The sequence below is a fragment of the Leifsonia sp. Y862 genome (genome assembly GCF_057669585.1).
The window spans coordinates 1,143,289-1,373,974 of sequence record NZ_JBYHFR010000001.1 but is presented as its reverse complement, the minus strand read 5'-3'; the positions used below and the strand labels follow the sequence as shown (position 1 = coordinate 1,373,974).

The following is a 230,686-nucleotide window of genomic DNA, read 5'->3' as shown; positions in this document are numbered from 1 at the left end:
CGGCGAAATCACCCACCAGGTCACGGTCTACTAGGAGCTCACCATGGATCTCAATATTCTCTGGTTCTGGATCATCGGCGCGCTCTTCATCGGGTATTTCGTGCTCGATGGGTTCGACTTCGGTGTCGGCATGTCCCTTCCTTTCCTCGGGAAGGACGACGTTGATCGCCGCGTGCTGATCAACACCATCGGCCCGGTGTGGGACCTCAATGAAACCTGGGTCATCGTGGCAGGCGCGGCTCTCTTCGCCGCGTTCCCCGAGTGGTACGCCACCATGTTCAGCGGGTTCTACCTGGCGCTCCTTGTCATCCTGCTCGCACTGATCGTTCGTGGTGTCTCGTTCGAGTACCGCCACCAGCGGCCAGAGTCGCAGTGGAAGACCTGGTTCGACTGGATGATCATCGTCGGCTCAGCGCTGCCAGCACTGTTGTGGGGCGTCGCTTTCGCAAACGTTGTGCGTGGCGTTCCGCTGGATGCCGGCTTCAACTACACCGGTACGTTCTTCGACCTGCTGAATCCGTACGCCCTGCTCGGTGGCGTGACCACCCTGCTGCTGTTCTTCACGCACGGCGTTGTCTTTGTCGCGCTGAAGACGGATGGCGACATTCGACACAGGGCACGTGCCCTGGCCACGAAGTCTGGGATCATCACGATCGTCGTGGCCGCCGTGTTCCTCGTCTGGACGACATTCGCGTACGGCACAGTGGCATCTGCGATCTTCTCGGCCGTTGCAGCCGTGGTGCTCATCAGTGCCGTGGTCGCCAACGTGCGGAGGGCCGAGGGCTGGGCCTTCATCTTCATGGCGCTGACCATCGCCTTCGCCGTGCTGTCGCTGTTCGCCTCGCTGTTCCCCGACGTCATGCCGGCGAGCAACAACCCGGCGAACAGCCTGACGATCGAGAACGCATCGTCGACGCCGTACACCCTGCAGGTGATGAGCTGGACGGCCTTGATCGGTATGCCGGTCATCCTGCTCTACCAGGGATGGACATACTGGATATTCCGCAAGCGCGTCTCGCGGGCATCCATCGAAGTCGCAGTTCACTAGGACGGTATGAAACCCCTCGATCCACGTCTTCTCCGCTACGCCAGGGCCTCCCGATCATTCCTCCTCCTCGGAGGAATGATCGGGCTCGCCCAGACCGTCGTCATCGTGTTGTTCGCCTGGCTGCTCAGCCAGGCGATCGCACGGGCGATCGACGGGGCGCCGTTCGAGGAGGTTGCGCCGCTCATCGGTCTGCTGGCCGGCGTGATCGTGGCGAGGGCTGTCCTGGTCTGGCTGCAGGAACTGGTGGCGACTCGGGGCGCAGCCCAGGTGAAGAGCCAGCTGCGCCGCAGCGTCATGACGGCCATTGCCAAGCGCGGTCCTGACTGGTTGGCAGGCGGCCAAGCGGCAAGAATCACCACCGTCACGACCACCGGCCTCGATGCGCTCGACAACTATTTCGCCCGGTACATCCCGCAGCTGATCCTCACGGCGATCGCGACCCCCATCCTTGTGCTGACGGTGTTGCTGTCCGACGTATTCAGCGGTGTCGCGATGATCATCGTGCTGCCACTGATCCCTGTCTTCATGGTCCTGATCGGCTGGGCGACGCGCTCGGTTCAGCAACAGCAGTGGGAGACGATGCAGCGGCTCAGCTCTGGGTTCCTCGATCTGCTCGGAGGCCTCGGCACACTGAAGATCTATCGGCGGGAGAAGCGCCAGTTCGGGCGGCTGCGCTCCATCACCGACGACTACCGCGTGCACACCATGAAGGTACTGCGCGTGACATTCCTCAGTGGCTTCGTGCTTGAGCTGGCCGCGAGCCTGTCGGTGGCGATCGTTGCCGTGTCGATCGGGCTCCGGTTGCTTGACGGCGGCATGCTGCTGGCGACAGGGCTGTTCGTGCTGCTGCTGGCCCCAGAGGTCTTCCTGCCGGTTCGAAACGTCGGCGCCCAGTTCCACGCGGCTGCCGATGGTATCGCTGCAGCCGACGATGTCTTCGCCATCCTCGACGAGGAGGCCACGGCGGCCACATCGAACACGGTGGCAACCGCAGCCGTCGGCACGACAGCTGCAGTGCGGGCCGGTGATCTGCGGCTCCGCGGAGTCAGCCTCACCCGTGGTGATTCTGTCATCGTCCACGATCTCGATGCCGATTTCCGCCAGGGGCAGGTGAGTGTGATCGCCGGCCAGAGCGGTGTGGGTAAGTCAACGCTGGTTGCGGCGCTGCTCGGCTTCATTCCGTTCGCGGGAACGATCACTGTTGGCTCGGCATCCGTCACCGCCGCCTCGCCGCGCGACTGGCTGGCTTGGTCCGGCCAGCGGCCAGGACTTCTTGCCGGCACCATCGCCGACAATGTCTGCCTGGGCACCGTCGGCCACAGCATCGTCGGTCACAGCACTGTCGAAGCGGATGCCGCGCTCGTGCGCGAGTCGCTGCGGCTAGCCGGCGCGGGCGACCTGAATCCGGACACGCTGCTGGGCGTCAATGGCGCCGGCCTCTCCGGTGGTCAGGCGCAGCGCGTCGCCGTTGCCAGGGCGATCTATCGGACGATCGCCCTCGACTGCAGCGTGCTGGTGTGCGACGAGCCGAGTTCTGCCCTTGACACAGACGCAGAGGCCGCGCTCATCAACGGATTCCGCCAGCTTGCGGCGCAGGGAAGGATCGTTATTGTGGTGAGCCATCGCCCAGCCGTTCTGGATGCAGCCGATCAGGTGTTGCAGATGGGGGAGAGCGTTCATGTCGGCTCCTGACGTCACGTCGATTCTGCGACTGGCCCAGCCAACGGCGCGTCGTTTCGTGCCGGGCCTGGCTGCCGGTGTGCTGAGTGCAGCATCCGCCGTTGCGCTGTTGGCTGCGTCAGCCTGGTTGATCACCCGGGCTGCTGAACAACCTCCACTTCTCTACCTGTCGTTGGCTGTCGTCGGAGTGCGGGCGTTCGCGCTCGGCCGCGCCGCGTTCCGGTATCTGGAGCGTGTGCTCAGCCACGATGCCGCGTTCCGCCAGTTGGCCGAGCTGCGCCTCGGGATCTTCGGTCGCCTGTTGCCGCTGGCACCGGCTGGCCTGTCTGCCACGAAACGCGGCGACCTCATGAGTCGCCTTGTCGCGGACGTCGACGACCTGCAGGATCTGCCGCTTCGCGTGGTGCAGCCGCTGGCCACCGCCGGAATCATCGCGGTGCTGAGTGTCGTTGGCGTGTGGCTTGTGCTGCCCGCTGCGGGAATCACGCTGCTCATCTGCCTGGTGCTTGCCGCCGTCGTTGGCACGGTGAGCGCCGGCGTCCTGGCGGCCAGGGCTGAACGCAGCATTGCGCCACTTCGCGGCTCGCTGGCCAATGAGGTGCTCGAAGTCGTGGAGAACCTCGATGTTCTCACCGCGTTTGGTGCGCTCGACCAGCGCCTGCGCGTGCTGGAGAGCGTTGATGATGCGCTGCGGCGTGCGAGCCTCAGGCGATCCGTCGGTGTCGGCGTGCAAGCCGCGGTGGTGTCGCTGCTGGCCGGAGCCGCAAGCATTGCTGCTCTGGCAGCCGGCGTGCCACTGCTCGGAGCCGACGGCGGGGTGAACGGGCCAGCCCTGGTTGTTATCGTGCTGGTGCCCATGGCGGTATTTGAGGTCTTCGCCGTGGTGCCGGTTGCCGTCAGCGCCTGGCGCACTGTGCGCTCGAGTGCGCGGCGAGTGGCGACAGCTGTTCCCGCAACAGTGCCAGCTGAGATTCCTGTAGAAGGCGACGCTGATGATGCCATCGCCGCCCGCCACCTGTCCAGCGACGGCGTGGTGCTCGAACTGACCAACGTCGGTGCGAGCTGGCCTGGGGCATCCCATCCCGCATTGGCGGGCGCAACGCTGCGGCTTGAACCGGGCGACCGAGTGCATCTCTCCGGCGAGAGCGGTGCGGGAAAGACGACGCTCGCGCACGTGCTGGTGCGATTCCTTAAGTACACCGGCTCGTACACGCTGAACGGCACTGAGGCGCGCACGCTCCCGCAGGATGAGGTGCGCAGCGTCGTCGGACTCTGTGAACAGCGTCCGTGGCTCTTTGACGACACGATCAGGCAGAACCTGCTCTTCGCACGCGAGGATGCAACGGATGCCGACCTGCGTGACGTTCTTGACCGTGTCGGCCTCGCATCCTGGGTGGCGGCGCGCGGCGGACTCGACGCTCGCGTCGGGGAACGCGGCGCGCTGGTATCCGGCGGCCAGGCACAGCGCATCGCGCTTGCCCGTGCGCTGCTCGCAGAATTCCCGATCCTCGTCGTCGATGAGCCGACGGCCAACGTCGACACCGGCCAGGGCGATGCCCTGGTTCGCGACATCCTCACGGCTGCTGCATCCGCTGGGCGCGCAGTACTGCTGATCTCGCACACGCCGGTTCCAACTGAGCTGCTGACGTCGACGCTGGTGCTTGCGGCGCCGCTGCACGGCAGCGAGGCGCGCGTCTGACGCTCGGGTCTGGATTCGGGGCTGAGTTCGGGCCTGGGTTCTGGTCTGGGCCCGTCTGAGATGGCCTGCGGGGGATTACCCCCGCAGCATTCGGGTTGCGCACCCGATATCGTGGGCACCGTGATCCCGCGAAGCTGGGTAGAGGCCACAATTGCGGGAGGACCCCCATGACCACATCACAGAGCGCATCGCCGATGAACACACCAACGAGCGCCACGACAACGCTGCAGACCCCCACGTCGGCGCCAGGGCCCACGGCGGCCAGACGCACCGGTTACGGAGCGCTCTGGCGCATGCTGCCTCGTGAGCTCGGATTCCTGCTGTTCACGTTGCCTGTGGTGGTGGTTGGCTTCACCGTGCTCGTCACCCTGTTCAGCACTGGCGTCGGCCTCATCCCGGTGTTCGTCGGCCTGTTCCTCATGGTGGGCACGCTGTACGTGGCCAGGGGGTTCGGCGCTTTCGAACTGTTGAGATTGCGCTGGGCAGGCCAGGCGCCCATCGAAGCGCCATATTGGAACCCGCGCGGCGAACCCACCACCGCGATGCGCGCGATCCTCGGGCCGCTCGTCAACGGCCACTATTGGCTGTACCTCCTGCACGGCATGGTGGTGAACTTCGTGGTCGGACTCGTGAGCTGGACCATCACCATCGTCTGGGTGGCAGGCGGACTCGGGGGAGTCACCTTCTGGTTCTGGGCTCGGTTCTCCGACAGGTCCGATCAGACGGAGCTCCACCGACTCATTCTTGACTGGCTGGCTCCAGGCACAACGTTCGCCATGGATTCGCTCCTCGTTGAAAGCCTCTTCCAGTTGGGGCTCGGCATTCTCTTCCTGCTCACGCTTCCGCTGGTCTCCCGCCTGCTGGTCGTCGTGCACCAGCTCATCGCACGGGGAATGCTCAGTGCATGGCCATCCGAAGCGCTGCAGCGTGAGGTTGCCGACCTCTCCGCATCGAGAGGGGCGGCCGTTGCCGCCGAGAACCAGTCGCTCCGCCGGTTGGAACGTGACATTCACGACGGCCCCCAGCAGCGACTCGTGCGGCTCCAAATGGATCTGGCCAGCGCCGAACGCAAGCTGGCCACCGACCCAGCGGCGGCCATGGTCTTGATCGACGAGGCCCGCACGCAGGCCAGCGAAACCCTGGAAGAGCTTCGTGCCCTCTCGCGGGGCCTTGTGCCTCCCATCCTGCAGGATCGCGGTCTCATCGCCGGCCTTGAATCCCTCGCGGCCCGCAGCACCATCCCCGTGCAGCTTGAGCTGCACCTGGATCCGAACCTCGACCTTCCGTCCGAAATTGAACGCAGCGCCTACTTCATCACCTCCGAATTCCTCACCAACGCAGCCAAGCACTCGCAGGCGACCCTGGTGCGCCTGCACGCCGCGATTCGCCGTGCACCAGAGGGAACGGCCTGGCTCGACATCTGGGTGATCGACAACGGTGCAGGCGGTGTCTCAGTGACGCCTGAACACGGGTTGGCCGGCCTCGACGAACGCCTGCACGGGTTGCGCGGCATTCTCAGCATCGACAGCACCCCGGCAGGAACAACGATGGGAGCCCACATCCCGCTGCCCGAAACGACGATCCCTGCAGCCGCGCCTGTCGAGAGTGCCAGCCCCGTATCCTGAGGGGATGACTGACGCCTCACCTGCCGCCCTACCCCTGCGACTCGTGCTCGCCGAAGACTCCGTCTTGCTCCGCGAAGGACTGATTCGGCTCTTCGACGAAGCGGGGTTCATCACGGTGGCCGCGTATGGCGATGCGGACTCGCTGCTGGCAGAGGTCGAAACGCTGAGGCCGGATCTCGCGGTTCTCGACGTACGGATGCCGCCAACGTTCAGGGATGAAGGCATCCGTGCTGCCCTTGAATTGCGGAAGCGCCTTCCGAGGATCGGCGTCCTGCTGCTCAGCCAGTACGTCGAGGGTACCTACGCTCACGAGCTGCTGTCGGCGGGGGAGGGTGGCCTCGGTTACCTGCTGAAGGATCGGGTGGCGTCCCTCGAGGAACTGAAGGATGCCGTTTCTCGCGTGAGCGCAGGAGGCACGGTTCTCGACCCCCAGGTGGTGAAGGAACTGCTCGCGAGGCGCACCGATCCGCTGCAGGCGTTGACTCCCCGCGAGCGGGATGTGCTCGGCCTGATGGCGGAGGGGCGCACCAATGCGGGGATCTCAGAGGCACTCGTGATTGGTGTTGGAGCCGTCGAGAAGAACGTGACGTCAATTTTCCAGAAGCTTGCCCTCGAAGACTCGGGTACAGATCACCGGCGGGTGCTCGCCGTGCTGGCGTTCCTGCAGCGCTAGCGTTTCTGCAGCGCTAGGCAGCGCTGCTGGGGAACTGGGGCGTGTATGTCTTCCAGAACCTGAAGTACGTACTCGTTGCGTGCCAGAGCGACAGGGCGAAGAACACGAGCCCGGCAGCGAGCCCGACAACTGCGGCCACGAGCTGGCTCGCGGTCCAGAGCGAGAGCAAGACTGCAGCCAGCAGGCCGAACAGCGTTGAATTCACGGCGATGATGAAGACGAGACTGCTCCCCAGCACCTGGCTGGCGCCGCGCTTGGTGAGCGAGTAGTAGGTCTGGCGGGAGCCGGCGAAGTCGTCGAAGCGCGACGTCATGAAAAAGCGTTCGATACCCGGATCAAGTTCTTCGTACGCTGCTCGCAGGCGATTCATGGCCAGCACGTATTGCAGGTCTTCCATGTTCACGTTCTTCACCCGCAGCTGGGTCAGGATGCCAACAACCAGCACGATCGCAAGCACCGCGATCGCAAAGCCAGGGAAAACGCCACTGAACTTCGTCGCCTGTCCCATCAACGCGAGGCTGACCAATCCAGCGGATGTCAGGGTCAGGAAAATACTGATTCTGGTGAGTACTTCGCTCTGAGTGGTGCTGCGCGAGGCCAGCAGGCTCCAGTGCTCTGTCGCAAGCAGCTGCGCGCGGAGCGCCGGGGATCTCTCTGGGTCGGGAGTTCCCAGCGAATTCTCAGGTGAAATTTCGGGATCACTCGCCATGACTGCAGTGTGCTCCGTCGTCGCCGTGGAGGGGCAGGACGGGGAAACAAAGACGGGAAACAAAAAAGACCGGCCAGATGGCCGGTCTTTATTTCCTGAGGGGCTGACGAGAATCGAACTCGCATCATCTGTTTGGAAGACAGAGGCTTTACCACTAAGCTACAGCCCCGAATACGGCGGTTTTACGCCGAAATTCAATATTTAGTTGTTGACCGATCCCTTAAAGCGTAGGGGATCGTGAAGACCTCGCCACCACTTTGGCCGGTTGAGGATCTACCATTGAGCTACATCCCCGAGCACCCGTTTGCTGGGCACTCGAATATCGTAGTACACGTTTGACAGGTTGCTGTGCCACCTGAGGGTGGACATATGTGGTCCGATCCTGTGCAGTAGACTGACCGAGGTCATTCCGTGAGTCAGGTGAAAACTTGGCCGCAGCGGAAAGGTCAACCGGGTTGAATTAATGCCCGGGGCGTAGCTCAGCTTGGTAGAGCGCTCGGTTTGGGACCGAGAGGTCGCAGGTTCGAATCCTGTCGCCCCGACCATATATTCCAGAACATCGTTCAACAACAGGAGATCCCTACGTGAAGTCCACGATCGAAAAGCTGAGCCCGACACGCGCCAAGCTCACCATCACGGTGACGGCCGATGAACTCAAGCCGAGCATCACCCACGCTTACGGCCACATCGCCGAGCAGATGAACATCCCTGGTTTCCGCAAGGGCAAGGTTCCGCCGGCACTCGTCGACCAGCGCGTTGGCAAGATGGCTGTTCTCGAGCACGCTGTCAACGAGGGCCTCGACGGTTTCTACCGCGCAGCCGTCGAAGAGAACAAGCTTCGCCCCCTGGGCCGCCCAGCCGCAGACATCGTCGAATGGCCGAGCGACAAGGACTTCTCCGGAGAACTGTTGCTCTCCATCGAGGTTGACGTTCGTCCAGAGATCGAGCTCCCCACCTACGACGGCCTGAAGCTGACCGTCGACGCCGTTGAGGTTTCTGACGAAGAGATCGCTGAAGAGCTCGACAAGCTCCGCAGCCGCTTCGGCACCCTCGTCACGGTCGACCGCCCCGCAACCACGGGTGACTTCGTTCAGATCGATCTCGTTGCCGCCATCAAGGGCGTCGAGGTCGACACCGCCAGCGGCATCTCGTACGAGGTTGGCTCCGGCGACCTCATCGCAGGCATCGACGAGGCACTCGAGTCGCTCACCGCTGGTGAGACCACCACCTTCAACTCCGACCTGCTCGGTGGAGACCACGAGGGTGAGACCGCTGAGATCACCGTCACCGTCACCGCTGTCAAGGAGCGCGAGCTTCCTGCCCTCGACGACGACTTCGCACAGATCGCCAGCGAATTCGACACCGTCGACGAACTGAAGGCCAGCCTCAAGACCCAGGTCGAGCGCTCCAAGGTCTTCGGCCAGGGCAGCCAGGCCCGCGAACTGCTCCTCGAGCAGCTTCTCGAAGCCGTTGAGGTTCCGATCCCCGCTGCAATCATCGAAGACGAAGTTCACCGTCACCTCGAGGGCGAGAACCGCCTCGAAGACGCTGAGCACCGCGCAGAGGTGACTGAGGCCAGCGAGAAGACCTTCCGTCAGCAGATTCTGCTCGACACCATTGCTGAGGCAGAGAAGGTCCAGGTCAGCCAGGACGAGCTCACCCAGTACCTGATCCAGGGCGCAAGCCAGTACGGCATGGAGCCGAGCGAATTCGTTCAGGCTCTCTCCGCCAACGGCCAGATTCCGTCGATGGTTGCCGAAGTTGCTCGCAACAAGGCACTCGCGATTGCCCTCGGCAAGGCTGAGGTCGTTGACAGCAACGGCGACAAGGTTGACCTCGCTGAGTTCACCGCCGTCGTTCCCAACAACGACGCTGCTGACGTTGACGTAGAAGCTGACGCTGACGTAGAAGCCGACGCTGAGGTTGACGCCGAAGCAGAAGCCAAGCCGAAGAAGAAGGCTGCTGCCAAGAAGTAGTTTTACCGTGTAAACCAAAGGGCCGGATGTCGCTGACATCCGGCCCTTTTGTCGTGTTTGCACGCCCCGCAATCTGCCGAGGGCGAACACGCCCGTTCTGGCGCGTTACCTCCGATAGATTCAAAACCAAGCGATAACTGAAACGGAGCACGACATGGCCGACCAGACACCTACACCCGGTGTTTTTGACCGACTGCTGAAGGACCGCATCATCTGGCTCGGCTCAGAGGTCCGTGACGACAACGCCAACGAGATCTGTGCCAAGATCCTGCTGCTTGCCGCAGAGGATTCTGAGCGGGATATCTTCCTGTACGTCAACTCACCAGGTGGCTCGATCACAGCAGGCATGGCAATTTACGACACGATGAAGTTCGTGCCGAACGACATCGTCACCGTGGGCATTGGCCTCGCGGCATCGATGGGCCAGTTCCTGCTGTCCTCTGGCACGAAGGGCAAGCGGTACATCACGCCGAACGCCCGCGTGCTGCTTCACCAGCCGTCAGGCGGATTTGGTGGCACGGCAGCAGACATCCAGACTCAGGCCAAGGTCATCCTTGACATGAAGAAGCGGATGGCTGAGCTCACGGCAGAACAGACCGGCAAGTCGGTCGAGCAGATCCTCATCGACAACGACCGCGACAACTGGTTCACTGCCCAGGAGGCACTCGAATACGGTTTCGTTGACCACCTGCGCGAATTCGCGTCGGAAGTGGTTGGCGGCGGCGGCACCGACGACTCAGTGAACAAGAAGTAGAACGGGCAGTACACAGACATGGAATTCACGAATTTTGGTCACCAGGCCGGGGGACGAGCTCCGCAGGCGCAGGAGGCTCGCTACATCCTCCCCACGTTCGAAGAGCGCACGGCATATGGCTACAAGCGCCAGGACCCGTACGCCAAGCTGTTCGAGGACCGCATCATCTTCCTCGGCGTGCAGATCGATGACGCATCCGCTGACGACGTCATGGCTCAGCTTCTCGTGCTCGAGAGCCAGGACCCCGACCGCGACATCGTGATGTACATCAACTCACCCGGTGGCTCGTTCACCGCGATGACAGCGATCTACGACACGATGCAGTACATCCGCCCGCACATCCAGACGGTGTGCCTCGGCCAGGCGGCATCCGCTGCTGCCGTGATCCTTGCCGGTGGAACGCCTGGGAAGCGTCTCGCACTGCCGAACGCCCGCATCCTCATCCACCAGCCGTCGGCTGGCGGCCAGGGTGGCGGACAGGCGTCTGACATCGAGATCCAGGCTGCTGAAATCCAGCGGATGCGCACGTGGCTGGAAGAGACAATTTCCTTCCACTCCAACCGCACTGCTGAGCAGGTTCACAAGGACATCGACCGCGACAAGATCCTCGGTGCTACAGAGGCTCTCGAGTACGGCCTGATCGACCAGATCCTGACGTCTCGCAAGGGCGTTCCGACGCTGGTCAAGTAAGTACGCACGTCTCGTGAGCGCGGCGGATGAATGGCTGACTGACAGCCGTTTCATCCGCCGCGTTTCTGTGTCTGCGAGTACCGCGATTGATCACGATGTGTGGCCGGCGACGATACCTGCGGTAGCCAGCCTCATCGCTGACGGTTTCGAACTGGGCCCAGGCGTCACATTCCTGGTTGGTGAGAACGGCAGCGGCAAGTCAACGATCGTCGAAGCCATCGCAACGACCAGCGGGCTCCCTGCAGAGGGCGGCTCCGTGAATGGAGGCACGTCGAGCAGGCCGAGCGAATCGCCGCTGGCCGACTGGCTCGATGTGGAACGCGGCCCGCAACGTGGTTCGGGCTGGGGCTTCTTCCTGCGTGCGGAGACAATGCACGGCTATTTCAGCTATCTGGAATCGCTGGGCGGCGACGTCGACCTGCACGAGTTCAGCCACGGAGAGTCATTCCTCGAACTGCTGGATCGCAAGGCGACGAAGCGGGGCTTCTATGTGCTCGATGAGCCGGAGGCCGCACTGTCGTTCACGTCAACGCTCAGCTGTCTCCGCACACTGTCGACTCTCGCTGACGACGGCTCACAAATCCTCTGCGCGACGCACTCACCCGTGCTCGCATCGCTGCCTGGCGCCCGCATCCTGGAGCTCGGCGATTGGGGAATTCGGGAGTCGGCGTGGGAAGATCTCCAGATCGTGGGGGAGTGGCGCGCGTTTCTTGATGCGCCAGAACGATACCTGAGACACCTCCTCGATTGAGGTTCGCCTGTCGTGCGCGATGTTGTCCGTCGCACCGGCTAGGCTCAAATACAGCGACACCGATGGAGGAGGCTGACAGATGGCCCGAATAGGCGAAAGTGCCGACCTGTTGAAGTGCTCCTTCTGCGGGAAGAGCCAAAAGCAGGTACAGCAGCTCATTGCGGGTCCTGGCGTGTACATTTGCGACGAATGCGTCGAGTTGTGCAACGAGATCATTGAGGAGCGGCTGGCAGAAGCCGGCGACGAAGAGGGCTCGAGCGAGTTTGACTTGCCCAAGCCCAAAGAGATCTTCGGCTTCCTTGAGGAATACGTTATTGGCCAGGAGGCCGCCAAGCGCGCCCTCGCCGTCGCTGTCTACAACCACTACAAGCGAGTCCGTGCGCGCACCACACTGACCGCTGCAGAAGCGATGCACGACGACGTCGAAATCGCCAAGTCCAACATCCTGCTCATCGGCCCGACCGGCTGTGGCAAGACCTATCTCGCGCAGACCCTGGCCAAACGCCTCAACGTGCCATTCGCAGTGGCGGATGCCACCGCCCTCACAGAGGCCGGCTACGTCGGTGAAGACGTCGAGAACATTCTCCTCAAGCTCATCCAGGCCGCAGACTACGACGTCAAGCGCGCTGAGACCGGCATCATCTACATCGACGAGATCGACAAGATCGCTCGTAAAGCCGAGAACCCGTCGATCACCCGCGATGTATCCGGTGAAGGTGTGCAGCAGGCACTGTTGAAGATCCTGGAGGGGACCGTCGCTTCTGTCCCGCCGCAGGGCGGACGCAAGCACCCGCACCAGGAATTCATCCAGATCGACACGACGAACGTGCTCTTCATCGTTGCCGGTGCATTCGCTGGGCTCGAAGAAATCATTTCGTCTCGCGCAGGCAAGAAGGGCATCGGCTTCGGCGCCCCCCTGCACAGCAAGGGCGACGACGTGAACCTCTTCAGCGAGGTTTTGCCGGAAGACCTCCACAAGTTCGGCTTGATCCCAGAGTTCATCGGTCGGCTCCCGATCGTGACCACCGTGACCCAGCTCGACCAGGTTGCACTCATGCAGATTCTGACGGTGCCGAAGAACGCGCTCGTTCGCCAGTACCAGCGGATGTTCGAGCTCGACGGTGTAGCGCTCGACTTCGAGCAGCCAGCGCTGGAAGCCATCGCAGACCTCGCCGTGCTTCGGAAGACCGGGGCACGAGGACTTCGCGCCATCATGGAAGAAGTGCTCGGTCCGATCATGTTCGAGGTGCCATCCAGCAGTGAGGTCGCCAGGGTCGTCGTGACACGGGAAGCCGTGCTCGACAACGCAGCACCGACGATCGTGCTGCACGATCGTCGCGAAGAGAAGTCCGCATAACCCATCATTCAACCCATCTCTGCGGGGATCGTTGCCGCACTCACCGGGTTCGCCAGTTCATTCGTGCTGGTCATTGCCGGCCTTCACGCTGTGGGGGCCAGTGACGCGCAAGCGGCATCCGGTCTGCTGACGCTCTGCGTGCTCGTCGGGATCGTGTGTATCGCACTTCCGCTGGCGTTTCGGATGCCCCTCTCGTTTGCCTGGTCGACGCCGGGAGCCGCCCTTCTCGTCGCAGCGAGCGGCAGCACCGACAATTTCGGGGCGGCCGTCGGCGCATTCATGGTCTGCGGGGTGCTCATTGTGCTGAGCGGGCTGTGGCCGGCGCTCGGTCGTGCCATCACGAGCATTCCCAAGCCGATTGCCAGCGCGATGCTGGCCGGCATCCTGTTTCCCATCTGCCTGGCGCCTGTCACGGCAGCCGTTGAACAGCCGCTGCTGGCCATCCCAGTCATCGTCGTCTGGCTGGCGCTGTTCCGGCTTGCGCCACGCTGGGCTGTCCCTGCGGCGATGCTGGTGGCCTTCATCGGCATCGGGCTGACCGCCGGAACCGAATGGCTGGGCGCGAGCACGGTGCAGCCAGCGTTCGTCTTCACCCCGCCCGTGTTCGACCCGCTGGTGATCGTCAGCCTCGGGCTGCCGCTGTTCATCGTGACGATGGCCGGCCAAAACGTTCCGGGATTCGTGGTGATGTCGACCTTCGGCTACGAGGCTCCGCCGCGCGCCGTGCTGGTGAGCTCTGGCCTCGCGACGGCAGCCGGCTCGGTCTTCGGCGCCCACAGCATCAACCTGGCTGCCATCACGGCAGCGTTGATGGCGAGCCCCGAGGCGCACCCGGAGAAGGACAAGCGCTGGATCGCCACTGTCTCGTCTGGTGCCGTCTACCTGGTGCTTGGTCTGGGAGCCGGCTTTGCCGCAGCGCTGGTCGCAGCCTCGCCGCCCATCCTCATCACCGCCGTTGCCGGTCTTGCCCTGCTTGGCGCACTCGTCACCAGCGTCACGGGCGCCCTTGACGACCCGAAGCACCGCATCAGCGCCATCGCCACGTTCCTGGTGACCGCATCAGGGGTGTCTGTCGTCGGTATCGGTTCGGCATTCTGGGGTCTTGTCGTCGGCGGAGTGGTCATGCTCTGGCTCGGCTGGACGCGGCGTGATCGCACAGGGGCATTGACCGCCGAATAGGGTAAGGCATATATTCACCCCTATGGGTGAATATCAGCGTGATGCAGGCGGTCGTGACGCAGGCCGCCTCGACACCGTACTGGGTGCCGTGGCCGATCCGACCAGGCGGGCGATCCTTGACCGCCTCCTCGTCTCCGATGCGCGGGTCACAGACCTCGCGAGTGCGTTTCCCATCTCGCTGAACTCCACGAGCAAGCACATCAAAGTGCTCGAGCGGGCCGGGCTGCTGGAGCGGCACGTGCGCGGGCGTGACCACGTGCTCTCGCTGCGCGCGGAGGCACTGGGTGAGGCCGCATTGTGGATGCAGCATTACCGTGACTTCTGGGAGCAACGGCTGGCAGCCCTCGAGGCCTTTGTGCTCGACGACACCACCGAACACGCGAAACAACTGTTGACGGGCGGCGAGGAACGATGAGGGCCGTCGTCACGGTGAGTCGGCGGATCCCGGCATCCGCTGAACGCCTGTTTGACGCCTGGCTCGATCCAGCAAGCCTGGCGCTCTGGATGCGTCGTGACGGCAGCGAACCATCGGGTGCTGTCGCAGACCCACGGGTTGGCGGGTCGTTCGCGATCACGATGAACGACCCAGGCGGCTCGTTCGTGCACACCGGCAGGTATATCGTGATCGATCGACCGCGCGAGCTCACGTTCTCCTGGCGATCGATTGCAACGCACCACGAGGACTCGCTGGTGCGCGTCAGCTTTCTGCCAGACGGCGATGCCACCGTGGTTGAGGTGCGGCATGAGAAGTTGCCGGACGCAGAGGCCGTTGGCAAGCACACCGAAGGATGGACAGAGATCCTCAATAGATTCACACGAATGTTCAACGAGAGTGGAGTTGCATGATGTTGCTCGAAGACAAGGTCGCCGTCATCTACGGCGGCGGGGGATCCATCGGGAGCGCAGCTGCCCGGGTGTTCGCCCGCGAAGGCGCCAGGTTGTTTCTCGCCGGCCGCAGCCTGCCGCGGCTCGAGGCAGCGGCATCCGGTGCCCGCGCTGCGGGGGCCCAGGTTTCGATCGCCGTCGTCGATGCGATGGACCAGGAGTCCGTCGACCGGCATATCGACGAGGTGACGGATGCCGCTGGGCGCGTCGATGTCGCCCTGAACGCTGTCGGGTTCGACCACGTTCAGGGCCTCTCCATTGCTGACACGTCGCTTGACGACTTCCTTCATCCCGTCGTCGGCTACCTGCAGACCAACTTCGTCACCGCGAAAGCCGTCTCGCGGCCGATGACCCTGCAATCCAGTGGCGTGATCCTCACGATTTCAACGCCGGGCGCGAGACTCACGGGGCGTGGGCTCATCGGCAATGCCGCGCAGAGCGCAGGCCTTGAGGGATTCTCGCGAGCGTTGGCTGGTGAACTGGGTCCGTCTGGCGTACGTGTGGTGTGCGTGCGGCCGCACGCCATGGCCGACGCGTACGACACCTCATACACGGGGAAGATGTTCGGCCGCATCGCCGCGGGCAGCGGTATCGGGATGGATGAGTGGCTCGACGGGCTGGCGGGCACGACGCTGCTCGGTAAGTTGCCGTCGCTCGCTGATGTCGCCGAGTACCTCGCATTCGCAGCGTCCGATCGTGCGGGGTCGATGACCGGTGTGATCTCCAACCTGACAGCAGGGGCGCTCGTCGACTGAGTGTGGTCACCGGCAGCCCTGCTGGAGCCCGCAGCTAGTTGAGCCCGCAGCTAGTTGATCCTGCAGCAAGTTGAGCCCGTAGCTAGTTGAGCCCGCGGCGGTCAAGCAACGGCTGGATGTCCGCATCGCGCCCGGCAAAGTTGCGGTAGGCCTCAAGCGGGTCAGCGCTGCCGCCAACGCCGAGCAGCAGCTGCCGGAACCGGTCGCCGTTCTCGCGGGTGAGGCCACCGTTCTCCCTGAACCACTCAACGGTGTCTGCGTCGAGCACCTCGCTCCAGATGTAGGAGTAGTAGCCGGCGTCATAGCCGCCAGCGAAGGTGTGCGCGAAGAACGTGCTGGAGTATCGCGGCGGGACGACGGGATTGTCGAGGCCGGCTTCGGCCAAGGCCGCGGCCTCGAACGCAGCGACATCCGCTATGGCAGTGTCTGCGTCGATGAGGTGCCACGACTGGTCGAGCATGGCAGAGGCCAGGTACTCGCTCGTGGAGAATCCTTCGTTGAAAGCGGATGACGCCGCGATGCGCTCCACGACGTCGGTCGGCAGCGGCTCACCTGTCTCGTGGTGCCTCGCATAGTTGCTCAGCACCTCCGGCCACAGCATCCACATTTCATTGACCTGGCTGGGGAACTCCACGAAATCACGGAAGACGTTCGTGCCGGAGAACTTGGGGTAGGTGACCTGTGCGAACAGGCCGTGGAGCGCGTGCCCGAATTCGTGGAACAGCGTGTTCACCTCGTCGAAGCTGAGCAGCGTTGGTTCACCGGCGCCGGGCTGTGAGATGTTCATGTTGTTGCACACGATGGTGGGGGTGCCGAGCAGCTCTGACTGCGAGACGAGGGAATTCATCCAGGCGCCGCCACGCTTGGAGTCGCGGGTGTAGAAATCAGCGATGTAGAGGCCGACGGGGGAGCCATCGTCGTTCGTCACCTCGAATACCCGCGCGTCTGCATTCCAGGCGACCAGGTCGTGACGCTCGGTGAAAGTGACCCCGTAGAGCTGCGTGGCGGCGTAGAAGACACCGTCGTGCAGCACCCGCTCGAGTTCGAAGTACGGGCGGAGCGCCGCAGAATCAACGTCATACTCGGCCTGCCTCACCTTTTCGGTATAGAACGCCCAGTCCCACGCCTCAAGCTGTGTGGCGGCCTGGTCTTGCAATGCGGCTTGCTCTGTCCGCGCATTGCGGGCTGCGGCCGGTGCGAGCCGTGCGAGCATGTCGTGGATGGCATCCGGTGTCTTGGCCGTCTGGTCTGCTGCCACGTAGGCAGCGTGGTTGTCGAAGCCGAGCAGACGAGCACGCCTGGCCCGCAGCGCGGAGATCTCGAGCACGAGGGCACGGGTGTCGAATTCACCTCCGCGGATGCCGCGCGAGCGTGACGCCTGAAGCACGCGTTCGCGCACGCTGCGATTGGTCAGCTCGGCGAGCACCGGCTGCGATGCCGGCAGCACGAGTGTGAGCACGAATTTGCCCTCAAGGCCACGGTCCTTCGCCGCTTCCGCGGCGGCAGAGATGGCCCCAGGCTGCAGTCCGTCGAGTTCATCGACTGAATCGACGATGACGGCCAGCGCGTTTGTGTCGGCGAGGAGATTCTTCTCAAACCGGGTGGTGAGGGTCGAGAGCTCGGCATTCAGCTCACGCAGCTGCGCCTTGTCGTCGTCGGAGAGAGCCGCTCCCGCGTGGGTGAACTCGGTGTGGTACCGCTCGACGAGATAGAGCGACTCTGCGTCGAGGTCGAGGGAATGCCGCTGGGCATGCAGCGCGGCGATTCGGGCGAAGAGCGTTGGGTCGAGAGTGATGGCATCCTGGTGCGCAGCAAGGAGTGGGGCGAGCTCTTCCTGGAGCGCGGCCGTGAAGTCGGACGCGTCTGACGAGCACACGCTGAAGAAGACCTCCGCGACACGATTCAGGAGCACGCCGCTTCGCTCCAGAGCGACGAGCGTGTTCTCGAAGGTGGGCGCATCGGTCGAGGCCGTGATCACGTCGATCTCTGCCCGCTGCTCCGCGAGTCCCTGCTCAAATGCCGGCCGGTAGTGTTCATCTTTGATTGTGGCAAACGGGGGAAGCTGGAACGGAAGCGTGCTCTGGCTGAGGAAGGGATTTGCGGAGTCGACCATCCACCTACTCTAGATTGGCCGGATGCCGCCGGGTTTCAGTCGTAGGCTCGTGTCATGACTGACTCGCCTGAACCCGTTGACGTACCAGTACGGGACGAATACATGCATGGCCACCACGAGAGCGTGCTGAGGTCTCACGCCTGGCGCACGGTGGAGAATTCCGCCGCGTATCTCATCCCAGAGCTTGCGGCCGGTCTCACCGTGCTCGACGTGGGCAGCGGACCAGGCACGATCACAGTTGACCTCGCTCGGCGGGTGGCCCCTGGCTTTGTGCGCGGTGTTGACCAATCGGCTGAGATCGTCGCGCAGGCGAACGCCCTGGCCACCGACGAGGGTGTGCACAACGTGAGCTTTCACGTCGGCGACGTGTACTCCCTCGAGTTCGACGACAACTCCTTCGACATCGTGCATGCCCACCAGGTATTGCAGCACCTGGCCAACCCTGTCGCGGCCCTCAAGGAGATGAAGCGGGTGCTGAAGCCGGGCGGTCTCCTTGCGGTGCGTGACGTCGACTACGGTGGCACGGCCTGGTACCCCGAACTGCCAGGGCTTGCCCTCTGGATGACGGCGTACCGCGACGTGGCGTTCTGGAACGGCGGAACACCGGATGCCGGCCGCGCACTCAAAGCCTGGGCGCACCTGGCGGGCTTCAGTGACGTGCAGGCGAACGCGTCGATCTGGTGCTTCAGCTCCAACGCCGAACGCGAGTGGTGGGGCGAAATGTGGGCAGCCCGCGCAACGGAATCGAACTTTGCGGCACACGCCATCGAGTCGGGAGCCGCAACCCTGGCTGACCTGCGAGAGATGTCGGCTGCGTGGCTGGCGTGGGCGGCGAACCGCGACGGATGGATCGGCTTGCCACACGGGGAGATCCTCGCGCGCAGAGCGCTGTGACGACACGGCGGATGCGAGTATCTCGGTTTCGTTGATTGAGGAGGCCGCCCGCGGCCGTCTCGAAATCCAGCGACCCAATCTGTGGACGCGTTGCGTCTGAAAGCCTCTCTGCACCTTCTCGAGCCCTGTGGCAGGTCTCGAGAATACAAATGTTCGAACCTTTGTGAGAATCCCTCGCTTAATTACTCGAACTGCAGTACTATTGAATCATGCTCAACATCGAGGATGCCCGCACAGCTCTAGACATGCTGCAGGCATTCACCGAAGAGTATTCCGAGATGCGCCCGTGTGCCGCTGTCCCCGGGTTGAGTGAAGACGACGTTGTGGCACTAGCGGTTGTGGCGGAGCGTGCTGGCCGGTGCGCGGACGCTCTCCGCATTGCGGTGTCCACTGATATTGATGAGCGGTCCCGACCGACGCTGGAGGTGTCGGAGCGGCTCTCGTCCAAGCGTGGTTGCCGCAACTCCACGGAGTTGTTGGAGCGGTTGACGTTGGTGTCGCCGAAGACGATCGCGAAGCGGATCCGGTTGGGCAGGCAGGTGCGCACGCAGTACGGGTTGGATGGCATGGCGTTCCCGCCGAAGTTCCCCGCGGTCGCTGCCGGGCTGGCCGCAGGCCAGCTCGGCCTGGACAGCGCCGAGGTGATCGTGGGCACGTTGGCTCCGTTGCTTGGCCGGATCGAGGTTTCTGCGGTGCAGGAGGCTGAGGCGGCGTTGGTGGCCGCGGCGACCGGGGTCCCGATCGAGCCGGGCGCCGAACCGACGGTCCCGGAGTCCGCGGGTCTGATCGAGGTGCACGCGCTGGTGTGGAAGTCGTTCATCGACCCCGACGGGGTGGAACCCGACGAGAAACAGGCCATGCACAACCGGGGGTTTCGGTTGGGTGGGGTCCGCGACGGGTTGGTAACGGTGTCTGGCGGGTTGATGCCCGAGGTCGCCGCGAAGATCCAGCGGCTGATGGACGCATACATGTCGCCGCGGTCCGCGCAGGTGAAGATGCTCACCGCGGAAGAACGCGACCTCGAACTCGAGCAGCAGTCGTTGGAGCACGACGACCGCACCAGGGACCAGCTCGGCCACGACTTGCTGGCGATGATGGCTGACAATGCGGCGCGAAGCGCCGAAGCGCCCACGATTGGCGGGGCAGCGCCGACGGTGCTGGTCAGCGTCAGGCAGGAAGACCTCGAGTCCGGTACCGGTGCCGGTCACATTGACGGGCAGGTCGCGCCGATCTCAATCGTCACGACGGAGCAGATGATCTGCACCGGCGGTGTTCAACCGGTCACGATCAGCAAGAAGGGCAAGATCATCGAGCTCGGCGTTCCCGACCGGTGCTTCACCGGGCAGCAACGCCGGGCAATCACCCTCCGGGATGGCGGCTGCATCATCCCTGGCTGCCAAAGCCCCGCAGCGTGGGCGGAGATCCACCACGTGATCCCCGCCGCGCTCGGCGGTCCGACCGATGTCAGCAACGGGGTGACCCTGTGCTGGTTCCACCACCGCACCATTCACCGGTCGGACTGGCAGATCCGGATGGTCGACGGAGTCCCAGAGGTTATGGCCCCGGTCTGGCTCGACAACCGCCGGCGATGGCATGTCGCGACGAAGTCCCCGACCCGGTTGGCAGATCAGCTAGCTGATCAGCGCCAACACCGCCGAACGGACTGAACCCCCACTGAGCTGGCGCCTTTTAGGCTGGCAGCAGGCAAGCTGCGCACACGTGCAAGGAGTTGAGTCCAATTTCGCACAAGCGTAGCCGAGCTCCTCCTGAAGAGAGCGCGACGCTATCTGCATTCGCCGAGCCCTAGGAAGCTCCGGCCCCTAGGATGATCGCGATGGGAAACATTGAAGACCTGGTGCCTGGCGCGGTTGAACACACGACTGTGCCGCCACTCGGCGGCAGAGCACCCAAGATGGTGTTCACCGTGATCATGGTCGTCGCTGTATGCGTGATGTTGACGGTCACCGGCTGGTTCGCCATGAAGACTTTCATTTGGCCTACGCAAGATACATCCACGGGAACATGTGCTGTTTACGACCCGGAGAGCTGCGTCGATCTGAAGCTGTCTTTTCTCGAGGATGTCGGGCGACTCGACCTTCCTGACAACAGCGAAGTCTTGGATTCTGGAACGGGTAAGTTTCTTTTCGCCGGCTCAGAGTGGGGACTCGTACGGTTGCCTGAGGCTGTCGAACCGCCCGGGCTTCCCCCTGTGCCTGACGGAGAATTCAACACCAACCGAATGGAACAATTCGAGGAGCTCGGTTTCGTCTCCGTCACAGGCGTGAAGTCCATCTCCAGCGGTCGATATTTCACCGAAGTGATCACAGGGACCGACAGCTCAGGGCGGACCCTGGTTCTTATAGATCGGAGCTGGAATGGGTAGCGATGTGACACCCGAGTGCCAAGTCTCAGCGCCCGAGTTGGTGTTCCGCACAGGTAGATCCCGCGACACGGCGGACTGTGTTCGGCTGTGGGTCGAGGCGTGCGCCTCACGAGATGGTGTAGCGGTCGGCGGTGTTGCCGAGCGGGCGCTACCAAAGTTCGACCACGCCGAGTGCTGGATTGTTGTCGAAGACCCGACCTCTGGACTGCTCGGTTTCGTGCTTGCCACCACGCCAGGCAGCGGACTGCCGGGCGATCCGCTGGACGCGCCAGTGATTGGTTTGCTCGCGGTCGCACCCGGCGCCCAGGGGCGCGGGCTTGGCAGTGAGTTGATGGACGCCGTCGCTGCAGATCTCGCGCGACTGGGCCATAAGCGCTCCGTGCTCCACGCCCTGCTTGACAATCGCTCGGCCGTTCGCCTGTATGCCAGCAAAGGATGGCAGCCGTTCGGAGAGGTATCCCAACACACGCTACTGAAGCGTCCGATGCAAGCCTTCGTGCTCAACGTGGATTCGGGCCACGCTCATCGGCCTTAAACGACAAACGGGCCGACCCAATGTTTGGGGCGGCCCGTTGCTACGTTCAGATGCTAGATCCAGTCATCCTCGTCATCGTCGCTCTCGACAACCGGCTGGGTGATCGTGGCGCTGTCATCTTTTTTGATGTAGCGGATGACGGTGCCATCATCGAGTTCGATAACGGGACTGCCCTCCAACCAGGTCAGCGTCCAGCGCCAGTCCGACGTGTCAGCGTCACCGGCCGCGAGGTCACCCTCGACGGCCTGAAGCGCGATCTCGACAACTTCGGGCAGGCCGGTCGGCGCAGTGCCTCCGAGCGGCCAACGGCTACCAAGCTGCATAGCCTTAGACTTCCTGCTCGTAGGTGACCCACGAGGTGCGGGTACCGATGTCGTCATAGAGACGCTGGGCATCCTCGTTGTCTGCTGCCGTGATCCACTGCACCTGGTGCAGGTTGTGCGCGCGAGCGTAGTCCTGCACGTAGCTCATGAGCTGGCGACCGATCCCGGCGCTCCGGGAGCTCGGCACCACGAACAGGTCGTCAAGGAACAATGCCATGTCGGCGCTCAGCGTGCGCGGGAACTGACGGAAGTGCACGAATCCGACGAGCTCACCGTTCTCATCAACCGCGACAGCACCGTCGAGGTCGTGATTCTTGTCAATGATCCAGCTCCAGACCTGCAGAGCCTTCTCGTCCGTGAGTTCACTTTCGTAGAACTCGCTGTAGCCCTCGAAGAGTCCCAGCCAGGGGAAGAAGTCTTTGTCCCCGAGTGGCCGCACGTGTACTGACATTCAGTTCTCCTCACTCGTTGGCACCGTTTCAAGAACGATGTCAGTGACAGCTAATTCATTTCCCTCAACGAACGTCAATTCGCTGATTCGACCGACTGCTTTGAGATCTGCGGCGGACTGTGCGAGCAAGCTCACCTCGTCCTGTGTACCGCTAATTACAGCAGAAACGACGGCAGACTTCTGAGAAGCTTTCGCATCCGTCTTCGCGCGTCGGATGCCGGTGAGTGCACGACTGGCCAAACCGAGCAGTGCGATGTTGCCGGTTGCCCCTGCTTCGAGGTCAGCGGCTACGGGCCACGGCGCGACGTGCACCGAGCCGTCGTTCGACCATGACCAGGCCTCTTCGGTCGCAAACGGCACGAACGGAGCGAACAAGCGCAGCAGTGTTGACAGCGCAATGCGAAGGGCTGCGACAGCAGAAGCCTGTGCGGCATCCGTGTCTCCGTACGCGCGTTCCTTGACTAGTTCGAGGTAGTCGTCGCAGAACGTCCAGAAGAAGCTCTCCGTGAGCTCAAGGGCCCGTGCGTGGTCGTAGTTCTCGAACGAGGTGGTGGCCTGCGCGACAACCTCACGCAGGTTGGCGAGCATGCTTGCGTCGACAGCCTCGGTGACCTGGGCGCTGGCGTCACCCTCGAACGTCAGGATGAACTTCGATGCGTTCAGGATCTTGATCGCCAGGCGGCGACCGATCTTGATCTGCGTCGGGTTCTGTGGATCGAAGGCCGCGTCAGTGCCGAGGCGTGACGATGCTGCCCAGTAGCGCACAGCATCTGAACCGTGCTGCTCGAGCATCCCGGCCGGAGTGACGACGTTGCCCTTGGACTTCGACATCTTCTTGCGGTCGGGGTCGACGATGAAGCCGGAGAGTGCCGCGTGCTTCCACGGTGCAACACCGTGCTGCAGCTCGGCACGCAGCATGGTCGAGAACAACCAGGTGCGAATGATGTCCTGGCCCTGTGGGCGCAGCGAGTACGGGAACACGAGGTCGAACAGCTCAGGATCGCGCTCCCAGCCACCGGCAAGCTGCGGGGTGAGGGAGGAGGTCGCCCAGGTGTCCATCACGTCAACTTCGCCGATAAAGCCGTTGGGCTGGTCGCGCAACGCCTCATCGAAGCCGGGAGCCGGCTCGCTTGACGGGTCAACGGGCAGCATCTCGCGGGTGGCGAGGATCGGCTCATCGAACAGCGGATTTCCATCGGCGTCGAGCGGGTACCAGACGGGCAGTGGAACGCCGAAGAAGCGCTGGCGGGAGACCAACCAGTCGCCGGTGAGGCCGCCCACCCAGTTGTCGTAGCGAACCTTCATGAACTCGGGGTGCCACGACAGCTCTGAGCCGTGCTCAAGCAGGCGTGAGCGCAGTGCTTCGTCCCTGGCGCCATTCCGGATGTACCACTGACGGGTCGAGACGATCTCCAGGGGCTTGTCGCCCTTTTCGAAGAACTTCACCGGGTGCACGATCGGCTTCGGCTCCCCGATCATGTCGCCGCTGGCACGGAGGAGGTCGACCATGGTCTGCTTTGCAGAGAAGACCGTCTTACCGGCCAGCTGCTCAAATGCGGCAATACCGGCTTCTGAGACGATGACGTCGGGCTTGTCGGCGATGATGCGGCCGTCGAAGCCGATGATCGCGCGGTTCGGCAGGTCGAGTTCACGCCACCAGACAACGTCGGTCACGTCACCGAAGGTGCAGATCATTGCGATTCCGCTGCCCTTGTCCTTCTGGGCGAGGTGGTGAGCGAGGATCGGAACCTCGACGTCGAACAACGGAGTCCGCACGGTGGTGCCGAACAGCGGCTTGAAGCGCTCGTCATCGGGGTGTGCAACGAGGGCGACGCAGGCGGCGAGAAGCTCAGGCCGGGTGGTCTCGATCTCGATGGTCGATCCGTCAGGCTTGTGGAACGACACGCGGTGGTATGCGGCTGGCTGGTCTTTGTCTTCCAGCTCTGCCTGGGCGACAGCGGTGCGGAACGTGACGTCCCACAGCGTCGGGGCCATGGCCTGGTACGCCTCGCCGCGTTCAACGTTCCCGAGGAACGCGAGCTGGGAGGTAAAGAGGGCTTCGTGGCCGATGGTGCGGTAGGTCTGGGTCCAGTCGACGCTCAGACCGAGTGAACGCCACAGGGCCTCGAACTGCTTCTCGTCCTCAGCGGTGAGGCGCTCGCACAGTTCGATGAAGTTGCGGCGGCTGATCGGCTTCTGGTCAGCGGCCTTGATGCTCTTGCCTTCGCCACCCTCGAACGGCGGAACGAATTCGGCGTCGTACGGCAGCTTCGGGTCGCAGCGCACACCGTAGTAGTTCTGCACGCGACGCTCAGTTGGCAGGCCGTTGTCGTCCCAGCCCATCGGGTAGAAGACGCTCTTGCCCTTCATGCGCTGGAAGCGCGCGACGACATCCGTGTGCGTGTACGAGAACACGTGTCCGATGTGCAGCGACCCTGATGCGGTCGGCGGGGGCGTGTCGATCGAGTAGATCGACTCACGGGTGGCAGAGTCCCGGTCGAATCGGTACGTGCCCTGCTCTTCCCAGGCGGTTTCCCATTTGGCTTCCAGTCCTTCGAGGGCTGGTTTTTCTGGGACGCGGTCAGCGGCGCTCATGATTCTCCGGTTCGTGATATACGGCACCGTGTCAGGGGTGAGGTGCCTCTAGTTTCTTGAGTCAAACCTACCGGTAGCGCGCTGGCTCGCGAAGTTGAGGGCCGTCGAGTGCCGCTGGGCGCTAGCGGCGTCGCCCAGAATCACGCGGCGAAATCGGGGCTGTGCCGCGCAGATCGGGGTGCTCTGCCGGCAGTGCTGAGCGAACACCTGCCGCTACAAGGCGGCGCTGCTTTGACTCCCACGTCTCCAGCAACTGGCGCACGGATTCAAGCGCTGCCCACTCGACGCACTCCGTGACGGGGGTGCCGCAACTGCAGCGCAGCGGCTGGTTCGGCCGGGGAGGGGTGGCATCGAGCTGGTGCTCCTGGCTAATGCGCCAGAGCGCAGCCATTGCCCTGTCGTAGCGCAGCAGTGCGGCATCCGTTTTGCGTTCGGCGTTCTTCACCAGGTCGGTCTCGAGCATGGCCCGAACCTCGCTGGACTGCGCCTGGTCGAAGTCACGGGAGACCACTGCACTCAGCTGCTCGATCTTCGTCGTGGCATCCGCCAGCTCAGCGGCGAGCGCCAGGTTTGCCTCTTCTGCAGCGGTCTGGGCCGCTGCGTGCTCTGCGATGGTTGCCGCGTACAGGTCGCTCCAGAGCTGCACATGGTCGGTGTCGCGTCGCTCAGCATGTGAGCTGCCGGTGTGCGCTGTGCAGTGTGCGCAGACAACCTGGTCGCTCGGCGAACTGAACGTGAACTCCTGTGGGCTTCGGCAACACCAGCACTGCACGGTGATCGTCTGGTGAAGCGGATGCTGGTGGGCCAAGTGTGCTCCTGAGTGAGGCGGACATATGCTGAGGCCGATCGTAGCGGAGGGACCCTGTAGATTTCACGGCGCCTCAGCAGGTGCCTCAGCACGGCGCCGTCTCACTGCGGGCTCCAGCCCAGGGGAGTCAGGACAGTCGAGGCACGGCGGCCAGCAGCTCCCTGGTGTACGGATGCGTTGGGTGGGCAAACACCGTGACTGCATCACCCTGCTCAACGATGCGACCTGCGCGCATGACGGCGATCGTGTCGCTCACGTGCTGGATCACGCCGAGGTCATGCGAGATGAACAGCATGCTGAGCGACAACTCGCGCTGCAGGTCGGTGAGGAGATCGAGCACCTGGGCCTGGATCGTCACGTCAAGCGCCGAGACCGGTTCGTCGCAGACCAGGATGTCTGGACCGGATGCCAGTGCCCTGGCAATGCTCACACGCTGGCGTTGTCCACCAGAGAGCTCTGCCGGCCGTCGCCCGAGCACTGTGCTGGTCAGTCCAACGCTGTCGAGCAGGCGAAGCACGTCCGGCAGCGTGTGAGAGCGGCGGCGAAGGGGCGTGTGCCGTTCGCCACGCCGTGCGTTACCCCGTTCTCCACCCCGGCTGTTGCCGCGCACGGCGTCGTGCAGGATGTCGCCGACCGCAAGGCGCGGATCGAACGATGACTGGGGGTCCTGGTACACCACGCCAACGCGTGCCCGCAACGCACGCCTGTCTTTCTCGGTCGCAGCGCTGAACGGCTGGCCGAACAGGCGCACCTCGCCGGCATCCGCTGCAGTGAGGGCCAGTGCCAGCCGCGCTGTCGTGGTCTTGCCTGAGCCCGACTCGCCGACAATGCCGAGCGTGGTGCCGCGCTGCAGGGTGAACGAGATGTCATCGACGGCCGTATGGCGGGTACCACCGCGCACGGCGAACGTCTTGGTCAAGCCGATGGCTTCAAGGGCCGGCGAGTGCTCAACGCCAGGGGGCGGCGACATTCGCTTCGCAGTGCGGTCAGTAGCAGTGCGGTCAGTCACGGGATGCGCTCTCACGCTCAGCCGGGTGCCGCGCGGCTTGTCGACCGGAATGGCCGCGATCATGGCCTGGGTCACCGGATGGACAGGGGCGGTGAGCACCTGAGCGGTCTGGCCGATCTCCACGATGCGTCCCTCGCTCATCACGGCAACCCGGTCGGCTATGCGGCCGACGACGGCCAGGTCATGACTGATGAGCAGGAGGGCAGTGCCGCGCTGCTTCAGGGATTCGAGCAACTCAAGTATGTGCGCCTGTACCGTCACGTCGAGCGCCGTTGTCGGCTCATCGGCGATGAGGAGCGGCGGGTCAAGTGCGATGGCGGATGCGATCAGGGCGCGCTGGCGCTGTCCGCCGGAGAGCTCCCCAGAGCGGGCCGAGAGGAGGGAACGGGTATCCTCCAGTCCGACACTGGCTGCGAGCTCCGCTACACGATGGCTGATGCCGGCACGGTCCAGCGACGTGTGGAGGCGCAGAGAGTCGGCGATCTCCCTGTCGATTGGGCGTAACGGGTCAAGGGAGCCGAGGGCGTCCTGCAGCACGAGCCCGACATCCGTTCCCCGCTTGGCACGCCAGTCGCGCTCCGACAGTCCGAGCACGGACGCCCCGCCAATGTGCAGCTCATCCGCCCGCACCCAGGAGCCGGCACCGGTCAGGCCGAGGAGGCTGCGAGCGGTAACACTCTTGCCAGAGCCCGATTCGCCGACAATCGCCAGGCACTCTCCGGGGGCGACGCTGAACGACACGGAGTCGACGACGGGAGGGTGCGCGGCGAACCCCACGCTCAGGTTGCGGACAGAGACCACGGCGCTCGCCGCATCCTGGCTCGGTGTGGTGGCTGTGGGCAGGGGGACAGTACGGCTCATGCGTGACGCATCCGTTTCTCGATGGCCCGGCCGAGCATCGTGGCCGAGACGGCGGTGAGCACGATGAACAGGCCGGGGAAGAAGCTCATCCACCAGCCCGTCGTGATGTAGGTGCGCCCTGCGGAGAGCATGGCACCCCACTCAGCGGCGGGCGGCTGGGCGCCGAGGCCGAGGAACGACAGTGCTGCGGCCCACACGATGGCCTGGCCGATGCCCAGGGTGCCGAGTACGAAGAGCGGTGCAAGGGTGTTGGGCAGGATATGACGGCGGAGAACCTGGCCCCTGGTGCGGCCGAGGGCTGTTGCTGCCTCGACGAAGCCAGACGAGCGCACTGAGATGAGCTGCGAGCGGATGATCCGCGCGTACCCTGGCGCCGTGGACAGGCCAACGGCGATGGTCGCAGTGCCGGGGCCAGGTCCGAGGATCAGGATGAAGAGCAGGGCAAGCAGGAGACCTGGGAAGGCGAACATCACCTCAAGGAGGCGATTCACTCCGAAGTCGACGGCTTTCCCGAGGGTGCCGGCAATCGTGCCGAGCACACTGCCAAGGCCCAACCCGATGACCGTGGCGACGACGCCGATCAGCAGTGAACTGCCGGTGCCGTGGATCACCCGCGTGTAGATGTCGCGACCAGACTCGTCTGTGCCGAACCAGTGGGCGGCAGACGGTGAGCGGAACGCATCGAGCGGATGGATGGCAAGCGGGTCACCGGGGGCGAGGACTGTCGGCCACAGGGCCGCGATGACCAGGAACAGCGCCACCAGTGCTGCGGCCAGCTCGGCGATCCCGATACGTCGGCCAGCGGGCAACGGCGATGCACTGGACCCGCTCCCGGCCTGGCCCCTCGATCGGCCAAACCCGGCCTGGATGTCGAGTTCACTCATGCTGTTCGCACTCTCGGGTCGACGATGCGGCTGAGCGCATCGGTGAGGATGGTCATGAGCATGTACGCAATGGCGACCACGAGCACAACGCCAATGACGATGGGCACGTCACGCACCGTGACGGCGTTCAGCAGGGTGCGGCCAAGGCCTGGCCTGGCGAAGATGGTCTCCACCACTACGGCGCCACTGATGAGAGAGCCGAACGCCCACCCAGACAGGCTGATGGCCGGCAGGGCGGCGTGACGCAACACATGGCGCACACGGATGCCGATCTCGCCTTCTCCCCGTGCCCTCGCCGATACGACGAATGGCGCATCAAGCGCTGCGCTCATGGGCTCCCGCATCACCTGGCCCAGGAATCCGGCCAGCGGTATGGCCAGGGCGAGCACAGGCAGGATCAGGCCAACAGGCCCTGGGGTGCTGATCGGGGGGAGCCAGCCCAACCAGGAGCTGAAGAGCACAATGAGTGCCGTCGCCAGCCAGAAGCCTGGCAGGGCAGCGGCCACGATCTCGAGTCCTGAGCCGATCATCCAGGCGACACGGCCACCGCGGGTTGACCAGAGCGCGAGCAGGATGGCGAATACCCACGCCACCAGCAGTGCGCAGCCGGCGAGGAGCAGCGTGCCCCAGAGCTGCGAGACGATCAGGGGCGCAACGTCGACCTTGAGTGCATACGAGCGGCCAAGGTCACCTGTCGCCAGTCGACCCAGTTGCGCCAGGTACTGCACGAGCAGGGGTTGGTCGAGACCGTACTGGGCACGTACCGCCGCCAGCGCCTCCGGTGATGTCTGTGAGCCAGGACCGCCGAGTATCGCCTCTGCCGGGTCGCCGGGAATCAAGCGAACGGCGAAGAACGTCAGGGTGGCGACCGCCCACAGCACGAACACGGCGCCACCGAGACGGATGAGGAGCCAGCGAGCCAGTGACCGACGCCGCAGTGTCCGACGCCGCACCGAGTCCCGCGTCAGCGTGCTCAGGAGTTCAGCCACGCATCGTAGAAGGTGAGAGTCGACACCGTTGGCAGTGGCCGCGCGCCCTCGACATCGGCGCCGAGCAGGTAATGATTCTGCTGGTCATACAGCGGCAGGATGTAGTAGCCCTCGAGGAGCAGGTTCTGGGCATCCGTGTAGAGCGAGGCACGCTCATCCGCTTCAGAGGTCTGGCTGGCAGCGGAGAGGTACTCGTCGAGCTGCGGGTCATTGACCTGGGCATGGTTGGCAAAGTACCCGCTCGGCGCTGGGGTGATGCCGTCAGAGTGGTACAGGAAGCGCAACACGTCAGGGCCGACCTTGGTGTACGGAGCACTGACGGCGTCGTACTCGTTGGAGCCAAGGGCCGTGTACCAGCTGGAGAGGTCCATGGGGGAGAGCGTGACGAAGAAGCCCGTCTCCTTCGCGGTGGCCTGGATCTGTTCGAACACCGACTGTTCGGCCGGAATCGACTGGTTCGTGCTCACGGGGAACTCGACGCTCAGGCGCTCGCCGCCCTTGACCCGGTAGCCATCGGCGTCCCGGGTGCCCCAGCCAGCGGCGTCGAGCAGGTCATTCGCAGCGTCTGGGTCGTAGCCGAACAGGTCGGGGCGAGACACACTGAGCGGTTCCATGCTGGAGAGCGCTGAGGCAGAGCGAGTTGCCGTGCCGAAGAACAGGCTGGCTACGGCATCGTCGACGTTGGCGCTCTTGATGAACGCTTCTCGTACCGCCTGGTCATTGAACGGCGCCTTCCCGGCGTTCAGCTCAATGCGGTTCGCTGCCCCCGGCCGGGGAGCGTCGACATGCTGGATGTTCCCGCTCTGCTCCGCCTGCACGATGGTGTCCGGCTGCGCGTTGTCGATCACGTCGACCTCGCCGGCCTGGAGGGCGGCGTACCGTGTGGCGGAGTCAGGGATGAACTTCCACGTGATCTGGTCGAGGTATGCGGCGCCCGTGTGGCCGGCGTCAGCTGGGGGGCTGGTGTAGTCATCGTTGCGGGTGAGCGTGATGGAGTCCTGCTTCACCCAGTTCGACACCACGAAGGGGCCCGTCCCGACGGGGGAGAGGCAGTTCTCGTCGAGGGTACGTGCCAGCGCGGTTGGAGACTCGATCGCAACCCAGGGCTGGGACAGCGACTCGAGCAGGGCACTGTCCGGCTCGCTCAGGTTGATGCGCACCACCAGGGGAGAGACGATCTCGGTGCCTGCGATCTTCTGCAGGCCAAGGTAGCCGGTCGATGACCCGGTCTCCGGATTCTGTACGTGGGCGATGTTCGCTGCCACCGCGGACGCGTCGAACGCCGTGCCGTCGGTGAAGGTGACGCCGTCGCGCAGGGTGAACTCCCACGACAGGGCATCGTCACTCACCTGCCACGAGTCTGCGAGCCACGGGATGATCTCACCACTGGAGTCGCGAGAGACCAGTGACTCCAGGTACTGGGTGGAGACCAGGGCCTGGGGGTAGTTGCCACCGACGTGGGGATCCAGGCACGTCGGCTCCGCGTCGCCAGAGGCGTAGGTGAGCGTCCCTCCTGTGGAGGGAGACGCGTCAGAACCCTGCGACGACGTGTCAGCGGTACAGCCCGTGAGGGTCAGGGCGGCAAGAGCGAGCGTCGCGGCCAGCGACAAGCGGAGGGGCGGCAGGTGCGAGTGCGTCATGCGACGTCTTTCTCATCGGTTGCAACTAGTATTATTGGACTGAGTACATTAAGTGTGCTCAGTTTCTATCCTAGGGTCTGGAGCATCGTGTGACGGAACGTGTAGGGCGCCCCCGTGGTTCATCGCGCGACATTCTGCAGGAAGCGGCAGCAGAGCTCTTCCTCGAGCAGACGTACGCACGCACCAGCATCGACCAGATAGCTCGCCGCGCGGGGGTGAGCCGCAACACCTTCTTCAACTACTTCAGCGCGAAGAGTGATCTGCTCTGGGTCGAGGTTGACGAGAGCCTGGCCGAGCTTCCAGCGGCGCTCGCCGCAATCGACACCGCCGTGCCGGTAACGGATGCCGTCAAGCGCGCACTCCTCGACGTCGCGGCAAGCTTCGGCCCGTCCAGAGTGCCGTGGGCGCTCACCCAGTCCGAGCTGATGGGCACAACGGTCGACCTGGAGGCATCCGCTCTGTCGCGCCTCGCGGTGCACGCCAGGCGTGCGGCAGACATCGTCGCGGTGCGAACCGGCAGGGAGGTGGGCGATCTCGTCTGCATGAGTTTTGCGATGGCACTCTTCGCGGCCCTCGGAGCTGCAGCAGCCTCCTGGGCGGCTGCCGGGGTCTCCAGGGGAAATCTGGCGCCGTACGTCGACACCGCACTCTCGCCTGTCTGTGCGGGTTTCCGCTCCGAGTTGGCGTTCGATGACGGGCGTTCGGATAGAATTGATCGCGAATGACTGTGATCCGGCTATCACCGGTGAGTCTTCGGAAGAACGAGCCGGGCCCCTGGGTCCGGTTTTAGTAGAACCGAACGGGTAAGGCCCGTCACAGCCTTTGAATAAGCGGTCGTCTCACGGCTTCCTGGTGCGAATCTCTGCACACAGGGAAACGGGATGCGGCAAGCGAGGTGGTACCGCGGCGAATCCGAGAGGATCGTTCGTCCTCGTGGAACAGGCCAGCATTTCCGTTATACGCCCGTCCAGGAGAAACATGACGTACCCCAAGGGTTCAACGCCCACACCCGCGAACAGCAGCCCTGCGGACTCCGATTCGTCGGTCGATGCCACCGTGCCATCAGCCACCGTGCCATCAGTCCCTGTGCAGGGCGTGGTTCCGTCGCCGAACTTCCCCGCCATCGAGACAGAGGTGCTGCAGTTCTGGAAGGACGATGAGACGTTCCAGGCGTCCATCGACACGCGTGAGGGTGCTCCTGAGTGGGTCTTCTACGACGGCCCTCCCTTCGCCAACGGCCTGCCGCACTACGGCCACCTGCTCACCGGGTACGCCAAGGACGTGTTCCCGCGCTTCCAGACCATGCGCGGCAAGCAGGTGCACCGCCGCTTCGGCTGGGACACCCACGGACTGCCGGCCGAGCTCGAAGCAGAGCGCCAGCTCGGCATCACCGACAAAAGCGAGATCGAGAAGATGGGCCTCGCGGCCTTCAACCAGGTTGCTCGCGACGCCGTGTTGAAGTACACCCACGAGTGGCAGGAATACGTCACCCGCCAGGCACGCTGGGTTGACTTCGACAAGGGCTACAAGACCCTCGACATCACCTACATGGAATCGGTGATCTGGGCGTTCAAACAGCTGCACACCAAGGGCCTCGCCTACGAGGGCTACCGGGTACTGCCGTATTGCTGGCGTGACCAGACCCCGTTGTCCAACCACGAGCTGCGTATGGACGACGACGTCTACAAGATGCGCCAGGACCAGACGGTCACCGTCACCTTCCCGCTCGTCGGCACCAAAGCAGAGGCCCTCGGCCTCACCGCCGTACGCGCGCTCGCCTGGACGACGACCCCATGGACCCTGCCGACGAACCTGGCGCTGGCTGTCGGCCCAGACATCACGTACGCCGTGGTGCCAGCGGGCCCGGGCGGAACACCGGATGCCACGGTGCTGCGTGAAGACAGCTCGACTGTCCACCCCGGCGGAGCGACCGAAGTTCTGGGCGCCGAGTACCTGCTGGCCATCGACCTGGTGGGCAACTACGCCAAGGACCTCGGCTATGAGAGCGCAGAGGATGCCCTCGCTGCCGTTTCTCGCACCGTCGTCGGCCGCGATCTCGATGGCGTCGAATACGATCGCCTGTTCGACCACTATGCAGACACCGAGACGTGGGGCACCCAGAACGCGTGGCGCATCCTCGTCGCCGACTACGTCACGACAGCGGACGGTACCGGCATCGTGCACCAGGCTCCGGCATACGGTGAGGAAGACCAGAAGATCTGCGAGGCCGCCGGCATCCCGGTTATCATCTCGCTCGACGATGGTGGCAAGTTCCTGTCTGACGTGCCTGAGGTGGCCGGCCTGCTGTGGTCAGACGCCAACAAGCCGCTCACTCAGCTGCTGAAGGCCGAAGGTCGTCTCATCCGCCAGGCCAGCTACGAGCACTCGTACCCGCACTGCTGGCGCTGCCGCAACCCCCTCATCTACAAGGCCGTGTCGAGCTGGTTCGTGCGTGTCACCGACATCCGTGACCGCATGGTCGACCTCAACCAGGAGATCAACTGGGTTCCTGACAACGTCAAGGACGGCCAGTTCGGCAAGTGGGTCGCCAATGCGCGCGACTGGTCGATCAGCCGCAACCGCTACTGGGGCTCACCAATCCCGGTCTGGAAGAGCGACAACCCCGAGTACCCGCGCATCGACGTGTACGGGTCGCTCGACGAGCTCGAAGCCGACTTCGGGGTCCGCCCGACGGATCTGCACCGCCCGTACATTGACGAGCTGACGCGCCCGAACCCTGACGACCCGACCGGCCAGTCCACCATGCGTCGCATCACCGACGTGCTCGACGTCTGGTTCGATTCAGGGTCAATGCCGTTCGCGCAGGCGCACTACCCGTTCGAGAACCGTGAATGGTTCGACTCGCACAACCCCGCAGACTTCATCGTCGAGTACATCGGGCAGACCCGCGGCTGGTTCTACGTGCTGCACGTGCTCTCCACTGCGTTGTTCGATCGCCCGGCGTACAAGAACGTCGTCAGCCACGGCATCGTGCTTGGGAGCGACGGACAGAAGATGTCGAAGTCGCTCCGCAACTATCCAGACGTCAACGAGGTCTTCGACCGCGACGGTTCAGACGCCATGCGCTGGTTCCTGATGAGCTCGCCTGTACTGCGTGGCGGCAACCTGGTCGTCACTGAAGAGGGCATCCGCGAGGGTGTGCGCCAGGTCATGCTGCCGCTCTGGAGCACCTGGTACTTCTTCTCCCTCTACGCAAACGCGTCAGGCGAGAACGGGTACGACGCCACCTGGCGCACGGACTCGACAGATGTGCTCGACCGCTACCTGCTGGCCAAGACCCGCGACCTCGTGGAAGACATCACCGCCGACCTGGAGGAGCTCGACAGCACGCTGGCCGCCGGCAAGCTCCGCGACTTCGCTGACGTCCTGACCAACTGGTACGTCCGTCGTTCTCGCGACAGGTTCTGGGCCGGAGTCACCGCAGACGGCACAGGCAGGGACGCATTCGACACGCTGTACACGGTTCTGGAAACTGTGACCCGTGTCGCCGCACCGCTGTTGCCTCTCGTCTCTGAGCGCATCTGGCAGGGCCTGACCGGCGGACGCAGCGTGCACCTCACTGACTGGCCTGACGCTTCGGCGTTCCCGGCCGACGAGGGCCTCGTCACCGCAATGGACCAGATCCGCGTGATCAGCTCCACCGTGCTCTCGCTGCGGAAGCAGGCTGGCCTCCGCGTTCGCCTGCCGTTGGCGAAGCTCACCGTCGTGGCCTCTGGCGTCGACGCGCTTGCCGCGTTCGATGGCATCCTGCGCGACGAGCTCAACGTGAAGAACGTCGAGTTCGCCCAGCTCGCCGACGACAGCGCAGCGTCATACGGCATCACGTCGAAGCTCACCGTCAACGCCCGCGCAGCTGGACCGCGCCTCGGCAAGCAGGTGCAGCAGGTCATCGCTGCGGCGCGCGGCGGCGACTGGTCTGAAACCGACGGCGTCGTCACAGCAGGCGGCATCGAACTGGCTGCCGGCGAGTACGAGCTTCTGCTCGCCGTCGACAACAGCTCAGATGAGCACGGCGTCGCGCTGGCGCTCCTGCCCGGCGGCGGATTCGTACTGCTTGACACGGAGACCACGCCGGAACTGGAGTCAGAGGGCTTCGCCCGCGACATCATCCGCGCCGTGCAGGACACCCGCAAGTCGGCAGGCTTCGATGTGAGCGACCGCATCCACCTGCACCTGGTCTTCGAGGATGCGGCAGATATTGCCTCGTTCACGCAGGCCATCGGTGCTTCAGGTTCCGCAGGCGCAGCCGTTGACGTCGCTGCAGAAACCCTCGCGACCGGTCTGGATGTGCACGAGCACGACCTGGCTGGCCTGCCGTCTGAATGGCTCCCCGCCGTCGCAGGCGAAGCCGTCGAACACTATGTGCCGTACAAGGCCGGACAGTACGCAAACCGCGGCGGATTCCTCGTCGCAGTATCCAGAGAGAGCCCGCTGATCAATGTCTGATTCACAAGACCTTCCCGCTGACGCCTTCCGAGAAGAGGGCGACGCCGTCTACCGTGCGCTGCTGGCCAGGGTGGGCGAGGGTTCGCCCCAGCCCCGCCTGCAGGCAACCAGGCGCACCCTCGAACTGCTCGGGGACCCGCAAACCACGTACCCGATCATCCACATCACCGGCACGAACGGCAAAACGAGCACGAGTCGCATCGCTGACAGCATCCTGCGGGCTTACGGCCTGCGTACCGGTGTGCTCACCAGCCCGCACCTGGTTCGCCTCAACGAGCGCATCATGATTGATGGCGAACCCATCAGCGATGAAGCGCTGGCCGCGAACTGGGCAGACATCTCGCCGTACCTCGAGATGGTCGATGCAGAGCTGACGGCGGCCGGTGACGAAGCCCTCACGTTCTTCGAAGCCCTCACCGTGCTGGCATACGCCAGTTTTGCGGATGCCCCCGTCGACGTTGCCGTGATCGAGGTCGGAATGGGCGGCGAGTGGGATTCCACAAACGTCGCCGATGGCCAGGTGGCCGTCTTCACCCCGATCGCCCTGGATCACGTGTCGCGTCTCGGAAAGACGGTCGCTGAGATCGCCAGGACCAAGTCGGGAATCATCAAGCCGGCTGCCGCGGTGGTCACTGCTGCCCAGCGCCCTGAGGCGCTGGCCGAGCTGGAACGCGCAGCAGAGCTCACAGAGTCGACCATCGCCGCAGAGGGCACCGGCTTCGAACTGCTGTCAAGCCAGGTTGCCGTCGGCGGGCAGATGATCTCAGTGCGGGGCCTCGCCGCCACGTATTCTGACGTCTTCCTGCCGCTCTACGGCACCCACCAGGCACAGAACGCCGCCGTGGCCATCGCGGCCGTTGAGTCGTTCCTGGGTGGCGGAACCCAGCCCCTGTCAGAAGAACTGCTGGTCGAGGGCCTTGGCGGCGCGACGTCGCCCGGTCGCCTGCAGCTGGTCGGTATCGACCCAAGTGTGTTCGTGGATGCGGCTCACAACCCGCACGGTGCCGCTGCACTCGCTGCTGCCCTCACCGCCTACTTCGACTTCGACGAGATCGCCTTCGTGGTCGGCATCCTCGCCGACAAGGACGCGCAGGGCATCATCAGCGCCCTGGCGCCGATCCCCGGCCCGTTCTTCGTGACCCAGTCACAGTCCGACCGTGCGATCGCCGTTGACGAGCTGGCCGACGTGGTCGCAGCTCAGGTCGGCGACGACCGCGTCTTCCGTTTCGATGATCTGGTTGCCGCGACAGAGGCCGCCCGTGTCTGGGCCGATGAAGCGCCGAAGCGCGCGATTGTCGTGACCGGATCGATCACCCTCGTCGGTGAAGTCATCGCGCTGGCCGAGGCGGGGGAGTGGATGACGCCATGAGCGACGAACTGAACGAATCTGGCACGCCCTCCACACCTGCCACGCCCGGCAAGCCGGGTCGCCAGCCTGCCCCTCGATCGATCAAGCGTTCGCTCGCGTCGATCGTGCTCGGCTTCGAACTCATCGTGGTCTTCCTCGCCGCGCTGGTGTTGTTCGGACTCCAGTCATTGCCGGCCATCGTCGCCCTCGGCGGCGGCGGCCTACTCTGCCTGATCATGATTGCGACCATCGGGCTGCTTCGGCACCCGTGGGCGTATGGCGTCGGCTGGGGAATCCAGGCCGTCGTCATCCTGTGCGGATTCTTCAATCCCGCGTTGTTTATTGTTGGTGCATTATTCGCCGCCATGTGGACCTACTGCATGATCAGCGGCGACAGAATTGATCGTCAAAAGGAGATCGCATGAGTACATTTGTTGAAGAGACACTGGTTCTGGTCAAGCCGGACGGCGTTGCCCGCAACCTGACCGGTGAAATCCTGCGCCGCATTGAGGCCAAGGGATTCTCCCTGGTCGACATCCGTTTCGTGCAGGCCGACCGCGCGCTGCTGGCCGCGCACTATGCAGAGCACGAGGGCAAGCCGTTCTACGAGCCCCTCGTCGAATTCATGGAGAGCGGCCCCATCGTCGCGATCCGTGTTGCAGGCAACCGCGTCATCGAAGGCTTCCGCTCACTCGCCGGAACGACTGATCCCACCACCGCTGCTCCCGGAACGATCCGTGGCGACCTCGGCCGCGACTGGGGCCTGAAGGTTCAGCAGAACCTGGTGCACGGCTCCGATTCGCCTGAGTCTGCAGCGCGCGAGCTGTCGCTCTGGTTCAAGTAGGACCTGCTCTTCACGCACAGGAACGCACGTCGCCTGGCCCTGTGGCCACGCGGCGTGCGTTCTTTGCTTTTCCCCGTTGATTGAGGAGCGAGCGCCTCGGTTGATTCAGGAGCGAGCGTCTCGAAGTCGGCGAGCCGCGCTCTCGCTTACAGGCGGTGCAGCACGTCCATCTGCAGCTGCGCGAGCACCGCGACAACGATGTAGCACGCAACCGTGATCAGGACGATCCAGGACGACCAGGCGGATGCCCGTCGCCTGACAGCTTCGGTTGCCGGAATGTTTCCCGTTTTCAGGTTGTACAGAGTGACGGCGAAGAACAGCGGAATGGTCACAGACCAGGTGACCATGCACCACGGGCACAGGATGTCGAGAACGTAGATGCTCTGCGAAATCAGCCAGATGACGAAGGCCATGGCGCCAACGACGCCCACGTTCAGGCCGAGCCAGAACCAGCGCTTGAAGTGCGCGCCGGCCAGGATGGCCATTCCGATCGTGATGACGACACTCCAGGCCGCGATGCCGATCAGCGGGTTCGGGAAGCCAAACACCGATCCCTGCCAGGAATTCAGGTTCGTCCCACACCCGATCAGTACACTGAAGTTGCAGGACAGCTGTGCGTCCGCATCCTGGAGAAGATGAATCTTGTCAAGGGTGAGCGCGAACGCAGCACCAAAGCCGATTACACCGGCAACAATGAGGAAAATTGCCAGCCCGCGAGGAGCTGTGCGTTGTTCTGTATCAGGCACCATCGGATTATGACACGCGCCTGCACCCCGATCCTGCGGAATGCATGCGATAATTTATAAAGTCATCTGAGCCGCGCTCAGAAAGACGCCACAGAAGGCTTAATGGGCGGTAAACGCCCAGATTCATTGGTCCCACGACCAAAGGTATTAGCAACCAGAGCCAAGAGCCGGTTGCATCATTGAAGGATTCGTGAAGGAACGCCCCGGCGCAACTTCACACGAGAGAGTAACCGGATGGGCGGCGCGGCCCCCACACCGGTCAAGGAGTGCACCAGAGATGGTGGAAGACAACGACAACAAGAAGCGCAAGGGCCTTTTCGGCACTCGCAAAAGTTCACGCAAAGCAGTAGTCACGCCCCCTCCGGCCCCGGTGCCGGTCGAGGTCGAGCCTGAAGCCGCAGTGCCGGTGTCAGATGCTCCCGCGACCGCTGCCCCCGTAGAGGCGGCTCCAGTGCAGAAGCCAGCCACAGGCGACCAGACCAGCGACCCTGTCGCAGAAGAAGAGACGGCTGCCCCTGTTGCGCCGGTGGCGGAGACGCAGCCGGCTCGTCGACAGACGACGACGTCCCTGATCTTCCAGGCACCTGACATCCTGCCGCTTCCGCCGCGCGAGGACACCCAGCGCGACGATGATGACGAGGAGCCGTCGACGATCCGTCGCCGCGCCCGCCGTCGGAGCGGCGAAGAGAACCGTTCAGGTTCCGACGACCCCGCCAACACCGTGGTCAAGGTTCGCGCTCCTCGTGAGCCAGAGCTCATCACAGAGCCACAGCGCATCAAGGGCTCGACCAGGCTGGAAGCGAAGAAGCAGCGTCGTCGCGATGGTCGCGACGCCGGACGTCGCCGTCCGGTCATCACGGAAGCCGAGTTCCTCGCGCGCCGTGAATCGGTCGACCGCGTCATGGTCGTTCGGGCCAAGCACAACAAGATCCAGATCGGTGTCCTCGAAGACGGCGTGCTCGTTGAGCACTACGTCGCGAAGAACCAGGACGCGTCCCTGATCGGGAACGTGTACCTCGGCAAGGTCCAGAACGTGCTCCCCAGCATGGAGGCGGCCTTCGTCGACATCGGACGCGGCCGTAACGCCGTGCTGTACTCCGGTGAGGTCGATTGGGACGCCGCTGCAGAGAACTCAGGCAACAGCAGCCAGGCCAGGCGCATCGAGCTCGCGCTCAAGCCGGGCGACAAGGTGCTGGTTCAGGTCACCAAGGACCCCATCGGCCACAAGGGCGCCAGGCTCACCAGCCAGATCTCTCTGCCAGGCCGTTACCTCGTGTACGTGCCGAACGGCTCGATGAACGGCATCAGCCGCAAGCTGCCAGACACCGAGCGCGCCCGCTTGAAGAAGATCCTCAAGGAAGTTCTTCCTGAGAACGTCGGCGTCATCGTGCGCACGGCAGCAGAGGGCGCAACCGATGAGCAGTTGACGCTCGACGTCAACCGCCTCACGGCGCAGTGGGCTGACATCAGCAAGCAGGTTGAGACAGTTCTCGCACCTGCCCTGCTGCACAGCGAACCAGACCTGCTCATCAAGATTGTCCGGGATGTCTTCAACGAGGACTTCCAGAAGATGGTCGTCTCAGGCGACGAGGCTCGCACGACGATCGAGAACTACCTCCGCCAGGTCGCCCCAGACCTGGTCGAGCGCGTAGAGCGCTACGAGGGTGATGGTGACGCATTCGATGACTTCCGTATCTCGGAGCAGATCGAGAAGGCACTCGACCGCAAGGTGTGGCTGCCCTCCGGTGGATCACTCGTCATTGACCGCACAGAGGCCATGACGGTTGTCGACGTCAACACGGGCAAGTTCGTCGGTTCAGGCGGAAACCTCGAAGAGACAGTCACGAAGAACAACCTCGAAGCTGCCGAAGAGATCGTTCGTCAGCTGCGCCTCCGCGACATCGGTGGAATCATCGTCGTCGACTTCATCGACATGGTGCTCGAATCGAACCGCGATCTCGTGTCGCGCCGCCTGATCGAGTGCCTGAGCCGCGACCGCACGAAGCACCAGGTCGCTGAGGTCACCTCGCTCGGCCTCGTCCAGATGACGCGCAAGAAGCTCGGCCTCGGGCTCCTGGAGTCATTCAGTGAGAACTGTGAAGCCTGTGCAGGTCGCGGAATCATCGTGCACCACGATCCCGTCGTGAAGCACCGCCAGACCGCGCAGCCGCCGCAGGAGCGTCGCCCCCGCAACAAGTCGGGCAACAACTCCGGTGGAAATAGCCAGAACAGCCAGAACGGCAACGGCGGCAACGGCAGCAACGGCAACGGCAGTAACGGTAACGGGGGCAACCACAGCAATGGCAGCAATGCCAGCCAGCAGTCGGCAGCCGCGCAGCAGTCTGAAGCGGCTAAGGCTGCGGCGGGCACGCACGGAATCACCGAGGACGCCAAGCACGCCCTCGCGCTGATCGCGGCAAGCACCATTCCGCACACCGGCGCAATCGCACTGCCGACAGCGGATGCCGTTCACGCAGACGCCGCCCAGAAGGATTCAGCGCAGAAGGATTCTGCGCAGAAGGAATCCACGCAGAACGGTTCGTCACGCAACTCACGCAACGGCTCCGGTCGGTCACGCAACGGTGGCGGACGCTCGGCTGCAGCTGACAAGTCGGCTGTCGCCCAGGCGCCGGCCAACACTGAGGCACCGGCCGCCGCTGACAGCGCTGCCGGAACGCCGACCGCGACGGCTGACGGTGCCACACTGCCAACGCAGGGCGCAGAGATGCCCTCGCGTCGACAGGAGCGCAGTCGCCCGGTTCGTGAGTCAGGACGTGCCCAGCGGTCACAGGCTGCACCGGAGAAGGCCGCAGCTGAGACAGCTGCAGTCGACGGCGGAGCAACCGTGGCTGCGCAGGCTGAGCCGGAATCCGTGGAAATCCTCGACATTCCCGTCACCAAGTCGCCGCGCAACAAGCGCACCGTGAGCAAGCAGGTCACCGACCAGCTTCTCGACTCTGTACTTGAAGCGCTGCCGGAACCCAAGCAGCCTGGTCAGGGCCGCTCGCGAAGCCGCCGCGTCTCGACAACGGGATTGTCAACGGCAGGGTCAGACCCGATCGTCACGACACCCGACTCGCAGGGCTGATCCAGAACACCCTGGTGTCGTATCGACCGCTTTCGCCTCAGGGCGGGGGCGGTCGGTTCGTTAACGGGATGTTGTCAGGAATGCAGCTGTCTGCTCCTGATCCACGCCGTGGGGTTGTCGTGAACGGCCAAGTGACGGCCAGGTAACGGCTCGGGGGAGCGAGAGGGTCAGTGCGTTCTGCCGGCTCGCTCGGCGCGCTCCCTGGCCGTCACACGCAGCCCGCTGGCCTGCAGGCGCCGCACCAGGTCGCGATATGAGACCGGTGTGGCTCCTGCGGCCACCAGCGCCTCATGGCGCTCAGCAGGCACGTCGTAGTGGTCCAGATCGAAGCTGCGGGTGGGTAGTTTGTTCGCTGAAGCGAAGGCATGAAGCTCACTGAGAGACGCGTCGCTCACTAAATGTGACCACAATGTGCCGTGAGCGGGCCAGTCTGCACTGTCAATGAGCACTGTCATGGCATCATTGTATGAAAGGCGATCGTGCGCAGGTATGAATCGCCGTCAGTTTGACCGGGACCCCCGGATCAGATAAAGTTGACCGTTGGTGTGCGCTGGGTGTCATCTCGCGCGTTTGCCATGGTTTCCTGATTGCATTGAACTGATTTGGTTCATGCAACCCAGTAACTTTCCATAATAGGAATCGGAGCCCCAGGGGCTCCCCAGAGATAGGTACGTAAAGTGGTTTACGCAGTTGTGCGCGCCGGTGGCCGGCAGGAGAAGGTAGAGGTCGGCACCATCGTAACGATGGACCGAATCAAGGCTGACAAGGACGGCAACGTCGAGCTGGCCGCTGTGCTTCTCGTCGACGGCGACTCCATCACGTCTGACTCGACGTCGCTGGCTAAGGTCAAGGTCACCGCCGAGGTTCTTAACGACCTCCGTGGCCCGAAGATCGTTATCCAGAAGTTCAAGAACAAGACTGGTTACAAGAAGCGTCAGGGGCACCGTCAGGAGCTCACGCGCGTCAAGGTAACTGGCATCGCCTAAGGCCTGAGGAGAAGAACAGATGGCACACAAAAAAGGTGCGAGTTCCACTCGCAACGGTCGTGACTCAAACGCACAGCGCCTCGGCGTGAAGCGCTTTGGTGGTCAGGTTGTCAGTGCGGGCGAGATCATCGTTCGCCAGCGCGGCACTCACTTCCACCCCGGCGTCAACGTCGGCCGTGGCGGCGACGACACACTGTTCGCTCTCGAGGCTGGCTCAGTCCAGTTCGGCGCGAAGGGTGGCCGCAAGGTCATCAACATCGTGGTGGCTGCCGAATAGGCATCCACAGCTTTTCGTAGGTGAGGGCGGGCTTCGGCTCGCCCTTACTTATTTTCGCCACCTGAAAGGGGCAATTCATGGCCACATTTGTTGACCAGGTCACGCTGCACTTGCGAGCGGGCAACGGAGGCAACGGCTGTGTCTCGGTAAAACGCGAGAAGTTCAAACCACTCGCCGGCCCCGATGGCGGTAACGGCGGCAGTGGTGGAGACATCACGCTGATCGCAGATCCAAACGTCACAACCCTCCTCGGTTTCCACCGTGCACCGCACCGTGTCTCCGGGAACGGTGGCCCAGGAATGGGCGACCATCGCAACGGCGCCAACGGCGACCCCATTGAACTTTCCGTTCCCCTCGGCACCGTCGTCAAAGACGCAGAGGGCAACGAACTCAGCGACATGACAGAGCCCGGTTTCCGGCTCGTTATCGCACCAGCCGGCCAGGGCGGCCTGGGTAACGCCGCACTCGCGACGTCCAAGCGCAAGGCTCCCGGCTTCGCACTCCTCGGCACATTGGGCTGGGAAGGCGACATCAAGCTTGAGCTGAAGACCGTTGCCGATGTCGCGCTCGTCGGCTACCCGTCAGCCGGCAAGTCCAGCCTCGTTGCTTCGATGTCCGCGGCTCGGCCCAAGATCGCCGACTACCCGTTCACGACACTTCAGCCGAACCTCGGCGTAGTCGAGTCCGGCGAGGCTCGCTACACCATGGCAGACGTACCAGGTCTTATCGAAGGCGCCAGCGAGGGCAAGGGTCTCGGACTCGAGTTCCTCCGCCACGTCGAGCGTTGCACCGCGCTTCTGCACGTCCTTGACTGCGCCACGCTTGAGCCTGGCCGCGACCCCCTGAGTGACCTCGAGGTCATCAAGAAGGAACTGGCTGCATATCCGGTCCCCGAAGGGCAGAAGCCGCTGCTCGAGCGCGCGCAGATCATTGCCTTGAACAAGATCGACGTGCCAGAGGCTCGCGAACTTGCCGAGTTCGTTCGGGGCGAGCTTGAAGACATGGGCTACCGCGTCTTCGCAATCTCCACCGCGACGCACGAGGGGCTCAAGCAGCTCAACTACGCACTCGCGGAGACTGTTGACACCGGCCGTCGCGAAGCCGCTGCCGTTGCAGCAGCCAAGCCGCGCATCGTGCTGCGTCCGAAGCCCGTCGATGACGGTGGCTTCGTGGTCAAGGTCGAGGGCGGATCCTTCGGAAACACGTACCGCATCCTCGGAGTGAAGCCGGAACGCTGGATCCAGCAGACCGACTTCAAGAACGACGAGGCAATCGGATTCCTCGCTGACCGTCTTGCAAAGCTTGGCGTCGAGAACGAACTGTTCAAGGCCGGAGCCGTCGCAGGCTCCACCGTCATCATCGGCCCAGGCAACGGTGTCGTCTTTGACTGGGAGCCGACGCTCACCTCGACCGCGGAGCTCATCACTGCTCCTCGTGGAACGGATGCCCGCCTCGAAGAGCCGCGCCGCCGTACCAGCAACGAGCGACGTGAGACCTACTTCGGCCGGATGGATGCCAAGGCAGCGGCACGTGCAGAACTCATCCGCGAGCGTGAAGCCGGTCTCTGGCACAGTGACGGCGACGAGTTCAGCGGCGCGCTGTACATTGCTGACCAGGCCGGCGAATCCGAGGTTGACGGCGACGAGATCGACGCTGACTCCGAGGAGGCAATCGTGAACGACGCAGCTGCCGCCCCGGCCGATGCGAACGACGTTGAAGAGTCGGCAGAGGCCGAGTCCGACGACATCGCTCACGCCGCTTCGTCGGCAGAGCGCACGGAGGACGACGCGGAGTGAGCGTTCTCGAGCGGGATCAGATCGGGACGGCAGCACGAATCGTCGTCAAGGTTGGGTCATCTTCGATCAGCGGCGACAACGCCGGCCAGATTGCTCCGCTCGTAGATGCGCTTGCCGCAGCCCACGCCAGGGGAGCCCAGATTGTTCTGGTCTCCTCTGGCGCCATCGCCATCGGAATGCCGTTCCTTCACCTCGATGGGCGGCCGACCGACCTCGCCACCCAGCAGGCCGCGGCATCCGTCGGGCAGAACATCCTGATCTATCGCTACCAGGACAGTCTCGACCGCTTCGACATCGTTGCCGGACAGGTCTTGCTCACCGCTGGCGACCTGGAGAATCCTTCGCACCGCAGCAACGCGCAGCGAGCCATGGAACGGTTGCTCGACCTGCGTATTCTCCCCATCGTCAACGAGAACGACACTGTTGCCACTCATGAGATTCGTTTCGGCGACAACGATCGCCTGGCTGCATTGGTGGCAACGCTCATCAACGCCGATCTGCTCGTGTTGCTCAGCGACGTTGATGCTCTCTACACCCGGCCGCCGCACCTGCCAGGCGCAGAACGCATTGTCTCTGTGTTGCCTGGTGACCCGCTGCCCGGCGTCGAGTTCGGCGCGACCAGCGCCGATGGCGTCGGTACAGGGGGCGCAGCCACCAAAGTGTCTGCCGCTCGTATCGCAGCTGAGGCCGGAACAGCGGTGCTCGTTACCGCGACAACGCTTGTCTCCGACGCACTTACCGGCGCCCCCGTCGGCACCTGGTTCCACCCAGCTGCCCGCCCGTAGAACCCAGCCGCCCGCCCGCCGAACGCGGGTGGCACACGCAGGCCCCGTGCGGTGCTGTGCTCCCGTAAACTGACGGCATGTCGCAGACCACGTCGCCCGGAACCGTGCTCACCCCCATTCTTGATGCTGCCAGAACCGCGTCTCTGTCGCTGGCAACCGCAACCACGTTGCAGAAGAACCGGGCGCTGCTGGCGATCGCTGCCCAGTTGCGCGGCAACATGGCGTACATCATTGATGCGAACGCCCTCGACCTCGCAAACGGCCAGGCCAATGGGCTCGGGGCTGGCCTGGTCGACCGCCTCACACTCGACGCCGCTCGCATCGAGTCGTTGGCCGTTGCCGTGACGGCGATTTCAGCCCTCGGCGACCCCGTCGGTGAAGTGGTGCGCGGCAGCAGCCTGCCGAACGGTGTGAAGATCAGCCAGGTACGGGTTCCCTTCGGCGTCATCGGTGCCATCTACGAAGCTCGACCGAACGTGACGGTTGACATCGCCGCCCTCGCCTTGAAGAGCGGGAATGCCGTGGTATTGCGGGGTGGCTCTGCCGCTGAGAACAGCAATCGCGTTCTCGTCGGCCTGATCCAGGATGCGCTGGGATCCGTTGGCCTGCCCATGGAGAGCGTGCAGACTATCGACCCGTTCGGCCGCCAGGGCGCAACACTGCTCATGCAGGCACGAGGCTCTGTCGATGTGCTGATTCCACGGGGGAGCGCCAACCTCATCAACACGGTCGTTGCTGAGTCGAAGGTGCCCGTCATCGAGACCGGCGCCGGCATCGTGCACATCTTCCTCGACGAGTCGGCCACCACGCAGTGGGCCGTCGATATCGTGCACAACTCCAAGGTGCAGCGCCCGAGTGTCTGCAACGCGCTCGAAACCCTTCTCGTGCATGAAGCCGCAGCGGCACGACTGCTGCCGGCAGTACTCGCTGCACTGGCGGCATCCGGTGTCACCATTCACGCCGACGAACGTGCCCGTGCTCTTTTCCCGGATGCCGTTGCTGCGACCGATGAGGACTGGGCGACCGAATACATGTCGCTCGACCTCGCTGTACGGGTTGTCGACTCGCTCGACGAGGCGATTGCGCATATCCGCACGTACTCGACCAAGCACACGGAGTCGATCATCACCAATGACCTGGTGAACGCCGAACGGTTCCTGAACGAGGTGGATTCGGCTGCCGTCATGGTGAACGCCTCCACCCGGTTCACAGACGGTGGCGAATTCGGATTCGGCGCAGAGGTGGGAATCTCCACCCAGAAGCTGCACGCGCGGGGCCCGATGGGCGTGGCTGAACTGACAAGCACCAAGTGGATTGTGCGTGGCACTGGGCAGGTGCGCGCCTGAGGCAACACTAGAATGGTGTGGTGGCGTAAGCCTCAACCGTGTGTGTGAATGGAGATCCCCATGTCATTCGTGACTACCCTGCTGCTGGCCGAGGCTGAGCACGTTTCGATGCCGATGCCGCCGATCCTGTATGGCCTGATTGCCCTCGTGGTTTTCCTTGCACTCGGTGTCACCCTGTTCACGTACCGTGACGTGTCGAACCGTCACAGCGAAAAGGCCAAGGCCTACGCTGCTGCTCACGGCAACACGTCCGGGCATGGCACCCACTAAGCGATAGGCATCAGGTGACTGAAGCGGGTCGCCGCCCTCGCATTGGCGTGATGGGCGGAACGTTCGATCCGATCCACCATGGGCACCTCGTTGCTGCGAGTGAAGTTGCGCAGAGTTTCGATCTCGACGAGGTCGTGTTCGTGCCAACAGGGCAACCCTGGCAGAAGTACGACGTAACCCGGGCGGAACACCGCTATCTCATGACGGTGATTGCAACGGCGTCGAACCCGCGCTTCACCGTCAGCCGGGTGGATATCGATCGACATGGTCCGACCTACACCATCGACACGCTCCGGGATATTCACCTGGAGCGACCGGATGCTGAGTTGTTCTTCATCACGGGAGCTGACGCTATCGCGCAGATCCTGGGCTGGAAAGACGTACAGGAGCTGTGGGACCTGGCCCATTTCGTGGCTGTGAGTCGCCCGGGACATGAGCTGACCGTTTCGGGATTACCGAACCAAGACGTAAGCTTGCTTGAGGTACCGGCTTTGGCGATCTCTTCGACAGACTGCCGGGCACGGGTGAATCGGGGTTTCCCGGTCTGGTATCTGGTCCCTGATGGGGTCGTCCAGTACATCTCAAAGCATCATCTGTATCGGAGTGTGGCATGACGTTGGGTAATGACCCGCAGCCACTCACGCGGCGGCAAGCACGTGAATTGGCTCGCGGGCAGGAGCCTGCGCAGGCGCAGGGCGACGCCCCATCGACTCCGGATGCTGTAACTCCGGATGCTGTAACTCCTGATGCGGTTTCTCCCGATTCCGTGTCTCCGGATGCCGTGACTTCGGATGTCGCGACTCCTGAAGCCGCGACTCCTGATGTCGTAACTCCCGACGCTGTCACGCCCGACTCTCTTGCCGACGACGATGCTGTTGTCGAGGAGCGCACGCTCAGCCGGCGCGAATTGCGCGCCATGCTCGCCGCGCAGTCCGGTATCGCTCCCGAAGACGACGGTGTCGACGATCCCGTAGCACCCACAGCGTCTACGGGAGCAGTGCCAGACGCATCCGCTGGAACGCTTAACCCGTCGGTTGGGCACTGGTCTGTTGAACATGAAGACGACGACCACGTCCAATTCGTTGACCAGTCGCAGGCTTTCGGCCAGATCATTTCGCGCGGCGTTGGCTCCGGCGGTATCCCAACGACGACCAATGCTCTTATTCTCCCGGCGATCCCGCAGCAGGGAACTGTGTCAGGGCCGCTCACCAGCACCGGTGAGATCCTGATCACGGGGTCGATCGACTTGCCACGAAGCCTCGGCGCGACCGGTCAGCACCCTGACCACTTCGACTCAGCCGAGATGGATCACATGCTTGACCAGCTCGATGAGGGCGTTCCGACCAGCTCTGTTGCTCCGGTGAGTGCCAGCAAGGCCGTGAGCACCCACACGTCGACGCGTGGCGTCATGACGCCGCCCAAGAAGGGCAACGCGTCCGTACCGATGATCCTTGCTGTAACCGCCGCGGTACTTGCCGTTGGCGTGATCGCGCTCGTCGCGGCCGGCTATCTCTTCAGAATTTTCTAATGCACCACCCTTCACCCCGCACGCTCCAGTCGTGCTCTATGACACCGAGGTTTACCCGATGACTGCAACCGCTCACGCTCTCGAGCTTCTCAAGGTGGCCGCTGCCGCCGCTGACTCGAAAGCGGGGGAGGACATTGTCGCGATTGACGTCTCTGAGCCTCTGCCGCTCACCGACGTCTTCATGATTGTGACCGGCCGCTCCGAGCGCAACGTCGTTGCGATCGCCGGTGAGATCGAAGACAAGCTCATTGAAGCCGGCACCAAGCCGCTGCGTCGCGAAGGCCGCGCTGAGGGTCGTTGGATCCTCCTCGACTTCGGAGACCTGGTCGTTCACGTCTTCCACGAGGAAGAGCGCCTGTACTACGGCCTGGAGCGCCTGTGGAAGGACTGCCCTGTCGTTCCGACCGAGCTGCCGGCCCGCGAAACCCTGAGCTAGTCTCGATTTCGTTTTAGCTGGGATCGTGTAGTAATCTAAACAAGTTGTTTCGGAGGAATTCGAAACAATATGGGTCCATGGCGCAGCCCGGTAGCGCACCTGCATGGCATGCAGGGGGTCAGGGGTTCGAATCCCCTTGGATCCACCAATGCAAAAGAGCTCGGCACGAAGTGTCGGGCTCTTTTGCATTTAAGAATCGCAGTGATTCGAGGAGGAGTGAGGGCGAAGCCCGAACGACGGGGTCCCCTTGGATCCACCAATGAAGAAAAGCTCGACACGATGTGGCGGGCTTTTCTTCATTTAAGAATCGAGCGATTCGAGGAGAGTCGCGGCGGAGCCCAATCTTTTTTCCGATTTTTTTCGGCGACTTTTTTGGCGGAGATCCGGACACGCCCCCGTCCACCGGCCTGGGCGCTGCCGCTACGACGCCAGCTCGGACAGAACCGGATGAAGGTGGCGGCTCGAGAGCGCAATCGTCGCCTGTTTCGCCGCAGCAGTCAGGCTCTGCGCGATGTCTCCGCCCAGCAGGTATGCGTGCAGGAAGCCCGCCATGAATGCGTCGCCGGCACCGTTCGTGTCGACAACGTCGACGGGCTCTGCGGCAACCCGATACTGCGTGCCAGCCTTGTCGAGCGCAATCGCGCCGGTTGCGCCCAGCGTGCACACCGCGATTCGGGCACCGCGAGCGATGCAGCGGCCGAGCAGCCGCCACGGATCATCCGTTTTGTCCGCATTCATGAACGCGACATCTGCCGCGTCCACAAAAGGCTGATGAAACTCGCTCGTCCCGTCGTAGTCATGCAGATCAACCCAGATGGGGATGTCAAGCGCCACGGCATCCGGAATGAGACCCCGTGACTGCGCGCAGAGGTCGAGAACAATCACATCGGCCGTGCGGCACGAATCGATAGTCGCGGCAGCGATGGCTGGATCGGTCGGTGCGTCGGGCGTCGACAGGTAGAGCGAGACGCGGTCGCCAGGGACGGTCATCAGATTCAGGTGGCGTTCAGTAGCGCTGCCGACGTGCGCGCTCAGCTCGATACCGTCGACAGCATTGATCGTCGCTCTGAGATGGTCGCCGGCCGCATCCGCTCCCAGGATGGTCGCAAGGCTCACGACATGACCGATCGAGGCCAGGTGGAGCGCCTTTCCCGCAGAAGTGCCCCCGACGGTCTCATACGATTCCTGCGCAAACTGCATATGGGGGACTGGCGCCGGCAATTCGTCGAGATAGACGATCTGATTCCACGAGACGGGCCCAACGATCATGATGCGGGTTGGTGCGAGCGCGTGAACTGTCATGGTCACATTTAATCGCATCCGATTCTGCGCACAACGTAAAGGGCGCGACACAAATGCTGATTGTTTTCCGACAATCAACTGGGCACCAGCCTGAGTGGTCTGAGAGGAACTTCAGAGTCAATAAAATTGAAGTCCATCTAGACCGGAGAGAGTTTTCTTGTATAGCGTGCCGCCAGAACGACAGTACCGCCCGCAATCCGCTTGGCTGAAAAGCGTCGGATACCTCATTTTCTTCAGCCGCTGGCTGCAAGCACCCCTGTACGTCGGACTGATCATCGCCCAGCTGATCTACGTCATCGTCTTCATGAACGAGCTCTGGCACCTGGCCACAGAAGTCATGGCAGATTGGTCGCACATCGACGAGTCGATCATCATGCTGGGTGTCCTCGGCCTGATTGACGTCGTGATGATCGCTAACCTGCTGATCATGGTGATTATCGGCGGCTATGAGACGTTCGTGTCGCGGATTGACATCGCCGGCCACCCAGACCAGCCTGAATGGCTGTCGCACGTCAACGCCAACGTGCTCAAGGTCAAGCTGGCCATGGCCATCATCGGTATCTCCTCTATCCACCTGCTGAAGACTTTCATCGGCGTCAATGACCTCGGTGCAGACAAGGCCGGGATGGCGCTCGATGAGACGACGAACACGATGTATACCGCCGAAGGCGTCTTCTGGCAGGTCGTGATCCACATGGTGTTCATTCTGTCCGCGCTGGCCCTGGCCTGGATCGACGACCGTTCCCAGCGCATGGAGCACTTGCACGCCGCCAATGAGATCGAGCGCAGCGCCCTTGCGGCCAGCATTCATCCGGCGGTCGCCCTCGCGGCTCCGGCGTCTACGCACGCCCCTGCACCCTCACAAGCCTCTGCGCCCTCACAAGCCCCAGCGCCCTCACAAGCCCCAGCGCCCTCACAAGCCTCTGCGCCCTCACAAGTCCCAGCGCCGGCGCAGGCTCCCGCAGCGACGGTGGAGCACGCCTGCTCATGCGGTCACGACCATGGCCCCGTAGAGGCGCCCCGCACGGCCGTTGACGCTGGGCAGCTTGCGTCCAGTCTCCGTTCAGAACACCAGCTCTAGACGCATGTCAGCGAACGGAGCGGATGAACTGGATCCAGCCATCCGCTGCCCGTGCCTGAGCGGCGAAGTCTATGGCGCATGCTGCCGGCCGTTTCACGACGGTACGGCGGCAGCTCCGACGGCAGAACGTTTGATGCGCTCCCGCTACACGGCTTTTGTCTGTCACGACCGTGACTATCTGCTGCGAACGTGGGCGACCGGCACCCGGCCGCCCACGCTCGACTTCGACGACGATGTTCGGTGGCTTCGACTCGATATCGAGCGAACCGAACGCGGTGGAATGTTCGACACACAGGGCGTCGTCGAGTTCAGGGCCTTCTATCGCAGTGCCGGAGAGCGCGGAGAACAGCACGAAACCAGCGCATTCATTCGGGAAGACGGCCGCTGGGTGTACGAGGGCCCGATCTAGCACGTCGCTGATTCACCCCGGATGCTGGTCACACAGCAGGCTCTCCCCGATGCTGGTCACGGCAGGCTCTCCGATAGGCCTGCACGGGAATAGGCTGCCAGCCTGAGAGGTTTCGCCTGTATGCGTTCGCATAGAGGCGGGCGTGGCATCGGTATGAACGTGATGTGCAGACGTGGGCATGACAGCCTGGGTGCACGACGAAGGAGCATGTAATGGCGCAGGAAATCGAGTTGGGTCTCGACACATTTGGCGATGTGACGATCGACCAGAATGGCGAGCTGCTCTCGCAGGCGCAGGTGCTCAGGAACCTGGTTGAACAGGCGGTGCTTGCAGACGGCGTCGGCATTGATTTCATCGGGGTCGGTGAGCATCACCGAGACGATTTCGCGGTGTCAGCGCCTGAAGTCGTTCTCGGCGCGATTGCCGGACAGACGAACCGCATCAAGCTCGGAACGGCCGTGACCGTGCTCAGCTCCGACGACCCGGTGCGCGTCTTCCAGCGGTTTGCCACCCTGGATGCCGTGTCGAACGGTCGCGCAGAAGTGATTCTCGGCCGGGGGTCATTCACCGAGTCATTCCCGCTCTTCGGACTTGACCTTGGCCAGTACGAGACCCTGTTCGAAGAGAAGCTCGAGTTGTTCGCCGAGTTGCTCAAGGAGGAGCCGGTGACCTGGTCAGGCACCACGCGCGCGGCTCTCAGCAACCAGCGCGTCTACCCGACGACGGATTCCGGCAGCATCAGAACCTGGGTCGGTGTCGGCGGCAGCCCGCAGTCCGTGATTCGTGCCGCGCACTATGGCCTGCCACTCATGCTTGCGATCATCGGTGGATCCCCCCTCGCATTCGCGCCATTCACCGAGCTCTATCACAAGGCTCTCGCCCAGTTCGGGAAGCTGCCGCAGCCGATCGGGGTCCACTCGCCCGGGTACATCGCAGCAACCGACGAGCAGGCAAAGGAAGAAGCCTGGCCGCACATGTCTGCCATGCAGAATCGGATCGGACGAGAGCGTGGCTGGAGCCCGATGACGCGGGCAGACTTCGATCAGGCCACTGGCCCTGACGGCGCTTCCTACGTCGGGTCACCCGAAACCGTTGCCCGCAAGATTGCGAAGGTGGCAACGGCGCTTGGCCTCTCCCGCTTCGACCTCAAGTACAGCAATGGCACGCTTCCGCACGACAAGCTCATGACCAGCATCGAGCTGTATGGCACAGAGGTGGCTCCACGTGTGCGGGAGCTGATGGCTGAGGCATCCGCGTGAGCTGACACCGCGACAGGCCGGGGAGCCTGGACGACTTGACCCCCAGTCTGGGGGGCCGCACAATGGGGCATCAGTGCATGAAGCGATCAGTGCATAAGTGATGGAGTGAAGATGACCGACCTGTACCCAAACTCAGAGACTCGCGTGTTGCCGACAACACCCATGGTCGACGCAGACAATCGCGTCTTGGCGCCGGACGAGGCTGAGAGTGAGTCTTCATCGGTATCGGGGGGCTACGTATCAGGAGGCGCCGCCGACAACAAGCGTCGCCCGCTGTTCGCCGCGCGGGAGTGGACCCCGCCCAAGGGCACCCTCGTTGTGGTGGTCGGCATGATCGCGATTGCCGTCGCGTTCATCATCATGCTGTTCGTGGGCGTGACTCCGGCCGGCATCAACGCCCTCGCCGTCGTTGCAACCCCGATCGCCATCTTGGTGGCCGCCTACTATGGCCTCACGCTCAGCATCCAGCAGGTGCGGAGTGAGCGAGTCGAGAAAGAGAAGGCTATTGCGCGGGCTGAGGCAGCGGATGCCGCGAGCCGCGAAAGCGAGGTCTGGGCCGCGCAGCTCGAGGCCGGATTGCGGGTCGCGATGGTCAAGCTGACCGCTGCGGGCATCAGCACGAACGAGGTCAGTAAGGCTGCAGGAACGCCGGACGACTTCTTCTAGACCGCCACTGGCTTTCTGATCTGTGCCCGCAATGCCCGCAGATAGTGATTCTTCGGCCAGTGCCTGAGCGCGCGGGGGAGCGCGGGGTAGATGTGCCTGGTCACGGTCATGAGGCGATCGAAGCGCCGCTGCCGGCGGGAGGACCATGGCAGGTTGAACGGCTCCCTGAGTTCGGCGGGCAGGAGGCCTGTGGTGACGAGTCGCCCCATCGGCATCATGATCCGAAGCCACAGCGGACCCGTCGTCGGGTACAACAGGGCATGGGCGACGGATACCGCTGCCGGTGTTGGCGAGAGGGTGCTGAGCCTGGACTCCCAATACCTCGCGAATTCGCGGCGATCGCGTGGCCAGTGTCCGTCTGCGATCTGGAGTGACGTGCCGAGCTTCTCGTATCCGGCGTAGAGCTCATCGGCGACGTGGGGAGGAAGTTCGCCGTATACGCGCTCATACATTGATGAGGCCGATTCGTACAGGGTCGCAGCGACCCACAGCTGGAGCTCAGGCGTGAACGCGTTGTACTCCGGGGTGTCAGTGCCATCGGGTCCTGCCGAGCCGTGCACAGGCCCGTGGGCGCGGTTCACGCGCCTGACCACCTCCGCGAGTTCGTCTGGCGTGCCGAACGCAACGGTGTACACATAGGTGAGGGTGGCGTGGAGGCGGTCGAGGGGGCGGGCAGCGAAGTCACTGTGTTCGGCCACACCGCGGCCAACGGCTGGGTGGGCAAGCTGCATCAGGATGGCGCGGCCACCCGCTGCGATGAGCACAGACTCGCCGGCAAGTTCAAGCATCGTGCGCTGCTCCCTTCGTCTTGGTTGGTGGAGAGCCTAGCTTCCGTGCCTGCATGACGAGTCGTGACCGGGTGAGCTGTACTCGCTGAACTCTCGGGAGCGGACAGGGCTGGAGCGAAGCGGAAAGAATTTTTGGAAGCGCGGAATATCCCACAGCTCCATGCGCTTGCATAGATCTATGGGCAGTGAACACTGCCAGACGACTTTCCAGTCACGTATCCATAAGGAGCACTCATGAGCGACACCGCTACCACCTCGATCCCCGGCTACAAGGCTGGCACCTGGACCATCGACCCCACGCACAGCGAGGTCGGCTTCAGCATCCGCCACATCATGATCAGCAAGGTCAAGGGCACGTTCGAGAAGTTCACCGCGACCTTCGTCACGGCTGAGAACCCCCTCGACTCCAGCGTGACCGCTTCCGCAGAGGTCGCCTCGATCAACACCAACGAGCCGAACCGCGACGGGCACCTCCGTACCGGCGACTTCTTCGACGCCGAGACCTACCCGACGATCGACTTCGTGTCGACCGGTGTGCGTGAGGTCAAGGGCGAGTTCTACGTCGACGGCAACCTGACGATCAAGGGCATCACCAAGCCCGCCACGTTCGACTTCGACTTCGGTGGCTTTGGCCAGGACCCGTACGGCAACTACAAGGCCGGCGCAACCGCCAAGGCTGAGATCAACCGCGAAGAGTTCGGCCTGACCTACAACGCCGCACTCGAGACCGGTGGTTTCCTGCTGGGCGAAAAGGTGACCATCACCATCGAGCTGCAGGCCGTTCTGAACCAGGAGTAACGAACTCCACTCTGTGCCAGAAGGGGCCCCACGCGCGCGTGGGGCCCCTTCTGCGTGCCCAGCACTATCTGTGAGGCAACTCAGCGGTCTACGAGCTTAAACCGCTTGAGCGCTCGATTGACCAACGGTCCGAACGCGAAAAGCAGGAACGCGTACGACCCGACGACGCTGGAGAGTGCCACGACCGCGATGCTGGTGATGAGGGCGACGACGCCGCCAACCCGGTTGTTGTGCACGAATGTGGGATCGACATCCGCTTGGAGCAGATGCCGTGATGGGGAGGTGGCGTAGAACCATTGCCACGTGCCCATGGCAATCACCAAGAGAAACGTCACGGGAAGAACCATTTGGCCAATCAGATAGTCGCTGTAGTCAGAGTTCAGGCTCGTGGCGAACGGCACGAAGACCACACCGAGCAGACGAACGATGTTCAGCCACAACATGGCGCTGTCGACGGACCTGATGAACTCGAACTGGCGCACATGTATGGTCCAGAGCAGTCCAAGCAGCAGGAAGCTGATCACAAAGCTCAGGACGGAGGGCCACAGCCGTTCAAGGCCGCGCCAGAGTTCATCGTTGGAGGAGACGGGGCCGATGGCGCTGGTGCTGAGGTTCAGGACAAGCAGGGTCGCGGCGATCGCGAACACACCGTCGGTGAAGGCCTCGAGGCGCCGGGTAGACAGCGACGGGTGAGCAGATGTCGCCGTACCCGCGGGAGTTGTCATGCCGGGAGCCTACTCGCCGACGATTTCCTCGCGTACCCTCCGAAGATCTTCCATGAGTGAGCCGATGAGAATCCAGTGCTGCGGATGCGGCGTCTGGATCCGCAGCGGGGCTGTCAGTGCTGGCTCGTTCGCCTGCGGCAGGGGAGTGTTCTCCGGATCCTCGGCATTCCGCCCGAGTAGACGCAGATCATGGGCCGCGCGTTCAAGCTCAAGGGACAGCGCACGCACCGTCGGCTCGAGATGAAGCGAATCGTCGTAGTGGTCCCTGACGGCGCGCGTCATGCCGATCGCACGCGTGACCAGGGTCGACAGCTTGGCGTTCAAATCGACTTCGGCCTGCAGGTCGGCCCTGAGCTTGCCCTGTCTGGGATTCAGGGTGAGGCTTTCGTCGGCCTGGGCTATGGCCTTGTCCGTTGCCGACTGCATCGGGCGAAGCAGCCTCGCCTTGATCATCATCTCCTGCAACTCTGCGGGCTTCTGCGGCATGACCAGGGCGGCAGCGACGCCATCGAGGGTGTTCGCCACCTCGCTGACCAGGCGCGCCACCGCTTCCTTGGCCGGGCCGAGCGCCACCGGCGGCACGATGATCACATTGACGATCAGCGCGATTCCCGCGCCGATGATCGTCTCGATAATCCGTTCAAGAGCGTAGTTCGGTGTTGAAGCGCCGATCGACAGCACGAGCATCGCGCTGATCGGGATTTGGTTCGATGAGCCAGGAGACAGCCGGAACAGCCACGAGAGCATCACGCAGAGCACGATGGCAACCAGCACGATCCAGCTTGACTTGCCGAACAGGAGGGTAACGCCAAAGGCGATCAGCACGCCAAGGATGACACCGATACTGCGTTCGATGGCTTTGCTCAGCGACTGGTTGATGCTGGGCTGCACGACGAGCAGCGCGGCGATCGCTGCGAAGACCGGCAACTCATTCGGCAATATCAGCTGCGCGACGAACCAGGCCAGGATCATCGCGACGGACGTCTTGACGGCTTGCAAGAGGGGTAGCCGGTCGGGCGTCCGGAGGCTTGCAGTCACGTTCACTACTTCAGGCTAGCGCGACCTGTTCCGGGTTCTGCGAAGGCGGAGCCACGGTGACGCTCACATCGAAGAAGCGCCCGTATTCCCTCACGCTGCGCAGGAAGCCGGCAGACGCGGTCTCACTGAGTGCGGTGAATGGGTGTGCCTGCACGGCGACGGATGTTCGCACCCCTTCCCTCCGCCATGTCCCGACAATGCGTCCACTCGACAGGATGAGCGGCAGGAACATCCCGTTCTTGCCGGGAACGACCTTCACCAGTAGGTCAGGGTCGATGATGAGGCTGCGGTCCTGGTATCCGAGGAGGTACTCGTCGAATGCCGGCAGGGCGAGAATGGGCAGCCGTTGGCGCAGTGGCGGACGGCTGTGTGTGTCCGTGTCTGCTGTGATGAAGTAGGTCTGCCCGTCGACAATGAGTTCGCTCAGCTGCTCGGCCGCGACAGCGCGCCCCCGCTTGGCATCGGCGACGGTGAGCTTGGACCACCAGGCGAAATCCATGAGGGTTGCCGGCCCGTGGCCGCGGATGTAGCGCAGGAGGAACTCGCCGAGGGCCTCGTCGCGCTCAAGAACGCGGGGTGTGGGCACCCAGTCCTCCAGGAGCACCAGCATTTGCGCACCGTTGACCTGCGGCCCCCAGCACAGGGTGCCGGTCTGGGCTAGATGCCAAATCAGGTGATAGCCGCGTTGTCCGCCCGTTGCGATGCCTGCCGATTCGAGCGCTGCCATGAATTCGGCCCTGCTGAGCATGCCGCCTTCGTCGAGTGCCTCCCGTGCGACGGCCCGGGCACGGTCGATCGTGGCTTCGTCGAGTTCCAACTGGCGACGGCGCGTTGTCGTCCCGGTGATGAGACGCGCTGTTGTGAGCTCCAGCATCCAGTTGAGTTCTCTGGCTGGTACAAGGTGCAGGGTTCCGCGCATCGGCCAGGAGCGAACGATGAGACCGGCATTCAGCGCCGCGATGACATCGGACTCTGCGCTCCCCGGTGCACGCACTCCCAGCGCCCATTTCCCGGCAATGTAGTCCTGCGCCTGGACGGCGAGCAAGCGTTCGGCCACGGCCACCACGCCGGCATGGATAGGGGTGGCGGTGTCAGCTGGGTCGCGGGGAGACGTGGCTAGCAGCTGCGCAGACAGTCGCAGCCTCACGAGGTCTCGTCGTGAGGCTGCGATTACCATCCGCTTCGTGTTCGGGCGGCGCGGTGTTTAGGCGAGGTCGTCGTCGGTGCGGGCGCCGAACACGATCTCATCCCAGCTGGGCATCGATGCCCTGCCGCGCTTGGGCGGCGTGGCGGTGGAGCGTGCTTGCGCCTTGGCAGCCTGGTTCGCCCAGATGTTCGGCGTTGCGGCCTGGGCGGGCGGATTGGCCGCTGGCTGTGCAGCAGGTGCAGCCGTCGAACCAGCGTCAGCCGGCTTTTCAGCGCTCTGCTTGTCGGCAGCGTGCTTGTCTGCTGCCTGCTTCTCATCGGCGGCGTCGAAGCGCACCAGCGCCTCGAAGGCAGAGGTCGGAGTCTCGACGAGTCGGATTCCGTTGGGAGATCCGGCAGGGGCTGGCGTCGCTGAGGTATCGGGTCCTTCGTCGCCGTATGACGCGGCTTCACGTTCTCCGCGGCGACGACGCAGTGCCTCGAGCAGGTCGGCCGTCTCGCTGAGCGACTGGGTCGGCTCGTCTGCGCGCTTGATGGCTGCTCGTGTGACGGCATCCGCTGTTGCAAGCGGGCGACCGTACGGAAGGGGCTCAAGCAATGGCGCAGTGTCATTCAGGATCTCGTCTGGGAGTGATTCCTTGAACGTGAACGCCCCGCTGTCGAAGCGGGAGATGTCGGCGGCGCTGGTTTCAGCTCCGACCGCACGCAGGCGGGGGATGAGCGCGCCCTTCAACTCGCCCTGCTGCGACAGGGCAATTGCCTCGCTACCGATCGGGGTGAGGGAATTCTTCTTGGGCTCAAATCCCCAGCGCGCATCGTGATCGATGTCGTCAGCGGTGAACGACAGTTTGACGATCCACCCGCCGGCGGGCTCTTTCCAACTCGCCCAGCGTTCGTTCGTCGCGCCGAGTGCTGCGAGGCGTTCGCGAATGACGCTGCCGAAATTGGTGTCGTCATCCAGGGGGTCTGGGTCGATGGCTGTGTGTACCGGCACGCTGAGGGCCGATGTGACGACGTATTCGCGTTCGGCCACGACGGGGCCCTCGAACCGTCGAACGTAGTCGAGCGAGGCTCCTGTGACCGCTGCGACATCCTCGGCAGACATTCCTGAACGGATGTGTGCCTGGATTTCACGCGGCGACAGCTTTGGTCCCGACGTCGATTCCGTCTGGGTTTGGCGAAGCCGGGACTGGAGAACCTCGTCAATGGCGATCCGGAAACGATCGCCATCTTCCGACGCTGCGAGCAGCGCCCCGTTCTCGACTCCGATAACTTTCAATTCCTGCATGGCGAAAGCCCTTTCGCGATCCCTGTTGGCCTAAAGACTGCCACGTATTGTCAGGTTTCTGCGGGAATACCGTGGGCGTGCCGCAAGTTGACAAAGATGCTGGCCACACAGGGCCAGACAGTGGTTTGCTATTCGTCTCGGATTGATGCAAACTATGGCCGCCGATTTCGTTTGATCGGCGTTACTGAAATGGATGGGCATGGCTACCGATTACGACGCACCGCGGAAGACCGAAGACGACTCTGAGTCGATTGAGGCTCTCAAAGAGCGTGTGCCTGACAAGATGTCCGGAGTCGTGGATGTCGATGATGCTGACAACCCAGGTGGTTTCGACCTTCCTGGTGCAGATCTGTCAGATCTCGACCTCGATGTCGTCGTCCTGCCCCCGCAGGCCGACGAGTTTACCTGCGTACAGTGCTTCCTCGTGAAGCACCGCTCGCAGATGTCACACGAGACCAAACTCGGCCCGGTATGTCTGGAGTGCGACGCCTAAGCGTCCACGCTCCTACACTGTTGGCCGTCGCGATCCATTGATCGCGGCGGCCAATTTTTTTGGCTGCCGTGTCGAGATCAGCCAGTACGGCGCAGGGTCATTCGCATCGAGGATGGGAATTCGCAGCACGGGCGTGACCCACCCGCGAATGAGCAGCCAGGCCCGCGCATCAAGTCGCGTACCGCGCTCTGCCGTTGCTTCAGCACCATCGAAAGCCTCTGGTTCCCCGAGCATCGACACCTGGATGCGAGCTCTTCCTGCCGTGAGAACCCCGTCGGAGACCGTGATGACGGGCGATGCCAGCGCGAGCACGACGATGCATCCGGCGTAGAGAACCGCTGCGGTGAGAACCCCGGCGAGCATCGAAATCGGCGCGAAGACGAGGATGCTGGCGGGGATGACGAGCGCGGTGAAGATGAATACCCAGATGGTGGGCCAGAGTTTTTCGCGATATTCAGGCATGGGTCTATTCGATCAGACTTCTGCACTACCCTCGACACGTGGCAGAAAGCGTCGAAGTACTTATTACCGCGTCCGTCGTTCCGAGTTACGCCCACCCGGGCGATGCAGGAGCGGACCTTCACTCAACCGAAGCCCTGGTTCTCGCCCCCGGCGAGCGGGCACTGGTTGGCACCGGAGTGTCGATAGCGCTGCCCGATGGGTGCGCTGCTTTCGTCGTGCCCCGCAGTGGGTTGGCCGCCAAGCACGGAATCACCATCGTGAATTCGCCTGGCACCGTTGACGCGGGCTACCGGGGAGAGATCAAGGTCACGTTGCTCAACACTGACCAGATCACCCCGTACGAGATTTCGATCGGCGATCGCATCGCCCAGCTCATCATCATGCCCGTCATCCGCGCCAACTTCGTTCCCGTCGACAAGCTGCCAGGCAGCCAGCGCGGCGAAGGTGGATTCGGTTCGACAGGCTTTTCCGAACAGAAAGCTGCCGCTCCGGCTCGTGAGACGGATGCCGTGGCTACAGATACAACAGGAGGATCCCTGTGAGCGACCCCCAGACCCCCGGCGAGTTCCCTGAACCACTGGAGAAGTCAGCACCTGAGGACCGCGCGGCCGAAGGCCCGCTCGACGAGTCGGAGGCGAACCCTGTTCGCCCGTACGTCGACCTCGGTGGAATCAAGATCCTCCCCAGGGAGGGCCTGCACCTTCGGCTCGAGATCGAAGAGGGCAGCAAGCGCGTCGTAGCGATCGGCCTCGACTATGCAGGCTCGACCCTGCAGGTCCAGCCGTTCGCGGCTCCCCGGTCCAGCGGCCTGTGGCACGAGATCCGCGATCAGATCGCAGACCAGATCGCCAAGCAGGGTGGAACGACCACAGAGCGCGAGGGCACCTTCGGCCCTGAACTCGTTGCTGAGATCCCCGTTGCGGCAGGACAGGGCGCCGGCGGCACAACACGCCTGGCCCGTTTCATCGGTGTTGACGGACCGCGCTGGTTCCTCCGTGGCGTCATCGCAGGCGAGGGCGCCGTGAACGCGGAAGCCGCAGAGCAGATTGAAGACCTCTTCAAGAGCATCGTTGTGGTGCGCGGCAACGCTCCCATGCCGCCGCGCGACCTGATCCCGCTGCGGATGCCTGCCACGCCGAACGCCGAACCAGACGCGTAACGAGCCAGGCCCCTAACGAGCTGACCCCCAAACGAGCCGGGCGCCTGGCACGCAAGCCAGGCGCCAGATCCCTCCTGACAGACTTCACCGATGACGGATGCCATGACCAACGCCAATTCGCCCCGTGACGACGAGCACCGTGATGACGAGCACCGTGACGGTGGTCCCCGCGACGATAGGCACGGTGACGACGTGACTGACGCCAGGGAAGACCAGGTGCCAGACGACGAGCAGTCCGTGCAGAGCGCGCTCGGCCAGGGCCTTGCGGCCGCGGCCAAGCGCAGCGGACTTGGGCAGGTAGCCGAGGGGGCGGCGCCGACAGGTACGGCCCTGCTGGCGGCAATGGGCGGCATCCGCGGACTCGCTGAGACGATCCTGCCCGGCCTTGTCTTCCTGCTGATCTACACCTTCACGTTCAATGTGCCACTGTCGCTCGGCGCGTCTGTCGCGGTTGCCGTGGTCTTCACGATCGTTCGCATCGTGGGGCGCACGCCCGTCACGCAGGCCCTCGCCGGGTTGATCGGCGTAGCCGCATCCGCCGCACTGGCCTTGATCAGCGGCAAGGGCAGCGACAATTTCGTACTCGGCCTGCTGACGAACGCCGGCTATGCGCTCGCGCTCCTGATCTCACTGCTGGTGCGCTGGCCGATCATCGGGCTGGCCGTCGGCTACCTCATGGGCGACGGGCTCGCCTGGCGCCAGGACAAGGGCAAGTTCAGGGCCATGCAACTGCTGACACTGTGCTGGCTCGGTATGTTCGTTGCACGGCTCGTTGTGCAGCTGCCGCTGTACCTGGCCGACAACGTCTCAGGCCTCGCACTGACCAAGCTGCTCATGGGCATCCCGCTGTATGCGCCGCTGCTGCTGCTGTCGTGGCTGGTTGTGCGGGCGACGTACCGCACGAGTCCTTCAGCGAACTGACTCGTTCCCATCGACCACTGCTAGAGTTATCTCGACGTCGAGATAGTTTGGCGCATGGAACTGGCTCACCGTCTGGGTTCTGGGTAAGGCTTGCCTTGCTAGCCACCCCGGGCTGTGGCCACAAAGATTGAAAACGGCCTGCGGCTTTCCGTCGGCTTCCACGAAGGAGAGGGCATCGTGTCTGCGGTAAATAGCTTTGGAGCAAAGGACACCCTCCGGGTCGGCCAGACGGACTATGAAGTCTTTCGCCTCGACGCGGTTGCTGGTTATGAAAAGTTGCCATTCAGCCTGAAGGTTCTGCTCGAGAACCTTCTCCGCACCGAAGACGGCGCGAACATCACGGATGCTCACATTCGTGCACTCGGCCAGTGGGTTCCCACCGCTGAGCCAGACACAGAGATCCAGTTCACGCCAGCACGCGTGATCATGCAGGACTTCACCGGCGTCCCCTGCATCGTCGACCTCGCCACCATGCGCGAGGCCGTTGAAGCACTGGGTGGAGACCCGAAGAAGATCAACCCGCTCGCACCGGCAGAGATGGTCATCGACCACTCCGTCATCGCCGACCTCTTCGGCACAGAGAACGCATTCGAACGCAACGTCGAGATCGAATACGAGCGCAACGGTGAGCGCTACCAGTTCCTTCGCTGGGGCCAGACCGCTTTCGACGACTTCAAGGTCGTCCCGCCGGGAACCGGCATCGTGCACCAGGTCAACATTGAGCACCTGGCTCGCGTCACCATGACCCGCACGGTCAACGGCGCGCTGCAGGCATACCCTGACACCTGCGTCGGCACCGACTCGCACACCACCATGGTCAACGGCCTCGGTGTACTTGGGTGGGGCGTCGGCGGAATCGAGGCAGAGGCAGCCATGCTCGGCCAGCCCGTCTCCATGCTCATCCCGAAGGTCGTCGGCTTCAAGCTGAACGGCACTATCCCGACCGGCGTCACTGCAACGGATGTCGTCCTCACGATCACCCAGATGCTGCGTCGCCACGGCGTCGTTGGCAAGTTCGTCGAATTCTACGGAGCAGGCGTCGCCGCCGTACCGCTGGCCAACCGCGCCACCATCGGAAACATGAGCCCCGAGTTCGGCTCGACGGCTGCCATGTTCCCCATCGATGACGTCACCCTCGACTACCTGCGCCTCACCGGCCGGAGCGACGAGCAGGTCGCCCTTGTTGAGGCGTACTCGAAGCTGCAGGGTCTCTGGCACGACGCATCCGCTGAGCCCGTCTTCAGCGAGTACCTCGAGCTCGACCTCGGCACCGTTGTACCGTCGATCGCCGGCCCGAAGCGCCCGCAGGACCGCATCGAGCTGTCGAAGGCCAAGAGCCAGTTCGAAATCGACCTCGACAACTACGCGTCAGTGCCGATCTCCAAGGTCGACGCTGCAGTGGAAGGCACCTTCCCGGCCTCAGACCCCCTCGGGTTCACGGCAGAGGACGAGGACAGCGCGCACACGATCTCACACGTATCGACCGAATCGCGTCACCACAGCCACAGCCCTGCGAAGCACACGCAGCCCACAGAGGTGACCCTGGCCGACGGCCGCGAGTTCACGCTCGACAACGGTGCAGTTGCCATCGCCGCCATCACCTCGTGCACCAACACGTCAAACCCGTCTGTGATGCTCGCTGCAGGCCTCCTGGCCCGCAACGCATCCCTGAAGGGCCTGAAGTCCAAGCCGTGGGTCAAGACCACGCTGGCACCCGGCTCGAAGGTTGTCACGGACTACTACGCGAAGGCCGGCCTGAACGGCTACCTCGAAGACCTCGGCTTCTACCTCGTCGGCTACGGCTGCACCACGTGCATCGGTAACTCCGGCCCGCTCGAAGACGAGATCTCCGCTGCGATCAACAAGAACGACCTGGCCGTCACGGCAGTTCTCTCCGGTAACCGCAACTTCGAGGGTCGCATCAACCCAGACGTGAAGATGAACTACCTCGCCAGCCCGCCGCTGGTCATCGCGTACGCGCTGGCCGGGTCGATGAACTTCGACTTCGAGACGGATGCCCTCGGCACGGACCACGACGGCAACGACGTGTTCCTCAAGGACATCTGGCCGGACGCCGCTGAGGTGCAGAAGACCATCGACGAGTCCATCGACTCCGGCATGTTCGAGACCCAGTACGCCGGTGTCTTCGAGGGTGACGAGCGTTGGAAGTCGCTTGAGACGCCGACCGGCGCCACCTTCGAGTGGAACCCTGAGTCGACCTACGTGCGTCGCCCCCCGTACTTCGAGGGCATGACCATGGAGACCACCCCGGTGTCCGACATCTCCGGCGCACGCGTGCTCGCCAAGCTCGGTGACTCTGTCACGACCGACCACATCAGCCCTGCTGGGTCGATCAAGGCAGACAGCCCCGCCGGCAAGTACCTCGACGAGCACGGCGTTGGTCGCGCTGACTACAACTCGTACGGCTCACGTCGTGGAAACCACGAGATCATGATCCGTGGCACGTTCGCCAACATTCGCCTGCGCAACCTGCTGCTGGATGGCGTCGAGGGTGGCTACACCCGCGACTTCACCCAGGTGGACGGCCCGCAGTCGTTCATCTACGACGCGTCGCAGAACTACCAGGCAGCCGGCACCCCGCTGGTGATCTTCGGTGGCAAGGAATACGGCTCAGGCTCGTCGCGTGACTGGGCGGCCAAGGGCACGAGCCTCCTCGGTGTCAAGGCCGTCATCACCGAGAGCTTCGAGCGTATTCACCGCTCGAACCTGATCGGCATGGGCGTTGTCCCGCTGCAGTTCCCGGCCGGAGAGAGCTGGGCGTCGCTCGGCCTCGACGGCACAGAGGTCGTCTCGATCTCTGGTCTCGAAGAGCTGAACAACGGCACAACCCCGAAGACGGTTCGCGTCACGGCCGTGCCGAGTGAGAACTCGCCGGCCGGCAAGGCCACCATCGAGTTCGACGCTGTGGTTCGCATCGACACTCCCGGTGAGGCTGACTACTACCGCAACGGCGGCATCCTGCAGTACGTACTGCGCTCGCTCGTCGCGTAGTCATAACGCGTAGCAGCGCTACGCCGTTCTCAGAGGGGTCGGATGCGAGAGCATCCGGCCCCTCTGTCGTGCGTGGTGCGCTGCCGTGCGTGGTGCGCTGCCGTGCGTGGTGCGGCATCCGCGTGTCTTCGGGAAGCATGTCCTAGTCTCGAAGCATGGGGGAGCGGAAGAGAAGTCGGCTGGGGCGGTTCGCGTTGGTGGCCGTGCTGGTGGCCGCCATATTCGCCTTTTCACCGATGATCGGGCCATGGCTCTCGGCGGCGCCTGGCGCAGTCAGGCAGCTGCTGGCCTCAGCAGCGGATGCCGGGACGACCGAGGAAGCCGATCGTGACGGTGTCAGCGCCACGGCAGAGGCCGTCGCAGGCGCCGACCAGGGCGTCCCAGCCACTCCTGGCGATGCAGCCCGGATGGTTGTCGACTATGTGCACGATGGCGACACGCTTTTTCTGCTGCCAACCGATGCCGCAGGCAGCCCGACAGGCGTAGAGCGACTCAAGGTGCGTCTGATCGGGCTGGACACGCCAGAGATCAGCGACGGTGGAGAGTGTTTTGGCCCGGAAGCGACCGAACAACTGCGCGCCCTTGCGCCGGAGGGGAGCGCGGTGTGGGTTACTGCCGACCGCGAACCGACGGATCAGTACGGTCGTAGCCTGTTCTACCTCTGGAGCGAGGATGGCAGGTTCGTCAATTACGAACTCGTCGCCGGCGGGGCGGCAGAATCGCTGACGATCCGGCCGAACGATGCCCATGCCGACCTCTTGCTTTCGGCAGAGAACACGGCCAGATCATCGGGCGCCGGCCAGTGGGGCGCGTGCTAGCTCCGTTGGCACAGCGTGTTCGGTCAGCCGGGCAGCGTAGAATCGTGGAACAGTTTGCCCGGCGCGTCCGGTTCATGAAAGGTAGTGCATGACCCTCCTTGAGTCGATCCACGGTCCTCGCGATCTCGACGCCCTCTCCAAGGATCAGCTCGTGCAGCTCTCCGCAGAGATTCGCGATTTCCTCGTGCAGGAGATCGCGAAGACGGGTGGGCACCTGGGGCCGAACCTCGGCGTGGTGGAAACGACGATCGCCATCCACCGGGTCTTTGACTCCCCAAAGGACGCCATTGTCTTCGATACAGGGCACCAGTCATATGTGCACAAGCTGCTGACTGGCCGCCAGGACTTCAGCCACCTGCGCCAGGCCGGTGGCCTCGCAGGATACCCGCAACGCAGTGAGTCTGTGCACGACATCGTCGAGAGCTCGCACGCCTCCAGCTCATTGTCGTGGGCAGACGGAATCTCCCGCGCCTTCACCATGACCGGACAGACTGATCGTCACGTGATCGCCGTCGTCGGCGATGGTGCCCTCACTGGAGGCATGACGTGGGAAGCGCTGAACAACATCAGTGACGACAACGATCGTCGCCTGATCATCGTCGTCAACGACAACGGTCGCTCATACGCGCCGACAATCGGTGGAATGGCCAGGTTCCTGAACACCGTGCGCACACGGCGCAGCTACCGCGACCTCTATCTCTCCAGCAGGGACGTCTTCGATCACCTTGGTGCCCCTGGGCGTGCGGTGTATCGCGGCGTCCGCGGTGGGTTGCACGGTTTCCTCAGCCGGTTCTCGAACACGGAGGCGCTGTACTCCAACCTCGACATCAAGTACATCGGTCCCGTCGACGGCCATGACCTGAATGCCCTCCAGGAAGCCCTCTCGCAGGCCAAGGGCTACGGAGCGCCGGTGATCGTGCATACGATCACCCAGAAGGGCAAAGGCTACGACCCGGCCATTCAGGACACCGCAGACCAGTTCCACGCCGTTGGCCAGATCGACCCTGAGACGGGCGAATCGGTCGAAGTCGCCGGTAACCCGAGCTGGACATCCGTCTTCGCCGATGAACTGCTCAGCCTGGCCACGGCGAACGATCGTCTGGTCGGCATCACCGCCGCCATGCTCCGTCCAACTGGCCTGCACAAAATGGCCGAACGTTTCCCCGACCGCGTGCACGACGTTGGCATTGCGGAGCAGCATGCCGTGACATCCGCTGCCGGGCTTGCCTTCGGTGGCCTGCACCCTGTTGTCGCTCTCTACGCCACCTTCATGAACAGGGCCTTTGACCAGGTGCTGATGGATGTCGCGCTGCACAAGGCAGGCGTCACGTTCGTTCTCGACAGGGCTGGCGTGACGGGCCCTGACGGGCCGAGCCACCACGGCATGTGGGATCTCGCGATCCTGCAGGTCGTGCCCGGCATCAGGCTCGCGGCTCCCCGCGACTCCATTCGCCTGCGCGAGGAACTCGGCGAGGCCGTTGCCGTCGAGGATGCGCCGACAGTCTTGCGTTTCCCCAAGGGCAGCACCGGAACCGAGTTCACCGCGGTTCGCCGCCTGGACGACGGCGTAGACGTGCTGCACGAGAAGGAACAAAAAGACGTTCTCATCGTCACCGTCGGCCCGATGGCTGCAATGGGACTTGAGGTGGCAGAGCGCCTGGCTGCCCAGGGCATCGGTGCAACGGTCGTCGACCCGCGGTGGGTGGTTCCCGTGCCGAAGAGCATCATCGAGCTCGCGCGCGAACACCGCCTGCTGGTGAGCATTGAAGACGGCATCAGGGTGGGCGGCATTGGTACACGCATCCGTCAGGACCTGCGTGAGGCCGGCGTCGACACCGCTGTGACAGAGCTCGGCCTGCCAGACGAATTCCTCGACCACGCAACGCGCGCACAGATTCTCGAGCACGCTGGCCTGACCTCGCAGCAGATTGCACGCGACGTCATTGACATGGTGCTCGGCAGCAAACTGCCCCGAGCCAGGCCATTGGCGGCAGACGGCACGAACACCGGGTCGATTCCGCTCACGCGTCGTCAGGCGGAGTAGCCGTGCGGGCGTGGCGCGTAAAAAAACAGGTAGAGAGATCGCCACCAGCGGCGTAGCGTGAATTGGACATTTGCCTCTGGAAAGGCTGTCCAGTCATGTCAGATGCCGAATCATCGGACCAACAAGACCCGGCTCGGCGACCACTTACTCGAAGCGATATCACGGTCGTTGACAGGCCGGTGTTGCGACGGGCCGTCGGAGCCGCTGCCCTCGGCAACGCGATGGAGTGGTATGACTTCGGCGTGTACGCCTACCTGGCCACCACCCTCGCGAGGGTGTTCTTTCCGCCGGGTGATATCGGCCTCGCGACACTCGCCTCGTTGGGCGCGTTCACGGCAGCATTCCTGGTGCGACCGATCGGCGGTGCCATCCTGGGGCCGCTTGGCGACCGACTAGGCCGCAAGCGAGTGCTCGCGCTCACCATGATCGTGATGGCTGCGGCTACGCTCTCCATCGGCCTTATTCCCGACTATGCGACCATCGGCATCTGGGCACCCATCCTGCTGTTGCTCGCCCGGCTGGTGCAGGGCTTCTCCGCAGGGGGTGAATACGGCGGCGCCGCAACGTACATCGCCGAGTACTCAACTGACCGGCGGAGAGGTTACGCCGGGTCCTGGTTGGAGTTCGGCACGCTGACGGGTTACGTGCTCGGCGCAACGGTGGTGACGCTCATCCAGTTCCTGATGACTGATGACATCTTGCTCTCCTGGGGGTGGCGCATTCCCTTCTTCATTGCGGGACCAATCGGATTGATCGGGCTGTATCTGCGGCTGCGGCTGGAAGAAACCCCTGCCTTCCAAAAGCAGCAGGAAGAGGCGTCGGAACGAGAACCGGAGAAGGTCACCCTTCGCGGTATCCTCGCGCAGAACTGGCAGGCTTTGCTCGTGTGTGTCGGACTGGTCCTGGTCTTCAACGTGACCGACTACATGCTGCTCACGTATATGCCCACCTATCTATCCGGAACGTTAGGGCGCGACGAGACGAGTGGGTTGCTGATCATCATCGTGGTAATGGTCATGCTGATGGGGGTGATGGCATCCGGTGGCCGGCTGTCAGACCGCTTCGGACGTAAACCTGTGTTGTACGCCGGCTGCCTGGGGTTCTTCCTGTTGTCGTGGCCGGCGTTGAAACTGATCCAGTCGGACAATGTCTTCGTGAGCTTCTCCGGGCTGCTCGTGCTCGGCCTGCTCCTCGTCACATTCATGTCGACCATGCCGTCGACTCTTCCCGCACTGTTTCCGACGGCCATCCGCTACGGTGCACTGGCCATCGCCTTCAACGTCTCCGTCTCCATATTTGGTGGCACAACTCCACTCATCACAGAAGCGCTCGTTCAAGCTGCAACGGATGCCGACCTCCCGTTCGCGCTCGATATACCTGCGTTCTATCTCATGCTCGCAGCTTTCATCGGAGCGGTTGCTGTCTACTTCACGCATGAGACCGCACAGAGGCCGCTCATGGGGTCAGGCCCCGCTGTCGCCTCGATCGCGGAGGGCAAGATCGTGATGATGCAGTATGCCGACCCGGAGTCAGAGGTCTCGCAGTCCAGTTGGGGTCAGCACTTTGCCGCGTCAGGAGAAGACGCAGAGCCGGAGCCGGAGTCGACCAAACAGTCGCCCGAACTGCCGCCCGATGAGCCGCCAGCGCCGCACCCGCCCAGGGACGCCTCTCAGAATTGACGCAACAGGCCCGATCGGTGAACTCGCCGATCGGGCCTGTCGTGTGTGTCTGGTTGTGTGTGCTTGTGGTTAGGCGCTGGCCGCGGCCAGGCTCTCCTGTTCGACACCTCGTATCGGCGGGTGGTGGAACGTGTCACCGAAGACACGCTCGCTCGCGCCAACGCGGTCGAGGTACGGGGTCGCGCCACCCATCTGGAACGGCCAGCCAGCACCGAGGATCATGCACAGGTCGATGTCCTCTGCCGCGTGCACGACCTCGTCGTCGAGCATCCGCTTGATCTCGTCTGCCAGGCCGTCTTCGACGCGGCGGAGGATTTCGTCCCCGGTCATCGGAGTCGTTCCGCCGGCGACAATCTTCTGGGCGCCCTTGTCGAAGCCCTTGATCTTGCCCTTGGCGTCGCGGTCCAGAATCTTGCCGTGTTCAGCCAGCTTGTGCAGGTTCTCGCTCTCGAAGAAACGATCGGGGAACGCGGCGTGGTGCGTGTCCAGCACGTGTGCGCCCACCTTGAGACCCACAAGTTCGAGCAGCTCGAACGGCGTCATCGGCAGGCCGAACGGTGCAAGGGCGCCGTCAACGACCTCGAACGGCGTGCCGGTGTCGACGGCGTGCATGGCCTCCCCGAGCAACTTCGCCAGGATGCGGTTCACCACGAAGCCAGGGGTGTCGCGGGTGATGACAGCGTTCTTCCGCAGCTTGCTGGCGACCACCATCGCCGTCGACAGGGTTTGCTCGTTCGTCAGCGGGGTGTTCACCACCTCGATCAACGGCATGACAGCGACCGGGTTGAAGAAGTGGAACCCGACGAGTCGCTCAGGGTGTTCCAGCTTCGCGCCGATCTTCTCCACAGAGAGCGACGAGGTGTTCGTCGCCAGGATGGCGTCTGGTGCAATGTGCTTCTCGATCTCGGCGAAGACGTCCTGCTTCACGCCGAGTTCCTCGAAGACAGCCTCGATCACCCAGTCGGCGTCGGAGAAGTCGGCCTTGTTCGTTGTACCGGTGACGAGCGCCTGCAGCCTGTTTGCCTCGTCAGACGAGATACGACCCTTGCTGGCAAGTGTGTTGATCTCGTCGTGAATGTACGCGACGCCCTTATCGACACGAGCCTGGTCGAGGTCGGTGATGACAACGGGAACCCGCAGGCGACGCACGAACAGCAGCGCGAACTGGCTGGCCATGAGGCCTGCACCGATCACGCCGACCTTGGTGATCGGCTTGGCAAGTGCCTTGTCTGGGGCACCGGCCGGGCGTTTCGCTCGCTTCTGCACCAGGTTGAAGGCGTAGATGCTGGCCTGGAGCTGGTCGCCGGTGACGAGGGTGGCCAGGGCGTCGTCTTCGCGCTCGAAGCCCTCTGCCTTGGTGCCGCTCTTCGCGGCCTTCAGCAGGTCGAGTGCCAGGTATGGCGATTTCGCGATGGTGCCGATGCGGTTCTCGAGCATCTTGCGGGCGATGCCGACAGCGGCGTCCCACTTGACGAGTCGCTCGATTTTGCCTGGCACGTTCGGCCGGGAGACCGCGGTGGTCCCCGCGATCACGCCATCTGCCCATGCGATCGACTTCTCGAGGAACGTCGACGACGGGAACATGACGTCGGCGATGCCGAGCTCCAGCGCATCCTTGCCCTTGAGGGTGCGGTTGTTCTTCAGCGGGTTCTCGATGACGACCTTGAGGGCGTTCTCGATGCCGATCAGGTTCGGCAGCAGGTAAGCCCCGCCCCAGCCGGGAATCAAACCGAGGAAGACCTCTGGCAGCGCGATGGCGGGCACCGACTCATCGACGGTGCGGTAGTCGGCGTTCAGTCCGATTTCAAGGCCACCACCGAGCGCGAGCCCGTTGATGAAGACGAAGGACGGCACGCCAAGCTCCGCCTGCTTGCCGAGCGCGAAGTGCCCGAGCTGCGCCAACTGCTTACCAACGGCGAACGAGGGGATTGCGGCAACCTTGCTGAGGTCTGCGCCGGCCGCGAGGATGAACGGCTTGCCCGTGACGGCAACACCGTGGATCTCGCCGCGAGCTGCACGCTCCTTCAGGGTGTCCATCGTCGCGGCGAACTCCAGCAGGGTCACCGGTCCGAGAGTGTTCGGCCTGGTGTGGTCTCGCCCGTTGTCGAGGGTGACGAGCGCCAGCGTGCGTCCGCCAGAGATCGGCACGTCGCGCACGAGGGAGTGCGTGACGACCTCATCGGCGGAGAGCTCAACCAGCGGGGAGAAGTCGATTGCGGAGTAGTCAGTCATCGTTACTTGGCCTTCCGGTTGAAGTGCGGGTTTTCCCAAATGACGGTGCCGCCCTGGCCGAGGCCGACGCACATCGCGGTGAGTCCGTAGCGCACCTCAGGGTGCTCAACGAACTGTGCAGCGAGCTGGTTCATCAGTCGCACGCCAGACGATGCAAGCGGATGCCCGATGGCGATGGCCCCGCCGTACTCGTTGACGCGCGGGTCGTCATCGTCGATGCCGAAGTGGTCGAGGAACGAAATCACCTGGACGGCGAACGCCTCGTTCAGTTCGAACAGCCCGATGTCGGTGATCGACAAGCCGGCCTTCCGCAGCGCCTTCTCCGTGGATGGGACGGGTCCAAGCCCCATGACCTCCGGTTCGACGCCGGCGAAGGCGAAGCTCACCATCTTCATCTTGACGCCCAGGCCGAGCTCTTTCGCCGTTGCACCGCTGGCCAACAGGCAGGCGGTCGCGCCGTCGTTCAGGCCGGATGCGTTGCCGGCGGTGATCCGGCCGTGTGGGCGGAACGGAGTCTTCAGGGTCGCAAGCCCCTCCAGCGTCGTTTCGGGGCGCGGAGCCTCGTCACGGGTGGCAAGCCCCCAGCCGGATTCGCTGCGGATGGCGACGGGAACGAGATCGGGCTGGATCTTGCCTGCTGCGTACGCCGCGGCAACCTTCTGCTGGCTGCGCAGCGCGTAGCGATCAGAGCGTTCCTTCGTGTACGTGGGGAACCTGTCGTGGATCCGTTCCGCCGTCGCGCCCATGGCAAGCGCGTCTTCGCTGACGAGCCGCTCTGAGAGGAAACGCGGGTTGGGATCAACACCTGAACCCATCGGGTGGCGTCCCATGTGCTCGACGCCCCCGGCAATGGCGAGGTCGTATGCGCCGAATCCGATTGCCGAGCCCATCGTCGTGACGGAGGTCATGGCACCGGCACACATGCGGTCAATCGCGAACCCGGGTACCGACTTCGGCAGTCCAGCCAGGATGGCCGCCGTGCGCCCGAGAGTCAGGCCCTGGTCGCCGGTCTGCGTCGTTGCGGCAATTGCCACATCGTCAATGCGATCACCCGGCACGCCGGGGTTTCGCTCCATCAGCCCGATGATCGCCTTGACCACCAGGTCATCGGCCCTGGTATTCCAGTACATGCCTTTTTCGCCGGCGCGCCCGAACGGGGTTCGAACCCCGTCCACGAAGACGACTTCTGCTCTCTCGGCCACTTTGCCTCCATCATTCGGATCAGATCACACTGATCCTATGTGGGGGTAAAACAGCCGACAGAATCCTTTGACTGTTTCTACGAAGCCGGTTCGGGTGCCGGGTTGATCGTTTGGTGGGCTTCCACAAAGGCATCGGCGATTATCTGTGCGGTTGCGTCAATTTGCCACGGTCGTGCACCGAGAGCTCTGAGCGCTTCAGAAACGGTTTCCACGGTGATCGGCTCTGGGGGAGTCCAGGCCGTGCGCCGGAGATGGTCAGGCGTCAGGAGATTCTCAACCGGAATCGACAGTTCATCGCCGAGCGCAACGAGAGCCGTTCTGGCTGCCTTGTATCGCGCGTCGGCTTCTGGGTTGCGATCCGACCACGACCGTGGCGGAGGCAGCGTATCGCCGTTGGATTTGAAGGACGGCAGGTCATCGGTGGTCAGGCCAGCCTGGACGGCGTTCCACCAGCGGTCAAGTTCGCTTCTGCTGGCACGTCCGCTGAATTCCCGCAGCTCTGCCAATGCGTGCTTCGAGGTCGGGGCGACGCGCGCAACGGCCACCAGCGAGGCATCCGGAACGAGGCGCCCAGGGGAGACGTCCTGCTGCTGGGCGAGTTCGTCCCTGGCCTGCCACAGCTCGCGGGCAATGGCCAGATTGCGCTGGCCCCTCACAGAGTGCACGCCGGAGAGTCTGCGCCAGGGGTCAACCCGCGGCGCCTTCGTCTCCTTGGCGAGCGTGGCGGCGAATTCCTGGTTGGCGATCTCTGTCTTACCGGCATCCGCCAGCATCTCCACCATGCGGTCGTGAAGGTCTGGCAGGTATTCAACGTCAAGTGCCGCGTAGACCAGCCAGGATTCAGGCAGCGGTCTCGTCGACCAGTTGGCCGCGGAGTGCTCCTTGGCCAGATGGGTGCCGAGCAGCTCTTCCACGACAGTGCCGAGGCCAACGCGTGGGATGCCGAGCAGGCGGGCAGCCAACTCGGTGTCGAAGATGGTGGTGGGATCAATGCCGACTTCGCGCAGGCAGGCGAGGTCCTGGCTGGCGGCGTGCAGGATCCAGACCTCGTCAGCGAACGCGTCGTTCAATTCGGCGAAGTCTCCGATCGCCGGGGGGTCAAACAAGAAGGTGCCTGCATCGCGACGGAAGACCTGGATCAGGTACGCGCGTTGCGAATAGGTGAAACCGGATGCGCGCTCAGCGTCGATCCCAATTGGTCCCGTTCCGCCCCGCAGTGCGTCAAGAGCGGCGAGGTAGCCCTCGCGGGTGTCGATTACGAGATGATCAGCCACGGGTGGCCCTTCTGGCGGTCAACGAACTGATGCCTTCGCTTACCGGCGGGAGGCCGGCAAGCATGCAGAGGAGTTCGCCCCATCCTTCTAAATGCGGTGCCAAGTTACGGCCAAGCGGGGTCCATGACGCCCGAAGTTCAATCTGTGCTCCATCGCCCTGTTCGGCGAGCTGGCCGAAACCCGACGAGAGGATCTTGGTTGCCGTGCCGGACGCCGCCTCATACTCGGCACCGTGCGCCTTCAATGCGTCAACCAGCCATGACCAGGTGACTTCTGCCACGAACGGGTCAAGACCGATGTCGGTTTCGAGGGGTGCATGGGCGAAACAGACGACGCGGAACACGCCGCCCCATTCCTCAGGTGCTTCTGGGTCGTAGAGCAGCACGAATCTGCCGGTTCCGAGGTCTGAGTCACCTTCGTGCCTGGCTGGTTTCACGTCAGCGGCGAATGCGATTGCGTATGGCGCGAGGCCGGAGGGCGCCGCCATTTCACGAACGACAAGGTCCGCTCTGGTTGCCGCTCGGCGAATAGAGTCGCATGCTGCGGTGAATTCCGCAGGGAGCGGTTGCTGATCTTGTGTTTCGGGCACGTCAGCAGACTAGAGTTTTTTTCAGGCGCTGTCGGTGAGGCACGCCGAACGGGGAGGTGCTGGTCGTGGTCAACCGTCGTCAGACTCGCGAACCACTGTCGGTCGTAGCACGGGCAGGGTTAGCAGTCGGTACCGGTGTAATTCTTGCTGCCAGCACGATTGCGACGCTGTCTGCCGTCATGGCGAGGCGAGTCGTGACTCCGCCCAGGCACCATGACCAGGACACCCGGATACTTGCCGTCAACGATCGTGAACACACCGTCACGCTCCGGTCGACCCCTGAGGCGATCATTCCCGGCCGGTATGGGCTGTGGTTCTCGTCTGATACCGGGCACGCCAGGGTTGGCGACATCGTGGCATCTTCGCCGACGACGGTGACTCGCACGCTGATCGACGTTGACTTCGGCAACATCCACGCCGCAAAAAAGGGCAGGCTCGGCGCCTGGTTCTATCTCGGGCCCTGGGACCTCGAACTTCCGTTCAGGAATGTCGCGGTGGCGACTGAGCTCGGTGACGCGCCGGCGTGGCTGGTACCTGCTGCACACGCGGGCGACACCGAAGAGACTCAGGACTCCGGCAAGTGGGTCATCCAGGTGCACGGCAGGGGAGTGCGCAGGCAGGAGACCCTCCGTGCCATACCGGTGTTCCACGAAGCTGGGTACACGTCATTGTTGGTGTCGTACCGAAACGACGGCGATGCCCCGCGGAGCGACGATGGGCGCTACGCCCTCGGCGACACCGAATGGCAGGATGTCGACTCAGCGCTCGACTATGCGGTCGCCAATGGGGCCACCAGCGTGGTGCTGATGGGCTGGTCGATGGGCGGTGCAATCGTGCTGCAGACCGCGACTCGATCGAAGCACCGCGACCTGATCGTCGGAATCGTGCTCGACTCTCCGGTTGTGAACTGGAACGACGTTCTCGCCTATCAGGGCAAGCTCCTTCGCTTGCCGGCGCCCGTTGCCTCCGGCGCCGTGCAGGTGTTGGGCCAGTCGTGGGGCGGAATCTTCACGGGCCAGGAAGCACCGATTGACTTCCATCGGCTGGATTTCGTGGCCAGGGCAGGTGAACTCGCCATACCGCTGCTCGTCATGCACAGCGACGACGATGGGTATGTGCCGGCGACAGCGTCGAGGCAGCTCGCGGAACTGCGCCCGGACATTGTCACCTTCGTGCCGTTCACCAGGGCAACACACACCCGGCTCTGGAACTACGACCGAGACACCTGGAACGCCGCCATCACCGACTGGCTGTCAGCGCGCTGAGTCACCTCGTGAGCGAGGTTTTACGCCTGCGATTGCTGGCGATCTCGCAGCTGCCGCTTCGTGCGCGCCAGCAGGGCGCTCATGCCCCTGATCCGGAGGGGAGAGACCGCCTTCGTAAGCCCGATCGACTGTGGGTAGTCATCGGGCACATCGAGCACCTCCTGCACGGTCAGGCCATCGAGCCCCTGCGCCAGGATCGAGGCAAAGCCTCGGGTTGTCGGTGATTCCCTGGGCGCCGTCGCATAGAGGTGCACGGCGCCATCGTCGTCAACCTCGACGAAGATGAAGACGGGGGACTGGCACTCGACGACCCGCTCGAAGAGGTCTGGATGATCGCGGTACCGCTCTGGAAGACCGGGGAGTTCGTTGGAGAACTCGAGCAGCAGTTGCAAACGGTCTGGCTGCTCAAGCGCGAGGAAATCGTCGCGGATCTCAGCCAGCATGGCGGGTAGGTCGGTGGAGGTCATCTCTTCTATTGTTCCACTGCGCTGTATCGATTCGCTGCCCTATCGTTCAGCCGGTGCCAGACGAGGACGAGGTGCGGCACCGCGGTCGGTTCCGACCTGGATCGGGACTCGAACCGAGTTGCCCCATTCCGTCCACGACCCGTCATAGTTTCGAACACCCTCGAAGCCCAGCAGGTGTGTGAGCACGAACCAGGTGTGGCTCGACCGCTCGCCGATGCGGCAATAGGCGATCACACTGTCTCCCTCCGAGAGGCCGGCTTCGTCACGATAGATGGCATCGAGGTCAGCGCGTGATTTGAAGGTCGCGTCTGCCTCGGCTGCACGACCCCACGGCACGGATGCCGCCGAAGGAATGTGCCCGCCACGCAGTGCGCCCTCCTCTGGGTATGCGGGCATAGTGGTGCGCTCGCCCGAGTACTCCTCAGGGGAACGAACATCAATGAGGGGATTGCCGAAGTGGGCGAGCACGTCGTCACGCAATGCGCGAATGGGCGCGTCATTCCGGTCGACAACGGGGTAGTCAGCGGGGACTACTGTCGTGGCATCCGTTGTGAGCTCTCGCTCCTCTGCGCGCCATTTATCGCGGCCGCCGTCGAGGAGGCGCACGTCGTCGTGGCCGAAGAGCGTGAAGACCCACAGGGCGTATGCGGCCCACCAGTTGCTCTTGTCTCCGTAGATCACCACGGTTGAATCCCGTGCGATTCCCTTTGACCCGAGCACCCTGGCGAACTCGGCCGCGGTGACGAAGTCGCGCTGCACCGGATCATTGAGGTCGGTGTGCCAGTCGATCTTGACCGATCCCGGAATGTGGCCGGTTTCATAGAGGAGAACGTCCTCATCGGACTCGACGACGACGAGGCCGGGGGAGCCGAGGTGTTCCTGGAGCCAGGCTGTCGAGACAAGTCGCTCCGGGTGGGCGTACGCGGCGAATTTCGTTGCCGGGTCGAGTGCGACAGACATGGTGGACCTCCAGGGGGTGCCGCGGACGGCACGCAATCAGTTGGGCTGCGGATTAGGCTGTTTACGGCCCGCATAGTGAATCTACGCAATCCGGGTGAACGCCGCATCAACGCGGTAATCCTTCGACACGGTACCTTCGACACAGAGTGCTGCCCACACGGCACGAGATATGGGAATTCGCAATGACGCATGGCGCCACACAGCGGGCAGATCGATTGACTGACCGCACACCGAGCATCACCGGCGCCGAGATCGTCGCGGAACTCGTGCCGCCACCGCAGTTCGAGAACGCGTCGTTTGAGTCCTATCGACCAGACCCTGCGTTTCCCTCCCAGGCCGAGGCAGTGGTCAGGCTGGGCGAGTTCGCCGGCGTGTGGCGTGCACAGCAGCGATCGGGCGGATTCTTTTCCCGAAATCGCAAGGTGAAGACTGAGCTTCCCGGCATCTACCTCGACGGCGGGTTCGGCGTTGGCAAGACGCACCTTCTCGCCGCGCTGTGGCATGCAGCTCCTGGGCCCAAGTACTTTGGCACGTTCATTGAGTACACGGCTCTTGTCGGCGCTCTCGGCTTCGCGGACACCGTGGCCCAGCTGCGCGGCGCGAAGCTCATCTGCATCGACGAATTCGAGCTTGACGACCCGGGCGACACCATGATGATGACCCGGTTGCTCGGGGAGCTCATCGCGACGGGGACCCGCGTGGCTGCGACCTCGAACACCCCGCCGAACTCGCTGGGAGAGGGGCGCTTCGCGGCATCCGACTTCCTGCGCGAGATCCAGGCCATGTCGTCGAATTTTGAGACCCTGCGCATCGACGGCCTCGACTACCGCCGCCGCGACACGGAAGGCCGAGCGACGACTGTCGATCGCGACCAGCTCGATCACCTCGTCGGCTCGCTCGTCGATCGGGGGTCCCGCGTCACTGAGGACGACTTCGGTACGTTGATGGCGCACCTGGCCACCGTGCATCCGTCGAAGTACATCAAGCTGATCAAGGACGTCGACGTCATCGGCATCCGCGACGCCTATCTGCTCACCAATCAAACGGATGCCCTGCGTCTCGTTGCGTTCATCGACCGCGTGTACGACGCGGAGATTCCCATCATCTCGAGTGGACTGCCGCTGAACGATGTCTTCGACGCCGACATGATGAACGGTGGTTACCGCAAGAAATACCAGCGTTCACAGTCTCGGATGGTCGCGCTGACCACAGGAGAGCTTCCACCGCACACTGCCTAGCCCGCACACCGCATTCGGGGGTATCCGAAACATTCTCTTAACACTCTCGCGTCGTACGTAACCTCGGTGAAACATGCCGGGGTGCCCGGCGAAACGTCGAGGATCGAGTATTGGGCCATACCCGAGTAATGACGTGCTCCATGCGAACACCGATAACGCTCGCGGTAAACCTGAAACTCGAGTGTGAGGACAACCTATGGACACGGGCAGCATTGCTTGGGGAATAACGGCCACCGCATTGGTGCTGTTCATGACCCCAGGCGTCGCATTCTTCTACGGCGGTTTGGTCAAGGCCAAGAGCGTCGTCAGCATGATGATGATGAGCTTCGGAGCACTCGGATTGATCAGTGTGCTGTGGATCCTCTACGGCTTCAACATGAGCGCAGTTGACAGCCCGACGCAGTTTGCGGGCAACCCATTCTCCGACTTCGGTCTGGGGAACCTGGCAACGGGTGAGACGGCGAACACCGACCTGCTGGGGGCCACCTTCGGTGCCACGTTCGCGATCATCACCGTCGCGCTGATCTCTGGGGCGATCGCAGACCGCGCCAAGTTCGGCTCGTGGATGATCTTCGCCGGCATCTGGGCGACGCTGGTCTACTTCCCGGTTGCAGCCTGGGTCTGGGGCGGCGGCTGGATCATGAGCCTCGGCGAGACCCTGGGTCTTCCCGGCGTCATCGACTACGCCGGTGGAACCGCGGTCCACATCAACGCCGGTGCAGCAGCACTCGCCCTTGCGATCGTTCTCGGCAAGCGTGTCGGCTTCCAGAAGGGCATCACCAAGCCGCACAACGTGCCGCTCGTGCTCATCGGCGCCGCAGTTCTGTGGTTCGGCTGGTTCGGCTTCAACGCCGGCGCTGAATGGCTGAACGGCCTGGCCAACGTCGGCATCATCGTTATCAACACCCTGGGCGCAACCGCCGCAGCCATCATCGGTTGGATGATCGTTGAGAAGGTCAAGGACCGCAAGGCCACGTCCGCTGGTGCAGCATCCGGTGCGATTGCCGGTCTGGTCGCGATCACCCCGTCCTGTGCAAACCTCGAACCCGGTTGGGCCCTGCTCCTCGGTCTCATCGCAGGTGCCGTCTGCGCCATGGCGATCGAGCTCAAGTTCAAGCTCGGCTTCGACGACTCGCTCGACGTTGTCGGAATCCACCTCGTCGGTGGTCTTATCGGAACCCTGTACCTCGGCTTCTTCGCCATCGACACCGGTCTCTTCACCGGCGGCGACCTCGGTCAGCTCACCGTTCAGGCCATCGCAGCCTTCGCAGTGCTCATCTACTCGTTCGTCGTGGCGCTGCTTCTCGGCCTCGCGATCGAGAAGACGATCGGATTCCGCATCAAGCACGAAGACGAGCTCGCTGGCGTTGACACCTTCGTTCACGGCGAAGAGGGATACGCACTCGAGACTGTCTAATCACAGCTCGTCACAGCACGTCGCCTTCGGGCGTCTGGGCGGTGAGGTAGCGCGGATGTGTCCACACACACATCCGCCGCCTCACCGCCCTTCTGTGTTGTGGGCGCGGTGTTGTGGGCGCGGTGCTGCAGGTGCGGTGCTGTAGGTGCGGTGTCAGCTGCTGCTGGACTTCTTCTTCGACACGAAGAGGGTGTCTGCCTGTTCAAGCGACATGCCGTTCGTCTCAGGCACCACCCGGAACACGAAGATGAACGAGAGCGCCGCGAATACGGCGTACATGCCGTAGGTGAACACCAGCGAGAACGCGGCCAGCGGGGGGAACGAGACGGTGATCAGGAAGTTCGCGATCCACTGGGCGGATGCCGCAAGGCCGAGTGCCTTCGCCCTGATGGAGTTCGGGAAGATCTCGCCGAGCAGCACCCAGACGACAGGTCCCCACGATGCGCCGAAGGAGATGACGAAGAGGTTCGCGGCGATGAGCGCGATGGGTCCCCACGGCCCGGTCAGGGACGGAGAGCCGTCGACGGTGACCGCCTGGGAGAACGCCAGCGCCATAACGCCGAGCGTGACGGCCATGCCGGCAGAGCCGAACAGCAGGATGGGGCGGCGGCCGACCCTGTCTACCAGGGCAATGGCGACCAGGGTGACCAGGATGTTGGTTACAGACGTATACACCGAAATGGCGAAGGAACTGCTTTCGCCGAATCCAACGGACTGCCACAGTGTCGTTGAGTAGTAAAAGATGACATTGATGCCGACGAACTGCTGAAACATCGACAGGGCGATGCCCACCCAGATGATCGGCTTCAGCCCGAAGGCCGGACCGCGCAGGCTGCCGGGCTTCATTGCACGCTGGTCGGCCTGGATGTTCTCCTGGACGTCGCGCAGCGAACGATCCAGCTCATCGGCGGGAATGATAGTGGCCATGATGGCTTTGGCCTGATCGTCCCTTCCCTTCTGGATGAGGTAGCGGGGCGACTCCGGCAGCAGAAGGGCGATTACGCCATAGACGATCGCGGGTACGGCGCCGGCAAGAAACATCCAGCGCCAGGCCGCCAGGCCGAACCAGAGTTCGTTCAGTGCGCCGCCTGCGGCTCCCGCGAAGAGGGCATCAGACAGCAGCGCGGCGAAGATACCAACGGTGATGGCGAGCTGTTGCAGTGACCCCAGGCGCCCGCGCATCTTTCGGGGCGAGATTTCGGCGATATACGCGGGCGCGATCACCGACGCAATGCCGATGCCAAGTCCACCAATGACCCGCCAGAAGATGAGGTCCCAGACGGAAAAGGCGAGACCGGTACCGATAGCGCTGAGCAAGAACAGTACAGACCCGACAACCATTGTCGGAATCCGGCCCCACCGGTCTGCGATGCGCCCTCCGACGAATGCGCCGATCGCACACCCGATGAGGGCACTGGCTACGGCAAATCCGGTGAGGGCGTCCGTCAAATCGAACTCACTGGACAGGCCGTCGACGGCACCGTTGACGACCGAGGAATCGAAACCGAACAGGAAGCCGCCGACAGCGCCGGCGAGGGCCAGCACGATGACTCGTGCGGTGTGCGGGTTGCTCGCTGGAGTGCTCACGCTCCGACGTTACATCGACATCCCAGAAGAGGGGATAGGCAGGTTTGAGCTAGATTTCAGCCTGCGGTGCGCTCGGGCAGCATCCGCTGAATGGCTAGACGCTGCTTCCCTCTGCAACGGTCGCTGGGGCGGGGTTGCTCGTCTTCTTTTTCGACACGAAGAGCGTTTCGGCCTGCTCGAGAGACATGCCGTTCGTCTCTGGCACGACGCGGAACACGAAGATGAACGAGAGTGCAGCGAACAACGCGTACATGCCGTACGTGAGCACGAGTGACAGCTCAGCCAGCGGCGGGAACGACACGGTGATCAAGAAGTTCGCAATCCACTGGGCGGATGCCGCAAGGCCGAGTGCCCGCGCCCTGATCGCGTTCGGGAAGATCTCGCCGAGCAGCACCCAGACGACGGGTCCCCATGATGCGCCGAACGCGACAACAAACACGTTCGCGGCGATGAGCGCGGTCGGGCCCCATGCGCCAGTGAGCGACGGCGCACCGTCAACGGTGACTGCCTGCGAGAAGGCCAGCGCCATGACGGCCAGGGACACGGCCATGCCGGCGGAGCCGAACAGCAGGATGGGACGGCGGCCGACCCTGTCGACGAGCGCGATGGCGATCAGGGTGACCACGATGTTGGTCACCGAGGTGAACACCGAGATCGTGAACGAGTTGCTTTCGTCGAAGCCGACGGACTTCCACAGGGTCGTTGAGTAATAGAAGATGACGTTGATGCCGACGAACTGCTGGAACATCGACAGGGCGATACCGATCCAGACGATGGGCTTCAATCCGAACACCGGTCCGCGCAGGCTGCCACTGGTCTTGGCGAGCTTGTCTGCCTCGATGCCGTCGTGGATATCGCGCATTTGGCGCTCAAGTTCGTCGGAGGGAACGATGGTCGCCATGATGGCGCGAGCCTTGTCCTCCTTGCCGTTCTGCATGAGGTACCGCGGAGACTCGGGGAGCAGCAGGGCGATCACACCATAGACGAGCGCAGGAACGGCGCTGGCGAGGAACATCCAGCGCCAGGCTTCGAGGCCCCACCAGAGTTCGTTCGAGGCGCCATCTGCCACGTTGGCGAAGATGGAGTCGGAGAGCAGCGCGGCGAAGATGCCGATGGTGATCGCGAGTTGCTGCAGTGATCCAAGGCGGCCACGCATTTTTCGGGGTGATATCTCGGCGATGTATGCCGGCGCGATGACAGAGGCGATGCCGATGCCGAGGCCGCCGACCACGCGCCAGAGGATGAGGTCCCAGACCGAGAAGGCAAGCCCGGTACCGAAAGCGCTGATCAGGAAGAGCGCTGCGCCGACGAGCATCGTGGGGATTCGCCCCCACCGGTCGGCCACGCGCCCCGCGGCGTACGCACCGACAGCGCAGCCGATGAGCGCGCTGGCGACGGCAAAGCCGGTGAGGGCCTGGGAGAGTTCGAACTGGCCCTGGAGCGCATCGACGGCGCCGTTGACGACTGAAGAATCGAACCCGAAGAGGAAACCACCCACAGCGCCTGCGACTGCCAATGTGATGACTCGGGCGGTCTGGGAAGTGCGCGCTGAAGATTTCACCCTACGACGTTACATTGCGAATGAGGTCGCGTTGACCGCCTGCCCCGTAGACGGGGGGTCTATGGGGGAGCGTGCCCTGTGATTCCGGCCTGAGGTCTATCCCGCAAAGTGGGGTGGCAGGTGGTCGGGGCGCTGCGAGGTGCACCTGGGCATCGCTGCTAACGTGTGGATTCGTAGCGGTTCGCTACAGATCATCACGAACTGAAAAGGTCACTGGATGCACCGCCGCACTATGCCTGCCCTCCGCTCTCTCCCGCGTTCGTTCTCGAACTCCCGTGCCATGTTCGGCGGCGCTGGGGTGGTGGCATTGCTGGCGCTGCCCCTGGTGGCCGTGGCTCTTCCCGCACCCAGTGCACAGGCTGCTCCGGCCGCCCTTCCCGCCTCCGCGACGAGCACTGCCGTCGTGGGGCGCGTCACGGTGCACGCGCAGACCGGCAACGGGTACTGGTTGCAGGGCGGCGCCGTTGACCCGCTGGCCAACCGCCTGTACCTGGCAGATTCCACTGCAGGCGGTGATCCGAGCCTCGCGATTGTCGAGCTGGACACGAACTCGGCGCGCAGCGTTCTTCTCGGCGGCCCTGCTGGCGCCACCGCGATCGACGCTGCAGTGTCGCCCATTGACGGGTCCGTTTACGTCGTGCTAACCGCCCCAGCTGCAACCGCATCTGTGGTCTCTATCGTTGACCCAGACGCCGACTACGCTGCATCGGCTCCGCCGACGGTTCCCGTCGGTGTCAACGCCCAGAAGATCGACGTTGGCGCCGACGGTCGTGCATACGTCACGAGCCTCGACGACGGGACCGTGTCGGTGCTCCTGCCCGTTGGAGGGCCCGCGAAGCTGGCAGTCGTCCAGACGCTCACCGGGCTCGCGACGGCGGAAGCGACGACGGCGCTGGATGCCTCACGCGGAGTGCTGTACATCGCCAGCGAGCGAACAAGCACCATCACGTCCATCGATGTGTCGGCGAGCCCGGCTGCCGTGATCGGCACATTCGCCGTCGATCACGCGCCGACGGGAATCTCGGTGGACGCGCGTACCGGCGATCTGGTCATCGTCACGCCGGATTCGAATTCAGTCTCCTGGTTCACCCCGTTAGCTAGTGGGGCGACTGTCACGCCGCATCGCTCGGAGGCGCTCGGCACCGATACCTCTGGCTCATTCCTCCTTCCGTTGTCGGCCAGCGTCCGTGCCGACGGCAGCACCCTCGTCGTTTCGCAGGCAAACGGCGCATCCGCCTCGTTCGTCTCCGTGGTACCCGCTGTGGTTGACGCGCAGCACCCTGTGCACACGGTGACAGTCGGCGACCTGGCGTTCTGGGGAATCGAAGACTCCCGCGCCGGTGGCACGCTCTATGTGCCGAACGCCGGAAACGGCACGGTCTCGGTCATCTCTGACGTCACTCTCGCCTCAGTTCCCACCGCAGTGTCGTATGGGGCTGCGACGTCGCTCAATGCGACCGTGACACGTGCCGATGGCCAGCCGATCACGGCATCCGTTGCGTTCACTGACGCCGGTGGCGCCTCACTCGGTTCAGCCTCCGTTGACACTGACGGCCATGCAGTCCTCGACCTCGGCGTGCGAGCCGTGGGTGACGTGCTGTTCACCGCGGCAGTCCTTACGCCGTCCACGCTCTCACTGGCCGTGAGTGGTAGCGCGACGACCAGCAAGGCGGCGACCACGACGACTGTGGCTCTTGACTCTGCCAGCGTGTTGGAGGGGGCGGATGTCGCGGCAACCATCTCGGTTCGGGGGGCCAACGGCGCCAGTGGCACAGCGCCGACGGGGGCTGTCACGCTTCGGGATGGATCTGGGGCAGCTGTGAGTCGCGCGGTACTGGCTGCCGGCAGCTCTCGTGTGGTGCTCTCCGGCCTCCCCGCGGGCACCGTGCAGCTCACAGCGACGTACGACGGCGACAGCTCGTATGTGGCGTCCACGTCCGCTGGTGCGGCTCTCACGGTCGCAGCGCGCACTCCCGACCTCGTCCTTGACGATCCGGCATTGGTCGTGGGCGGCGAGGTCACGCTGCAGCTGACGGGCTTTGCGCCGAACGAGGCTGTTGACCTGACGCTGCACTCCGACCCGATTCGCTTGGGCTCCGCGACTATGAATGCCTCCGGAAGCGGGTCATTCACGTTCATGACGCCGGTTGTCGACCCAGGCACGCACACCATCGTCGCGGCGGGCGCGACGTCTGGCCGGACGGCGTCGTTCTCCGTCACGGTTGCCCAAGCACCTGGCGTCGTGGTGCCGAACCCGACCCCGACCCCGACCCCGACCCCGGCACCCGGCGTGTCGACGCCTGCAGCCGTACCTGTGACTCAGGTTTCTGGCCAGAGCGGGGCGCTGGCGTCGACGGGGGTTGAACCGATCGGCTCCGGCCGCGCAGCCGGCGGACTCGCACTGCTCGCAGTTGGCCTGGTCATGGTCGCGATTCGTCGCACTCGACGTTCAGCGCTTCAGCAGGAGTAACCGGTCGACGGGTAGTCGGGGGAGGAACCGCGGAGCGCCGCCATCGAAAAGTGTTCGGCGGTGGCGTTCCGTGCATTCTGCGCCCATGTGCGACGAATATCGTCGCCAACTGCGATTCTGGCGCCGGAAACATCTGTGCACCGAGGAGAGTCTCAGTACAGTGAGTGAGACATCCGTCCCACAGTGAAGTGAGTACCGTGCCAGAACCCAGAACTGCCGTCCGGCCTGCATCCGTTATCGCGTTTCTGCCACTCATTGTGGCCAGCGCGGTTCACCTGGGTGCGATTCTGCTGTCCGTGAACGATGTCGTGGTGTGGACCAAGCCGTTGCTCATGCCGGCGTTGGCCATCGGGCTCGTCTGGGCGACGCCGATTCGTCGCTCGCCCGTGATCGTGCTCGGGGTCATTGCCCTGTTCTTCTCGTGGGCAGGGGACGTCACGCTCCGCTGGTTCGTTATCGGACTGGCGTGCTTCCTGGTGGCGCACATTGCCTACCTGGTGCTTTTCGTCACCCGGCTGGCTGTGCGCCGCATTCGATGGTGGGCCATCGGCTACGGGGCCTGGCTCGTCGTGCTGCTCGTACTGCTGGCGCCGAACACCGGCCCGCTGCTGATCCCGGTCGTCATCTACGGCACCGTTCTCTGCGGGATGGCGGCAGTCGCGTCTGCCTGCAACCGCTGGATCGCGTGGGGAGGAGCGTTCTTCGTGGCGTCCGACTCGATCCTGGCCATCGACCGTTTCTTGCCATCCGCCGACCTGCCGATGTCGAACTTTCTGATCATGACCACGTACATCGCTGCCCAGACGCTCATCGTGTGGGGGATCCTTCACCATGAGCGGGCCCGCGTGTCGATGCAGGTGCCTGCGGCAGTCGCTCACGCCTGACGAACGGGAGGAGAAAGCGCGCAGGGAAACAAAAAACCCCCGGGATAACCGGGGGTTTTGTTGTGGGCGATACCGGACTCGAACCGATGACCTCTTCGGTGTGAACGAAGCGCGCTACCAACTGCGCCAATCGCCCATGCGGTGAAAACGTGCTTCGACCGCGAATATCGATACTAGTCCACGCGGGAATGGCTCCGCACGCCAGGGCGCGCGAAACGCCGCTCAGTTCTTCAATTTGTTTTCCTGCCCCGCTTCGGTATAAAGTCTTCTACGTCGCAGAGATGCGGAAAACAAAATGCGGATGTGGCGCAGTGGTAGCGCATCACCTTGCCAAGGTGAGGGTCGCGAGTTCGAATCTCGTCATCCGCTCGAATGGAACAGAATCGCCTCGCAAGAGGCGGTTCTCTTCATTTGGTGGTGAACCCAAAACGGTGGATTGGCCGAGAGGCGAGGCAGCGGCCTGCAAAGCCGTATACACGGGTTCGAATCCCGTATCCACCTCCACTCTTGAGAACTTGTTCGCAAGATATGGGCGATTGGCGCAGCGGTAGCGCGCTTCCCTGACACGGAAGAGGTCACTGGTTCGATCCCAGTATCGCCCACAGAAAAACCCCTGAGAAACCGGGGGTTTTCTTTGTTTAAGTCGGTTGCGTGCGCTGTATGCGCTGCCGATCTGAACTGAATTTCCCGCGGATGTGGCGCAGTGGTAGCGCATAACCTTGCCAAGGTTAGGGTCGCGAGTTCGAATCTCGTCATCCGCTCAGAACAATGAAAAAGCCCGCCAGGGAGACCTGGCGGGCTTCTTCTGCGTGTGTCGCCGGCTCAGCGAACCAGCGCGCTCCGCTCAAGCGTCTTGGACTGCGCTGTCCTGTACAGCTCCTCATAGCGGAGCGTGATCGCCGTGCTGTCGTGCGTGAGCGAATGCTCGTACGAGTGCCGCCTCATCGCGGAATACCCCTCACCCGGCAGCGACAGGATCGTCTCTACTGCCCTGGCAAGGTCGATCGGGCTCTGCGGTGGCACCAGGATGCCGTTCAGTCCGCGGTCGATGAGATGTGGCAGCGCCATGGCATCAGCCAGCACAACGGGAACGCCGCTGGCCATGGCCTCCAGCGTCGCGATGCTCTGCAGCTCAGCCGTTGATGGCATGACAAAAACGGATGCCTGTGTGTACAGCATGTCGATCTGGCCGTCGGTCACCCGACCGTGGAACTGCACACGCTCGGCTACCCCGAGCGACTCTGCAAGTTTCTCCAGTCGACGGAGCTCTGTGCCGCCACCCACAATGTCGAGATGCGCGGACAGGGAGCTGGGAAGCATGGCGAACGCCTGCAGCAGCGTGTCCAGGCGTTTCTCCGCGTCAAGCCTGCCGACATAGAGCACCCTGTTGCCCGCTGGACGGTCGAAGTGCGGTGCGAATCGGCTGAGATCCACGCCGCACGACAGTGGGATGATCGAGCCGACAGTGGTGTTCTCTGCCAGGTAACGCGCGGCAATCGGAGTCGGACTCGTCACGATGTCGGCACCGCCAAGCACCGATGAGGCGAGGCTCCAGCCGTATCGGGTCAGCGGTGGGTGCAACTGGCGCGGGAGTCCGCTGTATTCAATGATGTTGTCCGGCATCACGTGGTTGGTGGCAACGAGTGGAATGTGCCGTGACCTGGCTTCGATGCTCAGTGCGCGTCCGATGTTGATGAATGACTGGATGTGCACCACGTCTGGCTGCACCTGCTCGATGACAGTGGCGACGGCTTTCCTGATCTCCCACGGCGGGGGGAACCGGATCCAGTCGTGCAGGAGCCAGCGCACGCTGCGCAGTCTGTGTACCGTGATGACTTCTCCGTCGAGAATCTCTGCCTGGGTGCTGCTGAAGCGGCTTGTCGATGGCGCGACCACGTGCACGTCGTGTCCGCGCCGCGACAGGCGAACGGCGAGGTTGCGGGCGAAGCGTGCAGCCCCATTGATATCTGGCGCAAACGTGTCGGCTCCGATGAGAACGCGCATCGGTCGTTCTGACGTGTCAGGCAACGGTGTGGATTCCATTCGTGAAAGTCGTGAAAGCGAGGAGGTGCCTGGCATCAGCGGGGGAGCGGCGTCGCCTGCGCCGGGTTGAGGGCGTCGAGCATGAGACTCAGGTAGCGTCGTCGCGTGGCGCGGTCCTGACTGACAGCGCCAAGACCCATGGTCACCATGGCAAGCAGGTTCGGGATGTCGCTCGGCTCGATATCTGCGCGCAGGTTCCCTGCGGCCTGCGCCCTGGCGATGGCCGGCGTAATGGCCTCCATGCTCCTGCCGAGGAATTCGGTCGTGACCTCTGCCATGTTTCCAATCGACGAGACCATGCCGTGTTCCGTCAGTGCGAGATCGGCCAGGCGTTCTGCGACGTCAAGCAGGACGAACCTCGGGGTGTTGCTCTCTCCAAACGCGGCGAGGAGCGGCTCGATCTCTGAGACGAAGATCTCCTCGTACACCGCATGCGCGAGAGCCTGCCGACTGGGGAAATGGCGATACAGCGTCGCCACCCCGACACCGGCATCCGTCGCGATACCGGTCAGGCTGCGTGACCCGTCACCGACGGAGAATGCGCGCTTGGCTGCTGCGATGATCCGGGAGACGCTGGAGAAGGCATCCGAGCGAATCGACGTCGTCGCACTGCCCATGTTACTTCCCCCCCATGCTGCAGTTCTACCCCCGGCTGGGGGCACTTTTTGTTGATGGTAGCGCACTCTCATTTCGAGAGATACCGCTCGTTTAGGGGGTATTTGCGAAATGGGGGCACCGATGGTCGGAGGACGCAGCGCCGCTGGCAGCGACCTTGCCAGCGACCTTGCCAGCGACCTTGCCAGCGTCCGACCAGCACGGCACGGTAACCTTGAACGGTTATGCGCGCCGAATCTGAATCACAGCCCACCGTCCCCGTCGACCTTCCCCTCTCTGAGCGACTGGAGGCGGCAATCGTGCGATACGGCGAAGCCGACGTCCTGAAGCGTGCCGTTGCCCTCACGGAGGGCGCTATGGCCGGCGAAGACTTCCTGCTCTATGTCGGTGGCCACCACGCCCAGGGGCTGCTTGACGGCGCTCCTGCCCTGTATTGGCCAGAACTCTGGGGCATGCGTGCCCTGCTGCACGTCTGGGACCCGTCTGCCGGCACCGCCGTCAAGAACGGCCTGGAGAACCAGTCATGGCGCGTTCGCGAAATGAGCGCCCGTGTCAGCCAGGAACGCGACCTAAACGTCGCACCGTCGCTCGTCGCACTCCTGACAGACGAGTCAGCTCGCGTACGCGCTGCGGCCGCCCGTGCACTCGGTGTCTGTGGACGCGAAGAAGATCTCCCTGCCCTCGAAGCGCGCTTGCGCGACCCAGACAAAGATGTCCGCCGCGCGGCCCAGCAGGGACGCGATCAGCTGCGGAAGCGTTTCCCCCAGCCGAGCAACGCCGCAGACTCCCACTAAAGTTAACGGGTACACCAAAACAGGGAGTTAAACACGTGGCTGACGGCTTTGAGCTATTCACCGACCGATCTGTTGTCGCAATGCGCGTCAACGGTGAACTCAAGGATCTTGCGACGACAATAACTACGACGGATGTCGTCGAGCCAGTCACCATAGATTCGCCAGACGGATTGAACATCCTGCGTCACTCTGCAGCGCACGTTCTCGCGCAAGCCGTGCAGACCATCAACCCTGAGGCCAAGCTCGGCATTGGCCCGCCCGTCACGGACGGCTTCTACTACGACTTCGATGTCGAGCAGCCGTTCACACCCGAAGACGTGAAGGCCATCGAGAAGTCGATGGACCGCATCATCCGCTCTGGCCAGCGCTTCGTGCGCCGCGTCGTCACCGATGATGAGGCGCGCGCAGAGCTTGCCAATGAGCCGTACAAGCTCGAACTCATCGGCCTGAAGGGTGGCGCGGCCGCCGAGACAGAGGACAACGAGTCCGTCGAGGTCGGTGGCGCAGAGCTGACGATCTACGACAACGTCGACCCCAAGACCGGCGAGACGGTCTGGAAGGACCTCTGCCGCGGACCGCACCTGCCGAACACCCGCATGATCGGCAACGGCTACTCGCTCACCCGCCTGGCCGCCGCATACTGGCGCGGTTCTGAGAAGAACCCGCAGCTGCAGCGCGTCTACGGCACGGCCTGGCCGACCAAGGACGAACTGCGCGCGTACCAGGCACGCATGGAAGAAGCGGCCAAGCGCGACCACCGCAAGCTCGGTGCAGAGCTCGACCTGTTCAGCTTCCCCGAGGAGATCGGTTCAGGACTGGCGGTATTCCACCCCAAGGGCGGAATCATCCGTCAGGAGATGGAGAACTACTCGCGCAAGCGCCACACCGAGGCCGGCTACGACTTCGTCTACACCCCGCACATCACCAAGTCGAACCTGTTTGAAACCTCAGGGCACCTCGACTGGTACTCAGATGGCATGTTCCCGCCCATGCACCTCGATGAGGAGCGCGACGCTGACGGACATGTCACCCGCCAGGGCGTCGACTACTACCTCAAGCCGATGAACTGCCCGTTCCACAACCTCGTCTTCCGCTCAAGCGGCCGCAGCTACCGCGACCTGCCCATGCGCCTGTTCGAATTCGGCAGCGTCTACCGCTACGAGAAGTCGGGCGTTGTGCACGGCCTCACCCGTGTGCGCGGCATGACGCAGGACGATGCTCACATCTACACGACCCGCGAGGGCATGAAAGAGGAGCTCACCAGCACCCTCAACTTCGTGCTGCAGTTGCTCGCCGACTACGGCCTCAACGACTACTACCTCGAGCTGTCGACGAAAGACCCGAAGAAGTTCGTCGGTTCTGACGACGCCTGGGAAGAGGCCACCGCGACGCTCGCAGAGGTCGCAGCGGCATCCGGTCTCGAACTCGTGGCCGACCCAGGGGGAGCCGCGTTCTACGGCCCCAAGATCTCGGTGCAGGCACGCGACGCCATCGGCCGCACCTGGCAGATGTCGACCATCCAGCTCGACTTCAACCTGCCGGAGCGCTTCGACCTCGAATACACCGCGTCAGATGGCACCAAGCAGCGCCCGGTGATGATCCACCGCGCCCTGTTCGGCTCGATCGAGCGCTTCTTCGCTGTGATCACCGAGCACTACGCCGGAGCATTCCCGGTATGGCTCGCTCCAGTGCAGGTCGTCGGTATTCCGATCAGCGAGCAGTATGGCCCGTTCCTTGACGAGGTCATCGCTAAGCTCAAGGCAGCCGGTGTGCGTGCAGAGGTCGACAACTCCGACGACCGCATGCAGAAGAAGATCCGCAACCACACCAAGGCCAAGGTGCCATTCCAGCTCATCGTCGGTGAAGAAGACCGCGCCAACAACGCCGTCAGCTTCCGGTTCCGGGATGGCACGCAGGATAACGGTGTGCCCGTCGATGACGCGATTGCCCGCATCCTCGCGTCCATTGAGACGCGTGCGCAGGTGACGACGCAGGGTCAGGTCTAACCATGAGTGCGACCTTCCCAGAGGATATTGAGGGCGCCGCGGACGCCAACGGGGTGCAGGTGGAGAACTCGTCGGAGTTCGCCGCTGTTCCCGATGCCTTCCAGCGACTCTGGACCCCGCACCGCCTGGTCTACATCCAGGACGGGCAGCAGCCGCACGCTGATGACTGCCCGTTCTGTCTGGCTCCCAGCATGGACGACGAGAAGGCGCTGATCGTTGCGCGCGGAAAGCACGCGTACGTGTTGCTCAATCTCTTTCCATACAACAGTGGCCACCTGCTGGTGTGCCCGTACCGCCACATTGCGACATATGACCTGGCTACTCCTGACGAGGTTGCAGAGATTGCTAGCCTCACCCAGACGGCCATGCGTGTACTGACGCAGGTGTCGCACTGCGACGGTTTCAACATCGGAATGAACCAGGGACGGATCGCCGGTGCGGGAATCGCTGAGCACCTGCATCAGCACATCGTGCCGCGCTGGGCCCTCGACGCGAACTTCTTCCCGATTATCGCCGGGACGAAGGCCCTCCCTCGCCTGCTCGGTGACGTGAGGCGCGAGGTCGCAGAGGCCTGGCCAACCGAGGCCTTGCCCAGCGACAACGACTAGCGCTTTCCCCGCCGCACGGGCCGCTGGAGCCCTGCGGTACCCGCTGCACCATCACGCAAGGAATAGAGTCAACGGTATGACTGAGACCACTCCCGCAGAGCAGTTTGGCTCCAGCCGCGTCAAGCGCGGTCTGGCTGAGATGCTGAAGGGCGGCGTCATTATGGACGTCGTCACCGCAGAGCAAGCACGTATCGCAGAAGATGCCGGCGCAGTTGCCGTCATGGCGCTCGAACGCGTGCCGGCCGACATCCGCTCACAGGGCGGCGTTGCCCGCATGAGCGACCCCGACCTGATCGAGGCGATCAGGGCAGAGGTGTCGATCCCGGTTATGGCCAAGGCTCGTATCGGTCACTTCGTCGAGGCGCAGGTTCTGCAGGCGCTCGACGTCGACTACATCGACGAGTCAGAGGTGCTGAGCCCCGCCGACTACGTCAACCACATCGACAAGTGGAACTTCACCGTTCCCTTCGTCTGTGGCGCAACCAACCTGGGTGAGGCGCTCCGCCGTATCAACGAGGGTGCAGCCATGATCCGCTCGAAGGGTGAAGCCGGTACCGGTGACGTCTCAGAGGCCACCAAGCACATCCGCAAGATCAAGGGCGAGATCGCCGCCCTGTCGTCGCTCAGCAAGGACGAGCTGTACGTCGCAGCGAAGGAGCTGCAGGCTCCGTACGAGCTCGTTGCAGAGATCGCTGCCACCGGCAAGCTCCCCGTCGTGCTGTTCACCGCCGGTGGCGTTGCAACGCCAGCCGACGCAGCCATGATGATGCAGCTCGGCGCTGACGGCGTGTTCGTCGGTTCTGGCATCTTCAAGTCTGGCAACCCGGCGCAGCGTGCTGCCGCCGTGGTCAAGGCCGTCACGTTCTACGACGACCCCAGCGTGATCGCAGACGTGTCCCGCGGCCTTGGCGAAGCAATGGTCGGCATCAATGTCTCCGACCTCGCAGCACCGCACCGCCTCGCCGAGCGCGGCTGGTAACCACAACCAGATGATCGTTGGAGTTCTCGCCCTGCAAGGCGATTTTCGAGAGCACGCACATGTGCTTCGGTCGCTCGGCGCAGAGGTCGAGTTCGTACGTCGCCCTGAGGAGTTGGCCCGCGTCAGCGGACTGGTGATTCCGGGCGGCGAATCCAGCGTGATGGACAAGCTGTCGCGCACCTTCGGGCTGGCCGAACCGTTGAAAGCCGCCATTGCCGGCGGACTTCCGGTGTACGGAACCTGCGCGGGGCTGATCATGCTCGCCGATACCATCATCGATGGCATTGCCGGGCAGCAGAGCCTCGGCGGCCTCGACATCGCGGTGCGCCGCAATGCATTCGGGTCACAGACCGCCTCGTTCGAGACGCACCTGGACATCCCACAGATAGGCGCCCTGCCTGTGCACGCCGTCTTCATCCGCGCCCCCATCGTTGAAACGGTGGGTCCAGCTGCGACGGCGCTGGCGTCCGTCGCCGATGGGCGCTGCGTTGCCGTTGAGCAGGGAAACCTGCTCGGGACATCGTTCCACCCCGAAATCACCGGGGAATATCGAATCCACGAATACTTTTTGACAAAGGTCGCAGCTGCCGGCCTGAACTAGAATGACTAGGCAGCATACGAGAGCGACACAACGGGAGATTCATGTCCGGGCATTCCAAATGGGCGACAACTAAGCACAAAAAGGCAATTACCGACTCTCGTCGGGCCAAAGCTTTCGCCAAACTGATCAAGAACATCGAAGTCGCCGCAAAAATGGGCGGCGCCGATCTCTCTGGTAACCCCACGCTCGTGGACGCCATCCAGAAGGCAAAGAAGACCTCTGTACCCAACGACAACATCGACCGCGCCGTCAAGCGCGGCGCCGGTCTCAGTGGTGAGTCGGTCGAATACACGACGATCATGTACGAAGGCTACGCAGCTCATGGCGTCGCCATCATGATCGAGTGCCTCACCGACAATAAGAACCGCGCCGCAGCTGAGGTTCGCACCGCCATGAACCGCAACGGCGGCACCATGGCCGACCCCGGCAGCGTTGCATACAACTTCCACCGCAAGGGCATCGTTGTGGTTCCGCACGGAAACGGCGTGACCGAAGATGACGTATTGATGGCCGTGCTCGACGCCGGCGCAGAAGAGGTTGTGGACGAGGGCGAGACCTTCGAGGTCTTCTCAGAGGCCACCGACCTGGTCGCCACCCGCCAGGCGTTGCAGGAAGCCGGCATCGACTACGACTCTGCCGACGTGGCCTTCGTGCCATCGCTCAAGGTTGAGGTAGACGCAGCCACTGCTCGCAAGGTGTTCCACCTGATCGATGCGCTCGAAGACCTCGACGACGTGCAGAACATCTACAGCAACTACGACATCACGCCAGAGGTCCAGGCCGAACTTCAGGCAGAAGAGGACTAACCCAGCAATGTCAGTCCGGGTGCTCGGCATCGACCCCGGGCTGACACGCTGTGGCGTGGGAATCGTCGATGTCTCCGGCAACCGCCGGGCGCGGCTCGTCGAGGTCACGGTGCTTCGCACCACGCCAGACATGCCGCTTGAGCAGCGTCTCCTGTCGATCGGTGATGGGCTAGAGGAACTCCTCGATCGCCACCAGCCCCAATTCGTCGCCCTTGAGCGCGTTTTCGCGCAACAGAACGTGAGCACGGTGATGGGCGTCGCCCAGATCAGTGGCGTCGCGATGCTGCTCGCCGCCCGCAGGGGCCTTCCGGTCACGCTGCACACGCCGAGCGAGGTCAAGGCCGCGATCACCGGCTACGGTTCCGCCGACAAGAAGCAGGTCGGCACCATGGTCGCCCGGATCCTGGGCCTGGCTGAGATTCCGAAGCCAGCGGATGCCGCAGACGCGCTGGCCCTGGCCATTTGCCATGCGTGGCGCACGGGGGCAGCCGGTGGCGCCCTCCCGACGACCTCGGTCTCCGGTGTGGTCTCTGGCGCCGGCTCGGCCGCTGATCCCGCGGCCGGCGGCCTGACACCCGCACAGAAGGCGTGGCGCGCCGCCGAGCGTGGCGCAGCAGCGTCAGTGGCGCCCCGTAGTCTGAAGAGGTGATTTCTTCTCTTCGTGGCATCGTCCTCTCCGCTCTGGGCTCAACGATTGTCATCGAGGTCGGGGGAGTGGGCCTCGCGGTCCAGGTCACCCCTGCCACAGCTCTCTCCGTGCGCATCGGCACTGAGGCACGACTCACGACAACCCTCATCGTTCGGGAAGATTCCCTCACGCTGTACGGGTTCAACTCCGCCGACGAACTCGCCGTCTTCGAACTGCTCCTCGGCGTCACAGGTGTCGGGCCGAAGTCGGCACTCGGCGTGCTCGCCGCGCTCACGCCGGCCCAAATGGCTCACGCCGTCGCCGTCGACGACGATGGTGCATTCCGCAAGGTGTCCGGAATCGGGCCGAAAACGGCCAAGCTCATCGTGCTCTCGCTCACCGGCAAGCTGAACGGCATCGCTCTCGGCAGCGCAGCGACCGGCAGCGGTGTGCACGGCGGCAACGCCGCATCCGTTTCAGCCAGTGTGCAGGCGGCGCTTATCGGACTCGGCTGGTCAGAGCGGATCGCCGCAGAGACCGTCGAGGCGCTCCTGGCAGAGAGCCAACCCGCTGACCCGCTGACTGTCAGCACGATCCTCCGACTCGCCCTTGCCCAGCTTGGGCCGGCACGGCAAACGGCCGGCCAGGCTGCTGGCACGCAGGGAGCGGCATCATGACCGCCGATCCGTCGGTTGAGCTGACCAATCCTGCCGCTGAGGGCGACGTTGAGCTGGCGTTCGAAGGCGCGCTGCGCCCGCAGAGCCTCGGTGAATTCGTCGGCCAGCACAAGGTCAGGGGCCAGCTGCAGTTGTTGCTGACCGCCGCGACGATGCAGCAGCGCACCCCAGACCACATCCTGCTCGCGGGCCCCCCAGGCCTCGGCAAGACCACTCTCGCCATGATCGTTGCGCACGAGGGAAACCGCCCGCTCCGTATGTCGAGCGGGCCTGCAATCCAGCACGCCGGTGATCTGGCCGCTGTGCTGTCGTCCCTCGTGCCAGGGGAAGTGCTCTTCATCGACGAGATCCATCGCATGGCACGCTCTGCTGAAGAGATGCTCTACCTGGCGATGGAAGACTTCCGGATCGACATCATGGTGGGCAAGGGCGCCGGCGCGACCTCCATTCCGCTCGATCTGGCGCCGTTCACACTGGTGGGCGCGACAACGAGAAGCGGATTGCTGCCCAACCCGCTGCGGGACCGCTTCGGTTTCACGGCCCACCTGGAGTTCTACTCAGACAACGAGCTCGCAGAGGTGCTGGCCAGGGCGGCGAGGCTGCTCGGACTCCCGATTGACGGCGAAGCGCTGGCCGAGATCGCCGGGCGATGCAGGGGAACGCCCCGCATCGCGAACAGGCTGCTCCGGCGCGTGCGCGACTATGCCCTTGTGCACGGCGGGAGCCCAGACCTCAGCGCGGTTCATGCGGCGCTCGAACTCTACGATGTCGACGAGATCGGCCTCGACCGCCTCGACCGTGAGGTCATGAAAACGATCTTGACCCGTTTTGGGGGAGGCCCTGTTGGCCTCAATACTCTGGCGGTTTCGGTGGGGGAAGAGCCGGAGACCATCGAAGCGGTCGTTGAGCCCTTCCTGGTACGGATAGGATTCCTCACGCGTACACCTCGAGGGCGAGTTGCAACTCCAGAGGCGTGGAAACATATGGGCCTCGGTAATCCGCAGCTTGGTCCCACCCTTGATGACTTATAATTCAAGCTGGTTCGCACGATTTCGCGTTCACGTGACGCGGAAGTCGCACCGCAATTCGGAAGGTTTTACAGTTTTATGGATCCGTTGACTCTCGTCATGCTCGCCGTACTGGCGCTCCTCGTCTTCTTCATGTTCCGCAACAGCCGCAAGCGTCAGAAAGACACTGCCGCGCTTCAGTCGAAGATGGTTGCTGGTGCACATGTCATGACGAACTTCGGCCTGTATGGAACCATCGTGTCCATCGACGAAGAAGAGAACAAGGTTGCGCTCGAGATCGCACCAGGCACCATCGTTGACATTCACCGCCAGACCATTGCCCGCGTAGTCGAGCCCGTCGCTGAGGTCGAAGAGACCGCCGTGGCAGAGCTGGGCCAGGACAGCGCTCCGTCCGCGTCTGCATCCATGGACGAGCCCGAGTTCGGTCAGCGCCGTGATGACGCGTCCGGCGATGTTTCTGGCGACGAACCCAAAAAGGGCGACGCGTAACCAATCCCTCTCCCGTGCCCGCGCGACACTGCGCGGGCACGAGCATAGAAAGCTGAGTTCAAGGTGGCAAAGTCGTCGACCCCGGTCAAAAAGGCCTGGCGTTCCCTGACCTGGCTGGGTGTGATCATCGTCGGCCTGCTCGCTATCAACACCGCCGGCGTCCTCACCGGCGGCGGATCATGGACGCCCAAACTCGCGCTCGACCTCGAGGGTGGCACGCAGATCATCCTCGCGCCGAAGCTCGAGTCCGGCCAGTCTGTCTCCTCTGAGCAGCTGAACCAGGCGGTGTCGATCATCCGCCAGCGCATTGACTCTGCGGGTGTTTCCGAGTCGGAGATCAACACCCAGGGCGGACAGAACATCGTCGTTTCCATTCCTGGAACGCCCGATGAACAGACGCTTAACCGCATCCAGTCGTCGGCGAAGCTTGAATTCCGCCCCGTTCTCGCGGCCGGGCAGCCCTCGAACGCCAGCGTCGGCGGCGACGGCACCTCGACGGAGACACCAGCACCGACTGCTGACCCGAACCTCGAGAGCACGCCGACCGTCAAGCCGACCGATGCCAGCGACTTGAACTACATCACGCCAGCCCTGCAGGCGGAGTATGACGCCCTCGACTGTGCCGCTATTGACACGTCCAACGTCGCCCCCGCCGACGAGCCGCTCGTCACCTGTGAAGAGGATGGGTCGATCAAGTACATCCTCGGCCCCGTTGAGGTGAGTGGTGAGAACATCACAGACGCCACCAACGGCCAGGTCCAGACGCAGAGTGGCGCGACCACGGGCGAGTGGGCCGTCAACATCGTCTTCGACAGCACAGGCAGCAAGCAGTTCGCCACGGTCACCACGCGCCTCAGCGGACTGACCGGTGTGCAGAACCAGTTCGCCATCGTGCTCGACGGCAAGGTCATCTCGGCTCCGCGCACCCTGGCCGTGATCACGAACGGCCAGCCGCAGATCACCGGTTCATTCGACCAGGACTCGTCAAAGGCCCTCGCTGACTCGCTGAAGTTCGGTGCTCTTCCGATCAGCTTCGTTGTGCAGAGCCAGGACACCATCTCGGCGACCCTGGGCTCAACGCAGCTCACAAGCGGCCTCATCGCCGGTCTCATCGGCCTGATCCTTGTCGTGCTGTACTCGCTGATGCAGTATCGCTTGCTCGGTATTGTGACCGTCGCGTCGCTCGCGATCGCTGCTGTCATCACCTACCTGCTCATCACGATCCTGTCGTGGCGAGAGGGCTACCGCCTGTCGCTGGCCGGTGTCGCCGGTCTGATCGTTGCGATCGGTATCACGGCCGACTCCTTCATTCTCTACTTCGAACGCGTGCGAGATGAACTGCGTGACGGCAGGGGACTGGTGTCCTCGGTCGAAGCTGGGTGGAAGCGAGCGATCCGTACGATCCTGGCGTCTGACACGGTCAACTTCCTGGCCGCTGCCATTTTGTTCATCGTCGCTGTCGGCAATGTGAAGGGCTTCGCCCTGACCCTCGGCCTCACCACGATCGTCGACATCATTGTGGTGGTGCTCTTCACTCACCCGATGCTGCAGTTGCTCGCACAGACCAGGTTCTTCAATGAGGGGCACAAGCTGAGTGGGCTCGACCCGCGCGCACTGGGCGCGGTGTACCGCGGTCGTGCACAGTTCGCTCCGTCCGCCGCTGTCTCACCGGCGAAGGCGGCATCCGCCAGTCGAGAGGCTGCCAAGCGGCAGACCATCGCAGAACGGAAGGCTGCAGAGCTTTCCGGTGCCTCGAACACCACAGCTGCACCGAAGACCGATGCGCCGAAGAACACTGATGCGCCGAAGAACACTGATGCGCCGAAGAACACGGATGCGCCGAGCAAGGGGAAGGACTCCTAATGGCTAGTTTCGCCCAGTTCGGCAACGACCTGCACACCGGCAAGCGCTCATTCAACATCGTTGGGCGCCGCAAGACCTGGTATCTCATTGCCGGCGTCATGCTCCTCATCGCCATCGTCGGCCCGATGCTGCGCGGCGGATTCGTCTTCGGTATCGAGTTCACCGGCGGCTCAGAGTTCGTCGTATCCGACGTCAGTACCCAGGACCAGTCGATCGCAGAAGACGCTGTCGCCAGTGTCGTGCCGACCGCTGTGCCCAAGGTGTCGACGGTCAGCGATTCGGCCATTCGGGTACAGACCGACCAGATGACCGGCGAAGAGACGCGGGAGGTTGCTGCTGCCCTCGCAGAGGCGTACGACGTCCCAGCCGAGCAGGTCACATCGTCCTTCATCGGACCGTCGTGGGGTGCTGACATCACCGGCCAGGCCATCCGGGGCCTGCTCATCTTCCTGGCCCTCGCTGCCGTTGTGATGGCGCTGTACTTCCGCACATGGAAGATGTCTCTTGCGGCCATGATCGCGCTGGTGCACGACCTTGTGATCACTGCCGGCTTCTACGGGATCACCGGGTTCGAGGTAACGCCGGCGGCTGTCATCGGCTTCTTGACGATCCTCGGCTACTCGCTGTATGACACCGTGGTGGTGTTCGACAAGATCCGCGAGAACACCAGCAGCGACGGGCTCGAAGCGCGCCGTACCTTCGGCGAATCGGTCAACCTCGCTGTCAACCAGACCCTGGTGCGCTCGATCAATACGTCGGTTGTCGCCGCACTGCCAGTGGCCTCGATCCTCTTCATCGGTGCGTTCGTGCTCGGAGCAGGTACGCTGCGGGACATCTCGCTCGCCCTCCTGATCGGAATGCTCGTCGGCGCATACTCGACGATCTTCATTGCATCGCCGCTCTACGCCCAGCTGCGCGAGCGCGAGCCGGAGATCCAGAAGCGCGACAAGAAGGTCATCGCCGCCCGCGAGCGTGCCAACGTCACGGCAGTGGAAGCTGGCGTATGAGCCCGATTCATGGTGCGTCGGCCGACGGTTCAACGTCGGTCGACGCAGCGGATGCCATCCGTCTGATTGCTTCGGGGGAGGCCTGGCTTCTCGACGTTCGCGAGGACTCAGAGTGGGAGGGCGGCCATGCAGGCCACGCCCACCACATTCCGATGGCGGAATTGGGTGGACGCCAGGATGAGATTCCTGCTGACCGTACCATCCTGGTGATGTGCCACTCCGGTGGACGATCCCGCATGGTGACCGACGCGCTGGTGCAGGCTGACTACGCTGCCCGGAACGTCGAGGGCGGCATTGTGGCGTGGGTATCCGCTGGTGGGGATGTTGTCAGCGAGACCAGCGATAATTGAGTGTGTGGCACTATGTGTCAGCGTGACGTCGGATCCGGCGTCATGATTTGTACGGCGGGGGCCAACAAGAACGAGGGTAGATCATGACCGAGACTTCGGCCCCGTCTGCCGCGTCACTCCGTCGCCTGGTACCACGCATTTTCTCCAGGGCACAACCGGCCGGTGCCGTCGACACCCTGTTGAAGACCGTTCGGATGCACCACCCGAAGGCCGATCTCGCCATCGTTGAACGCGCGCACGTTGCTGCGGAGCGCGCGCACGACGGCCAGAAGCGCCGGAGCGGTGAACCATACATTACCCATCCGATCGCTGTCGCCCAGATCCTGGCCGACCTCGGCATCGGTCCGAAGACCATTGCCGCCGCGCTGCTGCACGACACCGTCGAAGACACGGCATATACACTCGACCAGCTGCGATCTGATTTCGGTGACGAGATCGCCATGCTGGTTGACGGCGTCACGAAGCTCGACAAGGTCAAGTACGGCGACAGCACGCAGGCAGAGACTGTCCGCAAGATGATCGTGGCGATGTCCAAGGACATCCGCGTGCTCATCATCAAGCTGGCCGACCGCCTGCACAACGCGCGCACCTGGGGATTCGTCCCCGCAGAGTCTGCCGCTCGCAAAGCGACGGAGACCCTCGAGATTTACGCGCCGCTCGCGCACCGTCTCGGCATCCAGACCATCAAGTGGGAGCTCGAAGACCTCTCATTCGCGGTGCTGTATCCGAAGCTCTACGCCGAGATCGAGAGCCTGGTCAAGCAGCGCACTCCGCAGCGCGAGGAATTCGTGCAGCAGGTCATCGATGCGATCAACGACGACCTGAAGGCATCGCGCATCCGCGGCAAGGTCGCTGGGCGCCCGAAGCAGTACTACTCGATCTACCAGAAGATGGTGCTGCGCGGACGCGAGTTCGACGAGATCTACGACCTGGTCGGCATCCGTGTGCTCGTCAACTCGGTGCGGGACTGCTACGCGGTGCTTGGCGCGATTCACGCCAGGTGGACACCGCTGCCCGGCCGGTTCAAGGACTACATCGCCACCCCGAAGTTCAACCTGTACCAGTCACTGCACACAACGGTGCTCGGCCCGAGTGGTCGCCCTGTTGAGATCCAGATTCGTACCCAGGAGATGCACCAGCGCGCCGAATTCGGTGTCGCGGCTCACTGGAAGTACAAGGAGCAGGTCGCAGGCAAGTCAAGCGGACTCGGTCCGAAGAGCGACACCGACATGGCATGGCTGGCGCACATCTCCGACTGGCAGGCGGAGACGAGCGACCCGAACGAATTCCTCGACTCGCTGCGCTATGAGATCGGCGCCAAAGAGGTCTACGTCTTCACACCGAAGGGCAGGGTCATCGGCCTCCCCGCCGGCGCAACTCCCGTTGACTTCGCATATGCCGTGCACACCGAAGTCGGCCACCGCACCATGGGATCGAAGGTCAATGGCCGTCTCGTTCCGCTGGAGAGCACGCTCAACACCGGCGATGTCGTTGAGGTCTTCACCTCGAAGAACCCCGACTCCGGCCCCAGCAAAGACTGGCTGAACTTCGTCAAGAGCCCCAGGGCGCGAAACAAGATTCGCCAGTGGTTCACCAAGGAACGTCGCGACGAAGCCATCGAGCAGGGCAGGGATGCCATTGCACGCGCAATGCGCAAGCAGAACCTGCCGTTGCAGAAGCTGATGAACCAGGATTCCTTCGCCGAGGTCGCGGCGTTGATGAAGTACGAAGACGTCTCAGCGCTCTATGCGGCTGTCGGCGAGGGCCATGTCTCAACGCAGTCTGTGCTCGAGAAGGTCGTGTCGACGTTGCAGAACGTCGATGAGGCAGAAGGCGCTGACTTCCCCATCGCGGCGAGCGGACGCACCCAGACGCTGCGCAACAGCGACTCAGGCGTGCTCGTGCGCGGCGCCCCAGACATCCTGGTCAAACTGGCACGCTGCTGCACCCCGGTTCCCGGCGACAAGATCGTTGGATTCATCACCAGGGGCTCTGGAGTGTCCGTGCATCAGGCGTCGTGCCACAACGTCTCGTCTCTCCTAAAAGAACCAGACCGGATGATCGAGGTCGAGTGGGCTCCCACATCGAAGAGCCTCTTCATGGTTCAGATCCAGATCGAGGCGCTTGACCGTTCAGGGCTGCTCTCCGACGTCACGCGCGTCTTGTCTGAGCACCACGTCAACATCTTGTCTGCGACGGTCAACACCTCAAGCAACAGGTTGGCGCTCAGCCGGTTCGTATTCGAGATGGGGGACACCACCCACCTCGACCGGGTACTGAACGCCGTGAGGCGCATCGACGCTGTCTACGACGTGTACAGGGTGAGCGACGGCTAAAGCCGCATTGCGGGTTCTGGCCTGGCCGATTCGTTTCCAGGCCAGGCCAGCGAACTGTCGACCGTTGGCGAGCAGCGGATGCCTCGCGAGGATGTCTGTCGAGAGCTCTGGGAACAGGTCGAGGAGCGCAGCCAGCACCGGCACGAATTCGTCCGGTTCTCCGGGCGTTCTGGCCAGGTCGACGACCGTTCGCTGCGCTGTCGTGACGGGCATGCCGCCAAGCAGCTGTGTGTCATGAGCGATGTTGCGCGCCTCCCGCAGCCGAAACCGCGTCGAGAGCGGCACGTGCAGGCGCGCAGCGGTGTCCACGCAGAACTGGTGAGGGTGGGGCTCTGGGCCGGCGCCGAAGATCCACGCGGCCGTCAGCCGATCGGCGATCACCCCTGTCGGCACCAGCATGGCGGCGACCTCTGCGCGGGCCAGGGGAGACCCGGGTTGGTCGACGGGACACCAGCCGTCACCGAGCGCGTAGAGTTCGCCGTCGAGCCTGGCGCTGCAGAGTTCGGCCAGGGGCAGGTCACTGGTGGAGAGTACGTTTCCGAGACGATGAGTCATCGGGCAAGACTCTGCGCATCACGTCTTCGCGGGTCACGCGGGATGGTATCTGTGGAGAGGAAACGAACCGGCCCCGCTGTGCATAGCGCATGAGCGCGTATCCACAGCGGGGCCGGTGTCGAGCGGGTGGCTCTGCTTACTGGGCTTCTGGGCTTACTGGCCGATGGCCTTCAGCCAGGACTGCTTGGTCTCAAGTGCTTCCTTGGCGGCCTTGATTGCAGCAGGATCCTTGCTGGCCTCTGCCTCTGCGAGCTCAGTCTCGAGCTTCGCAATGGCGTCGTGCAGCTGGCCGGCGAGTCCTTCGGCGCGAGCCTTGGTCTCTGGGTTGTTGCGCTTCCAGTGGTCTTCGTCGAGCGTGCGCACGGCGGATTCCACCTTGCGCAGGCGCTCTTCGATGGGCTTGACCTGGTCGCGCGGAACCTTGCCGATTGCGTCCCAGCGGCGCTGGATCGACGTCAGTGCGGCGCGTGCCTTGTTGCGGTCCTTCTCGCCAAGAATGAGTTCGGCCTCGGTGAGCAGGGCGAGCTTCTCTTCGAGGTTGCCGGCGAATTCTTCGTTGTCGAGTGCGTCGACCTCAGACTTTGCGGCGAACAGCACATCGCCAGCTGCCTTGAACTTGGCCCACATGGCGTCGTCCTGCTTCTTGCCGGAGCGTCCGGCGAGCTTCCACTCCTCCAGGAGTTCGCGGTAGGCAGGGATGCCGTCAGCGCCGCGCGGCGCGAGCGCCTCGACCTGGCTGATGAGCTGCTGCTTGCGGTTGCGAACGTCGCGGTGGGTGCTGTCGAGGTCGGCGAAGAAGGCCTTCCTGTTCTGCTCGATGGTGGTGCGGGCCGCGCGGAATCGCTTCCACAGCTCGTTCGCCTCGCTCTTCGGAATGCGCGGTGCGTCGTGCTGGTGTGCCTGCCACTTGGCGAAGAGGGCGTCCAGGGCGGCGCTGGCCTGCTTCCACTGCGTCTTCGCGGGGTCTTCGGCTGCGAGGCGTTCTGCCTGCTCGACGATCTCGGTGCGCTCAGCGACAGCAGCTGCTGTTGCTGCCTTTGCTTCTGCGCTCTGCTGCTCGGTGAGCTCATTGACGGTACCGCCGAGTGCGCCGAGGCGTTCGACGAGTGCGGCGAGGTTCCCAACGGCGTTCGCGGTTGCGACGGTCTCCTGCAGGTGCGCGACGGCTTTGGCGATGTCCGCTGCCGGAGCTCCGCCACGGGCGCGCTGCTCAAGCAGGGTCACCTGTCCGTTGAGCTCCACGTACTTGCGTTCGAAGTACGCGAGAGCCTCCTCAGGAGTACCGTCCGGGTACTGGCCGACGGCCCGTTCTCCGGATGCCTCGCGCACGTAAACCGTGCCGGTTTCGTCTACGCGACCCCATGGTTGCTGATCTGTCGTAGTCAAGAGCCTCACCTTGCTGATGTAGTTGCGTTCTCGCGAACGATGAATAACGGCACCAGCCTATTGCACGTCTGGTTGTGGAACCTGATGCTGCGTATGCCGATGTTGCGTAAAAGATGCTGCGTGAGCAGTTGTTACTGAATGGTGACCGCGGTGATTGTCGTCGGAACGGCCGGAGCGCCATCAGTGGCACCGCCTTCGACGCCGGCATCCGTGATGTCTGCCTTCAGCTGGTCAAGACCGCTGGTGACTTTTCCGATCACACTGTAACCGCCAGCTGCGTCAGCGGGAATGGTGGTGTCGTCGTAGACGATGAAGAACTGGCTGCCGTTGCTGTAGCCGTTGCCGCCCTGGCGCGCCATGGCAATGGTGCCGGCCGGGTAGACGTCATCGGTAGGTGCGTTCTCGACGGGGCCGTAGCTGTAACCGGGGCCGCCGGTGCCGTCGCCTGTCGGGTCGCCGCACTGCAGCACGAAGAAACCGCCGGTGGTCAGGCGGTGGCAGGACACATCCTGGTAGAAGCCGTTCTGAATGAGGCTGATCGCCGATGAGACGGCCTGCGGTGCTGCGGCGCCATCGAGTTCGATGCCGAGTGGCACGGAATTCAGCGTCAGCGTTCCGGTCCAGGTGCGGTCCTCTGCGAGATCGGCGGAGGGAACGTCGCCGGAGTTCTCGCCGGCGGCGGCCGATGCGCTGGGGGTCGGCGCGGCGGTGGCCTCCGCCTCAGGCGTGCCTGGGCCACCGTTAAAGAAGAAGAGCTGGGCGCCGACGGCGATGACCAGGACGACGACCAGAGCGGATGCCGCGAGCACGTTGTCGCGGGTGCGGCGCTTCTGCTGGTGCTCGTTGACGGCCCGTCTGGCCTGGTACCCCCGGACGCGCGCCCGTGCTTCGCGTGCCTCGCGGTCTTGCTTATTACTGGGTGCCACGTCGATCCTCCCGGACGCCAGCGTCGATGGCAGGCCATCGGCTGATAAGACAAAAAGAGGCCTCACCCGCTCGCGCGAGTCTCAGACCACGTTGAACTCTACGCAACAAGGCCGAATGTGGCCAACCGACGCGCGTGGGTTGCTGCTGCTCGTCGGGTGTTGTCAGGGGCACAAACTACTGTGGGACGTATGTCTGATGCTCAACCAGGGCTGCGCGGTGGCGCAACGCCCCTCGCAGTGCGTATGCGCCCCAAGAGCCTGGATGAGGTCGCCGGCCAGCGTCACCTGCTGACCCCTGGCTCACCCCTGGTGAGCCTGGCCAGCGACAAGACGGGGGAGCGCGGTTCTGTCTCCGTCATCCTCTGGGGCCCGCCGGGAACAGGCAAGACCACGCTGGCCCAGGCGATCGCCCACAGCTCTGGACGCCGATTCATTGAACTCTCCGCGGTCTCCGCCGGTGTGCGTGACGTGCGTGCCGTCATGGAAGAGGCCCGCACCAGCCGCGACCTCTACGGGCTGTCGACGGTTCTCTTCCTCGACGAGATCCACCGATTCACGAAGGCGCAGCAGGATGCCCTGCTGCCCGGTGTTGAGAACGGTGTGGTCATCCTGGTCGCCGCTACGACCGAGAACCCGTCTTTCTCCGTTATCTCTCCGCTGCTGTCCCGGTCGCTGCTGCTCACTCTCGAAACGTTGAGCGACGAGGACCTCGGTGTCGTCATTGACCGCGCCGTTGTCGATCCGCGTGGCCTTGCCGATCGTTTCGTGCTCGACCCTGAAGCCAGGGCCACCATCATCCGTCTTGCCTCCGGCGATGCGCGCCGGGCGCTCACCGCCCTTGAGGCTGCGTCTATTTCAGCGGCCGCCGGGTTCGCGGTGACCGACATCCCAAACGACGACGATGACGACGATGACGATGACGATGACGATGGCGATGGCGATTCAGCCGGTGCTGTCGCCAAGCCCCCCATAGCGAAGCCCGTCATCACGACAGAGATCGTCGCACTGGCCGTCGATCGCGCCCTGCTGCGGTACGACCGCAACGGCGACGAGCACTACGACGTCATCAGCGCATTCATCAAGTCGGTGCGTGGTTCAGATGTCGATGCGTCGCTGCATTACCTGGCTCGCATGATCGAGGCAGGCGAAGACGCCCGCTTCATCGCCAGGCGCATCATCGTGCTGGCCTCAGAAGATATCGGCATGGCTGACCCGCAGGCACTGGTCATCGCGGTCGCGGCTGCAGACGCCGTGCAATTGATCGGGATGCCAGAGGGCCGCATTCCGCTGGCGCAGGCCGTTGTGCACCTTGCCACCGCGCCCAAGTCGAATTCCGCGTACATGGCGCTCGATGCCGCAATTGCCGACGTCAAGGCTGGCAAGGCCGGCCGGGTGCCGAAACATCTGCGTGACGCGCACTATGCGGGAGCGAAGCGACTCGGCCACGGCAAGGGATACAAGTACCCCCACAATGACTCACTCGGCGTGCTCACTCAGCAGTATCCGCCGGACGAGTTGAAGCACGTGCGGTACTACGAGCCGACAGAGCACGGAAACGAGCGGGATGTCTCTGCGCGCCTCGCGAAAATCCGCAAGATCGTGCGTGGCGAATAAGCCGTGCCTCTGAAGCGGATGTGTTAGTCTGGTCGCTGCCTACTACTGGTTTTAGCGTGCGGCTGCGACTAAAACCAGAAAGTTGGGATTCGCTCTGTAGCCGAGCGGCCCGCGGCAACACCCCTCTGACTTTCCCCGGCATGTGTCTGATAACTCTCAGCGCCCGGGATTCCCTGTTTGAGTTCCATTGAAAGGACACCGTGTCTACCAAGTCACGTACCCGTAGCAAGACCCGCCTGTCGCGCGCCCTGGGCATCGCCCTGACGCCGAAGGCTGCCAAGTACCTCGAAAAGCGTCCGTACGCTCCGGGCGAGCACGGCCGCACCAAGCGCAAGGCCGACTCGGACTACGCCGTTCGTCTGCGCGAGAAGCAGCGTTTGCGTGCCCAGTACGGCATCCGCGAAGCGCAGCTGAAGATTGCGTTCCAGGAAGCCCGCAAGACCCAGGGCCTGACCGGTGAGAACCTGGTTGAGATCCTCGAGACGCGTCTTGACGCTCTGCTCGTGCGTGCGGCTATCGCTCGTACGACCGCACAGGCTCGTCAGATGGTTGTGCACCGTCACATCCTCGTCGACGGCCTGCTGGTTGACCGCCCCTCCTTCCGTGTGAAGCCGGGCCAGGTCATCAACGTCAAGCCCAAGAGCGAGAGCATGGAGATCTTCCAGGTTGCAGCAGCCGGCGGTCACGTCGATGTTCTGCCGAAGCTTCCGGTCTACCTTGAGGCCGAGCTCGACAAGCTTCAGGTTCGCCTCGTGCGCCGCCCGAAGCGTGCAGAGGTCCCCGTGACCTGTGAAGTCCAGCTCGTCGTTGAGTACTACGCAGCACGCTAGTCACGCATGAGCGGTAGTTTCTGAACTACGCTGGAGGGCGGATCATCCATTGGATGATCCGCCCTTTGCTTTTGGTGCATGGCGCAAGCGATGTATTCCGAAACCGGAATGAAAGGTGTTGCTGATGGAGGGTGGAGATATCGCCGGGCTGATCGCTGCCGGGGTATTCGCGGTACTCGTGGCATTCCTGGCCGTTCCGCTGCTGAAGCTCGGCCGAGTGTTCGACGAGACCACCACGATGATTCGTGACATGAGCGACAACATCTCGCCATTGCTCGAAGAGACCACCACCACGATCAAAGAGACCAACAAGCAATTGGCCAGGGTCGACACCATCACCAGCAATGTCGCTGACGTGACGGGAAACGTATCCGCTCTCGTCGCGCTCTTCGCAGCCACGGTTGGCGGCCCGCTCATCAAGCTGGCAGGTTTCTCTGCAGGCGTTCGCGCGGCCTTCGGCGTCGGACGCCCGGCCAGGTCTCGGCAGCGTTCGTAGCTCTGCCACTACTCTTGATTCCATACCAACACACGTCAGGGAGCATCGTCATGAAGAACTTCATCTGGTTTGTTGTGGGTGTCGGCGCCGGATTCGCCGCCGCACACCAGCTCAACAAGACCCAGCAGGGCAACGCATTCTTCTCCGAGCTCGACACCAAGGCGCGTGAATTCGGTGAGGCGCTCTCAGACGGATACCGGCAGCGTGAGGCAGAATTGCGTTCTGCCCTCGGTGACGATTCCGACGCTCTGACCACGCCGACCTCGGGCGCCAACTAGCACCGGCGCCAACTAGCTCCACTCACCATCCCTCCCTCTGAACTACGGAATACATTGCAGACTGCTGACATTCGCGGGCGCTGGCTCGACTTCTTCGCTGATCGTGGACACACCGTCGTCCCGTCCGCCTCCCTGGTGAGCGACGACCCCTCACTTCTCTTCACCGTTGCAGGCATGGTGCCGTTCGTGCCATACCTCACCGGATTGGTTCCGGCGCCGTACCCGCGCGCAACGAGTGTGCAGAAGTGCATCCGTACGAACGACATCGAAGAGGTCGGGAAGACGCCGCGCCACGGCACGTTCTTCCAGATGGCCGGAAACTTCTCCTTCGGTGACTACTTCAAGGAACAGGCGATCGAATACGCCTGGGAGCTGCTCACGAGCGCTGAAGGCGCCGGTGGCTACGGCTTCGCTGAGAAGGACCTCTGGGTCACCGTTTACGACGACGACGACGACGCGTTCGCCCACTGGCGGAAGCTCGGCCTGCCGGAGAACCGTATCCAGCGCCTCGGCATGGACACCAACTACTGGTCGACCGGTCAGCCTGGCCCCGCAGGCCCCTGTTCAGAGATCTTCTTCGACCGTGGCCCGTCATACGGCATCGACGGTGGTCCGGCAACGGATGACGACCGCTACGTCGAAATTTGGAACCTCGTCTTCATGCAGTACCTGCGCGGAGAAGGCACCGGCAAGAACGACTTCGAGATCCTCGGCGACCTGCCCAAGAAGAACATCGACACCGGCATGGGCATGGAGCGCGTCGCGTTCCTCAAGCAGGGCGTCGAGAACATGTACGAGATCGACCAGGTTCGCCCCGTCCTCGACCGTGCAGCCGAGCTCTCGGGCCGTCGCTACGGCGCTGACCACGGTGATGACGTGCGCATGCGCATCGTCGCAGACCACGTGCGTTCATCGCTGATGCTGATGAGCGACGGCGTCATGCCGTCCAACGAGGGTCGCGGCTACATCCTGCGCCGCCTGATGCGCCGCAGCGTGCGTGCCATGCGCCTCCTCGGCGTTGAAGAGGCAACCTTCCCCGAGCTGTTCCCCGCGTCTCGCGATGCCATGAGCGCCGCGTACCCGGAGGTCTCGGCAGACTACGGCCGCATCAGCCAGGCCGCGTACGCAGAGGAAGAGACATTCCTGCGCACGCTCGCCAGCGGCTCAAGCGTGCTCGATCTGGCCGTGGCCAAGACGAAGGAAGCTCAGAAGACCGAGCTGGCCGGCGACACCGCGTTCCTGCTGCACGACACCTACGGCTTCCCCATCGAGATCACTCTCGAGATGGCCGAAGAGGCAGGCCTCAAGGTTGATCGTGAGGCATTCAACGGCCTGATGGCCAAGCAGCGCGCCATGGCCAAGGCCGACGCCAAGGCCAAGAAGACGCACCTCGCCGACCTCTCGGTGTACAGCGCCTTCCGCGCCGCTGGAGAAACGCTCTTCACCGGCTACGAAGAACTGCAGACGGAGTCGAGCGTGCTCGGCCTTATCGTCGACGGACAGTCGGTATCCAGCGCGGTGTCCGGCCAGATCGCCGAAGTAATCCTCGCGGAGACCGCGCTCTACGCGGAGTCAGGTGGACAGGAGGCCGACGCCGGCCTCATCGTCGGTCCCGGCTACGAGCTCGAGGTCCTCGACGTGCAGAAGCCCGTCAAGGGACTGATCAGCCACAAGGTCCAGGTTCGCTCCGGCGAGGTTGGCGTTGGCGACAGCGCCACCAGCATCGTCGACGAGAACTGGCGTCGTGGCGCACGCCAGGCCCACTCCGGAACGCACATCCTGCACGCTGCGCTGCGCCAGGTCCTCGGCCCGAATGCGCACCAGTCAGGTTCGTACAACAAGGCCGGCTTCTTCCGCCTCGACTTCTCCTGGAACCAGGCGCTCTCGCCGGCCACGCGCAGCGAGATCGAAGAGATCTCGAACAACGCGATTCGTGACAACCTCGAGGTCGTCACGCGTGAACTTCCGCTGGCTGAGGCCAAGGCGCTCGGTGCCATGGCCCTGTTCGGTGAGAAGTACGGCGACCGCGTTCGTGTCGTTGACATCGGCGGACCGTGGTCTCGCGAACTCTGCGCGGGTACCCACGTGGCAACCAGCGCGGAAATCGGCATGATCAACCTGGTGAGTGAGGCATCCGTTGGGTCAACCAACCGACGCGTCGAGTCGCTCGTCGGTCTTGAAGCGTTCAAGGACCTCGCTGCAGAGCGCGCGATCGTGTCGCAGCTCACGTCGAACCTGAAGACGCCACGCGAACAGCTGCCTGAGCGCATCAGTGACCTGGTGCAGAATCTCAAGGCCGCTGAGAAGAAGATCGCCGCGTTCGAGGCTCGCGCGCTGACCGACAAGGTTCCTGCTCTCGTCGCCGCCGCATCACGGGTCGGCGACCTGCACCTCGTCACACAGGACCTCGGCACGCTGAACTCGGCCGACGACGTGCGGATGCTCGTCACGGCAACGCGGGAACGACTGGGCAGTGAGGCTGCTGTCATCGCTCTCGCGGCGACGGTGGGCGACAAGCCTGTCGTGATCGTGGCGACGAACCAGGCCGCTCGCGACCACGGCCAGCGCGCAGGCGCACTGGCAAAGGTGGCCGCCGGAGTCCTCGGCGGCGGCGGTGGCGGCAAGGATGACCTGGCCCAGGGCGGTGGCACCGATGTGAGTGCAATCAGCGCAGCGCTTGACGCTGTGCGCACTGCTGTGGCACGTTAGTCCGATGCGTCACGGTGTTCGGCTGGGAATCGATGTGGGCAAAGCCCGCGTGGGTGTTGCGAGAAGTGACGCCCACGGGATGCTGGCCACCCCGGTCGAAACCGTAGCCAGGGATGCGGGGGGAGTCACCGACTTCGCCCGCATCGCGGCCATTTGTCTCGAGCTTGAACCGATTGAGGTTGTCGTCGGGTTGCCACTGGCACTGTCCGGCGCTCACACGGCGTCGACGAACGATGCCGTTGAGTTCGCGGCGGCCCTGTCGCGGTCTGTGGAGGCGCCCGTGCGGCTCGTAGACGAACGGTTGTCGACGGTATCCGCTCAATCAGCGCTGCGGGCCTCTGGCCGCAAGGCCAAGACACAGCGCCCGGTAATCGATCAGGTTGCCGCGACTATCATTCTGCAACACGCACTTGACACGGAGCGTGCCTCTGGAAAGCCGCCAGGCTCGCCCGTAGAACAGTCAGAAAGGCCGTTGTAGCTTGCCAATTCTCCCCTCCGATTCTGAGCAGAATCCCACCCCAACGCGCCGATCGCGCCGCGCGGCCAGACTGGCCGCTGAGGGCGGTGTCACGGATGCCGTGGTGGAGGACGCCGGTAACGGTGGGGCAGGCATGCCCGCAGCGGCAACCCCGGATGCTGCGGCCACCCCGACTACTCCAGATGCTGCGACTGCCCAGCCAACGGCTGCACGCGCGCTAGGCAAGACTGACGCACCAGCGCCGGTGCCGAATGTCGCGGAGGAGAGCGCGCCACCGGCGCCAGACGCCGGCACGCTGGCGGGGATGGTTGCAGACCCGATTGGTGAGCCGACGCCAGCGGCGTCTGCAGACACCTTCAACTGGGGCGAATTTCTCGGGGGAGCCTCCGGTCGCGATTCGAAGCCACACACGATCCACCCGCCCGCCGATCCGCACCCTGGGTCTGTCCACCACTCGGCCGGCACTCATCTGCCAGCGCCCAGCGTCGAGCGGGGGTCACTGACTCCGTCCGAAGCGCTTGGACTCACGGAGTATGAGACGCCGCCGCGTGTCGGCAGCCGGTCAAGCCGCCGTGCCCAGCTGGACACCGAGCCACCGCGGGAAAAGAAGAAGCGCAAGGGCCTGTGGGGCTGCATGATCGTGCTCATCGTCCTCGTTGCGCTTGGCGCGGTGGCGGCCTTCGCATTGCAGGGACCGATCAGCCAGCTGATCGCCGCGACGCAGGGCCCTGAGGACTACACGGGGGCCGGCGTTGACGACGTGATTGTCGTGATCCATGACGGCGACAGCGGCAGCGACCTCGCCGACAGCCTCGTGGCGGCCGATGTCGTCAAGAGCTTCGACGCCTTCTACGACCTCTTGTTGGCAGAGGAGCCGGCTCTGGTCTTTCAGCCAGGTGCCTACCAGCTAAAGACCCAGATGAGTGCTGCAGCGGCGCTGAAGGCCATTCAGAACCCGGACAACAAGATGGAGAACACCGTCCTGGTGCAGGAGGGCCTGCCAGAGGCCGATGTCCTGCAGTCGTTGTCGGAGACTCTCGAGATTCCCATCGCTGACGTCGAGGCCGCCGCAGCCGACGTTGCCTCATTCGGGCTTCCGGCTGAAGCGACCCAGCTAGAGGGATTCCTCTTCCCCGCCACTTACACGTTCGATCCGGGAACGAGCGCGCATGACGCGCTGCAGACCATGGTCAACCGTCAGTTCCAGGCTCTCGACGAGGCTGGCGTCGCGCCGGCGGATCGCTGGAAGACGATCGTTCTTGCGTCGCTGATCCAGCGTGAAGCGGGGCTCAAGGACGACTACTACAAGGTTTCCCGGGTGTTCCTGAATCGACTCGAACCTGCTCTCTGGCCTAGTGGGCTCCTGCAATCGGACGCGACAGTCGCGTACGGCACGGGCAACACGCACCTGGTCACCACGACAGATGCTGAGCGCGCCGACGCGAACAACGCGTACAACACGTACGTTCACCCCGGTCTCCCCATTGGCCCGATCTCGAATCCAGGCGACCTGGCCATCGACGCTGCTGTGCACCCTGCAGACGGTCCGTGGCTGTTCTTCGTGACCTGGAATCTCGACACCGGCGAGACGATCTTCTCTGCGACCGTCGAAGAACATGACGCCGCAGTGGCGAAGTGGTTAGCTTGGATGGATGAACACCCAGAGTATGGCTAACCGCCTCGCGGTCCTCGGCTCGCCGATTGCCCATTCCCAGTCACCTGCGCTGCATGCCGCCGCCTATCGGGTGCTCGGTCTGGACTGGGAGTATGAAGCGATCGAGGTGCGGTCTGGGGAACTCGCTGACTTCATCGCCAGCCGTGGCCCTGAGTGGCGGGGGCTTTCGCTCACCATGCCGCTCAAGCATGAGGTCTTTCCGCTGGTCACCGACCTGTCGCGGGTCGCAGAGTTGACCGGCGCGGCGAATACTGTGGTCTTCGGCGACGTCAACGGAAATCGCACGTTGTCTGGATTCAACACGGATGTCACGGGGCTGGTTCGTGCGCTGGCTGAAGCCGGTGTCGCCACCGCCTCCCACGTGATGATTCTCGGGGCTGGGGCGACGGCATCCTCGGCGCTGGTCTCCGCAGCAGAACTGGGTGCCGAATCGGTCGAGGTGCTGGTGCGGACGCCGTCGAAGGCCGCAGGTCTCGTGGCTCTGGGCCGTGCCCTCGGGCTCGTGGTGGCTGTCTCCGAATTGTCGGCTGCGGCATCCGGTGCCCGGCTTGACGGCGCTGTGCCCCCGACGCCAGGCGCGTTCGCCGGTGTTGTTCCCTCTGTCGTCATCAGTACGCTGCCTGGAGGCACGGATGTAGGTGACATCTTCAGCGCTGAATTCCGCAGCAGCGTTCCGCTGTTCGATGTCGCATACTCGCCGTGGCCGAGCGCACTGGCCCAGACGTGGAGCGCTGCAGGCGGCCAGGTGACCTCGGGTCTCGGCATGCTGTTGCACCAGGCGTTGATCCAGGTACGCATCTTTGTTTCTGGTGATCCGTTCGCTGCGCTGCAGGGCGAAGAGGCTGTTCTGGCCGCCATGCGCGAAGCTCTGGTCTAGCGGCATGCCAGAATAGGGAGCATGCTTCGTTGGCTCACCGCCGGAGAGTCCCACGGCCCCGAACTCATCGCTATTGTCGAGGGTTTGCCCGCTGGAATCCCGGTCACTCTTGATGCGATCCGTCTCGATTTAGCGCGCCGTAAACTCGGCTATGGGCGGGGTGCGCGCATGAAATTCGAACAGGATGAGTTGAACATCTCCGGCGGCGTGCGCCACGGACTCACCCTGGGCGGCCCCGTCGCTGTGCGGATCGGCAACACTGAATGGCCCAAGTGGTCAGAGGTGATGAGCCCTGAGCCTGTCGACCCAAGCACGTTGGTGCGCGGTCGCGGCGCTCCGTTGACGCGTCCGCGTCCAGGCCACGCCGACCTCGTCGGCATGCAGAAGTACGACTTCGATGAGGCCAGGCCCGTTCTGGAGCGCGCCAGCGCCCGTGAGACGGCAGCGCGCGTCGCTCTCGGCGCGCTCGCTCGCGCCTTCCTCGCCGAACTCGACGTCACGCTGGTCAGCCACACGCTGTCGATCGGACCCGTTCGCGTACCTGAAGGCTCGCCGCTGCCCGTTCCGAGCGATGTCGACCTGCTCGACGCCGATCCGCTGCGCTGCTTCGACCCCGCAACCTCCGCGTTGATGGTGGCCGAAGTGGATGCCGCGCACAAGGACGGCGACACCCTCGGCGGCGTCGTCGAGGTGCTCGCATACAACCTCCCCCCAGGACTCGGCTCGTTCGTGCATTGGGACCGCCGCCTCGACTCGCAGCTGTCTGCCGCTCTCATGGGCATCCAGGCGATCAAGGGAGTTGAGGTCGGCGACGGCTTCCTCACCACCACTCGCCGCGGCTCAGAGGCCCACGACGAACTCTTCCAGTCGACGGATGGCATCACGCGCTCCAGCGACAAGGCCGGCGGTACAGAGGGCGGTATGAGCACGGGCACCGTGCTTCGTGTTCGCGCTGGCATGAAGCCGATCGCGACTGTGCCCCATTCGCTGCGCACTGTCGACGTTGCTACCGGCGATGCGGCATCCGCTCACCACCAGCGCTCTGACGTCTGTGCGGTTCCGGCAGCTGGAGTGGTGGCAGAGGCCATGGTCGCACTCGTGCTGGCGAACTCGGTGCTGGAGAAGTTCGGCGGCGACTCTGTCGGCGAGACCAAGCGCAACCTCGAGTCCTACCTCGCGCACATCCCGGAGAACCTCAAGACCCGCGGCCAGAGCGTCGCTGACTTTGAGGGCCAGGGCGTCGCTGACGTTGAGTGACCACCGATAGTGAGTGACGGCAGACTCCGTATGGCTGGCTCGTCGTCAGTAGCGCCGGTGGTGTTCATCGGGCCGATGGCGGCGGGAAAGAGCAGGATCGGGCACCAGGTCGCCCAGGAGCTCGGGCTGGAGTTCATCGACACCGATGCGGTGATCGTGGAACAGCACGGACCGATCTCCGACATCTTCGCGACGAGTGGCGAAGCGCATTTTCGTCAGCTGGAAGCCGACGTCATCGCCAGAGCGCTGCAGTCCGATGCGATTGTCTCGATCGGCGGCGGGGGAGTGCTGCACCCGGCAACGCGTGAGCTGCTGGCCGACGCTGTGGTCGTCTACCTGTCCGTCGACGCCGATTCGGTGAAGTCTCGTCTCGGTGGCGGCAAGCGCCCGCTGCTGAAGAACGGACTCGACGACTGGCAGCGCATCTACGACGAACGCCGCTCAACGTATGAAGAGCTGGCCACCATCCATATCGACACGTCCAATCGGGACATCGACGCCATCGCCGACGATATCGCGGCCTGGGTTAGAGGGAAATTGTGACTGAGACAGACACCACCGTCATCACCGTGAGCGGTCAGGACAGCTACCCCGTATTCGTTGGGAGGGGACTCCTGGCAGAGAGCGTGGCAGAGCAGCTGGGCGACGGCGTCAAGAAGGTGTTGATCGTGCACACGTCAACGCTCGGCGCTCGAGCCGTCGCGCTGCGTGAGAGTCTGCTCGGTAAGTACGAAGTACTCATCGCAGAGGTGCCAGACGCCGAAGCCGCCAAGCGCGTCGAGGTCGCCGCGTTCTGCTGGCAGGTCATGGGCCAGGCCGATTTCTCCCGAACGGATGCCGTCATCGGTTTCGGCGGCGGTGCCGTCACCGACCTCGCCGGGTTTGTTGCGTCGACGTGGTTGCGCGGGGTTCGTCTGGTGCAGCTCCCGACGAGCGTGCTCGGCATGGTCGACGCTGCCGTCGGTGGCAAGACCGCCATCAATACAGCTGAGGGCAAGAACCTCGTCGGAACTTTCTACGCTCCGACCGCCGTGATCTGCGACCTCGACACCCTGAACGACCTGCCGCGCAATGAGATCCTGGCCGGCTTCGCTGAGATCGTGAAGGCCGGGTTCATCCAGGTTCCTGAGATCCTCGACATCATTGAAGCGGATGTCGACACCGCGACGGATCCCACAACTGCCGAGTTCCGTCGTGTCGTCGAGCTGTCCATCGAGATGAAGGCCCGCGTCGTCGGTGTCGACTTCAAGGAGGCCGGCCTCCGCGAAATTCTGAACTATGGACATACGCTGGGCCACGCGGTCGAGCACGCAGAGCGATACGGCTGGCGTCATGGCGCGGCTGTCGCCGTCGGCATGATGTTCGCCGCTGAGCTGGCGAGCCTCACCGGGCGGCTGCCCGTCGAGGTCGTCGACCGTCACCGCTCCATCCTGGAATCGCTGACACTTCCCACGACCTACCCTGTCGGCCGTTGGAAGACGCTGCTGGCGACGATGCAGCGCGACAAGAAGACCCGAAGCGGCATGTTGCGCTTCATCGTGCTCGATGACATCGGCAAGCCGACGGTTCTCGAGGGGCCGGACAGCTCACTGCTCTTCGCTGCGTACCAAGCGATCGGCTCCTAGCCCACCCGTTGATTGAGGAACGAGCGCCAGCGAGTGTCTCGAAATCCAGCGGGCCAATCTCTGAAATTATGCGTCTGAAGACCGGCTCACGAGGTTTCGAGGCGGCCGTGGCCGGCCTTCCTCAACCAACGGGGGAGGCTGAGGCTACTCACGCAGGCCGATCCTGGCGTGAACCCGCTGCATCCAGCGCGGCGCCCACCACAGGCGCTTCTCGAACGATGTCATCACCGCCGGCACCAGCACAGAGCGCACGAGTGTCGCATCCAGCAGCACCGCGACCGCCAGTGCAACGCCGATCTGTTTCATCTGCATCAGGTCGCCGGTGGCGAAGCCCGCGAACACCAACACCATGATGAGTGCTGCAGAGGTGATGATGCGGCCAGAGCTCTGGAGGCCGGTCTCGATGGATTGCCTGGTGGTCTCCCCGTTGTCGTGATGCTCTGTGATGCGTGCGAGCAAAAACATCTCGTAGTCCATGGCCAAGCCGAAACCGAAGACGAGCACGAGGGTCAGCACCAGCGCGTCTACGCCGCCCAGCGTTGAGGCGTCGAAGTTCAGCAGACCGGCGAGATTGCCCTGCTGGAAGCCCCATACGAGCACGCCGACCGCGGCGCCGAGCGAGAGCGCACTGATCACGAGCGCTGTGAGCGGGATGACGACGGAGCCCGTCATCAGGAAAAGCAGCACGAAGCTGGCGACGGCGATGATCAGGATCGCCCACGGCGCGCTCTGGCCGAGCGAATCCAGGTAGTCGACTGATGCGGCATCCGTTCCACCGACCCAATGGGGGAAGTCGGGACGGTCGGCCCTGATTTCACGCACCACGTCTGTGCCCTCATGCTGTTCGACGCTCACGCGCGATACCCAGTAGCCGTTGACGTCGGCAGGCGGCGTGACGCCCGTGACGTGCGGCAGAGTCGCAACGTCATCCGCCCAGGCTGCCGCCGATTCCTCGTCTGTCGATGAGACCAGCTGAACCTTCGCCTGCGTGGCCTGCGGAAAATGCTCATTGAGGGTGGTGACAAAGTCGTACTGGCTTGAGGAGGCCGGGATGGCGTCATCGTTGCTGTTGGAGAGGACAATCGACAGCGCGGGGCTGCCCATGAGTACCAGCAGCGCAGTCCCGGCCAAGGCGACGCCAGCAGCGCGCGGCTGGATGCTTCTGGTGAGCTTCGAGAAGAACCCATCCTCAGGCGCGACATCCCCGAAGCGGATGAGAATGGCGCCGAGACCCGGGATTCTGGTCAGGACGCCTGGTTGCAGGAGACGCTCTCCGAAGTAGCCGAGGAGCGCGGGCACCAGCACGAGCGCCGTGAGCATGGCGATGACCACGACAGAGACGGCGCCAATGGCAATGGCCCTGATGATCTCCGGCTCAAACACGAACAGGCCGACGGTGGCGATGGCAAATGTCAGCCCAGAGAAGAGCACGGTGCGCCCTGCCGTGTTAACCGTCGCGCCGACGGACTCCATCATCAACTCGTGGCGCTCAGGTTTTGTCTGCGCGGTGCTCCCCGGCTGCGTCCCCAGCTGCGTGCTCTCCAACTGCTCGACGCGCGCGCGGAACTCCTCTCGAAATCGGCTGACGATCAGCAACCCGTAGTCGATAGACAGGCCAAGACCGATGACCGCGATCACGTTCATCACGGTGATGTTGATGTCCATCACGTAGCTGAAAGCGAAGAGAGTGCCCAGAGCGCCGACGATGGATGCGATGGCGCCGATCAGGGGCATCGCCGCAGCCAGGAACCCGCCGAAGATGACAAGCATCACGAGCAGGGCGAGCGGCAGCGAGATGAGCTCGCCCTTCTGCAGGTCTGACTGGGCCACGGCAACCAGCGAGTTCACGATGAGCGGGCTGCCGCCGACCTCGACGGTGGCACCGGGAGCGATGCCCCGAACCTCGTCAGCCGTGGCATTCAGCTCGTCCTCAACCTCCGTCAAGAGCGAGTCGCTGAGAGCGCCATCCGTCGTCTCCATGGAGACGCTGAGGAGAAGCCCGTTGCCATCGGAGGCAAAAAGGGAGGCCGCCGCCGGGGACGGCTGACCATTGGGTAGCGGCGGGAAAGCCAGCGGATTGACGACCTGGGTGACACCGGGAATCGCAAGGAGGTCATCCGTCGCCTCTGCAAGCACAGCATCCAGCTCTGGCGAGGCGGGATCGATGCCATAGACGAGCAGCGAGATGCTCTCTGTGCTTGCCGTGGTGTCGTTGCTGGTCAGGGCTGCAGCCTCACTGGCTTCGCCGTTGACGGTGGGCCCGGTGCTGGAGAGCCGCTGGAACAAGCTTTCCCCGGTGATCCCGAACAGGGACGTCGCAAGGCAGGCCACGAAGAACACGGCCCAACAGATCAGGACGACGAGTCGATGACGGGCCATTGCGATGCCAACGGAGCGCAACATCGGGGAACTTCTTCCTCCGGAATCCAACAACGGATGCCGACACCCTACACTCGCAACCTCAGGGTCGCGCGGGGAGAATCACGCGTTCAGCATCACCTTGAGCGCCTTCGTTTCTGCCGCCCTCCCGAACACGTCGTACGCCTCGATGATGTCGGTGAGCGCGAAGGTGTGACTGACGAAATGTTCAGCGGGAATCTTGCCCTGCGCCAGCATTTTGAGGAGGGTGGGCGTCGTGTCGGTGTTGACGAGTCCCATGGTGATGGTGATGTTCGAGATCCAGAGTTCGTCCATGGCGATCTCAACACCCTTGCCATGCACACCGACATTGGCAACGTGGCCGGCTGGACGCACGATGTCGAGGCACATCTTCAGCGTCGCCGGGATGCCGACGGCCTCGATGGCCACGTCGACGCCGAGGCCGTCTGTCATGGCCAGCACCTGTTCTTTCCAATCCGCGGCGCTCGACACCACGGCATCCGTCGCACCGAACGAGCGTGCTGCTTCTGTGCGGTTGGCGTCGAGGTCGATGGAGATCACGCGCGACGGACCGTAGAGCCCTGCGGTGGCGATGGCGGCGAGGCCAACTGGCCCAGCGCCGACAACAGCCACCACGTCGCCCGGCTTCACGCTGCCGTAGCGCACGCCGATTTCATGGCCGGTGGGCAGGATGTCTGACAAGAGCGTGCCGAGTTGGGGGCTGACTCCGGCCGGCAGGCGGTAAACGGATGTCTCGGCGTACGGCACGCGCACGAACTCTGCCTGCGTGCCATCGATGAGGTGACCGAAGATCCAGCCGATCCCCGACGTGCCTTCCTCTCCGAGGCAGTGCGAGAACACGCCCTGCTTGCAGTACTCGCATTTCCCGCACGCAGAGATACAGGACAGGATCACCTGGTCGCCGACGGCGAGCGTTGTCACCGCGTCGCCGATCTCTGTGATGGTGCCGACGCCCTCATGGCCAAGGATTCTCCCTGGCGTGACAGCCGGAACGTCGCCCTTGAGAATGTGCAGGTCAGTGCCGCAGATGGTGGTGGTATCGATCTTGACGATCACGTCTGTCGGATGCTGAATGGTGGGCTTCGGCACCTCTTCCCACGCCTTGTTTCCCGGACCCTTGTAGACGAGTGCTTTCATGGCGATATCCCGGTTCTCTCTGGTGTCGCAGGCCGATTGTGCCCCGAGCGTACCGCCGCGATTGCCGGTTGGTAAGGTCGCGCTCGTGCCATGCGACGCCAGGTGCCGTTCGGGAGTCACGCGCATCGAACGCAGCTTCGCGGGAGTTGCAACACGCGCGAAACTGCGTTCGACCCGCGCCGCGCTTACGGGACGGTGGCGACCAATTACTCGGCTACTGCCGGAGCGACCTCGCGTTCAGCTGGCTCAGCGGACTCCGCATGTGCAGCGAGCTCGCCGCGTGCGTGCGCGCCTTGTCCGGCATTGCCGCCAATCACCGCGCCGGCAGCGCCAGCCGCAACGCCGCCCAGGAGGCCGCCGAGCAGGTCCTTGATGCCGACGCCCATGGTGGAGTTCAGCACAGCGTCGACCTCGGAGAATCCTGAGGCGACGTTCTTCGAGAGCTGCGAGGCGCCATCCGTTGAGATGACGGTGAGCTGGTCGATGTTGCTCATCGGCGCAGCAAGCTCACGCGCGATGTGCGGGAGGGTCTCGATCATGCGCAGCTGGATGAGGGCCTCTGACTGCTCAGCGAGAGCCTGGGCGGAGAGGCGGGTCGCCTCGGCCTCTGCCGCACCACGAGCACGGATGGCGTCGGCTTGGGCCTCACCCTCAGCGCGGATGGCCTGGGCGGCGGCAACACGAGCGTCGCGATCTCCGGCGGCAGCGGTGACGGCAGCCTCTGCAGCGGCGGCCGCTGTCACGCGCACGCGGTATGCATCGGCGTCTGCCACAGCGTTGACCTCTGACTCAAGCTCAGCCTTGCGCAGCTGGGCTCGGCGCTGCGCCGTGGCTTCCTGTTCGGTCACGACGGCCTGCTGCGCCTTGGCCTCTGCGAGAGGGCGAGCGGATGCCGCCTCAGCTGCGGCCTTGTCGGTGTCGAGCTGGAGGGCGGCGCGGCGGAGGGCGAGGGTGTTCTCGGCCTCAGCGACGGCCTGCTCTGCGGCGATGGCGGCCTCGCGTGCCTCGCGGGTGGCGAGGTGCTCAGCGACCTCGGCCTGGCGGCGCACCTTGGCCTGCTCTGCACGGCCGATGTCGCGGATGTAGTCGTTCTCGTCCGTGATGCCCTTGATCTCGAACGAGTCGACATCGAGGCCCTGGTTGGCGAGCGACTCTCGCGCTGTGGCCAGTACTGACACCCCGAGCTCGTCGCGCTTCTGGATGATGGTCATCACGTCGGTGGCACCGATGGAGGAGCGCAGTGAACCAGAGAGGACTTCCTGGGCGAAGCTGTCGATGTTCTTGTCCTGGCCGAGGAAACGCTGGGCCGCGGCACGAATGGCCGCAGGATCGTCGCCGACCTTGACGATGGCGACGGCATCCACGGTCAGTGTGATGCCGTTCTTGTCCTGGGCGATGGCGGTGATCTCAATGGCACGGCTGCGCAGGCTGATCTTGTGCGCCTTCTGGAAGAACGGCGTGAGGAAGACACCCTGGCCATGCACGATGCGCTGGCCTGACTGCTCGGTCGTTGCGCCGTCAACCGTGGTCTTGCGCGACTTCTTTCCGGTGATGACGAGTGCCTCGTCTGGTCCGGCGTTCTTGTAGACGGTCTTTGCGTAGATCAGCGCGGCGAGCAAGACGACGATGCCGAGCGCGACGAGACCGGCAACTGGGCTGAGGAAAAAATCAAACATTGGATCCTTCCGGCGCAGCCGAAACAGCGGCGCGAGCAATGAAGCGAGCGAAAACGGGGGCTTGCATGCGCGCGACGCGCGAAACTGCGCCGTGCCCTCACAGTCTCACAGAGTCCGCCCGAAAATAGGCCGCCACCGGGAGAATTATTGGTGAAGAGCCCGACTCGGCCACGGTCGCCCTCCGCAGGGTTGAATCCCGGCGGCTAACGGCGGGTGTCCTCCACCGTCACAGCGCCGTTGACCGTCTCAAGCGTGATCGTGCGCTCCGAAGCGCGGTCGCTTGGCACGGTATCCGTGTTGACGCTGCCATTGGTTGTCGCGGCGTCAATGAAGTACGTCGACGTTCCTGTGGGAACTCGCACCATGATGGCGCCGTTGGTCGTCCGAGCCTCAACGTCATCTGGCGGATCGACGAACTCGAGCTCAATGCCGCCATTTGTGGACGTCACCTCCACGTTGCGTGACCCGGCGTCGACAATCTTGATCCCACCATTCATGGTGTGCGCACTCACATCGCCGCGAGATCCCGTCGTCTGGATAGTGCCGTTGGTTGTGGTGAGATCGAGTTCGCCGGTGAGGTCGACGACGGTGATCCGGCCATTGCTGCCTTCAACGTCGAGCGCGAGTTCCGCCGGCATTTGGATGGCAATGGAGACGTCGCAGCGGGCAAGGAACCACCCGTTGGGGCAGCCGCCGCTGATCGTGGTGGTGTCACCGGTTGTCGTTGCCGTGATGGTGGGTTCTGCGCCGGAGTAGTGGCCAGTCATCGTCACGCGCACCTGACCGTCGGTGATTGCACTCACACTGATCGACGCGTTGGGGATGTCCACCTCGACGCTTGAGCCAGCCGCGGCATCCGTCGTTCGCGCGATCTCGGTTCCGCGCAGGCTCGCGAACACCGCAACCAGCGCGACGACGATGATGATGACCAGTGCGACGGGGAGCGCGACGAACAGCAACAGCTTCGCCGTGAGCGACAGCCGGTGAGCGGATGCCGCCGGCGGAGACTCCGGCTGCGGTGGTTGCTGCGGTGGCTGCTGGTACGGGTTGCCAGAGGGCGGCGGCGGCGGGGGAGGCGGTGCGCTGGTCATGGACGTGCTTTCGCTCGAGTCGGACGGTGCAGCGGAGGATGCCGGATGTCTGGCCGGGTTCGTGCCCAGCGTATAGCGGTAGTTGGCAATCGATCACACCACACGCCCCCGCTCCGCTACGAAGCGAGGGCATGTGGAGTGCGCAGGGCTCGCTAAACGGGTCGCTTCGCCGGCGACACGGTCTTCGACGGATCGCGCTCTGCAACACCGCCGACGGCCTCGTCGATGCGAGCGAGCACGGCGGCCTCGAGGGTGACTCCGCTCGCGCGCACGTTGTCGGCAATCTGTTCCGGACGTGACGCGCCAATGATCGCAGAGGCCACGTTCGGGTTCTGCAGCACCCAGGCCACGGCGAGCTGGGCCATGCTGAGCCCCTGCTCGGCGGCGATCGGTTGCAGCCTGGCGACAGCGGTCAGCACGTCATCGCGCATGAACGCCTTGACGGTCTCTGCCCCGCCTTTCGCGTCGCGCGCCCGTGAACCCTCTGGCGCCTCTGCACCCGGCTTGTACTTGCCGGTGAGCACGCCCTGCGCAACCGGTGACCAGACGATCTGCGAAATGCCCAGTTCTTCGGATGCTGGCACGACGGCATCCTCGATGACGCGCCACAGCATGGAGTACTGCGGCTGGTTCGAGATGAGCTGGAAGCCCAGCTGCGTCGCCAGCGCTGATCCGGCACGCAGCTGGTCGGCATTCCACTCAGAGACGCCGATGTAGAGCGCCTTGCCGGCGCGCACGATGTCGGCGAATGCCTGCATGGTCTCTTCAAGCGGCGTCTCAGCGTCATAACGGTGCGCCTGGTACAGGTCGACGTAGTCCGTCTGCAGACGCTGCAGTGAGCCGTCAATCGATTCCATGATGTGCTTGCGTGAGAGGCCGACGTCATTGTGACCCTTGGGCCCCGTTGGCCAATAGACCTTGGTGAAGATTTCGAGTGAGGCCCGACGCTCGCCCTTCAGTGCGTCGCCGAGCACGACTTCGGCTGCGGTGTTGGCGTAGGCATCCGCTGTGTCGAATGTGGTGATGCCGGCGTCGAGGGCGGCCTCCACGCAACGCGTTGCCACCTCATTCTCAACCTGGGAGCCGTGGGTGAGCCAGTTGCCGTATGTGATCTCTGAGATCTTGAGTCCGCTGTTGCCGAGGTATCTGAATTCCATGGTGCAACGCTACGCCCGACAGTGCGTGGTGAGGGGGAGGCCGGAGGGACACGTCGGCCGAGTGACGACGGCTAGCCGTTGTGCGTGACGTGTTTGGGCAGCGCGAACACCAGCAGGAACGCCACGACGCTGAACGCCGCGCTCACGCCCAGGGCATTCGCAGCGGCGTCGGTGAATCCCTGCGCCAGGTCAGCAGGGCCGGTGATGTGCAGGCTGCCGAAGAGCACACTGCCGATGATCGCGATGCCGACGGCGCTGCCGATGCGCTGCATAACGGAGATGACGCCGCTGGCCGAACCCGCCTCAGACCGACTGACCGTTGCGACGATGAACTGGACGTTGGGAGCGATGAAGAGACCATTGCCGAGGCCGGCCAGGAAGAGGGGGATGAGGAGGGCCCAGTGATCCAGGTCGCTGGCGGGAGTGAGCAGCAGCACCAGCCACACCCACACGAGTCCGATCGTGACGAGCGCGGTGCCGGCGACCAGGACGTTCCGCCCCAGGAAGGTCGCGAGCCGGTCGCTCTGTGACGCGCCGATGATGCTGCCGATCGCAAATGGCACAGAAACGAGCCCCGATTCGAGGGCGGTGTGACCGAGGCCGGCCTGCCAGAGCAGCGAGATCGTGAAGAAGATGCTGGTGAAAGCCGCGAAGTAGACCAGGGCCAGGATCGTGCCGCCGGTGAAAGCAGGGTGTGAGAACAGGCGTGGAGGAACGAGTGGCGAGCCGTTGGCTTTCGCCACCCGCACTTCCCAGAGCGCGAACGCCACGAACAGCACGAGGCTGGCGGCGAGGGTGAGGTAGGTCCAGAGCGGCCAGCCCTGGTCCTCGCCTTCAATGAGCGGGACGAGCAACGCGACGAGGGCCCCTGTCAGAAGCAGCAGCCCGAACACGTCTGTGCCTGACTTCACGGACTCCTCGCGCCCGCCCGGCAGCAGGAATATGGCGGCAATGAGCGCGATGATGCCGATGGGCAGGTTCACCCAGAACACCAGCCGCCAGCCCTCTTCCTCCCCGAATGCTTCGATGATGAGGCCACCGAGGATCGGCCCGATCGCCGTCGACACTCCGATGACAGCGCCCATGATGGCGAATGCCTTGCCCCGCACGTGAACGGGGAACATGAGTTGGATCATGGCGGTCACGCCGGGTACGAAAACGCCACCGGCGAAACCCTGGATGACGCGCCAGACAATCAAGTCAACGTCGGTTTGGGCAATCCCGCAAAAGACACTGGCAATGGTGAAGAGCGCAAGGCCGACGAAGAACACCCACTTGTGGCCGAGGCGGTCGCCGATTCGGCCGGCAGGAATGAGCGCGATGCCGAACGCGAGTGCGTAGCCGGAGATGATCCACGACAGTGTCGCTTCCGACGCATTGAGGCTGGTGCGAATGGACGGGAGCGCGACGTTGACGATGGTGGTGTCGAGCAGGGCCATGAACATGCCGATCATCAACACGATCAGCGCTGTCCAGGCGCCGCGAGGTGCGACAGTCCCCGATGCGGTCGCGGATGCCCCGGCCGCCGCGGCGTCTTCAGGCTCTGAGCCGCTCTGGGGTGGCGTTGCTTCGGCCATGGTGTGGTCCTTTCGCGGAGGCGCCATGTCGTGGCAACCCCTCGTCCGCTGCTCACGACGATTTTCGACCTCGCTGAAATGCTACTGCGCCCTGAAACAACGGGGCAGTATCCGTTTGCGCAGGGGTAATGAAGCTGCGACTCAGGCGAATCTCTCATAATGGTCACGGGGGATTTCACCTGGCGGGTGGGCAAGTGGCCAGGAACCGTGAATTTGGAGCGTGGATGTCAAGTCGTATACAAGATGTATGGATGTCGTGGCTGGCCTATGCCTGCGCGGCCGTCGGCCTGGTAGGCAGCGTCTTCTTCGTCCTGATGTTCGTCGTCGAGGTGCCCTTCAACGGCCCCTATACCTTCGGGGCGACCTACGAGGTCTTCGCGGCGATCGGTTGTGCGCTTGCTGCCCTGCTGGTCGTTCGTCTACGGCGACAGACCGATGGCTCATCGATCATTCCGCCGCTTGTGGCCGTCGCACTCGTCATTGGTGCCGTTTCGGCACTGCTGGTGGCAACCCATGTCGTCGATTCGATCATCCTGGTCTTTGTCCAGGCCGCAGTCGTGTTCGTGCAGGGAATCTGGATGATCTGGATCAACAAGCGTCTGGGTCGCGAGGACACACTGCCGCAGTGGACAAGTCGGTTGGGGCAACTGATCGGCTTTGGGCTCGTGATCGGTCTTCCGCTGATCGCGGTCGGGTTGGCGCTGGCCGTGCTCACCATTCCACAGCTCCTGTTCCTCGGTCTCGGCGTATTCCTGGCCGGTGGCGGGTGGCTCATCTGGCCGCTGTGGTGGGTGCTCGTCGGGGTGCAGATGGGCAAGCCGGTGCGCGCCGTGGCGAGCTCTCCGGTGGGTGGCGCCGCATCAGGGCAGTCCGGTATTTACCCGGCCAGTGGATATTCAGCCAGTGGATACTCAGCCGGTACGCGCTCGACCGATCCATATTCACCGGAGCCAGCAGCGTTCTGGGTGGGCAGCGAGGCACAGCGACGGGCCAGGGCAGAGAGTGAGACACGTGCTCAGGCGACGCCACCAGCGGATGCTGCCATCAAGCACCGTGGTCGCCGTAAGGCATAGGCGGCCGGGCCTAGTCTGACCCCGACCCTGACCGGTACGGTCGATCCAGGAGGTCGACATGAGCGGTGAACTCGTACTCGTCACCGGCGGCACAGGATTCGTGGCTGCCCACTGCATTGCGGCGTTGCTGGAGCAGGGATATCAGGTGCGCACCAGCATCCGTTCCTTGACCCGTGAAACCGACGTGCGCATGATGCTGCGGCAGGCCGGTGTGGTGCCCTCAGAGCACCTCTCGTTCGTTGCTGCCGACCTCATGACGGATGCCGGCTGGCCTGAGGCCGTCGCCGGCTGCGATTTCGTGCTGCACGTCGCGTCGCCATTTCCGGTCTATGTGCCGAAGAACGAGGACGATCTCATCATCCCGGCCCGTGACGGCGCGCTGCGTGTGCTGCGCGCCGCGCTGGACGCCGGCGTGAAACGGGTGGTGCTCACGTCGTCGTTCGCGGCTATCGGTTACGGGCACCCGCCTACCAACCAGCCGTTCACCGAAGCAACCTGGACAGATGTGAACGGGCCGAATGTGGGCCCGTATCCGAAGTCGAAGACCCTGGCCGAGCGTGCCGCGTGGGATTTCATCGCCACGAATTCCGGTGCAGGGGCACTGGAGCTGGCCGTGGTCAATCCGGTCGGCATTGTGGGGCCGGCGCTCGGGCCAGACCTGTCGACGTCTGTCGAGTTGCTCCGCGGCCTGCTGAGCGGGATGGCACCGGCACTCCCGCGCATCTCGCCGAGCTTTGTCGACGTCCGCGATGTCGCCGACCTGCACCTGCGTGCCATGGTCGACCCGGCAGCGGCTGGCGAGAGATTCCTGGCTGTTGCGGGTGAGCCGATTGCGTTGCCTGCGGTCGCGCGGCTGCTGAAGCAACGCCTGGGATTGGCCGCAGCCAGGGTGCCAACCCGTGTGCTGCCTGACTGGGTCGTACGCCCGCTTGCCGTGGTCATTCCTGCGCTCCGCCAGGTTGTTCCGCAGCTGGGGCATCCCCAGCGAGCCTCCAACGCGAAGGCGAGACGGGTTCTCGGCTGGGCGCCGCGATCGAATGAAGAGGCGATCCTCGCCACAGCCGACAGCCTGATCGAACTGGGTCTCTTGCCAGAGCGTCGTGGACGAACGCCAAAGGGCCGCCAGTAGCGAACCCTAGAGTTGCGACGCGTACGCGCTGTACGCGACCCACAGGCATCCGCTAATGATGACGGTGAAGAGCACCAGCCACACCGGTGACGGCACGCCAGTGTGGCGGTAGAGAATGTACGCATCGGACGTGGCGAGCTGGGTGCGACGGCGTACGTGCACGCCGATCACGGTCAGGAGTCCGCGCACAGCGCCGACCAGAAGCGCAACACCGATAACCAGGAGTGCGTAGCTCTGCACCTCCGGCGTCGCGTAGAACCACAACGCCATGCTGACGGCAGCAGATCCGAGGACGACGAGCACTCCGAACAGGTTGCGAATCACCGAGAGCGTGAGTACCAGGGCGAGGCCACCCACGAACAGGGCCATGGCGGTATAGCCGTGGAAGACACTCCAGAGCTGGGCCGCTCCGACCAGCGCCGGTGCCGGATACCCGAACATTCCGCTGACAACGAGGCTGAGCGTTCCGCGACCGCTGCTGAGGGCTTCGCCGGAGTGATTGCGTCGCAGTCTGATGCCATGCACCACCCGCCCCGTCAGGATGGCCGCAACCGCATGCCCGAGTTCGTGAACCAGGGTCGTGAAGAGGCCGAAGTGCTGCCAGGTGACTCGGGGGATGCTGAGTGCCGCAGCGACAGCCACAATCAGCAGCATGGTCTGGGTTGACACATCGATCGGGATGCTCGGGGCGAAGAGCGTTGACCAGGTGAGTGTGAGCGGTGAAGTATCGATACTCACAGTGTGGCGCATGCCACGCTGTGAGTGAGCAGGGATGCGGAGGCTTACAGCGCGTGACGAGCGGACCCGCGTGTGTAGTTCCCGATCACCCCGGCATTCCGGCCTGCGCTGTTGACTCTTTCTCACTTCCGGCACAGTGTGGGCCACACACCGTCCCGACTGCGGCACGACGCGCGATCAGTGCGGTGTTTGGGGGAACGCAGGTTGCGGCGCTCGTGTACACCGTGGCTTGAAATTCCCCGGGCAGGTCCATAACGTCAGAAGGGAATATCCATGTCAGGCAACAGAGGCGTCGCTTATGAGGGCAAGGGAAAAGTCGAAGTCATCGACCTTGACTACCCAACCTTTGAACTCAAGGACGGCCCCGGGGTCAATCCGGCCAATATCGGCCGGAAAGTACCGCACGGGGTAATTCTCAAAACCGTCGCGACCAACATTTGCGGTTCGGACCAGCACATGGTCCGCGGTCGCACTACCGCGCCCCAGGGACTCGTTCTGGGGCACGAGATCACCGGGGAGGTCGTGGAAACCGGCCCCGATGTCGAATTCATCAAGGTCGGCGATCTGGTGTCGGTCCCGTTCAATATCTCCTGTGGGCGGTGTCGCAACTGCAAGGCACGTAAGACGGGAATCTGTCTCAATGTGAACCCTGACCGCCCCGGTAGCGCATACGGCTACGTTGACATGGGCGGCTGGGTCGGCGGCCAGGCCGAATATGTCCTGGTGCCGTATGCAGACTGGAACGTTTTGAAGTTTCCAGACAAGGACCAGGCCATGGAGAAGATCCTGGACCTGGCGATGCTCTCCGATATTTTCCCGACCGGTTTCCACGGCTGCGTCACCGCGGGCGTCGGCGTTGGGTCGACCGTCTATATTGCCGGCGCTGGCCCCGTCGGTCTCGCCGCAGCCACAGGCGCCATGCTGCTCGGCGCATCCGCTGTCATCGTGGGAGACATGAACGAAGAACGGCTGGCACAGGCGCGCAGCTTCGGATGCGAAACCATCGACCTCACCAAGGGTGGGCCTGCTGAGCAGATCGAACAGATCCTGGGCGTGCCAGAGGTTGACTGCGGCGTGGATGCCGTCGGGTTCGAGGCCAGGGGCCACGGTTCTGACGCCTCGCATGAGGCGCCGGCCACGGTGCTCAACTCGCTGATGGACATCACGGCCGCCGGTGGGGCGCTCGGTATTCCGGGGCTCTACGTCACGGGCGACCCGGGTGGCATTGACTCGAACGCGCAGAAGGGCGCACTCTCGATCAGTCTCGGCACAGGGTGGGCAAAGTCGCTCGCCTTCACCACCGGACAGTGCCCCGTGATGAAGTACAACCTCGATTTGATGAAGGCCATCCTGGGGGACAGGGTGCACATCGCCAAGAACGTCAATGCGACAGCGATTTCGCTGGATGATGCACCGCGTGGTTACGCCGAATTCGATTCGGGCGCAGCCACCAAGTACGTGCTCAACCCCAATGGATACCTGAATGCGTGACTGAGGTTCGCCGAGTAGCGGTGGCGCAGCGAGCGATCGCTGCGCCACCCGTTCGTTGATTGAGGAGCGAGTGCCAGCGAGTGTCTCGAAATCCACCGGCCCGAGTACGATGTCCGCAACGAAGGAGCAGCCATGACCACCGCCGACGAAGATGAAGACAGGATTCTCACCGATTGGAGCCGTCGGCTCGTCGACGCCTTGCAGATTCTGGAGTTTGAGGTCGACAGGAAGGAAATCCTGGGCCTCGCCGGGCGCGCTGCCCACTCCGTTCTCCGCCCAGCGGCCCCGCTGACCACCTTCATCGTCGGCTATGCCGCCGGGCTGGCTGCCGCAGGTGGGAAAAGCTCTGAGGCAGCGGTCAAGGACGCGACCGAGGTCGCACTGCAACTGTGCCGCACCCAGCCGGCCGAGGATCCAAGCGCCGAGGGTCCCAGCGGCGCGAACCCAAGCGGCGCGGACCCAAGTGCCGAGGGTTGGACGAACACCGGACAGTGACGTGATCGTGCGCCTGTGCGGGTCGAGCGTTGCCCTGCCGGTGGTCAGCGTTGCAGCAGGTCGCCGACGGGTTCAGGAGTCGCTGCAACCACCGACGGTTCGAGGCGCACAATCACCGACTTGGAGATCGGCGTGTTGCTGCCCTCTGCGGTCGCATCCAGCGGAACGAGAGCGTTTGCTTCGGGGAAGTAGGCAGCTGCGCACCCCCTGGCTGTTGGATACGCCACTACCCTGAACCGCCTGATCACGCGGTCGACATTGTCAGTGAACACGGTGTGCACATCCACCAGCTGCCCGTCGGCGATGCCCAGTTCTGCCAGGTCGTCCGGGTTGACGAATACCACCAGGCGACCCTTCTTGATCCCGCGGTAGCGGTCGTTGAGGCTGTACGTGGTGGTGTTGAACTGGTCGTGGGACCGAATGGTCTGCAGGATGAGGCATCCGCTTGGCCGGTCAATGTGCTCGAGATCGTTCACGGTGAGCATCGCTTTGCCCGTCGGTGTCGGGAAGGTACGCGAGTCGCGGGGGCCGTGCGGGAGCACGAATCCGTCTTTCGCCCTGATGCGGAGGTTGAAGTGGCTGAAGCCTGAGACGACACGGGAGATATGGTCGCGGATGACGTCGTAGTTATTCTCGAAGGCCGCCCAGTCGATAGACGGGGCGTCGTCGGCTCGACCTGGGTCGCCGAACACGGCCCTGGCGAGGCGGGTGACGATGGACACCTCTGACAACAGGCCGGGAGCGACCGGTGCCACTCGTCCGCGCGAGGCATGCACGGCGCACACCGAGTCTTCGACGGAGACGAATTGTTCACCGGATGCCTGCACGTCGATCTCTGTGCGGCCCATGGTGGGCAGAATCAGGGCTTCAGCGCCGACCACGGCATGCGAGCGGTTGAGCTTGGTGGAGATCTGCACCGTCATCTCCGTGTTGCGGAAAGCTGCTTCTGCGACGGCGGTATCGGAAATCGCCCCCGCCAGGTTACCTCCGAGAGCGATCCACACTTTGATCGTGCCGTCACGCATACCCCGGATTGCGCCGACGCTGTCGATACCGTCTTCGCGAGGCGGGGAGAACTTGAATTCGCGCTCGAGGGCATCGAGGAACGCGGGCGGCATTTTCTCCCAGATTCCCATGGTGCGGTCGCCCTGCACGTTGCTGTGGCCGCGAATCGGTGAGGCCCCAGCGCCAGGCTTGCCGATGTTGCCGCGAAGGAGCAGCAGGTTGATGATCTCCTTGATCGTTGGCACTGCCTTCTTGTGTTGGGTGAGCCCCATTGCCCAGGTGATGATGACCTTGTTCGCAGCGAGGTAGCGATCGGCCAACTCGTCGATTTCATCGGAGCGCAGGCCGGTGGCCTCCAAGACGGCAGCTTCATCAAGATTCGCGAGGTGTGCCCTCAGCTCCTCCAGCCCGTGGCAGTGTTCGGCGAGGAACTGGTGATCAAGGACTCTCCCCGGGTTCGCCGCTTCGGCGTCGAGCACACGCTTGGACACAGCCTGGAGGAGCGCCATGTCGCCGCCGAGCCGTATCTGCATGAATTGATCGGCAAGTCCGATGCCATGGCCGATGAGGCCGCGCACCTTCTGCGGATTCTTGTACCGCATCAGGCCGGCTTCTGGCAGTGGATTGATGGCCACGATGTCGGCGCCGGCCTCTTTCGCCTCCTCAAGGGCGGTGAGCATCCGTGGGTGGTTGGTGCCAGGGTTCTGCCCCATGATGATGATCAGGTCTGCCTTGGCAAAGTCGTTGTAGCTGATGGAACTCTTACCGATGCCGATCGTCTGCCCCATGGCGAGGCTCGTCGACTCGTGGCACATGTTCGAACAGTCGGGCAGGTTGTTCGTGCCGAATGCGCGCACGAAGAGCTGGTAGGCGAATGCCGCTTCGTTGGACGTTCGTCCGCTCGTGTAGAAGGCGGCCTCGTCGGGGGAGGAGAGGCCAGCGAGCTTGCTTCCGATGATGGAGAACGCGTTCTCCCAACTGATGGGCCGATAGTGGTCTTCCCCCGCCGGCTTGTAGACCGGCTCGACCAGCCGCCCCTGCATTCCCAGCCAGTATTCCGATTTGGTGAGCAGGTCGTCGATGGAGTGATCCGCCCAGAAACTGGTGGGAACGGTGACGGGCGTCGCCTCCCAGGTGACCGCTTTCGCTCCGTTCTCACAGAACTCGACTGCCTTGCGATGCTCTGGGTCCGGCCAGGCGCAACTCATGCAATCGAATCCGTCCTTCTGGTTCATCGCAGAGAGCGTCTTCAACGCCCGCGAGATGCCCATCCCGCCGAAGGCCGGAACCATCGAGTGGACGATGCCCGGAATGCCGGCTGCAGCGGTGCCCGGCTTGTCGATCTCAATTCCGTCGTCGTTGACGTCGTCGACCGGTGGCTTGTGAGTCATGCTGAGTGCCTTCCCTCGCCTGTCCGAAAACCCCTGAGAGTGCCCACTGGCAAGCGGATGCCGCGGCGCCCTGCTGTGACCTGGTCACGTCTCAGGCCTATCAGCTAATGAATGCCTGCACAAGATTCCGGCTGGCGATAGTCGCCGACGGGTTCATGCCTCACCTGGTGCGTCTGGTTGAGCACGCTGTAGGGTGGGCCTGACTCACAAGACACACAAGACTCACAAGATACACACGCAGCACAACACTCATACGAGTCACTGGCGCTCACAAGGAGATCCCGTGAATAACCCATTCAAGCCGTCAGCAGGCGCGACACCGCCTGAGATCATCGGTCGTGTCGGCGTGCTGGACGAATTCGCCTACGGACTGCGGCTCGGCTCAGGCGCTCCTGGGCTGCTGACCATCTTCACCGGCGCGCGGGGCATCGGTAAGACTGTCATGCTCGGTGCAGCGCATGACCTCGCCAGGGAGCAGGGCTGGGCCGTCATCTCGGAGACAGCGACTCGCGGGTTCATGGGCAGGATCGGTGAATCCATGCGCCGCCTGGCTGAAGAACTGGGCGACGGTCCTCCGAGCCGCCGCATCACGGGGGTCGCCGCAGCCGGATTCAGCGTGACAACACAGCTGCCACCTGAGAAGCAGGTCGACTGGCGGATCACCGGTGAAACTCTCCTCAGTCTCCTCGACAAGAACAACACCGGATTGGTGATCACGGTGGATGAGATTCACGCCGCCGATCGGGGAGAGATCGCCCAGCTCGCCGCGAACGTTCAGCACTTCATCCAAGACGGACTGCCCATCGGCCTGGTGTTCGCCGGGTTGCCGGCGGCCGTGTCCGACCTTCTGAACGAAGGTGTGGCCACGTTCTTACGCCGTGCGGACAAAATTGATCTCCATGCGGCCGCTGTCCGTGATGTTGAAGCGTCTTTCACTCGAACGTTTGCCGACGCTGGGTTCGCGCTTTCTCCCGAACTCGCGCAGCGCGCTGCCGCGGCCACGGGCGGCTACCCATTCCTCATCCAGCTGGTCGGGTACTTCCTGTGGAAGGAATCGGAGCAGGCCACTGCCGAATTGGATGAAGAAGCCGTGCAACGGGCAATTGACGCCGCCCATCGACGCAACGCCCGTACGGTGATCGAAGCGGCGCTCTCGACGGCATCCCGAAAAGACCTGGACTTCCTGCGCGCGATGTCAATTGACGAAGCGCCGAGCGCCGCGGGCGACATCGGCCACCGTCTCGGTGCCAAGCCCAACACAGTGGCCAACTACCGCGGCCGTCTGATTGCCGCTGGACTCATCGAACCTGCAGGCTACGGGCACATCGCCTTCGCGATCCCCGGCCTGCGGGAGCACCTGCGAAGCAGCGTCCCGCGAGGGTGAGTAGGGGGCCCGCCGACGACCTCACCCGGTCTGCGTCACCATGTACACCAGTGCCATGCGACTAGTATCTAACGTGCCAGGAGGTCGCGGAGGGCGCTGATCACCTCTGATGGCGCCTCTTCGGCCATGAAGTGGCCTGCCCCGAGTGTGCGATGGTCGAGGTCGGACGCCCACGCGCCCCACAGGCCGGCGGCGTCGTAGCCGAGCGCCGTGCCCCAGTCCTGCTGAATGACGGTCACGGGAATTCCGAGTGTTCGTCCGGCCTCGCGATCCTCGCGATCATGGCGAAGGTCGATTCCGGCGGAGGCCCTGTAATCGGCAACGATCGACGGGATCGCTTCACGGGAGGCGCGGAGGTACTCGTTGCGGTACTCGACGGGAATAGCCTCTGGGTTGGCATCCCAGCCGTCGATGAAGGAGGCGAAGAAGTTGTCGGCTGTCGCCTCGATCATAGGTTCGGCCACGCCGGCCGGCTGCGCCATGAGGTAGAGGTGCCAGGCTACTTTCGCGTCTGCGCCGCCCAAGATACTCCACATGTCGAGCGTGGTCAGTACGTCGAGGGACAGGAGGTGCGTGACGGTGCCTGGGTGGTCGAGGGCGGCCCTGATCGCGACGAGGGCACCCCTGTCATGACCCGCAAGCGCGAACGTCTCGTGTCCCAACGCGCGGGCGACTTCAATGATGTCGGCTCCCATCGTGCGCTTCGAGTAGGTGTCCTCTGACGACTCGTCCGGCTTGTCGCTGGCGCCATACCCCCGCAGGTCGGGGCAGATGACGGTGTGGTCTGTGGCCAGGTCGGCGGCGACGTGCCGCCACATCAGGTGGGTCTCTGGAAAACCGTGCAGCAGGACGACTGCCGGGCCGGTACCGGCGACGGCAACATTCAATGAGACGCCGTCGGCAACCAGAACCCTGCGGTAGTCGAAATTCGGGAGGGTGATGGTCATGGGAGCTCCTGGGTGTGGAAGTGGGTACTCATTCCACGATGAGGGTCGTCAATCAGCGCCCGATCAGCCCGCCGCTGCAGCGAGCTAAGGTGGTCAGGTGAGCGAGCTCAAGATTCGTGTTCTTGGCCCGATCGAGGCCGAGATTGACGGAACCCCGCTCCGAATCTCGAAGCCGCGCAACCGGGAAATCCTGGGGTTACTTGTTTCGAGACACGGCAACGCGTTATCGACGCGCGGGCTGATTGACGAACTCTGGGATGAACCCGAAGCGGGCGCGGTTGGAGCGGTACGGACGTTCATCGGTGAGCTTCGCCGCGTCATTGAGCCAGATCGGCCAGCGCGTGCGGCGCCCCGCGTGCTCGTTACGGTCGGCAATGGATATGCGCTGCGCCTGCCGGTGGACGGCGTCGACATGTGGCGCACGGAGCGGGCATATGGCGAATCGATGCACGCGTCTCCGGAGAGGGCAGAACCGCAGCTTTCGGCAGCCATGGGCGAATGGCGTGGAACCGCCTTTGCGGAGTTCGGCAGCAGGCCGTGGGCGCAGGCAGAGCGTGCTCGCCTGGATGCACTGCGTGCCGACGCCGTAGAACGGCTTGCTGATGCCCGCCTCGCGCTCGGGCGACCTGCAGAAGTTGCCCCGTTGCTCGACGAGCACGTTGTGACCTATCCCTGGCGAGAGGGCGGGTGGCGGCTACTCGCGCTCGCCCTCTACCGGGGCGAGCGGCCCGGCGAGGCCCTCGCGGTGCTCCGCCGCGCCCGCGCTCATCTGGTAGGGGAACTGGGGTTGGAGCCCGGCACGCAGCTTGCCGATCTGGAACGAAACATCCTGCGCCAGGATCCGAGCCTGGACGCACCCAGACCAAACGAATCAATTCTCCTGCGCACCGCGGCTGCTCACGCCACTATCGGTGCTCGTGCGCAGCTTGAGGGCACCAGTGCCCTCCTCGCCGGCCTCGCCGTGTCGGGTGGACTGGCGTTTGCCGCAGAGCAGCGCGGAGCGACTATCCGCGCGGCGGAAGACCTGGGCGATGTGGAGTTCGCCGCCCGGGTGATCGGCAGCTTTGATGTCCCCGGAGTATGGACTCGTTCCGATGATCCGGTCCAGTCGGGCGTTGTCGTTGACGCCGCTCTCCGCGCACTCGCCACTCTTCCGTCTGAGGGCTCTGACCGTCTGCGAGCTCGGCTGCTCGCGACGGTGGCAATGGAGTCGCGCGGCACAGCGAACAGGGCAGAGGAAGCCCGCGAGGCTGAGCTCGTCGCCCGGAGGCTCGGCGACCCCCGACTGCTGTGCTTCGCCCTGAGCGCGCTCTACATGCAGAGCTTCGAGATTGCAGGGCTGTCTGCCATCAGGGAAGGGATCGCGGACGAACTCGTGTCGACGGCACATGCCGCTGAGCTGCCGACATTTGAGATTCACGGACACCTCATTCGGATGCAGGCACTGTGCGCACGCGATGACATGCCGGGGGCAGCTCGTGAAGCCGACGCGATTGATGAACTGTCCCGACGGCACGAGCGTCCGCTGGCACGGGTCTTCACGGCGTGGTTCCGCCATGTCTTCATGGGCGCGACAACGACTCCACCGTCGGGTTCCGAGATGCCAGGCTTTGCCACCGGCCTGGCCGCACTCGCCGAGCTGACCTCAGCGCTGCGTGCTGGTGCCGAGTTGCCCGACGGCGACTTCGGCCCGTACGAGCCATGGACGCGGCCGCTGCTGCTCGCTCGATCCGGTCACGATGACGAGGCATCCGCTGCCCTCGACACAATCCCTGAGCCGCCCTCCGATTTGATGCTGGAAGCGACGTGGGCCCTGGTCGCCCACGCCGCGCTCGAGACCAGGCACCTCTCGGCTGCACGTCGTGCCCTCGCAGCCCTCGCCCCTGCTGCCGCAGAGCGTGCCGCGGGCAGTGCCGTCGTCGACCTGGGGCCGGTGGCTCCGATCGTGAGTGCATTGGCCGAATTCACGAACGCACGCCCGTGACAGATCCTGTGTGAGATGACGGTTCAGCTCGAATCGACGTGCCCAGAGGCGTTGGATCGCATCCGCTCACGGGGCCTTGCCCCCAGCCTGTGATGTTGCAGAGTCTCCTTGACCCCGCCGACACGGCGGGAGTCAGATGGGATTGCTGGTTGAGAAACCACTCTCGGGTGATCCGCTCATGTGACGACCTCTGCCGGTGACCCGCCGATCCCTTTCAGGGCTCCGGAAGGGCGCACTTCGAGCGAATGGGGAATCATGTCTGACCAGAATTTCACCACGACCAGTGCCGGCATTCCGGTTGCCAGCGACGAGCACTCGTTGACGGTTGGCCCTGATGGGCCGATCCTTCTGCACGACCACTACCTCATCGAAAAGATGGCGCAGTTCAATCGGGAACGCGTCCCAGAGCGGCAGCCGCATGCAAAGGGCGCAGGGGCGTTCGGCCATTTCGAGGTGACCCATGATGTCAGCGCATATACCAAGGCTGATCTGTTCCAGCTGGGTCGTTAGACCGAGCTCCTGATCAGGTTCTCCACCGTGGCGGGGGAGCGAGGAAGCCCCGACACCTGGCGCGATCCGCGCGGTTTTGCGATCAAGTTCTACACCGCGTTCGGCAACTACGACATGGTCGGCAATAACACCCCGGTGTTCTTCATGAAGGATCCGATGAAGTTCATGGACTTCATCCGCGCTCAAAAGCGTCGCGCCGATGACAACATGCGTGACAACGACATGCAGTGGGATTACTGGACGCTGTCCCCGGAGTCTGCCCATCAGGTCACCTGGCTGATGGGTGACCGCGGCATCCCACGCAGCTGGCGGAACATGAACGGCTACTCGAGCCACACCTACATGTGGGTCAATGCGACAGGCGAGAAGTTCTGGGTTCGCTATCACTTCAAGACTGACCAGGGCATCGAGTTCATACCCCAGGCCGAAGCGGATGCCCTGGCCGGCTCAGACGGCGATTACCACACCCGCGATCTGCGCACCGCGATCGATCGAGGTGACTTTCCAACCTGGACGCTGAAAATGCAGATCATGCCATTTGCAGAGGCCAAGGACTATCGATTCAATCCGTTCGACCTGACGAAGGTCATCTCCCAGAAGGACTACCCGCTCATCGAGGTTGGCCGGATGACGCTCGACCGAAATCCTGCTGACTATCACACGGAAATCGAGGAGGCCGCGTTCGACGTGAACAACCTGGTGCCGGGCATCGGCGCCAGCCCAGACCGCATGTTGCAGGCTCGCATCTTCTCGTACGCCGATGCGCACCGCGCCAGGATAGGCACCAACTACAACGAGATTCCGGTCAATACACCGCACGCGGCTGAGGTGCGGTCCTACTCCAAAGATGGGGCGATGCGCCATCACAACCCCGGAGATCCGACCTACGTGCCCAACTCGAAGGGCGGTCCGGTCGCAGACACCGAGCGCTTCGGCGAGGCGGCCGTCTGGTACGCCGACGGTGATCTCGTACGCACCGCAGCGTCACTGCACCGTGAGGACGACGACTGGGGGCAGGCAGGGACGATGGTGCGGGAGGTGCTTGACGATGCTGCACGAGACCGTCTGGTCAACAACATCGTCGGCCATCTGCTCAAGGGGGTAACTGAGCCGGTGCTGGTGCGTGCGTTTGCGTACTGGCGCAACGTCGACCAGGATCTGGGCAACAGGGTTGAGATGGGCGTGCGTGCCGGAGGAAGCTAGGTAGCCGGCTTCCTCTGGCTCCCAGCCGCACATCGCTGCCATAGTGGAGCGATGATCACCGAACACGCCCTGCTGCCCGTCATCGCCGGCCAGGAGGAACAGTTCGAAGCGGCCTTTTCCCGCGCGCGCCCCATCATCGCGTCGATGCCGGGCTTCAGTGGGCTAACCCTGTCGCGGTGCATCGAGCGACCGAACACGTATCTGTTGCTCGTCTCGTGGGCCCGTCTGGAGGACCACACGGAAGGGTTCAGGGGTTCGGCGGAGTACCAGGAGTGGCGCGCACTCCTTCATCCCTTCTACGACCCTTTCCCGCTGGTTGAGCACTTTGACGTTGTGAGTGCCGCGGGGCAACCGCTGTGAAATTCCTGATCCTAGGCGGGACGGCCTGGCTTGGCCACGCCGTTGCCACGACCGCCATTGCTGCCGGTCATGATGTGACCTGTCTTGCCCGCGGCAGTGGTGTTCCGGCTGGCGCGGTCTGGGTTCGTGCCGACCGCGACCAGGATGACGCGCTGGCATCCGTCATGTGTGAACGCTGGGACGCGGTGATCGACGTCTCCCGGCAGCCCGGGCAGGTGCGGCGCGCTGTGCGGGACGTGGAACCTGTCGCACAGCGGTACGTTTTCGTCTCCACCGGCAATGTGTACGCCTCCCAGGAGGCACTCGGCCAAGACGAGGATTCGCCTCGACTCGACCCCCTGGACGCCGACGTGATGGCCTCGATGGAGGACTACGGCGCCGCGAAGGTGGCCTGCGAGAACGCGGTGCTGGCTGGGTTTGGCAGCGAACGGGCAGTCATTGCTCGGGCGGGTCTCATCGGCGGTCCGGGCGACACGAGCGGGCGAAGCGGATACTGGCCGTGGCGGTTCGCTCATCCCGTCGGCGACGACGGTGCCGTTCTGGTGCCGGATGCCCCGGACCTGCCTACAGGGATCATCGACGTGCGCGACCTGGCCGACTGGCTCATGCGGATGGCCGCGGGCGACCAGACCGGCGTGTTCAACGCCATGGGTGCACCCGTTCTCTTCCCTGCGCATGTCGCTGCCGCCAGAGCTGTTGCTGGGCACGACGGTCCGATCGTGCGTGCGCCGGAAAGCTGGCTCAGCGATCATGGCGTCGGGGAGTGGTCAGGGCCTCGGTCGATGCCGCTCTGGCTCGCCGACCGGTCCTGGTACGGCATGAACGCGCGATCGAATGAGCGCGCCATCGCCGCAGGACTTGTCTTGCGCCCGCTCTCGGATACGCTTGCCGACACTCTGGACTGGGAAAGCGCCAGGGCAGAGGCGGGCCCGCATGGCGCGGGGCTTTCCGACAACGAAGAACGTGAACTCCTGGCGAGCTTCGCCGCACTGAGTCACAGCGCTACTGAGGCATAGCCGCACCGAGTCATAGCCGCACCGAGTCATAGCCGGACAGAGTCATAGCCGTACTGAGTCACAGCCAGAAGGAGACGATGATGAGCCTGGTGACCTGCGACAGCGCGATCTCCGTTGATGGGTATTCGGCCGGGCCGAACCAGAGTCGTGAGAAGCCGTTGGGTGAGGGCGGAGAGCGACTGCACCGCTGGATGTTCGAGCAACCAGAGCAGAACGCGATGGCGATGGATGCCATTGTCGATGCGGGAGCGTTCATCATGGGGCGCAACATGTTCGGCCCGGGCCGCGGCGACTGGGATACCGATTGGACGGGCTGGTGGGGTGCCGACCCGCCGTATCACACGCCGGTTTTCGTGCTCACGCATCATCGCCGTGAGCCCGTGGTGATGGACGGCGGCACAACGTTCATCTTCGTCACAGAGGGAATCGAGTCTGCGTTGGCGCAGGCGCGAGCCGCAGCGGGGGAGCGGAACGTATCCATCGCTGGCGGTGCGGCGACGGTACGCCAGTTCCTGGTTGCTGGGCTGATCGACCTGCTGCGGCTGCACATCGCACCGGTGGTGCTCGGTGCCGGCGAGCGGCTATTCGACGGCGTCACCGACCTCACGCTGGAGCAAATCGCCTCCACCGGCAGTGACCTCGTGACGCACGTGACCTACCGCGTGCTGCACTAGCCACCCACGATTTTCGCGCCGCTAACCCTTCTTCCGCAGGCGCAGCCGCCTTGCACCGGATGGGCTTTGATCGTCGAGCTCGACGACGTCACTTCGCGACTTCACGAAATCGTAGAACTGGGAGAAACCGAGGGCGCGCTCCTGGAAAGAGGGGTCCATCCGCTGCATCTGCGGCTTCACCTCGGCGGCAAACTGCCACTCGCGGTCGTTTTTCTCCAGCAGCGTCATCGCTCGCACCAGTAGCGCCGTTGCCGCTTTCTGCGCCTTCGACGCGGATGCCGCGGCGTTGTGCGTGCCCGTCGCAGGTGCGGTCGACTCGGTGACGGGGGTCGCGTCCGGGCGCGTGTCAGCGTCGCGGCCGGAGTGCGCGGTCGTTGGCGCGGCCTTGGCCAGGATGGTGGCGGCATCCGTCACGCCCGGCAGGTCGTCGTAGTCTGCGAACTCATCACAGGCGGCCGCAAGCGACGTGCTGGTCGCCCCCGCGACGCCGATGCCCACCACATACTGACCCAGCCGCTTGCAACGTTGCGCCAGCGGAATGTAGTCGGAGTCGCCCGCCACAATCACGACATGGGTGAGGTCAGGAAGCCGGAACACGTCTTCAACCACATCGACGGCCAAACGGATGTCGGCGCCATTCTTCAACGACGTCACCGTGGGAAACAACTGGGTGAGGTCGACGGCCCTGCCGATGAGCTGCCGCTGATACCCGGCGTTCACGGCGGCGGACCAGTCGGCGTACGCACGGCTGATCACGATGGATCCGAAGGACGACGCGTAGTCGAGCACTGCACCGACGTCGACGGTTGCCAGGCGCATCCGCCTGGTGATTTCGGCATCGGCGTCGGGGCTGGAGGCCAGGTGGTCGCGCACCTTGTCCTTGGAGAACTGGTTACGGCCGTGCAGCTGGTTGTAGCGAGAGATCACAATGTTGTCGAAGTCGAGGTACACCGCGACCCTGGCCGATGACTGTTCTGGCATGGTGCTAGCTTTCGTCACGCGCCCAGCAGGCACAAGCCCCCAACGGGGCACAGCCTGTGACGGGCGCAGCCGATGACACGAGGGCTGGCCGTTACGGGAGGGCTGGCTGTTACGGGAGATCGGGGCTGGCCAGCTGGATCGACAGGACGGACTGGCCGGCTGTCGACGTATCCCCGCCAATGGCGATGAACCACGCCGTGGCCTCGTCGGTACTGCTGACGAGGCCAGCCAGGAACGGATCGTCTTCCGTTGCCACGTCGCGGTTCATCCAGCCGGATGACTCGAGGACCGTCACGATCTCGGTTGCGGCGCGAACGGCGTCCACCGACGGGTCAAGCGTGATGGTGCGGAGGATTCCGAAGTAGCGCCCGTCGCCCTCTGTCTTGTCGACCACCTGCGAATGATCGTCGACGTTGACGACGAGTGCGGGATCGATCAGGGCCTGGACGGCCGCCGCGATGCGGGCCGACTCTGCACTGATTGATGCTTCGGTGAGTTCGGCCGGCACGATGGCCGTCACCGATGACACCACGGTGGCTGTCGGTGTCGGTGCAGCGGTGGCTGTCTCTGGCGCCGCAGTGCTGGATGCTGCGGTGTCGCCGTCGCCGTCGCCAGCCGTGCAGCCGGTCAGGGCGAGTGCGCCCGCGAGTAGTACTGTCGCAGCCGCAAATCTCATGCTGCAAGTGTATGGGCCGGCATCTGTGAGCTGCCCGGTGCCTGCGGGCTGCGTCTGCGGACTGCGACTGCGGGATTCGACTGCGGGCGGCGATCAGCGGATGTCGGTGGCTGGCCCTAGCGTTGCATTCATCAACTCACTGCGCTCGTGCCGAGAACAAGGAGCATGACCATGAAGGTCTTAGTGGCAACGGGCGCGACGCAAGGCAGCAGGCGCACCGATTTCAACGGGTGTGTCGAGGGTGAATTCGTGTGGATGCTCGATCCATGTCCACGCAGTGAGCGAGAACCAGACGGGCCGTGCGGCTGTGGCCGTGCGTTCTCGGGGATGAGCTCGCACCGGCAGACGACAACGGCCGTCGTTCGCGATGTCGACTGGCTCACACGTGAGACGTACACGGATGCGCTCCGAGCCTGCTTCGACGCGCTCGGCTGGTGTTCCTGCTGCACCCGGCACTCCATCGAGGCAATGATCGATGAACTCTTGGTCTTTGGCTCTGTCATTCCCGTTGGCACGGTCATCGAGCGCAGGCTGGGGGCGCTGAGCCCGCGTAAACACCCTCCAGCCCAGCGTGGGCATGCCAGCGACCGTCACGCGTGACCGTCGAACCCAGCCCAGGCGAATCTGGTCCTGATGGGGGGAAAGCGGTTTAATGACGCTACGACCGTGGGCATCCTGGTCTGTCTCGCACGTGATCCCTGGGGGAACCATGGCCGCATCGGAACAGACGGAGATCGAGCGAAAGTACGAGCCGAGCCCGCATGCGTCGCCTCCTGATTTCACCGCCATCGACGGGATCGTGGCCGTGGATGTGGGCGACCCCGTCACGTTGACGGCTGTCTACTTCGATACTGACGCATTCGACCTGGCCGCCAACGGCATCGCCCTGCGCAGGCGTGTGGGCGGTGGAGACGAGGGTTGGCACCTGAAGATGGCCGTTCCGGAGGGGAACGCAGAATCCCACTGGCCGCTGACACTCGATCTGGACGACCCCGGCGAGGTGCCGCCCGACGTTCTCGAACCCGTTCGAGCGATCGTGCGCGACCGCCCTGTCACGCCGATTGCCCGGATCGAGACGGTACGCGCAGCGACCCTGCTGCGTGACGCACAGGGGATCGCCATCGCCGAATTCGCCGATGACACCGTCTCTGCGCTGGACGTGCGGCGTGGACGGCCGCGCTCGTGGCGGGAGTGGGAGGTGGAACTCCTGCCAGGGGCACCGCAGAGCGCCGCGGGGCAGGAAGCATTCTTTGGCGCCATCGAGGCGCTGCTCACCGCGGCCGGCGCTCATCCGTCGAAGAGCCACTCGAAGCTGGCGCACTCCCTCGGATTCACCTCACTTCAGGAACGAAGCGCGCCGGCGCACGGTCACCACGAGCGGCTGGACAAGATGGGGTCGACGAGTGCGGCGTCCGTTGTTGTGACGGCCCTGCGACAGCTGGTGGTGGCGCTGCACGAGACTGACCCCGTCGTGCGCGTTGGCGGCCATGACTCGGTGCACACCATGCGCCGCATCACCCGGAAGCTTCGTAGCGTCCTGGCCAGCTACCGTCGACTGTTCGCACAGGAGCCGGTCGACCGGCTGCGGTCCGAACTGCGCTGGTTGGGGCGTGCCCTTGGCGAGGCGCGTGACGCCGAGGTTCGCCGCGGGCGCGCTGCGCAGGAGCTTGACGCGCTGCCGGTGGCGGACGCAGCCGCGTGGCGACGCCTCGTCGAGGCTGACCGTCAGGCATACGCGCACGCCCTGGACAACGTGCGAACCGAGATGCTGGGGGAACGATATCTCGGCCTGCTCGACGAACTCGACGCTTTCGCCGCGCGACCACCGCTTCGTCATCGCGCGTCGCGCCCAGCGAGAAAAGTCGTCACGGCGTCCGTACGAAAACAGATCAGGCAACTGCAGAAGCGAGCGGATGCCGCGCAAGCGTCAGACATCGACCGTGAGATCGCCCTTCACGACGCCCGCAAATCCGCCAGGCGACTGCGCTATTCGATTGTGGCGCTCTCCGATGGTGGCGGCTGGCGACCGGGCAAGCGGCTTCGAGCAATTGCGGCCGCCGCGAAACCGGTGGTGGCCTCGCTTGGGGCGCACCGCGACCGGCTCCTCTTCGCCGAGCGCGTGACGGTGGCAGCGCGCGAGGCCAGGGCGGCAGGCGAAGACACCTTCGTTTACGGGCTGATCCTCGGGGGTATGAATGAGCGTGCGCGTTCCGGGGGAGACGCCGTGCTCGTCGAACTGAACGAGGCCGAAGGCGTCATTTCCGGGCTGGCACAGAAGTCTTGACGCCGTCCGCTGGGATCGCGGTAACGCCAGGTGATTGGCCGTCCAAGTGATTTCGCCACCCACTCGATGCCTCGCCCTACCGATGCCTGCGACACCGGGGTACCGTCAAAGGCGATACCCACGATCGAACGCGGCAACCGGACCCCCCAGGAGCGCGTTGGGGGAGGCGACATGTCACGTGCCCAGGCGCAGCGCGGAGGTTGCCCGTGGCTGTTCACGGTCCTCTGCGCTCTCGTGGCCGCGCTGCTGGCGGGAGCCATCGCCGTTGCCGCCCCTGTTTCCGCTGCGCAGGCAGACGACCAGATGGCAGGCGACCAGACGGCAGACGACCAGACAGCAGACGACCAGATCAGCATCTGGCCGAGCGGGCTTCCACAGTTCATCGACTCCGGTGACCGTGATTCGGTGGAGGTTGGGCTCAAATTCCAATCGACGATCGCCGGTGTGGTCACCGGCATTCGCTTCTACAAGAGTTCCATCAACACTGGAATTCACTCCGGCAGCCTCTGGAGTGCCTCTGGCGAACGCCTGGCGCGTGTCACGTTCACGGCCGAGACCGAAAGCGGCTGGCAATCCGCGGCATTCGACACGGCGATTATCATCAGGCCCAACACGACGTACATTGCCTCGTATTTCGCGCCGGAAGGCGGTTTCTCCCTCGACCCGAACTACTTCTCGACGGCGTCGTACACGAGCGGGCCCCTGACGGCGCTGCAGGACGGTGTGGATGGCTCCAACGGCGTGTATCGCTATGGCGGCCAGTCCGGGTTTCCTTCCTACCCGTCTGCCAGTGCCAACTACTGGGTCGATGTGCTCTTCTCAGCGTCGGTGCCTGCGCTGCCCACGCCGACTGAGACGGAGACCAACATGCCTGACACCGATCTGTCGGCGGCTGCACCTGACTCGCCGTCCTCCAGGCAGTCGGTGCGTGCCTTTGACTCTGCGAACATGATCGCCGACGACGCCTGGTTCCAGCAGGCTTATTCGGCTGGTTTCCGCCTTTATGTGATGCACTCAACGCGTTGGGGCACCTGCCTGCCGTGGGATCGCGCGGAGGAGCAGTTGCAGATGGCCATCGATGCCGGGCTGAAAGTGGCTGTGTACACCCGTGATCCGCGCTGCTGGCGGGGCGGTATTGAGGCCGCAGGACCGTTTGCCTCCCGGCTGCAGTTCTTCGCACTCGACGCCGAAACCGGGGGAGTGCCCGTGACGCGAGAGATGATCGATGGTGTGCAGGCCATGGGAGTGCGGCCGGTTATCTATACCGGTTCTGGAATGTGGTCGAAGCTGCAGGGGGCGTCTGTCAACGACTTCTCTGACATACCGCTCTGGGACGGCAGCACGGCCCACGTCACCATCAATGGTTGGCAGGCCGACTTCCTGGCCCCGCCGCCCATGAGGTACGCCGGCTGGAATACGCCAACGACCATGCGCATCGGCGTGCAGCAACATATGGAATTCCAGCTGAACGGCGTGTACGTCGACCTGAACTCGTTTGACGCTGCTTTCCTGACCGTCCCCTGACGGCACCTCAGCGACAGGCCACTCAGTAGGCTGGGACAATGCGCAGAATTCTTGTCCTCAACGGCCCGAACCTCGGGCGTCTCGGCAGCCGTGAACCGGATGTCTACGGGTCAGCAGACCTGGACTCACTGCGGACCTATCTCTCGGCTGAAGCTCCGGATGACGTCGAGATTGACCTCCGCCAGACCGACGACGAGGGCGAGCTCATCCACTGGCTGCACGCGGCCGTCGACGCCACGGTTCCGGTCATCCTGAACCCGGCAGCATTCACGCACTACAGCTACGCGCTGCGGGATGCCGCGGCCATGGTGACCAAGGCGGGTATCCCGCTCATCGAGGTGCACATCTCCAACCCGCACGCCAGGGAGTCGTTCAGGCACACCAGTGTGATCAGCGCGATCGCGACGGGTGTCATCGCCGGATTCGGTTTCGACTCCTACCGTCTGGCTCTCGACTACGTCGTGCGGCTCCCCACGCTTTCCGCCTGATTCGTCGCCGTGTCAGGCGCCCAGCGCGCCGTTGCCACTTTGGCTCCCAGCCGTGCGGCAACTACACTCGTTTGAGGTCGTTTCTGACCATATTCTTTCCCAATCGAATGGATCACCCTTTCATGGCATCTACCGCCGACATCAAAAATGGCGTCGTACTGAAGATTGACGGCCAGCTCTGGACCGTCATCGAGTTCCAGCACGTGAAGCCGGGCAAGGGCGGCGCTTTCGTCCGCACCAAGCTGAAGAACGTTGTCAGCGGCAAGACCGTTGACCGCACGTACAACGCTGGCGCAAAGATCGAGACCGAGAATGTCGATCGCCGCGACTACCAGTACCTGTACGCCGATGGTGACTCGTACGTATTCATGGACGTCTCCGACTACGACCAGCTGTCGGTTCCCGAAGCCGTCGTCGGCGACGCAGCCAACTTCATGCTCGAGAACCAGATGGTCACCGTTGCGCTGAACGACGGCAACCCGCTCTACGTCGAGCTGCCGGCATCCGTCGTGCTGGAGATCACCTACACGGAGCCCGGCCTGCAGGGCGACCGCTCAACGGGTGGCACCAAGCCTGCGACGGTTGAAACCGGCTACCAGATCCAGGTGCCGTTGTTCCTCGAGACCGGAACCAAGGTCAAGGTTGACACCCGCACCGGTGACTACCTCGGCCGCGTCAACTAGTGAGCGCCCGTACTAAAGCACGCAAGCGTGCGCTGGACATCCTGTACGCAGCTGATGTGCGTCAGATCACCGTTGCGCAGTCCCTCGCGATTGAGGCTGAGCGCGCTGCGAGCGAACCTGCTCGTGCCGCGTCCTGGCTCTATGCTCGCGAGATCGTCGACGGGGTCGTAGACCACGCCGAGGAGATCGACGAGCTGATCACCACGTATTCGCAGGGCTGGACCCTGTCGCGTATGCCCGTTGTCGACCGCGCGATCCTGCGCATCGGCATCTGGGAGATTCTCTTCAACGATGCAGTGCCGCACGCGGTCGCCATCGATGAAGCCGTCGAGTCTGCCAAGACCCTGTCGACCGACGACTCTGCCGGGTTCATCAACGGATTGCTCGGCCGCATCGCGCAGACGGCTCCGTCGTCCTAACAACCAGCACCACGCACTAGCTCAGCACTACGAACACCACGAAGGCGTACCGATCATGGCTCACTCGTCCAGCACCTCCCGTCGAATCTGGTCGAGTGCGGCCGCGATCGCGCTCGTCTCCGTCGTAACCCTGGGCCTGGCTGCCTGTGCACCGGAACCCAGTGCTCCCAACAGCGCGGTGACCGGTGCAGACCTGCCCGTCGCCACCGGAACCGTCGGTGCCGCGCACCTCGACGACGGGTACCTGCAGGTGGGTACCGGCGCGAAGGTCGTCGACGTGTACATCGACCTGATGTGCCCGATCTGCGGTGTGTTCGAAGAGACCAACGGCGCGAACCTCACCGAGCTCGTGGATTCGGGCGAGATCACGCAGCGTATTCACCCGATGAACTTCCTCAACAGGGCATCGAACGGCACCGACTACTCCAGCCGTGCCGCCGCGGCACTGACCTGCGTTGCGGCATCAGACGAGAAGCTCGTGCTCCCGTACCTGTCTGCCCTGTTCGCTGACCAGCCCAAAGAGAACTCTGACGGACTGACCGACGACGAACTCATCTTGCTTGCCGAAAAGGTCGGGGCAACGGATGTCGCCGATTGCGTCAACGCCGGAACCTACATCAGCTGGGTGCAGAGCGTGAACGACAAGGCGCTCTCCGGCCCCATCGAGGGCGCGGACATCGAAGCCGTCAAGGGCACGCCGACCGTGCTCGTCGACGGCATCAGCTACACGGGCGCCGTTAACGACGCCTCGGCACTCACGGAGTTCATCGCCGCCAACTAGGCGGTGTAGAGGACTACCCGCGCGGCACCACAAAGGCGCTGAGCCTGGCATCCTGGCCATCGAGTTCCGCCCACGGCTTCTGCACCTCGAAGACAGCGAACGCGCTGGTGGGGAAGTGCCCGGTCGCCTGCTGGTAGGCATCCGGGTCTGAATCACGTGACGCCAGGTGCAGCGCGAGTTCCAGCACGCCCGGCATGTGAGCAACCAGCATGAGCGTGTTCACCGCATCCGGCACGTGATTGATGGCCAGGAGCAGCTGCAGGGCAGAGGCCGCGTACAGGGTATCGTCTGGCTGGGGGGCCGGCGCATTCTCGCCCAGTGTGCTGCAGACCAACTCTGCGGTCTGTCTGGTGCGGACGGCCGATGAACACAGGATGGCATCGGGAACAAGGTTGTGCGTTTTCAGCCACCTCCCGGCGTCTGGGGCGTCACGTCGCCCGCGCTCGTTCACGGGGCGCTCGTGGTCTGGCACGCCATCCGGCCAGGCCGACTTCGCGTGCCGCATGATCACCAGGCGCGTGCCGATGGGTTCCGCCCGCTGCTCGTCGATGGGTTTCGTCCGCTGCTCGTCCATGGGGACAGCCTATGCACTGTCATCGGCCAGGGGTGGAGCCCGTTGTCGGGCGCACTCCGAAGGATTAACGTCGGCACTAACGCACGTACGACGAGGTGCGAAGGAGTCGTCATGTCCGATCTCGATGTGTCACAGGGCCCGAACCAGAAGCAGGATCCACCTCCTCATGAACTGCAGGCCGATGGAATCACGGCCGCAGGATCGATTGTCATGGCGGTCGCCGGCAGCGCACCGGCGTACTCTATCGCCGCGACGACGGCCACCCTCGTGGCCGTGGCCGGCCTCGCCAGCCCGGCCGCACTCCTCTGGTGCGCGATTCCCATGCTGGGGATCGCATGGGCCTTCGCCTATTTGGGCAGGGCGGATGTCAACGCTGGCGCCGCATACTCGTGGGTCGGCCGTGCGCTCCATCCCATTCTGGGCTTCTTGTCCGGCTGGGCCCTTGTCGTCTCAGCAACCATCTTCATGGTGGCTGGCGCGCTGCCCGCCGGCGTGATGACCGTCGCCCTGTTCAGTCCGGAGAACACCGAGAATGTGTTGCTCGTGACCGTGATCGGCGCAATTTGGTTCCTCATCATGGCCACCTGCGTGCTCGTCGGCGTGCGAATCACCGCCAGGGCGCAGTGGATCATGTCGACCGTCGAGGTTGCCATCCTGGTGATCTTCGCCGGCGCAGCGATCATTCACGCCATGACCCAGGAGCACGCCGGACCGTCGTTCTCCTGGGAGTGGTTCGGCTTCGGCAACTTCACCGGCACGGGCGCATTTGTGGCTGCCGCGCTCGTCGCAGCGTTCTACTACTGGGGTTGGGATGTCGCGGCCAACCTGAACGAGGAAACGAAAAACGGCAGGAAGGCGTCGGGAATCGGAGGGATCGTCGGTGTGGCCATCGTCTTCATCCTGTTCGAGATCTTCACCCTTGCCACCCTCGTCATCCTGCCAACCGAAACGATCGACGCGAACAGCGGCAATGTGCTTGGTGTGCTTGGCGACGCAGTCTGGCCGGGTCTCGGCGGCAAGATCCTCATCGTCGCGGTGATGCTGTCGACCATCGCAACCCTGGAGACGACGCTGATCCAGGTGACCCGCACCCTGTTCGCGATGGGCAGGGATCACACCATCCCCACCGCCTTCGGACACGCGCACCCGAAGTGGCGCACGCCGGCCTTTGCCACACTCGTTGTCGCAGGGGTCTCTGTCGTCCTGTTCATCGGGTCGAACTTCCTGGGCAGCGTCGGCGAGATCCTGAGCAATGCCATCAGCTCGATCGGGCTGCAGATAGCCTTCTACTATGCGCTAGCCGGCATCGCCGTCGTCGTCGCGTATCGCAAGATCATTTTCTCGTCGGTGAAGAACTTCATCTTCATCGGCTTGTGGCCAGGCCTTGGCGCGCTGTTCATGGTGTGGATCTTCTTCGTTTCAATCCCGTCACTTGACACCATCGTGGTGATCATCGGTATCGGAGCTCTTGCCCTCGGGATCATTCCGATGATCCTGTTCTGGAAGAAGGGGGCGGCGTACTTCGCCAGGCGACCGCTCGAATTGCCTGATGAGCTGGATGCGACGGCGCCGGAAGACATCGACATGGACGCACCGTAGGGGTTCGCCCTGCTAAGCTTCTGGGGTACTTAGACATCCTTTAAGAGCCGTCCTGTGAGACGGGGAAGGAGGTCGGTTTTTTATGGCGCGAATCGTGCTGCAACAAGCTGACATCACCCGCGCGTTGACTCGGATTTCCCACGAGATCCTGGAGTCCAATCGGGGACCAGACAATCTCGTCATTCTCGGCATCCCAACCAGGGGCATCCTGCTCGCGCAGCGCATCGCCGACAGCATCCGTCGTATTGAGCCGACAGCCACCTCCATCGGTGTTGGCACGCTCGACGTCACGATGTACCGCGATGACCTCGCCCGCACCCGCACCCGCACGCCGTCGCCGACGCAGATTCCCGGCAGCATCGATGGCAAGACCGTGGTGCTGGTCGATGACGTTCTCTACTCAGGGCGCACGATCAGGTCAGCGCTCGACGCGCTCGGTGACCACGGCCGACCGAGTGTCGTTCGCCTGGCCGTTTTGGTCGATCGCGGGCACCGCGAGCTGCCCATTCGAGCCGACTTCGTGGGCAAGAACCTGCCGAGTTCGGCCTCAGAACGCATCAACGTGCATCTCACCGAGATCGACGGTGACGAATTCGTGAGCATCGAAGACACGGGTACCGGCACCGAGAGCGCTGCAGGCGCCATGACCAGCGCCACCGACGGCGGTGCCCTCTGATGCGCCACCTGCTGTCCACCAAGGAGCTCTCCCGCGACGCCGCCATCAACCTGCTCGACATTGCGGAAGATATGGCGGATGTCTCCACTCGCGAGGTGAAGAAACTCCCCACCCTGCGCGGGAAGACCGTGGTGAACCTCTTCTTCGAGGATTCCACCCGCACCCGCATCTCGTTCGAGGCCGCTGCCAAGCGCCTCTCGGCCGATGTCATCAACTTCAGCGCAAAAGGGTCAAGCGTCTCAAAGGGCGAGAGCCTGAAAGACACCGCGCAAACGCTGGCCGCCATGGGGGCCGATGGTGTCGTCATCCGTCACCATGCCTCTGGCGCACCACTCGTGCTCGCGGAGAGTGGCTGGATCGATGCCGGCATCATCAACGCTGGAGACGGCACCCACGAGCACCCGACACAGGCTCTGCTCGACGCCTTCACCATTCGCCGCCGCCTGCACGGTGCAGCATCACGTGGCAAAGACCTCGACGGCGTCACGGTGACGATCGTGGGCGACATCCTGCACTCGCGCGTCGCGCGCTCGAACCTGTGGCTGCTGAACACGCTCGGCGCTGCCGTCACCTTCGTCGCCCCGCCGACCCTCGTGCCCGCCGACACGTCGGCCTGGCCGGCCACGATCAGGTTCGATCTGGACGACGCCATCGACGCACAGCCTGACGTCATCATGATGCTGCGCATTCAGACCGAGCGGATGCACGCAGCGTTCTTCCCGAACAGCCGCGAATACGCCAGGCGCTGGGGACTCGACGATGCACGTTTCGCGCGGCTCAGGCCGGATAACATTGTGATGCACCCAGGGCCCATGAACCGTGGCCTGGAAATTTCTTCGACCGCGGCCGACTCGGCCCAATCGAGTGTGCGAGAACAGGTCACAAACGGAGTGTCTGTACGGATGGCGGCGCTGTACCTGCTGCTCTCCGGTGACCGGGAGGATTCATAATTGTCGACTGAACGATATGTCATCAGGGGCGCAACGCTGCCCAGCGGCGAGCGTGCCGATATCCTCATCGCCGACGGTCGCATTGCCGATATGGGCAGAAGCGTGTCGGATGCCGGCGCACAGGTCATCGACGCAGACGGACTCATTGCCCTGCCGGGGCTCGTTGACCTGCACACGCACCTGCGGGAGCCGGGCTTTGAGCAGAGCGAGACGGTGCTGACCGGAAGCCAGGCCGCAGCGGCCGGTGGATTCACCAGCGTCTTCGCGATGGCCAACACTTCTCCGGTGCAGGACACAGCCGGCGTTGTTGAGCAGGTCCTCACCCTGGGGGAGTCCGCCGGCTACGTTCGCGTACAGCCCATCGGCGCCGTCACCGTCGGGCTTGCAGGCAAGCAGCTCGCCGAACTCGGTGCCATGGCAGCGAGCCGCGCCCAGGTTCGGGTCTTCTCCGATGACGGCTTCTGCGTGTCTGACCCGCTGCTCATGCGCCGCGCGCTCGAGTACGTGAAGTCATTCGACGGCGTCGTCGCCCAGCACGCCCAGGAGCCGCGCCTTACCGAAGGCGCCCAGATGAACGAGGGCGCTCTCTCCGCGGAGCTGGGCCTGACCGGCTGGCCGGCCGTCGCCGAAGAATCGATCATCGCCCGCGATGTGCTGCTGGCCGAGCACGTCGGCTCCCGCCTGCACGTGTGCCACGTCTCAACGGCCGGTTCGGTCGACGTGGTGCGCTGGGCCAAGGCGCGAGGCATCAACGTCACCGCAGAGGTCACGCCGCACCACCTCCTGCTCACAGAGGAACTCGTCTCCGGCTACGACGCCCGCTACAAGGTCAACCCGCCGCTCCGCCGCAGGGAAGACACCGAAGCGTTGCGCGCCGGCCTGGCCGACGGCACCATCGACATCGTGGCCACCGACCACGCACCGCACCCCATCGAAGCCAAGGACTGCGAGTGGGATGCCGCGGCCAACGGAATGGTCGGCCTCGAGTCAGCCCTCTCCGTCGTGCACGCCTCCACCGTTGCCAACGGCCTGCTCGGCTGGGCCGATGTCGCCCGTGTGCTCTCGCACACGCCCGCACGAATCGGTCGTATCACCGACCAGGGCCAGCCCATCGAGATCGGCGCCCCCGCAGAGCTCACGCTCTACGACCCGTCGGCCTCGCGGGTCTTCGGCCAGAACGACCTCGCGGGCAAGGGCGTGAACTCGCCCTATCTCAGCATGACGCTGCCCGGCCGCATCGTGGCCACATTCCACCACGGCTATGCGACGGTGCTCGACGGACAGCTGCGCGACGCTGCAACGGTTCAGGCCGCTGCACGTGACGCCGCCGCACGTGACGCCGCTGGCGCAGCCGAGCGGAGCCCGGTGATAACCCATGGATAGGACAGTCCCCGCCGTCATCGTCGTTGTCGTCCTCCTTGGCGTCCTGCTGCTCATGGCGCGCAGCTGGCGCAAGCGCAGCGCCAGGGATTCCACCCTGGCCGCCGGCTACGAGTTTCCTCCAGCCGGCGAAGCGGATGCCGCATCCGTTGTCACCGCTGCCCCCGTGTTCTACGTGGCGACCACACCGCGTAACGTGCCGCTTGAACGCCTGGCCATCCGCGGCCTCGGCTTCCGGGCGCGCGGCGTACTCATGGTGCGCACCGACGGTGTCGTACTCGAGCTGAACGGTGAACAGCCGGTCTTCCTGCCGAGCGCGGCGCTTGAGGTGCTGGCCAAGGCCACCTTCGCCATCGACCGTGGCGTCGAGACCGACGGACTGACCGTTCTCGGCTGGCGCCTGGCCGGGTCTTCCCCCGTACCGTCTTCCCCCGTACCGTCTTCCCCCACCCCGTCGACCACCTCGGTCGACAGTTACTTCCGCATCGTCGACCAGGCAGACCGTGCCCGCGTCATCGATGCGATCCGTTCCATTGCTCCAGGGGTTATCGACCCAACTGGCACCACCGAAAGTGAGGCGTAGCGTGAGCTACTCAGGCAGCATTCCCTCGACAGAGTCTTCCAGGGCCGTACTCGTGCTCGAGGATGGCAAGCGATTCGTCGGCAAGGCATACGGCGCCCGCGGCCAGACCCTCGGTGAGATCGTCTTCGCCACCGGTATGACCGGCTACCAGGAGACCCTGACCGACCCGTCATACGCCGGCCAGATCGTCATGATGACCGCGCCGCACATCGGCAACACCGGTGTGAACGACACCGATATGGAGTCGAAGCGAATCTGGGTGTCCGGTTTCGTCGTGCGAGAGCCCTCGCGCACCGTGTCGAACTTCCGCGCCCAGCGCAGCCTCGACGATGACCTCGTGTCGAACGAGGTTGTCGGCATCAGCGGAGTGGACACCCGCGCCATCACCCGCCACATCCGCTCCGCCGGAGCCATGCGCGCTGGCATCTTCTCCGGAGAGCAGCTCTCGCTCTCGGACTCTGAGCAGCTCGAACTCGTGCAGAACGCAGCCCAGATGCGCGGCCGCAACCTGTCGGACGACGTCTCGACGGTCGATCCGTACTCGCTGCCTGCCCAGGGTGAGCGCATCGGGTCTGTCGCGGTCCTCGACCTCGGCGTGAAGAAGTCAACGCTCAACTACCTCGCAGAGCGCGGCTTCGAAGTTCTCGTGCTCCCGCAGACCATCACGGCCAAGGACATCCTGTCCCTGAAGCCCGACGCGCTGTTTTTCTCCAACGGACCAGGCGACCCAGCAGCATCCGACGCCCACGTCGACCTGCTGCAGGAATGCCTGCGCGCCGGCCTGCCGTACTTCGGCATCTGCTTCGGCAACCAGCTGCTCGGCCGTGCACTCGGCTTCCGCACCTACAAGCTGCCATTCGGCCACCGCGGCATCAACCAGCCGGTGCTCGACAAGACGACCGGTCGCGTTGAGATCACCTCGCAGAACCACGGCTTCGCCGTTGACATGCCCATCGAGGGCGAGCTTGACTCGCGCGCCGGCTTCGGTCGCGTTGAAGTGAGCCACTACAGCCTGAACGACAACGTGGTTGAAGGCATCCGGTGCCTCGACATCCCCGCGTTCTCTGTGCAGTACCACCCGGAGTCTGCGGCTGGCCCGCACGACGCCAACCACCTTTTTGACCGGTTCAGGGAAGTCGTAGTGGCCCACAAGGCTGCTGCAGGAGCAGGAGACTCGAAGTAATGCCAAAGCGCGACGATATCAACAGCGTCCTCGTCATCGGATCAGGTCCGATCGTCATCGGTCAGGCCTGTGAGTTCGACTACTCAGGCACCCAGGCCTGCCGCGTGCTGCGTGAGGAAGGCGTGCGCGTCATCCTGGTGAACTCGAACCCGGCCACCATCATGACCGACCCCGACTTCGCCGATGCCACGTACATCGAGCCGATCACCCCTGAGATCATCGAGTCGATCATCATCAAGGAACGACCGGATGCCATCCTGCCGACCCTGGGCGGCCAGACGGCCCTGAACGCGGCGATCCAGCTCCACGAACTCGGCATCCTCGAGAAGTACAACGTCGAACTGATCGGTGCATCGTTCGAAGCGATCCAGAAGGGCGAAGACCGCCAGATCTTCAAGGACCTGGTCATCGCTGCAGGAGCCGGCGTCGCCCGCTCCCACATCGCCCACACGCTTGAAGAGGCCGTGGGCTTCGCCGAAGACCTCGGCTACCCGCTCGTGGTTCGCCCGTCGTTCACCATGGGTGGCCTCGGCTCCGGCTTCGCGTACAACGAAGAAGAACTGCGCCGCATCGTGCGCGACGGCCTGCACCAGAGCCCGAACACCGAGGTCCTGCTTGAGGAATCAATCCTCGGCTGGAAAGAGTACGAGCTCGAAATGATGCGCGACACGGCCGACAACACGGTCGTCGTCTGCTCCATCGAGAACGTCGACCCCGTTGGCGTGCACACGGGAGACTCGATCACCGTTGCCCCTGCCCTTACCCTGACCGATGTCGAGTACCAGAAGCTCCGCGACATCTCGATCGACATCATCCGCGCCGTCGGCGTTGACACCGGCGGCTGCAACATCCAGTTCGCCATTGACCCGGCAGACGGTCGCATCATCGTCATCGAGATGAACCCGCGCGTCTCGCGCTCCTCAGCGCTGGCCTCAAAGGCGACGGGCTTCCCGATCGCCAAGATCGCTGCGAAGCTGGCCATCGGCTACCGCCTCGACGAGATCCCGAACGACATCACCAAGGTCACGCCGGCCAGCTTCGAGCCGACGCTCGACTACGTCGTCGTCAAGGTTCCGCGTTTCGCGTTTGAGAAGTTCCCGGCCGCAGACCCGCGTCTCACCACCACCATGAAGTCCGTCGGTGAGGCAATGGCCATCGGTCGCAGCTTCTCCTCCGCACTGCAGAAGGCACTTCGCTCGCTGGAGAAGCGTGGCTCCTCGTTCCACTGGGGACCTGAGACCCGCACCATCGACGAGCTGTTGTTCGAGGCTGAGATCCCGACCGACGGTCGCATCGTCACCGTGCAGCAGGCGCTTCGCAAGGGTGCAACCATCGAGCAGGTCTTCGAAGCCACGAAGATCGACCCGTGGTTCCTCGACCAGATCGTGCTGATCAACGAAGTGGCAGACGCCATCGCCGCCTCAGAAACGCTCGACACCGACACGCTGCGCACCGCGAAGGACCACGGTTTCTCCGACGCCCAGATCGGTGAACTCCGCGGCTTCGGCGAAGCGGATGTGCGCAAGATCCGTCACATCCTCGACGTGCGCCCGGTCTTCAAGACCGTCGACACCTGTGCTGGCGAGTTCCCGGCGCTCACGCCGTACCACTACTCCAGCTACGACCAGGAGACAGAGGTCCAGCCGAGCGACCGCAAGAAGGTCGTCATCCTGGGCTCAGGCCCGAACCGCATCGGCCAGGGCGTCGAGTTCGACTACTCCTGTGTGCACGCCTCGTTCGCGCTGTCGGAAGCCGGCTACGAGACGATCATGATCAACTGCAACCCTGAGACGGTCTCCACCGACTACGACACCTCAGACCGCCTGTACTTCGAGCCGCTGACGCTCGAAGACGTGCTCGAGGTCATCCACGCCGAAAGCCAGAGCGGCGAGCTCGTCGGCGTGGTCGTGCAGCTCGGCGGCCAGACGGCACTCGGCCTGGCCAAGGGCCTCGAGGCCGAAGGCATCCCGATCCTCGGTACAACGCCAGAGGCGATCGACCTCGCTGAAGAGCGCGGTCTGTTCTCCGAGATCCTCGACAACGCCAAGCTGCTCGCTCCGCGTAACGGCACGGCCACCGACTTCTCGGGTGCCGTCACCATCGCAGAAGAGATCGGCTACCCGGTCCTCGTGCGTCCGAGCTACGTGCTCGGTGGTCGCGGCATGGAGATCGTCTACGACAGCGCCTCGCTGGCCGACTACTTCAACCGCATGGCCGGCCAGGGCATCATCGGCCCGTCGCACCCACTGTTGGTCGACCGGTTCCTCGACGACGCCATCGAGATCGACGTCGACGCGATCTACGACGGCCACGAGCTCTACATCGGTGGCGTCATGGAGCACATCGAAGAGGCCGGCATCCACTCCGGTGACTCCAGCTGCACCCTGCCGCCCGTCACGCTCGGTCGCGCAGAGATCGACCGTGTGCGCGATGCCACCCTGGCTATCGCAGAGGGAATCGGCGTTCGCGGCCTGCTGAACGTGCAGTTCGCAATCGGCGCCGGCGTGCTCTACGTGCTCGAAGCCAACCCGCGCGCATCGCGTACAGTGCCATTCGTCGCCAAGGCGCTCGGCATCACGCTGGCCAAGGCAGCGGCACTCATCATGGTCGGTAAGACCATCGCAGAGCTGAAGGCAGAGGGCAAGCTGCCTGAGATCGACGGCTCACGCGTTCCGATGGATGCCCCGGTCGCCGTGAAGGAAGCCGTGCTGCCCTTCAAGCGCTTCCGCACCAAGGAAGGCAATGTCGTCGACTCCGTGCTCGGCCCGGAGATGCGCTCAACCGGCGAGGTCATGGGCATCGACCGCGACTTCCCCCGTGCGTTCGCCAAGAGCCAGCTGGCCGCCTATGGCGGAATGCCCGACTCCGGCACGGTCTTCGTCTCGGTCTCCGACCGCGACAAGCGCGCGATCATCCTCCCCGTGCTGCGTCTGCAGCAGCTCGGCTATGACATCATCGCCACCGAAGGCACCGCAGAGGTGCTGAAGCGCAATGGCATCGACGCCCGCATCGTCCGCAAGTACAGCGAGAAGACCAGCGAATCCGATGATTCGATCGTCGAGCTGATCAAGCGCGAAGAAGTTCAGGTCGTCATCAACACGCCAGGTGGTGGTTCGGCCCGTGCTGACGGCTACGAGATCCGCGCGGCCGCTGTCGCCGGCGACCTGCCGTTGTTCACCACGATCGCCGAGCTCAGCGCAGCTGTCGGCTCGATCGACGCAGTGAAGGAAGGCTTCACCGTGACGTCGCTCCAGGACTACGCACTGGCCAGGGCGGCTGCTCTGTGACACTGCAACACTCCAGCACCACCCTCCCAAGCTTCGGCGAACGTCTCGAGCAGACGTTCGCCGAGCGGGGGGCGCTCTGCGTGGGCATCGACCCACATTCCTGGCTCCTGAACGAATGGGGCCTGCCAGACACCGCGGCAGGCGCCGAATCGTTTGGGCGCACCGTCATAGCAGCAACAGCCGGCCAGGCCGGCATCGTCAAACCGCAGGTCGCGTTCTTCGAGAAGTTCGGCTCTGCCGGCTTCGTTGCGCTCGAGCGCGTCCTGGCGGATGCCCGTGCAGCGGGCCTCATCGTGATCGCCGACGTCAAGCGCGGCGACCTCGGGACCAGCGTCGAAGCGTACGGGCAGGCGTGGCTGTCTGCCGGTTCCCCGCTCGAAGTGGACGCCATCACCGTCAACGCCTACATGGGTGTCGGCTCGCTCGACTCCACGTTCGCGCTGGCTGCCGCTGGCGGAAAGGGCGTCTTCGTGCTGTCCGCGACCTCGAACCCAGAGGGGCCGTCGATCCAGCAGGCCATTGTGGCGGATGGAGAGTTCGCCGGCCAGAGCGTCGCAGCCGCTGTGCTCTCCGGCGTCGCAGCCCGCAATGCGGCCGCCGACACCGGACTGCTTGGCTCCATTGGCGTCGTGCTTGGCGCCACCATCGACCTCGCGTCGTACGGCATCGACATCGATGCTGCACCGTCAACAGCACTCACTCCGGTACTGGCTCCGGGATTCGGTCACCAGGGCGGCGACGTACGCGCCATGAATGACCTCTTTGGCGGATACGCCAGAGGGGTTATCGTGAGTGAATCGCGCAGTATATTGTCGTCAGGGCCAGCAAATCTAGCCCCCACGATTGCGAACCGAGTAGCTGAGGCAGGAGCAGTCCGTGGCTGAGCAACGTCCAACACCCCCCGATGTCGATCGCGTTGCCGCATCCAAAGCAGCTGTGGCGGCCCGTCGGGCCCGTGCAGCAGTGAAAGCGGATGTCGCGGCCGGTCGCCGAACCGCCCTTGACGTACTCGCGGCAGCGGTTAAAGACCCTGCCGGCGTCGAAGGCCGACTCCGCGTGACCGAGTTGCTCACCAGCATCCCGGCCATCGGCGTCACCAAGATGGAGCGCATCATGACATCCCTCGACATCTCGCCATCGAAGCGACTGGGGGGCCTCGGCACGCACCAGCGCGACCGCCTGCGCGATTTCCTCTCGACCAAGCCGACGGCCAAGCGCGGCAATGCCGACAGCAAGCTCATTGTGCTCGCCGGCCCGACGGCCGTTGGCAAGGGCACGGTGGCCACCTACATCAGGGAGAACTACCCCGATGTGCACCTCTCGGTCTCTGCCACCACTCGTGCGCCCAGACCGGGCGAAGTTGAGGGTGTGAGCTACTACTTCGTCGACGACGCTGAGTTCGATCGCATGATCGAATCCGGCGAGATGCTGGAGTGGGCACAGGTGCACAACGCGCACCGGTACGGCACTCCGCGTGGACCTGTCGATGCCGCCATCGCGAACGGTGACAGCGTGCTGCTGGAGATCGACCTGCAGGGTGCTCGCGCCGTGCGGCGGGCGATGCCCGAAGCTCGACTGGTCTTTTTGTTGCCGCCAAGCTGGGAAGAACTTGTACGTCGACTCATCGGTCGTGGCACAGAGGATTCCGCGGAACAGGCCCGTCGACTGGAGACAGCGAAGCTCGAATTGGCCGCCCAGGGGGAGTTCGATTTCCGTGTCGTGAACCATGACGTGGCCGAAGCCGCCAGAGAAGTCGTAGACTTGATGGAGATTCGCAAGGCATCTGCGCGCCCATAAGCCGCAATTCACCTTGATTTCGGCGTCAGGCTCGACGCCACAGCACCGGTTTGTGCGCGATATTCACCGCGTATGTCACCGATTGCAGAACTGCTCGTTGCACAAAAACTGCACTTAAGGAGTGTCACCAATGGCTACCAAGCCCACTGGCATCATTGACCCGCCCATCGACGACCTGCTGTCCAAGGTCGACTCCAAGTACGCGCTGGTCATCTTCGCGTCCAAGCGTGCTCGTCAGATCAACGACTACTACGCTGACCTGCACGAGGGCAGCCTGTTCGACAACGTCGGCCCGCTGGTCGACTCGACCATCGACGACAAGCCGCTTTCTGTGGCACTGCGCGAGATCAACGAGGACAAGCTCGTTGCGCGCCCCATCGTCGAGTAGTTCCTCGAGTAACTGAAATCTGAGCACGAGCGCGTACGGTGTTGACTCCTCGCACGATTGTCGTCGGTATCACCGGTGGCATCGCAGCGTATAAGGCAGTCAACGTCGTACGCGCTTTTGTGTTGCAGGGGCACTCAGTGCACGTCGTTGCCACGGAGGCCGCCCTGCGGTTCGTTGGCAAGCCGACGCTGGAAGCCATATCCAGAAACCCGGTGCACACCGACCTCTACGAGGGCGTCGCCGAGGTGCGGCACGTGGCCATCGGCCAGTCTGCCGACCTCATCGTCATCGCCCCTGCCACCGCGAACACCATCGCGAAGCTTGCGGCCGGCATCGCCGACGACCTGCTCGGCAACACGGTGCTGGCCAGCACCGCTCCCATCGTCATTGCTCCTGCGATGCACACCGAGATGTGGAACAACGCCGCAACAGTGGCGAATGTCGCGACCCTGCGCTCCCGCGGCATCACCATCGTGGGTCCTGGCTTCGGCCAGTTGACCGGCAGCGATGTGGGCGCTGGCCGGATGGAAGAACCAGAGGTCATCGTGGAACGCGCCATGGCCGTCCTCGAAGGCGAACCGGCGCTCCAGCGTGACCTGGTCGGTACCCGCGTCCTGATCAGCGCCGGCGGCACCAGAGAGCCACTCGACCCCGTCAGATTCCTCGGCAACCGCTCGAGTGGCAGGCAGGGCGTAGCGCTGGCGACGGCGGCAGCTGCGCGCGGGGCATCCGTTGTGCTCGTCGCTGCCCACCTCGAGGTGGCTGTTCCGGCCAACATCACGGTGCACACTGCCGGCACGGCGCAGGAGCTTGAGCAGGTCATGCGCGAAGAGAGTGCGAATGCCGACGTGGTCATCATGGCTGCTGCGGTGGCCGACTACCGCCCTGACGAGATTCGCGAAGGCAAGATCAAGAAAGAAGACACCGGCGACACCCTCACCCTGACGCTGGTGAAGAACCCAGACGTGCTGGCCGGCCTGGTCGCCGAGCGAAAGCCAGGACAGGTCATCGTCGGTTTCGCGGCTGAAACCGAGCAGGATGCCGCTGCACTTCTGGAGCTTGGCCGCGCCAAGGTTTCCCGCAAGGGCTGCGACCTGCTCGTCGTGAACCGCGTGGGCTGGACGCAGGGCTTTGCCACAGAGCGCAATGAGGTCATGATCCTCGATGCCCGCGGAGATATAGTAAAAGAGGCTTCCGGCAGCAAAATGTCGGTGGCCAATCGCATTCTTGATGTGATCGTTGAGCTCGATTCCTCACTCAACTAGCATCTCCCTCGATTAATACAGATGGGCCCCATGAGCGACCTTCGCCTCTTCACTTCCGAATCCGTGACGGAAGGTCACCCAGACAAGATCTGTGACCAGATTTCCGACTCAATCCTCGACGCACTGCTGGCGGAAGACCCGCACAGCCGTGTCGCGGTGGAAACACTCGTCACGACGGGCCTGGTCCACGTTGCAGGCGAGGTCACGACTGAGGCCTACGTCGAGATCCCGTCCATCGTGCGGAAGACCATCACCGACATCGGCTACAACTCGTCTGATGTCTGGTTCGATGGCCGCTCCTGCGGTGTCGAGATCTCCATCGGCGGCCAGTCACCCGACATCGCCCAGGGCGTCGACAACGCGTTCGAGACCCGCGAAGAAGACAGCGTCGACGATTTCGACCGACAGGGCGCCGGTGACCAGGGCATCATGTTCGGGTACGCAACGACAGAAACCCCGTCGCTGATGCCGATTCCCATCTGGATCGCGCACCGCCTCGCGGAGCGCCTCGCCGCCGTGCGCAAGTCTGGCGAACTCACCTACCTTCGTCCAGACGGCAAGACCCAGGTCACCATCGGCTACGACGGCATCATCCCGCGCACCGTCGAGACAGTCGTCGTGTCGACGCAGCACGCACCTTCGGTGTCAACGCACCGCCTGCGCGCCGAGATCGAAGAGCTGGTCATCCGCCCCGTTCTCGCCGGTGTCGAGCTGGAGTCAGCCGGCGCCACCGCGCTCATCAACCCGACAGGCCGCTTCGAGATCGGTGGCCCGCAGGGCGACGCCGGCCTCACCGGCCGCAAGATCATCATCGACACGTACGGGGGAGCGAGCCGCCACGGTGGTGGCGCATTCAGTGGCAAGGACCCGTCGAAGGTTGACCGTTCCGCCGCGTACGCCATGCGCTGGGTGGCCAAGAACGCCGTCGCCGCCGGCCTCGCCGAGCGCCTCGAGGTGCAGATTGCGTACGCAATCGGCAAGGCGGCACCCGTCGGGCTGTACGTGGAGACGTTCGGCACCGGCGCGCTCCCAGACGACCAGATCACCGCTGCGATCCGTGAGGTGTTCGACCTGCGTCCGGCTGCGATCATCCGCTCACTCGACCTGCTGCGCCCCATCTACGCGCAGACGGCCACCTACGGTCACTTCGGCCGCGAGCTGCCCGACTTCACGTGGGAACGCCTCGACAGGGTCGACGACCTGAGAAGCGCAGCCGGGCTCTGACGATGACGCGCACCGGCCGTGTGGCGCGGGTGCTCATCGACTCACCGCTGCCGCAGCTCGACCACCTGTTCGACTACAGCATCCCTGCGGAGCTCGAGTCCGTTGCCCTGCCAGGGGTGCGGGTGAAGGTGCCGTTCCGCGCCGGCCGCATCGCCGACGGGTACCTCATCGAGGTGATTGATACTGCGGCTTCGTCGGCGGTGACCTCGGACGGCGATCAGGGTCTCCTGCCGCCGGGAACGGATGCGACCCCTGACGTGGCCTTCAGCGGCAAGCTGAGTCCACTCGACTCTGTCGTCTCGCCCGTGCAGGTGCTCACCCCTGAGGTGGCGAAACTGGCCCGCGCCCTCGCCGACCGTGCCGCAGGGAACGCGAGTGATGTCATCCGCTTGGCTGTGCCGAACCGACAGGTGCGTGCGGAGAAGGCCTGGCTGGCCGCGCGTGCTGCGGCGGCAGAGGCGGCGGATGCTGCGGGCGCAGAGCCTGCTCCTGAACCCGCGGACCTGGCTGTGTCGGCGCTGACAGCTGTCGGCTTCGAGGGGTACAGCGCCGGCGTCTTCGACCAGCTGGTTGCTGAGCAGCAGCGTGCCGCGGTTGCGGCCGTTCCGCGCCTGGTCGAACTGGCAAGTGGTGCCACTGTCGGCCACTGGGCACGCACGCTGGCCGAACTTGCGGTCGTCACCCTCCGCTCCGGACGCTCCGCACTGCTCGTGCTGCCCGACTATCGCGACCAGGACCAGGTTGAGGGCGCGTTGGCCGAACTCGTTCCGGCGTCAAGCGTCAGCAGGGTCGATGCCAGACAGACGGGAGCAGAGCGCTATCGCGCCTTCCTCGCCTGCCTCGAGCCGGAACCCCGCATTGTGATCGGCAACCGATCTGCCGTGTATGCCCCTGCCCACAACCTCGGCCTCATCGCTCTCTGGGACGACGGCGACCCGCTACACGCCGAGCTGCACAGCCCGTACGTGCATGCCAGGGATGCCGCGCTTGTGCGCCAGCAGGAATCCGGCTGCGCGCTGGCCTTCTTCGGTCATTCCCGCAGTGTGGAGACCCACAGGCTCGTTGAGCTCGGCTGGCTGGGCGAGATTCATCCAGAGCGGGTCGTGCACCCGAAAGTCATCCCCACCGCGTACCAGGCGTCTGACGACGAGCAGGCCAGGGTGGCACGAATCCCCACCGCTGCCTGGCGGGCCGCCAAAGAAGCTCTGGCTTTCGGCCCCGTCCTCGTGCAGGTTGCCAGCCCTGGCTATGCGCCTGTGCTCGCCTGCCAGACCTGCAAGCAGTCCGCGCGCTGCACCCACTGCCAGGGACCGCTCGGCCTGGCCACCAAGGGCGCGACGCCGTCGTGCCGCCTGTGCGGCGCCCTGGCTGTCTCGTGGCAGTGCAGTCACTGCGAAGGCCGCACGTTCCGTCTCGTCACGGTGGGCACCGCGCGCACGGCCGAAGAACTGGGCCGGGCGTTCCCTGGGGTACTCATCGTCATCGCCGACGGCGAACACACCATCCAGAACATCGGCGCGAGTCCTGCCCTGGTGATCGCGACCCGCGGTGCTGAGCCGATCCCCACCGGCGGCTATCGTGCGATCCTGCTGCTCGACGGTGAGCGGATGCTGGCCCGTGAGTCACTGCGCGTTGGCGAAGATTGCCTGCGCTGGTGGTCGAATGCCGCGGCTATGGCAGCGCCAGGAGCATCCGTCGTGCTCGTCGGCGTCGGGGGCGACCTGGCGCGCGCGCTCAACACCTGGCAGCCGGAGGCGTACGCGGGCAGCGAGCTCGCCGACCGCCGGACGCTCAGGTTCCCGCCAGCGGTTCGGGTGGCCTCTGTGATCGGCACAGACGCCGATGTCGCCGCAGCTGTCACCGAATTCAGCGACCAGCCCGGCATCGACGTGCTCGGTCCCGTGCCTGCCGATGCGGGCAAGGTGCGTGCTGTCGTGCGATTCGCGTACGCCTCAGGCGACGCCGTTGCCCACAGCCTGAAGGCGGCCGTGGTACGCAATGCCTCGCAGCGTCGAAAACGAACAGGGGGCGCCGCCTTTGTGCCGACCCCGACGCTCAAGGTGCGGTTCGACGACCCGGAGTTCGGCTAGCGGCTGCAACTGATCAGTCGGTAGACAGCGAGGACGGGACCCCCAGTGAATGCGAGGCCCCGTCACGACGACAGCTCAAACGCGACCGCGTTGCTATGTGGCGCTGGGCTTGGCGGATGCCGTGCTGGCCGATGCGCCGCCGGCAAGCGGGCCGAACGACATGTCGACCTCAGCCATCTCCATGACCGCGGTGGCCTCGATCAGTTCAAGCAGCGCAGGGTCGAGCCCTGGCGAGAACTCCTCGAGCCGTTCGGCGGCGATCACCGACGGGACTCCCTCAGGAGCCTGCTCGCTGGCGTCGAGGGTTGTACCGTCCCCAGAGGGCGAGAGCCCCTGGAAGATGCGGCCGGCCTCTGACTGGTCCGCGAGGTCGAACGTGTATTGCTTGCTCTGCAGTCCGAGGTCGACCAGCCGCTTCACTTCGGGGAACTTCTCTGCGTTGGTCTTCGGTATCGGCAGAGTCGCTTTCCAATTGACGCCGAGCGTCTCGAGCGCCTTCGCGTACGCGTTCTCGTGCGCCTGGTCGCGCACAATCAGGTAGGCGATGGTTGACCGCGCGGTGGCGTTGTCCGTCATCTCGTAGATCCGACACTTCTGCAACCGACCCGTCGACTCGAGCATGAGGTTGTAGATCAGGTCGAGTACCAGGTTCCCGGAGTTGTAGACGTAGCTGCCGCTCCACGGATTGCCAGCAGCATCCACGGGCAATGCACCCTGCGCGCCGACCAGGTAGTGGTGGATGTTGCTCTCTGACAATGCAATCTTCAGGGGCGTTGCCCCCTTCGCGCCCGGGGTGTCAAGCGGGTCGGTCAGCTTGCCCTTATAACGCGGTGACCCGTCGAGTAGCCGGGAGATCGTCGTGCCGATCAACTCCACATGACTGATCTCTTCTGTTCCGATGCCCTGCAACAGGTCACGGTACGGTTTGGCGTTCGGGCCGCGGAAATTAATGCTCTGAAACAGGTATTGCATCATGGTGCGCATCTCGCCGAACTGGCCACCGAGGCCTTCCTGCAGGGCGTTGGCGGCGGCTGGATCCGGCTCGTCAACCGCGATCTCGTTGATCAATTGCTGCACGTGAAAATACATAGTTCCTCCGATGATGGGTGGTATTCACGGTCAAGCTGGTTCATGTTGATCCGCCGATACGGTACGTCCGGTGTACAAGTTGGACAAGGCATTGCCGCCCCGCGGCCACATGGGGTAAATGCTCAAAACCGTGTCGTATCCGCTGCCTGACATCTGCCACGCGACCCGTGGGAGTTCGCGGAGGTCCTGCTCGTGCCGGAGAATAGACGCAAGGAGTGTCGCCCGATGTGACAAGCATCTCGATACTCGGATCTGATTCTTCAACCCGGAGCTGTTCTCACCATGAAACTCGTCTTCGCTGGCACTCCGCTGCCCGCGGTCCCTTCCCTGGAAGCGCTCATCGCCTCCGACCACGAGGTGGCAGCGGTCATCACCCGGCAAGACGCCGAACTCGGACGGAAGCGCGTTCTCACGCCCTCACCCGTCGCGACTGTCGCGGCGAGCAACGGCATCCCTCTCATCAAGGCCAACCGGCTCGACGACGCGGCGACAGAGGCCGTTCGTGCCATCCAGCCAGACCTCGGTGTCATCGTCGCCTATGGGGGACTCGTCCGCGAGCCCCTGCTGTCGGTGCCGAGGCTCGGCTGGATCAACCTGCACTTCTCCCTGCTGCCGCGATGGCGCGGAGCGGCGCCCGTTCAGCACGCCGTCATTGCCGGCGAGCAGGAGACCGGCGCTGCCGTCTTCCAGCTGGTTCCCGCACTGGATGCCGGACCGGTCTTCGGCATGATCCACGAGCGGATCGGTGCTGACCAGACGGCCGGCGAGCTGCTCGAATCCCTCGGGGTGAGCGGCGCAGAGCTGCTCGTGCGTGTAGTCGACCAGCTGGCCGACGGAACAGCCAGGTCGCTGGAGCAGGTCGGAGAGGTCACCCTGGCCCCCAAACTCGGCCTCACCGATGCGCGCATCGACTGGACCACAACAGCGGATGCCGTCTACCAGCGGGTCCGCGGCGTCACGCCGGAACCCGGTGCGTTCACGATGATCGGCGATACGCGCCTGAAGCTGATTCAGCTGGCGCGCCCGGCAACGGAAGTGGGAGACGTCTCGCTGCCAGCCGGCGTCATCCGCTTGGTGGATGGCGCGGTTCTCATCGGCACTGGAACGACGGCCCTTGAGCTCGTGACGGTGCAGCCGGCCGGCAAGAAACCTATGCGTGCCACCGACTGGTGGCGCGGACTCGCAACAGAAGAAGTGGTGGCATCATGAGCGGCGACGACAGCACCAAGGGGCGTCCAGCTCAGCGGAACGGCGGCCAGCGCAGCGACCGCTCAGGGTCAGGGCAGGCCTCGCGGTCGCAGTCCCGGCCCCCGGCCGACTTCGTGCAGCCGGCCAGGCGGGTTGCATACGAGGTGATCGCTGCCGTGCGTGAGTCTGACGCATACGCGAACCTGCTGCTCCCCACCAAGATCAATCGCGCAGCGCTGAACTCGGCCGATGCCGGGCTCGCCACAGAGCTCACCTACGGCACCCTCCGGATGCAGGGCTACTACGACCGCGTGATCTCCCTGGCGGCGGCCCGCCCGGTCACCGCTATCGATCCAGCGGTGCTCGACGTGCTGCGCCTCGGTACGCACCAGCTGCTCTCCACCCGAGTCGCAACGCACGCCGCCGTGAACGAATCGGTGTCGCTGGCTCGCCAGGTGGCATCGCGGTCGGCTGTTGGCTTCTGCAACGGGGTGCTCCGCACCATCTCCCGCACGAGCGCCGACGAGTGGCGCGAACGCGTGCTCTCAGAGGCAACGACAGTCGACGACCGCCTCGCCGCCGAGTACTCGCACCCGGCGTGGGTGGTACGTGCATTCCGCCAGTCGTTGAAGGCCGAGGGTCGTGAGCATGAGCTCGTCGACCTGCTGGCTGCCGACAACGCAGCGCCGCGCGTCAACATGGTTGCCCTGCCAGGCCTGGTTCCGGCCGAAGAGGTGCTGACCCTGGGGGAGCCAGACCTGTACTCGCCGACCGGGTTCGTGCTCGACGGGGGAGACCCCCTCGACATGGTCACGTACTTCGACGGCCAGGTGCGCGTGCAGGATGAGGGCTCGCAGCTTGCCGCCCTCGCACTGTCCCGTGCCCGTGCCGTGCAACAGGGCGAGCGATGGCTCGACCTGTGTGCGGGCCCTGGCGGCAAGGCCGTGCTGCTCGCAGCAGAGGCCGCGCTGGGCGGCGCGGAACTCATCGCCAACGAGATCGTCCCAGCCAGGGCTCAACTGGTGCGGAATGCCCTGGCCGCCGTTCCAGAGGACGTTCCGGTCTGGGAGCTTGACGGCACCACGATCGGCCAGAAGCATCCAGAGGCCTTCGACCGCATCCTGCTCGACGCACCGTGCACCGGCCTCGGCGCCCTGCGCCGTCGCCCTGAAGCACGCTGGCGCAAGCAGCCGAGCGACGTCGCTGCGCTCTCCGGCCTGCAGTCGTCGCTCATCGACAGCGCCCTCGGTGCGCTGAAGCCCGGCGGCATCCTCGCGTATGTCACGTGCTCTCCGCACATCGCCGAGACCCGTGGCATCGTGGCCACCGCCCTGAAGAAGTGGAGCGGTCGCGCCACAGAACTCGATACCACTGCTGTCGTACGATCGGTGAGCCGCACCGAACTCGACCTGCCAGACGGCGGCACAAGTGTGCAGCTCTGGCCGCACCGCCAGGGCACGGACGCCATGTTCATCACCCTCATCGAACGCACCAGCTGATCCAGGAGCCGACAATGCCGACCAGAATCAACCCCAGCATCCTCGCTGCCGACTTCGCCAATTTCGAAAGCGAACTGGGTCGCATCAGCACCGCTGACCTCGTGCACGTCGACATCATGGACAACCACTTCGTGCCGAACCTCACCTTCGGCCTGCCGATGGTGCAGCGCCTGCAGGAGGTGTCGCCGATCCCGCTCGACGTGCACCTCATGATCGACGACCCGGACCGCTGGGCTCCCGGTTACGCCGAGGCCGGCGCGTTCTCTGTGACGTTCCACGCAGAGGCGGCAGCGGATGCCGTCACGCTGGCTCGAAAACTCCGCTCCATCGGCTCGCGGGCCGGAATCGCGCTGAAGCCAGGCACGGCCATTGAGCCGTACCTCGAGTTGCTGCCGGAGTTCGACCAGGTGCTGATCATGACGGTGGAGCCAGGCTTCGGCGGCCAGAGCTTCATGGAATCGACGATGCCGAAGCTCCGCACGCTCTCGGCTGCCGTCGAGAGCGCGGGTCTAGATGTCTGGATGCAGGTCGACGGCGGCGTCACGGTCGACACGATCGGCATCGCGGCTGAAGCAGGCGCGAACACCTTCGTCGCCGGATCCGCTGTCTTCAGGGGCGACCCTGCAGAGCAGATCGCGCTGCTGCGAGCCACGGCCGACGCACACACCCACGCCCACTAGCGCGCCCCTCGCAACGATGCCGGAGACGCGTGCGCCGGTGACGCCCAGCAGAGCCTAGTAACCTGTACCTGTGAAGAATTTCGACGAGCTTTTTGCTGAACTCCGCGAGAAGGCAGAAACCAGGCCCGTTGGTTCAGGGACGGTCCGGGAACTGGATGCGGGCGTTCACGCCATCGGAAAGAAAATTGTGGAGGAGGCCGCCGAAGTATGGATGGCGGCCGAGTACCAGAGCGATGATGAGACGGCGGAGGAGATCTCCCAGCTCATCTACCACCTGCAGGTCATCATGCTGGCCAAGGGACTGAGTCCCGCTGACATCTACCGACATCTGTAAACGGTCACCCACCGCTACAGAAAACAGTCGATCATGATCTCAGAAAGTAACGCCATGCCCAGTAGCTCAACGCTCAGAATTGCGATACCCAACAAGGGTTCGCTGTCCGAAACCGCCGCCCAGATGCTGTTCGAGGCCGGATACACCGGCCGGCGCGACCCGCGAGACCTCGTCGTCTCCGACCCGCGCAACAACGTCGAATTCTTCTACCTGCGTCCCCGCGACATCGCCACCTACGTCGGCTCAGGTGCGCTTGACGTCGGCATCACCGGCCGCGACCTGCTCCTCGACTCGCACTCGAGTGCCGCAGAGATCGCCAGCCTCGATTTCGGCTCATCCACCTTCCGCTTCGCAGGCCCCGCCGGTCGGTTCACGCAGCTCTCCGATCTGCAGGGCCTCCGCGTCGCCACCAGCTACCCTGGCCTCGTCGGTTCGTTCCTCGCCACGCACGACGTGAGTGTCGAACTCGTCACCCTCGACGGCGCCGTCGAATCCGCCGTGCAGCTCGGCGTAGCGGATGCCGTCGCCGACGTCGTCTCCACCGGCTCGACCCTGAAGAAGGCCGGCCTCGAGATCTTCGGACCCGTCATCCTCGAGTCGACCGCAGTGCTGATCAGCTCGACCAACGAGAACCCGGGCATCGCGACGCTGCTGCGCCGCCTGCAGGGCGTTCTCGTCGCACGCCAGTATGTGCTGATGGATTACGACATCCCGAAGAACAAACTCGACGCAGCCTGCGAACTCGCTCGAGGCATCGAGTCACCGACGGTGTCATCGCTGCACGACCCTGAGTGGGTCGCCGTGCGGGTCATGCTCCCGCGCACCGACATGAACAACGTCATGGATGCGCTCTACGAGCTTGGCGCACGCGCCATCCTGGTCAGCAGCATCCACAACGCGCGCCTGTAGTGGAGGGGGCATCGTGACACTGTCCGTACGCGTCATTCCGTGCCTCGACGTGGCCAATGGCCGTGTCGTCAAGGGCGTCAATTTCCAGAACCTGCGGGATGCGGGTGATCCTGTCGAACTCGCCAAGCTCTACGCAGAGCAGGGCGCAGACGAACTGACGTTCCTCGACGTCTCCGCGACCGTCGACAACCGAGCCACCACCTACGACGTGGTGCGCGCCACGGCAGAGCAGGTCTTCATCCCGCTCACCGTCGGCGGCGGCATCCGTAGCGTCGAAGACGTGTCGCGCCTGCAGGCCAGCGGTGCAGACAAGGTGGGCGTGAACAGTGCTGCCATCGCGCGCCCAGCACTGCTCACCGAGATCGCCGACAGGTTCGGCGCCCAGGTGCTGGTGCTCTCACTCGATGTCAAACGTTCAGACCGTACAGAATCCGGCTTCGTGGTGACCACGCACGGCGGGCGCACAGAGACCGATCTCGACGCCCTGGCCTGGGCTGCAGAGGCCATCGAACTGGGCGCGGGGGAGTTGCTCGTCAACTCCATCGACGCCGACGGGACCAAGCAGGGGTTCGACACAGAGCTCATTGCGCTGATGCGGTCCATCAGCAGCGTGCCCGTGATCGCGTCAGGCGGCGCAGGCAAGGCGTCAGACTTCCCGCCCGCGATCGCGGCCGGCGCGGATGCTGTGCTTGCGGCATCCGTTTTCCACAATAGGGAATTGACGATCAATGACGTCAAACAGGAACTGGCAGAGGCCGGAATGGTGGTGCGCTGATGGATGCCGCGTTGATGGATGCCAATGAGGCACTCTCGCGAGCGGCGTTCAACGCCGATGGGCTGCTTCCCGCGATCATCCAGCAGTGGGACACCCGTGAGGTGCTCATGCTCGGCTGGATGGATGCAGAGGCGTTGCGTCGCACTCTCACCGAGGGGCGCGTGACGTTCTGGTCGCGCAGCCGCCAGGAATACTGGCGGAAGGGCGACACATCGGGGCACGCCCAGTTCGTGCGCTCAGCCGCCCTCGACTGCGACGACGACACGCTGCTCGTTGAGGTCGAACAGGTCGGGGCAGCCTGCCACACGGGCAGCCGCACCTGCTTCGATGGACGCGGTATCGATGTCGTCGAGGGAGCTGCAGCATGAGTGCGGGTTTCGGCCAGACAGCCGGCTCCACCACGCAGGAGCAGTTCGCTGCGCTGGCCGATCGTGCCAGCGGCCATCGCGTCATCCCTGTGATCAGGGAATTGTTCGCAGACGGTGAAACCCCTGTCGGCATCTACCGCAAGCTTGCCAACGGCACGCCGGGCAGCTTCCTGCTCGAGTCAGCAGAGCAGGGCGGCATCTGGTCGCGCTTCTCGTTCGTCGGAGTCTCGTCGTTCGGCGTGCTCACCCAGCACGACGACGAGGTGCGCTGGCTCGACTACGGCCTCTCTGCCGAACGCGCCCTCGGCGACACCATCGAGCGCGGACCTCTTGTCGCCCTCGCGCACCTGTACGAGCAGTGGCAGACCCCGCGGCTGCCTGAGCACCCGCCGCTCACCGGCGGTCTCGTCGGCTTCATCGGCTGGGAGGCGATCAGGCAGATCGAACGCCTGCCGCACCAGCCCCCCGCCGACTACTCGGTTCCCGGCCAGGCGTTCAGCTTTGTCGCTGACCTCGTTGTCATCGACCACAAGTACGGCACTGTGCAGCTCATCGCCAATGTGCTGAACGACGGCGTGCAGTCCGCTGATGAGCAGTGGGCGGATGCTCAAACCAGGCTTGATTCGCTGCAGGCTCGCCTTGCACAGCCGGCAGAGGCCTGGCTGGCCGACGTCGACCTGTCGACGGCGCCGAACCCGACGCACCGCACGGAGAAAGCCGACTTCCTGGCATCCGTCGATACGGCCAAGCAGCACATCGTCGACGGCGACATCTTCCAGGTCGTCATCTCGCAGCGCTTCGACCAGGAGTGCACCGCACACCCGATCGACGTCTACCGGGTGCTTCGCAGCCTGAACCCGAGCCCGTACATGTACCTGCTCAGCCTCGAATCACCGAGCAACGAGCCGTACTGGATCGTTGGGTCCTCGCCGGAGGCGCTGGTGAAGGTGCAGAACGACCGCGTTTTCACGCATCCGATCGCCGGTTCGAAGCCACGCGGCACCACCCCTGAGGCCGACGCAGACTTTGAAACCGAACTCGTCGGAGACGCCAAGGAACGCGCAGAGCACCTGATGCTCGTCGACCTGTCGCGCAACGACCTGGCGAAGGTCTGTGCAGCTGGGTCCGTCGAGGTGACGGAGTTCATGCGCATTGAGCGCTTCAGCCACATCATGCACCTGGTCTCGTCCGTCGAAGGAAACCTGCTGCCAGACAAGAGCGCCATCGATGTTTTCCGGGCAACGTTCCCAGCTGGCACACTTTCCGGAGCGCCGAAGCCACGCGCGCTGGAGATCATCGATGCCCTCGAGCCGGCACAGCGCGGCGTGTACGGGGGAGTCGTCGGCTACTTCGGGTTCGCCGGAGACGCCGACCTCGCCATCGCCATCCGCACCGCGACGATCGCGAACGGCGTGGCCAGGGTGCAGGCAGGCGGCGGCCTCGTCGCCGACTCCGACCCGGCATCCGAATACCAGGAATCACTGAACAAGGCAGCTGCGCCACTGCGCGCCGTTGCCGTCGCCAACGCAATGCGAAGGGTCAACTAGTGCAGAGTGCACGCCGGATCAAGCTCGGCTTGATCCTCTTCATCCTGGTCTCCAGCGCCGTGGTTCTCCTCGCGTGGACACAAAACTGGGTACACGTCACCATCGGAGCGGATACCGGCAGCGAGATCGCGCTGACCGTCGACGGCGCAACGGCATCGCCGGCGCTGACCGCCCTTGCGCTGGCGGGCATCGCCCTGGCCGGCGCGCTCACGATCGCCGGTCCGGTCATCCGCCTGATTCTCGGCGTTCTGGAGATTCTCATCGGGGTGTCCGTGTTCATCGCATCGGTCAGCGTCGTGCAGTCCCCAGCAGCCGCCAGTGGGCCGGCCGTGACAGAGGCCACCGGAATCGCGGGGAACCACTCGATCCTGCTCACCGTGACCGACGCGTCAGTCACGGCCTGGCCGTACGTGGCCATCGTCGGTGCCGTGCTCATGCTCATCGCCGGACTGGCCGTGATCGTGACCGCGCGCCGGTGGCCTGGTCCGACCAAGCGTTTCCAGCCCGTTGCCCTTGCCCCCGTTGATGCCGCCTCGGCGGCTGCGCTGGCAGCGACCCACGCCACGGGAAACGCGGCTGTGGCAGCGGATGGCGCGTTGGGCGTGACCGCTGAAGCCGGCCCCGAAGCCGATTCCGAAGCCGATGCCGCAGCGGATGCCGTGGTTGACTGGGACGAACTGAGCCGCGGCGAAGACCCCACAGCTCCGTAATTACGGCGAAGAACCACCCAGGCGGGGGCATCGTGACTGATCCAGCCCGTTTCGAACCGCTAGACTAAAACCTGCACTTGAAAGCGTAAAGAGGAGAACAATGAGCGTCGAGTCAGTAGACCCTGGTCACGGCCATTCGCCGGCGGCATGGACCGCTGTCACGATCATGCTGGTGGCTTTCACCATCGGCACAGTCGCATTCTTTTTTGACGTTCAGTGGTTGGTCTGGGCTTCGGCCGGCCTCCTCGTCGTCGGCGCAATCGTAGGTTGGATCCTCGCTCGCGTTGGATACGGAGTCGACACGACCGCGCCAAGCGGTCACTGACCACGTGCTGAACGGATCACAGTGCTGAACGACCTCCTGGCCGGGGCACTCGCAGACGCAGACATGCGTCGTGCAACCCGGTCGTTTGCCAGCGTTGAAGCCGCTGCCCTCGCGCAGCGACCGGCGCTCGACGCGCTTCACGCACTCTCGCCGGCCGACCAGGTCAAGATCATCGCAGAGGTCAAGCGGGCCAGCCCGTCTCGTGGTGCGCTGGCCGAGATCCGTGATCCGGCCTCCCTGGCGTTGTCGTACGAGACTGGTGGCGCAAGCGCCATCAGTGTGCTCACGGAAGGCCGCCGTTTCAAGGGCTCGCTGGACGACCTGGAGCAGGTCCGCGCTGCGGTCTCCATCCCGGTTCTCCGCAAGGACTTCATTGGCGACCCTTACCAGGTCTTCGAAGCACGCGCTGCTGGGGCCGACCTTGTGTTGCTCATTGTGGCCGCGCTCGACCAGCAGGTGCTCAGCTCACTGCACGATCTCATCCGTGAGCTCGGCATGACGGCACTCGTCGAGACACACAGCGCCGACGAGGTGAGCAGGGCGATCGACATCGGCGCCGGCGTCATCGGCGTCAATGCACGAAACCTCTCGACGTTCGAACTTGACCAGGACCTCTTCGGCTCCCTGGCAGACCAGATTCCCTCCGGCATCGTTCGCATTGCAGAATCAGCGGTGAAGACCGCTGCCGACGTCGCCCACTATCGCGCCGCAGGCGCCGACGTTGTCCTCGTCGGTGAGGCGCTGGTGACCAGCGACCCCATTCGCACCCTCACCGAGTTCCTGTCGGTCTAACCCAAGTTCCTGGCGGTCTATCCATGTCTCTTCGCTCGCAATCCGGCCCGTATTTCGGAGACTTCGGTGGCAGGTTCGTGCCGGAGTCGCTGGTAGCGGCCCTCGACGAGTTGACGGCAGAGTACGCCGTTGCCCGCGCCGACCCGGCGTTCGCCGCCGAACTGGCCGCACTGCAGCGCTCGTACATCGGGCGCCCCTCACTCATCACAGAGGTGCCGCGCTTCGCGGAACACGCCGGTGGCGCACGCGTCATCCTGAAGCGTGAAGACCTGAACCACACCGGTTCGCACAAGATCAACAATGCGATCGGCCAGGTGCTCCTCACCCGTCGCATCGGCAAGACCCGCGTCATCGCAGAGACCGGTGCAGGCCAGCACGGTGTCGCCACCGCAACGGCCGCTGCGCTGTTCGGCCTCGACTGCGTCATCTACATGGGCGAGGTCGACACGGAGCGCCAGGCGCTGAACGTCGCCCGCATGCGCCTGCTCGGTGCTGAAGTCGTGTCGGTGACCGCTGGGTCACGCACGCTCAAGGACGCCATCAACGACGCCATGCGTGACTGGGTCACCAACGTCGAGAACACCAACTACATCTTCGGAACGGCGGCAGGCCCGCATCCGTTCCCCGCCATGGTGCGCGACTTCCAGACCGTCATCGGCGAGGAGGCACGCCAGCAGGTCCTCGATCTCACCGGTCGCCTCCCAGACGCTGTCGCGGCCTGCGTTGGCGGCGGCTCGAACGCCATCGGAATCTTCGAGGCGTTCCTCGACGACACAGACGTGGCGCTCTACGGCTACGAAGCAGCTGGGGAGGGCGTTGAAACCCTCCGCCACGCCGCCACGATCACCAAGGGGCGCCCCGGTGTGCTCCACGGTGCCCGCAGCTTCCTGCTGCAGGACGAAGACGGCCAGACCGTCGAATCGCACTCCATTTCGGCCGGCCTCGACTACCCGGGCGTCGGCCCTGAGCACTCCTGGCTCGCCAGCATCGGGCGCGCCACCTACCTGCCGGTAACGGATGCCGCTGCCATGGACGCATTGCGCCTCCTCAGCCGCACAGAGGGCATCATCCCTGCCATCGAATCGTCGCACGCCCTGGCCGGCGTGCTGGATCTCGGCAAGGAACTCGGCCCTGAGTCCGTCATCCTGGTGAACCTCAGCGGGCGTGGCGACAAAGACATGGAAACTGCAGGTCGGTACTTCGACCTGATCGATGAAGGCGCGGAACAGTCGTGAGCACGAGCAGCAGCACGGTCGAATCCACCATTGCCGCCCGCAGGGCAGCCGGTGGCGGCGCACTGATCGGCTACCTGCCCGTTGGGTTCCCGAGTCTCGGCGAAAGCATCGACGCCGCCGTCGCCCTCGTCGACAACGGCGTAGACATCATTGAGCTCGGCCTGCCGTATTCCGACCCGGTCATGGACGGTCCTGTCATCCAGGCGGCAACCCAGCGTGCACTGGCAGACGGCTTCCGTCTGCGTCACGGCATTGAAGCCGTCGCGGCGATCACCGCACAGGTGAGCGCCCCCGTGCTTGTCATGACGTACTGGAATCCCATCGTGCAGTACGGCGTTGAGCGCTTTGCCGACGACCTCGCGGCAGCCGGCGGGGCCGGCCTCATCACGCCGGACCTCATCCCCGATGAAGGCGCAGACTGGATCGCCGCCAGTGAGCGCACCGGGCTTGACCGGGTCTTCCTGGCTGCACCGTCGTCGTCCGACGCCCGCCTCGCGCAGGCTGTCGAGGCGAGCCGCGGCTTTGTATATGCGGTATCCACCATGGGTATCACCGGTGCGCGGAGTGATGTTGACTCTGCCGCACGCGTCCTCATCGAACGCCTGCGTGCCGCAGGCTCCACGAGCGCCTGCGTCGGCCTTGGCATCTCAACGGCCGAACAGGTACGCGAGATCCTCGGCTACGCCGATGGCGCGATCGTGGGTTCTGCTCTCGTGAAGGCGCTGTCAGACGGGGGAGTGGACGCCGTTGGCGCCCTCGCTCGTGAACTGGCGGCAGGCTCCCGTGACGTGGCGCGCACGAACTAGGGTAAATTGACCACGGCGGCTCCAGAGAGCCGTCATCTGGTGGCGTCATGTCACGACGAAAGGTATTGCACAGGTGTCAGTTCTCTCGACTTCCGTGATGATGAGCATTCCGAGCCCCAGCTGGAGCTACTTCGACCTCGGGCCGTTCCGTATCCACGCCTACGCCCTGTGCATCCTTGTCGGCATCATCGCCGCGACGATCATGACGTCGCGTCGCCTCACCAAGCGCGGCGCTGAACCGGGGATCGTGCTTGACATCATTCTCTGGGCTGTCCCGCTCGGCATCATCGGTGCCCGGATTTACCACGTGCTCACGCACCCCGGTGACTACTTCTACGACGGCGCCGACCTGCTGCGCACCCTGTACATCTGGGAGGGCGGCAACGCCATCTTCGGTGCGCTCATCGGTGGCGCAGTCGGTGCCTTCATCGGATGTCGGATGACAGGCATCCGCTTCTGGTCGTTCGCCGATGCACTGGCTCCCGGCATGCTGCTGGCGCAGGCACTCGGACGCGTTGGCAACTGGTTCAACCACGAACTCTTCGGAGTGCCGACCACCCTGCCGTGGGGCCTCGAGATCGAGTCGACCAACCCGGCATTCCCCGTCGGCTTGCCGGAGGGCACGCTGTTCCAGCCCACGTTCCTCTACGAGATCATCTGGAACCTGGTCGGCGTCGCCGTCATCCTCTTCCTCGAGCGCAAGCTCACCCTGCGCTGGGGCAAGGCATTTGGCGTCTACCTCATCTGGTACGGCGTCGGACGCACGTTCTTCGAGTCGATTCGCGTTGACCCGAGCGAGATCTTCCTTGGCATCCGCACCAACATCTGGGCGTCATTCCTGGCGATCCTGATCGGCATCGTCATCATTTGGGTGCAGCACCGCCGCCACGCAGGCGTGGAACTCAGCCCGTATGTGCCGGGTCGCGAGTGGGTTGCACCCGACCCTGAGGTAGAATCTGACGACGACTCGAATGCGTCGGATCAGAGCGATGGAGCTGCTGGCCGTGCCGAGTCTGCAGAGTCCCCGGCCACAAGCCCGCGCGACTCTCACGTCTAGGCCTGGATTACCCCTCCCCATCCTGTTCACGGTAGAGGCTCAGCAACACCGAGCGCCGTGCAAAACTTCCTTCAGTGGGCCAATGTCGTCCCTCCGTGCCAATCATTCTGTGAGGACGGTCCAGTGGATTCACAATCGTCGGTTTTCGAACCAACAGCCCCGCAAACTGCAGTACCCGCTCTAGACGCGGCGACTTCGCCGTTCGCTCGCTTCGGCAGTGCCCCCGCCAAGCAGGGTCTCTACGACCCTGCCGCTGAGAAGGACGCCTGCGGCCTGGCTATGGTCGCGACCCTTCGCGGCACAGCCGGCCATGACATCATCACCGCGGCTCTCGACGCGCTGCGGAACCTTGAGCACCGCGGTGCTGTCGGATCCGATGCCGGTACCGGCGACGGTGCAGGCATCATCACCCAGATCCCGGATGCGTTCCTGCGCGCCGTCACGGATTTCGACCTTCCCCAGGTCGGTCGTTACGCCGTTGGCAACGTTTTCCTGCCGACAGACCCCACGTCGCGAAGCGCCATCAAGCGTCAGATCGCCTCAATCGCGGCAAGCGAGGGCCTGCAGGTGCTCGGCTGGCGCGAAGTTCCTGTGCGTCCAGACGAGGTCGGCAACCTCGCCAGGGCAGCGATGCCGGCCATCCAGCAGCTGTTCGTGCAGAGCATCCACACGACCGAGACCGGTGCGCTTGTCTCTGGTATCCAGCTCGACCGCCAGACGTTCCGCCTGCGGAAGCGTGCTGAGCGCGAACTCACCATCTACTTCTCGTCGCTGTCGTGCCGCACACTGGTCTACAAGGGCATGGTCACAACGCTGCAGCTCGAGCCGTTCTACCCCGACCTGTCAGACGATCGGTTCACGTCGACACTTGCTCTCGTGCACTCCCGCTACTCCACGAACACGTTCCCGTCGTGGCCACTGGCCCAGCCGTTCCGCATGATCGCCCACAACGGTGAGATCAACACCGTGCAGGGTAACCGCAACTGGATGCGTGCCCGCCAGTCGCAGCTCGAGTCTGAGCTGCTCGGCGACATGGCTCCGCTGCTGCCGATCGTCACACCAGGCGCCAGTGACTCCGCCTCATTCGATGAGGTTGTCGAGCTGCTGAGCCTCAGTGGCCGTTCGCTGCCGCACGCGATCATGATGATGGTCCCCGAGGCGTGGGAGAACCAGCCAGACCTCGACCCTGAGCGTCGCGCGTTCTACGAGTACCACTCGATGCTCATGGAGCCGTGGGACGGACCAGCCGCCATCGTCTTCACTGACGGCTCACTCGTCGGTGCAACACTCGACCGCAATGGGCTGCGCCCAGGCCGATACGTGATCACCGACGACGGTCTCGTCGTGCTCGCCAGCGAGATCGGCGTGCTCGATATCGACCCGAGCAAGATCGTACGCAAGGGGCGTCTGCGCCCAGGCAAGATGTTCCTCGTCGACACCAAGGCCGGTCGGTTGATCGAAGACGACGAGATCAAGGCAGAGCTGTCTGCGGCAGAACCCTGGAGCGAGTGGCTCGACGAGGGCCGCATCAACCTCAAGGACCTCCCTGAACGGGAGCACATCGTGCACCCGCCGGCATCCGTCGTTCGTCGCCAGCGCACCTTCGGCTACACAGAAGAAGAAGTGCGCATCATCCTGTCGCCGATGGCGCGCACCGGCGCAGAGCCGCTCGGTGCCATGGGATCTGACACGCCCATCGCCGTGCTGAGCGAGCGTCCTCGCCTGCTGTTCGACTACTTCACGCAGCAGTTCGCGCAGGTCACGAACCCGCCGCTCGACTCCATCCGCGAAGCCGTCGTCACCTCACTGAAGCTGGGCCTTGGTCCAGAGCGCAACCTGCTGAGCGTCGGCCCTGAGCACGCCCACCAGGTCGTCCTCGACTTCCCGGTGATCGACAATGACGAACTGGCCAAGATCCAGCACATCGACACGCGTCCAGGCAGCAGCACGACGACGACAGTTCGCGGGCTCTACCGGTTCGACGATGGACCGGATGCGCTGGCCAACCGTCTCACGGCCCTCTGCGCTGAGGTTGACGAAGCCATCGACGCCGGCGCGCTGTTCATCGTGCTGTCAGACCGTGACTCCAACAAGGACCTCGCACCGATCCCGTCGCTGCTGATGATCTCCGCGGTGCACCACCATCTCATCCGCACCGAGAACCGCATGAAGGTCGGCATCGTCGTCGAGGCCGGCGATGTGCGCGAAGTCCACCATGTCGCACTGCTGATCGGCTACGGCGCCTCGGCGGTCAACCCGTACCTGGCCATGGAGACGTGCGAAGACCTCGTCCGCAGCGGCATGATCACCAACGTGTCAGCCGAACAGGCTGTGCGCAACGTCATCAAGGCGCTCGGCAAGGGTGTCCTGAAGATCATGTCGAAGATGGGCATCTCCACGGTGTCGTCCTATGCGGGAGCGCAGGCCTTCGAAGCCGTCGGACTCAGCCAGGACTTCGTCGACAGCTACTTCACCGGCACAACGAGCAAGCTCGGCGGCATCGGCATCGATGTCATTGCCGCAGAGAACCTGGCGCGCCACACGCAGGCATACCCAGCGGATGCCGCTGTGCGCGCTCACGAGCGCCTGGACACTGGCGGTGAGTACCAGTGGCGTCGCGACGGGTCCCCGCACCTGTTCAACCCTGAGACGATCTTCCGCCTGCAGCACTCGACCAGGACTCGTCGCTACGACATCTTCCGGGAGTACACCAAGCTGGTCGACGACCAGGCAGAGACACTCATGACCCTGCGCGGCATGTTCTCCTTCAACGCCGGAGCTCGGAAGCCCATCCCTCTCGATGACGTGGAATCGGTCGCGTCTATCGTCAAGCGGTTCTCCACCGGCGCGATGAGCTACGGCTCCATCTCCCAGGAGGCCCACGAGACTCTGGCCATCGCGATGAACCGCCTCGGCGCGAAGTCCAACACCGGTGAGGGCGGCGAAGACCTCGACCGACTGCTCGACCCTGAGCGTCGGAGTGCGATCAAGCAGGTCGCCTCAGGTCGTTTCGGTGTGACGAGCATGTACCTCACGCACGCAGAGGACATCCAGATCAAGCTCGCCCAGGGCGCCAAGCCCGGCGAGGGCGGCCAGCTGCCGCCGACGAAGGTGTACCCGTGGGTGGCTCGCACACGCCACGCCACGGCCGGCGTCGGACTCATCTCGCCGCCCCCTCACCACGACATCTACTCGATCGAAGACCTCAAGCAGCTCATCTTCGACCTGAAGCGCGCGAACCCGAAGGCACGCATCCACACCAAGCTGGTCAGCCAGTCCGGTATTGGTGCCGTCGCTGCCGGTGTCGCGAAGGCGCTGTCAGACGTCATCCTGGTGTCCGGTCATGACGGAGGAACGGGTGCAAGCCCGGTCAACTCCCTGAAGCACGCCGGAACGCCATGGGAGCTCGGCCTTGCTGAGACCCAGCAGACCCTGATGCTGAACGGCATGCGCGACCGCGTTGTCGTGCAGGTCGACGGTCAGCTGAAGACCGGCCGCGACGTCATCATCGGCGCGCTGCTCGGTGCAGAAGAGTTCGGTTTCGCCACCGCTCCTCTCGTCGTTGAAGGCTGCATCATGATGCGCGTCTGCCACCTCGACACCTGCCCCGTCGGCGTGGCCACCCAGAACCCTGAACTGCGCAAGCGCTTCAGCGGCAAGGCTGACTACGTGGTGAACTTCTTCGAGTTCATCGCCCAGGAAGTGCGTGAGTACCTGGCTGAGCTCGGTTTCGCGAGCCTCGAAGAGGCCATTGGCCACCGTGAGGTGCTCGACGTGAACCGCGCAGTCGACCATTGGAAGGCATCCGGTCTCGATCTGGCGCCGATCCTCGTCGGACCAGACTTCTCTGATTCAGAGCCACGCCAGTCGGCCAGGGAGCAGGAGCACGAACTCGAGAAGCACTTCGACAACGAGCTGATCAAGCTGAGCGCCAGCGTGCTGGAGCACGGCGGACACGTCGACATCGCGCTGCCGATCCGCAACACGGAGCGTGCCGTCGGCACCATGCTCGGGCATGAGGTCACCCTGCGCCACGGCGTCAACGGCCTGCCGACCGGTTCCATCGAGGTCACACTCACCGGCAGTGCCGGCCAGTCGTTCGGTGCATTCCTGCCGGCCGGCATCACGCTGCGCCTCGAGGGCGACTCGAACGACTACGTCGGCAAGGGCCTCTCCGGTGGCCAGATCATCGTGCGCCCAGACAGGGCGAGCGTGTTCCGCGCTGAACGCAACGTCATCGCCGGCAACGTCATCGGCTACGGCGCCACCCAGGGCAGCATGTTCATCCGCGGCATCGTTGGTGAACGCTTCCTGGTTCGGAACTCCGGGGCGACGGCCGTCGTTGAGGGCGTGGGGGACCACGCACTCGAATACATGACAGGCGGCCTCGCGGTCATCCTGGGCACGACGGGCCGGAACCTCGGCGCAGGTATGTCCGGCGGCACCGCGTACGTATACGGCCTGCGCACCGAAGCGGTCAACAGCGATTCCCTGGACTCAGGCGAACTCGAGTTGCACCCGCTGGAGAGCGCCGACCGCGAGATCGTCCGCGATCTCCTCGAGCAGCACGTGGCCCACACAGACTCTGCGCTGGCCCGCACGATGCTCGCCGATTTTGACACCACATGTGCAACGTTCGTGAAGGTGCTGCCGCGTGACTACGCCGCCGTGCTCGCCACGAGGAAAACCGCTGTCGATGAGGGGCTCGACCCCGATGGCGACGTTGTCTGGAACCGCATCCTGGAGGTAACCAATGGCTGATCCGAAGGGATTCCTGAAGACCACAGAGCGCGAACTTCCGGCCCGTCGGCCGGTGTCCGTGCGCTTGATGGACTGGAAAGAGGTCTACGAGGCCGGTGATTCTGCCGTGCTCAAGCGCCAGGCAGGCCGCTGCATGGACTGCGGTGTGCCGTTCTGTCACCAGGGCTGCCCGCTCGGCAACCTGATTCCGGAATGGAACGACCTCACCTGGCGCGGAGAGGGTCACGCTGCAATCGAGCGACTGCACGCGACCAACAACTTCCCCGAGTTCACCGGCCGGCTCTGCCCGGCCCCCTGTGAGTCATCCTGCGTGCTCGGAATCAACCAGCCGGCTGTCACCATCAAGCAGGTCGAGGTGTCGATCATCGACCAGGCGTACGCCAACGGATGGGTACAGCCCCAGCCGCCAGGACGCCTCACGGGCAAGACGGTCGCCGTTGTCGGCTCAGGCCCAGCCGGCCTGGCCGCAGCCCAGCAGCTGACCCGTGCCGGTCACACCGTTGCTGTGTTCGAGCGCGATGACCGTATCGGCGGCCTGTTGCGATACGGCATCCCGGACTTCAAGATGGAGAAGAAGCACCTTGAGGCGCGCCTCGGCCAGATGACGGCCGAAGGAACCCGGTTCAGGGCAGGCGTCAACATCGGTGTCGACATCACGTGGGAAGACCTGCGCGCCCGGTATGACGCTGTTGTGGTCGCCACGGGTGCCATGGTGCCTCGGGACCTGCCGATCCCCGGCCGTGACCTGCCTGGCGTGCACTTCGCCATGGAGTACCTGGTGCAGCAGAACAAGGTCGGCGCCGGCGATACGGTTCCCTCCCAGATCAGCGCTGAGGGCAAGCACGTCGTTGTCCTCGGTGGTGGCGACACCGGAGCAGACTGCATCGGTACCGCGCACCGTCAGGGTGCGGCATCCGTCACCAACCTTGCGATCGGCAAGCAGCCAGGCACGACGCGCCCAGACCACCAGCCGTGGCCCCTGGCGCCGACACTGTTCGAGGTCTCCAGCGCCCACGAAGAAGGCGGCACGCGGGAGTACCTCGCATCGACGATCGAATTCCTCTCGAATGAGGTCGGAGAGGTGCGCGCGATTCGTGTTGCTGAAACCGAGTACCTGAACGGCAAGCGGGTTCCGAAGGCCGGTACCGAACGTGAGATTCCAGCAGACCTGGTGCTGCTGGCCCTCGGGTTCACCGGCCCTGAACCCGACGAACTCGCCTCTCAGCTGCAGCTTCCGTTCGACGGCAGGGGTAATGTCGAACGTGATGACGATTACCAGACGAGCCGCGAGGGAATCTTCGTTGCCGGTGACGCCGGCCGCGGCCAGTCACTCATCGTCTGGGCAATCGCGGAGGGTCGAGCTGCTGCTGCGGCCGTCGATCGATTCCTCGAAGGCGAGACCCAGCTGCCGGCTCCCGTCAAGCCAACCGATCGTGCATTCGCACTGTCCTAAATTTTTCACTTCCCGAAGTATGAAAGCGCAATCCTGCGCGGAAACCGGAGATTTACCAGAATGAGACGCGCAAAAATCGTTGCCACCCTTGGGCCGGCAGCGTCCAGCTACGAACAGATCAGGGCCCTGATCGATGCGGGTGTCGACGTATGTCGCATGAACCTCAGCCACGGCAGCTACGACGTGCACGAAGGCGTATACGCCAACGTGCGCAAGGCTGCCAATGACTCCGGCCGCGCCATCGCCGTGATGGTTGACCTCCAGGGTCCGAAGATCCGCCTCGGAAAGTTCGAGGGTGGGCCGTACGACCTCGCTGTCGGCGACATCTTCAAGATCACCACCGAGGACATCCTCGGCAACAAGGAGATCTGCGGCACGACGTTCAAGGGTCTGCCCCAGGACGTCAAGCCGGGAGACTTCCTCCTGATCGACGACGGCAAGGTCAAGGTCGAGGTCGTTGAGGCTGACGACACCGTCGTGACCACCAAGGTGATCGTCGCCGGACCGGTTTCCAACAACAAGGGAATCAACCTCCCAGGCGTTGCTGTCAACGTTCCTGCTCTCTCAGAGAAGGACGAAGCAGACCTGCGTTGGGGCCTTCGCCTCGGCACAGACCTGATCGCGCTCTCCTTCGTGCGCGACGCAGCAGACGTCGACCGTGTTCACGAGATCATGGCCGAAGAGGGACGCCGCGTTCCCGTCATCGCCAAGATCGAGAAGCCGCAGGCCGTTGAGAACCTCGAAGAGATCATCGACGCGTTTGACGCGATCATGGTCGCTCGTGGCGACCTCGGCGTCGAGCTTCCGCTCGAGGCAGTGCCGATCGTGCAGAAGCGTGCCGTTGAGATCGCACGACGCATGGCCAAGCCGGTCATCGTTGCGACCCAGATGCTCGAATCCATGATCCACAGCCCGGTTCCGACGCGCGCAGAGACCTCTGACGTCGCAAACGCCGTGCTTGATGGTGCGGATGCCGTGATGCTGAGTGGCGAGACCAGCGTCGGCGAGTACCCGGTCGTCACCGTCCAGACCATGGCTCGCATCGTTGAGTCCACTGAAATACACGGCCTCGAGCGCATCCAGCCGCTCACGGTGAAGCCACGCACCCAGGGTGGGGCCATCACGTTGGCCGCGACCGAGGTTGCCAACTTCGTCAACGCCAAGTACATCTGCATCTTCACGGAGTCTGGTGACTCTGCACGCCGCATGGCGCGCATCCGCACCCAGATCCCCATGCTCGCGTTCACGCCTGAGCCTGCCATCCGTCGTCGTCTTGCGCTCTCCTGGGGCGTGCAGACGTACCTGGTTGACCGCGTGACGCACACGGACGCCATGTTCGGCCAGGTCGACGACATCCTGCTTGGTCAGGGTCTCGCCGAAATGGGCGACAAGGTCGTCGTGATCTCCGGTTCCCCTCCCGGAATCGTTGGCTCGACGAACGACATCCGCGTGTACAGCGTCGGTGACGCTCACAACGGTGTCGCTCCGGCATACGCCAAGGACTAACCTCCGCCAGCAACACCTGACCCCCGCAGCCTTCTGGCTGCGGGGGTCAGTGCGTTTCAGACGTCAGTGCGTTTCAGACGTCAGTGCGTTTCTGGGCGACAGTGTGTTTCAGGGCGTGGGAGGCTTCTGCGGGGTGGTGTCATCTCCTTCGCCGGCAGCGGTGCGATGCCGCATGCCCCGCATCAGTGGCGTGTCGAGCTCGAAAATGCGTCGGTTGGACCGCTCGCGGCGTCCCTCGCCATTCGTCACGATGTGCCTGAACGCGTAGAGTAAGCCGCCGAGGGCCATCAGCACGAAGGTGACGACCACCGGCCACAACCCGAGGGACGGCAGCTGGGCAGCCGTGACAATGACGGCGATGATCGGGAGCGTTGGTCCGAGGGGGAGGCGCGGTCCGTCGCCGGGCCAGCCCTTGATCGCGAGCACGGTCGCGGCGATGCTCACCACGACCATGGCGATGGCCGCAGCGGCGCTGGCAATGGAGACGATGAATGTCGTATTGGCGAACAGCACCAGCAGGATTGACACCACGCCAAGGAAGATGACACTGCCATAGGGGTGCCCGCGGCTGAGGGATCGGCCGAACACCGGGGGGATGTCACCACGCGCCACCAGCCTGATGACGATCTCGCTTGAGCCGAGAAGCATCGCGTTCGCGCCCGACAGTGTTGAGAGGCACGCTGCGAACGCGATGAGCAGGCCACCGACGGGTCCGATGATGACGTCTGCAGCCTGGGCAACGCCCACCGTCTTGAAATCGGTGATTCCGCTGGCGAGCATGGCCAGGATGACGCCGATATAGATGACCGTCGACACGACGAGCGTCAGGAGCATGGCCCGTGGCACCGTCTTGCGGGGGTTGTGTATGGAGCCGGCCATATTGGCGATCACGTTGAACCCCGTGTATGCGGTGAAGACCAGTGCGGCCGCTGCAAAGACCCCGGAAGCACCCTCCGGCGGCGCAGTTTCGAAGACGGGAGCCCGCAATTCGAGCATTCCCCAGATCGCGAACACGACGAGGATGACGATTTTGAGGCCCACGATTCCGGTCTCGGCCTTGGCGACAGTATCGGTTTGCCCGAGGTTCAGAGCCACAATGGCGATTGCCGCAATGCACCCGAGCAGGATGGGACTGACTCCGTGCAGGAAATATCCCTCGAGGTAGTCGCCGAACGACACCAGGAGGAATGCGATGATCGTGGCGCCGTTCAGGTAGAAGCCCCACATCGTGATGTACCGCCAGAACGGACTGAGTATGTCGCCAACAGGGCCGTACCCGGATTCACCAGGTTTTGCTCGCGCTGACACCACCACGAAGCTGAGCGCACAGAGAAACATGACGATTGCGGCAATGAGGTAGCTGGCAATGGCCCACGGCCCCGCCATATTGAGCGCCGTCCCTGAGAGGGTGAATACGCCGCCACCCACGACACTTCCCACCCCGAATGCCAGTGCAGGCACCAGGCCAATTGCGTGACTACCGTTCGATTCAGGCATGATGCCCCCTAGCTGCGTCGACAATCAGTTCTTACTCTTACCCTGATTGGCGGGAATGGGTACGATCGTGCGGTATTCGCAGGGGTACGCTCTCGACGTGCCCGCAGTTGAAGGTGGTCCACCTGGTGTGACGGATGACGGTCGTCGTGATTCGCTGCCCCGTCACGCCAATTGGTTGGAACTCTTCTTCGACCTGGTGATAGTGGCATTCGTGGGCCAGCTTGCATTGGGGCTGCACGGTGGGCCGGGGCCGGGGGAGTTCCTGGCATTCGCTGTCTTGTTCTTCCCGGCCTGGTGGGCGTGGGTCAACATCACCCTCACGCTGAACCTGTTCGGTGCGCGTGTCACCGGCAGGGTGTGGTTCATGATGGGCATCGTCATGCTCGCGGTTGGCCTGATGGCGGCGGCCGTGGCGGATGGCCTCGGCGAGCGGACATGGGCCTATGCCATCGGCAACGCACTGATGAGGGTGGTGCTGTTCATTGTCTGGTGGGTGCGGGGTCGACAACTCGGAGCGGCCTGGTACCGTCCCGTTGTCTACTGCGGCCTCACGGCCGTGCTCTGGACGGTATCGGCATTCACGCCATCTCCTACGCGATATGTGCTGTGGGCGATCGCAATAGCCGTCGAGATCGTGCTCCTGGCGTTTATGGGGCGTGAGGTCGGCTGGCTTCGCCGGGCGCTCAATATCGATCATCTCAGCGAACGGGTTGGCCTGTTCGTCGTGATCGTCTTCGGAGAATCTGTGCTCGCCGTGATCATTGAGCTGAGCAGCCATTGGACGCCGGTGTCCGCCCTCACCGCGCTGTTGGCGTTCGCGTCGATCACCATGCTGGCCTGGGACTTTTTCACCTTCGGTACCGACGCTGCGGAGCGGGGCTGGCATCGGCTGGGGGCTGCGGGGAACCTCGCGGCGCTGCGCGACACCGTGATGTATTTGCCGTTCCTGCTCGTGACCTCGATCGTGCTGATTGCCGCCGGACTCGGCACCGCAGTTGCTGAGCCTGCGCATCCGTTGTCGTTCGGCACTGCACTCTCGATTGACGGGGGCATCGCGCTGTTCTACGCCACCAATGCAGCAGTCATGTTGCGATACGGCGAGCCCGTCAGGGACATCATGCGATGGGCGATCGTTGGCGTCGTGCTGCCGTTGTGCGTGCTGCTGGGAACCATCAACCTCGCCGGGGTGTACGTCGTGACAGGAGCGGCGGTGACGATCGGAGTCATGGGCACGATCGCCGAGCTGACGAGGCGGCGCCGACGTGCGTCAGACGTGCGTCAGGCCGCCCTGGACCAGTGAGCGGATGTCGGCAGGCCGAGTCCCGTTGGCTGTATAGGCGTTCCGTCAGTGGACGGGACGAGGAGCTGGATGATGACGACGACCAGCATCAGCGCGATCAGGACCGCGATGATGATCAGCATGAATCGAAGCGGGGCGTTGTCCTTCATCGTTCGAGCGTACCGTCTCCGGCGTAGTCCCCGGCGTACTATCGGGCGGGGAAGGACTCACTCACATGAGCAGTGCGCAGAATGAACGAGTCGAAGATGTTGGCCTGCTGGTTGTCGGTGGAGGTAAGGCGGGAAAGACGCTGGCCATGGAAATGGCGCGCGGGGGAGCATCCGTTGCCATGATCGAGCGCGGCATGATCGGTGGCACCTGTATCAATGTGGCGTGCATCCCGACCAAGACCATCATCAACAGTGGCCGGCTCTTGCAGGATATGCGGCGGGCAACCGAGTTTGGAATTGCAGGGGCCGCGCATCCGCACATGGACCTGTCGTTGCTGCTGGCGCGCAAGGAGGATGTCGTCGGCACGATGGTCGCGGGCCAGCTCACATCGTTTCTCGGCTCTGGCATGGACTTCATCCTGGGCGAGGCGCATTTCGTTGCACCGCGCACGGTCAGGGTGTCGCTGGACGGGGGAGGCACGCGGGTGCTGCGTGGGACGGATGTCGTCGTGAACCTCGGCACAGAGCCGTTGCTGCCCACGATCGCCGGGCTCGCAGACGCTGACGTTCTCACCAGCAACTCGCTCCTTCAACTGGAGTCGATGCCGGCGAGGCTCCTCATCCTGGGCGGCGGCTATATCGGCTGCGAGTTCGCGGATCTGCTGAATACCATCGGGGCGGCCGTCACGATCATCCAGGGCGGGCCGCATCTGCTCTCTCGAGAGGACGACGAGATCGCCGTAGCGATCGAACGACGATTCAGCGACGCCGGCATTACCGTGCTGTGTGGCGAACGGGCAGAAAAGGTCACCCGGAACGCCGACGGTACGGTGACTGTCACGCTCTCCTCTGGGCAGACAGTGTCTGGCGACGACGTCTTGGTCGCGGTCGGGCGGCAACCGGTCACCGCAGGCATCGGACTCGACGTGGCTGGCATCGAGCTCGATCGACAGGGCTACATCGTGGTCGACGAGTACCTTCGCACCAGCGCGGATCATGTCTGGGCTGCGGGGGACGTCGCAGGGAGCCCGAAGTTCACCCACGCCTCCTACGACGACTATCGGGTGCTGGCCGTCAATCTGGCCGCAGACCACTCAGGCGGCGCGATGCGGAGCACACTCGGCCGGTTAATCCCCTATTGCGTCTTCCTCACGCCAGAACTCGGCCGGGTGGGACTCAGCGAGCGGGATGCACGGGCGGCTGGCTTCGATGTGCGCATGGCGCGGATGCCGGTGAGCGCGATTCCACGCGCCAGGACAGTTGGACACCTGGACGGAATCTGGACCGCCGTCATCGATCGCTCGACGAACCTCATCCTGGGGGTCTCTCTCCTCAGTACTGAGGCCAGCGAGGTCATCGCGGCTGTGCAGCTGGCCATGCTGGGCGGGATGCAGTACACGAGCGTGCGGGATGCCGTGATCACGCACCCCACCATGGCAGAGGGGCTGACGCTGTTGTTCTCGGCCGCCTACCTGGAGGACTGAGCGCTATTTGCGCTTGTCCGCTATTTGCGATTGGCGCTGTCGCCGTATGGTCCATAGATGACCACCCCGGCAATCGGAATGAGCAGGAACCACAGCCACGCCCATGCCCAGCCCCAGACCCCGGCTGACACAAAGAAGAGAATGAGTGCGATGAACGGCATCAGGGCCATCACGGTGGCACCGGCCCCGCCGCCCAGCGGCCTGCGGCCGGATCGTGGGGCGTTTGACGTCCAGGATGCGGATGGGTCGCCAGCCTGAGTTGACGACCGTGCAGCGGGTGCCGACGTGTACGGAATGGATGACGGCGCATCGCTTCCCGGCAGGTCACGGAAGAGTGGGGCCAGATCGCCGCGGGTGACGGCCTGCCTGGCCGCAGCGGCACGCTCCGTGAACTCAGGAGGCGCGAGACGACCGGCGGCCTGCGCTGCGGCGAGTTCGCGTACGGCATCTTCTCGTTCCGCATCACTGAGGCGGAGCGATGAACGAGTCGGATCGGTGTAGTCAGTCATCTGCGCCCTTTTCCTTGAATCCACTCTACTGGCCCCTCAGCCGGACGCTGAGGCCCTTTTTCGCCAGCGAACGAACGGGAACTCACCGTGGGGGAATTGTGGCCACTGCCTCGATTTCGACGAGCGCACCAGGGCGTGCTGGCGTGACGGAGAGTACGGAGACGGCGGCGCGGTGAGCGCCCCATACCGATCCGGTTGCCGCATATGCTGCCCCAGGATCGACGCCGACGGCCAGATAGATGGTCAGCTTGGCCACGTACTCAGGGCCAGTTCCCGCCTCGGCAAGTACGGCAAGCACATTGAGAAGTGCCTGCTCAGTCTGGGCCTGGAGTCCGTCAAGCAGTTCGCCGGCGGAGTCCGTTCCGTTCTGCCCGCCGACGTAGAGTGTCGGACCTGTGGGAAGGATCATGCCCTGCGCGAATGCGGGGCTCTGGTGAAGTTGCGGGGGATCAACGGGAATGGGGTGGATGGTCATCGTGGTGTCCCTTCATTCGGATCACCCCGAGTATCCCGCCATCGTCGGACATTGGCCACCATGGCAGTGCGCCGGCAGTAGCATCGGCAGATGATCCCTGCCCCAACCGCCCGGCTTCACTTCCGAGAGATGACGGAAAACGACCTCGACCTGATGGAGTCGTTGCTTGGCGACTCGACGGTCATGGAGTTCTATCCGGCGCCGAAGTCTCGTGAGGAATCGGCGGCGTGGATCCAGTGGAATCAACGCAACTATGCCGACCACGGTTTCGGCCTCTGGCTTGTCGAGACGGCGGAGGGGGAGTTCGTCGGAGATTGTGGCCTGACCTGGCAGATGGTCAACGGCACACCCGCCCTTGAAGTGGGCTACCACGTGCGTGCTGTGCTGCAGGGCAATGGGTTCGCGACCGAGGCGGCCGCGGCCTGCCGCGATTTTGCGCGCACAGAGCTACGCGCCGCCGAACTAGTCGCGATCACCCATCCAGAGAACCTCGCGTCACATCGAGTGGCCCAGAAGCTCGGCATGCGGCAGGTAGCGGATGATCACGGCGGGGCTATTCCGGTCCGCAGCGTCTATTCCATGGCGCTCTGAGCAGTGTGCGCTGCGCCCTCCTGTTGATTGAGGAGCGAGCGCCAGCGGCAGGCAGGAATGTCAGTGGTCGGGTGTTGACTAGATCTATGAACCAGGCACCGTTCATCACCACCGAGACCGACAGCGACGTCGATCTTGGCCTCAATCTCTCACGGTTCACTCTCGCCGAACGTGCGTCGCTGCACTACTCCCACGGCACTCCGCTTGAGGGCATGACCGACGCCGACGTGCTCGCAGCCTTCGCCGCCGACGGATACGACGACCCGGAATTCCTGCACGGCCATCTCTACCCGACGCTGCCGACGTCCGCCGAGGAGCTCCCGCCCGGCTACGCCGATCGCACCCAGCTTTACCTTGACGACGTCGCGCAGGACAACGCCGAAATCACGTTGCTCCTCGCGCGGCGTGCCCGACACGTGGAGATCGCCCGCGCCTGGTCAGAGCTCTCCGACGATTTCGTCCTCAAAAACCCGAAGATGTCCGACGGCGAACGCAACAGCTGGATCGCCACCGTGTTCACCTCGCTCGTCGCCGCGCAAGAGAACGAGTCGCTGATCTCCGCCGGGAAACTCATCTCCGAAAGCCAGACCCTCGTCAACGACCTGCCGGCCACACTCGCCGCATTGGAAAGCACCACGATCTCATACGGGCATGCCGCGGTGATCATCAATCAGGTCGGCACCCTGCCCGCCTCGGCCAGAGCCGCGTTCGAACTCGCCGTACTGCCGCTGGCACCCCACATGCCCGTGCACATATTCCGAAAGAAAGTCATCCAGGCCAGGGAACGCCTGCACCCGAAGTCCATCGTGACCCGCACCGTCGACGCCCGGTCGACGCGGCGCATCGTGTTCGAGCCCGACCTCGACGGGATGGCCTGGCTGCACGCCTACCTGCCCACAGCAACAGCGAAGGGCATCTTCGACCGTCTCACCGACCTGGCCGCCGCCGAACAAGGCGACGGTGAGACCCGCACCCTCACCCAACTCCGCGCCGATGTCGCCGCCGCCCTGCTACTCGAGGGTGTCGTGCTCGACGACATGGAAATCGTGCCGTGGGAGGAACGCTCGAGGCGCACGGGTAAGTCCGCGGGCACCGGCAAGTCCACGCGCACCGGGAAGAAGGCCGGTGCCGCAGCACCGCTTCCCACCGGACGCATGACACTGCGGGCCAGGAAAGGGGCACCGAACTGGGGCATCCGCCCCACCGTTATCGTCACCGTCCCGGCAATGACGCTCCTCGGCCACAGCGACGAACCCGGATTCCTGCAGGGCTACGGCCCCATCGATCCCGACACCGCCAGAGAACTCACCCTGCGGGCGCCCTCATTCCTCCGGGTACTCACCGACCCAGACACCGGCGAATACCTGTCGATGAATCAACACAAGTACAAGATCGGTAAAGACCTCCGCACCTGGCTGCAAATCCGCGACGGAACCTGCCGCAGTCCCGGCTGCGACAGGCCCGCCACTCACACCGAGGCTGACCACACCAAAGAATGGCCAGCCGGACTCAGCACACCCCAAAACCTCGCCTGCCTCTGCAAACGCTGCCACCGGATGAAACACGCCACCACCTGGACCGTCACCCAAAACGCCGGCGGAATCCTCACCTGGCGATCCCCGACCGGCACACTGCACACCACCAGGCCCGACCGCCGCGATGTGGGGATGACTCTGCCCATCGACGGCCGCCACGAGTCATCGTGGCAACCACCGCCATCGCAGCCACAACCGTCGCGGCAACCACAACCATCCGCTGGAACCGTTTCCGATATCCAACAGTTGGACGAGAACGACCCACCACCGTTCTGAGTAGCCCGCCCTGGCCTCTGCTTCGGCTGTTGCACAGCGGTTCAGACGCAAAATTGCGTGCGGAAAAATGTGCACAGCGAACTCTCGGATACAAGAAAAGAGCCTGACTTCGCACCCTTTCAGGGAAAAGTCAGGCTCTTTTCAGTGGCTTGTACCGGTGGTGGGACTCGAACCCACACGTCCTCTCGAACAAAGCATTTTGAGTGCTCCGCGTCTGCCATTCCGCCACACCGGCTCACAACACCTGCACCAGAATACCGTAGGCTTTTGGGTGTGACCGACCAAGACACTACATCAACTCCTCCCCGCCGCGTTGTCGTCGCGGAGGACGAATCACTTATCCGCCTCGATATCGTCGAAATTCTCCGTGACAACGGGTTCGAAGTTGTGGGCGAAGCCGGCGACGGTGAGACCGCTGTCGCACTTGCAACAGAACTCCGTCCAGACCTCGTCATCATGGACGTCAAGATGCCGCTTCTCGATGGCATCAGCGCCGCAGAGCGCCTCACGAAGGCCCACATTGCGCCCGTCGTCCTGCTGACCGCATTCAGCCAGAAAGAGCTCGTCGAGCGCGCAAGCGAAGCCGGCGCACTGGCGTATGTCGTCAAGCCATTCACGCCGAATGACCTGCTGCCCGCGATTGAGATCGCGCTGTCCCGCTACAGCCAGATCATCACGCTTGAGGCCGAAGTTGCCGACCTCGTCGAGCGTTTCGAGACCCGCAAGCTTGTTGACCGCGCCAAGGGCCTGCTCAACGAGAAGATGGGCCTCACTGAGCCAGAAGCATTCCGCTGGATTCAGAAGGCATCCATGGATCGCCGTCTGACCATGCACGATGTCGCACAGGCGATCATCGAACAGCTCTCAGCCAAGAAGTAGCACCAAGGCCGGTCGGGCGTGTCGAATTCTGCCGTACTCCAGGAGTTCGAAGAATTCAACGCCCGGTTACTGGCATCCGTCGCATCCCACCCCCACGTGCTCGGTCTGGTGTGGGTGGGATCGACGGCGGAACGCAGCCGGGTCGACGAGTGGTCAGATCATGATTTCTTCCTGATCACCGATGATGGCTCCCAAGAGGCCTTTCGGACCACCCTCGACTGGCTGCCAGACGCCGATGACATTCGCATCCGCGTCAGAGACACCCCCTACAGCCTGAAAGTCGTTTACGACAGCGGCCTCGTGCTTGAGTTCGCTGTGGCCTCGCCCGACGAACTATCGTCCTTTTCCTTCGCCGGAAACGTGTACGAGGTCGCACTCGATCGGGAGCGTATCTCCGAGCGGATGGCGGCCAACGCCGCTCCGGTCGACCGCATCCCGGCGCCTGCCGATCCGCTCGTCGAGTTTCGACTGTTCCTCGTGAACGTGCTGCTCGCATCCGGTCGAGCGCGGCGCGGCGAGCTGCTGGCTGCCGGACAAGTACTCCGCACGCACTCCGTGCGTCATCTCGTGAACGCCCTGCGCATTGTGCGGGAAGACGACCGCACTGAGCGCCTCGACAGCCCTGAGCGCCTCGATAGCCCTGAGCGCCTCGATAGCCCCGCGCGCCTCGATAGCCTCGACTCGTGGCGACGCTTTGAAACGGCGTACCCAGAAGCCAGTCGCATCATCAACGACGCGCTGTCGCTCCCGGTTGAGAGCTGCGGACGAGCGCTCCTCGACAGCGCCAGGATCCTGCTCCTGGACACGTGGGCCGACTACCCGGCAGACGAAGTGCTGGTAGTGCGGCGCAGACTCGGATTCTGAGTCCGCCGCCGCATACCCGCCGCTGCCGCAGCGCACTCACTTCCGGCGCGGAACTACGCTTCGGATGCCGCCGGCTTCTGTTCCTTGATCAGGTTCGTGATCCGAATCGTCGAGCAGCGTCTGCCCTGGTCGTCTGTGACCGCGATTTCGTGGGTGGTGAGGGTGCGACCGAGGTGGATCGGCGTGCAGACGCCCGTCACGTAGCCGGAGGTCGCCGCGCGGGTGTGGGTGGCGTTGATCTCGATGCCGACCGCGAGCCTGCCCGCACCGGCGAACAGGTTCGCTGCCATGGAGCCGAGTGACTCGCCGAGCACGACGTATGCGCCACCGTGCAGCAGCATGGCTGGCTGCGTGTTGCCCTCAACGGGCATCCTGGCCACCGCGCGCTCGACGGAGAATTCGAGGAACTCGATTCCCATCTTCTCTGCCAGCGCACCACTGCCGCGCTGCTGTACCCAGTCGAGCGCATCCTGCGTCTTGTCGATCATTGTCACCTTTGTTGTTGGAGTGTGCACAGAACCGGCTGTCACCGGTCGCTTGTAGGCTGGGTCCGTGTCGGAATCCAAAAAGCCTACCCTGATGATCATCGACGGCCACTCGTTGGCTTTTCGGGCGTTTTACGCCCTCCCAGTCGCAAGTTTCCAAACCCAGGATGGCCAGCACACCAATGCCATCCACGGTTTCCTCTCCATGTTGCTAAGCCTGCTGCGCACCGAAAAACCCACCCACATCGCTGTCGCCTTCGATATCTCCCGGGCGTCATTCCGCACGCGGGAGTACCCGGCATACAAGGGCACGCGCAACGAGACTCCCTCTGAGTTCATCGGCCAGATCCCGCTGCTGCAGGATGCCCTCGCCGCCATGAACATCACCACCATCACCAAAGAAGACTTCGAGGCCGACGACATCCTGGCCACGCTGTCGGTTCGCGGCGTTGCTGAGGGCTACGACGTGCTCGTCGTGTCCGGCGACCGCGACGCCATCCAGCTGGTCAACGAGAACGTCACGTTGCTCTACCCGTCCAGCCAGGGCGTCTCTGCCCTCACCCGGTACGACCCGGCGCGCGTTCGCGAACGCTACGGCATCGACCCGCACCAGTACCCAGAGGTCGCAGCACTCGTGGGTGAGACCAGCGACAACCTCATCGGCATCTCCAAGGTCGGCGAGAAGACCGCCGTGAAGTGGCTCGGCCTCTACGGCAGTCTCGACGGCATTCTGGAGCACGCCGATGAGATCAAGGGCGTCGTCGGCAACAACCTGCGTGAGCAGAAAGAAAACGCGATCCGCAACCGCCGGCTGAACCGACTGGTCACCGACGTCGAATTGCCGGTGGAGATCGCGAACCTGGAGCGCGGCCCGATCAATGACCAGGGCGTGCGGGAGGTCTTCTCACGGCTCGAGTTCAAGAGCCTGCTCGATCGCGTCCTGAAGCTGGAGGGCGGCGACGCCGCCATCGTTACCGGTGAAGTCGTTGCAGCTGATGAGCCACCGGCGCCGCAGGCCCCGCACGCGCAGGACCTGCTCGACGAAGAACTCGAAGGGTGGATCAAGCGCGCGGTCGCGGCGTCACCCATTGGCCTCGGCCTCACCACAGAGGTGCTCGACGGCACCGTCATCGGCTTCGGCCTCGCCAGTCCCACCGAAACGGTCAACCTGCCCTGGCAGCCGGGTCGCAGCGACTATGCGCCGTTCGAGGCCTGGCTGGCCAGCGACTCGCCCAAGATCATGCACGGCGCGAAATTCCAGCTGAAGGCACTGCGAAACAGCGGACTCGCCTTCGACGGTCTCTTCACCGACTCGCTCGTCGCCGGCTGGCTGCTGCGTCCCGGCGGACCAGACAAGACGCTGGCCGACCTCGTCACGCGCTACCTCCGCGAAACCCTGCCGGTGCACGACGCCAACCAGCTGGTGCCAGATGAGTCAACGGTCGCCGGCGTTCCGATGCAGGCGTGGTACACCCTGCGCGTCGCCGCAGCGATCGACGAGCTCTTCGACGACGGCACCCGCCACGTCCTCCTCGACATCGAGATGCCAACGCTCCTCGCCCTCGTCGACATGGAGCTCACGGGTGTGTCCGTGTCGCACGCCGAGTTGTCAGAGCTGTCGTCGCAGCTCGGAGAGCGTTCTGCGGCCCTGGCCGCCAGCGCGTACGCCGAGATCGGCCGCGAGGTGAACCTCGGCTCGCCCAAGCAGCTGCAGGAGGTGCTCTTCGACCAGCTCGGCATGCCGAAGACGCGCGCGAACAAGACGGGCTTCTCGACGGATGCCGGCGCTCTTGCCGACCTGCAGGCCAGCAACCCGCATCCGTTCCTCGACCTGCTGCTGCAGCACCGCGACGCCACCAAGCTTCGCCAGATCGTGGAGACTCTCGACAAGGCGATCGACGGAACAGGGCGCATCCACACGAACTACGTGCAGATCGGCACGGCAACGGGGCGCATCTCGTCGACGGATCCCAACCTGCAGAACATCCCGGTTCGCACGGAGGAGGGCCGTCGCATCCGTGCGGCCTTCCACGCCGGAGAGAACGCAGAGGCGTTGTTGACGGCCGACTACTCCCAGATTGAGATGCGCATCATGGCGCACCTCTCAGAAGATCCAGGTCTCATCGAGGCGTTCAACGCCGGAGAAGACCTGCACCGGTTCGTGGGCTCTCGTATCTTCGGTGTCGCTCCAGAAGAGGTCAGTGCTGAAATGCGCGGCAAGGTCAAGGCGATGTCATACGGCCTGGCGTACGGGCTGAGTGCGTTCGGCCTGTCAAAGCAGCTGCGGATACCGACGGCAGAGGCCAAGCAGCTCATGACCGACTATTTCTCCCGCTTCGGCGCGGTGCGCGACTATCTGCGCAACGTCGTCGAGCAGGCGAAGATCGATGGCTACACGGAGACGATCTTCGGCCGCCGTCGCCCGTTCCCCGAGTTGAACAGCACCAACCGTGTGCTGCGCGACAACGCGGAGCGTGCAGCTTTGAACGCACCGATCCAGGGCTCAGCCGCCGACATCATGAAGATCGCCATGAACCGCATCGCACACGACATCGCGAACAAGAACATGGAGTCGAAGATGATGCTCCAGGTGCATGACGAATTGATCTTCGACGTGGCGCCTGGCGAGTGGGACGTGCTGCGCGACGTGGTGACGCACCGCATGTCCACCGCCGCAGAACTGCTCGTGCCGCTCGACGTGCAGGTGGGTCGCGGAGCGAACTGGGACGACGCCGCCCACTAGCAACGAAGCCGTCCAACGGCACCAGTACCAGCACCAGTACACCGCGTGACAGCACCAGCAGCGGCCCGCCCTCCGGCGGGCCGCTGCCATATGCTCTGATTATGACGAATGGCATTCAGCGCACTCCCAGCCCCATTGATCAGATCGCCGAAGAGTGGGTTGACACCCTCGTCGAGTTGGACCCCACCATCGGCACATACATCGGCCGCACGGAGGGTGACGGCCGCTACGGTGACTATTCACCTGCCGGCCACGCACGCTATGTCGACGCGGCGAAAGCGACGCTGGCTGCCCTGGCTGCGGCATCCGCTGTCGACGCCGTCGATGAGGTCACGCTGACCGACCTGCGGAGCACCCTCACCCTCGACATCCAGAGCTCAGAGGCAGAGCTTCAGCTGCGCGACCTCAACGTGATCGCGTCGCCGGTGCAGGAGATTCGGGATGTACTCGACCTCATGCCGACCGCAGAAGTGCACGACTGGGAGAACATCGCGTCGCGCCTCTCGAACATCCCTGACGCCCTTGACGGCTACGTGGAGACCCTGAGGCTCGGCATCGCGCGTGGGGTCACTCCCGCGCGCCGCCAGGTGCTAGAGGTGATGGCGCAGGTGCGCCGCCAGGCGGCACCCGATGGGTTCTTCGCTGATTTCGCATCTTCTGCGCGCCTGGCAAACGGTGAGCTTCCTGCCTCGCTGGCCACGCACGTCGCCGAGGGCGCCCAGCGGTCGGCCGAGGCATATGGCGCACTGGCTGATTTCTTCCAGAACGAACTCGCCCCAGCCGCCACAGAGCGTGACGCCGTCGGCCGCGACATCTACGAGCTGCAGTCACAGCGTTTCCTCGGTGCGAAGATCGACCTCGACGAGACCTACGAGTGGGGTGTCGACGAGCTTGCCCGCATGGTGGCTGAGCAGGAGAGCGTCGCCCGCCAGATCAAGCCAGGTGCGAGCGTGCTCGAAGCCATCGCCTTCCTCGACACCGACGAGAGTCGGAAGCTCCACGGTACCGATGCGCTGCAGAAGTGGATGCAGGAGACCAGCGACCGTGCGGTCGCAGAGCTGGCCGGCACCCAGTTCGACATTCCAGACGAGATCAAGACCATTGAGTGCATGATCGCCCCGACGCAGGAGGGCGGCATCTACTACACCGGCCCCACCGACGACTTCTCTCGCCCCGGCCGCATGTGGTGGTCCGTTCCTGTCGGTGTCACCGAATTCGACACCTGGCGCGAACTCACCACGGTGTACCACGAGGGCGTGCCTGGCCACCACCTGCAGATCGGCCAGGCCGTCTACAACCGGGCGAAACTGAACACCTGGCGCCGGCAGCTCGCCGGTACGTCTGGACACGCAGAAGGTTGGGCGCTCTACGCCGAACGCCTCATGGAGCAGCTCGGCTACCTCGACGACCCTGCCGATCGCCTCGGCATGCTCGACGGTCAGCGGATGCGCGCCGCTCGCGTCGTGCTCGACATCGGCGTGCACCTCGAGAAGCAGCGCCCAGACGGCAAGGGCCCATGGACGGCGGAGTACGCCTTTGAGTTCCTCGGCCAGAACGTCAACATGAACGATGGATTCGTGAACTTCGAGGTCAACCGCTACCTCGGCTGGCCGGGCCAGGCACCTTCATACAAGGTCGGCCAGCGCATCTGGGAGCAGCTGCGCGACACCTGCCAGGAACGCGAGGGTGCAGCGTTCTCGATCAAGGAGTTCCACCGCAGGGCACTGGACCTCGGTGGCGTAGGCCTCGACACGCTCACTACGACGCTGCTGAAGTAGCCGACGTGGCCGGGGGGATGCCGTCACACAATGCTCGCTCACGTTCGGATTCGCCGTACCAGCTGGCGTTGGGCGGCATCCCTGACGAGCTTCATCCGCGGCTCCGCGCCTACTTCAGCGCGATCCCTGCCGGCCACCATGGTTATGGGCGCGGCCACTTCAGCACGGTCGGCACACCGAGGCGCTGGCTGTGGCCGCTCCTCTGGCTGGCAGGGCGCCCCGACATCCTGTTTCCGGTCTGGCAGCACGATGTGGCTTTCACGGTCATCAACTATCCGGTGCAGGGGGAGTGGCCCGCCATCCGTGCCACCCGCAGCTTCGACCTGGCGGCCGGTGCCAAGGTCATGACGGATGCCATCACGGCCACCCCCGATGGCCTGGTCGACTACCTGGGCCAGGCGCGCCGGATGAAGGCGAGCCTCTCCGCATCGGTGCGGAACGGCGCCATGCACCTCGACTCGACGGCCGTCGCCCTGCGGGTGGGCCGTCGCTGGTTCCGCGTGCCCGGCTGGATCGCACCGGCGGTGGCGTTGACAGAGCGCTTCGATGACACGGCCGATCTCCAGCACATCGCGTTGACCCTCACCACGCCTGGCATCGGTACGGTGTACGAATACGCGGGTTCATTCAGCTATGAGATCCGCACGGGGGAAGGCAACGGATGACGAATCACGACACTGGTCGACGCATTGTGTTGGCAGGAGGGTCCGGCTTCATCGGCTCATACCTGCGAGACGCGTTCGAAGCGGAGGGCGCTACGGTGCTGCAGATCGGGCGCAGCGGCCCAGATGCACGGTGGGACGACCCTGAGGGCATCCGTCGCGTCCTGGATGGCGCAGACATTCTCATCAACCTGGCAGGCAAGAGCGTGAACTGCCGGTACACAGAGCGCAATCGTGCCGAGATCATGCGTTCACGGCTCGACACGACGATCGCGCTGCGTGAGGCAATCCGCTCCTGCGACGCTCCTCCTGCGCTGTGGCTCAACTCCTCGACGGCGACGATCTATCGGCATGCGGAGGATCGCCCCATGACGGAAAGCACCGGCGAGATCGGCACCGGCTTCTCCGTCGGCATCGCGACGGCCTGGGAAGCTGCTTTCTTCGCCGGCGACCTGCCAGACACCCGCAGGGTCGCGTTGCGCATGGCCATCGTGCTCGGTGACGGCAGCGCTCTGCTGCCGCTCATTCGGATGGCGCAGTGGGGACTTGGCGGCGCCCAGCTCGATGGCCGCTGGGTGTCGACGCCGTCGCGCCGCGCAGCAGGCACCTTCCACGAGAAGCGCGCAACGGGCGGAAGCCAGAAATTCAGCTGGGTTCATATCGCTGACGTGCTCGGCATCATCCGTTTCCTGGCTGACCACCAGGAGATCGACGGTGTCGTGAACGTCGCCGCGCCCAACCCCACCGACAACAGCGCCATGATGCGCGCGGTGCGCAGTGTTCTCGGGACCCGAATCGCCATCCCTGCACCGCGCTGGATGCTGGAGGCAGGGGCGGCCGTGATCGGCACAGAAACCGAACTCGTGCTGAAAAGTCGCTGGGTAATTCCAGAACGGATGCATGAGGCCGGCTATAAATTCGAATATCCGGTCATCACGCCCGCATTGTCGCAGATCATACGGCAACGCAGCTTGCCGCTAGCCCCCGTTAGCGGCTAAACTGGAGTGTCACGCCCGTGACATCTATCCATTGCCTTCGTGGTGCATAACGGTGCTGAGCTTCTTCGGCACTACCGCGACTGGCCCGCACACTGCGTTGTACTGGCGCAGGCCCATACTGGAGCAACTACTACATGACAATCGTAACGACCGCCAAGGCACCCAAGCAGGTCGCCATCAACGACATCGGATCTGCTGAAGACTTTCTCGCCGCGGTCGAAAAGACGCTGAAATTCTTCAACGACGGAGACCTCATCGAGGGCACCGTAGTGAAGATCGACCGCGACGAGGTTCTCCTCGACGTGGGATACAAGACCGAGGGTGTAATCCCCTCCCGCGAACTTTCCATCAAGCACGACGTTGACCCCACCGAGGTTGTCAAGGTCGGCGACGTGGTTGAGGCTCTCGTCCTCCAGAAGGAAGACAAAGAAGGCCGTCTCATCCTCTCCAAGAAGCGTGCTCAGTACGAGCGTGCATGGGGCGACGTTGAGAAGATCAAGGATGCCGATGGTGTTGTCACCGGTTCCGTGATCGAGGTCGTCAAGGGTGGACTCATCGTTGACATCGGTCTCCGTGGCTTCCTTCCCGCATCGCTCATCGAGCTGCGCCGCGTTCGCGACCTGACCCCGTACCTGGGCCAGGAGATCGAGGCGAAGATCCTCGAACTCGACAAGAACCGCAACAACGTCGTTCTGTCGCGTCGTGCACTGCTCGAGCAGACCCAGTCTGAGAGCCGCACCACGTTCCTCAACAACCTCCAGAAGGGACAGGTCCGCAAGGGCGTCGTCTCGTCGATCGTCAACTTCGGTGCGTTCGTTGACCTGGGTGGCGTTGACGGTCTGGTTCACGTTTCAGAACTCAGCTGGAAGCACATCGAGCACGCCAGCGAGGTCGTCGAGGTTGGCCAGGAAGTCACCGTCGAGATCCTCGAGGTCGACCTGGAGCGCGAGCGCGTTTCCCTGTCGCTCAAGGCAACTCAGGAAGACCCGTGGCAGGTATTTGCCCGCACCCACGCCATCGGCCAGGTTGCACCGGGTAAGGTCACCAAGCTCGTTCCGTTCGGTGCGTTCGTTCGCGTCGCAGAGGGCATCGAGGGTCTGGTCCACATCTCCGAGCTGTCCGGCAAGCACGTTGAGCTCGCCGAGCAGGTTGTGTCAGTGGGCGACGAGGTCTTCGTCAAGGTCATCGACATCGACCTCGAGCGTCGCCGCATCTCGCTGAGCCTCAAGCAGGCCAACGAGGGTGTTGACCCCGAAGGTACCGAGTTCGACCCGGCACTGTACGGCATGCTCACCGAGTACGACGAGCAGGGCAACTACAAGTACCCAGAAGGCTTCGACCCGGAGACCAACGAGTGGCGCGAGGGCTTCGAAACCCAGCGCGAGAAGTGGGAGCAGGACTACGCTGCTGCCCAGGCTCGTTGGGAAGCGCACAAGAAGCAGGTTGCAACCGCAAACGAAGAGGTCCTCGCTGTTGGCGATGTCCCCTCCGCTGCAGGCAACACCTTCTCCAGCGAGACCGCTGGCGCCGGCACCCTTGCCGACGACGAGGCACTTGCTGCACTGCGCGAGAAGCTCTCAGGCGGCAACTAGTCCGCTTGAGCGCGTGCTCCTCGGAGCGCTCGTTCACTGAAGTACGCGCTCATTGAAGCAAACGCTCATTGAAGCAAACACTGGCCGGACCCTTCGGGGGCCGGCCAGTGTTCTTTAACTCGCTGTCTGTGCTGCCCGCCCGCCGTAGGCTGGCTGACATGCACGACGAACGCCTCCACTCCCACGCCGCCTCTTTCGAATCCGGCGCTGACGGGTACGACGCCCACCGGCCCACGTATCCGATGGACGCCGTCGAATGGCTGCTGGGCGACGCTATCGACGTCGCCGACATCGGGGCAGGCACCGGCAAGCTCACCGGAGCGCTGCTCGGCCTCGGCGCCAGCGTTGTGGCCGTCGACCCGTCAGCCGACATGTTGCGAGTGCTCACAGAGCGCTTCCCCAGAGTGCAGACGCTCGAGGGCACAGGGGAGAGCATCCCCCTCCCTGACTCCGCCGTTGACCTGGTGACATTCGCCCAGGCCTGGCACTGGGTGGATGTAGACGCGGCAACGGCAGAGGTGCTGCGTGTGCTGCGGCCCGGCGGCCGACTGGCGCTCATCTGGAACAGCAGGGACGAATCGGCCCAGTGGGTCAGCGAGCTGTCCCGCGCCATGAATCCGGGGCTGCATGCGGCAGGAGCCTTCGAGCCGACGCTGGGTCCCGGGCTCGAACTGGCTGACCAGCGCGTCGATCGGTGGGTGACTGAGACCTCACGCGCCGGCATCCGTGACCTTGCCACTACGCGCAGCTACTATCTGGTGGCCAGCGTGACTGAGCAGGCCGCCATGCTCGAGCGCATTACCGTGGTGCTCGACGCCCACGAGGAGACCCGACACGACCCGATCCAGCTGCCATACATCACCGAAACCTGGATCGCCGTGCCCACGGTTCACGGCAGCGATAGCATCTGAGCCCCATCGCCGGCGCAGTAGAGTGGCTGGCGTGTATTTGATTGGACTGACCGGCGGAATCGCATCTGGCAAGAGCACCGTCGCCGCCCGCTTTGCCGAACACGGTGCCGCGCACGTGAACGCAGACCAGGTTGCCCGTGAGGTCGTCGAGCCGGGCACGCCTGCGCTGGAGGCTATCGCCCGCGAATTCGGCCCCGGCGTGATCACTTCTGACGGCCGACTCGACCGACAGGCTCTCGGCGCCGTGGTTTTCAGTGATGCCGCCGCTCTTCAACGCTTGAACGGCATCGTGCACCCGGCCGTCAGGCGCCGCACAGCCGCACTGTTCGCCGAACTGGATGCTGCAGACCCCGACTCCGTCGTCGTGTACGACGTTCCGCTGCTTGTCGAAGCCGCCCCAGGGCATCCGTTTGATCTTGTCGTTGTCACGCAGGCGCCGGAAGACGTCAGGGTGGCGCGCATGGTCGAGGTCCGCGGCATGACGGAGGAGGACGCCAGGTCACGTATCGGCTCGCAGGCGACCGATGCCGAGCGGCTGGCGATAGCGGATGTCGTGATCGATACCTCCGGCACGCTGGAGCACACCAACCAACAGGTCGATGAGACGTGGCAGTGGATCAGATCACACCATCCTGTCGGCGGTGCTCTTTAGACTGGTGGCATGGAACCAACGCGCGCAGTTCATCCGTTTGAGGTTGTGAGCGAGTACACGCCAAGTGGCGACCAACCTGGTGCCATCGCCGACCTCAGCGCCCGGATCAACGCCGGTGAGACAGACGTGGTGCTCCTCGGTGCCACCGGTACCGGAAAATCGGCGACGACGGCCTGGCTCATCGAGGCCGTGCAGCGCCCGACGCTGGTGCTTGCCCACAATAAGACGCTCGCGGCGCAGCTCGCCAATGAGTTCCGCGAATTGATGCCCAACAACGCCGTTGAGTACTTCGTCTCGTACTACGACTACTACCAGCCAGAAGCGTACGTCCCGCAGACAGACACCTTCATTGAGAAGGACTCGTCGATCAACTCCGAAGTTGAGCGGCTCCGGCACTCAACCACGAATTCCCTGCTCAGCCGCCGAGACGTCATCGTGGTGTCAACGGTGTCGTGCATTTACGGCCTCGGCACCCCTGAGGGTTACCTGGAGGCCATGGTCGCCCTGCAGGTCGGCATGAAAGTCGATCGCGACTGGCTCGTGCGCAAATTCGTCGCGATGCAGTACCAGCGCAACGACATCGACTTCTCTCGCGGCAATTTCCGGGTGCGCGGCGACACCATCGAGATCATCCCCATGTATGAAGAACTCGCCATTCGCATCGAGATGTTCGGCGACGAGATCGAGGCGTTGTACAGCCTGCACCCGCTCACGGGCGACATCGTGAAGAAGCTCGACGCGGTCTCCGTGTTCCCCGGCTCCCACTATGTGGCGAGCACCGATGTCATGCACCGCGCCATCGGCACGATCAAAGAAGAATTGGCCGAGCGACTTGAGCAGTTGGAGCGCGAAGGCAAGCTGCTTGAGGCGCAGCGCCTGCGCATGCGCACCAACTTCGACCTCGAGATGATGGAGCAGATCGGATTCTGCTCCGGTATCGAGAACTACTCACGGCACATCGATGCGCGCCAGCCTGGTGAGGCGCCGCACTGCCTCATCGACTACTTCCCCGATGATTTCCTCGTCGTCATCGATGAGTCCCACGTCACCGTGCCGCAGATCGGCGCCATGTACGAGGGAGACTCCTCGAGAAAGCGCACCCTGGTCGACCACGGCTTCCGGCTTCCGAGTGCTCTCGACAACCGGCCACTGAAGTTCAACGAGTTCAAGAACCGGGTCGGGCAGACCGTGTACCTGTCGGCAACGCCGGGCAAGTACGAGATGGGCATCGCAGACGGCGTCGTCGAACAGATCATTCGCCCGACAGGCCTCATCGACCCCGCGATCATCGTCAAGCCGTCAGAGGGCCAGATCGACGACCTGCTTGAAGAGATCCGCAAGCGTGTCGAACTGAACGAGCGTGTGCTCGTCACGACCCTGACAAAGAAGATGGCCGAAGAACTCACCGACTTCCTCACGGAAGCCGGAGTTAGCGTGCGCTACCTGCACTCAGACGTTGACACGCTGCGCAGGGTCGAGCTGCTGACGGAGCTGCGACAGGGACTCTACGACGTGCTCGTCGGTATCAACCTGCTGCGAGAGGGCCTCGACTTGCCAGAGGTGTCGCTCGTTGCGATTCTGGATGCCGACAAGGAGGGCTTCCTCCGGTCGTCGACGTCGCTCATCCAGACCATCGGTCGCGCGGCGCGCAACGTGTCCGGTGAAGTGCACATGTATGCAGACCGGCTCACCCCGTCGATGAAGATGGCCATCGAAGAGACCGACAGGCGCCGAGAGAAGCAGGTCGCATACAACGAACTGCACGGCATCGACCCGACACCGTTGCGAAAGCGCATTGCCGACATCACCGACGTGCTGGCCAGGGAAGAGGCCGATACAGCCGAGCTGCTTGCCGGCCGCGAAGCACGCAAGAAGAGCCCGACGCCGAACCTCAGGCGGGTGGGCCTTGCGGCGAACGGCGCTAACGACCTGGAATCGATTATCTTCGATCTCAACACCCAGATGCTCGAGGCTGCAGGGGAACTCAAGTTCGAATTGGCGGCGAGACTCCGTGACGAGGTCTCTGAGCTCAAGCGCGAACTCCGCAACATGGAAAAGGCCGGTCATCTCGGCTAATTCCCAGCTAAGTTTGGCCGGAAAGTGGCTTTCGTTCGCTCACGGCGTGGTGTTTTGTCACGAGACTGTCAGCGGCACTGCATAGACTCAACGGGTGTCAGTTTCGAAGGTACCTTCCGCGTCCAAGCTCAGCGTTCGTGGCGCGCGCGTCCACAACCTCCACAACGTCGACCTCGAGATCCCCCGGGATTCGCTTGTCGTCTTCACCGGACTATCAGGCTCCGGAAAGTCGTCACTGGCGTTCGACACGATCTTCGCGGAGGGCCAGCGCCGCTACGTAGAGTCGCTGTCGGCGTATGCGCGCCAGTTCCTCGGCCAGGTCGACCGGCCAGACGTCGACTTCATCGAGGGCCTCAGCCCCGCGGTGTCCATCGACCAGAAGTCGACGAACCGCAACCCGCGCTCCACGGTCGGCACGATCACCGAGATCTATGACTACATGCGCCTGCTCTGGGCGCGTATCGGGGTGCCGCACTGTGCTGTCTGTGGCGAGGTTATCCAGTCGCAGACCGTGCAGCAGATCGCCGACCAGCTCATGGAGCTCCCCGACGGCACTCGTTACCAAATCGTCAGCCCTGTCGTGTCGCAGAAGAAGGGCGAGTTCGTTGATCTCTTCACCGAACTGGCCGGCAGCGGTTATTCGCGCGCCATCGTCGACGGCGAGCAGGTGCAGCTGAGCGAGCCGCCAACGCTCAAGAAACAGCAGAAGCACGACATCTCGGTCGTGGTCGACCGCCTGGTCGCAGGTCCTGAGCTCCTCAGCCGCCTCACCGACTCGCTGGAGACCGCGCTCAAGCTGACCGACGGCGTCGTGCAGGTCAACTTCGTCGACCTCGAAGGCGATGAAGCCTGGCAGTCGTATTCGGAGAAGCTCAGCTGCCCGAACAACCACCCGGTTCAGCTCACCGAAATCGAACCACGCACCTTCTCGTTCAACGCCCCGTTCGGCGCCTGCCCTGAATGCTCAGGGCTCGGCACGCGTATGTCCGTCGACCAGGACCTCATGCTCGGCGACCCATCACTCAGTATCTCCGAGGGTGTTGTGCTGCCATGGACCACCCAGGGCAAGGGCCTGTTCCAGTACTACGAGAAGCTGCTCGACGGCCTCGCCCGCGACCTCGACTTCTCCCTGGACACCCCGTGGGGCGAGCTTCGCCCAGAGGTGCAGAACGCGGTGCTCCGCGGCGACAACTTCGAAGTCAAGGTCAAGTGGAAGAACCGCTATGGCCGTGAGATGAGCTACACCTCCGGCTTCGAAGGCGTCGTCCCATACATCGAACGCCAGTACCAGCAGGCTGAGACCGACACCCAGCGCCAGCGCTGGGGCGAATACCTGCGTGAGACCCCGTGCCCGGTCTGCAATGGCACCAGGCTCAAGCCTGAAGTCCTCGCCGTGACGGTCTATGACGCGAGCATCGCGGATGTCTGTGAGCTCAGCCTGACTGACGCGCGTGACTTCATGAACACGCTGACGCTCACCGAGCGCGAACAGGCCATCGCCGCGCAGGTGCTGCGGGAGATCAAGGTACGCCTCGACTTCCTGATCCGCGTCGGGCTCAACTATCTGAACCTGGCCCGCGCCGCAGCGACGCTGTCTGGTGGAGAAGCGCAGCGCATCCGCTTGGCCACCCAGATCGGGTCGGGGCTCACTGGCGTGCTGTACGTGCTCGATGAGCCGAGCATCGGCCTGCACCAGCGCGACAACCGGCGCCTTATTGAAACGCTCGTCGCCCTGCGCGACCTCGGCAACACCCTCATCGTCGTCGAGCACGACGAAGACACCATTCGTACCGCGGACTGGGTCGTCGACATCGGACCAGGCGCCGGCGTCAACGGCGGCACCGTGGTGCACTCCGGGTCGTATGAAGATCTGCTCGCGAACACGGAGTCGCTCACGGGCGACTACTTGGCCGGTCGCAAGTCGATCGAGACCCCGAAGACCCGTCGACCCCTCGACCCTGAACGCGAAATCACCGTCGTCGGGGCAGAGGTCAACAACCTGAAGAAGGTGACGGTGAGCTTCCCGCTCGGAACGTTCACCGCCGTCACCGGCGTCAGCGGCTCCGGCAAATCATCGCTCGTCAACGACGTCCTCTATCGCGTGCTCGCCAACCGCCTGAACGGCGCGCGCAAGCTGCCTGGGAAGCACGTGCGCGTGACCGGTCTCGAGAACCTCGACAAGGTCATCCACGTCGACCAGGCGCCGATCGGTCGCACCCCGCGCTCGAACCCGGCAACATACACCGGCGTGTTCGACCGCATCCGCAACCTGTTCGCCGACACGATTGAAGCGAAGACCCGCGGGTACCTGCCTGGGCGGTTCAGCTTCAACGTCAAGGGTGGCCGCTGCGAGGCCTGCTCAGGCGACGGCACGATCAAGATCGAGATGAACTTCCTGCCAGACGTGTACGTGGCCTGCGAGGTCTGCGGGGGAGCGCGGTACAACCGCGAAACCCTGACCGTGCACTACAAGGGCAAGAACATCGCCGAAGTTCTTGACATGCCCATCAGCGAGGCTGCGGACTTCTTCGAACCGATCTCCGCTATCCACCGCTATCTCAAGACCCTCGTCGAGGTCGGTCTCGGCTACGTGCGTCTTGGGCAGAGTGCAACGACCCTGTCCGGTGGTGAAGCGCAGCGTGTGAAGCTCGCGACAGAGCTGCAGCGTCGCTCGAACGGCCGCAGCGTGTACGTGCTCGACGAGCCCACGACTGGGCTGCACTTCGAAGACGTGCGGAAGTTGCTGCTGGTGCTGAACAGCCTCGTCGACAAGGGCAACACCGTCATTGTCATCGAGCACAACCTCGACGTCATCAAGTCCGCCGACTGGGTGATCGACATCGGCCCAGAGGGTGGATCCGGCGGTGGAAAGGTCCTGGCGACGGGCACCCCAGAGCACATCGCCACCGTCAAGAAGAGCCACACCGGTGCGTTCCTGAAGGAGATCCTGAACGGGAAGGCCTAGCCTGCCAGAGGGCCAAGCACACAGAAAGTGAAGAACGAGACAGATGTCTAATGCGTTGAGCTATCGCCCCAAGACGGGCGAGATCCCAACCACTCCTGGTGTGTACCGTTTTCGCGATGAAACGGGGCGTGTCCTCTACGTCGGCAAGGCGAAGAACCTTCGGGCGCGCCTCAGCAACTACTTCGCCCCACTCGCCAGCCTCCACGAGCGCACGAGGCGGATGGTCACGACGGCGTCCTCCGTCGAGTGGACGGTTGTCGGCACAGAGGTCGAGGCCCTGCAACTCGAGTGGACCTGGATCAACGAGTTCGACCCGCCGTTCAATGTGCAGTTCAAGGACGACAAGTCGTACCCGTACCTAGCTGTCACGCTCGCAGATGAGGCGCCGCGCGCGCTGGTGACCCGTACCACCGGCATCCGTGGTGCGCGGTATTTCGGGCCGTATCCCAAGGTCTGGGCCGTGTACGAGACCATCGACCTCATGCTGAAGGCCTTTCCGATCCGCACCTGTTCGAACTCGAACTACAAGCGGGCCATGCAGTCGGGGAAGCCGTGCTTCGCCAGCCAGATCGGGCGATGCTTTGGACCGTGCTCGCACAAGGTGACGCTCGAAGAGCATCGCGCGATCGTCAACGACTTCGTCAGTTTCATGGCCAGCCAGGACCGCAAGCTGATCAACTCACTCACCGCAGAGATGAAGGTGGCTGCGGCCGACCAGAATTACGAGCTGGCCGCCAAACGGCGTGACCAGGTCATGGCACTCAACGCGGTTCTCGAGAAGAGCGCCGTCGTTCTGCGCGACAACGTCGACATCGACCTGTACGGAATCGAGGAAGACGAGCTTGCCGCTGCCGTGCAGCTCTTCATCGTGCGCGGCGGCCGTATCAGGGGTGTGCGCAGTTGGATGGTCGACAAGGAACTCGACCTCACCACGGGCGAGCTCATCGACTCGATCATGCAAACGGCCTACGACGGCACACTTGTGCCTCCGCGCGAGATCGTAGTCCCCGAGTTGCCCGATGACTCAGACGCGCTTGCAGCGTGGCTGGGGGAGCGCTCAGGGCACAAGGTGAAGCTCACCGCAGCCCAGCGCGGCGAGAAGGCCGCCCTGCTCCAGACGGCCACCCAGAACGCCAAGCACGCACTGATGCTCTACAAGACGCGACGCAGCTCAGACTTCGTTGCCAGGTCCAAGGCCCTTGAGGACATCCAGGAGGCACTCGAGATGGCGGAGGCCCCACTTCGCATGGAGTGCTACGACGTCTCTCACCTGAGCGGCACGAACATTGTGGCGTCGATGGTGGTCTTCGAAGACGGCTTGCCCCGCAAAGACGAGTACCGCCGGTTCAGCATCCCCGAATCAACGGATGACACCGACTCCATCTATCGCACGCTGATGCGCCGTCTCGCCTACCTGAAGCCAGACGCTGAGGCAGTTGCCACAGAAGCGGATGCCGAAGCCGGCATCGATACAGAGAGCGCCGCCAGCAACGACGCCAGGCGCAAGAAGTTCAGCTACCGCCCCAACCTGCTGATCGTCGACGGTGGGCAGCCGCAGGTCGCCGCTGCGGCCAGGGCGCTTCGCGACTCCGGCATCGAGGGCATCCAGCTGTGCGGCATTGCCAAGCGTCTCGAAGAGATCTGGCTGCCAGACTCCGACTATCCGGTGATCCTGCCGCGCAACAGCGACGCCCTCTTCCTGTTCCAGCGCATCCGCGATGAAGCGCATCGGTTCGCCATCACGCACCAGCGCGCCAGGCGGAAGCGCGACATTTCGTCCATTCTTGGCGAGATCCCGGGCCTCGGCCCTGCCCGCGTCAAGGTGCTGCTCCGCCATTTCGGTTCCGTTGCACGTTTGAAAGAAGCTTCACCGGAGGACATTGCGGATGTCCGGGGGATCGGTGAGTCCCTCGCGGCCACCATTCATGCCCATTTACACGAATGATGGGCCGTCTTTGCACGATTGAGGGGCCCGCGGATGGGTAGGCTGGGAAGTCACACATCCCACGAACAAAGGCACTGCGGCAGATGACGACCGACAACGAAAAGCAGGAGATGCTGATCGTCACTGGAATGTCCGGAGCAGGGCGCTCGACCGTCGCGAATGCGCTGGAAGACCTGGGCTGGTACGTCGTCGACAACCTGCCGCCGCAGATGCTTCGACCGCTGGTCGAACTCGTGGAACGTGCCGGAACCAACCTGCCGAAGATCGCGGCCGTTGTCGACATTCGCGGTGGGGAGTTTTTCAGCGACTTCCAAGAGATCGTCCAGTCGCTCCGCGCCAGTGCCCAGGTCAGGGTCATCTTCCTCGAAGCGACGGATGCCGCGCTCGTGCGCCGATTCGAGGCTGTGCGCAGGCCTCACCCTCTGCAGGGCGCCGGCACACTGCTCGATGGAATCGGAGCCGAACGCACCCGTTTGAACGCCGTTCGCGAGTCGAGCGACATGGTCATCGACACGTCCGACCTGAATATTCACCAACTAGCGACTACCATCACAGAGTGGTTCGCTGACGAAGACGCAGCCGGAGTGCGCGTCACCGTCATGAGCTTTGGTTTCAAATACGGTCTCCCGACCGATGTCGACATCGTTGCCGACGCGCGTTTTCTGCCGAACCCCTTCTGGATTCCGAGGCTTCGCGCCTTCACCGGCCTTGATCCTGAAATCACGGAGTTCGTCTTCGACCAGCCGGGGGCGCGCGAATTCCTGGATAACTATGCGGCAGCGTTGGCCCCGGTTTTGGCCGGATACCAGCGTGAGAACAAGCGCCATGCAACGATTGCCATCGGGTGCACGGGCGGTAAACACCGTTCGGTCGCGATGGCGAGGGAACTGGCTTCCCTGATCGAGAATTTCCCGGGCGTCGCGGTGAGTATCAAGCACCGCGATCTCGGGCGCGAATAGCAATTGCCCTTCACGGGCGGAAAACAGAATGGAAATACGATTGGCACTCACCGCCGACGTCAAAGACGAGCTATCTCGCGTTGAGGTATCGAAAACAACCGTGCGAGCAGCAGAACTGGCGACGATTCTCCGTTTCTCCGGTGGGCTGCACCTGATCTCTGGACGCATAGCCGTCGAGTCAGAACTCGACACCGCGATCCTTGCCCGCCGAGTTCGCAAAGACCTTGCAGAACTGTACGGAGTGCGTAGCGTCGCCACCGTCATCCCCGCGAGCGGCCTCCGTCGCACCAACCACTACCTCGTTCGTGTTCTCGACGGCGGGGAGACACTGGCCAGGCAGACCGGTCTGCTCGACGCTCGTCGTCGTCCGATCAGGGGCCTGCCCAATCGACTGACCACCGGAACGAAGGAAGAAGTCGCAGCTGTCTGGCGCGGCGCGTTCCTCGCTCAGGGCACGCTGACCGACCCTGGTCGCTCCGCAGCCCTCGAGATCATGTGCCCAGGCAATGAGGCAGCGATGGCCCTCGTCGGGGCCGCAGGCCGCCTCGGCATCGCCGCAAAGGCCAGGGAAGTGCGGGGCGTGCACCGCGTCGTCATCCGCGACGGCGAAGCCATCAGCGCCATGCTCGTCCGAATGGGCGCGGCAGAGACCGTGCTCAACTGGGAGGAGCTGCGCCAGCGCCGCGAGGTCAGGGCAACGGCCAACCGCCTGGTCAACTTCGACGATGCCAACCTGCGTCGCTCTGCCCAGGCCGCCGTTGCGGCGTGCGCCAGGGTCGAACGCGCCATGGAGATCCTGGCCGACGATATTCCGGAGCACCTCCGCTACGCCGGAGACCTGCGCCTGCGTTTCCGCGACTCCAGCCTCGATGAACTCGGACACCACGCTGACCCGCCCATGACGAAGGATGCCGTTGCCGGCCGCATCAGGCGACTGCTCGCCATGGCGGATAAGAAGGCTGCCGACCAGGGCATTCCGGGTACGGATGCGAACCTCCCCGCCGATCTCGACGACGTTTGACCCGTATTCATCCCACCTTCATATACCTGAGTAGACTCGAAAAGCCGCTCAAACCGCTGGCGAATGTGCGCACAGGCGTAGCAGGCCAGCACTCAACAGAGGAGATACGCAATGGTTGATTACACGCTGCCGGAATTGCCCTATGACTACTCGGCCCTGGAGCCGAGCATCAGTGGAGCAATCATGGAGCTCCACCACAGCAAGCACCACCAGGCATACGTGACCGGTGCGAACACCGCTCTCGCACAGCTGGCTGAGGCTCGTGACTCTGGCAACCTGGCCAACGTGAACAAGCTGGAGAAGGACCTCGCGTTCAACCTCGGCGGGCACGTCAACCACTCAATTTTCTGGACCAACATGTCCGCGAACGGTGGCGACAAGCCCACGGGTGAACTCGCCAGCGCGATCGACGACAACTTCGGTTCGTTCGATAAGTTCCTGGCACACTTCACTGCTGCGGCCCTCGGTGTGCAGGGTTCTGGCTGGGCGGTTCTCGCCTGGGATTCCATCGGGCAGCGCCTCGTCATCCAGCAGTTCTTCGACCAGCAGTCGAACTTCGCCGCAGGCCTCGTGCCCGTGCTGATGCTGGACGTGTGGGAGCACGCGTACTACCTCGACTACCGCAACGTTCGTGCCGACTATGTGAAGGCATTCTGGAACATCGTCAACTGGGCAAACGTCCAGGAGCGCTTCTCTGTGGCACGAGAGAAGACCAACGGGCTGCTGCTACTGTCATAGCGTGATGGTGTCCAGTGGGAACCGTCCGCTGGACACCGCCGTCCGTTCTTCGTATACCCATGTAACCGCGCCGCCGGCGCCATTTAGCAACAGGAGTCACTCGTGACCGTAAAGATCGGTATCAACGGATTCGGCCGTATTGGCCGTAACTACTTCAGGGCAGCGCTTGCCAAGGGCGCCGACATCGAGATCGTCGCGGTCAACGACCTGACAGACCCGAAGACCCTCGCCCACCTCCTGAAGTACGACACCATCACCGGACGCCTCGACGCCACCGTCGAGCTCGAAGGCGACAACATCGTGGTCAATGGCAAGCCCATCAAGGTGCTCGCAGACCGCGACCCCGCCAACCTCCCGTGGGCTGAGCTGGGCGTCGACATCGTCATCGAGTCGACCGGTTTCTTCACCAAGGCTGAGCTTGCTCGCAAGCACATCGCAGCCGGCGCCAAGAAGGTCCTCGTCTCTGCCCCCGCAACCGGCGATAACGTCGCGACCCTCGTCCTCGGTGTGAACGAAGACACGTACGACGCAGCGATCCACGATGTCATCTCCAACGCATCGTGCACCACCAACTGCCTCGCACCTCTCGCCAAGGTCTTCCTTGACAACTTCGGCATCGAGCGCGGCCTCATGACGACGGTTCACGCGTACACCGCTGACCAGAACCTGCAGGACGGCCCGCACAGCGACCTGCGCCGTGCCCGTGCAGCTGCTGCGAACATCATCCCGACGTCGACCGGTGCCGCCAAGGCTCTCGGCCTCGTCGTTCCCGAGCTCGTCGGCAAGCTCGACGGCTACGCACTGCGCGTTCCGGTCCCGACCGGTTCGATCACCGACCTCACCGTCACGGCATCACGCCCGGTCACGGTTGAAGAGGTCAACGCAGCGTACAAGGCAGCAGCTGAGGGCCCCCTCAAGGGCATCCTGAGCTACACCGAAGACCCGATCGTCTCCAGCGACATCGTGGGCGACCCGCACTCGTCGATCTTCGACGCCGGGCTCACCAAGGTCATCGGCGACCAGGTCAAGGTTGCCTCCTGGTACGACAACGAGTGGGGATACTCCAACCGCCTGGTTGACCTCACCGTGTTCGTCGCCGAGAAGCTCTAGACCCCGGAGGTAGCAGTGACGCTTCGCACTATTGAATCGTTGGGTTCGCTCCGAGACACACGAGTTATCGTCAGGTGTGATCTGAATGTCCCGTTGAGTGACGGCCAGATCACCGACGATGGTCGCGTGCGAGCGTCTCTGCCCACTCTGAAGGCACTGCTTGCCCAGGGCGCCAAGGTGGTAGTCATCTCCCACCTTGGCCGCCCTGATGGCGAGCCGAACCCGAAGTACAGCCTCGCTCCCGTCGCTGCACGGTTGGGCGAACTCCTCGACCAGCCCGTTGCATTTGCAACGGACACGGTGGGCGAGTCCGCTGCAGCAGCCGTTGCAGCACTTGAGGCCGGCCAGCTGGTCGTTCTGGAGAACCTGCGGTTCAACGCAGGGGAGACCAGCAAGGTTGAGGCTGAGCGCCAGGCCTTCGCGGCCGAGCTCGCCGAGCTGGGCGACGCCCTCGTGTCCGACGGCTTCGGTGTCGTGCACCGCAAGCAGGCCAGCGTCTACGAGCTGGCCACCATTCTTCCGAGCGCTGCCGGCCTGCTGATCGCGGCAGAGCTCGCCGTGCTCGACCGTCTCACAGAGCACCCAGAAGCGCCGTACACCGTCGTGCTCGGCGGGTCGAAGGTATCTGACAAGCTCGGCGTCATTGGGCACCTGCTGCCCAAGGTCAACTCGCTGCTCATCGGTGGCGGCATGCTGTTCACCTTCCTCGCGGCCCAGGGCCACAAGGTCGGTTCCAGCCTCCTCGAAGAGGACCAGCTCGACACCGTGCGCGGTTACCTTGCAGAAGCAGATCGCCTGGGTGTGAAGATCGTGTTGCCGACGGATGTCGTCGTGGCATCCAAGTTCGGAGCGGATGCCGACATCGTCGTCACCGCTGCTGACGCGATCGAAGAGACCCCATTTGGTGCGTCAGGGCTCGGCCTCGACATCGGCCCTGCCACCTCTGCAGCTTTTGCTGAGATCATTCGTTCATCGAAGACGGTGTTCTGGAACGGCCCCATGGGCGTTTTCGAACTCGCGCCATTCGCCGATGGCACCCGTGCCGTCGCGGCCGCTCTCACCGATGTCGATGGCCTCAGCGTGGTCGGCGGTGGCGACTCGGCCGCAGCCGTCCGTATTCTCGGATTCACCGATGACCAGTTCGGTCACATTTCAACCGGTGGCGGCGCCAGCCTCGAGTTCCTCGAGGGCAAGCGCCTGCCAGGACTGGAGGTCCTCGGATGGTAGAAACAATCAACCCCAGGCGTACCCCGCTGATTGCGGGCAACTGGAAGATGAACCTGGATCACCTCCAGGCCATCGCCTTCGTGCAGAAGCTTGCATGGAGCCTGAAAGACGCGGGTCACGACTTCGCAGCCGTTGAGGCAGCCGTCTTCCCGCCGTTCACCGATCTTCGCTCAGTGCAGACCCTCATCTCCGCCGACAAGCTGCCGCTTGTCTTCGGTGCTCAGGATGTATCAGCGCACGATTCAGGTGCATACACCGGCGAGATCTCAGGTGCGTTCCTGTCTGCGCTCGAGTGCCGCTACGTGATCATCGGCCACTCTGAACGTCGCACGCTCCACGGTGAGACCGACGAACAGGTTGCCGCTAAGGTTGCTGCCGCGATCAAGCACAACCTGTCGCCGATCATTTGCGTCGGCGAAACAGCCGACGACCTTGAGAAGCACGGCCCGAGCGCCGTTCCGGTCGCGCAGCTTCGTGCCGCGCTTGCCGGTGTCTCGAACGCTGCCGACATCGTCGTCGCGTACGAGCCAGTCTGGGCTATCGGCTCAGGCCAGGCTGCAACGCCGGAACAGGCAGAGCAGGTCGCTGCTGCGCTTCGTGCTGTACTCAGCGAAACCCTGGGCCAGGATGTCGCGGGCAAGACCCGTATCCTGTACGGCGGTTCGGTGAAGGGCAGCAACATCGCCGGCTTCATGCGCGAGCCCAATGTGGATGGCGCCCTTGTCGGTGGAGCAAGCCTCGATATCGCGGAATTCTCCAGCATCATCAGGTACCAGAAGCACGTCGGCCTCTAACCCCTATCGCCCCGCGTGACGCAGATGCCCTTTTCGGGCGTCTGCGTCACGCTATAATTGCCAATGGTCTTGGTGGCGCAGGTTTGCCCGCCCCATTGTGAAAGGTTTCGCGTGGAGATTCTCCAGGTTGTGTTGCAGGTTGTGCTCGGAATCACGAGTCTCCTGCTCACCATGCTCATTCTGTTGCACAAGGGTCGCGGAGGCGGGCTGTCTGACATGTTCGGTGGCGGGGTCACCTCGAACCTCGGCGCGTCAGGCGTCGCCGAACGCAACCTCAACCGCATCACCGTCATCCTCGGATTGGTCTGGATCGCGAGCATCATTGTGCTCGGACTCATCACCAAGTTCGACACCGGCATCTGATTCGGCTTTAGCACGTCTGGTCGGTTACCCGAACTGACCGTTTTTTACTACGGAGGAACACAATGGCATCTGGTGGCAGCGCAATTCGAGGCTCTCGCGTCGGAGCAGGCCCCATGGGCGAGCAGGACCGTGGTTTCCACGCAGACCGGATCAAGGTGTCGTACTGGGATGCTCTCGGCAACGAGACAGTCCGTTACTTCGCGGCGAACCTGCCTGACGAGGAAATCCCCGAGACGATCGACAGCCCCTCTTCTGGACTGCCCGCTGGTCGCGACAAGGAGAACCCGCCGTCGGTGGCCAAGCTCGAGCCGTACAAGACGCACCTGGCTTACGTCAAGGAACGTCGTACAGAGGAAGAGGCTGACTCGCTACTCGCGGATGCCCTTGAGCAGCTTCGCATTCGCCGTGGCAAGTTGACCCCCACGAACTAAGCATCACCAATACGAAAGGCCCAGCTGGATATCCAGCTGGGCCTTTCCTATTGAACAGGGTGAAGCGTCAGTAGCTCGGAGTGATGAGGTTCTCCGGAACTTCGGCTGCTGCTTCCTTGTCAACGAAGAACACGGTGCGACGACGACCCTTGATGCCGGCGACAGGAACTTCGTCCCTGCTGGCGCCGGCCAGCGCAAGGCCGAGTGCCGAAGCCTTGTCGGGTCCGGCCAGAACCAGCCAGATCCGCTCAGAGCTGTTCAGCACTGGCCTGGTCAGTGACAACCGTTCCGCCGGCGGCTTCGGGGAGTTGTGCACCGCGATGACCGCGGATTCCGATTCCCTGATGCCACTCTGGTGCGGAAACAGTGACGCAATGTGGCCGTCAGGTCCGACACCGAGGAACGTGATGTCGAAACGGGGGAGCGGGTCTTCGTACGGCGCGGCAGCGGCGAGCTCACGTGCGTAGCTCTCCGCTGCCTCGTCGAGACTGAGTCCCTCATCTGACGCCGGGAACGGATGAATGTTCTCGGCGGGAACCTCGATGTGGTCGAGAAGTGCTTCCCGTGCCTGCAACTCGTTGCGATCGGCGTGTGCCTTAGGCACCCAGCGCTCATCGCCCCACCAGAAGCTCACCTTCGACCAGTCGACGGTGTCCCTGGCAGAAGATGAGTTGATCTCTGCCAGCACCGCGATGCCAACAGACCCTCCGGTGAGTACAACGTTGGCGCTGCCGTGCTCGTCGAGGATGTCAACGGTCTTCGTGATGAAGCGCGCTGCGACTGAGCCGGCGAGAGCCTGCTTGTCCGGGTGAATGAGCACTCGTCGTTCGTTGGTCACGTTAGGCTCCGGCCTGCTCTGCGATGGCGGTGTCCAACATGGGCAAACCGCGGGTGATGACCTCACCGTACAGCTCGTCGGGGTCGAGGCGGCGCAATTCGTCCGACAGGCAGTCGCGCAGGTTTCGACGGTTGAGCGTCAAGTCCTGGGTCGGCTGGCCTGGCTGGCTCAGCGTGGCAAGTCCTGGGACTTCCCGCTGCAACGAAATAACACCGGATGCCCTGGTGAGGTGCACGCCATGGATGCCCTGCGCGTGCGGTCCACGAGTGAGCTCGTACTCCACCGGAACCTGCAGCGCCATCTGCAGCCAGGCTGCGAGCAGCGTGGTCGATGGCGAGTCTGCGGCTCCCGACACCGAAATGGCGGTGACGGGCTCGTACGGCGGCTGGTCGAGCACCGCAGCGAGCTGCGTGCGCCACAGGGTCAGCCTGGTCCAGGCGAAGTCTGTGTCGCCCGGACGGTACGAGGTGCGCAAGTTGTGAATCGCAGCCTGCGGGTCGCGCTGCGCAGAGGCATCCGTGATCCGTCGGTATGCGATGCGTCCGATGGGGGAGTCTGCGGGTACCGCGGGAGCCTCATCGGGCCACCAGGCGACAACGGGAGCGTCAGAGAGCAGCAGTCCAGTGACCATGCTTTCCGGGTCACTCGCGGCCGCACCGTACGCGCGAAGAACAATGACCTCGCTCGCGCCGGCGTCTCCACCGACACGAATCTCAGCGTCGACACGGGGCACGACTGTGGGGTCGTGCGCGTCTTCCTCTGCAGCCGTCGAGATCACGATGACGCGCATCGGGTGCTCGCGTGAGGCATCGTTCGCTGCCTCGATCGCTTCTTCCTCGCGCCCAAGAGAACAGGCGATGACCAGCGTGAGAACGCGGCCGAGGGCTACAGCCCCGCCTTCCTCACGCAGGCTGACGAGTGCCTTGGAGATCTTGGCAGTCGTTGTGTTGGGCAGATCGACGATCATGGTCGCCTCCAGACGCGGCCGTCGCGGGCCAGTAGATCGTTGGCAGATGACGGACCCCAGGTGCCTGGGCGGTACTGCTCAGGCTGACCCTGTGTCGCCCAGAACTCCTCGATCGGGTCGAGGATCTTCCAGGAGAGTTCCACCTCTTCGTGACGGGGGAACAGGGGCGGGTCGCCGAGCAGAACGTCAAGGATGAGTCGCTCGTATGCCTCTGGGCTTGCCTCTGTGAACGCGTGACCATAACCGAAGTCCATGGTGACGTCGCGCACCTGCATGCCGGCGCCCGGAACCTTTGACCCGAAACGGATCGTGACTCCTTCATCCGGCTGCACGCGAATGACGAGTGCGTTCTGGCCGAGTTCAGCCGTCTGGCTGGCCTCGAACAGGTACTGCGGAGCGCGCTTGAACACAACGGCGATCTCGGTGACGCGACGGCCGAGGCGCTTACCTGCACGCAGGTAGAACGGCACCCCAGACCAGCGGCGCGTGTCAACGGTCAACCGCAATGCGGCGTACGTCTCCGTGACGGATTCAGGGTTCATGCCGTCTTCCTGCAGGAAGCCGAGCACCTCTTCACCGCCCTGCCATCCGCCGGCGTACTGGCCGCGAGCGGTTCCGGTTGCCAGGTCTTCCGGCAGCCGCACTGAGGCGAGCACCTTCTCCTTTTCCGTCCGCAGGTCTGCAGCGTCGAAGGAAATGGGTTCCTCCATCGCCGTCAGCGCCAGTAGCTGGAGCAGGTGGTTCTGGATGACGTCGCGAGCCGCACCGATACCGTCGTAGTATCCGGCACGACCGCCGACGCCGATGTCTTCTGCCATCGTGATCTGCACGTGGTCGACGTAGTTCGCGTTCCAGATCGGTTCGTACAACTGGTTGGCGAACCGCAGCGCCAGGATGTTCTGCACTGTCTCTTTACCGAGATAGTGGTCGATCCTGAAGACGGAGTCAGCCGGGAAGACCGACTCAACAACCGCGTTCAGTTCCCGCGCCGTCTTCAGGTCGCTTCCGAACGGCTTCTCAATGACGACACGTCGCCACTGGCCTTCGACCTGCTCTGCAAGGCCTGAACGGCGCAGCTGTTCGGTGACGACGGGGAAGGCCTTCGGCGGGATCGACAGGTAGAACGCATGGTTGCCCATGGTTCCGCGCACCTCGTCGAGCTCGTCGATGGTCTCCTTGAGACGCGTGAACGCGTCGTCATCGTCGAAGGTACCCGAAACGAAACGGATGCCTTCGGCCAGCTGAGCCCAGACCTCTTCCACGAACTCGGTTCGTGAGTTCTCCTTGACGGCGTCATAGACGACCTTCATGAAGTCCTGGTCGTCCCAGTCTCGACGGGCGAAACCAACGAGGGCGAAGCCCGGGGGCAGGAGCCCCCGGTTGGCGAGGTCGTAAACGGCCGGCATGAGTTTTTTACGCGACAGGTCGCCGGTGACACCGAAAATAACAAGGCTGGACGGACCAGCGATGCGATTCAGGCGGTAGTCATTCGGCGCACGCAGCGGGTTGAACTCCGGGGTAATTTCCACCGGGGACATGCAACTCCTTTGAGTTTGTTACTAAGACGGTGATCTAGCGCAGCGCGTCGAACAGGGTAATGACGTTGGCTGCGGGATTGGTCAGCGTCAGGGTGAGCACAGGGCGTCCCTGGCCGGCGAGAACGCTGGCGTCTCCGCTTGCCTGGGCTTCGATGAGCTCACCGAAGGTGAACGGGCGACCCGGGATATCGAGGTCTTCCGTCGGGGTGGCCAGAATCTGCAGGAAGACTCCGTTAGCGGGGCCGCCCTTGTGGAACTGGCCGGTGGAGTGCAGGAATCGCGGACCCCACCCGAAGGTGACAGGCCGCTTGGCGAGCGTGGCGAGCAGCGGACGGATCTCGGCCAGTTCTGGCAGTGCCAGACGGTCGACATACGCCTGCACCGACACGTAGCCGTCAGGGCCGAGTTCTTCCAGCAATGCGTCAATGGCAGAAGCGAGATCGCTTGCAGCACCGATCACATGAGGCGTACCGCGAACTTCGATGCCGTCAGAGACGAATGACGCCGGCTGCGGCTCAGGGCGAGCGTCAAGCAGGCCCCTGGTCGCAATCTTTGCCGACTCGACATCGGGCTGGTCGAACGGGTTGATGCCAAGCAGGCGACCCGCAACGACGGTGGCGTATTCCCAGACCAGGAACTGCGCACCGAGGGTTCCGCTGACGCGGATCTCGTCGGTGTCGTCGTGGCGGGGGAAGATGTTCTCCCCAGCGTCGTCAACGATGCGCACCAGCTGCACGTCGGAGAGGTTCTCCGTCAGCTCTGGGGCATTCTTCTCCAGCACGACGGGCAGGATGCCCGTGCCAAGCTTTCCGGTTGACTCAGCGATCAGCTGTTCTGCCCAGTCGGGGAAGCCGACGATGTGTGTACCGTCTGACACCAGTGCGAGCTTGTCGCGACGAGGAGTCGTCGCGGCGATTGCGGCACCCAGCACGAGGCCGGGATTCTCGGGGGAGTCGATGGCCAACGAGAGGGAGATGGACTCCGCCTCGTCGAGGAGCTCGGCGATGTCGACACCGGCGAGTCCGGACGGGACAAGTCCGAAGGCCGTGAGGGCAGAGTAACGGCCGCCAACTGTCGGGTCAGCGTTGAAGACTCGGTAGCCGGCTTCCGTAGCGGATGCCTCGAGCGGAGAACCAGGGTCGGTGACGACGATGATGCGCTCTGCGGGGTTGATGCCGGCCTCGCGGTATGCGCGCTCGAAGACGCGGCGCTGGCTGTCGGTCTCGACAGTCGAGCCTGACTTCGACGACACGACGAGGGCGGTCGCTTCGAGGCGGTCCTTCAGCGCGGCGAGCACCTGGCCGGGCGCCGTGGCGTCCAGAACGGTGAGCTCGACGCCGGCCGTAGCCGTGATGACCTCAGGGGCGAGAGATGACCCGCCCATGCCCGCGAGGGCAATGTGGGTCACGCCGGCTGCGTGAAGTGATTCACGCAGCGCGACGATCTCAGCGACGAGGGGACGAGAAACCGCGACGGATTCTGTCCAGCCGAGGCGCTTCGACGCCTCAGCTTCGGCGTCAGGTCCCCACAGGGCGGGGTCGAGCGCTGTGATGCCGGAGGCGACGAGGTCGTCAACCAGCGTGGGCACAGTGGCGCGAACGGCGTCTGCCGCTTTGCCGGTTACCGCGATGCGGAAGCTCACTTGGCACCGTCAAGGGCAGCCGTGACGGTCTCGAGCAGTTCGCCCCACGACACGATGAACTTGGCGACGCCTTCTTCTTCAAGAAGCAGCGTGACCTCGTCGTACGAGACGCCAAGGCCGGCGAGTGCGTCGAGCACAGCGTTGGCTTCGGCGTACGCGCCGGTGACAGAGTCTGCGGGGATGACGCCGTGGTCAAACGTCGCCTCCATGGTCTTCTCCGGCATGGTGTTGACGACGCCGGGTGCGACGAGCTCGGTGATGTAGAGCGTGTCGGGCAGCGTCGGGTCCTTGACACCGGTGGAAGCCCAGAGGGGGCGCTGCTTGTTGGCGCCGGCGGCGATGAGGCCGAGGGCGCGCTCGCTTGCGAACTCCTGCTCGTAGACCTGGTAGGCGAGCTGCGCGTTTGCGATGCCGGCCTTGCTCTTCAGTGCGATGGCTTCCTCGGTGCCAATGGCGTCCAGGCGGTTGTTGATCTCGGTGTCGACGCGCGACACGAAGAAGGAAGCAACCGAGTGGATCGCCCTGATGTCGATGCCGGCAGCCTTGGCCTTCTCCAGCCCGGCCAGGTACGCGTTGATGACCTGGCGGTGACGCTCGAGACTGAAGATCAGGGTGACGTTGACGCTGATGCCCTGTGCGATCGTCTCTGTGATGGCGACGAGGCCCTCAAGGGTTGCCGGGATCTTGATCATGGCGTTCGGGCGGTTGACCTTGGCCCAGAGCTGTTCTGCCTGTGCAACGGTGCCGGCTGCATCGTGTGCAAGGCCGGGCTCGACCTCGATCGACACGCGGCCGTCGAGGCCGTTCGTGCGGTCGTAGACCGGGCGGAAGATGTCGCTGGCTGCAGCAACGTCATCGGTCGTGATCTCGAAGACGGCGTCGTGAACGCTGGTGCCTGCTGCGGCGAGGGCTGCAACCTGCTCTGCGTATGCCTCGCCCTTGGCGAGTGCGCTGGCGAAGATTGTCGGGTTCGTGGTGACGCCGACGACGTTCTTCTCGTCGATGAGCTTCTGCAGGCCACCGGAGGCAATGCGCTGGCGGGACAGGTCATCGAGCCAGATGCTGACGCCGGCTGCGGAGAGCTGGGCGAGGGGGGATGTTTCAGTCATGTTCTTTGTTTCTCCTAGAAAATCCTGCGGGGGCTGGGATGCAGCCCCCGCTAAACCAGTTGGCAATTAGTGCGCTGCGAGCGATTCCTTGGCGGCGGCGACCACAGCTTCTGTGGTGATACCGAACTCGCGGAACAGGGTCTTGTAGTCGGCCGATGCGCCGAAGTGCTCGATCGAGACGCTGCGTCCCTTGTCGCCTACATAGCTCTTCCATGTCAACGCGATTCCGGCCTCAACCGATACCCGCGCGGTGATGGCGGCCGGCAGAACCGACTCGCGGTACTCGGCGCTCTGCTCTTCGAACCACTCCAGGCTGGGGGCGGACACAACGCGAGCGTTGATGCCGTCTGCCTTGAGAGCCTCGCGGGCCTCAACGGCAAGCTGAACCTCTGAACCGGTGGCGATCAGGATGACGTCCGGCGTGCCGTTTGCGGCCTCCGCCAGAACGTATGCGCCCTGGGCGACGTTGCTGGCCGAGGCGAAGACGTCACCGGAAGCTGCGCCTTCTCCACGCTCGTACACGGGGATGTTCTGGCGGGTCAGCGCGATGCCGGCTGGTCCGTTGCGACGCTCAAGCATGGTCTTCCATGCCCAGGCGGTCTCGTTCGCGTCGCCGGGGCGAACAACGTCAAGACCCGGGATCGCGCGGAGCGTTGCGAGCTGTTCGATCGGCTGGTGTGTCGGGCCATCTTCGCCGAGTGCGACGGAGTCGTGGGTCCAGACGAAGATCGACGGCGCCTTCATGAGGGCGGCAAGACGAACGGCCGGACGCATGTAGTCGCTGAAGATCAGGAAGGTTCCGCCGAACGGGCGGGTGTTTCCGTGCAGGACGATGCCGTTCAGGATCGCGGCCATGGCGTGCTCGCGGATTCCGAAGTGCAGCACGCGGCCGTACTCGTTGCCCGTCCATGCACCGGTGGAGTGCTCTGCCGGCACGAAGGATGCTGCGCCCTCGATGGTGGTGTTGTTCGACTCTGCGAGGTCGGCTGAGCCGCCCCACAGCTCGGGGATGACCGGGCCGAGTGCGTTCAGCACCTTGCCGGATGCCGCGCGAGTCGAGACTTCCTTGCCACCTTCGAAGACGGGCAGTGCCTCTTCGACGCCATCCGGCAGGTCGCCCGTGAGGATGCGGTCAAGCAGGACCTTCTTGTCAGGGTTGGCCGTTGCCCAAGCCTCGAAGGAGACATTCCACTCTGCGTGCTGCTCTGCGCCACGGACGAGGGCCTTGCGGGTGTGGGCGATGACCTCGTCAGCGACCTCGAAGCTCTGCTCTGGGTCGAAGCCCAGAACCGTCTTCACTGCGGCGAGTTCCTCTGCGCCGAGGGCTGAACCGTGGATCTTGCCAGAGTTCTGCTTCTTCGGGCTCGGCCATCCGATGATGGTCTTGAGGATGATGAGCGACGGCTTGTCCGTGACGGCCTTGGCTGCCTCGATGGCGTCGTTCAGTGCCTGGATGTCTTCGACGTATTCGCCGGTCTTCTTCCAGTCAACGACCTGGACGTCCCAGTGGTACGCCTCGTAACGAGCCTTGACGTCTTCGGTGAAGGCGATGTTGGTGTCGTCTTCAATGGAGATCTGGTTGCTGTCGTAGATCGCGATCAGGTTGCCGAGCTTCTGGTGGCCGGCGAGCGATGATGCCTCGCTGGTGACACCTTCCTGCAGGTCGCCATCACCGGCGATGACGTAGGTGAAGTGATCGAACGGGCTGGTGCCCGCCGGTGCTTCGGGGTCGAACAGTCCACGCTCGAAGCGTGCGGCGTATGCGAAGCCGACAGCGGATGCCAGGCCCTGGCCCAGCGGGCCCGTCGTGATCTCGACACCATCGGTGTGTCCGTACTCCGGGTGTCCCGGAGTCTTGGAGCCCCACGTGCGGAGCGCCTTCAGGTCGTCGAGCTCGAGGCCGTAGCCACCGAAGTAAAGCTGTACGTACTGGGTCAGCGAGCTGTGACCGACGGAGAGGATGAAGCGGTCGCGACCGATCCACTCGTTGTCGGCCGGGTCGCGCCGCATGACCTTCTGGAACAACAGATAGGCGGCGGGTGCGAGGCTCATGGCTGTGCCAGGGTGCCCATTTCCAACCTTCTCCACGGCGTCTGCCGCAAGGATGCGCGCCGTGTCTACTGCCTTGCTGTCAATGGAATCCCACTGCAATGCTGCCACTTGAAATCGACCCTTCTGAGTACAAAGAGGGCAGGTGGTCAATGACCCGCGCTCCGAATAGAGGTGTAGCGCGCCGGTAGACATCTTCGGCATCTCAGCGGCGCTGAACCGAGCGCTCACAAGGGCGCATTGATCCAGTCGCGTTGATTGGCGAGCACATTCAGTA

At 63.9% G+C, this 230,686-nt stretch carries 202 protein-coding genes, 9 tRNA genes and 2 pseudogenes (1 of these 213 cut by a window edge); 154 read left to right on the top strand and 59 right to left on the bottom strand.

What is annotated here, in order from left to right:
* The 6 genes from AC25Z0_RS06445 to AC25Z0_RS06420 form a co-directional block, all read left to right on the top strand.
* Positions 1–34 carry the end of a cytochrome ubiquinol oxidase subunit I gene (locus AC25Z0_RS06445; protein WP_488119358.1) on the top strand. 1,379 nt of this gene lie to the left of the window's left edge, so 34 of the gene's 1,413 nt are visible here — the last part of the coding sequence; the start codon falls outside the window, past its left edge; it ends in the stop codon at positions 32–34.
* Between the two features lie 9 nt (positions 35–43).
* Positions 44–1,048 carry a cytochrome d ubiquinol oxidase subunit II gene (gene cydB / locus AC25Z0_RS06440; protein WP_488119357.1) on the top strand — a complete coding sequence of 335 codons (1,005 nt, stop codon included), beginning with the start codon at positions 44–46 and terminating at the stop codon, positions 1,046–1,048.
* A 6-nt stretch (positions 1,049–1,054) separates the two neighbouring features.
* Positions 1,055–2,740, top strand: coding sequence for a thiol reductant ABC exporter subunit CydD (cydD, locus tag AC25Z0_RS06435; RefSeq protein ID WP_488132646.1), 1,686 nt, complete (start codon positions 1,055–1,057; stop codon positions 2,738–2,740).
* Positions 2,727–4,427, top strand: coding sequence for a thiol reductant ABC exporter subunit CydC (gene cydC, locus AC25Z0_RS06430; RefSeq protein WP_488132645.1), 1,701 nt, complete (start codon positions 2,727–2,729; stop codon positions 4,425–4,427). Before cydD ends, cydC begins: the two co-directional genes overlap by 14 nt.
* 167 nt (positions 4,428–4,594) lie before the next feature.
* A complete protein-coding gene (locus AC25Z0_RS06425) occupies positions 4,595–6,052 on the top strand; it encodes a sensor histidine kinase (RefSeq protein WP_488132644.1) in 1,458 nt (485 codons plus the stop codon).
* A gap of 4 nt (positions 6,053–6,056) precedes the next feature.
* On the top strand, positions 6,057–6,725 hold the full coding sequence (locus tag AC25Z0_RS06420) for a response regulator (RefSeq protein WP_488132643.1): 669 nt from the start codon (positions 6,057–6,059) through the stop codon (positions 6,723–6,725).
* Between the two features lie 13 nt (positions 6,726–6,738).
* Here AC25Z0_RS06420 and AC25Z0_RS06415 read toward each other — a convergent pair whose 3' ends face one another.
* The gene (locus AC25Z0_RS06415; protein WP_488119352.1) at positions 6,739–7,434 is read right to left on the bottom strand and encodes a hypothetical protein; all 696 of its coding nucleotides are present in this window, start codon (positions 7,432–7,434) and stop codon (positions 6,739–6,741) included.
* A gap of 98 nt (positions 7,435–7,532) precedes the next feature.
* Positions 7,533–7,603, bottom strand: a tRNA-Gly gene (locus tag AC25Z0_RS06410).
* A gap of 299 nt (positions 7,604–7,902) precedes the next feature.
* Here AC25Z0_RS06410 and AC25Z0_RS06405 point away from each other — a divergent pair.
* From AC25Z0_RS06405 to AC25Z0_RS06360, 10 genes are all read left to right on the top strand, one after another.
* A tRNA-Pro gene (locus tag AC25Z0_RS06405) sits at positions 7,903–7,979 on the top strand.
* A 39-nt stretch (positions 7,980–8,018) separates the two neighbouring features.
* Positions 8,019–9,410, top strand: coding sequence for a trigger factor (gene tig / locus AC25Z0_RS06400; protein ID WP_488132642.1), 1,392 nt, complete (start codon positions 8,019–8,021; stop codon positions 9,408–9,410).
* 133 nt (positions 9,411–9,543) lie between these two features.
* A complete protein-coding gene (locus tag AC25Z0_RS06395; protein ID WP_488119533.1) occupies positions 9,544–10,164 on the top strand; it encodes an ATP-dependent Clp protease proteolytic subunit in 621 nt (206 codons plus the stop codon).
* An 18-nt stretch (positions 10,165–10,182) separates the two neighbouring features.
* On the top strand, positions 10,183–10,854 hold the full coding sequence (locus AC25Z0_RS06390; protein WP_488119350.1) for an ATP-dependent Clp protease proteolytic subunit: 672 nt from the start codon (positions 10,183–10,185) through the stop codon (positions 10,852–10,854).
* Positions 10,855–10,867: 13 nt separating this feature from the next.
* Positions 10,868–11,605, top strand: a complete 738-nt coding sequence (locus AC25Z0_RS06385) for an AAA family ATPase (protein WP_488132641.1) — start codon at positions 10,868–10,870, stop codon at positions 11,603–11,605.
* Between the two features lie 79 nt (positions 11,606–11,684).
* Positions 11,685–12,962 carry an ATP-dependent Clp protease ATP-binding subunit ClpX gene (clpX, locus tag AC25Z0_RS06380; protein ID WP_488119348.1) on the top strand — a complete coding sequence of 426 codons (1,278 nt, stop codon included), beginning with the start codon at positions 11,685–11,687 and terminating at the stop codon, positions 12,960–12,962.
* Positions 12,963–12,965: 3 nt separating this feature from the next.
* Positions 12,966–14,141 carry a benzoate/H(+) symporter BenE family transporter gene (locus tag AC25Z0_RS06375; RefSeq protein WP_488119532.1) on the top strand — a complete coding sequence of 392 codons (1,176 nt, stop codon included), beginning with the start codon at positions 12,966–12,968 and terminating at the stop codon, positions 14,139–14,141.
* Positions 14,142–14,163: 22 nt separating this feature from the next.
* Complete coding sequence (locus tag AC25Z0_RS06370) at positions 14,164–14,556, top strand: ArsR/SmtB family transcription factor (protein ID WP_488132640.1); 393 nt, start codon at positions 14,164–14,166, stop codon at positions 14,554–14,556.
* Positions 14,553–14,987, top strand: a complete 435-nt coding sequence (locus tag AC25Z0_RS06365; RefSeq protein WP_488132639.1) for an SRPBCC family protein — start codon at positions 14,553–14,555, stop codon at positions 14,985–14,987. The genes AC25Z0_RS06370 and AC25Z0_RS06365 overlap by 4 nt, the downstream gene beginning before the upstream one ends.
* On the top strand, positions 14,984–15,781 hold the full coding sequence (locus tag AC25Z0_RS06360; RefSeq protein WP_488132638.1) for an SDR family NAD(P)-dependent oxidoreductase: 798 nt from the start codon (positions 14,984–14,986) through the stop codon (positions 15,779–15,781). Before AC25Z0_RS06365 ends, AC25Z0_RS06360 begins: the two co-directional genes overlap by 4 nt.
* 82 nt (positions 15,782–15,863) lie before the next feature.
* On the opposite strand, the gene AC25Z0_RS06355 is transcribed toward AC25Z0_RS06360, so the two are convergent.
* Positions 15,864–17,894 (bottom strand): M3 family metallopeptidase, encoded by a 2,031-nt coding sequence (locus tag AC25Z0_RS06355; protein ID WP_488132637.1) that lies wholly within the window; start codon positions 17,892–17,894, stop codon positions 15,864–15,866.
* Positions 17,895–17,948: 54 nt separating this feature from the next.
* Here AC25Z0_RS06355 and AC25Z0_RS06350 point away from each other — a divergent pair, with 54 nt between their 5' ends.
* The 4 genes from AC25Z0_RS06350 to AC25Z0_RS06335 all read left to right on the top strand — a co-directional run bounded on the left by AC25Z0_RS06350 (position 17,949) and on the right by AC25Z0_RS06335 (position 21,706).
* Positions 17,949–18,788 carry a methyltransferase domain-containing protein gene (locus AC25Z0_RS06350; RefSeq protein WP_488132636.1) on the top strand — a complete coding sequence of 280 codons (840 nt, stop codon included), beginning with the start codon at positions 17,949–17,951 and terminating at the stop codon, positions 18,786–18,788.
* Between the two features lie 209 nt (positions 18,789–18,997).
* On the top strand, positions 18,998–20,455 hold the full coding sequence (locus tag AC25Z0_RS06345) for an HNH endonuclease signature motif containing protein (RefSeq protein ID WP_488132635.1): 1,458 nt from the start codon (positions 18,998–19,000) through the stop codon (positions 20,453–20,455).
* A 167-nt stretch (positions 20,456–20,622) separates the two neighbouring features.
* Positions 20,623–21,171 carry a hypothetical protein gene (locus AC25Z0_RS06340; protein ID WP_488132634.1) on the top strand — a complete coding sequence of 183 codons (549 nt, stop codon included), beginning with the start codon at positions 20,623–20,625 and terminating at the stop codon, positions 21,169–21,171.
* Positions 21,164–21,706 carry a GNAT family N-acetyltransferase gene (locus AC25Z0_RS06335; protein ID WP_488132633.1) on the top strand — a complete coding sequence of 181 codons (543 nt, stop codon included), beginning with the start codon at positions 21,164–21,166 and terminating at the stop codon, positions 21,704–21,706. The genes AC25Z0_RS06340 and AC25Z0_RS06335 overlap by 8 nt, the downstream gene beginning before the upstream one ends.
* Before the next feature lie 53 nt (positions 21,707–21,759).
* Here the strand turns inward: AC25Z0_RS06335 and AC25Z0_RS06330 are convergent, their stop codons facing one another.
* The 8 genes from AC25Z0_RS06330 to AC25Z0_RS06295 form a co-directional block, all read right to left on the bottom strand.
* Complete coding sequence (locus tag AC25Z0_RS06330) at positions 21,760–22,029, bottom strand: hypothetical protein (RefSeq protein WP_488132632.1); 270 nt, start codon at positions 22,027–22,029, stop codon at positions 21,760–21,762.
* Positions 22,030–22,033: 4 nt separating this feature from the next.
* Complete coding sequence (locus tag AC25Z0_RS06325) at positions 22,034–22,480, bottom strand: N-acetyltransferase family protein (protein ID WP_488119340.1); 447 nt, start codon at positions 22,478–22,480, stop codon at positions 22,034–22,036.
* Positions 22,481–25,075, bottom strand: a complete 2,595-nt coding sequence (gene valS, locus AC25Z0_RS06320; protein ID WP_488119339.1) for a valine--tRNA ligase — start codon at positions 25,073–25,075, stop codon at positions 22,481–22,483.
* A gap of 121 nt (positions 25,076–25,196) precedes the next feature.
* On the bottom strand, positions 25,197–25,883 hold the full coding sequence (locus AC25Z0_RS06315) for a hypothetical protein (protein WP_488132631.1): 687 nt from the start codon (positions 25,881–25,883) through the stop codon (positions 25,197–25,199).
* A gap of 127 nt (positions 25,884–26,010) precedes the next feature.
* Positions 26,011–27,753, bottom strand: coding sequence for a dipeptide ABC transporter ATP-binding protein (locus tag AC25Z0_RS06310; protein WP_488132630.1), 1,743 nt, complete (start codon positions 27,751–27,753; stop codon positions 26,011–26,013).
* Positions 27,750–28,637, bottom strand: coding sequence for an ABC transporter permease (locus AC25Z0_RS06305; protein ID WP_488132629.1), 888 nt, complete (start codon positions 28,635–28,637; stop codon positions 27,750–27,752). The genes AC25Z0_RS06310 and AC25Z0_RS06305 overlap by 4 nt, the downstream gene beginning before the upstream one ends.
* Positions 28,634–29,626, bottom strand: coding sequence for an ABC transporter permease (locus AC25Z0_RS06300; RefSeq protein ID WP_488132628.1), 993 nt, complete (start codon positions 29,624–29,626; stop codon positions 28,634–28,636). The genes AC25Z0_RS06305 and AC25Z0_RS06300 overlap by 4 nt, the downstream gene beginning before the upstream one ends.
* Positions 29,611–31,266 (bottom strand): ABC transporter substrate-binding protein, encoded by a 1,656-nt coding sequence (locus AC25Z0_RS06295; RefSeq protein ID WP_488132627.1) that lies wholly within the window; start codon positions 31,264–31,266, stop codon positions 29,611–29,613. Before AC25Z0_RS06295 ends, AC25Z0_RS06300 begins: the two co-directional genes overlap by 16 nt.
* An 89-nt stretch (positions 31,267–31,355) precedes the next feature.
* Between AC25Z0_RS06295 and AC25Z0_RS06290 the strand changes: the two genes are divergently transcribed.
* From AC25Z0_RS06290 to ndk, 5 genes are all read left to right on the top strand, one after another.
* Positions 31,356–31,991 (top strand): TetR/AcrR family transcriptional regulator, encoded by a 636-nt coding sequence (locus AC25Z0_RS06290; protein ID WP_488119333.1) that lies wholly within the window; start codon positions 31,356–31,358, stop codon positions 31,989–31,991.
* 253 nt (positions 31,992–32,244) lie between these two features.
* Complete coding sequence (ileS, locus tag AC25Z0_RS06285; RefSeq protein WP_488132626.1) at positions 32,245–35,733, top strand: isoleucine--tRNA ligase; 3,489 nt, start codon at positions 32,245–32,247, stop codon at positions 35,731–35,733.
* Complete coding sequence (locus tag AC25Z0_RS06280) at positions 35,726–37,102, top strand: bifunctional folylpolyglutamate synthase/dihydrofolate synthase (RefSeq protein WP_488132625.1); 1,377 nt, start codon at positions 35,726–35,728, stop codon at positions 37,100–37,102. The genes ileS and AC25Z0_RS06280 overlap by 8 nt, the downstream gene beginning before the upstream one ends.
* Positions 37,099–37,506, top strand: coding sequence for a DUF4233 domain-containing protein (locus AC25Z0_RS06275; protein ID WP_488119330.1), 408 nt, complete (start codon positions 37,099–37,101; stop codon positions 37,504–37,506). The genes AC25Z0_RS06280 and AC25Z0_RS06275 overlap by 4 nt, the downstream gene beginning before the upstream one ends.
* Positions 37,503–37,925 (top strand): nucleoside-diphosphate kinase, encoded by a 423-nt coding sequence (gene ndk, locus AC25Z0_RS06270; RefSeq protein WP_488119329.1) that lies wholly within the window; start codon positions 37,503–37,505, stop codon positions 37,923–37,925. The genes AC25Z0_RS06275 and ndk overlap by 4 nt, the downstream gene beginning before the upstream one ends.
* A 146-nt stretch (positions 37,926–38,071) precedes the next feature.
* On the opposite strand, the gene AC25Z0_RS06265 is transcribed toward ndk, so the two are convergent.
* Positions 38,072–38,674 (bottom strand): vitamin K epoxide reductase family protein, encoded by a 603-nt coding sequence (locus AC25Z0_RS06265; RefSeq protein ID WP_488132624.1) that lies wholly within the window; start codon positions 38,672–38,674, stop codon positions 38,072–38,074.
* A gap of 274 nt (positions 38,675–38,948) precedes the next feature.
* On the opposite strand from AC25Z0_RS06265, the gene AC25Z0_RS06260 reads away from it, so the two are divergent.
* Positions 38,949–41,759 carry an Rne/Rng family ribonuclease gene (locus tag AC25Z0_RS06260; protein ID WP_488132623.1) on the top strand — a complete coding sequence of 937 codons (2,811 nt, stop codon included), beginning with the start codon at positions 38,949–38,951 and terminating at the stop codon, positions 41,757–41,759.
* Positions 41,760–41,926: 167 nt separating this feature from the next.
* Here AC25Z0_RS06260 and AC25Z0_RS06255 read toward each other — a convergent pair whose 3' ends face one another.
* A complete protein-coding gene (locus AC25Z0_RS06255; protein ID WP_488119326.1) occupies positions 41,927–42,214 on the bottom strand; it encodes a DUF4031 domain-containing protein in 288 nt (95 codons plus the stop codon).
* Positions 42,215–42,436: 222 nt separating this feature from the next.
* Between AC25Z0_RS06255 and rplU the strand changes: the two genes are divergently transcribed.
* The 10 genes from rplU (at position 42,437) to AC25Z0_RS06205 (ending at position 49,331) form a co-directional block, all read left to right on the top strand.
* Positions 42,437–42,745, top strand: coding sequence for a 50S ribosomal protein L21 (gene rplU, locus AC25Z0_RS06250; RefSeq protein ID WP_488119325.1), 309 nt, complete (start codon positions 42,437–42,439; stop codon positions 42,743–42,745).
* A 19-nt stretch (positions 42,746–42,764) separates the two neighbouring features.
* The gene (gene rpmA, locus AC25Z0_RS06245) at positions 42,765–43,022 is read left to right on the top strand and encodes a 50S ribosomal protein L27 (protein ID WP_488119324.1); all 258 of its coding nucleotides are present in this window, start codon (positions 42,765–42,767) and stop codon (positions 43,020–43,022) included.
* A gap of 77 nt (positions 43,023–43,099) precedes the next feature.
* Positions 43,100–44,818 carry a GTPase ObgE gene (obgE, locus tag AC25Z0_RS06240; RefSeq protein WP_488119323.1) on the top strand — a complete coding sequence of 573 codons (1,719 nt, stop codon included), beginning with the start codon at positions 43,100–43,102 and terminating at the stop codon, positions 44,816–44,818.
* On the top strand, positions 44,815–45,603 hold the full coding sequence (gene proB / locus AC25Z0_RS06235) for a glutamate 5-kinase (RefSeq protein WP_488132622.1): 789 nt from the start codon (positions 44,815–44,817) through the stop codon (positions 45,601–45,603). Before obgE ends, proB begins: the two co-directional genes overlap by 4 nt.
* A 77-nt stretch (positions 45,604–45,680) precedes the next feature.
* The gene (locus tag AC25Z0_RS06230; RefSeq protein ID WP_488132621.1) at positions 45,681–46,949 is read left to right on the top strand and encodes a glutamate-5-semialdehyde dehydrogenase; all 1,269 of its coding nucleotides are present in this window, start codon (positions 45,681–45,683) and stop codon (positions 46,947–46,949) included.
* Positions 46,950–47,009: 60 nt separating this feature from the next.
* Positions 47,010–47,219: a hypothetical protein gene (locus AC25Z0_RS06225; protein ID WP_488119320.1), complete on the top strand. Its 210-nt coding sequence runs from the start codon at positions 47,010–47,012 to the stop codon at positions 47,217–47,219.
* A gap of 14 nt (positions 47,220–47,233) precedes the next feature.
* The gene (nadD, locus tag AC25Z0_RS06220; RefSeq protein WP_488119319.1) at positions 47,234–47,833 is read left to right on the top strand and encodes a nicotinate-nucleotide adenylyltransferase; all 600 of its coding nucleotides are present in this window, start codon (positions 47,234–47,236) and stop codon (positions 47,831–47,833) included.
* Entirely contained in the window at positions 47,830–48,747 is a 918-nt protein-coding gene (locus tag AC25Z0_RS06215) for a hypothetical protein (RefSeq protein ID WP_488119318.1), read from the top strand. Before nadD ends, AC25Z0_RS06215 begins: the two co-directional genes overlap by 4 nt.
* Positions 48,748–48,805: 58 nt before the next feature.
* A complete protein-coding gene (gene rsfS / locus AC25Z0_RS06210) occupies positions 48,806–49,183 on the top strand; it encodes a ribosome silencing factor (protein WP_488119317.1) in 378 nt (125 codons plus the stop codon).
* Positions 49,184–49,254: 71 nt separating this feature from the next.
* A tRNA-Ala gene (locus tag AC25Z0_RS06205) sits at positions 49,255–49,331 on the top strand.
* A gap of 272 nt (positions 49,332–49,603) precedes the next feature.
* Here the strand turns inward: AC25Z0_RS06205 and AC25Z0_RS06200 are convergent.
* On the bottom strand, positions 49,604–50,485 hold the full coding sequence (locus tag AC25Z0_RS06200) for a carbohydrate kinase family protein (RefSeq protein ID WP_488132620.1): 882 nt from the start codon (positions 50,483–50,485) through the stop codon (positions 49,604–49,606).
* Between the two features lie 166 nt (positions 50,486–50,651).
* On the opposite strand from AC25Z0_RS06200, the gene AC25Z0_RS06195 reads away from it, so the two are divergent.
* From AC25Z0_RS06195 to AC25Z0_RS06180, 4 genes are all read left to right on the top strand, one after another.
* Positions 50,652–51,566: a TIGR00645 family protein gene (locus tag AC25Z0_RS06195; protein ID WP_488132619.1), complete on the top strand. Its 915-nt coding sequence runs from the start codon at positions 50,652–50,654 to the stop codon at positions 51,564–51,566.
* Between the two features lie 4 nt (positions 51,567–51,570).
* A complete protein-coding gene (locus tag AC25Z0_RS06190; RefSeq protein WP_488132618.1) occupies positions 51,571–51,975 on the top strand; it encodes a YchJ family protein in 405 nt (134 codons plus the stop codon).
* Positions 51,976–52,187: 212 nt separating this feature from the next.
* On the top strand, positions 52,188–53,234 hold the full coding sequence (locus AC25Z0_RS06185; protein WP_488132617.1) for an LLM class flavin-dependent oxidoreductase: 1,047 nt from the start codon (positions 52,188–52,190) through the stop codon (positions 53,232–53,234).
* 111 nt (positions 53,235–53,345) lie between these two features.
* Positions 53,346–53,900: a hypothetical protein gene (locus AC25Z0_RS06180; RefSeq protein WP_488119312.1), complete on the top strand. Its 555-nt coding sequence runs from the start codon at positions 53,346–53,348 to the stop codon at positions 53,898–53,900.
* On the opposite strand, the gene AC25Z0_RS06175 is transcribed toward AC25Z0_RS06180, so the two are convergent.
* Positions 53,897–54,688 (bottom strand): oxygenase MpaB family protein, encoded by a 792-nt coding sequence (locus AC25Z0_RS06175; protein WP_488132616.1) that lies wholly within the window; start codon positions 54,686–54,688, stop codon positions 53,897–53,899. The two genes, AC25Z0_RS06180 and AC25Z0_RS06175, sit on opposite strands and share 4 nt — an antisense overlap.
* 234 nt (positions 54,689–54,922) lie before the next feature.
* Between AC25Z0_RS06175 and AC25Z0_RS06170 the strand changes: the two genes are divergently transcribed.
* A complete protein-coding gene (locus AC25Z0_RS06170) occupies positions 54,923–55,486 on the top strand; it encodes a YceI family protein (protein WP_488132615.1) in 564 nt (187 codons plus the stop codon).
* Between the two features lie 80 nt (positions 55,487–55,566).
* On the opposite strand, the gene AC25Z0_RS06165 is transcribed toward AC25Z0_RS06170, so the two are convergent.
* From AC25Z0_RS06165 to sepH, 4 genes are read right to left on the bottom strand one after another with little or no spacing between them, the layout of a single operon-like run.
* Positions 55,567–56,211: a TMEM175 family protein gene (locus AC25Z0_RS06165; RefSeq protein WP_488132614.1), complete on the bottom strand. Its 645-nt coding sequence runs from the start codon at positions 56,209–56,211 to the stop codon at positions 55,567–55,569.
* 9 nt (positions 56,212–56,220) lie between these two features.
* A complete protein-coding gene (locus AC25Z0_RS06160; RefSeq protein WP_488132613.1) occupies positions 56,221–57,255 on the bottom strand; it encodes an FUSC family protein in 1,035 nt (344 codons plus the stop codon).
* Positions 57,256–57,259: 4 nt separating this feature from the next.
* The gene (locus tag AC25Z0_RS06155; RefSeq protein WP_488132612.1) at positions 57,260–58,426 is read right to left on the bottom strand and encodes a winged helix DNA-binding domain-containing protein; all 1,167 of its coding nucleotides are present in this window, start codon (positions 58,424–58,426) and stop codon (positions 57,260–57,262) included.
* 27 nt (positions 58,427–58,453) lie between these two features.
* Positions 58,454–59,683 carry a septation protein SepH gene (sepH, locus tag AC25Z0_RS06150; RefSeq protein ID WP_488119306.1) on the bottom strand — a complete coding sequence of 410 codons (1,230 nt, stop codon included), beginning with the start codon at positions 59,681–59,683 and terminating at the stop codon, positions 58,454–58,456.
* A gap of 199 nt (positions 59,684–59,882) precedes the next feature.
* Here sepH and AC25Z0_RS06145 point away from each other — a divergent pair, with 199 nt between their 5' ends.
* Positions 59,883–60,176, top strand: coding sequence for a DUF4193 domain-containing protein (locus AC25Z0_RS06145; protein WP_414803273.1), 294 nt, complete (start codon positions 59,883–59,885; stop codon positions 60,174–60,176).
* Between the two features lie 12 nt (positions 60,177–60,188).
* Here AC25Z0_RS06145 and AC25Z0_RS06140 read toward each other — a convergent pair whose 3' ends face one another.
* Positions 60,189–60,638 carry a DUF3093 domain-containing protein gene (locus AC25Z0_RS06140; protein ID WP_488119305.1) on the bottom strand — a complete coding sequence of 150 codons (450 nt, stop codon included), beginning with the start codon at positions 60,636–60,638 and terminating at the stop codon, positions 60,189–60,191.
* A 38-nt stretch (positions 60,639–60,676) separates the two neighbouring features.
* On the opposite strand from AC25Z0_RS06140, the gene dut reads away from it, so the two are divergent.
* The 7 genes from dut to proP all read left to right on the top strand — a co-directional run bounded on the left by dut (position 60,677) and on the right by proP (position 70,271).
* Positions 60,677–61,180, top strand: coding sequence for a dUTP diphosphatase (gene dut / locus AC25Z0_RS06135; RefSeq protein WP_488132611.1), 504 nt, complete (start codon positions 60,677–60,679; stop codon positions 61,178–61,180).
* Positions 61,177–61,797, top strand: a complete 621-nt coding sequence (locus tag AC25Z0_RS06130; RefSeq protein ID WP_488119303.1) for a DUF3710 domain-containing protein — start codon at positions 61,177–61,179, stop codon at positions 61,795–61,797. Before dut ends, AC25Z0_RS06130 begins: the two co-directional genes overlap by 4 nt.
* A gap of 90 nt (positions 61,798–61,887) precedes the next feature.
* Entirely contained in the window at positions 61,888–62,718 is an 831-nt protein-coding gene (locus AC25Z0_RS06125) for a DUF3159 domain-containing protein (protein WP_488132610.1), read from the top strand.
* Positions 62,719–62,895: 177 nt separating this feature from the next.
* Entirely contained in the window at positions 62,896–65,730 is a 2,835-nt protein-coding gene (gene acnA, locus AC25Z0_RS06120) for an aconitate hydratase AcnA (RefSeq protein WP_488133119.1), read from the top strand.
* 155 nt (positions 65,731–65,885) lie between these two features.
* Positions 65,886–66,548 (top strand): thermonuclease family protein, encoded by a 663-nt coding sequence (locus AC25Z0_RS06115; RefSeq protein WP_488132609.1) that lies wholly within the window; start codon positions 65,886–65,888, stop codon positions 66,546–66,548.
* Between the two features lie 88 nt (positions 66,549–66,636).
* Complete coding sequence (gene dxs, locus AC25Z0_RS06110; RefSeq protein ID WP_488132608.1) at positions 66,637–68,592, top strand: 1-deoxy-D-xylulose-5-phosphate synthase; 1,956 nt, start codon at positions 66,637–66,639, stop codon at positions 68,590–68,592.
* 95 nt (positions 68,593–68,687) lie between these two features.
* Positions 68,688–70,271 (top strand): glycine betaine/L-proline transporter ProP, encoded by a 1,584-nt coding sequence (gene proP, locus AC25Z0_RS06105; protein WP_488132607.1) that lies wholly within the window; start codon positions 68,688–68,690, stop codon positions 70,269–70,271.
* Between the two features lie 69 nt (positions 70,272–70,340).
* Here proP and AC25Z0_RS06100 read toward each other — a convergent pair whose 3' ends face one another.
* The 4 genes from AC25Z0_RS06100 to AC25Z0_RS06085 form a co-directional block, all read right to left on the bottom strand.
* Positions 70,341–72,503: a 3-hydroxyacyl-CoA dehydrogenase NAD-binding domain-containing protein gene (locus tag AC25Z0_RS06100; RefSeq protein WP_488132606.1), complete on the bottom strand. Its 2,163-nt coding sequence runs from the start codon at positions 72,501–72,503 to the stop codon at positions 70,341–70,343.
* A 2-nt stretch (positions 72,504–72,505) separates the two neighbouring features.
* Positions 72,506–73,705, bottom strand: a complete 1,200-nt coding sequence (locus AC25Z0_RS06095; RefSeq protein WP_488132605.1) for a thiolase family protein — start codon at positions 73,703–73,705, stop codon at positions 72,506–72,508.
* 77 nt (positions 73,706–73,782) lie between these two features.
* On the bottom strand, positions 73,783–74,979 hold the full coding sequence (locus tag AC25Z0_RS06090) for a ribonuclease D (RefSeq protein ID WP_488119296.1): 1,197 nt from the start codon (positions 74,977–74,979) through the stop codon (positions 73,783–73,785).
* Positions 74,972–75,568: a DUF3000 domain-containing protein gene (locus AC25Z0_RS06085; RefSeq protein WP_488119295.1), complete on the bottom strand. Its 597-nt coding sequence runs from the start codon at positions 75,566–75,568 to the stop codon at positions 74,972–74,974. The genes AC25Z0_RS06090 and AC25Z0_RS06085 overlap by 8 nt, the downstream gene beginning before the upstream one ends.
* A gap of 194 nt (positions 75,569–75,762) precedes the next feature.
* Here AC25Z0_RS06085 and AC25Z0_RS06080 point away from each other — a divergent pair, with 194 nt between their 5' ends.
* The gene (locus AC25Z0_RS06080) at positions 75,763–76,833 is read left to right on the top strand and encodes an alpha/beta hydrolase family protein (protein WP_488132604.1); all 1,071 of its coding nucleotides are present in this window, start codon (positions 75,763–75,765) and stop codon (positions 76,831–76,833) included.
* 20 nt (positions 76,834–76,853) lie between these two features.
* Here AC25Z0_RS06080 and AC25Z0_RS06075 read toward each other — a convergent pair whose 3' ends face one another.
* Positions 76,854–77,300, bottom strand: coding sequence for a SufE family protein (locus AC25Z0_RS06075; protein ID WP_488119293.1), 447 nt, complete (start codon positions 77,298–77,300; stop codon positions 76,854–76,856).
* Between the two features lie 39 nt (positions 77,301–77,339).
* On the bottom strand, positions 77,340–78,260 hold the full coding sequence (locus tag AC25Z0_RS06070) for a sulfurtransferase (protein WP_488119292.1): 921 nt from the start codon (positions 78,258–78,260) through the stop codon (positions 77,340–77,342).
* A gap of 182 nt (positions 78,261–78,442) precedes the next feature.
* Between AC25Z0_RS06070 and zapE the strand changes: the two genes are divergently transcribed.
* Positions 78,443–79,498: a cell division protein ZapE gene (gene zapE, locus AC25Z0_RS06065; protein ID WP_488119291.1), complete on the top strand. Its 1,056-nt coding sequence runs from the start codon at positions 78,443–78,445 to the stop codon at positions 79,496–79,498.
* A gap of 196 nt (positions 79,499–79,694) precedes the next feature.
* On the top strand, positions 79,695–80,915 hold the full coding sequence (locus AC25Z0_RS06060) for an ammonium transporter (protein ID WP_488119290.1): 1,221 nt from the start codon (positions 79,695–79,697) through the stop codon (positions 80,913–80,915).
* A gap of 153 nt (positions 80,916–81,068) precedes the next feature.
* On the opposite strand, the gene AC25Z0_RS06055 is transcribed toward AC25Z0_RS06060, so the two are convergent.
* Both AC25Z0_RS06055 and AC25Z0_RS06050 read right to left on the bottom strand, forming a co-directional pair.
* The gene (locus tag AC25Z0_RS06055; protein ID WP_488132603.1) at positions 81,069–82,502 is read right to left on the bottom strand and encodes a sugar porter family MFS transporter; all 1,434 of its coding nucleotides are present in this window, start codon (positions 82,500–82,502) and stop codon (positions 81,069–81,071) included.
* Positions 82,503–82,596: 94 nt separating this feature from the next.
* A complete protein-coding gene (locus tag AC25Z0_RS06050; RefSeq protein WP_488132602.1) occupies positions 82,597–84,063 on the bottom strand; it encodes a sugar porter family MFS transporter in 1,467 nt (488 codons plus the stop codon).
* A gap of 217 nt (positions 84,064–84,280) precedes the next feature.
* Here AC25Z0_RS06050 and AC25Z0_RS06045 point away from each other — a divergent pair, with 217 nt between their 5' ends.
* Both AC25Z0_RS06045 and AC25Z0_RS06040 read left to right on the top strand, forming a co-directional pair.
* Positions 84,281–86,533, top strand: a complete 2,253-nt coding sequence (locus AC25Z0_RS06045) for an Ig-like domain repeat protein (protein ID WP_488132601.1) — start codon at positions 84,281–84,283, stop codon at positions 86,531–86,533.
* Between the two features lie 197 nt (positions 86,534–86,730).
* Positions 86,731–87,417 carry a lysoplasmalogenase gene (locus AC25Z0_RS06040; protein WP_488132600.1) on the top strand — a complete coding sequence of 229 codons (687 nt, stop codon included), beginning with the start codon at positions 86,731–86,733 and terminating at the stop codon, positions 87,415–87,417.
* A gap of 63 nt (positions 87,418–87,480) precedes the next feature.
* On the opposite strand, the gene AC25Z0_RS06035 is transcribed toward AC25Z0_RS06040, so the two are convergent.
* Positions 87,481–87,553 (bottom strand) — tRNA-Val (locus AC25Z0_RS06035).
* A 161-nt stretch (positions 87,554–87,714) separates the two neighbouring features.
* On the opposite strand from AC25Z0_RS06035, the gene AC25Z0_RS06030 reads away from it, so the two are divergent.
* The 4 genes from AC25Z0_RS06030 (at position 87,715) to AC25Z0_RS06015 (ending at position 88,178) form a co-directional block, all read left to right on the top strand.
* Positions 87,715–87,786: transfer RNA gene (locus AC25Z0_RS06030), tRNA-Gly, on the top strand.
* Between the two features lie 61 nt (positions 87,787–87,847).
* Positions 87,848–87,921 (top strand) — tRNA-Cys (locus AC25Z0_RS06025).
* Between the two features lie 26 nt (positions 87,922–87,947).
* A tRNA-Val gene (locus tag AC25Z0_RS06020) sits at positions 87,948–88,019 on the top strand.
* An 87-nt stretch (positions 88,020–88,106) separates the two neighbouring features.
* Positions 88,107–88,178 (top strand) — tRNA-Gly (locus AC25Z0_RS06015).
* A 61-nt stretch (positions 88,179–88,239) separates the two neighbouring features.
* On the opposite strand, the gene AC25Z0_RS06010 is transcribed toward AC25Z0_RS06015, so the two are convergent.
* Complete coding sequence (locus AC25Z0_RS06010) at positions 88,240–89,460, bottom strand: glycosyltransferase (RefSeq protein WP_488132599.1); 1,221 nt, start codon at positions 89,458–89,460, stop codon at positions 88,240–88,242.
* A 35-nt stretch (positions 89,461–89,495) separates the two neighbouring features.
* Positions 89,496–90,077: a TetR/AcrR family transcriptional regulator gene (locus AC25Z0_RS06005; RefSeq protein ID WP_488132598.1), complete on the bottom strand. Its 582-nt coding sequence runs from the start codon at positions 90,075–90,077 to the stop codon at positions 89,496–89,498.
* A gap of 222 nt (positions 90,078–90,299) precedes the next feature.
* On the opposite strand from AC25Z0_RS06005, the gene AC25Z0_RS06000 reads away from it, so the two are divergent.
* From AC25Z0_RS06000 to AC25Z0_RS05935, 14 genes are all read left to right on the top strand, one after another.
* A complete protein-coding gene (locus AC25Z0_RS06000; protein WP_488119283.1) occupies positions 90,300–90,869 on the top strand; it encodes a HEAT repeat domain-containing protein in 570 nt (189 codons plus the stop codon).
* A gap of 80 nt (positions 90,870–90,949) precedes the next feature.
* Positions 90,950–92,875 (top strand): threonine--tRNA ligase, encoded by a 1,926-nt coding sequence (thrS, locus tag AC25Z0_RS05995; protein WP_488133118.1) that lies wholly within the window; start codon positions 90,950–90,952, stop codon positions 92,873–92,875.
* A gap of 2 nt (positions 92,876–92,877) precedes the next feature.
* Entirely contained in the window at positions 92,878–93,483 is a 606-nt protein-coding gene (locus tag AC25Z0_RS05990) for an HIT family protein (protein WP_488132597.1), read from the top strand.
* 76 nt (positions 93,484–93,559) lie between these two features.
* The gene (pdxS, locus tag AC25Z0_RS05985) at positions 93,560–94,462 is read left to right on the top strand and encodes a pyridoxal 5'-phosphate synthase lyase subunit PdxS (protein ID WP_488119281.1); all 903 of its coding nucleotides are present in this window, start codon (positions 93,560–93,562) and stop codon (positions 94,460–94,462) included.
* A 10-nt stretch (positions 94,463–94,472) separates the two neighbouring features.
* The gene (gene pdxT, locus AC25Z0_RS05980) at positions 94,473–95,063 is read left to right on the top strand and encodes a pyridoxal 5'-phosphate synthase glutaminase subunit PdxT (RefSeq protein WP_488132596.1); all 591 of its coding nucleotides are present in this window, start codon (positions 94,473–94,475) and stop codon (positions 95,061–95,063) included.
* Between the two features lie 41 nt (positions 95,064–95,104).
* A complete protein-coding gene (locus AC25Z0_RS05975) occupies positions 95,105–95,869 on the top strand; it encodes a YebC/PmpR family DNA-binding transcriptional regulator (protein WP_488119279.1) in 765 nt (254 codons plus the stop codon).
* Positions 95,870–95,876: 7 nt separating this feature from the next.
* A complete protein-coding gene (gene ruvC / locus AC25Z0_RS05970) occupies positions 95,877–96,518 on the top strand; it encodes a crossover junction endodeoxyribonuclease RuvC (RefSeq protein ID WP_488132595.1) in 642 nt (213 codons plus the stop codon).
* Positions 96,515–97,174 (top strand): Holliday junction branch migration protein RuvA, encoded by a 660-nt coding sequence (ruvA, locus tag AC25Z0_RS05965; protein ID WP_488132594.1) that lies wholly within the window; start codon positions 96,515–96,517, stop codon positions 97,172–97,174. The genes ruvC and ruvA overlap by 4 nt, the downstream gene beginning before the upstream one ends.
* Positions 97,171–98,205, top strand: a complete 1,035-nt coding sequence (gene ruvB, locus AC25Z0_RS05960; protein WP_488132593.1) for a Holliday junction branch migration DNA helicase RuvB — start codon at positions 97,171–97,173, stop codon at positions 98,203–98,205. Before ruvA ends, ruvB begins: the two co-directional genes overlap by 4 nt.
* Before the next feature lie 75 nt (positions 98,206–98,280).
* On the top strand, positions 98,281–98,691 hold the full coding sequence (gene yajC, locus AC25Z0_RS05955) for a preprotein translocase subunit YajC (RefSeq protein WP_488132592.1): 411 nt from the start codon (positions 98,281–98,283) through the stop codon (positions 98,689–98,691).
* Positions 98,692–98,754: 63 nt separating this feature from the next.
* Positions 98,755–100,554 (top strand): protein translocase subunit SecD, encoded by a 1,800-nt coding sequence (gene secD / locus AC25Z0_RS05950; RefSeq protein ID WP_488132591.1) that lies wholly within the window; start codon positions 98,755–98,757, stop codon positions 100,552–100,554.
* The gene (secF, locus tag AC25Z0_RS05945) at positions 100,554–101,561 is read left to right on the top strand and encodes a protein translocase subunit SecF (RefSeq protein WP_488119273.1); all 1,008 of its coding nucleotides are present in this window, start codon (positions 100,554–100,556) and stop codon (positions 101,559–101,561) included. Before secD ends, secF begins: the two co-directional genes overlap by 1 nt.
* Positions 101,558–101,911, top strand: a complete 354-nt coding sequence (locus AC25Z0_RS05940; RefSeq protein WP_488132590.1) for a rhodanese-like domain-containing protein — start codon at positions 101,558–101,560, stop codon at positions 101,909–101,911. Before secF ends, AC25Z0_RS05940 begins: the two co-directional genes overlap by 4 nt.
* Positions 101,912–101,994: 83 nt before the next feature.
* Positions 101,995–104,247, top strand: coding sequence for a RelA/SpoT family protein (locus AC25Z0_RS05935; protein WP_488119271.1), 2,253 nt, complete (start codon positions 101,995–101,997; stop codon positions 104,245–104,247).
* 93 nt (positions 104,248–104,340) lie between these two features.
* On the opposite strand, the pseudogene AC25Z0_RS05930 reads toward AC25Z0_RS05935, so the two are convergent.
* The 3 genes and pseudogenes from AC25Z0_RS05930 to AC25Z0_RS05920 all read right to left on the bottom strand — a co-directional run.
* Positions 104,341–104,646, bottom strand: a pseudogene (locus tag AC25Z0_RS05930) (type IV toxin-antitoxin system AbiEi family antitoxin); the annotation flags it as partial.
* 309 nt (positions 104,647–104,955) lie between these two features.
* Positions 104,956–106,188, bottom strand: coding sequence for a DUF349 domain-containing protein (locus tag AC25Z0_RS05925; protein ID WP_488119270.1), 1,233 nt, complete (start codon positions 106,186–106,188; stop codon positions 104,956–104,958).
* A 131-nt stretch (positions 106,189–106,319) separates the two neighbouring features.
* A complete protein-coding gene (locus tag AC25Z0_RS05920) occupies positions 106,320–107,114 on the bottom strand; it encodes a peptidylprolyl isomerase (RefSeq protein WP_488119269.1) in 795 nt (264 codons plus the stop codon).
* Between the two features lie 189 nt (positions 107,115–107,303).
* Between AC25Z0_RS05920 and AC25Z0_RS05915 the strand changes: the two genes are divergently transcribed.
* From AC25Z0_RS05915 to aroB, 11 genes are all read left to right on the top strand, one after another.
* The gene (locus AC25Z0_RS05915; RefSeq protein WP_488132589.1) at positions 107,304–108,728 is read left to right on the top strand and encodes a replication-associated recombination protein A; all 1,425 of its coding nucleotides are present in this window, start codon (positions 107,304–107,306) and stop codon (positions 108,726–108,728) included.
* A 200-nt stretch (positions 108,729–108,928) separates the two neighbouring features.
* On the top strand, positions 108,929–109,558 hold the full coding sequence (rpsD, locus tag AC25Z0_RS05910) for a 30S ribosomal protein S4 (RefSeq protein WP_488119267.1): 630 nt from the start codon (positions 108,929–108,931) through the stop codon (positions 109,556–109,558).
* Between the two features lie 124 nt (positions 109,559–109,682).
* Positions 109,683–110,054, top strand: coding sequence for a DUF948 domain-containing protein (locus AC25Z0_RS05905; RefSeq protein WP_488119266.1), 372 nt, complete (start codon positions 109,683–109,685; stop codon positions 110,052–110,054).
* A gap of 50 nt (positions 110,055–110,104) precedes the next feature.
* Positions 110,105–110,332 (top strand): hypothetical protein, encoded by a 228-nt coding sequence (locus AC25Z0_RS05900; protein ID WP_488119265.1) that lies wholly within the window; start codon positions 110,105–110,107, stop codon positions 110,330–110,332.
* 54 nt (positions 110,333–110,386) lie between these two features.
* Positions 110,387–113,041 (top strand): alanine--tRNA ligase, encoded by a 2,655-nt coding sequence (gene alaS, locus AC25Z0_RS05895; protein ID WP_488132588.1) that lies wholly within the window; start codon positions 110,387–110,389, stop codon positions 113,039–113,041.
* A 4-nt stretch (positions 113,042–113,045) separates the two neighbouring features.
* Positions 113,046–113,519, top strand: coding sequence for a Holliday junction resolvase RuvX (gene ruvX, locus AC25Z0_RS05890; RefSeq protein WP_488119263.1), 474 nt, complete (start codon positions 113,046–113,048; stop codon positions 113,517–113,519).
* A gap of 1 nt (position 113,520) precedes the next feature.
* Entirely contained in the window at positions 113,521–115,194 is a 1,674-nt protein-coding gene (gene mltG, locus AC25Z0_RS05885) for an endolytic transglycosylase MltG (RefSeq protein ID WP_488132587.1), read from the top strand.
* Entirely contained in the window at positions 115,172–116,071 is a 900-nt protein-coding gene (locus tag AC25Z0_RS05880) for a shikimate dehydrogenase family protein (protein ID WP_488132586.1), read from the top strand. Before mltG ends, AC25Z0_RS05880 begins: the two co-directional genes overlap by 23 nt.
* A gap of 21 nt (positions 116,072–116,092) precedes the next feature.
* On the top strand, positions 116,093–117,328 hold the full coding sequence (gene aroC, locus AC25Z0_RS05875; RefSeq protein WP_488132585.1) for a chorismate synthase: 1,236 nt from the start codon (positions 116,093–116,095) through the stop codon (positions 117,326–117,328).
* Positions 117,329–117,358: 30 nt separating this feature from the next.
* Positions 117,359–117,871, top strand: coding sequence for a shikimate kinase (locus AC25Z0_RS05870; protein ID WP_488132584.1), 513 nt, complete (start codon positions 117,359–117,361; stop codon positions 117,869–117,871).
* Positions 117,868–118,953 carry a 3-dehydroquinate synthase gene (gene aroB, locus AC25Z0_RS05865; RefSeq protein ID WP_488132583.1) on the top strand — a complete coding sequence of 362 codons (1,086 nt, stop codon included), beginning with the start codon at positions 117,868–117,870 and terminating at the stop codon, positions 118,951–118,953. The genes AC25Z0_RS05870 and aroB overlap by 4 nt, the downstream gene beginning before the upstream one ends.
* A gap of 144 nt (positions 118,954–119,097) precedes the next feature.
* Here the strand turns inward: aroB and AC25Z0_RS05860 are convergent, their stop codons facing one another.
* From AC25Z0_RS05860 to AC25Z0_RS05835, 6 genes are all read right to left on the bottom strand, one after another.
* Positions 119,098–121,356: an MMPL family transporter gene (locus tag AC25Z0_RS05860; RefSeq protein WP_488132582.1), complete on the bottom strand. Its 2,259-nt coding sequence runs from the start codon at positions 121,354–121,356 to the stop codon at positions 119,098–119,100.
* Between the two features lie 78 nt (positions 121,357–121,434).
* Complete coding sequence (locus AC25Z0_RS05855) at positions 121,435–122,490, bottom strand: zinc-dependent alcohol dehydrogenase family protein (protein ID WP_488132581.1); 1,056 nt, start codon at positions 122,488–122,490, stop codon at positions 121,435–121,437.
* Positions 122,491–122,696: 206 nt separating this feature from the next.
* Positions 122,697–124,166, bottom strand: a complete 1,470-nt coding sequence (locus AC25Z0_RS05850) for an SPFH domain-containing protein (RefSeq protein WP_488132580.1) — start codon at positions 124,164–124,166, stop codon at positions 122,697–122,699.
* A gap of 203 nt (positions 124,167–124,369) precedes the next feature.
* A complete protein-coding gene (locus AC25Z0_RS05845; protein WP_488132579.1) occupies positions 124,370–125,257 on the bottom strand; it encodes a DUF4097 family beta strand repeat-containing protein in 888 nt (295 codons plus the stop codon).
* Between the two features lie 152 nt (positions 125,258–125,409).
* A complete protein-coding gene (locus tag AC25Z0_RS05840; protein ID WP_488132578.1) occupies positions 125,410–126,414 on the bottom strand; it encodes an aldo/keto reductase family protein in 1,005 nt (334 codons plus the stop codon).
* A 71-nt stretch (positions 126,415–126,485) separates the two neighbouring features.
* Positions 126,486–128,018: an MFS transporter gene (locus AC25Z0_RS05835; RefSeq protein WP_488132577.1), complete on the bottom strand. Its 1,533-nt coding sequence runs from the start codon at positions 128,016–128,018 to the stop codon at positions 126,486–126,488.
* Between the two features lie 197 nt (positions 128,019–128,215).
* Here AC25Z0_RS05835 and AC25Z0_RS05830 point away from each other — a divergent pair, with 197 nt between their 5' ends.
* Together AC25Z0_RS05830 and AC25Z0_RS05825 are read left to right on the top strand one after the other, a co-directional pair.
* Positions 128,216–129,064 carry a hypothetical protein gene (locus AC25Z0_RS05830; RefSeq protein WP_488132576.1) on the top strand — a complete coding sequence of 283 codons (849 nt, stop codon included), beginning with the start codon at positions 128,216–128,218 and terminating at the stop codon, positions 129,062–129,064.
* Positions 129,065–129,122: 58 nt separating this feature from the next.
* The gene (locus AC25Z0_RS05825; RefSeq protein ID WP_488119250.1) at positions 129,123–130,193 is read left to right on the top strand and encodes an SDR family oxidoreductase; all 1,071 of its coding nucleotides are present in this window, start codon (positions 129,123–129,125) and stop codon (positions 130,191–130,193) included.
* A 6-nt stretch (positions 130,194–130,199) separates the two neighbouring features.
* On the opposite strand, the gene AC25Z0_RS05820 is transcribed toward AC25Z0_RS05825, so the two are convergent.
* Positions 130,200–130,931, bottom strand: coding sequence for a M50 family metallopeptidase (locus AC25Z0_RS05820; RefSeq protein WP_488132575.1), 732 nt, complete (start codon positions 130,929–130,931; stop codon positions 130,200–130,202).
* A 273-nt stretch (positions 130,932–131,204) separates the two neighbouring features.
* Here AC25Z0_RS05820 and fdhA point away from each other — a divergent pair, with 273 nt between their 5' ends.
* Positions 131,205–132,422 (top strand): formaldehyde dehydrogenase, glutathione-independent, encoded by a 1,218-nt coding sequence (gene fdhA, locus AC25Z0_RS05815; RefSeq protein WP_488119248.1) that lies wholly within the window; start codon positions 131,205–131,207, stop codon positions 132,420–132,422.
* 132 nt (positions 132,423–132,554) lie between these two features.
* Positions 132,555–132,917, top strand: coding sequence for a DUF6457 domain-containing protein (locus tag AC25Z0_RS05810; RefSeq protein WP_488119247.1), 363 nt, complete (start codon positions 132,555–132,557; stop codon positions 132,915–132,917).
* 44 nt (positions 132,918–132,961) lie between these two features.
* On the opposite strand, the gene AC25Z0_RS05805 is transcribed toward AC25Z0_RS05810, so the two are convergent.
* Positions 132,962–135,313, bottom strand: a complete 2,352-nt coding sequence (locus AC25Z0_RS05805) for an FdhF/YdeP family oxidoreductase (RefSeq protein WP_488132574.1) — start codon at positions 135,311–135,313, stop codon at positions 132,962–132,964.
* A 283-nt stretch (positions 135,314–135,596) separates the two neighbouring features.
* Between AC25Z0_RS05805 and AC25Z0_RS05800 the strand changes: the two genes are divergently transcribed.
* On the top strand, positions 135,597–136,697 hold the full coding sequence (locus tag AC25Z0_RS05800) for an ATP-binding protein (RefSeq protein ID WP_488132573.1): 1,101 nt from the start codon (positions 135,597–135,599) through the stop codon (positions 136,695–136,697).
* 68 nt (positions 136,698–136,765) lie between these two features.
* On the opposite strand, the gene AC25Z0_RS05795 is transcribed toward AC25Z0_RS05800, so the two are convergent.
* Complete coding sequence (locus AC25Z0_RS05795) at positions 136,766–137,644, bottom strand: alpha/beta fold hydrolase (protein ID WP_488132572.1); 879 nt, start codon at positions 137,642–137,644, stop codon at positions 136,766–136,768.
* Positions 137,645–137,741: 97 nt separating this feature from the next.
* On the opposite strand from AC25Z0_RS05795, the gene AC25Z0_RS05790 reads away from it, so the two are divergent.
* From AC25Z0_RS05790 to AC25Z0_RS05770, 5 genes and pseudogenes are all read left to right on the top strand, one after another.
* On the top strand, positions 137,742–139,628 hold the full coding sequence (locus AC25Z0_RS05790; protein ID WP_488132571.1) for an AfsR/SARP family transcriptional regulator: 1,887 nt from the start codon (positions 137,742–137,744) through the stop codon (positions 139,626–139,628).
* A 255-nt stretch (positions 139,629–139,883) separates the two neighbouring features.
* Positions 139,884–141,341: pseudogene (locus AC25Z0_RS05785) on the top strand (catalase).
* A gap of 51 nt (positions 141,342–141,392) precedes the next feature.
* Positions 141,393–141,701 carry an antibiotic biosynthesis monooxygenase family protein gene (locus AC25Z0_RS05780; RefSeq protein WP_488132570.1) on the top strand — a complete coding sequence of 103 codons (309 nt, stop codon included), beginning with the start codon at positions 141,393–141,395 and terminating at the stop codon, positions 141,699–141,701.
* Positions 141,698–142,717, top strand: a complete 1,020-nt coding sequence (locus AC25Z0_RS05775; RefSeq protein ID WP_488132569.1) for a Rossmann-fold NAD(P)-binding domain-containing protein — start codon at positions 141,698–141,700, stop codon at positions 142,715–142,717. Before AC25Z0_RS05780 ends, AC25Z0_RS05775 begins: the two co-directional genes overlap by 4 nt.
* An 80-nt stretch (positions 142,718–142,797) precedes the next feature.
* Positions 142,798–143,391, top strand: a complete 594-nt coding sequence (locus AC25Z0_RS05770; RefSeq protein WP_488119240.1) for a dihydrofolate reductase family protein — start codon at positions 142,798–142,800, stop codon at positions 143,389–143,391.
* Between the two features lie 21 nt (positions 143,392–143,412).
* On the opposite strand, the gene AC25Z0_RS05765 is transcribed toward AC25Z0_RS05770, so the two are convergent.
* Positions 143,413–144,372, bottom strand: a complete 960-nt coding sequence (locus AC25Z0_RS05765; protein ID WP_488119239.1) for an NYN domain-containing protein — start codon at positions 144,370–144,372, stop codon at positions 143,413–143,415.
* Positions 144,373–144,481: 109 nt separating this feature from the next.
* A complete protein-coding gene (locus AC25Z0_RS05760) occupies positions 144,482–145,048 on the bottom strand; it encodes a hypothetical protein (RefSeq protein ID WP_488119238.1) in 567 nt (188 codons plus the stop codon).
* 171 nt (positions 145,049–145,219) lie between these two features.
* Between AC25Z0_RS05760 and AC25Z0_RS05755 the strand changes: the two genes are divergently transcribed.
* From AC25Z0_RS05755 to AC25Z0_RS05725, 7 genes are all read left to right on the top strand, one after another.
* Positions 145,220–145,648: a DUF7715 family protein gene (locus AC25Z0_RS05755; RefSeq protein ID WP_488119237.1), complete on the top strand. Its 429-nt coding sequence runs from the start codon at positions 145,220–145,222 to the stop codon at positions 145,646–145,648.
* Positions 145,649–145,700: 52 nt separating this feature from the next.
* Positions 145,701–147,332, top strand: coding sequence for a CYTH and CHAD domain-containing protein (locus AC25Z0_RS05750; RefSeq protein ID WP_488132568.1), 1,632 nt, complete (start codon positions 145,701–145,703; stop codon positions 147,330–147,332).
* 171 nt (positions 147,333–147,503) lie between these two features.
* Entirely contained in the window at positions 147,504–148,856 is a 1,353-nt protein-coding gene (locus AC25Z0_RS05745; RefSeq protein WP_488132567.1) for a DUF4082 domain-containing protein, read from the top strand.
* 38 nt (positions 148,857–148,894) lie between these two features.
* Positions 148,895–149,344, top strand: a complete 450-nt coding sequence (gene aroQ / locus AC25Z0_RS05740; protein ID WP_488119234.1) for a type II 3-dehydroquinate dehydratase — start codon at positions 148,895–148,897, stop codon at positions 149,342–149,344.
* A gap of 122 nt (positions 149,345–149,466) precedes the next feature.
* Positions 149,467–150,027 carry an elongation factor P gene (gene efp, locus AC25Z0_RS05735; protein ID WP_488119233.1) on the top strand — a complete coding sequence of 187 codons (561 nt, stop codon included), beginning with the start codon at positions 149,467–149,469 and terminating at the stop codon, positions 150,025–150,027.
* Entirely contained in the window at positions 150,027–150,446 is a 420-nt protein-coding gene (gene nusB, locus AC25Z0_RS05730; protein ID WP_488119232.1) for a transcription antitermination factor NusB, read from the top strand. The genes efp and nusB overlap by 1 nt, the downstream gene beginning before the upstream one ends.
* 55 nt (positions 150,447–150,501) lie before the next feature.
* The gene (locus AC25Z0_RS05725; RefSeq protein WP_488132566.1) at positions 150,502–151,227 is read left to right on the top strand and encodes a DsbA family protein; all 726 of its coding nucleotides are present in this window, start codon (positions 150,502–150,504) and stop codon (positions 151,225–151,227) included.
* A gap of 13 nt (positions 151,228–151,240) precedes the next feature.
* Here AC25Z0_RS05725 and AC25Z0_RS05720 read toward each other — a convergent pair whose 3' ends face one another.
* Positions 151,241–151,801 carry a SixA phosphatase family protein gene (locus AC25Z0_RS05720; protein WP_488132565.1) on the bottom strand — a complete coding sequence of 187 codons (561 nt, stop codon included), beginning with the start codon at positions 151,799–151,801 and terminating at the stop codon, positions 151,241–151,243.
* Positions 151,802–151,912: 111 nt separating this feature from the next.
* Here AC25Z0_RS05720 and AC25Z0_RS05715 point away from each other — a divergent pair, with 111 nt between their 5' ends.
* The 13 genes from AC25Z0_RS05715 (at position 151,913) to AC25Z0_RS05655 (ending at position 168,223) form a co-directional block, all read left to right on the top strand.
* Entirely contained in the window at positions 151,913–153,400 is a 1,488-nt protein-coding gene (locus AC25Z0_RS05715) for an APC family permease (protein ID WP_488132564.1), read from the top strand.
* 82 nt (positions 153,401–153,482) lie between these two features.
* Positions 153,483–154,076, top strand: a complete 594-nt coding sequence (gene pyrR / locus AC25Z0_RS05710; RefSeq protein WP_488132563.1) for a bifunctional pyr operon transcriptional regulator/uracil phosphoribosyltransferase PyrR — start codon at positions 153,483–153,485, stop codon at positions 154,074–154,076.
* Positions 154,076–155,026, top strand: a complete 951-nt coding sequence (locus AC25Z0_RS05705) for an aspartate carbamoyltransferase catalytic subunit (RefSeq protein WP_488119228.1) — start codon at positions 154,076–154,078, stop codon at positions 155,024–155,026. The genes pyrR and AC25Z0_RS05705 overlap by 1 nt, the downstream gene beginning before the upstream one ends.
* Complete coding sequence (locus tag AC25Z0_RS05700) at positions 155,027–156,409, top strand: dihydroorotase (RefSeq protein ID WP_488132562.1); 1,383 nt, start codon at positions 155,027–155,029, stop codon at positions 156,407–156,409.
* On the top strand, positions 156,402–156,989 hold the full coding sequence (locus tag AC25Z0_RS05695; protein WP_488132561.1) for a PH-like domain-containing protein: 588 nt from the start codon (positions 156,402–156,404) through the stop codon (positions 156,987–156,989). Before AC25Z0_RS05700 ends, AC25Z0_RS05695 begins: the two co-directional genes overlap by 8 nt.
* A gap of 1 nt (position 156,990) precedes the next feature.
* Entirely contained in the window at positions 156,991–158,172 is a 1,182-nt protein-coding gene (gene carA / locus AC25Z0_RS05690; protein ID WP_488132560.1) for a glutamine-hydrolyzing carbamoyl-phosphate synthase small subunit, read from the top strand.
* A complete protein-coding gene (gene carB / locus AC25Z0_RS05685; protein ID WP_488119224.1) occupies positions 158,172–161,459 on the top strand; it encodes a carbamoyl-phosphate synthase large subunit in 3,288 nt (1,095 codons plus the stop codon). Before carA ends, carB begins: the two co-directional genes overlap by 1 nt.
* On the top strand, positions 161,456–162,343 hold the full coding sequence (gene pyrF, locus AC25Z0_RS05680; protein WP_488132559.1) for an orotidine-5'-phosphate decarboxylase: 888 nt from the start codon (positions 161,456–161,458) through the stop codon (positions 162,341–162,343). The genes carB and pyrF overlap by 4 nt, the downstream gene beginning before the upstream one ends.
* A complete protein-coding gene (gene gmk, locus AC25Z0_RS05675) occupies positions 162,336–163,256 on the top strand; it encodes a guanylate kinase (RefSeq protein WP_488119222.1) in 921 nt (306 codons plus the stop codon). Before pyrF ends, gmk begins: the two co-directional genes overlap by 8 nt.
* 130 nt (positions 163,257–163,386) lie before the next feature.
* Positions 163,387–163,644 carry a DNA-directed RNA polymerase subunit omega gene (gene rpoZ, locus AC25Z0_RS05670; protein WP_488119221.1) on the top strand — a complete coding sequence of 86 codons (258 nt, stop codon included), beginning with the start codon at positions 163,387–163,389 and terminating at the stop codon, positions 163,642–163,644.
* Between the two features lie 41 nt (positions 163,645–163,685).
* Positions 163,686–164,909 (top strand): bifunctional phosphopantothenoylcysteine decarboxylase/phosphopantothenate--cysteine ligase CoaBC, encoded by a 1,224-nt coding sequence (coaBC, locus tag AC25Z0_RS05665; RefSeq protein WP_488119220.1) that lies wholly within the window; start codon positions 163,686–163,688, stop codon positions 164,907–164,909.
* A gap of 30 nt (positions 164,910–164,939) precedes the next feature.
* The gene (gene metK / locus AC25Z0_RS05660; RefSeq protein WP_488119219.1) at positions 164,940–166,133 is read left to right on the top strand and encodes a methionine adenosyltransferase; all 1,194 of its coding nucleotides are present in this window, start codon (positions 164,940–164,942) and stop codon (positions 166,131–166,133) included.
* Positions 166,134–166,135: 2 nt separating this feature from the next.
* Entirely contained in the window at positions 166,136–168,223 is a 2,088-nt protein-coding gene (locus tag AC25Z0_RS05655; protein ID WP_488132558.1) for a primosomal protein N' family DNA-binding protein, read from the top strand.
* A 93-nt stretch (positions 168,224–168,316) separates the two neighbouring features.
* On the opposite strand, the gene AC25Z0_RS05650 is transcribed toward AC25Z0_RS05655, so the two are convergent.
* Positions 168,317–169,312 carry a manganese catalase family protein gene (locus AC25Z0_RS05650; protein ID WP_488132557.1) on the bottom strand — a complete coding sequence of 332 codons (996 nt, stop codon included), beginning with the start codon at positions 169,310–169,312 and terminating at the stop codon, positions 168,317–168,319.
* A gap of 282 nt (positions 169,313–169,594) precedes the next feature.
* Here AC25Z0_RS05650 and fmt point away from each other — a divergent pair, with 282 nt between their 5' ends.
* From fmt to pyk, 17 genes are all read left to right on the top strand, one after another.
* Entirely contained in the window at positions 169,595–170,521 is a 927-nt protein-coding gene (gene fmt / locus AC25Z0_RS05645) for a methionyl-tRNA formyltransferase (RefSeq protein ID WP_488132556.1), read from the top strand.
* Positions 170,518–171,999 (top strand): RsmB/NOP family class I SAM-dependent RNA methyltransferase, encoded by a 1,482-nt coding sequence (locus AC25Z0_RS05640; RefSeq protein ID WP_488132555.1) that lies wholly within the window; start codon positions 170,518–170,520, stop codon positions 171,997–171,999. Before fmt ends, AC25Z0_RS05640 begins: the two co-directional genes overlap by 4 nt.
* A gap of 14 nt (positions 172,000–172,013) precedes the next feature.
* Positions 172,014–172,679 carry a ribulose-phosphate 3-epimerase gene (gene rpe, locus AC25Z0_RS05635; RefSeq protein ID WP_488119214.1) on the top strand — a complete coding sequence of 222 codons (666 nt, stop codon included), beginning with the start codon at positions 172,014–172,016 and terminating at the stop codon, positions 172,677–172,679.
* A gap of 70 nt (positions 172,680–172,749) precedes the next feature.
* On the top strand, positions 172,750–173,013 hold the full coding sequence (locus AC25Z0_RS05630; RefSeq protein ID WP_488119213.1) for a phosphoribosyl-ATP diphosphatase: 264 nt from the start codon (positions 172,750–172,752) through the stop codon (positions 173,011–173,013).
* A 54-nt stretch (positions 173,014–173,067) separates the two neighbouring features.
* Positions 173,068–173,922: an ATP phosphoribosyltransferase gene (gene hisG, locus AC25Z0_RS05625; RefSeq protein ID WP_488119212.1), complete on the top strand. Its 855-nt coding sequence runs from the start codon at positions 173,068–173,070 to the stop codon at positions 173,920–173,922.
* A 13-nt stretch (positions 173,923–173,935) separates the two neighbouring features.
* The gene (gene hisF / locus AC25Z0_RS05620; protein WP_488119211.1) at positions 173,936–174,697 is read left to right on the top strand and encodes an imidazole glycerol phosphate synthase subunit HisF; all 762 of its coding nucleotides are present in this window, start codon (positions 173,936–173,938) and stop codon (positions 174,695–174,697) included.
* The gene (gene hisI / locus AC25Z0_RS05615; protein ID WP_488119210.1) at positions 174,697–175,065 is read left to right on the top strand and encodes a phosphoribosyl-AMP cyclohydrolase; all 369 of its coding nucleotides are present in this window, start codon (positions 174,697–174,699) and stop codon (positions 175,063–175,065) included. Before hisF ends, hisI begins: the two co-directional genes overlap by 1 nt.
* The gene (locus tag AC25Z0_RS05610; protein ID WP_488132554.1) at positions 175,062–176,612 is read left to right on the top strand and encodes an anthranilate synthase component I; all 1,551 of its coding nucleotides are present in this window, start codon (positions 175,062–175,064) and stop codon (positions 176,610–176,612) included. Before hisI ends, AC25Z0_RS05610 begins: the two co-directional genes overlap by 4 nt.
* Positions 176,612–177,322: a Trp biosynthesis-associated membrane protein gene (locus AC25Z0_RS05605; protein ID WP_488119208.1), complete on the top strand. Its 711-nt coding sequence runs from the start codon at positions 176,612–176,614 to the stop codon at positions 177,320–177,322. The genes AC25Z0_RS05610 and AC25Z0_RS05605 overlap by 1 nt, the downstream gene beginning before the upstream one ends.
* Before the next feature lie 100 nt (positions 177,323–177,422).
* Entirely contained in the window at positions 177,423–177,647 is a 225-nt protein-coding gene (locus tag AC25Z0_RS05600) for a DUF6704 family protein (protein WP_488119207.1), read from the top strand.
* Between the two features lie 21 nt (positions 177,648–177,668).
* The gene (gene trpC / locus AC25Z0_RS05595; protein ID WP_488119206.1) at positions 177,669–178,439 is read left to right on the top strand and encodes an indole-3-glycerol phosphate synthase TrpC; all 771 of its coding nucleotides are present in this window, start codon (positions 177,669–177,671) and stop codon (positions 178,437–178,439) included.
* Between the two features lie 23 nt (positions 178,440–178,462).
* The gene (gene trpB, locus AC25Z0_RS05590) at positions 178,463–179,674 is read left to right on the top strand and encodes a tryptophan synthase subunit beta (RefSeq protein WP_488132553.1); all 1,212 of its coding nucleotides are present in this window, start codon (positions 178,463–178,465) and stop codon (positions 179,672–179,674) included.
* Positions 179,671–180,480, top strand: coding sequence for a tryptophan synthase subunit alpha (trpA, locus tag AC25Z0_RS05585; protein WP_488132552.1), 810 nt, complete (start codon positions 179,671–179,673; stop codon positions 180,478–180,480). Before trpB ends, trpA begins: the two co-directional genes overlap by 4 nt.
* A 97-nt stretch (positions 180,481–180,577) precedes the next feature.
* A complete protein-coding gene (gene lgt / locus AC25Z0_RS05580; protein WP_488119203.1) occupies positions 180,578–181,537 on the top strand; it encodes a prolipoprotein diacylglyceryl transferase in 960 nt (319 codons plus the stop codon).
* A 123-nt stretch (positions 181,538–181,660) separates the two neighbouring features.
* Positions 181,661–186,298, top strand: a complete 4,638-nt coding sequence (gene gltB / locus AC25Z0_RS05575; RefSeq protein ID WP_488132551.1) for a glutamate synthase large subunit — start codon at positions 181,661–181,663, stop codon at positions 186,296–186,298.
* A complete protein-coding gene (locus AC25Z0_RS05570) occupies positions 186,291–187,751 on the top strand; it encodes a glutamate synthase subunit beta (protein ID WP_488119201.1) in 1,461 nt (486 codons plus the stop codon). The genes gltB and AC25Z0_RS05570 overlap by 8 nt, the downstream gene beginning before the upstream one ends.
* A gap of 60 nt (positions 187,752–187,811) precedes the next feature.
* A complete protein-coding gene (pyk, locus tag AC25Z0_RS05565) occupies positions 187,812–189,257 on the top strand; it encodes a pyruvate kinase (RefSeq protein WP_488119200.1) in 1,446 nt (481 codons plus the stop codon).
* 108 nt (positions 189,258–189,365) lie between these two features.
* Here pyk and AC25Z0_RS05560 read toward each other — a convergent pair whose 3' ends face one another.
* A complete protein-coding gene (locus tag AC25Z0_RS05560) occupies positions 189,366–190,754 on the bottom strand; it encodes an APC family permease (protein ID WP_488119199.1) in 1,389 nt (462 codons plus the stop codon).
* A 97-nt stretch (positions 190,755–190,851) separates the two neighbouring features.
* On the opposite strand from AC25Z0_RS05560, the gene AC25Z0_RS05555 reads away from it, so the two are divergent.
* A complete protein-coding gene (locus AC25Z0_RS05555) occupies positions 190,852–192,054 on the top strand; it encodes a low temperature requirement protein A (RefSeq protein ID WP_488119198.1) in 1,203 nt (400 codons plus the stop codon).
* Here the strand turns inward: AC25Z0_RS05555 and AC25Z0_RS05550 are convergent.
* On the bottom strand, positions 192,033–192,203 hold the full coding sequence (locus AC25Z0_RS05550) for a hypothetical protein (RefSeq protein ID WP_488119197.1): 171 nt from the start codon (positions 192,201–192,203) through the stop codon (positions 192,033–192,035). The genes AC25Z0_RS05555 and AC25Z0_RS05550 overlap by 22 nt on opposite strands.
* Before the next feature lie 65 nt (positions 192,204–192,268).
* On the opposite strand from AC25Z0_RS05550, the gene AC25Z0_RS05545 reads away from it, so the two are divergent.
* Complete coding sequence (locus tag AC25Z0_RS05545) at positions 192,269–193,687, top strand: dihydrolipoyl dehydrogenase family protein (protein WP_488119196.1); 1,419 nt, start codon at positions 192,269–192,271, stop codon at positions 193,685–193,687.
* 20 nt (positions 193,688–193,707) lie between these two features.
* Here the strand turns inward: AC25Z0_RS05545 and AC25Z0_RS05540 are convergent, their stop codons facing one another.
* Positions 193,708–194,196 carry a DUF1707 SHOCT-like domain-containing protein gene (locus tag AC25Z0_RS05540; RefSeq protein ID WP_488119195.1) on the bottom strand — a complete coding sequence of 163 codons (489 nt, stop codon included), beginning with the start codon at positions 194,194–194,196 and terminating at the stop codon, positions 193,708–193,710.
* Between the two features lie 82 nt (positions 194,197–194,278).
* Positions 194,279–194,671: a RidA family protein gene (locus AC25Z0_RS05535; RefSeq protein ID WP_488119194.1), complete on the bottom strand. Its 393-nt coding sequence runs from the start codon at positions 194,669–194,671 to the stop codon at positions 194,279–194,281.
* Between the two features lie 90 nt (positions 194,672–194,761).
* On the opposite strand from AC25Z0_RS05535, the gene AC25Z0_RS05530 reads away from it, so the two are divergent.
* Both AC25Z0_RS05530 and AC25Z0_RS05525 read left to right on the top strand, forming a co-directional pair.
* On the top strand, positions 194,762–195,262 hold the full coding sequence (locus AC25Z0_RS05530) for a GNAT family N-acetyltransferase (RefSeq protein WP_488119193.1): 501 nt from the start codon (positions 194,762–194,764) through the stop codon (positions 195,260–195,262).
* An 86-nt stretch (positions 195,263–195,348) separates the two neighbouring features.
* Entirely contained in the window at positions 195,349–197,073 is a 1,725-nt protein-coding gene (locus AC25Z0_RS05525; RefSeq protein ID WP_488132550.1) for an HNH endonuclease signature motif containing protein, read from the top strand.
* 152 nt (positions 197,074–197,225) lie between these two features.
* On the opposite strand, the gene AC25Z0_RS05520 is transcribed toward AC25Z0_RS05525, so the two are convergent.
* A tRNA-Leu gene (locus AC25Z0_RS05520) sits at positions 197,226–197,308 on the bottom strand.
* Positions 197,309–197,346: 38 nt separating this feature from the next.
* Here AC25Z0_RS05520 and AC25Z0_RS05515 point away from each other — a divergent pair.
* Positions 197,347–197,952: an ANTAR domain-containing response regulator gene (locus AC25Z0_RS05515; protein WP_414803406.1), complete on the top strand. Its 606-nt coding sequence runs from the start codon at positions 197,347–197,349 to the stop codon at positions 197,950–197,952.
* An 18-nt stretch (positions 197,953–197,970) separates the two neighbouring features.
* Entirely contained in the window at positions 197,971–198,816 is an 846-nt protein-coding gene (locus tag AC25Z0_RS05510) for a hypothetical protein (RefSeq protein WP_488119191.1), read from the top strand.
* Positions 198,817–198,869: 53 nt separating this feature from the next.
* Here the strand turns inward: AC25Z0_RS05510 and AC25Z0_RS05505 are convergent, their stop codons facing one another.
* The gene (locus AC25Z0_RS05505; RefSeq protein WP_488119190.1) at positions 198,870–199,304 is read right to left on the bottom strand and encodes a hotdog fold thioesterase; all 435 of its coding nucleotides are present in this window, start codon (positions 199,302–199,304) and stop codon (positions 198,870–198,872) included.
* A gap of 64 nt (positions 199,305–199,368) precedes the next feature.
* Here AC25Z0_RS05505 and polA point away from each other — a divergent pair, with 64 nt between their 5' ends.
* The 18 genes from polA to AC25Z0_RS05415 all read left to right on the top strand — a co-directional run bounded on the left by polA (position 199,369) and on the right by AC25Z0_RS05415 (position 222,266).
* Entirely contained in the window at positions 199,369–202,044 is a 2,676-nt protein-coding gene (gene polA, locus AC25Z0_RS05500; protein WP_488119189.1) for a DNA polymerase I, read from the top strand.
* Positions 202,045–202,145: 101 nt separating this feature from the next.
* Positions 202,146–203,822 (top strand): DUF885 domain-containing protein, encoded by a 1,677-nt coding sequence (locus AC25Z0_RS05495; protein ID WP_488132549.1) that lies wholly within the window; start codon positions 202,146–202,148, stop codon positions 203,820–203,822.
* Positions 203,823–203,839: 17 nt separating this feature from the next.
* Positions 203,840–204,487, top strand: coding sequence for a DUF4166 domain-containing protein (locus tag AC25Z0_RS05490; protein WP_488132548.1), 648 nt, complete (start codon positions 203,840–203,842; stop codon positions 204,485–204,487).
* The gene (locus AC25Z0_RS05485; protein WP_488132547.1) at positions 204,484–205,482 is read left to right on the top strand and encodes an epimerase; all 999 of its coding nucleotides are present in this window, start codon (positions 204,484–204,486) and stop codon (positions 205,480–205,482) included. Before AC25Z0_RS05490 ends, AC25Z0_RS05485 begins: the two co-directional genes overlap by 4 nt.
* A gap of 134 nt (positions 205,483–205,616) precedes the next feature.
* Positions 205,617–207,074 carry a 30S ribosomal protein S1 gene (gene rpsA / locus AC25Z0_RS05480; RefSeq protein WP_488119185.1) on the top strand — a complete coding sequence of 486 codons (1,458 nt, stop codon included), beginning with the start codon at positions 205,617–205,619 and terminating at the stop codon, positions 207,072–207,074.
* A gap of 158 nt (positions 207,075–207,232) precedes the next feature.
* Positions 207,233–207,985 carry a class I SAM-dependent methyltransferase gene (locus AC25Z0_RS05475; protein WP_488132546.1) on the top strand — a complete coding sequence of 251 codons (753 nt, stop codon included), beginning with the start codon at positions 207,233–207,235 and terminating at the stop codon, positions 207,983–207,985.
* Positions 207,986–208,016: 31 nt separating this feature from the next.
* A complete protein-coding gene (coaE, locus tag AC25Z0_RS05470) occupies positions 208,017–208,637 on the top strand; it encodes a dephospho-CoA kinase (RefSeq protein ID WP_488119183.1) in 621 nt (206 codons plus the stop codon).
* A gap of 9 nt (positions 208,638–208,646) precedes the next feature.
* Positions 208,647–210,713 (top strand): excinuclease ABC subunit UvrB, encoded by a 2,067-nt coding sequence (gene uvrB, locus AC25Z0_RS05465; RefSeq protein ID WP_488132545.1) that lies wholly within the window; start codon positions 208,647–208,649, stop codon positions 210,711–210,713.
* Between the two features lie 94 nt (positions 210,714–210,807).
* On the top strand, positions 210,808–213,678 hold the full coding sequence (gene uvrA / locus AC25Z0_RS05460; RefSeq protein WP_488132544.1) for an excinuclease ABC subunit UvrA: 2,871 nt from the start codon (positions 210,808–210,810) through the stop codon (positions 213,676–213,678).
* Positions 213,679–213,721: 43 nt separating this feature from the next.
* Complete coding sequence (gene uvrC / locus AC25Z0_RS05455; RefSeq protein ID WP_488132543.1) at positions 213,722–215,623, top strand: excinuclease ABC subunit UvrC; 1,902 nt, start codon at positions 213,722–213,724, stop codon at positions 215,621–215,623.
* An 83-nt stretch (positions 215,624–215,706) separates the two neighbouring features.
* A complete protein-coding gene (rapZ, locus tag AC25Z0_RS05450) occupies positions 215,707–216,582 on the top strand; it encodes an RNase adapter RapZ (RefSeq protein ID WP_488119179.1) in 876 nt (291 codons plus the stop codon).
* Positions 216,583–216,622: 40 nt separating this feature from the next.
* Positions 216,623–217,603 (top strand): DNA-binding protein WhiA, encoded by a 981-nt coding sequence (whiA, locus tag AC25Z0_RS05445; RefSeq protein WP_488119528.1) that lies wholly within the window; start codon positions 216,623–216,625, stop codon positions 217,601–217,603.
* 111 nt (positions 217,604–217,714) lie between these two features.
* Positions 217,715–218,341, top strand: a complete 627-nt coding sequence (locus AC25Z0_RS05440) for a superoxide dismutase (RefSeq protein ID WP_488132542.1) — start codon at positions 217,715–217,717, stop codon at positions 218,339–218,341.
* 102 nt (positions 218,342–218,443) lie between these two features.
* A complete protein-coding gene (gene gap / locus AC25Z0_RS05435; protein WP_488132541.1) occupies positions 218,444–219,451 on the top strand; it encodes a type I glyceraldehyde-3-phosphate dehydrogenase in 1,008 nt (335 codons plus the stop codon).
* A gap of 15 nt (positions 219,452–219,466) precedes the next feature.
* On the top strand, positions 219,467–220,678 hold the full coding sequence (locus AC25Z0_RS05430; RefSeq protein WP_488119176.1) for a phosphoglycerate kinase: 1,212 nt from the start codon (positions 219,467–219,469) through the stop codon (positions 220,676–220,678).
* The gene (tpiA, locus tag AC25Z0_RS05425; RefSeq protein WP_488119175.1) at positions 220,672–221,472 is read left to right on the top strand and encodes a triose-phosphate isomerase; all 801 of its coding nucleotides are present in this window, start codon (positions 220,672–220,674) and stop codon (positions 221,470–221,472) included. Before AC25Z0_RS05430 ends, tpiA begins: the two co-directional genes overlap by 7 nt.
* 111 nt (positions 221,473–221,583) lie before the next feature.
* The gene (gene secG / locus AC25Z0_RS05420; RefSeq protein WP_488119174.1) at positions 221,584–221,835 is read left to right on the top strand and encodes a preprotein translocase subunit SecG; all 252 of its coding nucleotides are present in this window, start codon (positions 221,584–221,586) and stop codon (positions 221,833–221,835) included.
* Positions 221,836–221,897: 62 nt separating this feature from the next.
* Positions 221,898–222,266, top strand: coding sequence for an RNA polymerase-binding protein RbpA (locus AC25Z0_RS05415; protein ID WP_488119173.1), 369 nt, complete (start codon positions 221,898–221,900; stop codon positions 222,264–222,266).
* A gap of 67 nt (positions 222,267–222,333) precedes the next feature.
* Here the strand turns inward: AC25Z0_RS05415 and pgl are convergent, their stop codons facing one another.
* From pgl to tkt, 6 genes are all read right to left on the bottom strand, one after another.
* Entirely contained in the window at positions 222,334–223,104 is a 771-nt protein-coding gene (pgl, locus tag AC25Z0_RS05410) for a 6-phosphogluconolactonase (protein ID WP_488119172.1), read from the bottom strand.
* Between the two features lies 1 nt (position 223,105).
* Positions 223,106–224,071, bottom strand: a complete 966-nt coding sequence (locus AC25Z0_RS05405) for a glucose-6-phosphate dehydrogenase assembly protein OpcA (RefSeq protein WP_488119171.1) — start codon at positions 224,069–224,071, stop codon at positions 223,106–223,108.
* Positions 224,068–225,609 carry a glucose-6-phosphate dehydrogenase gene (gene zwf, locus AC25Z0_RS05400; RefSeq protein WP_488119170.1) on the bottom strand — a complete coding sequence of 514 codons (1,542 nt, stop codon included), beginning with the start codon at positions 225,607–225,609 and terminating at the stop codon, positions 224,068–224,070. The genes AC25Z0_RS05405 and zwf overlap by 4 nt, the downstream gene beginning before the upstream one ends.
* Before the next feature lie 34 nt (positions 225,610–225,643).
* Complete coding sequence (locus tag AC25Z0_RS05395) at positions 225,644–227,251, bottom strand: glucose-6-phosphate isomerase (RefSeq protein WP_488132540.1); 1,608 nt, start codon at positions 227,249–227,251, stop codon at positions 225,644–225,646.
* On the bottom strand, positions 227,248–228,360 hold the full coding sequence (tal, locus tag AC25Z0_RS05390; RefSeq protein ID WP_488132539.1) for a transaldolase: 1,113 nt from the start codon (positions 228,358–228,360) through the stop codon (positions 227,248–227,250). Before tal ends, AC25Z0_RS05395 begins: the two co-directional genes overlap by 4 nt.
* A gap of 66 nt (positions 228,361–228,426) precedes the next feature.
* On the bottom strand, positions 228,427–230,520 hold the full coding sequence (gene tkt / locus AC25Z0_RS05385) for a transketolase (protein ID WP_488132538.1): 2,094 nt from the start codon (positions 230,518–230,520) through the stop codon (positions 228,427–228,429).
* Positions 230,521–230,686: the final 166 nt, after the last annotated feature.

Coding starts and splice junctions, on each gene's coding strand:
- cydB (WP_488119357.1), top strand. CDS start 44: ATGGATCTCAATATTCTCTGGTTCTGGATCATCGGCGCGCTCTTCATC.
- cydD (WP_488132646.1), top strand. CDS start 1,055: ATGAAACCCCTCGATCCACGTCTTCTCCGCTACGCCAGGGCCTCCCGA.
- cydC (WP_488132645.1), top strand. CDS start 2,727: ATGTCGGCTCCTGACGTCACGTCGATTCTGCGACTGGCCCAGCCAACG.
- AC25Z0_RS06425 (WP_488132644.1), top strand. CDS start 4,595: ATGACCACATCACAGAGCGCATCGCCGATGAACACACCAACGAGCGCC.
- AC25Z0_RS06420 (WP_488132643.1), top strand. CDS start 6,057: ATGACTGACGCCTCACCTGCCGCCCTACCCCTGCGACTCGTGCTCGCC.
- AC25Z0_RS06415 (WP_488119352.1), bottom strand. CDS start 7,434: ATGGCGAGTGATCCCGAAATTTCACCTGAGAATTCGCTGGGAACTCCC.
- AC25Z0_RS06390 (WP_488119350.1), top strand. CDS start 10,183: ATGGAATTCACGAATTTTGGTCACCAGGCCGGGGGACGAGCTCCGCAG.
- clpX (WP_488119348.1), top strand. CDS start 11,685: ATGGCCCGAATAGGCGAAAGTGCCGACCTGTTGAAGTGCTCCTTCTGC.
- AC25Z0_RS06370 (WP_488132640.1), top strand. CDS start 14,164: ATGGGTGAATATCAGCGTGATGCAGGCGGTCGTGACGCAGGCCGCCTC.
- AC25Z0_RS06365 (WP_488132639.1), top strand. CDS start 14,553: ATGAGGGCCGTCGTCACGGTGAGTCGGCGGATCCCGGCATCCGCTGAA.
- AC25Z0_RS06360 (WP_488132638.1), top strand. CDS start 14,984: ATGATGTTGCTCGAAGACAAGGTCGCCGTCATCTACGGCGGCGGGGGA.
- AC25Z0_RS06355 (WP_488132637.1), bottom strand. CDS start 17,894: ATGGTCGACTCCGCAAATCCCTTCCTCAGCCAGAGCACGCTTCCGTTC.
- AC25Z0_RS06350 (WP_488132636.1), top strand. CDS start 17,949: ATGACTGACTCGCCTGAACCCGTTGACGTACCAGTACGGGACGAATAC.
- AC25Z0_RS06345 (WP_488132635.1), top strand. CDS start 18,998: ATGCTCAACATCGAGGATGCCCGCACAGCTCTAGACATGCTGCAGGCA.
- AC25Z0_RS06340 (WP_488132634.1), top strand. CDS start 20,623: ATGGGAAACATTGAAGACCTGGTGCCTGGCGCGGTTGAACACACGACT.
- AC25Z0_RS06335 (WP_488132633.1), top strand. CDS start 21,164: ATGGGTAGCGATGTGACACCCGAGTGCCAAGTCTCAGCGCCCGAGTTG.
- AC25Z0_RS06330 (WP_488132632.1), bottom strand. CDS start 22,029: ATGCAGCTTGGTAGCCGTTGGCCGCTCGGAGGCACTGCGCCGACCGGC.
- AC25Z0_RS06325 (WP_488119340.1), bottom strand. CDS start 22,480: ATGTCAGTACACGTGCGGCCACTCGGGGACAAAGACTTCTTCCCCTGG.
- valS (WP_488119339.1), bottom strand. CDS start 25,075: ATGAGCGCCGCTGACCGCGTCCCAGAAAAACCAGCCCTCGAAGGACTG.
- AC25Z0_RS06310 (WP_488132630.1), bottom strand. CDS start 27,753: ATGAGCCGTACTGTCCCCCTGCCCACAGCCACCACACCGAGCCAGGAT.
- AC25Z0_RS06305 (WP_488132629.1), bottom strand. CDS start 28,637: ATGAGTGAACTCGACATCCAGGCCGGGTTTGGCCGATCGAGGGGCCAG.
- AC25Z0_RS06295 (WP_488132627.1), bottom strand. CDS start 31,266: ATGACGCACTCGCACCTGCCGCCCCTCCGCTTGTCGCTGGCCGCGACG.
- ileS (WP_488132626.1), top strand. CDS start 32,245: ATGACGTACCCCAAGGGTTCAACGCCCACACCCGCGAACAGCAGCCCT.
- AC25Z0_RS06280 (WP_488132625.1), top strand. CDS start 35,726: ATGTCTGATTCACAAGACCTTCCCGCTGACGCCTTCCGAGAAGAGGGC.
- AC25Z0_RS06275 (WP_488119330.1), top strand. CDS start 37,099: ATGAGCGACGAACTGAACGAATCTGGCACGCCCTCCACACCTGCCACG.
- ndk (WP_488119329.1), top strand. CDS start 37,503: ATGAGTACATTTGTTGAAGAGACACTGGTTCTGGTCAAGCCGGACGGC.
- AC25Z0_RS06265 (WP_488132624.1), bottom strand. CDS start 38,674: ATGGTGCCTGATACAGAACAACGCACAGCTCCTCGCGGGCTGGCAATT.
- AC25Z0_RS06260 (WP_488132623.1), top strand. CDS start 38,949: ATGGTGGAAGACAACGACAACAAGAAGCGCAAGGGCCTTTTCGGCACT.
- AC25Z0_RS06255 (WP_488119326.1), bottom strand. CDS start 42,214: ATGACAGTGCTCATTGACAGTGCAGACTGGCCCGCTCACGGCACATTG.
- rpmA (WP_488119324.1), top strand. CDS start 42,765: ATGGCACACAAAAAAGGTGCGAGTTCCACTCGCAACGGTCGTGACTCA.
- obgE (WP_488119323.1), top strand. CDS start 43,100: ATGGCCACATTTGTTGACCAGGTCACGCTGCACTTGCGAGCGGGCAAC.
- AC25Z0_RS06230 (WP_488132621.1), top strand. CDS start 45,681: ATGTCGCAGACCACGTCGCCCGGAACCGTGCTCACCCCCATTCTTGAT.
- AC25Z0_RS06225 (WP_488119320.1), top strand. CDS start 47,010: ATGTCATTCGTGACTACCCTGCTGCTGGCCGAGGCTGAGCACGTTTCG.
- AC25Z0_RS06215 (WP_488119318.1), top strand. CDS start 47,830: ATGACGTTGGGTAATGACCCGCAGCCACTCACGCGGCGGCAAGCACGT.
- rsfS (WP_488119317.1), top strand. CDS start 48,806: ATGACTGCAACCGCTCACGCTCTCGAGCTTCTCAAGGTGGCCGCTGCC.
- AC25Z0_RS06200 (WP_488132620.1), bottom strand. CDS start 50,485: ATGACAGTTCACGCGCTCGCACCAACCCGCATCATGATCGTTGGGCCC.
- AC25Z0_RS06190 (WP_488132618.1), top strand. CDS start 51,571: ATGTCAGCGAACGGAGCGGATGAACTGGATCCAGCCATCCGCTGCCCG.
- AC25Z0_RS06185 (WP_488132617.1), top strand. CDS start 52,188: ATGGCGCAGGAAATCGAGTTGGGTCTCGACACATTTGGCGATGTGACG.
- AC25Z0_RS06180 (WP_488119312.1), top strand. CDS start 53,346: ATGACCGACCTGTACCCAAACTCAGAGACTCGCGTGTTGCCGACAACA.
- AC25Z0_RS06175 (WP_488132616.1), bottom strand. CDS start 54,688: ATGCTTGAACTTGCCGGCGAGTCTGTGCTCATCGCAGCGGGTGGCCGC.
- AC25Z0_RS06170 (WP_488132615.1), top strand. CDS start 54,923: ATGAGCGACACCGCTACCACCTCGATCCCCGGCTACAAGGCTGGCACC.
- AC25Z0_RS06165 (WP_488132614.1), bottom strand. CDS start 56,211: ATGACAACTCCCGCGGGTACGGCGACATCTGCTCACCCGTCGCTGTCT.
- AC25Z0_RS06155 (WP_488132612.1), bottom strand. CDS start 58,426: ATGGTAATCGCAGCCTCACGACGAGACCTCGTGAGGCTGCGACTGTCT.
- sepH (WP_488119306.1), bottom strand. CDS start 59,683: ATGCAGGAATTGAAAGTTATCGGAGTCGAGAACGGGGCGCTGCTCGCA.
- AC25Z0_RS06145 (WP_414803273.1), top strand. CDS start 59,883: ATGGCTACCGATTACGACGCACCGCGGAAGACCGAAGACGACTCTGAG.
- AC25Z0_RS06140 (WP_488119305.1), bottom strand. CDS start 60,638: ATGCCTGAATATCGCGAAAAACTCTGGCCCACCATCTGGGTATTCATC.
- AC25Z0_RS06125 (WP_488132610.1), top strand. CDS start 61,888: ATGACGGATGCCATGACCAACGCCAATTCGCCCCGTGACGACGAGCAC.
- AC25Z0_RS06115 (WP_488132609.1), top strand. CDS start 65,886: ATGGGGGAGCGGAAGAGAAGTCGGCTGGGGCGGTTCGCGTTGGTGGCC.
- dxs (WP_488132608.1), top strand. CDS start 66,637: ATGACCCTCCTTGAGTCGATCCACGGTCCTCGCGATCTCGACGCCCTC.
- proP (WP_488132607.1), top strand. CDS start 68,688: ATGTCAGATGCCGAATCATCGGACCAACAAGACCCGGCTCGGCGACCA.
- AC25Z0_RS06100 (WP_488132606.1), bottom strand. CDS start 72,503: ATGACTGACTACTCCGCAATCGACTTCTCCCCGCTGGTTGAGCTCTCC.
- AC25Z0_RS06075 (WP_488119293.1), bottom strand. CDS start 77,300: ATGACCTCCACCGACCTACCCGCCATGCTGGCTGAGATCCGCGACGAT.
- AC25Z0_RS06070 (WP_488119292.1), bottom strand. CDS start 78,260: ATGTCTGTCGCACTCGACCCGGCAACGAAATTCGCCGCGTACGCCCAC.
- zapE (WP_488119291.1), top strand. CDS start 78,443: ATGACGCATGGCGCCACACAGCGGGCAGATCGATTGACTGACCGCACA.
- AC25Z0_RS06060 (WP_488119290.1), top strand. CDS start 79,695: ATGGACACGGGCAGCATTGCTTGGGGAATAACGGCCACCGCATTGGTG.
- AC25Z0_RS06045 (WP_488132601.1), top strand. CDS start 84,281: ATGCACCGCCGCACTATGCCTGCCCTCCGCTCTCTCCCGCGTTCGTTC.
- AC25Z0_RS06010 (WP_488132599.1), bottom strand. CDS start 89,460: ATGGAATCCACACCGTTGCCTGACACGTCAGAACGACCGATGCGCGTT.
- AC25Z0_RS06005 (WP_488132598.1), bottom strand. CDS start 90,077: ATGGGCAGTGCGACGACGTCGATTCGCTCGGATGCCTTCTCCAGCGTC.
- AC25Z0_RS06000 (WP_488119283.1), top strand. CDS start 90,300: ATGCGCGCCGAATCTGAATCACAGCCCACCGTCCCCGTCGACCTTCCC.
- thrS (WP_488133118.1), top strand. CDS start 90,950: ATGCGCGTCAACGGTGAACTCAAGGATCTTGCGACGACAATAACTACG.
- AC25Z0_RS05990 (WP_488132597.1), top strand. CDS start 92,878: ATGAGTGCGACCTTCCCAGAGGATATTGAGGGCGCCGCGGACGCCAAC.
- pdxS (WP_488119281.1), top strand. CDS start 93,560: ATGACTGAGACCACTCCCGCAGAGCAGTTTGGCTCCAGCCGCGTCAAG.
- pdxT (WP_488132596.1), top strand. CDS start 94,473: ATGATCGTTGGAGTTCTCGCCCTGCAAGGCGATTTTCGAGAGCACGCA.
- AC25Z0_RS05975 (WP_488119279.1), top strand. CDS start 95,105: ATGTCCGGGCATTCCAAATGGGCGACAACTAAGCACAAAAAGGCAATT.
- ruvC (WP_488132595.1), top strand. CDS start 95,877: ATGTCAGTCCGGGTGCTCGGCATCGACCCCGGGCTGACACGCTGTGGC.
- ruvB (WP_488132593.1), top strand. CDS start 97,171: ATGACCGCCGATCCGTCGGTTGAGCTGACCAATCCTGCCGCTGAGGGC.
- yajC (WP_488132592.1), top strand. CDS start 98,281: ATGGATCCGTTGACTCTCGTCATGCTCGCCGTACTGGCGCTCCTCGTC.
- secF (WP_488119273.1), top strand. CDS start 100,554: ATGGCTAGTTTCGCCCAGTTCGGCAACGACCTGCACACCGGCAAGCGC.
- AC25Z0_RS05940 (WP_488132590.1), top strand. CDS start 101,558: ATGAGCCCGATTCATGGTGCGTCGGCCGACGGTTCAACGTCGGTCGAC.
- AC25Z0_RS05935 (WP_488119271.1), top strand. CDS start 101,995: ATGACCGAGACTTCGGCCCCGTCTGCCGCGTCACTCCGTCGCCTGGTA.
- AC25Z0_RS05915 (WP_488132589.1), top strand. CDS start 107,304: ATGTCTGATGCTCAACCAGGGCTGCGCGGTGGCGCAACGCCCCTCGCA.
- AC25Z0_RS05905 (WP_488119266.1), top strand. CDS start 109,683: ATGGAGGGTGGAGATATCGCCGGGCTGATCGCTGCCGGGGTATTCGCG.
- AC25Z0_RS05900 (WP_488119265.1), top strand. CDS start 110,105: ATGAAGAACTTCATCTGGTTTGTTGTGGGTGTCGGCGCCGGATTCGCC.
- ruvX (WP_488119263.1), top strand. CDS start 113,046: ATGCGTCACGGTGTTCGGCTGGGAATCGATGTGGGCAAAGCCCGCGTG.
- AC25Z0_RS05880 (WP_488132586.1), top strand. CDS start 115,172: ATGAACACCCAGAGTATGGCTAACCGCCTCGCGGTCCTCGGCTCGCCG.
- aroC (WP_488132585.1), top strand. CDS start 116,093: ATGCTTCGTTGGCTCACCGCCGGAGAGTCCCACGGCCCCGAACTCATC.
- AC25Z0_RS05870 (WP_488132584.1), top strand. CDS start 117,359: ATGGCTGGCTCGTCGTCAGTAGCGCCGGTGGTGTTCATCGGGCCGATG.
- AC25Z0_RS05860 (WP_488132582.1), bottom strand. CDS start 121,356: ATGTTGCGCTCCGTTGGCATCGCAATGGCCCGTCATCGACTCGTCGTC.
- AC25Z0_RS05855 (WP_488132581.1), bottom strand. CDS start 122,490: ATGAAAGCACTCGTCTACAAGGGTCCGGGAAACAAGGCGTGGGAAGAG.
- AC25Z0_RS05850 (WP_488132580.1), bottom strand. CDS start 124,166: ATGTTTGATTTTTTCCTCAGCCCAGTTGCCGGTCTCGTCGCGCTCGGC.
- AC25Z0_RS05845 (WP_488132579.1), bottom strand. CDS start 125,257: ATGACCAGCGCACCGCCTCCCCCGCCGCCGCCGCCCTCTGGCAACCCG.
- AC25Z0_RS05840 (WP_488132578.1), bottom strand. CDS start 126,414: ATGGAATTCAGATACCTCGGCAACAGCGGACTCAAGATCTCAGAGATC.
- AC25Z0_RS05835 (WP_488132577.1), bottom strand. CDS start 128,018: ATGGCGCCTCCGCGAAAGGACCACACCATGGCCGAAGCAACGCCACCC.
- AC25Z0_RS05830 (WP_488132576.1), top strand. CDS start 128,216: ATGTCAAGTCGTATACAAGATGTATGGATGTCGTGGCTGGCCTATGCC.
- AC25Z0_RS05825 (WP_488119250.1), top strand. CDS start 129,123: ATGAGCGGTGAACTCGTACTCGTCACCGGCGGCACAGGATTCGTGGCT.
- fdhA (WP_488119248.1), top strand. CDS start 131,205: ATGTCAGGCAACAGAGGCGTCGCTTATGAGGGCAAGGGAAAAGTCGAA.
- AC25Z0_RS05810 (WP_488119247.1), top strand. CDS start 132,555: ATGACCACCGCCGACGAAGATGAAGACAGGATTCTCACCGATTGGAGC.
- AC25Z0_RS05805 (WP_488132574.1), bottom strand. CDS start 135,313: ATGACTCACAAGCCACCGGTCGACGACGTCAACGACGACGGAATTGAG.
- AC25Z0_RS05795 (WP_488132572.1), bottom strand. CDS start 137,644: ATGACCATCACCCTCCCGAATTTCGACTACCGCAGGGTTCTGGTTGCC.
- AC25Z0_RS05780 (WP_488132570.1), top strand. CDS start 141,393: ATGATCACCGAACACGCCCTGCTGCCCGTCATCGCCGGCCAGGAGGAA.
- AC25Z0_RS05770 (WP_488119240.1), top strand. CDS start 142,798: ATGAGCCTGGTGACCTGCGACAGCGCGATCTCCGTTGATGGGTATTCG.
- AC25Z0_RS05765 (WP_488119239.1), bottom strand. CDS start 144,372: ATGCCAGAACAGTCATCGGCCAGGGTCGCGGTGTACCTCGACTTCGAC.
- AC25Z0_RS05760 (WP_488119238.1), bottom strand. CDS start 145,048: ATGAGATTTGCGGCTGCGACAGTACTACTCGCGGGCGCACTCGCCCTG.
- AC25Z0_RS05755 (WP_488119237.1), top strand. CDS start 145,220: ATGAAGGTCTTAGTGGCAACGGGCGCGACGCAAGGCAGCAGGCGCACC.
- AC25Z0_RS05750 (WP_488132568.1), top strand. CDS start 145,701: ATGACGCTACGACCGTGGGCATCCTGGTCTGTCTCGCACGTGATCCCT.
- AC25Z0_RS05745 (WP_488132567.1), top strand. CDS start 147,504: ATGTCACGTGCCCAGGCGCAGCGCGGAGGTTGCCCGTGGCTGTTCACG.
- aroQ (WP_488119234.1), top strand. CDS start 148,895: ATGCGCAGAATTCTTGTCCTCAACGGCCCGAACCTCGGGCGTCTCGGC.
- efp (WP_488119233.1), top strand. CDS start 149,467: ATGGCATCTACCGCCGACATCAAAAATGGCGTCGTACTGAAGATTGAC.
- AC25Z0_RS05725 (WP_488132566.1), top strand. CDS start 150,502: ATGGCTCACTCGTCCAGCACCTCCCGTCGAATCTGGTCGAGTGCGGCC.
- AC25Z0_RS05720 (WP_488132565.1), bottom strand. CDS start 151,801: ATGGACGAGCAGCGGACGAAACCCATCGACGAGCAGCGGGCGGAACCC.
- AC25Z0_RS05715 (WP_488132564.1), top strand. CDS start 151,913: ATGTCCGATCTCGATGTGTCACAGGGCCCGAACCAGAAGCAGGATCCA.
- pyrR (WP_488132563.1), top strand. CDS start 153,483: ATGGCGCGAATCGTGCTGCAACAAGCTGACATCACCCGCGCGTTGACT.
- AC25Z0_RS05705 (WP_488119228.1), top strand. CDS start 154,076: ATGCGCCACCTGCTGTCCACCAAGGAGCTCTCCCGCGACGCCGCCATC.
- AC25Z0_RS05695 (WP_488132561.1), top strand. CDS start 156,402: ATGGATAGGACAGTCCCCGCCGTCATCGTCGTTGTCGTCCTCCTTGGC.
- carB (WP_488119224.1), top strand. CDS start 158,172: ATGCCAAAGCGCGACGATATCAACAGCGTCCTCGTCATCGGATCAGGT.
- rpoZ (WP_488119221.1), top strand. CDS start 163,387: ATGGCTACCAAGCCCACTGGCATCATTGACCCGCCCATCGACGACCTG.
- metK (WP_488119219.1), top strand. CDS start 164,940: ATGAGCGACCTTCGCCTCTTCACTTCCGAATCCGTGACGGAAGGTCAC.
- AC25Z0_RS05655 (WP_488132558.1), top strand. CDS start 166,136: ATGACGCGCACCGGCCGTGTGGCGCGGGTGCTCATCGACTCACCGCTG.
- AC25Z0_RS05650 (WP_488132557.1), bottom strand. CDS start 169,312: ATGTATTTTCACGTGCAGCAATTGATCAACGAGATCGCGGTTGACGAG.
- fmt (WP_488132556.1), top strand. CDS start 169,595: ATGAAACTCGTCTTCGCTGGCACTCCGCTGCCCGCGGTCCCTTCCCTG.
- AC25Z0_RS05640 (WP_488132555.1), top strand. CDS start 170,518: ATGAGCGGCGACGACAGCACCAAGGGGCGTCCAGCTCAGCGGAACGGC.
- rpe (WP_488119214.1), top strand. CDS start 172,014: ATGCCGACCAGAATCAACCCCAGCATCCTCGCTGCCGACTTCGCCAAT.
- hisG (WP_488119212.1), top strand. CDS start 173,068: ATGCCCAGTAGCTCAACGCTCAGAATTGCGATACCCAACAAGGGTTCG.
- hisI (WP_488119210.1), top strand. CDS start 174,697: ATGGATGCCGCGTTGATGGATGCCAATGAGGCACTCTCGCGAGCGGCG.
- AC25Z0_RS05610 (WP_488132554.1), top strand. CDS start 175,062: ATGAGTGCGGGTTTCGGCCAGACAGCCGGCTCCACCACGCAGGAGCAG.
- AC25Z0_RS05600 (WP_488119207.1), top strand. CDS start 177,423: ATGAGCGTCGAGTCAGTAGACCCTGGTCACGGCCATTCGCCGGCGGCA.
- trpB (WP_488132553.1), top strand. CDS start 178,463: ATGTCTCTTCGCTCGCAATCCGGCCCGTATTTCGGAGACTTCGGTGGC.
- lgt (WP_488119203.1), top strand. CDS start 180,578: ATGATGAGCATTCCGAGCCCCAGCTGGAGCTACTTCGACCTCGGGCCG.
- AC25Z0_RS05570 (WP_488119201.1), top strand. CDS start 186,291: ATGGCTGATCCGAAGGGATTCCTGAAGACCACAGAGCGCGAACTTCCG.
- pyk (WP_488119200.1), top strand. CDS start 187,812: ATGAGACGCGCAAAAATCGTTGCCACCCTTGGGCCGGCAGCGTCCAGC.
- AC25Z0_RS05560 (WP_488119199.1), bottom strand. CDS start 190,754: ATGCCTGAATCGAACGGTAGTCACGCAATTGGCCTGGTGCCTGCACTG.
- AC25Z0_RS05550 (WP_488119197.1), bottom strand. CDS start 192,203: ATGAAGGACAACGCCCCGCTTCGATTCATGCTGATCATCATCGCGGTC.
- AC25Z0_RS05545 (WP_488119196.1), top strand. CDS start 192,269: ATGAGCAGTGCGCAGAATGAACGAGTCGAAGATGTTGGCCTGCTGGTT.
- AC25Z0_RS05540 (WP_488119195.1), bottom strand. CDS start 194,196: ATGACTGACTACACCGATCCGACTCGTTCATCGCTCCGCCTCAGTGAT.
- AC25Z0_RS05535 (WP_488119194.1), bottom strand. CDS start 194,671: ATGACCATCCACCCCATTCCCGTTGATCCCCCGCAACTTCACCAGAGC.
- AC25Z0_RS05530 (WP_488119193.1), top strand. CDS start 194,762: ATGATCCCTGCCCCAACCGCCCGGCTTCACTTCCGAGAGATGACGGAA.
- AC25Z0_RS05525 (WP_488132550.1), top strand. CDS start 195,349: ATGAACCAGGCACCGTTCATCACCACCGAGACCGACAGCGACGTCGAT.
- AC25Z0_RS05505 (WP_488119190.1), bottom strand. CDS start 199,304: ATGATCGACAAGACGCAGGATGCGCTCGACTGGGTACAGCAGCGCGGC.
- AC25Z0_RS05495 (WP_488132549.1), top strand. CDS start 202,146: ATGACGAATGGCATTCAGCGCACTCCCAGCCCCATTGATCAGATCGCC.
- AC25Z0_RS05490 (WP_488132548.1), top strand. CDS start 203,840: ATGCCGTCACACAATGCTCGCTCACGTTCGGATTCGCCGTACCAGCTG.
- AC25Z0_RS05485 (WP_488132547.1), top strand. CDS start 204,484: ATGACGAATCACGACACTGGTCGACGCATTGTGTTGGCAGGAGGGTCC.
- rpsA (WP_488119185.1), top strand. CDS start 205,617: ATGACAATCGTAACGACCGCCAAGGCACCCAAGCAGGTCGCCATCAAC.
- AC25Z0_RS05475 (WP_488132546.1), top strand. CDS start 207,233: ATGCACGACGAACGCCTCCACTCCCACGCCGCCTCTTTCGAATCCGGC.
- uvrB (WP_488132545.1), top strand. CDS start 208,647: ATGGAACCAACGCGCGCAGTTCATCCGTTTGAGGTTGTGAGCGAGTAC.
- uvrC (WP_488132543.1), top strand. CDS start 213,722: ATGTCTAATGCGTTGAGCTATCGCCCCAAGACGGGCGAGATCCCAACC.
- rapZ (WP_488119179.1), top strand. CDS start 215,707: ATGACGACCGACAACGAAAAGCAGGAGATGCTGATCGTCACTGGAATG.
- AC25Z0_RS05440 (WP_488132542.1), top strand. CDS start 217,715: ATGGTTGATTACACGCTGCCGGAATTGCCCTATGACTACTCGGCCCTG.
- tpiA (WP_488119175.1), top strand. CDS start 220,672: ATGGTAGAAACAATCAACCCCAGGCGTACCCCGCTGATTGCGGGCAAC.
- AC25Z0_RS05415 (WP_488119173.1), top strand. CDS start 221,898: ATGGCATCTGGTGGCAGCGCAATTCGAGGCTCTCGCGTCGGAGCAGGC.
- AC25Z0_RS05405 (WP_488119171.1), bottom strand. CDS start 224,071: ATGATCGTCGATCTGCCCAACACAACGACTGCCAAGATCTCCAAGGCA.
- zwf (WP_488119170.1), bottom strand. CDS start 225,609: ATGTCCCCGGTGGAAATTACCCCGGAGTTCAACCCGCTGCGTGCGCCG.
- tal (WP_488132539.1), bottom strand. CDS start 228,360: ATGACTGAAACATCCCCCCTCGCCCAGCTCTCCGCAGCCGGCGTCAGC.